The 230,686-nt window shown below is 33.5% G+C and carries 210 protein-coding genes, 3 tRNA genes, 1 other RNA gene, 1 pseudogene and 1 riboswitch (1 of these 216 only partly in view); of the genes and pseudogenes, 89 read left to right on the forward strand and 126 right to left on the reverse strand.

Translation table 11 applies throughout. The annotated features are described in order from the left end of the window. Positions 1-476: 476 nt before the first annotated feature. The 3 genes from HYN56_RS23170 to HYN56_RS23180 all read right to left on the reverse strand — a co-directional run bounded on the left by HYN56_RS23170 (position 477) and on the right by HYN56_RS23180 (position 1,784). The gene (locus tag HYN56_RS23170) at positions 477-1,262 is read right to left on the reverse strand and encodes an ATP-grasp domain-containing protein (protein ID WP_109194372.1); all 786 of its coding nucleotides are present in this window, start codon (positions 1,260-1,262) and stop codon (positions 477-479) included. Positions 1,263-1,471: 209 nt separating this feature from the next. Next, positions 1,472-1,543: transfer RNA gene (locus HYN56_RS23175), tRNA-Pro, on the reverse strand. A gap of 167 nt (positions 1,544-1,710) precedes the next feature. Continuing rightward, positions 1,711-1,784: transfer RNA gene (locus HYN56_RS23180), tRNA-Arg, on the reverse strand. A gap of 1,266 nt (positions 1,785-3,050) precedes the next feature. Between HYN56_RS23180 and HYN56_RS23185 the strand changes: the two genes are divergently transcribed. Further along, positions 3,051-3,881 carry an ATP cone domain-containing protein gene (locus tag HYN56_RS23185; RefSeq protein WP_109194373.1) on the forward strand — a complete coding sequence of 277 codons (831 nt, stop codon included), beginning with the start codon at positions 3,051-3,053 and terminating at the stop codon, positions 3,879-3,881. A 1-nt stretch (position 3,882) separates the two neighbouring features. Further along, positions 3,883-5,238, forward strand: a complete 1,356-nt coding sequence (locus tag HYN56_RS23190) for an MBL fold metallo-hydrolase RNA specificity domain-containing protein (protein WP_109194374.1) — start codon at positions 3,883-3,885, stop codon at positions 5,236-5,238. On the opposite strand, the gene HYN56_RS23195 is transcribed toward HYN56_RS23190, so the two are convergent. From HYN56_RS23195 to HYN56_RS25135, 23 genes are all read right to left on the reverse strand, one after another. Next, positions 5,235-7,733, reverse strand: a complete 2,499-nt coding sequence (locus HYN56_RS23195; RefSeq protein WP_109194375.1) for a cation-translocating P-type ATPase — start codon at positions 7,731-7,733, stop codon at positions 5,235-5,237. The genes HYN56_RS23190 and HYN56_RS23195 overlap by 4 nt on opposite strands. A 271-nt stretch (positions 7,734-8,004) precedes the next feature. Beyond that, the gene (locus tag HYN56_RS23200) at positions 8,005-8,748 is read right to left on the reverse strand and encodes a hypothetical protein (RefSeq protein ID WP_109194376.1); all 744 of its coding nucleotides are present in this window, start codon (positions 8,746-8,748) and stop codon (positions 8,005-8,007) included. A gap of 191 nt (positions 8,749-8,939) precedes the next feature. After that, positions 8,940-9,569 (reverse strand): hypothetical protein, encoded by a 630-nt coding sequence (locus tag HYN56_RS23205; protein WP_109194377.1) that lies wholly within the window; start codon positions 9,567-9,569, stop codon positions 8,940-8,942. 132 nt (positions 9,570-9,701) lie between these two features. After that, on the reverse strand, positions 9,702-10,184 hold the full coding sequence (locus tag HYN56_RS23210) for a hypothetical protein (protein WP_109194378.1): 483 nt from the start codon (positions 10,182-10,184) through the stop codon (positions 9,702-9,704). A 58-nt stretch (positions 10,185-10,242) separates the two neighbouring features. Then, positions 10,243-10,752 carry an SMI1/KNR4 family protein gene (locus tag HYN56_RS23215; RefSeq protein WP_109194379.1) on the reverse strand — a complete coding sequence of 170 codons (510 nt, stop codon included), beginning with the start codon at positions 10,750-10,752 and terminating at the stop codon, positions 10,243-10,245. Positions 10,753-10,874: 122 nt separating this feature from the next. Further along, entirely contained in the window at positions 10,875-11,369 is a 495-nt protein-coding gene (locus HYN56_RS23220; RefSeq protein WP_109194380.1) for a hypothetical protein, read from the reverse strand. A 175-nt stretch (positions 11,370-11,544) separates the two neighbouring features. After that, positions 11,545-11,919 carry a hypothetical protein gene (locus tag HYN56_RS23225; RefSeq protein WP_109194381.1) on the reverse strand — a complete coding sequence of 125 codons (375 nt, stop codon included), beginning with the start codon at positions 11,917-11,919 and terminating at the stop codon, positions 11,545-11,547. A gap of 370 nt (positions 11,920-12,289) precedes the next feature. Then, positions 12,290-17,362 carry a DUF4132 domain-containing protein gene (locus HYN56_RS23230; RefSeq protein WP_109194382.1) on the reverse strand — a complete coding sequence of 1,691 codons (5,073 nt, stop codon included), beginning with the start codon at positions 17,360-17,362 and terminating at the stop codon, positions 12,290-12,292. A gap of 147 nt (positions 17,363-17,509) precedes the next feature. Beyond that, positions 17,510-17,944, reverse strand: a complete 435-nt coding sequence (locus HYN56_RS23235) for a hypothetical protein (protein ID WP_109194383.1) — start codon at positions 17,942-17,944, stop codon at positions 17,510-17,512. A 343-nt stretch (positions 17,945-18,287) separates the two neighbouring features. Beyond that, entirely contained in the window at positions 18,288-18,437 is a 150-nt protein-coding gene (locus HYN56_RS25130; RefSeq protein WP_167398344.1) for a hypothetical protein, read from the reverse strand. Positions 18,438-18,523: 86 nt separating this feature from the next. Then, positions 18,524-18,805, reverse strand: coding sequence for a hypothetical protein (locus tag HYN56_RS23240; RefSeq protein ID WP_109194384.1), 282 nt, complete (start codon positions 18,803-18,805; stop codon positions 18,524-18,526). Between the two features lie 302 nt (positions 18,806-19,107). Then, entirely contained in the window at positions 19,108-19,983 is an 876-nt protein-coding gene (locus HYN56_RS23245; RefSeq protein WP_146194632.1) for a hypothetical protein, read from the reverse strand. Between the two features lie 26 nt (positions 19,984-20,009). Next, positions 20,010-21,788 carry an ORC-CDC6 family AAA ATPase gene (locus HYN56_RS23250; RefSeq protein ID WP_109194386.1) on the reverse strand — a complete coding sequence of 593 codons (1,779 nt, stop codon included), beginning with the start codon at positions 21,786-21,788 and terminating at the stop codon, positions 20,010-20,012. Positions 21,789-21,791: 3 nt separating this feature from the next. Next, positions 21,792-22,976 (reverse strand): metallophosphoesterase family protein, encoded by a 1,185-nt coding sequence (locus HYN56_RS23255; protein ID WP_109194387.1) that lies wholly within the window; start codon positions 22,974-22,976, stop codon positions 21,792-21,794. 3 nt (positions 22,977-22,979) lie between these two features. Next, positions 22,980-23,888, reverse strand: coding sequence for a DNA adenine methylase (locus tag HYN56_RS23260; protein ID WP_109194388.1), 909 nt, complete (start codon positions 23,886-23,888; stop codon positions 22,980-22,982). A gap of 237 nt (positions 23,889-24,125) precedes the next feature. Then, positions 24,126-24,923 carry a TatD family hydrolase gene (locus tag HYN56_RS23265; RefSeq protein WP_109194910.1) on the reverse strand — a complete coding sequence of 266 codons (798 nt, stop codon included), beginning with the start codon at positions 24,921-24,923 and terminating at the stop codon, positions 24,126-24,128. A gap of 150 nt (positions 24,924-25,073) precedes the next feature. Further along, positions 25,074-25,409, reverse strand: coding sequence for a hypothetical protein (locus HYN56_RS23270; protein WP_109194389.1), 336 nt, complete (start codon positions 25,407-25,409; stop codon positions 25,074-25,076). A gap of 339 nt (positions 25,410-25,748) precedes the next feature. Beyond that, positions 25,749-26,621: a phosphatase domain-containing protein gene (locus HYN56_RS23275; RefSeq protein WP_109194390.1), complete on the reverse strand. Its 873-nt coding sequence runs from the start codon at positions 26,619-26,621 to the stop codon at positions 25,749-25,751. 1 nt (position 26,622) lies between these two features. After that, positions 26,623-27,639, reverse strand: a complete 1,017-nt coding sequence (locus tag HYN56_RS23280; RefSeq protein ID WP_109194391.1) for an RNA ligase — start codon at positions 27,637-27,639, stop codon at positions 26,623-26,625. A gap of 42 nt (positions 27,640-27,681) precedes the next feature. After that, positions 27,682-28,422, reverse strand: a complete 741-nt coding sequence (locus tag HYN56_RS23285) for a hypothetical protein (protein ID WP_146194633.1) — start codon at positions 28,420-28,422, stop codon at positions 27,682-27,684. Between the two features lie 2 nt (positions 28,423-28,424). Further along, positions 28,425-29,195, reverse strand: coding sequence for a hypothetical protein (locus HYN56_RS23290; RefSeq protein ID WP_109194393.1), 771 nt, complete (start codon positions 29,193-29,195; stop codon positions 28,425-28,427). A 303-nt stretch (positions 29,196-29,498) separates the two neighbouring features. After that, positions 29,499-31,739 (reverse strand): hypothetical protein, encoded by a 2,241-nt coding sequence (locus HYN56_RS23295; RefSeq protein WP_109194394.1) that lies wholly within the window; start codon positions 31,737-31,739, stop codon positions 29,499-29,501. A 250-nt stretch (positions 31,740-31,989) separates the two neighbouring features. Next, positions 31,990-32,106 (reverse strand) — tRNA-OTHER (locus HYN56_RS25135). A 547-nt stretch (positions 32,107-32,653) separates the two neighbouring features. Here HYN56_RS25135 and HYN56_RS23300 point away from each other — a divergent pair. The 8 genes from HYN56_RS23300 (at position 32,654) to HYN56_RS23335 (ending at position 42,724) form a co-directional block, all read left to right on the forward strand. Then, complete coding sequence (locus HYN56_RS23300) at positions 32,654-33,268, forward strand: HD domain-containing protein (protein ID WP_109194395.1); 615 nt, start codon at positions 32,654-32,656, stop codon at positions 33,266-33,268. Between the two features lie 259 nt (positions 33,269-33,527). Further along, the gene (locus tag HYN56_RS23305; RefSeq protein WP_109194396.1) at positions 33,528-34,565 is read left to right on the forward strand and encodes a helix-turn-helix transcriptional regulator; all 1,038 of its coding nucleotides are present in this window, start codon (positions 33,528-33,530) and stop codon (positions 34,563-34,565) included. Positions 34,566-34,786: 221 nt separating this feature from the next. After that, positions 34,787-35,245 (forward strand): MarR family winged helix-turn-helix transcriptional regulator, encoded by a 459-nt coding sequence (locus HYN56_RS23310; protein ID WP_073416662.1) that lies wholly within the window; start codon positions 34,787-34,789, stop codon positions 35,243-35,245. Between the two features lie 46 nt (positions 35,246-35,291). Further along, complete coding sequence (locus tag HYN56_RS23315) at positions 35,292-37,682, forward strand: 3-hydroxyacyl-CoA dehydrogenase/enoyl-CoA hydratase family protein (protein ID WP_109194397.1); 2,391 nt, start codon at positions 35,292-35,294, stop codon at positions 37,680-37,682. Positions 37,683-37,787: 105 nt separating this feature from the next. Continuing rightward, on the forward strand, positions 37,788-38,144 hold the full coding sequence (locus HYN56_RS23320) for a four helix bundle protein (protein WP_109194398.1): 357 nt from the start codon (positions 37,788-37,790) through the stop codon (positions 38,142-38,144). A 60-nt stretch (positions 38,145-38,204) separates the two neighbouring features. After that, on the forward strand, positions 38,205-39,386 hold the full coding sequence (locus tag HYN56_RS23325; RefSeq protein WP_109194399.1) for a thiolase family protein: 1,182 nt from the start codon (positions 38,205-38,207) through the stop codon (positions 39,384-39,386). A gap of 212 nt (positions 39,387-39,598) precedes the next feature. Then, positions 39,599-41,404: an acyl-CoA dehydrogenase family protein gene (locus HYN56_RS23330; RefSeq protein ID WP_109194400.1), complete on the forward strand. Its 1,806-nt coding sequence runs from the start codon at positions 39,599-39,601 to the stop codon at positions 41,402-41,404. A gap of 225 nt (positions 41,405-41,629) precedes the next feature. Continuing rightward, positions 41,630-42,724: a glycoside hydrolase family 18 protein gene (locus HYN56_RS23335; RefSeq protein ID WP_240622622.1), complete on the forward strand. Its 1,095-nt coding sequence runs from the start codon at positions 41,630-41,632 to the stop codon at positions 42,722-42,724. A gap of 74 nt (positions 42,725-42,798) precedes the next feature. On the opposite strand, the gene HYN56_RS23340 is transcribed toward HYN56_RS23335, so the two are convergent. The 4 genes from HYN56_RS23340 to HYN56_RS23355 all read right to left on the reverse strand — a co-directional run bounded on the left by HYN56_RS23340 (position 42,799) and on the right by HYN56_RS23355 (position 45,282). Then, a complete protein-coding gene (locus HYN56_RS23340) occupies positions 42,799-43,284 on the reverse strand; it encodes a hypothetical protein (protein WP_109194912.1) in 486 nt (161 codons plus the stop codon). A gap of 81 nt (positions 43,285-43,365) precedes the next feature. Further along, positions 43,366-44,286: a transporter gene (locus tag HYN56_RS23345; protein WP_109194401.1), complete on the reverse strand. Its 921-nt coding sequence runs from the start codon at positions 44,284-44,286 to the stop codon at positions 43,366-43,368. A gap of 38 nt (positions 44,287-44,324) precedes the next feature. Continuing rightward, positions 44,325-44,840 carry a DUF4251 domain-containing protein gene (locus HYN56_RS23350; protein ID WP_109194402.1) on the reverse strand — a complete coding sequence of 172 codons (516 nt, stop codon included), beginning with the start codon at positions 44,838-44,840 and terminating at the stop codon, positions 44,325-44,327. Positions 44,841-44,844: 4 nt separating this feature from the next. Next, positions 44,845-45,282, reverse strand: a complete 438-nt coding sequence (locus HYN56_RS23355) for an META domain-containing protein (RefSeq protein WP_109194913.1) — start codon at positions 45,280-45,282, stop codon at positions 44,845-44,847. 214 nt (positions 45,283-45,496) lie between these two features. On the opposite strand from HYN56_RS23355, the gene HYN56_RS23360 reads away from it, so the two are divergent. Together HYN56_RS23360 and HYN56_RS23365 are read left to right on the forward strand one after the other, a co-directional pair. Then, positions 45,497-46,024, forward strand: coding sequence for a superoxide dismutase family protein (locus HYN56_RS23360; RefSeq protein WP_091491826.1), 528 nt, complete (start codon positions 45,497-45,499; stop codon positions 46,022-46,024). Between the two features lie 109 nt (positions 46,025-46,133). After that, a complete protein-coding gene (locus tag HYN56_RS23365; protein ID WP_109194403.1) occupies positions 46,134-47,336 on the forward strand; it encodes an LETM1-related biofilm-associated protein in 1,203 nt (400 codons plus the stop codon). Between the two features lie 40 nt (positions 47,337-47,376). On the opposite strand, the gene can is transcribed toward HYN56_RS23365, so the two are convergent. The 4 genes from can to HYN56_RS23385 all read right to left on the reverse strand — a co-directional run bounded on the left by can (position 47,377) and on the right by HYN56_RS23385 (position 50,741). Beyond that, positions 47,377-48,012, reverse strand: coding sequence for a carbonate dehydratase (can, locus tag HYN56_RS23370; protein WP_109194404.1), 636 nt, complete (start codon positions 48,010-48,012; stop codon positions 47,377-47,379). Between the two features lie 113 nt (positions 48,013-48,125). Next, positions 48,126-49,772 (reverse strand): SulP family inorganic anion transporter, encoded by a 1,647-nt coding sequence (locus tag HYN56_RS23375; protein ID WP_109194405.1) that lies wholly within the window; start codon positions 49,770-49,772, stop codon positions 48,126-48,128. 85 nt (positions 49,773-49,857) lie between these two features. Then, positions 49,858-50,139, reverse strand: a complete 282-nt coding sequence (locus HYN56_RS23380) for a hypothetical protein (protein WP_240622623.1) — start codon at positions 50,137-50,139, stop codon at positions 49,858-49,860. A 122-nt stretch (positions 50,140-50,261) separates the two neighbouring features. Beyond that, complete coding sequence (locus tag HYN56_RS23385; RefSeq protein ID WP_109194407.1) at positions 50,262-50,741, reverse strand: Dps family protein; 480 nt, start codon at positions 50,739-50,741, stop codon at positions 50,262-50,264. A 107-nt stretch (positions 50,742-50,848) separates the two neighbouring features. Here HYN56_RS23385 and HYN56_RS23390 point away from each other — a divergent pair, with 107 nt between their 5' ends. Next, on the forward strand, positions 50,849-51,796 hold the full coding sequence (locus HYN56_RS23390; RefSeq protein WP_091491836.1) for a LysR substrate-binding domain-containing protein: 948 nt from the start codon (positions 50,849-50,851) through the stop codon (positions 51,794-51,796). 29 nt (positions 51,797-51,825) lie between these two features. On the opposite strand, the gene HYN56_RS23395 is transcribed toward HYN56_RS23390, so the two are convergent. Together HYN56_RS23395 and mnmD are read right to left on the reverse strand one after the other, a co-directional pair. Continuing rightward, positions 51,826-52,023, reverse strand: coding sequence for a hypothetical protein (locus tag HYN56_RS23395; protein WP_073416676.1), 198 nt, complete (start codon positions 52,021-52,023; stop codon positions 51,826-51,828). Positions 52,024-52,189: 166 nt separating this feature from the next. After that, entirely contained in the window at positions 52,190-52,852 is a 663-nt protein-coding gene (gene mnmD / locus HYN56_RS23400; RefSeq protein ID WP_109194408.1) for a tRNA (5-methylaminomethyl-2-thiouridine)(34)-methyltransferase MnmD, read from the reverse strand. Between the two features lie 307 nt (positions 52,853-53,159). Between mnmD and HYN56_RS23410 the strand changes: the two genes are divergently transcribed. Further along, positions 53,160-54,230 (forward strand): branched-chain amino acid aminotransferase, encoded by a 1,071-nt coding sequence (locus tag HYN56_RS23410; protein ID WP_109194410.1) that lies wholly within the window; start codon positions 53,160-53,162, stop codon positions 54,228-54,230. A gap of 57 nt (positions 54,231-54,287) precedes the next feature. Here the strand turns inward: HYN56_RS23410 and HYN56_RS23415 are convergent, their stop codons facing one another. Continuing rightward, positions 54,288-54,668 carry a pyrophosphohydrolase domain-containing protein gene (locus tag HYN56_RS23415; protein ID WP_091491839.1) on the reverse strand — a complete coding sequence of 127 codons (381 nt, stop codon included), beginning with the start codon at positions 54,666-54,668 and terminating at the stop codon, positions 54,288-54,290. Positions 54,669-55,122: 454 nt separating this feature from the next. On the opposite strand from HYN56_RS23415, the gene HYN56_RS23425 reads away from it, so the two are divergent. The 4 genes from HYN56_RS23425 to HYN56_RS23440 all read left to right on the forward strand — a co-directional run bounded on the left by HYN56_RS23425 (position 55,123) and on the right by HYN56_RS23440 (position 57,869). Further along, the gene (locus HYN56_RS23425; RefSeq protein ID WP_109194412.1) at positions 55,123-56,304 is read left to right on the forward strand and encodes an SRPBCC family protein; all 1,182 of its coding nucleotides are present in this window, start codon (positions 55,123-55,125) and stop codon (positions 56,302-56,304) included. Positions 56,305-56,379: 75 nt separating this feature from the next. Beyond that, positions 56,380-56,922: an RNA polymerase sigma factor gene (locus HYN56_RS23430; RefSeq protein ID WP_109194413.1), complete on the forward strand. Its 543-nt coding sequence runs from the start codon at positions 56,380-56,382 to the stop codon at positions 56,920-56,922. Positions 56,923-56,955: 33 nt separating this feature from the next. Then, on the forward strand, positions 56,956-57,381 hold the full coding sequence (locus tag HYN56_RS23435; RefSeq protein WP_109194414.1) for a hypothetical protein: 426 nt from the start codon (positions 56,956-56,958) through the stop codon (positions 57,379-57,381). Positions 57,382-57,410: 29 nt separating this feature from the next. After that, positions 57,411-57,869: a sensor of ECF-type sigma factor gene (locus tag HYN56_RS23440; RefSeq protein WP_109194415.1), complete on the forward strand. Its 459-nt coding sequence runs from the start codon at positions 57,411-57,413 to the stop codon at positions 57,867-57,869. Positions 57,870-57,943: 74 nt separating this feature from the next. Here HYN56_RS23440 and HYN56_RS23445 read toward each other — a convergent pair whose 3' ends face one another. Beyond that, positions 57,944-59,005, reverse strand: coding sequence for a WD40/YVTN/BNR-like repeat-containing protein (locus HYN56_RS23445; RefSeq protein WP_109194416.1), 1,062 nt, complete (start codon positions 59,003-59,005; stop codon positions 57,944-57,946). Positions 59,006-59,244: 239 nt separating this feature from the next. Here HYN56_RS23445 and HYN56_RS23450 point away from each other — a divergent pair, with 239 nt between their 5' ends. From HYN56_RS23450 to HYN56_RS23460, 3 genes are all read left to right on the forward strand, one after another. Then, positions 59,245-60,579: a hypothetical protein gene (locus HYN56_RS23450; protein ID WP_109194417.1), complete on the forward strand. Its 1,335-nt coding sequence runs from the start codon at positions 59,245-59,247 to the stop codon at positions 60,577-60,579. A gap of 131 nt (positions 60,580-60,710) precedes the next feature. Continuing rightward, entirely contained in the window at positions 60,711-62,690 is a 1,980-nt protein-coding gene (locus HYN56_RS23455; protein WP_109194418.1) for a KUP/HAK/KT family potassium transporter, read from the forward strand. A gap of 133 nt (positions 62,691-62,823) precedes the next feature. After that, the gene (locus tag HYN56_RS23460) at positions 62,824-64,038 is read left to right on the forward strand and encodes an RsmB/NOP family class I SAM-dependent RNA methyltransferase (protein WP_109194419.1); all 1,215 of its coding nucleotides are present in this window, start codon (positions 62,824-62,826) and stop codon (positions 64,036-64,038) included. 111 nt (positions 64,039-64,149) lie between these two features. On the opposite strand, the gene HYN56_RS23465 is transcribed toward HYN56_RS23460, so the two are convergent. Next, entirely contained in the window at positions 64,150-65,193 is a 1,044-nt protein-coding gene (locus HYN56_RS23465; RefSeq protein ID WP_109194420.1) for an AMP-binding protein, read from the reverse strand. Between the two features lie 6 nt (positions 65,194-65,199). Next, positions 65,200-66,129 carry a CPBP family intramembrane glutamic endopeptidase gene (locus HYN56_RS23470; protein ID WP_109194421.1) on the reverse strand — a complete coding sequence of 310 codons (930 nt, stop codon included), beginning with the start codon at positions 66,127-66,129 and terminating at the stop codon, positions 65,200-65,202. Between the two features lie 117 nt (positions 66,130-66,246). Here HYN56_RS23470 and HYN56_RS23475 point away from each other — a divergent pair, with 117 nt between their 5' ends. Beyond that, a complete protein-coding gene (locus HYN56_RS23475) occupies positions 66,247-66,591 on the forward strand; it encodes an arsenate reductase family protein (protein ID WP_109194422.1) in 345 nt (114 codons plus the stop codon). Between the two features lie 92 nt (positions 66,592-66,683). Then, a complete protein-coding gene (locus HYN56_RS23480; RefSeq protein WP_109194423.1) occupies positions 66,684-69,191 on the forward strand; it encodes an outer membrane beta-barrel family protein in 2,508 nt (835 codons plus the stop codon). Positions 69,192-69,445: 254 nt separating this feature from the next. On the opposite strand, the gene HYN56_RS23485 is transcribed toward HYN56_RS23480, so the two are convergent. Next, positions 69,446-69,619, reverse strand: a complete 174-nt coding sequence (locus tag HYN56_RS23485; protein WP_026984685.1) for a hypothetical protein — start codon at positions 69,617-69,619, stop codon at positions 69,446-69,448. Between the two features lie 330 nt (positions 69,620-69,949). On the opposite strand from HYN56_RS23485, the gene fumC reads away from it, so the two are divergent. Next, complete coding sequence (gene fumC, locus HYN56_RS23490; RefSeq protein WP_109194424.1) at positions 69,950-71,335, forward strand: class II fumarate hydratase; 1,386 nt, start codon at positions 69,950-69,952, stop codon at positions 71,333-71,335. Positions 71,336-71,494: 159 nt separating this feature from the next. On the opposite strand, the gene HYN56_RS23495 is transcribed toward fumC, so the two are convergent. Further along, positions 71,495-72,700, reverse strand: a complete 1,206-nt coding sequence (locus HYN56_RS23495; protein WP_109194425.1) for an NAD(P)-dependent oxidoreductase — start codon at positions 72,698-72,700, stop codon at positions 71,495-71,497. A gap of 241 nt (positions 72,701-72,941) precedes the next feature. Between HYN56_RS23495 and HYN56_RS23500 the strand changes: the two genes are divergently transcribed. The 6 genes from HYN56_RS23500 (at position 72,942) to HYN56_RS23525 (ending at position 78,270) form a co-directional block, all read left to right on the forward strand. Further along, a complete protein-coding gene (locus HYN56_RS23500) occupies positions 72,942-74,144 on the forward strand; it encodes a serine hydrolase domain-containing protein (RefSeq protein ID WP_109194426.1) in 1,203 nt (400 codons plus the stop codon). A gap of 67 nt (positions 74,145-74,211) precedes the next feature. Next, positions 74,212-74,609: a transfer-messenger RNA gene (gene ssrA, locus HYN56_RS23505) on the forward strand. A gap of 190 nt (positions 74,610-74,799) precedes the next feature. Continuing rightward, the gene (locus tag HYN56_RS23510; RefSeq protein WP_109194427.1) at positions 74,800-75,798 is read left to right on the forward strand and encodes an aldo/keto reductase; all 999 of its coding nucleotides are present in this window, start codon (positions 74,800-74,802) and stop codon (positions 75,796-75,798) included. Positions 75,799-75,816: 18 nt separating this feature from the next. Beyond that, complete coding sequence (locus HYN56_RS23515; protein ID WP_109194428.1) at positions 75,817-76,716, forward strand: helix-turn-helix domain-containing protein; 900 nt, start codon at positions 75,817-75,819, stop codon at positions 76,714-76,716. 130 nt (positions 76,717-76,846) lie between these two features. Next, entirely contained in the window at positions 76,847-77,428 is a 582-nt protein-coding gene (locus tag HYN56_RS23520; RefSeq protein WP_109194429.1) for a TetR/AcrR family transcriptional regulator, read from the forward strand. A gap of 50 nt (positions 77,429-77,478) precedes the next feature. Further along, on the forward strand, positions 77,479-78,270 hold the full coding sequence (locus tag HYN56_RS23525; protein WP_109194430.1) for an SDR family NAD(P)-dependent oxidoreductase: 792 nt from the start codon (positions 77,479-77,481) through the stop codon (positions 78,268-78,270). Positions 78,271-78,334: 64 nt separating this feature from the next. On the opposite strand, the gene HYN56_RS23530 is transcribed toward HYN56_RS23525, so the two are convergent. The 3 genes from HYN56_RS23530 to HYN56_RS23540 all read right to left on the reverse strand — a co-directional run bounded on the left by HYN56_RS23530 (position 78,335) and on the right by HYN56_RS23540 (position 80,973). Next, the gene (locus tag HYN56_RS23530) at positions 78,335-79,339 is read right to left on the reverse strand and encodes a VOC family protein (RefSeq protein WP_109194431.1); all 1,005 of its coding nucleotides are present in this window, start codon (positions 79,337-79,339) and stop codon (positions 78,335-78,337) included. A 37-nt stretch (positions 79,340-79,376) separates the two neighbouring features. Further along, positions 79,377-80,234: an SDR family oxidoreductase gene (locus tag HYN56_RS23535; protein ID WP_109194432.1), complete on the reverse strand. Its 858-nt coding sequence runs from the start codon at positions 80,232-80,234 to the stop codon at positions 79,377-79,379. Positions 80,235-80,394: 160 nt separating this feature from the next. Further along, the gene (locus HYN56_RS23540) at positions 80,395-80,973 is read right to left on the reverse strand and encodes a Crp/Fnr family transcriptional regulator (protein WP_109194433.1); all 579 of its coding nucleotides are present in this window, start codon (positions 80,971-80,973) and stop codon (positions 80,395-80,397) included. Positions 80,974-81,175: 202 nt separating this feature from the next. Here HYN56_RS23540 and HYN56_RS23545 point away from each other — a divergent pair, with 202 nt between their 5' ends. Both HYN56_RS23545 and HYN56_RS23550 read left to right on the forward strand, forming a co-directional pair. Then, complete coding sequence (locus tag HYN56_RS23545; RefSeq protein ID WP_109194434.1) at positions 81,176-81,466, forward strand: hypothetical protein; 291 nt, start codon at positions 81,176-81,178, stop codon at positions 81,464-81,466. 6 nt (positions 81,467-81,472) lie between these two features. Continuing rightward, positions 81,473-81,955 (forward strand): hypothetical protein, encoded by a 483-nt coding sequence (locus tag HYN56_RS23550; protein ID WP_109194435.1) that lies wholly within the window; start codon positions 81,473-81,475, stop codon positions 81,953-81,955. A 13-nt stretch (positions 81,956-81,968) separates the two neighbouring features. On the opposite strand, the gene HYN56_RS23555 is transcribed toward HYN56_RS23550, so the two are convergent. From HYN56_RS23555 to HYN56_RS23565, 3 genes are all read right to left on the reverse strand, one after another. After that, the gene (locus tag HYN56_RS23555; RefSeq protein ID WP_109194436.1) at positions 81,969-82,436 is read right to left on the reverse strand and encodes a response regulator; all 468 of its coding nucleotides are present in this window, start codon (positions 82,434-82,436) and stop codon (positions 81,969-81,971) included. A 2-nt stretch (positions 82,437-82,438) separates the two neighbouring features. Further along, entirely contained in the window at positions 82,439-85,132 is a 2,694-nt protein-coding gene (locus tag HYN56_RS23560) for a PAS domain-containing sensor histidine kinase (RefSeq protein ID WP_109194437.1), read from the reverse strand. 223 nt (positions 85,133-85,355) lie between these two features. Then, entirely contained in the window at positions 85,356-86,135 is a 780-nt protein-coding gene (locus tag HYN56_RS23565; protein WP_109194438.1) for a polysaccharide deacetylase family protein, read from the reverse strand. 188 nt (positions 86,136-86,323) lie between these two features. Between HYN56_RS23565 and HYN56_RS23570 the strand changes: the two genes are divergently transcribed. Beyond that, positions 86,324-87,241 (forward strand): bestrophin family protein, encoded by a 918-nt coding sequence (locus HYN56_RS23570; RefSeq protein WP_109194439.1) that lies wholly within the window; start codon positions 86,324-86,326, stop codon positions 87,239-87,241. On the opposite strand, the gene HYN56_RS23575 is transcribed toward HYN56_RS23570, so the two are convergent. The 5 genes from HYN56_RS23575 to HYN56_RS23595 all read right to left on the reverse strand — a co-directional run bounded on the left by HYN56_RS23575 (position 87,234) and on the right by HYN56_RS23595 (position 93,768). After that, on the reverse strand, positions 87,234-87,707 hold the full coding sequence (locus tag HYN56_RS23575) for a cupin domain-containing protein (RefSeq protein ID WP_109194440.1): 474 nt from the start codon (positions 87,705-87,707) through the stop codon (positions 87,234-87,236). The genes HYN56_RS23570 and HYN56_RS23575 overlap by 8 nt on opposite strands. 218 nt (positions 87,708-87,925) lie before the next feature. Then, on the reverse strand, positions 87,926-89,398 hold the full coding sequence (locus tag HYN56_RS23580; RefSeq protein WP_109194441.1) for an aminotransferase class V-fold PLP-dependent enzyme: 1,473 nt from the start codon (positions 89,396-89,398) through the stop codon (positions 87,926-87,928). A 181-nt stretch (positions 89,399-89,579) separates the two neighbouring features. Beyond that, positions 89,580-90,569, reverse strand: coding sequence for a TlpA disulfide reductase family protein (locus tag HYN56_RS23585; protein WP_109194442.1), 990 nt, complete (start codon positions 90,567-90,569; stop codon positions 89,580-89,582). Positions 90,570-90,823: 254 nt separating this feature from the next. Further along, positions 90,824-90,923: riboswitch (SAM riboswitch) on the reverse strand. A 255-nt stretch (positions 90,924-91,178) separates the two neighbouring features. Beyond that, entirely contained in the window at positions 91,179-91,541 is a 363-nt protein-coding gene (locus HYN56_RS23590; protein ID WP_109194443.1) for a hypothetical protein, read from the reverse strand. A 364-nt stretch (positions 91,542-91,905) separates the two neighbouring features. Further along, positions 91,906-93,768, reverse strand: a complete 1,863-nt coding sequence (locus tag HYN56_RS23595) for a TonB-dependent receptor plug domain-containing protein (RefSeq protein ID WP_109194444.1) — start codon at positions 93,766-93,768, stop codon at positions 91,906-91,908. A 66-nt stretch (positions 93,769-93,834) separates the two neighbouring features. Here HYN56_RS23595 and HYN56_RS23600 point away from each other — a divergent pair, with 66 nt between their 5' ends. Further along, positions 93,835-95,328 (forward strand): aminotransferase-like domain-containing protein, encoded by a 1,494-nt coding sequence (locus HYN56_RS23600; RefSeq protein WP_109194445.1) that lies wholly within the window; start codon positions 93,835-93,837, stop codon positions 95,326-95,328. A 61-nt stretch (positions 95,329-95,389) separates the two neighbouring features. On the opposite strand, the gene HYN56_RS23605 is transcribed toward HYN56_RS23600, so the two are convergent. Then, positions 95,390-97,819 carry an arylsulfatase gene (locus HYN56_RS23605; protein WP_109194446.1) on the reverse strand — a complete coding sequence of 810 codons (2,430 nt, stop codon included), beginning with the start codon at positions 97,817-97,819 and terminating at the stop codon, positions 95,390-95,392. A 202-nt stretch (positions 97,820-98,021) separates the two neighbouring features. Here HYN56_RS23605 and HYN56_RS23610 point away from each other — a divergent pair, with 202 nt between their 5' ends. Further along, positions 98,022-98,504, forward strand: coding sequence for a hypothetical protein (locus HYN56_RS23610; RefSeq protein WP_109194447.1), 483 nt, complete (start codon positions 98,022-98,024; stop codon positions 98,502-98,504). 201 nt (positions 98,505-98,705) lie between these two features. Here the strand turns inward: HYN56_RS23610 and metQ are convergent, their stop codons facing one another. From metQ to HYN56_RS23665, 11 genes are all read right to left on the reverse strand, one after another. Beyond that, the gene (metQ, locus tag HYN56_RS23615; protein WP_109194448.1) at positions 98,706-99,518 is read right to left on the reverse strand and encodes a methionine ABC transporter substrate-binding lipoprotein MetQ; all 813 of its coding nucleotides are present in this window, start codon (positions 99,516-99,518) and stop codon (positions 98,706-98,708) included. A gap of 41 nt (positions 99,519-99,559) precedes the next feature. After that, positions 99,560-100,213: a methionine ABC transporter permease MetI gene (locus tag HYN56_RS23620; protein ID WP_109194449.1), complete on the reverse strand. Its 654-nt coding sequence runs from the start codon at positions 100,211-100,213 to the stop codon at positions 99,560-99,562. Next, complete coding sequence (gene metN, locus HYN56_RS23625) at positions 100,206-101,237, reverse strand: methionine ABC transporter ATP-binding protein MetN (RefSeq protein ID WP_109194450.1); 1,032 nt, start codon at positions 101,235-101,237, stop codon at positions 100,206-100,208. The genes HYN56_RS23620 and metN overlap by 8 nt, the downstream gene beginning before the upstream one ends. A 382-nt stretch (positions 101,238-101,619) precedes the next feature. Next, positions 101,620-102,624 carry an NHL repeat-containing protein gene (locus HYN56_RS23630; RefSeq protein WP_240622624.1) on the reverse strand — a complete coding sequence of 335 codons (1,005 nt, stop codon included), beginning with the start codon at positions 102,622-102,624 and terminating at the stop codon, positions 101,620-101,622. Positions 102,625-102,638: 14 nt separating this feature from the next. Then, complete coding sequence (locus tag HYN56_RS23635) at positions 102,639-103,853, reverse strand: hypothetical protein (protein WP_109194452.1); 1,215 nt, start codon at positions 103,851-103,853, stop codon at positions 102,639-102,641. Between the two features lie 189 nt (positions 103,854-104,042). Next, positions 104,043-105,161 carry an N-acetylglucosamine-6-phosphate deacetylase gene (nagA, locus tag HYN56_RS23640; RefSeq protein ID WP_109194453.1) on the reverse strand — a complete coding sequence of 373 codons (1,119 nt, stop codon included), beginning with the start codon at positions 105,159-105,161 and terminating at the stop codon, positions 104,043-104,045. A 131-nt stretch (positions 105,162-105,292) separates the two neighbouring features. After that, positions 105,293-106,096 (reverse strand): DUF2490 domain-containing protein, encoded by an 804-nt coding sequence (locus HYN56_RS23645; RefSeq protein ID WP_240622625.1) that lies wholly within the window; start codon positions 106,094-106,096, stop codon positions 105,293-105,295. A gap of 218 nt (positions 106,097-106,314) precedes the next feature. Continuing rightward, positions 106,315-107,712, reverse strand: a complete 1,398-nt coding sequence (locus tag HYN56_RS23650; RefSeq protein ID WP_109194914.1) for a TolC family protein — start codon at positions 107,710-107,712, stop codon at positions 106,315-106,317. A 1-nt stretch (position 107,713) separates the two neighbouring features. Then, the gene (locus HYN56_RS23655; RefSeq protein ID WP_109194455.1) at positions 107,714-109,066 is read right to left on the reverse strand and encodes an HlyD family secretion protein; all 1,353 of its coding nucleotides are present in this window, start codon (positions 109,064-109,066) and stop codon (positions 107,714-107,716) included. Between the two features lie 2 nt (positions 109,067-109,068). After that, positions 109,069-110,724: a peptidase domain-containing ABC transporter gene (locus HYN56_RS23660; RefSeq protein WP_109194456.1), complete on the reverse strand. Its 1,656-nt coding sequence runs from the start codon at positions 110,722-110,724 to the stop codon at positions 109,069-109,071. A gap of 101 nt (positions 110,725-110,825) precedes the next feature. Further along, positions 110,826-111,230 carry a hypothetical protein gene (locus HYN56_RS23665; RefSeq protein ID WP_109194457.1) on the reverse strand — a complete coding sequence of 135 codons (405 nt, stop codon included), beginning with the start codon at positions 111,228-111,230 and terminating at the stop codon, positions 110,826-110,828. Positions 111,231-111,590: 360 nt separating this feature from the next. On the opposite strand from HYN56_RS23665, the gene HYN56_RS23670 reads away from it, so the two are divergent. Then, positions 111,591-112,049, forward strand: coding sequence for a DUF1810 domain-containing protein (locus tag HYN56_RS23670; protein WP_109194458.1), 459 nt, complete (start codon positions 111,591-111,593; stop codon positions 112,047-112,049). A gap of 87 nt (positions 112,050-112,136) precedes the next feature. On the opposite strand, the gene HYN56_RS23675 is transcribed toward HYN56_RS23670, so the two are convergent. The 12 genes from HYN56_RS23675 to HYN56_RS23730 all read right to left on the reverse strand — a co-directional run bounded on the left by HYN56_RS23675 (position 112,137) and on the right by HYN56_RS23730 (position 131,162). Continuing rightward, positions 112,137-114,182, reverse strand: a complete 2,046-nt coding sequence (locus HYN56_RS23675; protein ID WP_109194459.1) for a protein-disulfide reductase DsbD family protein — start codon at positions 114,180-114,182, stop codon at positions 112,137-112,139. A 145-nt stretch (positions 114,183-114,327) separates the two neighbouring features. After that, positions 114,328-117,144, reverse strand: coding sequence for a M16 family metallopeptidase (locus tag HYN56_RS23680; protein WP_109194460.1), 2,817 nt, complete (start codon positions 117,142-117,144; stop codon positions 114,328-114,330). 12 nt (positions 117,145-117,156) lie between these two features. Continuing rightward, positions 117,157-118,539, reverse strand: a complete 1,383-nt coding sequence (locus tag HYN56_RS25225; protein WP_109194461.1) for a TlpA family protein disulfide reductase — start codon at positions 118,537-118,539, stop codon at positions 117,157-117,159. Between the two features lie 25 nt (positions 118,540-118,564). Next, entirely contained in the window at positions 118,565-120,037 is a 1,473-nt protein-coding gene (locus tag HYN56_RS23690; protein WP_109194462.1) for a retropepsin-like aspartic protease, read from the reverse strand. 6 nt (positions 120,038-120,043) lie between these two features. Further along, on the reverse strand, positions 120,044-120,910 hold the full coding sequence (locus HYN56_RS23695) for a thioredoxin family protein (RefSeq protein ID WP_109194463.1): 867 nt from the start codon (positions 120,908-120,910) through the stop codon (positions 120,044-120,046). A 75-nt stretch (positions 120,911-120,985) separates the two neighbouring features. Beyond that, positions 120,986-122,482, reverse strand: coding sequence for a PKD-like family lipoprotein (locus HYN56_RS23700; protein WP_109194464.1), 1,497 nt, complete (start codon positions 122,480-122,482; stop codon positions 120,986-120,988). A gap of 32 nt (positions 122,483-122,514) precedes the next feature. Continuing rightward, positions 122,515-123,285, reverse strand: coding sequence for a DUF4843 domain-containing protein (locus HYN56_RS23705; protein WP_109194465.1), 771 nt, complete (start codon positions 123,283-123,285; stop codon positions 122,515-122,517). Between the two features lie 11 nt (positions 123,286-123,296). Next, positions 123,297-124,745 carry a RagB/SusD family nutrient uptake outer membrane protein gene (locus tag HYN56_RS23710; protein WP_109194466.1) on the reverse strand — a complete coding sequence of 483 codons (1,449 nt, stop codon included), beginning with the start codon at positions 124,743-124,745 and terminating at the stop codon, positions 123,297-123,299. Positions 124,746-124,755: 10 nt separating this feature from the next. Further along, positions 124,756-128,082: a SusC/RagA family TonB-linked outer membrane protein gene (locus HYN56_RS23715; RefSeq protein ID WP_167398345.1), complete on the reverse strand. Its 3,327-nt coding sequence runs from the start codon at positions 128,080-128,082 to the stop codon at positions 124,756-124,758. Positions 128,083-128,254: 172 nt separating this feature from the next. Next, a complete protein-coding gene (locus HYN56_RS23720) occupies positions 128,255-129,403 on the reverse strand; it encodes a FecR family protein (RefSeq protein WP_109194468.1) in 1,149 nt (382 codons plus the stop codon). A 157-nt stretch (positions 129,404-129,560) separates the two neighbouring features. Continuing rightward, the gene (locus HYN56_RS23725) at positions 129,561-130,154 is read right to left on the reverse strand and encodes an RNA polymerase sigma factor (RefSeq protein WP_167398346.1); all 594 of its coding nucleotides are present in this window, start codon (positions 130,152-130,154) and stop codon (positions 129,561-129,563) included. A 438-nt stretch (positions 130,155-130,592) separates the two neighbouring features. Continuing rightward, positions 130,593-131,162: a murein L,D-transpeptidase catalytic domain-containing protein gene (locus HYN56_RS23730; protein ID WP_109194915.1), complete on the reverse strand. Its 570-nt coding sequence runs from the start codon at positions 131,160-131,162 to the stop codon at positions 130,593-130,595. A 207-nt stretch (positions 131,163-131,369) separates the two neighbouring features. Here HYN56_RS23730 and pdxR point away from each other — a divergent pair, with 207 nt between their 5' ends. Beyond that, a complete protein-coding gene (gene pdxR, locus HYN56_RS23735; protein ID WP_109194470.1) occupies positions 131,370-132,782 on the forward strand; it encodes a MocR-like pyridoxine biosynthesis transcription factor PdxR in 1,413 nt (470 codons plus the stop codon). Positions 132,783-132,937: 155 nt separating this feature from the next. Here pdxR and HYN56_RS23740 read toward each other — a convergent pair whose 3' ends face one another. Then, positions 132,938-133,201, reverse strand: coding sequence for a DUF2024 family protein (locus HYN56_RS23740; RefSeq protein WP_109194471.1), 264 nt, complete (start codon positions 133,199-133,201; stop codon positions 132,938-132,940). Positions 133,202-133,334: 133 nt separating this feature from the next. On the opposite strand from HYN56_RS23740, the pseudogene HYN56_RS23745 reads away from it, so the two are divergent. Together HYN56_RS23745 and HYN56_RS23750 are read left to right on the forward strand one after the other, a co-directional pair. Then, positions 133,335-134,066: pseudogene (locus HYN56_RS23745) on the forward strand (YggS family pyridoxal phosphate-dependent enzyme). 271 nt (positions 134,067-134,337) lie between these two features. After that, positions 134,338-135,042, forward strand: coding sequence for an AAA family ATPase (locus HYN56_RS23750; RefSeq protein ID WP_109194472.1), 705 nt, complete (start codon positions 134,338-134,340; stop codon positions 135,040-135,042). 495 nt (positions 135,043-135,537) lie between these two features. Here HYN56_RS23750 and HYN56_RS23755 read toward each other — a convergent pair whose 3' ends face one another. Further along, positions 135,538-136,983, reverse strand: coding sequence for a glycosyltransferase (locus HYN56_RS23755; RefSeq protein WP_109194473.1), 1,446 nt, complete (start codon positions 136,981-136,983; stop codon positions 135,538-135,540). Positions 136,984-137,494: 511 nt separating this feature from the next. Between HYN56_RS23755 and HYN56_RS23760 the strand changes: the two genes are divergently transcribed. Both HYN56_RS23760 and HYN56_RS23765 read left to right on the forward strand, forming a co-directional pair. After that, positions 137,495-137,944, forward strand: coding sequence for a response regulator (locus HYN56_RS23760; RefSeq protein WP_109194474.1), 450 nt, complete (start codon positions 137,495-137,497; stop codon positions 137,942-137,944). 12 nt (positions 137,945-137,956) lie between these two features. Then, positions 137,957-141,970, forward strand: coding sequence for a PAS domain S-box protein (locus HYN56_RS23765; RefSeq protein ID WP_109194475.1), 4,014 nt, complete (start codon positions 137,957-137,959; stop codon positions 141,968-141,970). Between the two features lie 96 nt (positions 141,971-142,066). Here the strand turns inward: HYN56_RS23765 and HYN56_RS23770 are convergent, their stop codons facing one another. Both HYN56_RS23770 and HYN56_RS23775 read right to left on the reverse strand, forming a co-directional pair. Then, positions 142,067-142,486 (reverse strand): lipocalin-like domain-containing protein, encoded by a 420-nt coding sequence (locus HYN56_RS23770; protein ID WP_109194476.1) that lies wholly within the window; start codon positions 142,484-142,486, stop codon positions 142,067-142,069. A gap of 112 nt (positions 142,487-142,598) precedes the next feature. Further along, positions 142,599-143,573: a hypothetical protein gene (locus HYN56_RS23775; protein WP_109194477.1), complete on the reverse strand. Its 975-nt coding sequence runs from the start codon at positions 143,571-143,573 to the stop codon at positions 142,599-142,601. A gap of 318 nt (positions 143,574-143,891) precedes the next feature. Between HYN56_RS23775 and HYN56_RS23780 the strand changes: the two genes are divergently transcribed. The 9 genes from HYN56_RS23780 (at position 143,892) to HYN56_RS23820 (ending at position 150,350) form a co-directional block, all read left to right on the forward strand. Further along, positions 143,892-144,086, forward strand: coding sequence for a hypothetical protein (locus HYN56_RS23780; protein WP_109194478.1), 195 nt, complete (start codon positions 143,892-143,894; stop codon positions 144,084-144,086). A 53-nt stretch (positions 144,087-144,139) separates the two neighbouring features. Then, entirely contained in the window at positions 144,140-145,837 is a 1,698-nt protein-coding gene (locus HYN56_RS23785; protein WP_109194479.1) for a tetratricopeptide repeat-containing sensor histidine kinase, read from the forward strand. Positions 145,838-145,843: 6 nt separating this feature from the next. Next, on the forward strand, positions 145,844-146,512 hold the full coding sequence (locus tag HYN56_RS23790; RefSeq protein WP_109194480.1) for a DNA-binding transcriptional response regulator: 669 nt from the start codon (positions 145,844-145,846) through the stop codon (positions 146,510-146,512). A gap of 144 nt (positions 146,513-146,656) precedes the next feature. Then, on the forward strand, positions 146,657-147,214 hold the full coding sequence (locus HYN56_RS23795; RefSeq protein ID WP_109194481.1) for a hypothetical protein: 558 nt from the start codon (positions 146,657-146,659) through the stop codon (positions 147,212-147,214). A 17-nt stretch (positions 147,215-147,231) separates the two neighbouring features. After that, complete coding sequence (locus tag HYN56_RS23800) at positions 147,232-147,570, forward strand: ABC transporter (RefSeq protein ID WP_146194634.1); 339 nt, start codon at positions 147,232-147,234, stop codon at positions 147,568-147,570. A 316-nt stretch (positions 147,571-147,886) separates the two neighbouring features. Continuing rightward, positions 147,887-148,102, forward strand: a complete 216-nt coding sequence (locus HYN56_RS23805) for a hypothetical protein (RefSeq protein ID WP_109194483.1) — start codon at positions 147,887-147,889, stop codon at positions 148,100-148,102. 63 nt (positions 148,103-148,165) lie between these two features. Further along, positions 148,166-148,576, forward strand: a complete 411-nt coding sequence (locus HYN56_RS23810; protein WP_109194484.1) for a hypothetical protein — start codon at positions 148,166-148,168, stop codon at positions 148,574-148,576. A 30-nt stretch (positions 148,577-148,606) separates the two neighbouring features. Beyond that, a complete protein-coding gene (locus HYN56_RS23815) occupies positions 148,607-148,786 on the forward strand; it encodes a hypothetical protein (RefSeq protein ID WP_240622626.1) in 180 nt (59 codons plus the stop codon). A gap of 211 nt (positions 148,787-148,997) precedes the next feature. Then, positions 148,998-150,350: a GH1 family beta-glucosidase gene (locus HYN56_RS23820; protein WP_109194485.1), complete on the forward strand. Its 1,353-nt coding sequence runs from the start codon at positions 148,998-149,000 to the stop codon at positions 150,348-150,350. Positions 150,351-150,431: 81 nt separating this feature from the next. Here the strand turns inward: HYN56_RS23820 and HYN56_RS23825 are convergent, their stop codons facing one another. Together HYN56_RS23825 and HYN56_RS23830 are read right to left on the reverse strand one after the other, a co-directional pair. After that, complete coding sequence (locus HYN56_RS23825; RefSeq protein WP_109194486.1) at positions 150,432-150,797, reverse strand: hypothetical protein; 366 nt, start codon at positions 150,795-150,797, stop codon at positions 150,432-150,434. 358 nt (positions 150,798-151,155) lie between these two features. Then, positions 151,156-151,785, reverse strand: coding sequence for a hypothetical protein (locus HYN56_RS23830; protein WP_109194916.1), 630 nt, complete (start codon positions 151,783-151,785; stop codon positions 151,156-151,158). Positions 151,786-152,321: 536 nt separating this feature from the next. Between HYN56_RS23830 and HYN56_RS23835 the strand changes: the two genes are divergently transcribed. Both HYN56_RS23835 and HYN56_RS23840 read left to right on the forward strand, forming a co-directional pair. Next, positions 152,322-152,501, forward strand: coding sequence for a hypothetical protein (locus HYN56_RS23835; protein ID WP_109194487.1), 180 nt, complete (start codon positions 152,322-152,324; stop codon positions 152,499-152,501). A 58-nt stretch (positions 152,502-152,559) separates the two neighbouring features. Beyond that, positions 152,560-154,299 (forward strand): tetratricopeptide repeat-containing sensor histidine kinase, encoded by a 1,740-nt coding sequence (locus tag HYN56_RS23840; protein WP_109194488.1) that lies wholly within the window; start codon positions 152,560-152,562, stop codon positions 154,297-154,299. Positions 154,300-154,572: 273 nt separating this feature from the next. Here the strand turns inward: HYN56_RS23840 and HYN56_RS23845 are convergent, their stop codons facing one another. Next, on the reverse strand, positions 154,573-155,106 hold the full coding sequence (locus tag HYN56_RS23845; RefSeq protein ID WP_109194489.1) for a 5' nucleotidase, NT5C type: 534 nt from the start codon (positions 155,104-155,106) through the stop codon (positions 154,573-154,575). Between the two features lie 89 nt (positions 155,107-155,195). Here HYN56_RS23845 and HYN56_RS23850 point away from each other — a divergent pair, with 89 nt between their 5' ends. Beyond that, a complete protein-coding gene (locus HYN56_RS23850; RefSeq protein ID WP_109194490.1) occupies positions 155,196-155,945 on the forward strand; it encodes a DeoR/GlpR family DNA-binding transcription regulator in 750 nt (249 codons plus the stop codon). A 788-nt stretch (positions 155,946-156,733) separates the two neighbouring features. On the opposite strand, the gene HYN56_RS23855 is transcribed toward HYN56_RS23850, so the two are convergent. From HYN56_RS23855 to HYN56_RS23945, 19 genes are all read right to left on the reverse strand, one after another. Next, positions 156,734-156,922 (reverse strand): hypothetical protein, encoded by a 189-nt coding sequence (locus HYN56_RS23855; RefSeq protein ID WP_109194491.1) that lies wholly within the window; start codon positions 156,920-156,922, stop codon positions 156,734-156,736. A 197-nt stretch (positions 156,923-157,119) separates the two neighbouring features. Beyond that, positions 157,120-157,566 carry a hypothetical protein gene (locus HYN56_RS23860; RefSeq protein ID WP_109194492.1) on the reverse strand — a complete coding sequence of 149 codons (447 nt, stop codon included), beginning with the start codon at positions 157,564-157,566 and terminating at the stop codon, positions 157,120-157,122. Between the two features lie 12 nt (positions 157,567-157,578). Continuing rightward, a complete protein-coding gene (locus tag HYN56_RS23865; protein ID WP_109194493.1) occupies positions 157,579-157,998 on the reverse strand; it encodes a hypothetical protein in 420 nt (139 codons plus the stop codon). Between the two features lie 127 nt (positions 157,999-158,125). Continuing rightward, complete coding sequence (locus tag HYN56_RS23870) at positions 158,126-158,491, reverse strand: hypothetical protein (protein ID WP_109194494.1); 366 nt, start codon at positions 158,489-158,491, stop codon at positions 158,126-158,128. A 211-nt stretch (positions 158,492-158,702) separates the two neighbouring features. Beyond that, a complete protein-coding gene (locus HYN56_RS23875) occupies positions 158,703-159,110 on the reverse strand; it encodes a hypothetical protein (RefSeq protein WP_146194635.1) in 408 nt (135 codons plus the stop codon). A gap of 29 nt (positions 159,111-159,139) precedes the next feature. Continuing rightward, entirely contained in the window at positions 159,140-159,721 is a 582-nt protein-coding gene (locus tag HYN56_RS23880; protein WP_109194496.1) for a hypothetical protein, read from the reverse strand. An 8-nt stretch (positions 159,722-159,729) separates the two neighbouring features. Next, a complete protein-coding gene (locus HYN56_RS23885; protein WP_109194497.1) occupies positions 159,730-160,380 on the reverse strand; it encodes a hypothetical protein in 651 nt (216 codons plus the stop codon). Between the two features lie 219 nt (positions 160,381-160,599). Beyond that, positions 160,600-161,157 (reverse strand): hypothetical protein, encoded by a 558-nt coding sequence (locus HYN56_RS23890; protein ID WP_109194498.1) that lies wholly within the window; start codon positions 161,155-161,157, stop codon positions 160,600-160,602. 240 nt (positions 161,158-161,397) lie between these two features. Next, entirely contained in the window at positions 161,398-162,165 is a 768-nt protein-coding gene (locus HYN56_RS23895) for a hypothetical protein (RefSeq protein ID WP_109194499.1), read from the reverse strand. A gap of 2 nt (positions 162,166-162,167) precedes the next feature. Further along, positions 162,168-162,761 carry a hypothetical protein gene (locus HYN56_RS23900; protein WP_146194636.1) on the reverse strand — a complete coding sequence of 198 codons (594 nt, stop codon included), beginning with the start codon at positions 162,759-162,761 and terminating at the stop codon, positions 162,168-162,170. Positions 162,762-162,771: 10 nt separating this feature from the next. Further along, complete coding sequence (locus HYN56_RS23905) at positions 162,772-163,293, reverse strand: hypothetical protein (RefSeq protein ID WP_109194501.1); 522 nt, start codon at positions 163,291-163,293, stop codon at positions 162,772-162,774. A gap of 26 nt (positions 163,294-163,319) precedes the next feature. After that, positions 163,320-163,907: a hypothetical protein gene (locus HYN56_RS23910; RefSeq protein ID WP_109194502.1), complete on the reverse strand. Its 588-nt coding sequence runs from the start codon at positions 163,905-163,907 to the stop codon at positions 163,320-163,322. An 11-nt stretch (positions 163,908-163,918) separates the two neighbouring features. Beyond that, positions 163,919-165,445 (reverse strand): hypothetical protein, encoded by a 1,527-nt coding sequence (locus tag HYN56_RS23915; protein WP_109194503.1) that lies wholly within the window; start codon positions 165,443-165,445, stop codon positions 163,919-163,921. Between the two features lie 27 nt (positions 165,446-165,472). Further along, positions 165,473-167,281: a type VI secretion system Vgr family protein gene (locus tag HYN56_RS23920; RefSeq protein ID WP_109194504.1), complete on the reverse strand. Its 1,809-nt coding sequence runs from the start codon at positions 167,279-167,281 to the stop codon at positions 165,473-165,475. 207 nt (positions 167,282-167,488) lie between these two features. After that, entirely contained in the window at positions 167,489-168,940 is a 1,452-nt protein-coding gene (locus HYN56_RS23925) for a TolC family protein (protein ID WP_109194505.1), read from the reverse strand. Beyond that, entirely contained in the window at positions 168,933-172,100 is a 3,168-nt protein-coding gene (locus tag HYN56_RS23930; RefSeq protein WP_109194506.1) for an efflux RND transporter permease subunit, read from the reverse strand. The genes HYN56_RS23925 and HYN56_RS23930 overlap by 8 nt, the downstream gene beginning before the upstream one ends. A 105-nt stretch (positions 172,101-172,205) precedes the next feature. After that, entirely contained in the window at positions 172,206-173,288 is a 1,083-nt protein-coding gene (locus tag HYN56_RS23935; RefSeq protein WP_109194507.1) for an efflux RND transporter periplasmic adaptor subunit, read from the reverse strand. Between the two features lie 180 nt (positions 173,289-173,468). Continuing rightward, positions 173,469-173,852 (reverse strand): hypothetical protein, encoded by a 384-nt coding sequence (locus tag HYN56_RS23940; protein WP_109194917.1) that lies wholly within the window; start codon positions 173,850-173,852, stop codon positions 173,469-173,471. 154 nt (positions 173,853-174,006) lie between these two features. After that, positions 174,007-174,411 carry a GNAT family N-acetyltransferase gene (locus HYN56_RS23945; RefSeq protein ID WP_109194508.1) on the reverse strand — a complete coding sequence of 135 codons (405 nt, stop codon included), beginning with the start codon at positions 174,409-174,411 and terminating at the stop codon, positions 174,007-174,009. Between the two features lie 174 nt (positions 174,412-174,585). Here HYN56_RS23945 and HYN56_RS23950 point away from each other — a divergent pair, with 174 nt between their 5' ends. Beyond that, positions 174,586-175,149, forward strand: a complete 564-nt coding sequence (locus HYN56_RS23950; protein ID WP_109194509.1) for an outer membrane beta-barrel protein — start codon at positions 174,586-174,588, stop codon at positions 175,147-175,149. 45 nt (positions 175,150-175,194) lie between these two features. Here HYN56_RS23950 and HYN56_RS23955 read toward each other — a convergent pair whose 3' ends face one another. The 5 genes from HYN56_RS23955 to HYN56_RS23975 all read right to left on the reverse strand — a co-directional run bounded on the left by HYN56_RS23955 (position 175,195) and on the right by HYN56_RS23975 (position 180,484). Continuing rightward, positions 175,195-175,809 (reverse strand): outer membrane protein assembly factor BamD, encoded by a 615-nt coding sequence (locus HYN56_RS23955; RefSeq protein ID WP_109194510.1) that lies wholly within the window; start codon positions 175,807-175,809, stop codon positions 175,195-175,197. A gap of 155 nt (positions 175,810-175,964) precedes the next feature. Then, positions 175,965-176,357, reverse strand: coding sequence for an ACT domain-containing protein (locus tag HYN56_RS23960; RefSeq protein ID WP_109194511.1), 393 nt, complete (start codon positions 176,355-176,357; stop codon positions 175,965-175,967). Between the two features lie 5 nt (positions 176,358-176,362). Then, positions 176,363-178,240: a M1 family metallopeptidase gene (locus tag HYN56_RS23965; protein ID WP_109194512.1), complete on the reverse strand. Its 1,878-nt coding sequence runs from the start codon at positions 178,238-178,240 to the stop codon at positions 176,363-176,365. 278 nt (positions 178,241-178,518) lie between these two features. Further along, the gene (locus tag HYN56_RS23970; RefSeq protein WP_109194513.1) at positions 178,519-180,099 is read right to left on the reverse strand and encodes an NADP-dependent glyceraldehyde-3-phosphate dehydrogenase; all 1,581 of its coding nucleotides are present in this window, start codon (positions 180,097-180,099) and stop codon (positions 178,519-178,521) included. Positions 180,100-180,172: 73 nt separating this feature from the next. Next, on the reverse strand, positions 180,173-180,484 hold the full coding sequence (locus tag HYN56_RS23975; protein ID WP_091491996.1) for a rhodanese-like domain-containing protein: 312 nt from the start codon (positions 180,482-180,484) through the stop codon (positions 180,173-180,175). 406 nt (positions 180,485-180,890) lie between these two features. Here HYN56_RS23975 and HYN56_RS23980 point away from each other — a divergent pair, with 406 nt between their 5' ends. Continuing rightward, positions 180,891-181,517, forward strand: a complete 627-nt coding sequence (locus HYN56_RS23980; protein ID WP_091491998.1) for a Crp/Fnr family transcriptional regulator — start codon at positions 180,891-180,893, stop codon at positions 181,515-181,517. Positions 181,518-181,827: 310 nt separating this feature from the next. After that, complete coding sequence (locus HYN56_RS23985) at positions 181,828-182,613, forward strand: sulfite exporter TauE/SafE family protein (protein ID WP_109194514.1); 786 nt, start codon at positions 181,828-181,830, stop codon at positions 182,611-182,613. A gap of 129 nt (positions 182,614-182,742) precedes the next feature. On the opposite strand, the gene HYN56_RS23990 is transcribed toward HYN56_RS23985, so the two are convergent. The 5 genes from HYN56_RS23990 to HYN56_RS24010 form a co-directional block, all read right to left on the reverse strand. Then, positions 182,743-183,141 (reverse strand): helix-turn-helix transcriptional regulator, encoded by a 399-nt coding sequence (locus HYN56_RS23990; RefSeq protein ID WP_109194515.1) that lies wholly within the window; start codon positions 183,139-183,141, stop codon positions 182,743-182,745. A gap of 234 nt (positions 183,142-183,375) precedes the next feature. Next, positions 183,376-183,780 carry a hypothetical protein gene (locus HYN56_RS23995; protein ID WP_109194516.1) on the reverse strand — a complete coding sequence of 135 codons (405 nt, stop codon included), beginning with the start codon at positions 183,778-183,780 and terminating at the stop codon, positions 183,376-183,378. 699 nt (positions 183,781-184,479) lie between these two features. Then, a complete protein-coding gene (cydB, locus tag HYN56_RS24000) occupies positions 184,480-185,556 on the reverse strand; it encodes a cytochrome d ubiquinol oxidase subunit II (RefSeq protein WP_109194517.1) in 1,077 nt (358 codons plus the stop codon). 2 nt (positions 185,557-185,558) lie between these two features. After that, positions 185,559-186,905 (reverse strand): cytochrome ubiquinol oxidase subunit I, encoded by a 1,347-nt coding sequence (locus tag HYN56_RS24005; RefSeq protein WP_109194518.1) that lies wholly within the window; start codon positions 186,903-186,905, stop codon positions 185,559-185,561. A gap of 340 nt (positions 186,906-187,245) precedes the next feature. Next, entirely contained in the window at positions 187,246-187,836 is a 591-nt protein-coding gene (locus HYN56_RS24010; RefSeq protein ID WP_109194918.1) for an HD domain-containing protein, read from the reverse strand. A 212-nt stretch (positions 187,837-188,048) separates the two neighbouring features. Here HYN56_RS24010 and HYN56_RS24015 point away from each other — a divergent pair, with 212 nt between their 5' ends. The 7 genes from HYN56_RS24015 to HYN56_RS24045 all read left to right on the forward strand — a co-directional run bounded on the left by HYN56_RS24015 (position 188,049) and on the right by HYN56_RS24045 (position 194,442). Then, a complete protein-coding gene (locus HYN56_RS24015; protein ID WP_109194519.1) occupies positions 188,049-189,467 on the forward strand; it encodes an MBL fold metallo-hydrolase in 1,419 nt (472 codons plus the stop codon). Between the two features lie 86 nt (positions 189,468-189,553). Further along, a complete protein-coding gene (locus tag HYN56_RS24020) occupies positions 189,554-190,123 on the forward strand; it encodes a YeeE/YedE family protein (protein ID WP_394336252.1) in 570 nt (189 codons plus the stop codon). A gap of 10 nt (positions 190,124-190,133) precedes the next feature. Further along, on the forward strand, positions 190,134-190,610 hold the full coding sequence (locus HYN56_RS24025) for a DUF6691 family protein (RefSeq protein WP_109194520.1): 477 nt from the start codon (positions 190,134-190,136) through the stop codon (positions 190,608-190,610). A gap of 218 nt (positions 190,611-190,828) precedes the next feature. After that, entirely contained in the window at positions 190,829-192,436 is a 1,608-nt protein-coding gene (locus tag HYN56_RS24030; RefSeq protein WP_109194521.1) for a glycerol-3-phosphate dehydrogenase/oxidase, read from the forward strand. Between the two features lie 299 nt (positions 192,437-192,735). Further along, entirely contained in the window at positions 192,736-193,194 is a 459-nt protein-coding gene (locus HYN56_RS24035) for a MarR family winged helix-turn-helix transcriptional regulator (protein ID WP_109194920.1), read from the forward strand. A gap of 10 nt (positions 193,195-193,204) precedes the next feature. Then, positions 193,205-193,837 (forward strand): NAD(P)H-dependent oxidoreductase, encoded by a 633-nt coding sequence (locus HYN56_RS24040; RefSeq protein ID WP_109194522.1) that lies wholly within the window; start codon positions 193,205-193,207, stop codon positions 193,835-193,837. A gap of 38 nt (positions 193,838-193,875) precedes the next feature. Then, positions 193,876-194,442 carry a YceI family protein gene (locus HYN56_RS24045; protein WP_109194523.1) on the forward strand — a complete coding sequence of 189 codons (567 nt, stop codon included), beginning with the start codon at positions 193,876-193,878 and terminating at the stop codon, positions 194,440-194,442. Between the two features lie 68 nt (positions 194,443-194,510). Here HYN56_RS24045 and HYN56_RS24050 read toward each other — a convergent pair whose 3' ends face one another. Then, entirely contained in the window at positions 194,511-194,828 is a 318-nt protein-coding gene (locus HYN56_RS24050; RefSeq protein WP_109194524.1) for a type II toxin-antitoxin system RelE/ParE family toxin, read from the reverse strand. Then, complete coding sequence (locus HYN56_RS24055) at positions 194,819-195,055, reverse strand: hypothetical protein (RefSeq protein ID WP_109194525.1); 237 nt, start codon at positions 195,053-195,055, stop codon at positions 194,819-194,821. Before HYN56_RS24055 ends, HYN56_RS24050 begins: the two co-directional genes overlap by 10 nt. A 231-nt stretch (positions 195,056-195,286) precedes the next feature. Here HYN56_RS24055 and HYN56_RS24060 point away from each other — a divergent pair, with 231 nt between their 5' ends. The 14 genes from HYN56_RS24060 (at position 195,287) to HYN56_RS24125 (ending at position 209,496) form a co-directional block, all read left to right on the forward strand. After that, on the forward strand, positions 195,287-196,567 hold the full coding sequence (locus HYN56_RS24060; protein ID WP_109194526.1) for a hypothetical protein: 1,281 nt from the start codon (positions 195,287-195,289) through the stop codon (positions 196,565-196,567). 301 nt (positions 196,568-196,868) lie between these two features. After that, positions 196,869-198,269, forward strand: coding sequence for an anthranilate synthase component I family protein (locus HYN56_RS24065; protein WP_109194921.1), 1,401 nt, complete (start codon positions 196,869-196,871; stop codon positions 198,267-198,269). Between the two features lie 84 nt (positions 198,270-198,353). Next, complete coding sequence (locus HYN56_RS24070) at positions 198,354-198,794, forward strand: hypothetical protein (RefSeq protein WP_109194527.1); 441 nt, start codon at positions 198,354-198,356, stop codon at positions 198,792-198,794. 67 nt (positions 198,795-198,861) lie between these two features. After that, positions 198,862-199,428 carry an anthranilate synthase component II gene (locus HYN56_RS24075; protein ID WP_091492027.1) on the forward strand — a complete coding sequence of 189 codons (567 nt, stop codon included), beginning with the start codon at positions 198,862-198,864 and terminating at the stop codon, positions 199,426-199,428. Positions 199,429-199,535: 107 nt separating this feature from the next. Next, on the forward strand, positions 199,536-200,528 hold the full coding sequence (gene trpD / locus HYN56_RS24080) for an anthranilate phosphoribosyltransferase (protein ID WP_109194528.1): 993 nt from the start codon (positions 199,536-199,538) through the stop codon (positions 200,526-200,528). Positions 200,529-200,600: 72 nt separating this feature from the next. After that, positions 200,601-201,386 (forward strand): indole-3-glycerol phosphate synthase TrpC, encoded by a 786-nt coding sequence (gene trpC / locus HYN56_RS24085; RefSeq protein WP_109194529.1) that lies wholly within the window; start codon positions 200,601-200,603, stop codon positions 201,384-201,386. A 146-nt stretch (positions 201,387-201,532) separates the two neighbouring features. Further along, entirely contained in the window at positions 201,533-202,165 is a 633-nt protein-coding gene (locus tag HYN56_RS24090; protein ID WP_109194530.1) for a phosphoribosylanthranilate isomerase, read from the forward strand. 11 nt (positions 202,166-202,176) lie between these two features. Next, on the forward strand, positions 202,177-203,358 hold the full coding sequence (trpB, locus tag HYN56_RS24095; protein WP_109194531.1) for a tryptophan synthase subunit beta: 1,182 nt from the start codon (positions 202,177-202,179) through the stop codon (positions 203,356-203,358). A 70-nt stretch (positions 203,359-203,428) separates the two neighbouring features. Next, positions 203,429-203,749, forward strand: a complete 321-nt coding sequence (locus HYN56_RS24100; protein WP_109194532.1) for a gamma-glutamylcyclotransferase family protein — start codon at positions 203,429-203,431, stop codon at positions 203,747-203,749. A 69-nt stretch (positions 203,750-203,818) separates the two neighbouring features. After that, positions 203,819-204,580 carry a tryptophan synthase subunit alpha gene (gene trpA / locus HYN56_RS24105; protein ID WP_109194533.1) on the forward strand — a complete coding sequence of 254 codons (762 nt, stop codon included), beginning with the start codon at positions 203,819-203,821 and terminating at the stop codon, positions 204,578-204,580. Between the two features lie 289 nt (positions 204,581-204,869). Beyond that, positions 204,870-205,499 (forward strand): TetR/AcrR family transcriptional regulator, encoded by a 630-nt coding sequence (locus HYN56_RS24110; RefSeq protein WP_109194534.1) that lies wholly within the window; start codon positions 204,870-204,872, stop codon positions 205,497-205,499. Beyond that, complete coding sequence (locus tag HYN56_RS24115) at positions 205,489-206,811, forward strand: TolC family protein (protein WP_109194535.1); 1,323 nt, start codon at positions 205,489-205,491, stop codon at positions 206,809-206,811. Before HYN56_RS24110 ends, HYN56_RS24115 begins: the two co-directional genes overlap by 11 nt. Positions 206,812-206,823: 12 nt before the next feature. Beyond that, the gene (locus HYN56_RS24120) at positions 206,824-207,903 is read left to right on the forward strand and encodes an HlyD family secretion protein (RefSeq protein ID WP_109194536.1); all 1,080 of its coding nucleotides are present in this window, start codon (positions 206,824-206,826) and stop codon (positions 207,901-207,903) included. A 3-nt stretch (positions 207,904-207,906) separates the two neighbouring features. Further along, positions 207,907-209,496, forward strand: coding sequence for an MDR family MFS transporter (locus tag HYN56_RS24125; protein WP_109194537.1), 1,590 nt, complete (start codon positions 207,907-207,909; stop codon positions 209,494-209,496). Between the two features lie 237 nt (positions 209,497-209,733). On the opposite strand, the gene yaaA is transcribed toward HYN56_RS24125, so the two are convergent. Then, entirely contained in the window at positions 209,734-210,492 is a 759-nt protein-coding gene (yaaA, locus tag HYN56_RS24130) for a peroxide stress protein YaaA (protein WP_109194538.1), read from the reverse strand. 599 nt (positions 210,493-211,091) lie between these two features. Between yaaA and HYN56_RS24135 the strand changes: the two genes are divergently transcribed. Beyond that, on the forward strand, positions 211,092-212,525 hold the full coding sequence (locus HYN56_RS24135) for a CCA tRNA nucleotidyltransferase (RefSeq protein WP_167398347.1): 1,434 nt from the start codon (positions 211,092-211,094) through the stop codon (positions 212,523-212,525). A gap of 15 nt (positions 212,526-212,540) precedes the next feature. Then, positions 212,541-213,566, forward strand: a complete 1,026-nt coding sequence (locus HYN56_RS24140; RefSeq protein WP_109194539.1) for a COX15/CtaA family protein — start codon at positions 212,541-212,543, stop codon at positions 213,564-213,566. 322 nt (positions 213,567-213,888) lie between these two features. Here HYN56_RS24140 and HYN56_RS24145 read toward each other — a convergent pair whose 3' ends face one another. The 8 genes from HYN56_RS24145 to HYN56_RS24180 form a co-directional block, all read right to left on the reverse strand. Next, positions 213,889-214,650: a LytR/AlgR family response regulator transcription factor gene (locus HYN56_RS24145; RefSeq protein ID WP_109194540.1), complete on the reverse strand. Its 762-nt coding sequence runs from the start codon at positions 214,648-214,650 to the stop codon at positions 213,889-213,891. A 39-nt stretch (positions 214,651-214,689) separates the two neighbouring features. Further along, positions 214,690-215,070 (reverse strand): 2TM domain-containing protein, encoded by a 381-nt coding sequence (locus tag HYN56_RS24150; protein WP_109194541.1) that lies wholly within the window; start codon positions 215,068-215,070, stop codon positions 214,690-214,692. Positions 215,071-215,092: 22 nt separating this feature from the next. Continuing rightward, complete coding sequence (locus HYN56_RS24155; RefSeq protein ID WP_091492059.1) at positions 215,093-215,410, reverse strand: 2TM domain-containing protein; 318 nt, start codon at positions 215,408-215,410, stop codon at positions 215,093-215,095. Beyond that, complete coding sequence (locus tag HYN56_RS24160) at positions 215,401-215,796, reverse strand: 2TM domain-containing protein (RefSeq protein WP_240622627.1); 396 nt, start codon at positions 215,794-215,796, stop codon at positions 215,401-215,403. Before HYN56_RS24160 ends, HYN56_RS24155 begins: the two co-directional genes overlap by 10 nt. Then, on the reverse strand, positions 215,733-216,035 hold the full coding sequence (locus HYN56_RS24165) for a 2TM domain-containing protein (RefSeq protein ID WP_109194542.1): 303 nt from the start codon (positions 216,033-216,035) through the stop codon (positions 215,733-215,735). Before HYN56_RS24165 ends, HYN56_RS24160 begins: the two co-directional genes overlap by 64 nt. Before the next feature lie 2 nt (positions 216,036-216,037). Next, the gene (locus HYN56_RS24170) at positions 216,038-217,396 is read right to left on the reverse strand and encodes a 2TM domain-containing protein (RefSeq protein ID WP_109194543.1); all 1,359 of its coding nucleotides are present in this window, start codon (positions 217,394-217,396) and stop codon (positions 216,038-216,040) included. 25 nt (positions 217,397-217,421) lie between these two features. Beyond that, on the reverse strand, positions 217,422-218,042 hold the full coding sequence (locus tag HYN56_RS24175) for a hypothetical protein (RefSeq protein ID WP_109194544.1): 621 nt from the start codon (positions 218,040-218,042) through the stop codon (positions 217,422-217,424). Between the two features lie 384 nt (positions 218,043-218,426). After that, positions 218,427-220,586 carry a TonB-dependent receptor gene (locus HYN56_RS24180; RefSeq protein WP_109194545.1) on the reverse strand — a complete coding sequence of 720 codons (2,160 nt, stop codon included), beginning with the start codon at positions 220,584-220,586 and terminating at the stop codon, positions 218,427-218,429. Between the two features lie 232 nt (positions 220,587-220,818). On the opposite strand from HYN56_RS24180, the gene HYN56_RS24185 reads away from it, so the two are divergent. The 9 genes from HYN56_RS24185 (at position 220,819) to HYN56_RS24225 (ending at position 227,279) form a co-directional block, all read left to right on the forward strand. Then, on the forward strand, positions 220,819-221,283 hold the full coding sequence (locus HYN56_RS24185) for a DinB family protein (RefSeq protein WP_109194546.1): 465 nt from the start codon (positions 220,819-220,821) through the stop codon (positions 221,281-221,283). A 4-nt stretch (positions 221,284-221,287) separates the two neighbouring features. After that, positions 221,288-221,746: a YciI family protein gene (locus HYN56_RS24190; RefSeq protein WP_109194547.1), complete on the forward strand. Its 459-nt coding sequence runs from the start codon at positions 221,288-221,290 to the stop codon at positions 221,744-221,746. Positions 221,747-221,749: 3 nt separating this feature from the next. Further along, positions 221,750-222,325 (forward strand): sugar O-acetyltransferase, encoded by a 576-nt coding sequence (locus HYN56_RS24195; RefSeq protein WP_109194548.1) that lies wholly within the window; start codon positions 221,750-221,752, stop codon positions 222,323-222,325. Further along, the gene (gloA2, locus tag HYN56_RS24200; RefSeq protein WP_109194549.1) at positions 222,325-222,714 is read left to right on the forward strand and encodes an SMU1112c/YaeR family gloxylase I-like metalloprotein; all 390 of its coding nucleotides are present in this window, start codon (positions 222,325-222,327) and stop codon (positions 222,712-222,714) included. The genes HYN56_RS24195 and gloA2 overlap by 1 nt, the downstream gene beginning before the upstream one ends. Positions 222,715-222,994: 280 nt before the next feature. Then, positions 222,995-224,272, forward strand: coding sequence for a chloride channel protein (locus tag HYN56_RS24205; RefSeq protein WP_109194550.1), 1,278 nt, complete (start codon positions 222,995-222,997; stop codon positions 224,270-224,272). Between the two features lie 77 nt (positions 224,273-224,349). Then, positions 224,350-224,949: an HPP family protein gene (locus tag HYN56_RS24210; protein WP_109194551.1), complete on the forward strand. Its 600-nt coding sequence runs from the start codon at positions 224,350-224,352 to the stop codon at positions 224,947-224,949. A 213-nt stretch (positions 224,950-225,162) separates the two neighbouring features. Continuing rightward, the gene (locus HYN56_RS24215) at positions 225,163-225,705 is read left to right on the forward strand and encodes an IS1096 element passenger TnpR family protein (protein WP_109194552.1); all 543 of its coding nucleotides are present in this window, start codon (positions 225,163-225,165) and stop codon (positions 225,703-225,705) included. A gap of 117 nt (positions 225,706-225,822) precedes the next feature. Then, positions 225,823-226,176 carry a four helix bundle protein gene (locus tag HYN56_RS24220; RefSeq protein ID WP_109194553.1) on the forward strand — a complete coding sequence of 118 codons (354 nt, stop codon included), beginning with the start codon at positions 225,823-225,825 and terminating at the stop codon, positions 226,174-226,176. A 44-nt stretch (positions 226,177-226,220) separates the two neighbouring features. Continuing rightward, positions 226,221-227,279: a nucleoid-associated protein gene (locus tag HYN56_RS24225; RefSeq protein ID WP_091492083.1), complete on the forward strand. Its 1,059-nt coding sequence runs from the start codon at positions 226,221-226,223 to the stop codon at positions 227,277-227,279. Positions 227,280-227,369: 90 nt separating this feature from the next. Here HYN56_RS24225 and HYN56_RS24230 read toward each other — a convergent pair whose 3' ends face one another. Both HYN56_RS24230 and HYN56_RS24235 read right to left on the reverse strand, forming a co-directional pair. Further along, positions 227,370-227,951 (reverse strand): TetR/AcrR family transcriptional regulator, encoded by a 582-nt coding sequence (locus HYN56_RS24230; RefSeq protein WP_109194554.1) that lies wholly within the window; start codon positions 227,949-227,951, stop codon positions 227,370-227,372. Between the two features lie 72 nt (positions 227,952-228,023). Next, complete coding sequence (locus HYN56_RS24235; RefSeq protein ID WP_109194555.1) at positions 228,024-228,776, reverse strand: SDR family oxidoreductase; 753 nt, start codon at positions 228,774-228,776, stop codon at positions 228,024-228,026. Between the two features lie 228 nt (positions 228,777-229,004). Between HYN56_RS24235 and HYN56_RS24240 the strand changes: the two genes are divergently transcribed. Beyond that, positions 229,005-230,686 carry the 5' portion of a GAF domain-containing protein gene (locus HYN56_RS24240; RefSeq protein WP_109194556.1) on the forward strand. It continues 688 nt past the right edge of the window, so 1,682 of the gene's 2,370 nt are visible here — the first part of the coding sequence; its start codon is at positions 229,005-229,007; its stop codon lies off the right edge, out of view.

The following is a 230,686-nucleotide window of genomic DNA, read 5'->3' on the forward strand; positions in this document are numbered from 1 at the left end:
ATGGAATTCTTAGTTTCACTGACAAAGACAAATCAGTTTTTCTAACTGGTCATCTTTTTAAGAGTGATGGTCTCTACTGTTTACAGATTTTCAGTCTGTTGACTTACCAATTTGTCTAACCGAAGCGTATTCGGTGTAGGACTCGAACCTACATAAACACTCTAATGTTCTATCCGGATTGAACTACCGTATTACTACGAGTGGGATTCGAACCCACAACCCTTAGATTCCTTGTGTGTGATAGTTTTTTGGAAAACCATCAAAACCTCCAAATCAAGTTGCATAGAAAAACATAATCCGCCTCTGCGAAAAGTTCCCTACAATGGTGCTATACAGAAACACTCAACTGGACTTGTTTGATATTTTTAAACAAAGCCTATACTTTGTTGTATTTCAGTTTTTAAAAGAACTTCTTTTATTTCTTATTCAAATATTCAAATTACACTGCGCAATTATTTTGCGCAGTGCAAAAGAAATTAGTTAATCCATTCGATAACAGTTGACAAATAAACTTGTCGCACCTCTTCAAATCGGGTTATATTTGGTATATGGTTTACTTCTAATAAATATTTAGTACCATCTTTGGCGACGATATAATCATTTCCAATCATATCCATTTGCAAAGTGTTCCTGATATAGATAGTATCCTCTAACAAGTCCTGATCTACAGTCATAAAAGTCGCATCGTCCGGATGAATTGATTTTAACCAGTCGTCGCCTTCCAGTTTAATCTGCCAATAGGTATCGCCAATCATCATGATTCGAACTGCTTCGCCTTCGTAAAAAGGTTCGATAGTAGCAGTAAATTCGCTTTCCCACTCTCCTGTAAAACGATGTTTGTTTTCGCCACAATGCCAGTTTCCCCATTTTGCAACAGTATCACCCGTTGCATTGACAGAAGCGCCGGCACTTACAAATCCGCGTGGAGCACTAAATCTGGAAAGAGATAAAGCTTTTACCAGACACGGAATCTTAAATCGGCAATCCAACATCGCAGAAGCTTTTGGATAACAATCGCCACCCCAGATTGCAAGACCTGCAATAAAGTCAAAGTCATTATCATAAATTCCGTAATAGACCACTTTATCAACCGGCAACATGCCAATTCCGTTAGATTTTTCCATATAAAGAATTTCATCTTTCACTACAATTTTTGGTATCGACTGATGCCAGATAATATGTCCTGAATATTGTTTTTTTATGATGTCATATTCTTCCTGTTCAATTCCAACAAGGGCTATTCGGTTGTATTTTTGTTTCATCGTTTTTAATTTAAATGTTACTTTTTTCTGCCACGAAGGCTCTAAGGCACAAAGTTTATTTTTCTTAGCGTCTTGGCAACTTTGCGAGAATATTGCACGCTATTACATCTTTAAAATCTCTCGCAAAGTCGCAGAATCGCAAAGTTTTCTTTTTAAGCCAACTTGAGAAACCTGTATGGTTTTCCGTCTTATGACACACTCAATATTTGTCTGGGAAGCAGGATTCGAACCTGCGACCTCCCGCGTCCAAGGCGGGTAAACAACCACCGTTATCTTCCCAGTTTTTTCAAAGACCCTGAGGTAGCTAAGGCTTAAAAAACTTAGATTCTTAGAACCTTAGCATCTTTAAAAAAAGCGGTTCATACGGGAATCGAACCCGTTTCTCCCGAGAGACAATCGGGAAGGTTAGCCAGTAACCCCAATGAACCTGTTCCTTCTAGAGAACGTGTGATTTTGGAAGGATTCGAACCTTCGACCATCTGCTTAGAAGGCAGACGCTCTATCCAACTGAGCTACAAAATCATTTATTTTTTGTTTTGCCACGAAGGCGCTAAGCCACTAAGTTTTTTTTTACGCTTATTAAATCTTTGCGACTTTTTGCCTTCGTGGCAAAACTATAAGCATAAAAAAAGCACCCGATCAAAGGTGCTTTACAAAATTCAACGTGATATAACTATCCTATTGCCTATATTGATGCACCTGCATTGTGAAACGTCCAAGATCAAATCTTGCGTTTACTGGTAATCCGTATGATATTTTATTTTGTAAAGCCATTTTATATGTTGTATTATATTTTAAAAATTATTGTTATTATTTGAAACGCTGTGTTTCAATTTTGTTCGGCAAAGATAATGTCGAAAAAATCATATTTCCAAATATCTTTTAAGATTATTTATCTGATTTTCAAATAGTTAATCCTAAAATTAAAGCAAAGAAATTCCTGTCCGCAAACTGGTGCAGATTTATCTTTTTATCAAATGACTGTTACTCATTAGATTACTTCTCAAGATTATATTTCGCTATTTTGATTAATCATTAAACATTTGGTCAATTATTTTTTTAGTTTTTTTAGTTAATACTTCTTTTTAATCATTTTTCAATCTCTTTTTTCTACTATTAGACAAATTCGAATTGTCTAAAAACAAAAAAAGCGTCCTACAATGTGGACGCTTTTACTATTTTATGATGAGTTTGACTCTAAATTTTACATTTTAATTTCATAAAAATACATATAGCATCCTGATACTTTAGCCGGAAGTGATCCTGCTAAGTGGTCAAAATATTTTGCTATTGAAAGTCTCATATGTATTTTTCTGTTTTTATTACGGGGACAAATGTAGTATATTTTATATTAATTTAACAAAACATCTCTAAAATATATTTTTTTATAACAAAAAAAATCCCTCGTAAATTATTTTTAATAAGTGATGCTTTTTATTGGTATTTATCAATATTGAAAATAATTCTATTTAAACGTGAATTTTTTACCGATTCGCTACCACTAAAACGCGAATTGGAACGTCTTTTTAATTGGATTGAATTGTTGCTCCACAGAGATTCACAAAGTCATTCTCATTGTTATTGTTATCCAATAGGAGGTATTTTGAAGAAAAACTATTCAATAGGCTTTTAATTGCCAGCATTACTGGATTATGACTTAAAATAGACAATCATTTTTTATATTATATAAATTTCTCTTTTGTGACTTTTATCATACTATCTCTCAATAATGTGATTTATTTTTGTTTAAATAGTTCGGGAAATGTTTTAATTTAAATTCATAATATCATGAAAGTAATCAAACATTCAGGTCACGTTGTGCCTTTTGATATTGAAAAACTAAAAAAATCACTTCAAAAATCAGGCGCTTCAGCCGATCTTATTGAAAAATGCCTAAAACAAATACAAGACCAAATCTACGAAGGAATTACAACCAAAAAGATATATAAATTGGCCTTTGCTATTTTAAAAAAAGCAGCAAACGGATATGCTGCACGTTACAATATCCGATCTGCTTTACAAATGCTGGGGCCAGACGGCTTTTTCTTTGAAAAATATATTTCGCGTTTATATGCAGAGGAAGGCTATAAAACCAAAACCAATTTAATCTTACAAGGAAAATGTGTATCACATGAAGTAGACATCGTACTCAAAAAAGAGAATCTAATCTGGATGATTGAATGTAAATTCCACAATAGCCAAGAAAAGTCATCAGATGTAAAAGTTCCTATGTACATTCTTTCGCGTTTTAATGATCTTAAAACCAAACAGCACACGCTTTTTTTAAACAATGAAACAATTAATTCATGTATTATTGTCACTAATAATCGTTTTACTAAAGATGCAGAAACTTTTGCCAATTGCAGTAAAATAAATCTTTTAAGCTGGGATTATCCTAGGAACAATAGCATTAAAAATAAAATTGATGAAACTGGCCTCTACCCTATTACTTGTCTAACAACGCTATCGATGTTCGAAAAAGAGCAACTACTTATCCTAAATTTAATACTTACAAAGGATCTTATTAATAACTCAGAAAGTCTTTATAAAATAGGTCTTACTGAAAAACGAATTAAAAATATACTTAAGGAAGCCTCTCAAATTTGTAAACTTATTTAAAATGAAAATAAAATTCATAGGCGGTTCTGGAATCGTTACAGGTTCAAAAACACTAATAGAAAGCAATGGTGTAAGATTACTAATTGATTGTGGATTGTTTCAAGGTCTTAAAGCACTGCGAGAACTTAATTGGCAACCTTTACCAGTTTTACCATCCAGTATCAATTATGTTCTTCTAACTCATGGTCATCTGGATCATTGTGGCTGGTTGCCAAGATTAATTGCACAGGGTTTTAAAGGTAAAATATATTGCACCAATCCAACTAAATCTGTAGCAGAGCTTGTTCTTTTGGATAGTGCTAAAATTCAAGAAGAGGAAGCTTATTATGCCAACAAAAAACACTATTCTAAACATGAAAAAGCAGAGCCGTTATACACTGTAGAGCAGGCAAAAGCAGTTTTTCCTTTTTTTAAGATCGTCCAACAAAAGACACCCGTAATTCTGGATAATGATATCGAAGCTGTTTTTTCAACCTCTGGACATATTATAGGCGCCTGTAGCATTACGTTAAACATCGAGGGTAAAACTTTGGTATTTTCAGGAGATATAGGACGTGATAATGATGTACTGATGTTTCCTCCAACAAAACCAGTACTGGGCGATTATCTTTTTTTAGAAAGCACTTATGGAAATCGTCTACATCCTGATCTCGATGTAAAAAAAAAGCTGGAAAACTATATCAATACAACAATACAGCAAAGAGGAACTGTTATTATTCCAGGATTTGCAGTTGAAAGAGCGCAATCGATAATGTATCTTTTATGGCAGCTTAAAACCGAAAGAAGAATTCCAGATGTTCCCTATATTCTTGACACACCAATGGGTGCTAATGTATTGAACGTTTTTTTAGAAAATAGTCAATGGCACAAGCTCTCGATTACTGATTGTCATGAAATATGCAAAATGTTCCGAATAATTTCTGAATTTGAAGACACTATGCGCATTATAGAAGATCCTCAGCCTAAAGTAATTATCGCTGCTAGCGGAATGATTACGGGAGGAAGAGTGTTATCTTATTTTGAACATTATATAGGGCTTAAAAAAACGACCGTTATCATTGTAGGATATCAGGCTGAAGGTACACGTGGAAGAAAGCTTATAGAGGGAGCTCAAGAAATCAAAATATACGGAAACTATTATGATGTAAAAGCAAAAATTGTTCAAATAGAGGGACTTTCTGCCCATGGCGACCAGCAAGATTTGTTAAACTGGCTTTCTATTTTAAAAAATGCTCCAAAATGTATTTATTTAGTTCATGGTGAAAATCAGGCTGCCGACGAATTAAGATTTAAAATTCAGGAACGATATGGCTATAAATGTAGTGTTCCACTACTGGGAACTAAAATAGAGATCTAAGATTTTTTTCTCCTTAAATATTTTACTGCTTCAAACCACAACACTGAAACTGCACCTGTAAAAATGCATAAACTAAAATTAAAAAGCGTGAGGCGTTCAAAACTAAAAATGGATCGCATGAAAGGTATTGTCAATAGCATTGCAAACACAAACACTGTAATACATATTATAATTGGAATCAGATTATTTTTGTATTGAAGTGTTGTCCATAACGAATAATAAAAAGATCGGTTGACGAGTGTCAGCACAACATTAGCCGTTATTAAGGTTAGAAAAACCATCGTACGGGTTAAATCCTGATTCCATTGATTATGTACCGAATACTGATAGACAAACAACAGTCCCAATGTTATGGCAACTCCCTGAAAAATGCTGATTGCAAGTTCTTTTACATTAAAAAATGTCGAAGTTAAGGTTCTTGGCTTTCTTTTCATTATGTCTGCTTCTGTAGGTTCGTTCTCATATATTATCGAGCAAGTTGGCCCCATAATAAGCTCTAGTAAAATAACATGAATAGGACTGAATATATTAGGATAAACCCACCCTAAAACAAGTGGAAGAAAAACAATCAGAATTATTGGGATATGTATTGATATAATATACTGAACAGCCTTTTTTAAATTAGTATAAATTTTCCTGCCCATCGCTACAGCATCTACCATTTTTGAAAGATCATCTTCTGCCAAAATAAGTGATGCGGCATCTTTAGCAATCGCAGTACCTTTTTTTCCCATAGCAATACCTATATGAGCTGCCTTGAGCGAAGGCCCATCATTTACACCATCTCCAGTCATGGCTACAATTTGTCCAGAAGCTTTCAATGCATTCACTATCCTAAGTTTGGCATCAGGAAACATTCGGCTAAAAATATTAATATCCATGACCTTTTCCTGCAATTCTGCATCGCTCATCTGCATTAGCTCATCTCCTGTAATAGCTTTATCAAAACCCTCAAAACCAATTTCTCGTGCTATCGCATTTGTAGTAATGGCATTGTCGCCGGTAATAATTTTAACAGCTATTCCTGCTTTGTAAAAAGACTGCAACACCTGCGTGATATGATCCTTGGGCGGATCATAAAATGCTACTAAACCTTTAAAAACAAACGGAATTTCCTGTTGCATTTTGGGGTAATCAGTACCTTCCCAATTTCCAAGCGCAACACCTAATATTCTATAACCACTGCCTGCAAGCCTATTCATTCCTGCTATTGCTTTTTCTCTTTCTTCTCCTAAAAGGTTACAGACTTCAAAAATAGCTTCGGGCGCACCCTTTGACGCAATAATTCGATTGCCAGCCTTATCTTCAAAAACATGAGTCATCATAGGGGGGGTGCCAGCTAAAGGATATTCGTGAATCATTTTAAAAAAAATCCTAATATCCTGAGCTGAGTTTTGTTTGTAAATATTATGAATAGCAATTTCCATTGGGTCAAAAGCTATTGGTTCACTTGCCCACATTGCCGTGGTAATAAGTTCTTCCGATTCTTTTAATTCATTAAACGTATTTACTCCAACTTCTAATCCAGAAGGTAAGTAAAGACCCGCCAATTCCATCTTATTCTGCGTAATGGTTCCTGTTTTATCTGTACAAATAACTGTAGCGCTTCCTAATGTTTCAACGGTTTTCATTTGTTTCACTATGATACCCATTTTCATAAGTCTCCTGGCTCCTAAAGCCATAAATGTTGTAAAAGCCACGGGAATTTCTTCGGGTAAAATACTCATAGCCAAAGTAAGTGCTATTAAAAGGCTTTCTAAAAAATTACCTATCCTGTAATAATTAAGTATCCAAATTAAAATGAATATCAATCCACCTGCAAAAACCATTTTTTTTATAAAATCCCCTATTTGAATCTCCAATGGTGTTTTTTCTTCTGCAATAGACTCTAAGCTGTGGCCAATTTTGCCTAATTGTGTTTGATTTCCAATTTTAGTTGCCTCAAAAATAGCAACTCCAGTGACAACAGTGGTTCCTGAAAAAACATTATTATCTTCCAGATTCTCATTTTTTAAAACCGCCATAGACTCGCCAGTAAGCAATGATTCATTTATTGAAAAATCATTTGAACGAACAAGGATACCATCAGCCGGAACCAAAGCGCCCTCTTCAATAATAACCAAATCTCCCACAACAATATCCTCCGTTTTAATGCTTTGCTCTATTCCTTCACGAATAACTTTACATAAAGGTTTAGTAAACTCCTGTAGTTCTAACAAAGCATTACGACTTCTCTTTTCTTGATAAAGTGATATTGCAGTAATCAATAAAATCGAAACTGCAAGAAATATGGCATCACTATATTGTCTGTTAATAAAGTAAATTGCAGAAGCTACCAATAATAAAAGAACCATTGGTTCAGTGAAAACATTTTTGATAAAGGCCACGATCCTGTTCTCTGTTTTATGATTATAAGTATTGGTGCCAAATTTTTTCCTTAACAAAATTACCTCACTATAACTTAGTCCTTTTAATTCTTTTTCATCTTTATTCATAGAATCCTTTTTAAAGTTAAATTAATGTCAGGCGAATCATTTTAAAAACCCTCTCTCATCTTAATCTTAATATAGTATTAAACAAAAAACAAGAATTTACTTATGAGAATTTTCAAAAAAACATTATTTTCTCCTTTCCATTTTCTTATCAAATTAAATTTACTGCATATTCGAGCAATCATGTATAATAATTTTATTCCGTTTCAATTATTTGAAAGTTTATTAAGACCTAACAGTCCCGATTCTGAAGCTTCGGAACGGTAAATCTTATTTAATTCTCATAGTTTTTTGCTCTCTCTTTGTCGATATGCTTTGTGGACACGGATTGCAAATCCGCGCGATCGGGTTTATTTTTTCGTACAATAATTTTGTCTAATTTCATAGATGTTATTTCAAAAGTATCTCCGCCATCAGAATGAAAAATCCACAAAGAATTATTGTCTCGATTGTCAATAAATAATATTCGTGTATTTTCATAACCAATTGTAAGACAATTTGAAAGTTCATCCAAAGTAAACTGGTGTGCCTTTTTTCTTTTTGGCGTTTCTTCAATTATTTCTTTCAAAGAATCAACATACCCTTTTAGTTCTCTAATTCTCAAATTTGATTTTCCGTCCACATTTACTTTTTCACAAAGTTCATTAAGATTATATAGATTAAAATCGTCTTCGTCTACAAAAACTGATACTTTAGGATTGAAATTTTCCTTTATTAAATATTCCAAATATGGCGTTGGAATTTCAATTTTTGCTTTATTAAGAATAGCCATTAATTGTTTAGTTGTTTTTTTCTTTTTCTCAACAACAATGTTTGGGTCTGAAAAACCAAATTCATCAGCTTCCCATTTTACAGTGTCAAATTTATACCGTCTTTTACATTTTGGACAATGTAAAAACATAAAAGTTATTTTTTTTTCTGTCGCAGACTTTAAAAATTCAAAGTCATCCTTTTTCATTTCTGAAGGATTAAAGTTTTTTCCACAGTCCCAATAATATGGACAATTAATTTCTCTCATACTCTTTAGTTTGTTTTGGAGGTAATATGCTTTTAAGACTTTTTAGTTTCGTTGAAAAAGCAAAATACAAAGGTTAGATTTATCCTCGCTTCCCGTAATCTTCCTGAACAAGTAAATGTTATTTTTTTAGCATGCACAGTAATCTCTTAATTTTTGAAGGTTTTTTTTAAAAGAATGCTTTGTTGAGCAGATTAAGTGTCTTTATTTTTTTCAAGTTCTCTTACCATGTCCAGATAAAAATTCTTCATGTTAATATCTTCTTCTTTCTCTATTTTTTCTTTCAAATAGATAATTGTGTTTAGTGTTCCTTCGTAGCATACATATTGTCCTATCGAATCCCAAGTACGATGGTCATAATCTATAAATGGTAAAATATCAATCATAAGTTTTAATCCCAATTCTTTATTTCGGGCAAAAACGCATTCCGCCATATTCATTTTTAGATTGTTGTTTGTTGCTGTGTTATAATATTTTTCAAAATAATCATCAAATTTATTTGGATATAAATAAGTTAAATATTGAAACGCCCATGTAGAAATATAAAAATTTATATCCCAATTTTTAAAACTTTCGTACTCTGTATTTAAATTTTCTTCGATTCCCTGAATGCAAAAATTTTTCAGTGTATCCATTTTTGGAGAATTCAACAATAGAACCCAAATTAAATCATAAGTGATGAGCTCTTCTTTCTGTTTAAAGTTTGAGGCGATGAAGTTCAATTCGTCAACAGTAAGTATTTCCTTTTTATCAATAAGTTCTTTTAGTTTCTTATCTCTTACTTCTCGAGTTTTAAGTTTAAATATGGTTAGGATTCTATTCATTGTTTTTTTATTTTGTTTTTCATGCTCCCCAAATTCTTCCCGAAAAATCAAATTTTATTTTTTAGCATGCACAGCAATCTCTTATTTTTTTTGGATGTTTGTTTTTTAAAGAATATTTTGTGGAGTGAGTGGTCATATCTCTTCTAAATCTTCTTTGTGAAAAATATCCATTACTTTGAAAAAATCTTCTCTTGTAACATTCTCGGGTAATATATCCGGTTTGTAAATTCTGTTAAAGAAAATACGATAATCAGAAACTATCTTATCAAATTCTTCATCGGTAAGTTTATCAAAATCTTCTGCATTGTCTGGAAGAGCTATGCTTTCTATTGCGCCATATAAATCTTGATATTGTAGTATTTGCTGTCCTCGCCAGTTATCGCCCAATGTTTCCCAAAGTGAAATGATGCCCAGCAAACGCAAAGGGTCTGAGCCAATAAAAGTGCGCTGTGGGCTTAATGCCCAATAATCTCCATAATATTCTTCTCTGGCATCAGGACATAAAAATATTTTATACCCTTTGGATTTAATAATTGTCAGTGCCCAATTATACGTATTCATGGCGTCGGCTATACGGCATAATTCTTCACTGTTCCAGTTGTTGTTTTCTTCCATTTTTAAATTCTATTATTAATAACTTGCTCAACAATCTTTTAATTTTTGAAGGTTTGTTTTACTCATCATCTTCCTCTTCCTCATATACTCTTAATTTTTTTAAAAATGCTTCGATAGAATCAGCAAGAAAAACCTGTTTGGGTATGCCTGTATCATCTTCATCATAATAATAGGCATATACTTTGGGTTCTTCATAGGTAAAATCAAGATAAAGCTGATTGTTGGAACCATCAAATCCCCAAGGAACAAACAGGATGTTTTCAAGTAGGTTTTTGTCTATTATCGTAAATACATTGGTTTCAAACTTGTCATTTTCTTCATTTGCTACCAAATGATAAAAATCGTTTATCGAAAATGTTTCAAATTTATCATCGTCATTTTTGAAAAAATTGTTTTCTTTTATACTTCCGCCATTATTAGCGGTATAGAATTCTTTATAAGACAAAGGAAGACTTCTATTAATTATAAGCTCTAATGCCTTAAAGTCGTTTTCATTTACCGCCTCTGCTGGGTTAAATGAATAAAAATGAAGTTTGTTTATAATTTTCCATTTAATTAATATTTTAATATCAGTTTTTAGGTGTGCCCGCTCCCTAAACTCTTCCCGAACAAGTAAATGTTATTTTTAGCATGCACAGCTAGCTCTTAATTTTTGAAGGTTTTTTTTAAAAGAATAATTTGTGGAGCGGGTTATTTTTCTTCGTGATCGAATGGGTGTTCTATTATCGAGATTTTAGTTATATCGTTAAGCTGAATAATGACTTCAATTTTTGCATCCGACATACAAATCAGTTTGTCCTCTATAATTTTTGCACTTATTATCGGGTTCGAAAATGTAAAAAATATCCCCCAGATCAAGTCGCCATTTTCGTCTATATGTGCTACAAATCCGTCGCTTCCCATACCTCCATCACCAAATACTATTTTTCCATTTCCGTAATTGATTTCGCCGTTAAAAATGTCAACACATACCCAAGCATTACCTTCATATTTTTCTACGCTTTCTATTGTTGTATCGCACAAGGGAGACCAATATCGTTTGCTTGTATTATTTTCAGTATCTATTAGCCGATAAGTATTTGCGATAATAATATCGCCATTAGCAAATGATATACCGTCTATTAATGGTAGGAGTCCTTCTCTCCATTTGCTTTGTATGTAATCTTTTTTGTTGTTTATTGGCATCTGTAATTTTCTATATTTTTATTTATTGATAAAATATCCGCTCCTCAAACTCTTCCCAAACAAGCAACTGTTATTTTTTAGTATGCACAGCAATCGCTTAATTTTTTGAGGTTTGTTTTTTTTAAGAACACTTTGTAGAATAGTTCCTTTGCTTTCATTTCTTAACTTCTTTCATTTATTGCTCATATACAAAAGGCGGATGCCCAGTATCAACATTCTTTAACTGACTTGGCGTTCTGAACCGCATACTTATTTTGAGTTCAAAAATCAATTTCTCAGCCGTGCTTTCAGTTAAAAATACTTTTATCCAAAGGGGAAATTTATAATTGGGCTGGGATAAAAAATCACTCACTTCGTTTATGGTAAAAAAACGTCCGATTATATTTTTCTCATTTAACATCCATAGCCGAATAAAATCGTCGGTTGAATTGTATGTTACATTTGTTTCTTTAATTGGGTTTACTGTAAACCTGACTGCTTTATCTTCTGCCCCCTTTACAATTCCTTCTATTGTTTGCAATAAATGCTTTTTAAACTGTTCTTTTGTCATTTCGGTTTTGCTCTTTTATTGTTTTGAACATATTATTTCAAAGATTCCTACGAAGCATAAAAATCCCGCTCCCCAAAGCCTTCCCGCACAAGCAACTGTTATTTTTTTAGCATGTACAGCAATCGCGTAATTTTTGAAGGTTTGTTTTTTAAAGAACGCTGAAGAGCAAAATCTAATAAAAGTGTAAAAAGAAAAACACAAAAACAGCTTTTAAAAGCCATAATTGTGTTGAAATAAGTTTTTTGTATAAAATAATTTGTGACCCCAAGAAACAGGGAATTGACAAAGTAATGCTATGTTATCTGTTTATGAAAAGTTTATTAAGACCTGACAGGTTTTAAAAACCTGTCAGATCTAATTAAATATCTAATTAAGCATACGTCTTATCAATCTGACTCAAAACAGTCGGATCCTGAATTTCATTGTCTTTGGCAAACAATAAAACTTTAGACATAACCTCAGCCGATTTTGGATCGTCGTCTGCAAATGGAAGGAACAAACGTCCTCTGTGTTGTGAATGAATTGGCAATATCGATAAATATTTACCCGGAACCTGATGTACAATCGCACTTCCTAAATGCACGCTATATTCTGCCAATTGTCCTTTTATGATGGCGTGGTTTCCGGTAATTTCTACATTCTTGATTTTGAACAAACGCAATGTCTCTCTTAACAATACCGCTCTCATTTCGATAGAAGAATGACTCGCTTCCGGATCAACACCGCCAACGTGGGCAACGCTTACTACTAAATCAATATCGCGCATTACTTCTGAGAAAATCCTCGGATTTATATCTTCAAAAGGAACGTTTTTATAATCTTTTAATGAATGAAATTCGATAGTTTCCAAAGTCGGACTTTCGACATCTGCGGGAGAAAACCAGTCGGCTAAGGCGTACATTTTTACCTGATAGCCTTCTTTATGGAAAACTTTCTGCAATCCTTCTTCGTAATCTACTTTCCAGCCTCTTCCTTTTAATAATGCCAAAGTCTGATTTGGCTGAACCTGATGTCCGGCATAACGTCTCGAAATAGATTTTTCTTTTAATTCATCTGGCGTTGGAACATATAATTCTCTGAAAATCTGTTTAAACGGCTGTTGTAATTTATTGTCAAAACAATATTTCTGAAAATCTGTCCAAACGTTATTCTTATGCAAATCAAAACAGTGTGCGATTCTAAAAGTCAGTTTTTCGTTTAACGAAATCATTTCTCCTAAAGCCGTTACCAGATTTCCATCTACATAAAAACCTATTTGATCTTCGTTCGAAATAAAAACAAGTTTTTCCAAATGTTTTGAAATAATCGGATGTTCGAAAAGATTCTGCATTTCTGCGAATAAAAACTCGTCTCCGCGAATCATACTTTCTTCCAGTCCTTTTCTTGAACGTGTCCATTGCTCACGCATGGTTTTGCGATAATTGGTCAGTTCCAGAATTCCTTTGTCTTTTTTGTATTTCGGCGGAATCGATTTTAATTCTTTATCACCTTTCAAAGTAACCAAATCGGCTTTTCCTTCTTTGTTGATGACCAAACTTATCGTTACATCATCTAACTTAACCTCAGTTTCTTTAGATAAAATATTCTGAATCTGTTTGGTTTCCATTGCCCAAGTCAAGCGAACAGGATCCGGATAACCTGCATTTCTGGCTAAGTTTTCCAAAGCCACACGAATCGCCAAAGCTTCGCTCGCTTGTTTCATCGAACCAAACTCTTTACTTTCTTTTTTAAACTGCTGTAAATACTCGTAACGTGCCAAAATATCTTTCTCCGGACTTGCTTTGCTCAAAGGCACCAAACCGTAAACGCGCAAATAATCCTGATCGCGTTTGTCTTTTACTTTTGCGGTAACTTCCCTGATTTTCAAATCGCCTGTAATCGTGTCTGCATACAAACGCGCACGGCGGTGTCCGTTTCCGTCGGTTACATATTTAGCCGATTCGTACAGCATTTCCCATTTGGCTTTGCTTAATTTTTTATATGCCGAAACGAACCAATCTTTATCAACCGCTCCGTCTTTAAAATCCTGTAAATCGATTGACGAGAATTTTGCCATTTCGCTTTCCAATTCCGAATTTACGGCACTGTAACTTGCTGTTTTAGTATGCGCATGGAACCACCAGATTCCTTCGTCAAGACCTTTCCAGTCTAAATAATTACTGATGAACTTTTGCCATTGCGGAGCATAAATAGCCGTCTGAATCAATCTTTCTTCTGAGATTTTGGCTTTTTTAACCGCTTCATTAAAAATTTGCTGTGTATCAGATTCTAACGGATAACATCTTTTCAGCAAATAACTGAATAGTTTTTGTTTCGTCAATTCGGTATAACTCCACGAATAAATATAGCCTTTGTACAAACTTGCTTTTCCAAGCGCCGTAAGCATTTCGACCAAACGATTAATGCCATAAATTTTCTGAAAACTCTGCACCAAAGGCGTAACCGAAGTATTCGAATCGCCTCTTTTGACTTCGATATCCAAAAATGTTTCGCGGATTTTATCAATCATCGGAACTAAAAATGGAAATGTTTTTAGCAATTCTTCGCTTCCATAATGTCTGTAATGTTTGCTTTCGCTGGTTAAAACCGAAATTCTTTCCGGTTCCAAAATACCTTCGTACAATTCGCCTTCGGTAATTATTTTTTGTTCAAAAGCGGTGCAGTATAAATGAATTGGCGGTTTGCAATACGAAATGTTTCTTTCCAATCCGTTGATTTGTCGCCATCTATAAAGGTTCCAAACTTTATTTTCCTGTTCTGCGGTTAAATCGGCTAAACTGATTTTATTCAGATAAATATCAAAAAAGCCCTGATTCTGCCAGCCATTTCCACTATCCGAATTGTAATAATATTGATCTTTTCCCGGTTTGTATTCAAATTCCAAAACAGATTGCGGAAGATCTGCATACAAAGTCGTACAAGCATCAATCAAGAAATCTGTTTCTTCTTTAAAGGCATATTTTAGCTTTAAAGCATTCAAAATATTCAGAATCGCATTGTCCCAATCGTAACCTCTTTTGTTGGGATGCGGTAATAATTCTTTATAATAAAAAATATGTTTTTCGAGGAAATCACGCCAAACTTTTCGATCGCAATTGCTTACCAGCGTTATTAAAAACAAATCTCTTTCGTCTAATCCTGAATTTTCAAACCAGCCAGACCAAACTTCATACAAAGGATAATTTTTAGCCAAAGCTTCCTTGTCTTTTTCGTCTTTCAGATTTTTTAATGTTCTGAAAGTATTTCCAAGTAAAACCGTTTGTTTACTGTTATCGTAGTTTTCGATTTCGTACTCATAATTTCGGTTTTCTTCGAATAATTGATACAGTTTCGAAATTTCGTTTTTAATATGAGACATCGATTTTGAAAAACCATATTGCTGTGCTTTTATCGATTTTGAATACAAAGAATCCGAAGCTGGTTTTGGCAATTCATAAGCTGAAACATGATTTGGCGTAAAGAAACCGTATCCGTTTTCGGCGCTTAGAATGTTTTTCTTTTGCGACGGTTCTAACTGTTCGATAAATTTGGTTTCTTTTTCGGTAATTTTTGGTCTTGCCGAATACGCTTTTACCCAATCGTTTACTTTATCCGTCAGTTTATTGTTTTTCTGCAATTGCAACATGATATCCAAAGCCGACATACGCTGTTCCATATCGCCTTTTTCCAGAATCGCATCTACAAAAGTGGTAATGTTTTGATCTTCCTGTTTCAGTAAAATCGACGTTAGGTTTTTCTTTAAATTAGAATTTTTACGTTTGTACAATTCCTGAAAAATTCCCAATTCGTCAGCTGTCAGCGTCAGATTGTTCAAGGTAGAAATTGCCGAAGCTACAAGCGATTCTCCCCTGTCTTTCAGGATTCTTAAAGCAAAACTTCTTTGGAAATCAGTCGGTGCTTTTTTCTCTTTTCCTTCATTACTTTTAAAACTGTAAAACGAATAACAATAATAATCTCCCAGAATTTGGCGCGTCAGTTTTTCTCTTAAATTGATAGAAAAACTTTCGAACTGATTTAAAATAAGTTCCAATCTATCGTTGTGATCGCCAATTAAATTAATGGCCGACGAATACAAAGTATCTTTTTCGAACTTCGCATTCAGCCATGAAAATACTTTTCCTTCAAAAGTTTTTTCTTTTACCGTTATCGTTTGTGCAAGATTATAGACTTTATTGAAGAAATCCGGATAATCGGCATTTTCGATATAATATTTCGATTTGGTGTTGGCATCCAAAAGTGCGTTCATTCTTGGAACGGCAAATGCCAAAACCTGAAGGTTTTCGTCGTCTAAAGCTTTAAAATAAAATGGCATTTCGATATACGGATCATGCGTTTCTCCAGCAAATTTCAACGCCAGACATTTCTTTTCTACCGAACCTTTTTCTAATAATTCGTGCAGAAACGGAACCGTTTTTTCAACATCTAAAACACCCTGAACCCAAAGCGCCATATAGGCTTCATTATTATTTTTACTTCGAATGCCTGTCGGAATCGTTTCCGGATTCGAAAAATAACCGTACGCCAAATCCAGAATATTACGAACCGTAGTTTCTTTTTCGGCATCCCAGCCTAAACCTGTCCACGTATCGATGGCTCTTACCACCGATGAAAAACGGCTCAGTTTATTATCGATAATCACTTTGATCATGTATTGCAAAGCGCCGATACTCGTTTCGTCCAACGCTTCTAAAACAACCTGACGCAATCCTTCCTGACGCTGTGCCGAAAGCAATAATTTTTCTACCAGTTCCCAGTTTTCTTTTTTCTCGCTGTTCAAAAGCGCTTTGATGATATTTCGGGAAACTTTTCCCTGTGGCTCTTTATTGAAAATAATATCTTCAAACAGCTGATATAGATTCGCCTTATTCAAATCAAGTGCCGATGACCAAATCATGAATTGGTTGCCCGAATTTGAAATCTCCGTATCATAACGAATCTGATCTTCGATACTCAAATTATAATAAACCGTTTTCGAATCCTGATAATGGTATTTGCTGGCTCCGTTTAACAACGAACGCAGAAAATTAACCTGATTGACCAACAGATATTTTTTATGATTTGGCGCTCTAAAAGAACGTCTGGAATACCCCGTTTGATACATTTTTTGCGGAAGTCTGTTCCAGGCCTCTTTTACATAAACCGCATTTTCTTCCTCAAAAAAGAATACCAAAAGATCGTAATAGTTTTTGTCTTCCCAAATATTCTCTTTTATCAGCGCTGTAAACTTTTCGGCCTGTTTAGAACCCAGCGAAATATAATTGCTGTAATAATTGTCGTCCAGCTTAAGAAACTCCAAACCAAACTCAGCGACTTCTTTTTTGAGTTTTGATCCGGAAAATAATTTCGTAACCAGATTACTGTTTACAATTTCTTCCAATTCTTTCTTGAACCTTTTAATCGGATTCTCGATTGCTTTACTTTTTAATAAATCTTCAATTGTCATGTTTTTTTATTTTAGATTTTAGACTGTAGATTTTAGATTCTGAAAACGAACCTCAACATTGAATTTTTTAATTGATTTTTAGAATTGCAATTGCCATTCACATTGATATTGATATTGATTTTTGACATTGACATTGCCATTGAAATTTTACCAATAGCTTCCCGCCAGAAACGTAAGCCTGATAAAAGTGATGGATTTGTTTTTGGATAAATCGATTTCCTCGGTTAAAGTTTCGAGCTGATCGTCGCCGTAGAAAACAGCGTACAAACCGTCTTCGAAAGCTACAATGGCATTTTCCTGCGCTTTGGCCAAATCTACTTTGTTGTGGTTATAAAGTGCGCCAAAACCCACTTTTCCCGTATCGGTTAAAATGGGAAGGTAATTTTCTTTTGGAAGATGGATTTTGTCTTCGTCTTCAAATTCAAAAGAGGAAGCATGGAATAATTGTACCTGATAATCTACAATCGATTCGATTAGTTTTTGTGTGGAAATGACAGGATTTTCTATAGCCAGCGCTATACTTTTTTCCTGAAGAAGCGGATGTTTTTTTCCTAATTGTTTTACTGAGATGCTGATATTCATCTTTAATCGGCTTTTATTTTGAGGTGGTAATGTAAGAATTTTAAATCAGTTTATTCTTAAAATAATGTCTTTAAAATGTTAAAAAAAATATTAGAAATAAACTCTTGAGCATAATTATTTTTCGTTTAGTTTGTCATTTCGAGGAACGAGAAATCACACTAGAAACTCCACAAAATAAAACCCAATCTGTGTCGAATCCCGCGTGCGATTTCTCCCTTCGGTAGGATGACAAGATTGTGGAAACTTATTGTGTCTAATCTCTTTTATAAAATTACAAACCAATACTAAAAAAATACCCTGCAAATTGGTATTTGCAGGGTTTAAGTTTTTATTGGGATAAAAATTACTTTCTTTTCTTCTTTTCTTTAGAAGTACTTACTTCACTGAGCCATTTTGCTTGCGCTCTTGCTTGTTCTAAAGTAACTCCTTCCTGTTTTGCCAGTTGTTCCTCGCTAAGTTTAGCTCTTTCCTTAAATGATATTTTATAGTTCATTGTCAAAAAAAATTTAAAACAAATGTAAGAATTTTACTTTTACAAAATTAAAACCCTGCAAAAACCAATTTGCAGGGTTTGAGTTTTTATTGGGTTAATTTACGATTGCTTCTACAAGCCTTATAAATCTGTTTCTCTGAAAATGGCGATAAGGTTTCTACCAGATTTCGGCTGGTTCTTAAACAGCTCAGGATTTTGTGCCTTAAATTGATATCGTCGCCAAACTCTGTATGCATTAATAGCTCGAAGATTTCCTGCAAATACAGGGGCTGTTCTTTGTAATCTCCCTCAAACAATTCGTCTGAAAGGAAATTAATTACGGATGGCACTACATCACGATGTGTTGGTTTTTGATTTTCTTTTGTCATTTTTCTGAAAATATTAAACGCACGAAACCCTCATCTTCGGTTGTGACAAAACATTCTTATCGAATGAGATTAGGGCTATCACTAGCTCCAGCAACGTGTATGAGGGCTTCGCTTATGTTAACTTATAAAGTTTCAAAGTTCTCGATTGCCGATAAAATGTTTTGTCGAGAACAAAGATAAAATTTTATTTTAAAAGAAAGAAAAAACTTACTTGTTTTTAGTTTTAAATTAGTTTGTTTTAACCAAGAAACTCACTTAATTATTTCTAGTAGAATTTCTATCTCAAACTTTTCATTAAAAATTTAATTTTCAAAAATAATTTCGCTAATAATAAATTTAGAAGGTTCAAAAGGTGCTCTATCATATTTATTTATATCAAATCCAGACCCTACTCTCCAAATATCAATTTCATCATAAATAATTGACATCATCATTGCTACAAACGTAAATGGTTTAGGCCCTAATGGAGCGATAATTATATTATACTCATCCTTAAGCAAATAATATAATGATGTTAATTCTCGTTCCAAATATTGAAGATTATCAAATGGAAACTTGATTATATTTTTATCTTGATCAAGTATGTTTTTATTACTATTCTTAATTGTCTCAACAAACTTCGGATCTAAAGCAGGATCAGTAAAAAATAGATAAGTTATTTTAGGATCCAATTGATCAATTATTCCCTGAGCTTTATTTTCTTCATAACCCAAACAGACAATTAAAGCTTTTGGCTTATTATCTGGAATCCTATATTTACCAGGCAATGGTTGAATATCAGTGTTATGCTTGGGTGGCATTGGTTCCGAATAAACTGAAGGAGTATAACTAAACAAAGCTCTGATTTTTTTGAAATTCAAAGTTCGATTAGATAAGTATAGTAAAATAGTATAATACCATGATTTTGTCATACAAGAATAATCAATAAAAAGAGTAATTTCATCTTTATTATTTTTTGAAAATTCTTCTTCTAATAAATTAATTATTTCATTATGATTATTGATTATAATATTTCTAGTGTTTTCAATATTGTCAACATTAGAACTAGGATAATTTATTGAAATAACTTCTTTTACTTCGTTAAAAGTAGCAACCTGCTTTAAAGCGCAAAGTTTTCTTTTTTCAACATTATTCGCAAACAAAAATAAATCTATACTTTCATTTACAATGTTTTCCATTTTAATTTGTTTGCCGTATTTCACTTTCATAATTCCTGACTAAAAAGATTATGCGATTTGTTATTTTCTTTCAAAATTGTAGAGAGTCCAATTGAAGAACTTTTCCTAATTGGCAATTTATATTCCGGATAATACAAATAAGATAACTTAAATTTTTTATCGTAGATTTCAAAATCAAAACTTTCATTATTACAATCAACTAATATAAAAGCTCCTTGAAATATTCCTTTTTCCAGCAATGTTATAAAATCTTTAGAATCTACATCAAATTTGAATGTCGAATTTGGTTCTGGGATAAATTTTCCTCCAAGTACTTGTCTTTGAAAATAATTGCCAATTACCTCAACTAATGATTTAATTGTCAAATTTGGATCATGCAATTTTACTGGAATATTCTCGATTGAATTCATAAATCGCTTCGAAATATTGATTACTTCATCATATTGAACCCTCGGAAGAGCATTAATTTCTTTCGATTTGGAGAGAATAGCATTTGTTAGACCAATAATCCATCTTGGATTCCCTTCACAAATCTTTGACAAGATATCTATTCCGCTATATAATTCAACTGCTTTGTTTCTTGTTCTAAATTGGGGTTTTGGCTTTTCTTTACTGTTAAAATCTATAAAATAATTTCTAAAATAAACTATAGGTTTTATTTTTCTAAATATTGAACTCTTTTGATTTAGATCTTTAGGAGCTGGATTTACATTATCTACATCTTTAGACTTTAAAAACTCTCTGAACGAATAATCTTTTTCAGAAAGCTCTCTCATTTCTTTCAAATATAAACTAGTAGCACTGTAACTTTCCCTTTCTTCCAAATACATATAATTTTTCCCAAAATATTTTTTAGAATCTTTTGTTCCAAATTTATCATTCAACAATGACTCAATTAATTCTCTCGAAAAATCCTCATTTGTCGACAAATTCCACATTTTTATACAATCAAAATCATTTCCTGAACTAGGAGAATATTCGTCTTTAAATATTTTCTCAACTTCTTTTGGTAGGATTGGGCTGGAACTAATTTTATATAAAATCTTTTGATTATTTCTACTTCTAAGTGATTTATACAGTTTATCTTGTAACCATGATGGAGCAAATTCTAGCTCATCAAAACATAATGCCCATTTTTTGATTTTAGGTATATTATAAATTCTTTCAAATACAGAAATAATATGTGATACTGATGAATCAAAACTTAAATTAAAGAAATCGAAATCTGGAATATTTTGTTCCTCTTCATAATTAAAAATAACGTCTTGTACCAACTGACTTACAAAATCAATTCTTTTTAAAAGTGCCTCTTTTACATATTCTAATTTAGGAATCGTATTATTTAAATACCAACTATCAATTAAATAGTTAGATAATTCAATTTCTTTCTTCAGTTCCGAATCATTTAGTTCTATATTTAAAACATTTAAAAAAGTCTCGCACAATGCTATAAACACATTACTATTAACCGAAAATTTTGATATCTTATCCGCAAAATTACCAAAACGCCTTAACTGCTCATCATAACTTTGTTCTTTAACATCCCAATACACATCCGTTGAAATGTAGATTGCATAAAATGGAAAACTTTTTTTTATTTCATAAGCTTTTTCATGTTTCCAATTATTAAGAGCAGGAATAGTAAGCATTTTCATTAATGTAGTTTTCCCACAGCCACGCGCTCCCAAAATAACTGAGTGCCTATTTTTTATAAGTGTTTCAAAACTTTCCGAATAAATAAACTTCTCAGCAACTTGACTAGGTTCTAGATATCTTGCATTATATGTATTGTAAAAGTTATTCATACTTTACTTTATTTTAAAAATCAATTGTGGAAAATTACAAATTGGTTCATCCGTTTTTAATTTTGCCCCAATGAACATTTTATTTATCTGCTCTAATTCTTGTGGGATTAGATTTTTAAGTTCCCTTACATCACTAATTACATTTTCCCACGTTTCGAATGGTTTGTCACCGACAATTTTTTCAACTTCATTGACTATTTCTTCTAATTTTTTTTCATTGCCAAAACCTGCGTGAGGTGCAAAACCATTTTCATCATAATTTTTCTTCCAACCTTGTTTAGGGAAATAAGTCCATGAAAAAATCTCTCCTATCGCTTTTTCTGTTTTTTCCAGATTTATAATATGAAAATAATTACGTACAGATGTATATTCTAAATTACTAATTGATGAAAAACTTCCAGAAGAAAAAATTGGCAATCTATAACTCGTCTTTGTTGTATTATGATATCTTAAAAGAGGATCGTGCTTATGACCGTGTATTAGCAAATCAAATTTATTTTCGCCTAAAACGTTTAAAAATTCATCCGCATTTACAATTTTATCATATTCACCAAGTTCAAAACGAGAATGATCAATAGGATGGTGGTGTGTTAATGCTATTTTAATTTTATTATCGTCAACTTTTTCAAGGTATTCATTAATATAAATAAAAATTTCTTCATCTACTTTTCCCGATGATGAATTTGCCTTATTATGATGAAAATGACAACTATTTATAACTAAAACTCTATAATTTTCTCGTTCTACAAAAACGCACCCTTTTGACCAAAATGTCTCACACTCTTCATTTTTTTCAAGAGGAAAATTACGCTTAATTTTTTTAGCAATTTCAAAACTATATGAGGAATGATTATTAAAAGAATCAACATCGTGATTTCCAATAGTAGCGATTACTTCATCTGATTTTAATAAATCCTTTAATTCCAATACGTAGTTCCAACCTGATATAAAACCTTGTACATTTGACTTATCGGTTAAATCTCCAGGGCAAATAACCAAATCTACCGTTTCATCTTTTACAACGGGGATTAAACTTTCTATCGGATGATCACTTTTTCGTAAGAGATCAGTATATAAATATGTTGCATTAACTGCTCCATCTTTATTACCATATGGAATTTCTGGATGACAATGTAAATCACTAACAACTGCTATTCTAATTTTCCTTTCAATCATATTTGATTTCATAAATTAATTATGAATTAAAACTATTTCCTCTTCAATTTTATTAACAATTAAAAGTTCGCTCAAATGCTTACTTTTAGAATTATTATTAATAAATCTTTTAACTTTTACTCTATTTATATCATAATCACAGTATAGATCATCAAAAAAAGTATCTTCAGAACCTTCTACTTTAACATCAGAATTACTCAAAATCCAATAAGCTTTTTTATCCAATAATTTACAAAAATCACGTAAGCGTATTTGTTCTTTATCATTAAACTGACTATTTGAATAAGAATTAAAATTAGAAGTCTTATTTAATGGCTTGTAAGGCGGATCTAAATAAAAAAGTGTCTTGTCGTTAATGTAATTTATAGTACGTTGATAATCTCCTGAAAGAATTTTAACCTCTTTCAAAATTTTGCTTACTTGTGAAATATTATGAGAATCACAAATTTGTGGCTTTAGGTAACTCCCAATAGGAACATTAAATTCATTCTTTTTATTTACTCTATATAGTCCATTGAAACAAGTTCTGTTTAAAAAAATAAAAATTCCAGCTTGTTCTAAATCATTAGAATTTCTAGAATTAAACAATGCCCGTTTCTCATAATAGTAATTCTTTCTACCTTCATCATCAAATTCAAAAGAGTGAAACTCATTTTGGAGCACTTTCAAATATTCAATCAACTTTGTTGGTTTTTTTTTAATTACTTTATAAACATTTATTAAATCTGAATTTACATCATTAATAATTACATTTTTTATGTTTGGAAACTTATCTAAAATCCAAAACAAAACAGCTCCTCCTCCAACAAAAGGTTCTATATAAGTATCAAATTGAATATTAAAATCATATGGTAAAGATTTTTCAATATCCGTTAGTAACCGACTTTTTCCACCTGCCCATTTTAAAAATGGTTTTGCTTGCATATTATCTTATTTTTCTGCTAATATAACAATTAATAAATATTTAAATAATTGATCAAAAACCTTTACTAGCAAAACGTTGTTCCAAAACAAATCTATTTTTATTATACTTTATCTAAAGCATAATTTTCTAAAATCCCAGCATTTTTCTTAGTTTTCAAATGTATATAAACAAAAAGCCTTCAAACCAAGTACAAACCCCTGATTTAAAAGCCAACAAATAATCTTTATAATTAAGACTTAAATCCCAAAAAAGCTTTTAGAATTCCTCGTCGTTTCCTCCGCCACTTTAGCCAAAGAAATTCCTTTAAACTGTGCAATTGTTCCGGCAACATACGGCAGAAAAGCAGGTTCGCAACGGCGTTCGTGGTATTTCTTCAAGAGGCTGTTCGGGACATTTTTAGGAAGCATAAACGGCGCATCGGTTTCAATCATCATTCGGTCAAGCGGTACGTACTGAATGACTTCTTTTAAAGGACTGAAACGCCTGGCATCTGAAATCGCTCCCGTAAAACCCAGATAAAATCCGTTATCGAGATAGGTTTTGGCTTCTTGCAAGGTTCCCGTAAAACAATGTACAACGGCTTTTGGCAATTGCGGTAAATAATCTTTGGTACTATTCATAAAAGAATTGAAAGCGCTTCTTTCGTGCAAAAACAAAGGTTTCTGAACTTCAATCGCCAATTCTAATTGGGCTTTATAACATTCTTCCTGTTTGTTTCGGGGCGAAAAATCACGATCAAAATCGAGTCCGCATTCGCCAACGGAAACTACGTGTTTCAGTTCTAATAATTTCTTCAGTTTCGAAATACTCTGCGCATCGAAACTCTTCGCATCATGCGGATGTATTCCTGCCGTAGCGTACAACACGCCCGGATATTGTTTTGCGATTTCTAATGATGCTTCGCTGTTTCGCACGCTTGTTCCCGTTAGGATCATTTGCGATACATCGGCGTCGAGCGCGTCTTGTACGACATCGTCTATGTCGTTTTGGAATTGTTTGTTGGTTAGGTTGATTCCTATGTCTATGTAATTCATTTTTTTGTTTTTTGCCACGAAGGCACTAAGACACAAAGTTTTTTTATTCTTTGTGTTGGTTGTTATTTTTTTAAGTTGCTAAGGTTCTGAAAGGTTAAGATTCTAAGTCTTTTTCTCTTTGTTACCTTATTTTTTTTGTTACTTGGAATTTTAATTGTGTAAAACTTTGTTATTTATACGTTCGCAAAATTTTTTCAAATCTGTTTTTAAAATATCTCCTAGATAAATATTTTCAAAAAAACTATCACTAACATTGCATGGCACTGTCGAAAAGCCAATTTCAATTATATTCTTTTTAGGATAATCAAACTTGTCTATCAATAAATCCATAAAAAGTTTTTTGCCCTGAGGACTCCAAACAGAAACAAATTCAATAATTTCGGCAAAATACCACTCTATTACCTGATCACTAAAGCCTGCATTTTTCCAGCCATTTGCTTCAAGAGCATTTATTAATGTTACTATTCTTTTATCATCTATCAACATCATTTCATCATTTTTTATAAATAATCTGTGAACATCTGCTTAAATCTTTTTAAATCTGCGTGACAAAATCTTTAACCACAAAGTTTGTCATCCTGAGGAACGAAGGATCACATCCAATATTCCTCAAAGATAATCGCCAATCTTAGTAGAGTTTCTAGTGTGATCGTTCTTCAAGGTGACATAAAATTGAACGTAAATTTTTCTATAAAAAACCAACTATTTTCCCTTGCTAAACTACCGCGACTTATTGGTTGCGTAGGAAGGATTTGAACCTTCGTCTTTTGGATTTCTTAAACCTTTGAACCTTTGCCTCTCTCAACCTTTGAGCCTAATTAAAAACTAAAAATCTCCGTAATAAACTTGAAAACAAGGCAATTTCAAATCATTTCTCCAGGTATCAACCACTTGATTTCTATCATCTAAAACAAATTCTACAAAGTATTTATCTTTGATCGATTCGTTATAGATTTCGGTTTTAATGATTGAATCTTTTCGGCTGTCTTTGGTTTTACGCATGATCAGGTCGTCGTATTCGATTTCGTGTTTTTCAAGGAAACGCAAGGTTGGTTCTTTGTATCGGTCTTCTCTTCCCGAAACTAAAAGTATTTGATATCCTAATTTTTTGTAATTTCTCAACACATTTGCCACCGGATTGTTGAGTTCATCTTCATCACATTTGCTGGCATCAAACGGATTTCTTCCGTTCATTAGCGCAAGCGTTCCATCAAGATCACAGATAATTGCTTTTGGCAAATCTGGGTTTTGGGCGCAATATTCAGGAGAATCTTTAAAAAACTGACGGTGCATTTTTCTAATTACTTTTTCTCCAACTGGTTTTTCTCTTAAAGCATCTCTTTCGATACAAACCGCAACATCCGTATTTACTTCCATAACTTCAACCTCAACTTTTTGATTGAATTTTGTGTTGTATTCCTGAACCAATTGCGAAACACGTCTAAGATTAGTTTCAGACAAATTGGTATCATCGATTACAATGTTTTTTCCTTCTTCTAAAGATTTTACGATTAATAAATCGCGAACTTTTTTAACGAATTTTTCATTGCTTTGAGACGTAATACCGTTATCAAACATCGCGCGCAAATCGTCTCTGTTGATTCTTTTATAATTTTCCGGATTTTCTGCAACTATTTTTTTAGCCAAAGTCGATTTTCCACTTCCCGGCAATCCTTTCATTAAAATTACTTTTCTCATTTTATTCTTCTTCCTTATTAAATGGTCTTTCAAATTTTGGGCGAATCATTTTCCAGATAATCGCTGGGTAATCTTTGCCATTCAGCATTGCAAACAAGACTCCTTTATAATTACAAGTCTGAAAATACAAAGCGGTTTCTTTTCTGGATTCTAAAACTCTGAAATCCAATTTGCATTGCTCTTCAATTTCTTTAAATTCTTTTTCCAAATCGGCTTTTGTCTGCTTAACCCAGCTGAAAAATTCATCAGGAACACGCTCCAGAATTTCTTCCATTGATTGGTTTGTTTTTAAATATTCCCAGATATTCAAATTCGAAACCTGAGTAATGATTCGGTGCAAACGAAGGTATTCGTCGAACTTGATTTTTACACGGAAGTTGTTTGCATATTTGATAATGAAACCTTCTTTGTTGGCCAATTCCATTTCTTTTAAAGCCTCAATATCTTTAATTCCGTGGTATTTTTCAACAACAGGAAAACCAATATCTTCCAACGGAAATTCTTCTCCTGAATTGGTATCAATAATGGCTAGCAAAACCAACTCTTCTGATGCTCCGTAATCTAAAACAATACGGTTTTCAGGATAAATAATCTCGAACAAATAGGTTTTATTTTTATCCAAAAGTGACCATGAATCTTTATATTTTCCGTGCAACATTTCATTAGCCTTATCTGACTGTTCACTGGTAAAAGAGCCTCTGCTGGCTATAAAAGGAACATTTTCTATCCAATATAAAATACCTAACGAGCCGTCCATTTTATCATAAACTTCAAAAGCTGATTCAGGAAGAACCTGATTTTCCATTTCGCCTAAGTTGAAAAACTTTGGAAAAGGTCTTGCGATTACATTTCCTTTTTCATCCAAAATCAAACCTCTGCAAGCCAATGTTACTTCATTCCAGATTCTCTCAAATTGGGCATTTTGGGTATAATTGTAAATGTACAAATCGTGTTCAGGGTGTTTGTTTACCCTTACATAATTTGCAGAAATCATTTCTTTTAAAAGCGTTGTATTCATTAGTTCTTTTCTTTGAACAAAGATTCAAAAGTCACTGCGCAGTTATTTTGCGTAGCTAAAATCATTTTTGTCTTCATATTTATATTCGGACATGTTTTTCATATTTAAACTTCTTGTTTTCAGCAATTCAATGAAATATAAAAGTTCTTTTTGTAAATCGTTTAAATTGACGTTTTCTTCCCTGAAAAGATATTTTCGCAAATCAGGAAAATGTTCTGCAATTTGATTTTTGGTGTACAATTCTTTTCCTTTATGAAGTGCTATACATTGCCCTAACTGAAAAGCGATTGACTTTATAATATCATTATTATTTTTTCCTTTTCCGAAAGAAACAATTTTAGTTAAATCCAGATTTTCCAGAGCCTGAATTCTTTCCTGCAGATTTCCGTTTAACGCTTTTTTTACCAAAACACGGTACTCGGTTTTGCTTACAAAAGACAAAATTATTCGGGTGCTTCTTAAAAATTTCAAATTGACATCACGCACCAAAAGTTTTGTAATTTGATTTTCCTTGTTTTGTTTATGAAAATCATAGGTATAAAACAAAGCATTATTTAATTCATCTGTTGTTCCTTTGTACACCTCAGTTAAATGTCCGTTTTTACAAACGGCTAGATTGGTATTCAGTTCTTTTTCCGGAAAAAATGAAGTGATTGATTGACTTAATTCTTTTGATAAAGCCAGTTTTTCTACTACCGTGTTTGGCATTTCTTCAATAAAGAAAACCAAATCGGCATCGAGCGAATTTTCAGATCCGAATATTTGATAAATTGGTGGTTTCATTTTTAAAACTTTTCGTTTAGCATATCGATGCATTCATCATTACAACTCAGAAAACCATTTACCGATTGAAACTCTCCAAAATTGCTAATCAGTTTTAGCCAATAATGAACATATTGTTGTAAAATTTCTTTTTCTTTTACAGTGATTGTTTTTATATAAATAAAAGCTTCCAAATCACTAAAATGGCTAACAAATTTCTTTTTAGTATATATTTCTATATCCCTTTCAATTAGTGCAATATTTTGTCCTATGTAAAAAGCAATGATTTTCCAAATATCAATATCATCAGTATTCTTTTGATTAAATTCTGAAATAGAAACAAAATCTATATTCCCGAGAGCTTTCAGTTTTAAATTAAAATCATGAATTCCTTTTAAGATTGGTCGAATCTGAGTTCTGTACTCAGTTCTTGTCAGCATAGTCAAAACGGTACGTACAGCTTTATAAATAGCTAATGTTTTATTTCTGATATGTTTTTCTTTTACCAGCAATTCATGATTTTGTTCATGTAGAGAATACGTTTCCAACAATGCATTATTAAGCGAATCAATCCATGATTTTGTATAAATAGTATCTGAAATTTTTCCATTTTCAATCACAGCTAATGTTGCATTCCAATTCAGATCATACTCTTTCAAAAGTGCCAATACTTTATTTTTTCTGTCCTCCTGTTTTCCAGGCATGTCTTCTTTTGAAATAATAATAATTACATCCTGATCTGTAGAATCATCAGAACCATAGAAATAATAAGGATATGGCAAATTAGGTTTCATTATAAATTATTTTTAATTGATAATGTAAAGGTTATGATCTGGTACGCAGTTATTTTGCGTAGATTTTTTTTCTCCTTTTTTGTCATCCTGAGGAACGAAGGATCACATCCAGTATTCCGCAAAGAGAATTGTCAATCTTTGTCGAGTTTCTTGTGTGATCCTTCGTTCCTCAGGATGACAAACAGTGCGTTTAATAAAAAACTTTGCGCCTTTGCGAGATTAAATTCACCAATCTTTGCGGAGACGCACAGCAGTGCGCCTCTACAAAACCTTTGTCACTTTGTTACTATGAACCTTTGCAACTTAATCCACCAATAATTGCGTCACCACTGCTGGATTCATCGCCCATTGCGCTGTATAAACCTCATCGGCAATTTCATTTTCGGTGATTGTCAAACCTTGAGCTTCCGCTTTAAGCTGTAACAAATTACCAATATTCAATTTGCTGTTTAGTTTTGACAACAACGCCTGAATTCCTTTGAAATCCAAACCACCAACAACCTGACCTCCGAAAGTCATCTCCAACCAAACGATTTCTCTTTTGGCTACATCCAACACTCCAAAAACCAAACCTTTAGCAACATTCTGCGTCACACGAACCTGATGATCTACACACGACGGATCGTAGGCAACACCTGTTTTCTCTGAAATTTTCATCGGGTGTTTGCTGTTCATCCAACCTACTATTAAATTTGGCGTAATACTTCCGTTGCTGTACGCGTTGCAGGTAAAAGTTACAAATTTAGCTTTGGCTTTCGCCAATTCGTCGATGTTGATGTTGATATATTCGGCTGTTCCAATTTGATTCGGAATGCTTCGGATATCTCCACTATGCTGACAACCTGTTGTGGTTAATCGGCTGAAAGAACAAATATCGGCTTTATCCTCATAAGCGATATGACAGCTTAAATCCATATCTAAATGTTGCGCTGGCAAATCTTTACCCCATTGCATAAACAATCGCACTTCGTTACCTTCAATTGGGAAACGTGTTCCCATTAAAGCAACTGGCAAATCTTGAACTGTTTCACTTCGATCTCCTATAGAAACCGGAATATTAAACAATTGCGGATCGATATAGATAGTTTTGTTGGTGTTCGCAATTTTTGCAAATCGTTTTTTCATGGCCAAAAGACACAATTCTTCGATTTGATTTTTCATTGCTTCCAACTGCACATCAGCATACAACTTCAATAAAGCGTTGGCTTCAATTCGTTTGTTTGTTCCACCCAAAGGTTTCACACTTCTCTGCATGTTTTTATCAAAATAATTTTGAGCATACATATTCAAAGTAAACACCAATCGAGCCGGAACTTTATCGATGATTTCTTCAAAATGAGCAATAGTTTCCTCTGCTCCAAACCATAACATATTGGAGAATAACGAACGAGCAAATAATCCTGGACGTTGTTTCAATAATCCAAATGTTTTATCGGCATCAAATTTCAATCTTGACGAATCTACTTTGCTTTGCCAAACATCGTACACTTGGTTGTAGAATACATCCATTAAAAAGTTCAATTTTTCGAACCCTTTTCTTTTACTGTATTCTGCCAAACGCAACGCTCGGATAAAACGAACCCACATTCCTCTTTTTGGATGCATGGTTTCGCACATGGCTTCAACGTCCATATCCATATTGTTCAGCCAGTTTGCTACCATTAAACATTCTTTTCGGGAATATTTAAGCTTTAAATCTTTTTGAGATGAAATTCTCGCCTGAACGCTTGTATCTAAAACATTATGGAAATGCTGTGCATTTTTTGTTGTTCTTTTGATAATCGTTTTTGGTTCGATAATTTGAAGCATTCCTGTGTTTTTATACCACAAGTATCGTAAAATATCGGTTGGTGTTTTTAAAAACTGAGACGCTTGGTCTTCTTTACCGTTTTCGATCAAAAGATCAATTACCAGCATTAAAGTTTCCTTCATTGCTACTTCGGTTTTTGGTAAAGGCAAATAGTGCATCGCCATTTTTAAACTATCTATCTGAGTAGCGTCTAAAGCGGTTTTAGATTGCAATAATGATATATAAAAATCATTTAAATCTTTTTCTGTCCACAATTCAAGCACTTTCAGTTTGCTTCCTTGTCCGATATTTTCCAGTTTTCCAAATTCAAACGGAGTTCCGCAGAATGGGCAACCGTTGTATCTTTCTAATGGAAAAGTATTATCTGGGATAATATGTCCGCATTGTAATTTAGTTCCGTTTTTAGTCTGAAAAATGTTTCCGAAAAACGTTATGATATGATCTACAACAGATTCATTGGTTGGAATATTCCATTCTTTTACCAATGGTGTCCAGTTTTTATCTGTTCCTAAAACTTCTCTTAGAACTTCTAAAACCTCGATTTTATATTTTGGGTTTACGTTGTTTAAAGCATGAAGCAAAGATTCAGAAAATGTAAATCCAAGTTTTGAAACATTGGCTAACAAAACGGATGTTGTTCCGGATAAATTTTTAACATCATTCGTAATCATTTCTGATGGAATGAAAATAGCATTTTGACGTAAACTGATTTTTAATAATTCTTTTGTTTTCATTTTTTTAATTTTTAAAATTTAGATAATGGTGCTTCTGAGTTCTACCTAAAAGATTTTTGAAGTAAGAAACACTTGACCTGAAATTTGAGTGTAATGAATTAGCTGATTCAAATTGGAAGTTTGCGGGTTTCCCCAAGAAGTAAGCTAATTTTGACCCTCGTTTTTTTATTAATGATGATTTTAAAACTATGTTCGGATTCGAACCGAAAGTAGCCGTTGTCTGAAGTAAGTTTTAATTGACCATTAATTGTGGAGCAGGTGGGATTCGAACCCACGACACGGACATTAAAAGTGTAAGAAGTAAATTTTGATTGACCTTTGATTGATAATTTCAAAACTACCTGCTCTACCACTGAGCTACTGCCCCAATTATGATTATAAAATAAAAAGGTAATCGTATAAGTGTGTACATTGGAAAGTGTTTTCGAAGTAACTCAAACTTGACCTGTTTTATTTTTTTCTATTTCTATGAACGTTTGTTTTTATTTCTAAACAAAGATTTCTAAACTAGTGCGCAGTTATTTTGCGTAGTAAAATTTTTGTTTCATTTTTTAGAAATACTATTTGTTTTATTTCCTGAACAAAGATTTCAAAACCACTACGCAATTATTTTGCGCAGTAAAAAAAGAATTTTAAATTTGAGTAAAATATTAATTTGAAAAAAACGCGTAAGTCCCAGAGGGACGGTATATTTATAGCTATTTTTTATGAACGTTTGAAGAGCCCCCAGCGGGGTGACATATTTATATTGTTGAACATAAAAGCCGAATGTGTCGCTCCACTGGAGCTTTTTTAACTGTCATATATAAATTGCTATAAATATTTCGCTCTTCCAGAGCTTTCTACTGTGCCCAATTCAATTTCTATAAATATTGGCTCCGCTAAAGCTTTTCAAATATTAAATAAAAAACAAGATGAATTTAAAGCAAATTTATTCTCATTTACTTTCGAATATTGGCTTTTCAGCAAATGAAATTCAGCAAAACTGGTTGGATTTAGAAAAGGCATATTCCAAAAAATCAAGGCATTATCACAATCTCACACATTTAAAAGAAATGATTGAAAGTTTTGAACTCTATCGAGACAAACTTCAAAATCCAAACGAAATATTATTTTCTATTTTTTATCATGATTTTGTTTATTCGGCTTCAAAAAAAGATAATGAATCCAAAAGTGCTAAGTATGCTTTGTCAATTTTACCTGAAAATAGCAATCTAAATAAACAATTAGTTTTTGATGCAATCTGCGCAACGCAACAGCATCAGCAAAATGCAATTGAAGATATTAATTGGTTAATTGATTTTGATTTGAAAATCCTCACTAAAGATTGGGATGATTACAAAATCTATTTCGAACAAATTCGGAAAGAATATCGCATTTATCCTGATTTTCTATACAAACCTGGACGCGCAAAAGCGTTGAAGCATTTTTTGGAAAATGAGTTTATTTTTAAGACTGATGCGTTTAGAGGTTTGTATGAAGAGAAAGCGAGAGCGAATATTGAAAAAGAAATAGAGTTATTAAGCTAAAAATTGAATCTCGCAAAGTCGCAGAGTCGCAAAGTTTTTATTTAAAGTATTAATTAAACGCCCAGTTTGTCATCCTGAGGAACGAAGGATCACACAAGAAACTCTACAAAGATTGGCGATTCTCTTTGAGGAATATTGGATGTGATCCTTCGTTCCTCAGGATGACAAAAAAATAGCAAATCATTTTAATCGTTTTAATCTGTGGCATAAAAAATAAAGTCTTAGCGTCCTCGTGCCTTTGTGGCAAAACAACAGAAAAATGTCACAAAACAAAAACGCCTTAATACGCTACAAAACGATTGACAAATGCCTTCAGAATAAATACCGGCAATGGACACTCGAAGATTTAATCGAAGAATGTTCTGAAGCTCTATTTGAATATGAAGGACGACAGAACCCAATCAGCAAACGAACGATTCAGATGGATATTCAGCTGATGCGAAGTGAAAAACTCGGTTATAATGCGCCAATCGTAGTTTACGACAAAAAGTATTATAAATATGAAGACGAAGATTTTTCGATAACCGATATTCCACTGACGGAAACCGATATGAATGTTTTGACCGAAACGGTTTCGATGTTGAAACAATTTAAGGATTTCTCTTTATTTAATGATGTTTCGGATATTCTACAACGATTAGAGGACAAAATCTATTCAGAAAAGTCCAATACCAATCCTGTAATCTATCTCGATAAAAATGAAAAACTAAAAGGTTTACATTATCTGGACGAAATATATCAGGCGATTATCAAAAAAATAGTTCTGGTTATTACCTATAAATCTTTTAAATCAAAAGACGAAAGTAAATTCCATTTTCATCCGTTTATATTGAAGGAATTCAACAACCGCTGGTTTTTGATCGGGAAGAAAAAAGCCTCACAGCCTATAACCAATTTGGCTTTGGACAGAATCATTTCTATTGATTACGATTTTAATCATCCTTATTTAGAAGAAGATTTTGATGCCGATGATTATTATAAGGATGTAATTGGCGTAACAGTGAATTCAGGATTAAACGCAAGACGTATTGAAATATGGGTTGATGCTTCGAATGCTCCTTATGTACTCACAAAACCTTTGCATACTTCTCAGCGATTAATAAAGGAAAATGAAGACGGGAGCGTTATTATACATATATATGTAATCCCAAATTATGAAATGGAAAGGCTTTTATTAGGTTTTGGAAGCTGTTTGGAGATTTTAAGACCAGAAAGTCTGAGAAATCGTATGAAAAAGACCCTTCAGAATGCTATTTCGCGCTACGATTCTGACGAACGAATTGAAAAAAACGCATAATTTTTTATATAATAAGGAATTTAATGCTTTTTAAAAACCAAAAAGAGATTTTTACTGCATTAAAAATGTTAAAATTTAAAAAAAGAATAGTATATTACACTTAAAATAAACAACCAAAACCCTCTAAATCAGGGATATTTTATAACTAACCAAAAAATTATTAAAAAATTATATGCATGCATAGTATTTTTTAATTATATTTGAAATCGATATAGTTACCTATGAAAGACAAAACGATAGATTATATTTTAAGAGCGACATGGCAGGCTGTTTCAAGAATGTATAATGAAGAGGCCGCTAAATATGATGCAACAATGGCAACGGGATTTGCTCTTTTAAGTATGGACAAAGAAGAAGGAACACCATCGACCGCTTTAGGCCCTAGAATGGGCATGGAAGCAACCAGCTTAACAAGAACACTTAAATCTATGGAAGAAAAAGGTTTAATAGTTCGCAAAAAAAACCCAAGTGACGGCCGAGGTGTTTTGATCTACCTTACTGAGTTTGGAAAAGAAAAAAGAGATTTATCTAAAAATACAGTTTTGAAGTTTAACGAAACCGTTAGAAAACATGTTTCAGAAGAAAAGCTGAATCATTTTATCGAAGTTTCTGAAATCATCAACGAACTGATTCACGATAAAAACATATTTAATCAAACAGAAAACACAGAAAAAGAATAGTCTTAAAAAAACATTCTTTTTCTCCTACAAACAAATAATAACAAGTATGAAACGCACAATTAAAAAAGTTGCTGTAATTGGATCCGGAATTATGGGTTCAGGTATAGCTTGTCATTTTGCTAACATTGGTGTGGAAGTTTTACTTCTGGACATTGTACCGCGTGAACTGACCGAAGCTGAAGCTAAAAAAGGATTAACACTTGAAAGTAAAGCCGTTCGCAACCGTGTGGTAAACGAACATTTGGCGAATTCATTAAAATCGAATCCATCTCCTATTTACAGCCAAAAATTCGCAAACCGAATCACGACTGGAAATACGACTGATGATATGGCAAAAATTGCCAATGTTGACTGGATTATTGAGGTTGTAGTGGAACGTTTGGATATCAAAAAATTGGTTTTTGAACAAATCGAGAAATTCCGTAAACCGGGAACTTTGGTTACTTCTAATACTTCTGGTATTCCAATTCATTTTATGAGTGAAGGAAGAAGCGAAGATTTCCAACAGCACTTCTGCGGAACTCACTTTTTTAACCCTGCGCGTTACTTAAAATTATTTGAAATTATTCCTGGTCCAAAAACTTCTACTGAAGTATTGGATTTCTTAAACGAATATGGATCTAAATTCTTAGGAAAAACTTCGGTTGTTGCTAAAGATACTCCAGCGTTTATTGGAAACAGAATTGGTATTTACGGAATCCAAAGTTTATTCCATTTAGTGAAAGAAATGGGATTAACAATTGAAGAAGTTGATAAATTGACTGGTCCAGTAATTGGTCGTCCAAAATCGGCTACTTTCCGTACGGTTGACGTTGTTGGATTGGATACTTTGGTACACGTTGCTAACGGTATTTACGAAAACTGCCCTAACGACGAACAACACGAATTGTTCAAACTTCCTGATTTCATCAATAAAATGATGGAAAATAATTGGTTAGGAAGCAAAACTGGACAAGGTTTTTACAAAAAAGTAGATAAAGATATTCTTTCTTTAGACTTAGATACATTAGAATACCGCACTGCGAAAAAAGCAAATTTTGCTACTCTTGAACTAACAAAAACTATTGATAAACCAATCAATCGTTTTAAAGTTTTAGTAAAAGGAACAGACAAAGCGGGAGAATTCTACCGTAAGAGTTTCGCTGGAATGTTTGCTTATGTGTCAAACAGAATTCCTGAAATCTCAGACGAATTATACAAAATTGACGATGCCATGAAAGCTGGTTTTGGATGGGAAAATGGTCCATTCGAAATCTGGGATGCTATTGGTGTTGCCAAAGGAATTGAAATCATGAAAGCGGAAGGTTTAGCGCCTGCTGCATGGGTTACTGAAATGCTGGCTTCTGGAAGCGAAAGTTTCTACTCTGTAAAAGAAGGAGCAACTTATTTCTATAACATTCCAACAAAATCACAAGTTAAAGTTCCTGGACAAGATTCATTCATTATTCTAAACAACATCCGCGAAAGCAAAAAAGTTTGGAGTAATAGTGGTGCAATCATTCAGGATTTAGGAGACGGAATCTTAAACTTAGAATTCCAATCTAAAATGAATACAATTGGTGGTGACGTTCTTACTGCAATCAATAAGGCAATCGACTTATCTGAAAAAGAATATCAAGGTTTAGTTATTGGTAACCAAGCAGCGAATTTCTCTGTTGGTGCTAATATCGGAATGATTTTCATGATGGCAGTTGAGCAGGAATACGACGAATTGAACATGGCGATTAAATTGTTCCAAGACACCATGATGCGTGTTCGTTACTCTTCTATTCCAGTTGTAGTAGCGCCTCACGGAATGACTTTTGGTGGTGGATGCGAAATGAGCTTACACGCTGATAAAGTAGTTGCTGCTGCAGAAACGTACATGGGATTAGTTGAATTTGGTGTTGGAGTTATCCCTGGCGGAGGTGGATCTAAAGAAATGGCTTTAAGAGCATCCGATTTATTCCGCAAAAATGATGTGGAATTGAACGTTCTTCAAGAATATTTCTTGACAATCGCTATGGCTAAAGTTTCGACTTCTGGTTATGAAGCTTTTGATACTGGACTTCTTCAACACGGAAAAGATGTTATCGTAGTAAACAAAGATCGTCAGATTGCTGAAGCTAAAAAACATGCATTGTTAATGGCTGAAGCTGGTTATACACAGCCAATCAGAAGAACTGATGTTAAAGTATTAGGAAAACAAGCTTTAGGTATGTTCTTAGTTGGAACAGATCAAATGGAAGCTGGAAAATACATTTCTGAGCACGATAAGAAAATCGCTAACAAACTGGCTTACGTAATGGCTGGTGGTGATTTATCTGAAGCTACTTTAGTATCTGAACAATATTTATTAGATATCGAACGTGAAGCTTTCTTATCTCTTTGTACGGAACGTAAGACTTTAGAGAGAATTCAATATATGTTAACTAAAGGAAAACCGCTTCGTAACTAGATTGTATATTGTAAAATGTATACTGTATTTACAGTCTTCATCTGTCAATACTTGATATATTTTACATTATTACAAGATATAAGTAATACACTATAAAAGTAAAAGATGAATTATTTTAAAGAATTGAAAGTTTGGCAAAAGGCAATTGAACTTGTGACTAATACCTACTTAAAATCTCAAACATTTCCAAAGGAAGAGATTTATGGTTTGACCTCACAAATAAGGAGATGCGCAGTTTCTATTCCATCAAATATTGCTGAAGGTTGCGGACGAAAATCTCCTAAGGATTTTAATAACTTTTTGGGAATTTCATTAGGATCTGCTTTTGAGTTTGAAACACAGCTGATTATTTGTAAAAATATTGGTTACATGGAACAAGAAGTTTTTAATTTTTTAGAATCTGAAATCCAACACATACAGAACATGCTCATTAAGCTTCAAGCTTCTTTAGATACAAAATAAACATTTTACAAATTACAGTATACAAAAATACGATATACAATATACAAAATACACTCATTTATGAAAACAGCATATATAGTAAAAGCATATAGAACAGCAGTTGGAAAAGCTCCAAAAGGTGTTTTTAGATTTAAAAGACCTGATGAATTAGCTGCAGAAACGATCCAATTTATGATGGACGAACTGCCTAATTTTGATAAAAAACGTATCGATGACGTTATGGTAGGAAATGCCATGCCGGAAGCAGAACAAGGTCTTAACGTTGGACGTTTGATCTCTTTAATGGGATTGAAAGTTGAAGATGTTCCTGGTGTTACAGTAAATCGTTACTGTGCATCTGGATTAGAAACTATCGGAATGGCGACTGCTAAAATCCAATCAGGAATGGCAGATTGTATCATTGCAGGTGGTGCAGAAAGTATGAGTTACATTCCGATGGGAGGTTACAAACCAACTCCGGATTATAAAGTTGCTGCTGCAGGTCACGAAGATTACTACTGGGGAATGGGTTTAACTGCTGAAGCGGTGGCTAATCAATACAAAATCTCTAGAGAAGATCAGGATGAGTTTGCTTACAACTCTCACATGAAAGCATTAAAAGCACAAGCAGAAGGAAAATTCGATAAACAAATCGTTCCAATTACTGTTGAGCAGACTTTCATCAATGAAAACGGCAAAAAAGAAACAAAATCATACGTTGTAAATAAAGACGAAGGACCAAGAGCAGGAACTTCTAAAGAAGCTTTAGCAGGTTTAAGACCAGTTTTCGCTGCGGACGGAAGTGTAACAGCAGGTAACTCTTCTCAAATGAGCGACGGTGCAGCATTCGTTTTAATTATGAGCGAAGAAATGGTAAAAGAATTAAACCTTGAACCAATTGCACGTTTGGTAAATTTTGCTTCATCTGGTGTTGAGCCAAGAATTATGGGTATCGGACCGGTAAAAGCAATTCCGAAAGCCTTGAAACAAGCAGGATTAACATTAAACGATATTGAGCTAATTGAATTAAACGAGGCTTTTGCTTCACAAGCTTTAGCAGTAACTCGCGAATTAAACATTAACCCAGAAATCGTAAACGTAAATGGTGGAGCAATTTCTTTAGGTCATCCTCTGGGATGTACAGGAGCTAAACTTTCTGTTCAGTTATTCGATGAGATGAAACGCAGAGGTAATAAGTACGGAATCGTTTCAATGTGTGTGGGAACTGGGCAAGGAAGCGCTGGTATTTACGAGGTGTTATAAGGAAGTATAAACAATGTTTGTCATTCTGAGGAACGAAGAATCACACTAGCATTTCCACAAAGTAACCATCTAGTTTGTCATTCCGAGGAACGAGGAATCTCCACGACAATTATCCTCAAAGTTTGTCAATCGTTGTGGAGCTACTTGTGGAGATTTCTCCTTCGTCGAAATGACAAGATTGAGCACAAATAAAAAATAAAAAAAACATAATCATGGCAGATACAATCGAAAAAAACGTGACACGTGGTGGTCAGTTTTTAGTTAAAGAAACAAAATGCGAGGACATCTTCACACCAGAAGATTTCTCTGAAGAGCAGTTAATGATGCGTGACTCTGTAAAAGAGTTCGTTGACAAAGAATTATGGGCGCATAAAGATCGTTTTGAGAAAAAAGATTACGCTTACACAGAATCATCTATGCGTAAAGCTGGTGAACTTGGACTTTTAGGAGTTGCAGTTCCTGAAGAATACGGTGGATTAGGAATGGGATTTGTTTCTACAATGTTGGTTTGCGACTACATTTCTGGAGCAACAGGTTCATTCTCTACTGCTTTTGGTGCTCACACAGGAATTGGAACTATGCCAATTACACTTTACGGATCTGAAGAACAAAAGAAAAAATACGTTCCGTTATTAGCTTCTGGAGAATGGTTTGGTGCTTATTGCTTAACGGAACCAGGCGCAGGATCTGATGCTAATTCAGGAAAAACTAAAGCGGTTTTATCTGAAGATGGAAAACACTACTCTATTACAGGTCAAAAAATGTGGATTTCGAATGCAGGTTTCTGCAGTGTTTTCATCGTTTTTGCTCGTATTGGAGATGATAAAAACATTACAGGTTTCATCGTAGAAAACGATCCAGCAAACGGAATTTCTATGAATGAAGAAGAGCATAAATTAGGAATCCGTGCTTCTTCTACTCGTCAGGTTTTCTTCAACGAAACAAAAGTTCCGGTTGAAAACATGTTATCTGAAAGAGGAAACGGTTTCAAAATCGCAATGAATGCCTTAAACGTTGGTCGTATTAAATTGGCTGCCGCTTGTTTAGATGCTCAAAGAAGAGTTACTTCTGGAGCTGTAAAATATGCTAACGAAAGAATTCAGTTCAATACTTCAATTTCATCTTTTGGCGCTATCCGTTCTAAATTAGCTGAAATGGCTACTAATGCTTACGCTGGAGAAAGTGCTTCTTACCGTGCTGCAAAAGATATCGAAGACAGAATCGCTGCTCGTGAAGCAGAAGGAACAAGTCACCAGGAAGCAGAATTGAAAGGTGTTGAAGAATATGCTATCGAGTGTTCTATCCTGAAAGTAGCGGTTTCTGAAGACGTTCAAAACTGTTCTGATGAAGGAATTCAGGTTTTTGGTGGAATGGGATTCTCTGAAGATACTCCAATGGAAAGTGCCTGGAGAGATGCTCGTATCGCTCGTATTTACGAAGGAACAAACGAAATTAACAGAATGCTTTCTGTAGGTATGTTGATCAAAAAAGCAATGAAAGGTCACGTTGATTTACTTGGACCAGCAATGAAAGTTCAGGAAGAATTAATGGGAATTCCATCTTTTGATACACCGGATTTCTCTGAATTATTCTCAGAAGAAAAAGTAATCGTGGCTAACCTGAAAAAAGTGTTCTTAATGGTTGCCGGAAGTGCTGTTCAAAAATATGGTCCTGAATTAGATTCTCACCAGCAATTATTAATGGCTGCTGCCGATATCCTAATCGAAATCTACATGGCTGAAAGTACTATTTTGAGAACTGAAAAATTAGCAAAAGCCCAAGGCGAAGATAAAGTTCAGGAGCAAATTGCTATGGCAAAATTATATTTATACAAAGCAGTTGATATTGTAAACTTAAGAGGAAAAGAAGGAATTGCTTCTTTCTCTGAAGGTGACGAACAACGTATGATGTTAATGGGACTAAAACGTTTCACTAAATATACTAATCTGCCAAATGTTGTGGCATTGAGAGAAAAAATTGCAGAAAAATTAGTTGCAGAAAATTCATACTGCTTCTAAATTCAAAATAGTTTTTAGCTTTTTAATTTGTTTAAACCCGCGCAAGTCCGAAACTGCGCGGGTTTATTTTTTATTTTTTCTAAAAGTAAAAGGATAAATCGACGCAATATTTTTGCAACTATTTGCAAAATTTTCGTTAAAATTGATTTTTTGATTCTTCTAAAGGATTAAATATTGAGTCTATTGCTGTATATTTAGCATTCCAAAAACGCTAAAAACAAAAAAATGAAACGAATTACCTTTATTACATTAGCATTAATGTGCATTAGCATCTCCAATAGTTTTGCACAGAAAAATAAAAAAATGGATATTATTGCCTATTACACAGGCGATTCTCAACTTATTGACCAATATGAAGTTGGAAAACTAAATCAAATTATCTTTAGTTTCTGTCATTTAAAAGATGGAAAACTAACTGTCGATTCTCCAAAAGATTCTATTACAATTAAACATTTAGTTTCGCTAAAAGCTAAAAATCCACAATTAAAAATCATAGTATCACTAGGTGGTTGGGGCGGATGCGAACCTTGTTCAGCTGCTTTTTCTACTGCTGAAGGACGCCTAAAATTTGCAAAATCGGTGAAAACTTTAAGTGATTCTTATAAAGTAGACGGTTTGGATTTGGATTGGGAATATCCTGCTATTGAAGGACTTCCTGGTCATTTATATCAGGCAGTTGACAAACCTAACTTTACTGAGTTAGTTAAAATTTTACGTACCACATTAGGTAAAAAATACGAATTGAGTTTTGCTGCTGGTGGTTTCCAAAAATATTTGGACGAATCTATTGATTGGAAAGCGGTTACTCCATTAGTAAATCGTATCAATATTATGAGCTACGATTTGGTAAACGGATATTCTCAGGTTACTGGACATCATACTCCATTGTACAGTACAAATCCAAACGAAGAATCTACAGACCGTACTGTAGAGTTTTTATTAAAACAAGGCGTTCCTGCAGAAAAATTAGTAATTGGCGGTGCTTTTTATACCAGACAATGGATCAATGTTGAAAACATCAACAACGGATTATATCAGGCTGGAAAACACGTTGAAGGTATTAATTTTAAAGATTATGCTAAAACTTACACAGAAGCAAATGGCTGGAAATATTTCTGGGATGACAAAGCTAAAGCACCTTATTGGTACAATGCTTCAACAAAAACTTTTGCTACTTCAGATGATTTAAAATCTATTAAAGCAAAAGCAGAATATGTAAAAGCTAAAAAATTAGGTGGAATCATGTTTTGGGAACTTACTTTAGACAGTTTCCGCGACGGAATGGTAAATGAAATTTACAAAGTGAAAACAGCAAAATAATCCACTTAAGAACATAAAAAAGGCAGTTGCATTACAAACAACTGCCTTTTCTGTTTTTTATAAATAGTAAAGTTCTATTGCACTTTTGATTTGTCTAATTCTCCAATAAACGGAATAGCCTCCAATATTTCACTACGAATAATAGTTTGCAGATAAACTTCCAACTGAATAAATTTTGCAGCATTAATTGATCCAATTGCTTTTTTAGCTTTTGAATAGGTTTTACAGTAAAGCTTTTCGTAAGCAATATGATTTTTTAAAGTTCCTTTGGCCAATTCATCTGCTTTAGCATCAGTAAGTGTTTCATAATTGGCAGCATAATCATTGATTAATTGAAATTTCGTCTGCCCCAGTGCTTTTCGCTGTGTTTCATAGTCATCATAAACTTTAGCAAAAGCTGCTGATTGCACATCCGATAGATTCATGTACTGCTTTACCAATTCACTTTTAGATTTTCCGTAAACACTTTGTAAAACATCTACATCTTCTTTAAAAGAAGATTGTGCATAAGATGAAAATGAGGCAACGGCCATAATAAGAATAAGACTTAATTTTTTCATAGTTCTAATTTTTAATTTGTTTTTAAAAACAATATGCATTACTCAAATATACTGATTTTTAACACATTAAAACTTATCAAACTAAAAAAATGAATATTGATAAGCCAGAGATAAGGCGTAATAATTCAGTCCGTTATTGGTGTAAGCTCCAACATGATATTGCAATCTAAGTGACTGACCTTTTGCAATAGGTGTAGAAAATGTTCCTCCTACTCTCCAGTTATCAATCTGACTATCATCAGCAACACCATCAGTTATCGTTTTTCCTCCAAAAAACCAATTTGTATTAAACCCAACCCACATCTGATTTTTAAAATAATAGCTTGCATGTGCCTGAAGACTGTAAGTGGATTTCTGTTCCAGCTTTTTCCCCATAAAATCATTATTATCCGTATAAAACCAAATCCCTGCATACGCTTCTGCATACAAATGTGTAAATCGTTTTGAAACGCCAATTTCCGGTTTAAATCCCCAACGATTAGTACCTATATTTACTTGTTTATCTGCGTAATATTTTCCAGTTGGTACAGATGTTACCAAACTGACTCCCAAGATTGTTTTCTGCTCAAAATTTCTAAATTCCGATTTATCTAGTGCCGGTGACCCCAAAAGGTTAATTCCGAATCTGATTTTCATATCTGCAAAACCCGTTCGCGAGCCAGTCAAAACATCTCCGTTTGTTCTGGTTTGAGAACCATCCATAAACGTATACGGTAGTGTAAGCTGAACGCGGGCCAGTTTATTGGACAGACCAAAAGTCCTGATATAATTTAAAGCTAAATTATGACTATGAAGTGTAAAATCGGTAATGGGTAAAGAAGGATCAGTTAGTACATTTCCATTCATAAAAAGATATCCTAATGAAGCAACATTAAGATGCTTAGGGACATTTGCGTAAACTCTGGGTTCTAAATCCTGGGCATAAAATGAAAAAACTCCAAAAAAGAAAAACAAAAGAGTCTGTCTTTTTTTTTCCGGCAACCAATAGATTCTTTTGATCATAAAATAAAAGAATTTGAGGCGGTTTTGTACTATTTGAGTTATTTTTTATCTGATGTTTTAGGCGCACTTACCAGTCCGTCATAAGAAATTGGCGCTCTGTTATTACTATTTACATTGAGCGTAGCTGATCCGTTAGAGAAAATAGTAAAAAACAAGTCATAAACATCATTTTTTCCCCGAACTGTAGCCTTTAGAATAGTGCTTTTCTTTTTATTTTCAATCTTAATATTTTCTGGTTTTCCTTCAAATTTAATTCCGCCATCGCTATTATATCCCACATTATATCCACGCCCAAAAAAAGGAAGATCACAAGTTGTATTTTCGGTATCAAATTTTAAAAAATAGGTATTGTAGTCTAGCTGAATTAATCTTCCTCCTTGTGGTGTCACTTTTTGTGCTTCAAAAACGAATTTTTTAGTTTCTAAAAGCGTTTGTATTTCTTTCTGCTTTTGAAGTTCTTTTTCTTGTTTAACCTCTTTTTTTGTTTTTTCCTGAGCGTTCATTGATACACTTAAAACAAAAAACAAGAACAAAATAGATAGTTTCGTTTTCATCTTACTATTTTTTAGTGAAACGCATCATTGCAATATCTCCCGAAATAAAATTTAAAGTCTTACCGTCATCTGTAATATCGTAGGACGTTATTTTCTGAAGGGTTTTCATATAGGTTGTTTCGCCCTGACCGCTATCCAGACACATCATTTTGGTAACTGCCATTGGTTGCGTAAAATCGATTTTGTTTCCGTTTACAACCAGTTTTCCTGTATAAGAATTACAGCTGTTATTTCCGGAAACCTGATTTTCCTTTGTATCAAAATTTATTGTTGGCTTTTTATTTGGATACAAACCATCAAAAGTAATTCGGGGACCTGTAATATAGTTCAGTTCCCAAGTTCCGTCAAGTTGAGAAACGGAGTCCGTTTTTTTGCTTTTAGAAGCAGTACAGGAAAGCAATATTGAACTAAAAAAAACGAGAGTAAGAATCTTTTTCATCATAACTTTAAATATTAAATATGAACGAATTAGAGAATTTTGATTTCTAAAAAAAAACATTGAAACCATAACGAATTTAAGCAATATTTTTCGGTTTTGTGCTCAATCGATATTAAATTATAACGTATAGTTTGACTTTTTTTTAACTTTTAGAGTTAAAGTATTCCGTTATTTTATGTTAAATTTACTTAATCTTTAATTAAAAATGCCCGTAAATATGAAAAAACTAATCGTTTCTTTCGCTATAATTACAGCTTTAATCATTGGCTGTAAGACAAATAACAAATCAAATGACGCTAAAACTTTGACAGTTGCTTTAGAACCAAAAAGCAATAGTAAAGTGGGTGGAACCGCTGTTTTTACAGAAAAAAATGGCAAAGTTACTTTTACTGCAAAAATTTCAGGACTTGAGCCGGGAGTTCATGCCATTCACATTCATGAAAAAGCAGATTGTAGTTCAGCCGATGGAAGTTCAGCCGGAGGACACTGGAATCCTACTTTCAAAAAACATGGAAAATGGGGAGTTGGTGAATACCACAAAGGTGATATAGGAAACTTTACTGCAGATGCAAAAGGTAATGGTTCTATCACATTAACAACTGATGAATGGTGTATTGGATGCGGAGATGCCAACAAAGACGTTCTTGGAAAAGGCTTAATTGTACACGCAGGAACAGATGACTTTACAACCCAACCAACCGGAAATGCCGGCGGAAGAGTTGCCTGTGCAGGAATCATCAAATAAGAAAAATCATAAATAACCACTATTTTTAACAAAATCTAGTGGTTATTTCATTTTAAATGAATTCTAAAACAAGAAAAAGACATAGCTTTGCATCAGCAAAATTAAGTCAATGATTAACCCATCAGCACACGGCTGGATAGATAAGTTTTTTAGCGAACAGAAGTTTTCAGAAACCATTCCTTTTGAAACTGTAGAATCGTTTTACTACAAAGTAAGAGAAACGGGATTTATTTATGGTCATATTATTGCCATTGATTCGCAAGTTCCGATTCCGATAAAAGGCTGGTTTAAAACCGAAATTTCTAAAGTTGCCTTACTTAATACTCTTTATCACGTTTTTTGTTTAGAGAAAAGAAATTCGGAACCAACACATTTTATTTCAGAAGTTTTAAAGTTTTACAAACAGATGAATCCGGAAGGATTTAACCTGTTCAAAATTTTATTGCCAAAAGACACTCCTTCTCTATCTTTAGAAACCATTATTGACCAGAGAGTTCAGACCAATGATAGCATTATCAGTAAAAACTTTTCTCATCTGGTAACTAATGCTTTACTGTTTATCGATGTTTTGGCATTTAGACAATATTTAGAACATGGTGAAATTCCGGAAAAATATCTAAAACGTATTGAAGAAACGGTTTTAGGAATTGTTGGTTTGGCTTTAAAAACCAAAACGGTAAAATCACAACATGATGATTTATTGATTAAACTTTTTGAAGCATCCATCCGATATTCAAAATTTTCAAAAGTAACCGTAGAAACTTTAGAAACTTTGAATCTGGATTACTTTAAAAACAGACTGGAACAATATTACCTAATTGATATGGCCGGAATGGCTTTATGGAGTGATGGAGTTGTTGAAAATGAAGAAGCTTACTTCTTGTATTCTTTAGGAACAACAATGGGAATTCCTGATGATTTTGTAACCAAAAGCATGGATACAACCAATACTTTTATTACAACTCACAAAAAGAAGATTCCATACTTCAATTATTCTAATCCTGTTAAACATTTCTACGATCAGATGACACACAGTGTTGTAAAACTGATTACCAGAAATAAAAACAGATTAATTCGGGAAATTATGCAGAGTAAAGAACTTGTAGTCTTACTTGCTTACTCTACCACAAGGGATTTGGATGCTAAAGAAAAGAAGAAAGTCAAAAAACAGCTTTTGGATATTTGTAAAACCATTCCGTCCCTGACTATATTTTTACTTCCGGGAGGAAGTTTATTACTACCGATATTAATCAAGTTTATTCCAACAATGCTTCCTTCAGCATTTAATGAGAATCTTGACGAAAACGAATAAAAAAAATCGCCCTTATGAGGCGATTTCTTTTTTATATCTATTAAAGATCTAATTGATAAACCGAATCCAGTTCTTCGTTTGAACTAATGGTTACATTCAAATCAGTTACAAAACCTGAATTTAAACCGTAAACCCAACCGTGAACCATTAAATCTTGTCCGTTTTTCCAAGCATTTTGAACAATTGATGTTTTGGCTAAGTTATAAACCTGCTCTTTTGCATTGATTTCAACAAAAGCATTAAAACGCTCTTCCTCGTTCTCAATTGAATTTAAGTATTTATCATGTAAACGATATTCATCTTTAATATGACGAAGCCAGTTGTCAATAATTCCAACAGACTGATGTCCCATTGCAGCTTTAACACCACCGCATCCGTAATGTCCGCACACGATAATATGTTTAATTTTTAAAACATTTACAGCATAATCCAAAACACTCAACATGTTCATATCAGAGTGAACAACCATGTTAGCAATGTTACGGTGAACGAAAACTTCTCCTGGTTTTGCACCAACAATTTCGTTTGCAGGAACACGGCTGTCAGAACATCCAATCCATAATAATGGAGGTTGTTGTCCTTTTGCCAAATCAGCAAAATAATTAGGATCTTTTGCCAATGAAGTTTCAACCCACTTTTTATTATTTTCTAATAACTGCTCATAAAATTTTCTCATTTTTTTCTTTTTTGTGTGGTAATTTCTAAGTTATAATAGTCTCAAAAAATGAACTTGATGTAAAGTTACCTAAATTTTGAGACTTCTTTTACCTTAAAAGTGTCTTATTTTAATTATTCTCCTCTAACAACTTCTTTCTGAACTATTTCTCTTTTGGCTACATCATAATAATGTTCAATCGTAACATGATTATTATTTTCCGGCGTATTCTCTAGTTCATAAGCTTCTTTAAAGCCTTTTAATTTGACTTTAATATTCTCGTCAATTGCTCTGGTTTCTTTGAATTCACGAATTAAATCCAAAACATCATGAGCGATATATTCGGTATCATGAGCATTAATAATAACTTTTGAATTTTCAGGAATTTCGTTTAAAGTTTGCTTGATGGCAGCTTTATTTAAAAATGAAACTTCCTGTGCCAAATCAATATGAATGATGTCTCCGTCTTCATATTCTTCTTTTTTGAAGTTATAGGCTCTTTTAAGATTCCCTCTCAAAACAAAAATAATACTGATAATAATACCCAACGCAACACCTTTTAGCAAATCTGTCGCAACGACAAAGACCAAAGTTGCAATAAAAGGGACAAACTGGTATTTCCCCTTTTTCCAGAAATGCATAAAGGTTGCTGGTTTTGCTAGTTTATACCCAACCAAAATTAAAACCGTTGCCAATGTTGCCAATGGAATTTTGTTTAAAATCATCGGAATAGATAAAACACTTATTAATAAAAGCACACCATGAATGATGGTAGACATTTTTGATTTTGCTCCTGCATTATTATTGGCTGACGAACGTACCACAACTGATGTCATTGGAAGACCTCCTAAAAGTGAACTTACAACATTTCCAATACCCTGCGCTCTAAGTTCTACATTGGTATCAGTATATCGTTTTTGAACATCCATTCTATCTGAAGCTTCAATGCATAAAAGGGTTTCAATAGAAGCGACAATGGCAATTGTAAGGGCAACTACCCAAACCTGCGGATTTGTAACCGATGCAAAGTTTGGCATAATTATAATTGATTTAAAATCATCAAAAGATTTTGGAACTGGCAAAGAAACCAAATGTTCTTTTGCAATTGCCAAAGTGCTTCCTGTTGATACAAATATTTCGTTTAAAACAACTCCGGCAATAACAGCCACTAAAGCTCCCGGCACTAATTTTATTCTTTTTAGAAATGAGACTTTTTCCCAGCAAAGCAAAATTGTCAGCGAAACCAAAGTAACTACAACAGCTCCTAACTGAATATGATTTAAAACATCAAATAAAAACGAAAAAGAATTGCTTCCATCATTTTGAATAAAAGCCTGATCTCCTTCATAATCTGCATCATAACCAAAGGCATGCGGTATTTGTTTCAGAATAATGATAATCCCAATACCCGCAAGCATTCCCTCAATTACATTGGTTGGAAAATAGTTTGATATACTTCCGGCTCTTAAAAATCCTAACGCTAATTGAATTAATCCAGCAATAAAAACAGACATTAAAAAAACATCAAAAGCTCCTAAATCAGTAATAGCGGTTAAAATAATAGCTGTTAACCCGGCCGCCGGACCTGATACGCTGATATGTGACTGACTTAGATATCCTACTACGATACCACCCACAATACCAGCGATAATTCCAGAAAATAATGGTGCTCCAGAAGCCATTGCAATACCTAAACACAACGGAAGAGCCACCAAGAAAACCACTAAACCTGAGGCAAAATCAGATTTAAGGTTGGCAAAAAGATTGATTTTTTTTGTCATAACACAATACTAAAAAAAATTATTCATAAAAGATTTACCGCGTCTGCTGTTCAAATGCGGTTAAAGATCAAAATAATCGGAAGTATTATGCTAAATTGGGAGGTGGAGCAAAAATGCTCGGAGAAATATTGTCAAGTTTTACAATATTTTCAGAAACAATCGTTTTTTTCTCGATATAAACCGGAATGATAACTTCATGCTCAAGAATAGAAGGATGCATTACATTTTTAAGTTCTTTATGCACTTCCTCTTCTGCAATACTAAAAGATACAGCCGCACTATTCCCTTTCTTAATCGCCTGAACAATTGTCGGGGTCGATAAGAAAGCAATAAAAATGAATAATAATATGCGAGCTACAAATTTCATTGAAACAAAAATAGCGTTAAACAAATAAAATCAAAGAGATTTTTATAGAAATTTAACAAAAACAAAAAAGCAGAACGCAATTTTCATGCCGTTCTGCTTCTAATTTATTAAAAAACAAGACCTTAAAGAGTTTCTTCAAGCCATGCATTCATCATCCAGATTGTTTTTTCCTGCTCAGAAATAAAGTCACTCATCATCGAATTGGTTCCTTCATCATTAATTTCATCTGATTTGTTTAATATTTCTCTTTCTATTTTTAACAAATCAGACAAAGAGTGAACGATTAACTGAACCGCTTTCTCATCATTAGAAATATTTTTTCCAACAGTCAATTTATTGTTTTGGATATAATCTTCAAAAGTATGTAAAGGAGTTCCTCCAATTGTCAAAACTCTTTCCGCTATCATATCTATTTTTAATTGTGCGTCTGTATATAATTCTTCGAATTTTACATGTAAATCAAAAAAACGTTTTCCTCGAATGTTCCAGTGAATTCCTCTTAAATTTTGATAATACACTTGAAAATTTGACAACAATACATTCAATTCTTTTACTAATAATTCTGACTCTTTTACCGGTAATCCTAAAATATTTGTTTTCATGATCTAATTTTTTACTCTAATTTACTACAAATTTAAAGCAACTTCAAGAAAATTTATATAAATAAAAATTATATTTTCTTATTTTTGTATCAAAATTTATTATCAATATGACTATAACTCAATTACAATATGTGTTAGCTGTAGCCGAGCATAAAAACTTCACACTTGCTGCTGAAAAATGCTTTGTCACACAGCCAACTTTAAGTATGCAAATACAAAAGATCGAAGAAGAACTTAATATCTTAATTTTCGACAGAAGTAAAAAACCTATTCAGCTTACTGATATAGGTCAGAAAATAGTAAATCAGGCTAAAAATATTGTAAACGAAGCCGATCGTATTAAAGATATAGTAGAACAACAAAAAGGTTTTATTGGAGGAGAATTCCGTCTGGGAATCATTCCGACTATTATGCCAACCATTCTTCCAATGTTTTTAAACAACTTCATCAAAAAATATCCAAAAGTTAAACTTTTAATTGAAGAGTTGAATACAGAGGAAATCATTTTAAAATTAAAAAATGGTCATCTGGACGCCGCTATTGCTGCCACTCCTCTTGAAGATGAAAAAATCAAAGAAATCGTATTGTACTTTGAACCATTTGTAGCCTATATTCCTGAAGGGCATGCAAGCTTTCAAAAAGAAGAAATTGAAGTTGCCGATTTAAACCTCAATGAAATCTTATTATTACAAGACGGACACTGTTTTAGAGACGGGATTTTAAATTTATGCAAAAGTGTCTCAGACGCCGACCAATCTAATTTCCAGATTCAAAGCGGTAGTTTTGAAACCCTGATTAAATTGGCAGACGAAGGCCTTGGCACAACGTTACTTCCGTACTTGCACACCTTAGACTTAAAAGAATCCGATAAACTGAAACTTCGAAACTTTAAGGAACCAAAACCAGCCCGCGAGGTAAGTTTGATTTACCCGAAGAGCGAATTAAAAATGCAAATCATTGATGCACTCCGTTCTACAATTGCTGGCGTAATCAAGGGCGCGATTGTTTTTCAGAATGTTCAAATCATAAGTCCGCTACAAAAAAAGCAGGCATAAAAAAAGGAGCCAATTTGGCTCCTTTTCTTTTATACTTTAATTAGCTGTAGACTTGGTTTTAATTCTGGCTTTTCAATAATGAAATTTAATAGCCATTCTTGTAATTGTTCCATTTCGTATGGTAACAGTGTTTTGATAGCTTTTTCTAGCTCTTTGCAGAAAAGCACCGGATCGAAACTTACTCTTTCAAGTATTGATTTCGTGTAATCGAACATCATTTTTGACATAATAAAACAAGATTTTTGGGGGTTATCTCTATTTTTAAACTCGCACCAAATTTAAACATTAATCATATATAAAATTTCTTTTTAACTATTTTTTTTCAAAACTTTAGCAACGAATACGTTTTCTTAAAACAAATAAATCAATATAGAATCGTTCTAAACAACTCATTTAAACCTTTTTAAAGGCTCGAAACATTTCTCTTTTACCCGGAGGGCCTGCTAATTTTTCTACAGTAAATCCAACTTCAATCATGCTTCTTTTAACAACTCCGCGGGCTGCATATGTAACAAGAACTCCGTTTGGTTTTAAACTATTGTACATTTTCTGAAAAATTTCGGTACTCCAAAGTTCTGGTTGCACTCTGTAACCAAAGGCGTCAAAGTAAATCAAATCAAAAGTTTCAAAATCGTTTATTTCGTGAAAAAATTGTTTTCTTTTAGTTAATAAGAACTGGTCGCAAATTTCTGCCTTTTGGTTCCATTCTGTTTTATGCATTTTCTCGAAAATGTTCTCAAATTCCAATGCGTCGAGTTCTTTCGCATAATTCATTTCCAAAATTTCATCAGCATCAACCGGATACGCTTCTACTCCAACGTAATCAATGTTCTGTCCTTTTTTAATGGACTCTAAAAAAGTTATAAAAGCATTTAAACCAGTCCCAAAACCAATTTCCAGTATACTTACCGATCCATCAAATAATGATAAACCATTTTTGATAAATACATGTTTCGCCTCCTGAATTGCACCGTGTTTAGAATGGTAACATTCGTCCCATTCCGGTAAACGAATTGTAGTTGAGCCATCTAGCGTTTTAATTATTTCCCTTTTCACTTTTTTCGAAATTTACAATGGCTTTTTATTGATTTTCAAGTCCTATTTAGATTCAAAATTAGTCAAAACTAATGCGTAAAGCCTTAAAAATCGATACTTTTTTCATAAATTCTTTATAAAAATCAATTAAATATTTGAGTTTATTATAGGATAAATAAATCTCAATCAAAACCAGTAAATAATGAATTTTCACTAAGCATTTTACATATTTTTGCGTAATTTTGCATTCAATAAATTCTATTTCACATGATATCATCGCTTTAGATTTTCTACAGTGAAAAATATCTCGCAAAAAACTTACAGAACTATGAGTACAACTCAAACAAGCAAAATTGAAATCATAAAAGCTACTTCTACAAAAATCAATGAAGTAGATTTTGACAACTTAAGTTTTGGTGCTGTATTTACAGACCATTTATTCGAATGCGATTTTAAAAACGGGCAATGGCAAAATCCTGTCATTAAACCTTATGCTCCTATTTTGATGGATCCATCTTCAAAAGTCTTCCATTACGGACAAGCTATTTTTGAAGGAATGAAAGCTTATAAAGATGACAATAATGATGTTTGGTTGTTTAGACCAGATGAAAACTACAAACGTTTTAATAGTTCTGCGGTAAGAATGGCAATGCCGGAAATCCCGGAAGCTATTTTTATGGATGGTTTGAATGAATTATTGAAATTAGACAAAGACTGGATTCAAAGAGGAAATGGTGCAAGTATGTACATTCGTCCATTTATGATTGCTACAGGACCTGGTGTTATTGCAAATCCATCTGATGAATATAAATTTATGATTTTACTTTCTCCTGCAAAAGCATATTACGGAGGCGAAGTAAAAGTAATTATTGCTGAACATTACAGTAGAGCTGCAAATGGCGGAATTGGTGCTGCAAAAGCTGCCGGAAACTATGCTGCACAATTCTACCCAACCAACTTAGCAAACAAAGACGGTTTCCAACAAGTGATCTGGACTGATGATGCTACACATACAAAACTGGAAGAAGCGGGAACAATGAACGTTTTCTTCAGAATTAACGATACTTTATTAACAGCTCCAACAAGCGAAAGAATTTTAGATGGTGTGACCAGAAAAAGTTTGATCGCAATGGCTGAAAAAGAAGGCTTAAAAGTAGAAGTTCGTCCAGTAATTGTTTCAGAATTAGTTGAAGCAGCTAAAAACGGATCTTTAAAAGAAATCTTTGGAGCAGGAACTGCAGCAGTTATCAGCGTAATCAAAGGATTCTCATACAAAGATGAATATTATGAAATGGCTCCAATCGAGAATTCATACGCTTCATTCTTAAAAGAAAAACTAACAAGTCTTCAAAACAAACTTTCTGAAGACACTTACGGATGGACAGTTAAGGTGCAATAATCCAAAACCATATAAAAGAGAAACCCGATAAATTTATTTTTATCGGTTTTTTTATTTTTAGAATAATTTTGAAAAGTCCGGTTTAAAATAATTCGGCCCTTTCATTACTTTACCATCTTCACGGTAAATCGGCTGACCGTCTTCTCCCAATTTACTCATATTACTGCGCTGAATCTCATCAAAAACAGCTTCGATTTTATCTTGCAAGCCATGCTCAATAATTGTTCCGCATAAAATATACATCATATCTCCAAGGGCATCAGCAATTTCAACTAAATCATTATTTTGAACCGCTTCGTAATATTCTTCATTTTCTTCCTTCATTAAATTATAACGAAGTAATTTTTTCTCAGCTCCTAAATCGGCAGTTGGAGTTGTACTGTGTCCAATTTTAAAAGCAGTGTGAAATTCTGTTACGGCGTCAAGTTGTTTTTTCATATAGTAGTTTTCTTTTTTTGGCTAATTTAAATCACTTCTTCATAAAATTAAAATAAAATTGAATTAAATCAAAAGGCAATGTAACAGCAAATCGTATACAATTCTCTAAATTTGCCGAAAATAATTTTTAAAGCTATGTTTAGTCAGGGACAAATACTATTTGGAGTGTGTTTTTTTATTGCGTTTGTAATCATAATGATATTTGCTTATCGAAAAGATTTGGCACTGCATAAAATCTTTTACAAAGGAAACTATAAAGTATTACTTGTGTTTTTGCTGTTTATAGCTATTTTATTCTTAATCAAAATCTTTTTTAAGAGATAATTATTTTTTGAGCGTAAAAGAGTCATTTCAGAATTAAAAATTCATCTGATTAAAATAAAACCTAATAATTTTTGGTTATTAGTAAGACTCATGATAAATTTATAACTTTACGAAATCAAACAACCTACCAATGAAAATTCTTAAGTATTTATTTCTTTTTGCGTTATTAAGTCTTGTTGCCCTTACCGTTTTTGTTGCTACACAAAAAGGAATTTTTGATGTAGAGAGAAGTAAAGTAATCAATTCGCCTCGTGCAACGGTTTACAGTTATCTTAATGACTTTAGAAATTACGAAGATTTTGAATCATGGTCCGTTGAAGATCCTTCCATAAAAATGACTTTTCCAAATAAAACAAGCGGAAATGGCGCATCTTTTTATTGGGATGGAGTTGACGGAAAAGGAAATGCAACCACTCTTAAAACAAAAGAAGGCGAAAGCATTGAACAAAAAATGCAATATGACGGTACGCAAGCCGATGTTTCCTGGACTTTAAAAGATACTTTGAACGGAAAAACTAAAGTTACGTGGAAAGCAAAAGGAACAATGAGCTTTCTTTTCAAAATATATACTGCCTTACATGGAGGTTCCAATAAAGTCATTGGAACTATCTACGAAAAGAGTTTAGCTAATATTGACAAAAACCTTGATTACGAAACTAAAACTTACGCTATCAAAGTTGATGGATTAGTAAAGAAAACTGAGACACCTTACATTCGCCAAACTTTTACAAGCGAAATTGAAAAAGTAAACAAAAATGCCCGAATTGTAATTCCAAAACTGATTCATTTTAGTGAAACAAACGGATTGTCGGCAAGCGGAAAACCCTTTATCATCTATCACACTTATGATACTAAAACCGGTTTAGCTAAAATCTCAATCTGTCTTCCAATCAATAAAGAAATTTCTATCAGTTCCGGAAGTGATATTTTATCCGGAAAACTAAATGGATTTGATGCTGTAAAAACAACTCTAACCGGAGATTACTCTCATAGAAACGAAGCTATTGCCAAAACAACCGCTTTTATAAACAACGGAAAAATTACTCCACAGTTAAGCTGGTCGCATCTTGAAATATTGACTTTAAGTAAATTAGATGTAAAAGGTTCATCTAAGTTAGTAACCGAAATTTATTTCCCAATAATACCTAAAGAAGAACCAGTAGTTACCCAGCCAGTTTATTCATCTGAAACGCAGACTCAGGAACAGGAACCAACACAAACAGCACCGGTGGTAAAACGCAAACCTGCCGCTACTCCTGCACCTGCTACCACAACACCTCCTGCACAAGAAGAAGAACAATCTGAATTTTAATTTTTCAAGGTCTATTAAACCTTTTGTTTTAAATTCAGTCTAACTTATATTAAGAAGGTTTACAAAACAAAAAGTTTGACAGACGAGAAGGAATTTATAAAACAATTATTAAACCCTGAAACGCAGAATACCGCGTTTCAAAAACTCCTGTCTGATTATCAGAAACCGTTGTATTCTCATATTCGAAATATTGTTTTGAATCATGATGATGCTGATGATGTCTTACAAAACACTTTTGTAAAGGTCTTTCAATATCTTAAAAACTTTAAAGGCGAAAGTAAACTCTTCTCCTGGATGTATCGTATTGCCACAAACGAAGCATTGACTTTCTTATCTCAAAAAGCAAAATTAAGCGGCATTTCATCTGAGGATTTGCAGAATAAAACAATCGACAATCTGAAAGCTGATCTTTATTTTGATGGAGATGAAATTCAAATCAAACTTCAAAAAGCAATTGTAACACTTCCGGAAAAGCAACAATTAGTTTTCAAAATGAAATATTTTGAAGAATTAAAATATGAAGAAATTGCAGAAATCTTAGGAACTTCTGTTGGTGCCCTTAAGGCATCTTATCATCATGCAGTAAAAAAAATTGAATTATATGTTACATCAAATTAAACCTTTTGTAACTAAAACTATCTTATAGATATTATGAAAACATTTAAATTAGAAAACGAACCTAAAATCAAATCAGGATTTAAAACTCCGGAGCATTATTTTGATGATTTTTCGGAGAAAGTTTTACAACAGTTAAATGGAAATGAAAAAGAAGTTAAAGTAATTCCATTTTACAAACGTAAAAAAATACTTTCTCTGGCTGCCGCTGTAATAATTGGTATGGCTTTAATGATCCCCATTGTAAACAATTACAAAGCAACATCAAATGATCTTGACGAGGCTGCATTAGAAACTTATTTATCTTATCAGTCTAATTTGACCCAATATGATTTAATTCAAAAATTAGATGACAGCGATATTGAAAAATTAAACAATGACATTACACTTGAAGATGAAACGATAGAAGACATTTTATCTACAAGTCCAAATATAGAACACTTAATTTCAGAACAATACTAAATTAAACTTAACTCCAACTTAACTTAACAATGAAAATAAAAAACATCTTACCTCTCCTGCTCTTTCTGACCAGTTTTTCCTTTTTTGCACAAAATGGAAAAATCGACGAAAAACGTGAAAAAATCAAAGCTTTTAAAGTTTCATTTTTAACTACAGAGCTAGAATTAACTTCAACAGAAGCCGAAAAATTCTGGCCCGTGTATAATGCTTACGACGACAAACAATTCGATCTAAAGCATTTAAAAATGAAGACTTATCTGAGAAAATTAAACGATGACAACATCAACAATCTTTCAGAAAAAGATGCTGTAACATTATTATCTCAAATAGAAAGCACTGATAAAGAATTGTATGTACTTCGTGAAAAATACATGGCGAGCTTGAAGAAAATATTATCAGCCAAAAAGATACTAAAACTTAAAAAATCGGAAGACGATTTTAATCGAAAATTACTTCAGCAATACAGAGACAAAGCTGGAAAAGATTAAGCACAATTAAGAAACAACAGCGATAAGAACCCTATATAATAATACTTACTTTATTATTTAGGGTTCTTATTTTTTTATTTAAAATTCAGTCGAACTACTTTATTATGTCCGGCAGCAATTGCTGTATTCCTATTTACAAAACGAATTGTAAAAAGCTTATTATCTGTAGATAACTGCATCCAGTTTTCACCACCGTTTTGAGAATATTGAATTCCCTCAGAACCAACACAAATAATTTCTCTTCCGTTTCCTCCCGGAACATATTGCACACAAGAAGCATATCCAAAGCCCATATTCTGACCAATTAATTCCCAGGTTTTTCCACCATCTTTAGTAAAAGCTTTATTGTCATTTTTTTTATTTGGAAGCTCATAATCACCTCCTGCTATAAATCCTTGTTTAGAATCGTAAAAATCAGCTGTAAAAATTCCTGTCATTTCTTTTCCCTGAACGATTGGAGTTTCCACCACTTTCCATGTTTTTGCTTTATCGGGAGAATAAAAAACACGCGCTTTTTTTCCGCCGGAAACCAACCATGTATCATTTCCTTTGATAACAATATTAGTATTACTAGCAGCAAAAGCAGCTTCGCCTGTTGAATTAGTAGGTAATTTATCTGATAATAATTTTGTCCAGGTTTCTCCGCCGTCACGAGTTACAATGACAGAAAAAGTATCTTCAGTAGGATCGCCAATTGCAATCCCTTCCTTATCATTCCAAAATTGCATACTGTCGTAAAAAACTTTCGGATTTACTTCTTTGTATACTAATTTAACTTTATTGTCTTTTTTTGAAACCGAATAAAGTAATGCAGGATTTGCTACACTGAGCAAAAAAACATCTTTAGAAGTCTGTGCGATACTTCTAAATTCTAAATTTAACGTATCACGATAAATGTGCTCTTCAAATTTTTCTTTTTTAGTCAAATCATAATAACCAAAACGGGAATTATCAGCACCGTACCAAATTTTATTTTTGTCTATTAAAATTGCCCTTATACTAATTCTATCTTTAAATAAAGTATCTACAGTCATTGATGTAAAACCGCTGTTATAAGCAACTTGAGTTTTATAATTAAATGTTCCAAAAGACATCAATAAAATAAAAATACCACAAAATAAAACGAGTTTTTTCATAAGAAATTAAAATTTGGTTAACGCTAAAATACGATTATTTATAACATCTCAAATAGGTTTAGTTTATTTTCAAAAAATATTAATCACAGCACTTTCTTCAATTGATCAAAATAAAAAAACAGGAAATAAAACATAAAAAACTAATAACCTTACAGTTACACCCACAAAGCCTGGTAAATAAATTTGTGGCACAGTAATTGGATATTACCAAGTATAAAACAATTTAATATGATTTAGTCATGAAAACGAAATTACTTATAATAGCGATCTCAGCATTAGTTTTTGGTTCTTGTGCCGCACAAAGCCAAACTACAGTTTACGCAAAAAATTCAGATATAAGCGATAATTTAGATTTAAGAGCCGTTGCATCTATGTTTGGAGAATCTGCAAATCTTCAGGATTTTGAAAGAAGATTAAACGATCCAAAATATCAAATATCAAACCTTGACCTTAATGGCGATGACGAAGTAGATTACCTTCGTGTAATTGAAAGTGTAGAAGATAGAACTCACGTGGTAATCATTCAAGCCGTTTTAGACCGTGATGTTTACCAAGACGTTGCAACTATTGATGTTGAGAGAGATAATTACAACAAAGTAAGTGTTCAGATTGTAGGTAACTCTTATTTATATGGAGCTAACTATATTTACGAGCCCGTTTACAGTGTCGCTCCCGTAATTTATACTTCTTTCTGGGTTACCAATTACAGACCTTATTATTCAACATGGTATTGGGGTTACTATCCAACATATTATGCAGCATGGAGACCTTATCCTGTCTACAGATACAGAAACAATGTAAATATTTGTATCAATGTTCACAATAGTTATAACTATGTAAATGTGAGAAGAAGTTACAGAGCTCCTGTTATTTACGAAACAAGACGTACTTACGGATACGAAAGAATGAGACCAAACTACAGCTTTGCAGAAAGACATTCTAACGTAAGCAACAGATACGATTTGGATCAAAGACGTATAACAACGAGAGAGGCAAACAGAAACAGCTATAACACTAACAGAGGAAACACAGCAAGACCTATTTCTTCTGACAATAGAACTTCTAACAGAAATTATGCAGAGAATAGAAATACAACAGGCAGAACTTCTGTAGACAGAAATAACGGGACATACAACTCTACCAACAGAACTGTTAATAGAAATACGGAAGGAACTGTAAACAGGGATTATTCAAACAGAGGAAACAATTCTGCCAGAGTTGAAAATACTCCGAGAACAGAATCAAGAAATAACAATACAGGAGTTTATTCAAGAGGGAATTCAGAAAACAGAGCAAGTGCTAATCGTGAAATGTCAACTCAAAGATCAGAGAATTCAAGAAACTATTCTCAAAACAGAGTTAACAACACAGCCTCTGCACCAGTTCAAAGAGCTGAAGCACCAAGAAGCAATTCTGAAAACAGATCGAATTCTAACAGAGAATATTCTGCAAGACCTGCACAAAGCCAACAACGTTCAGAAGCTCCAAGAGTAAGCCAGGAATCAAGAGGCGGAGGACAACCTCAAAGAGAAAGTGGCTCAAACTCCAGAGATGGAGGCGGAAGAAGAGGCTAAGAATATTTCAATTTACACTTAAATTTAGAAGCACAATTTTACGATTGTGCTTTTTTTTATCTTTTTAATTATAATAGCTGCTAATTTGTTTTAAAACAGTAAATTTGCAACCGTCTTTTATAAAAATATACATGAGCGCATCGCATAAAAACTTACATAGTAAGTTGTCTATTGGGGGTTTATTGATTACTTTAGGGATTATTTATGGAGATATTGGTACTTCTCCATTGTACGTAATGAAGGCTATTTTGGGCGATCACACGATTAATGCCGATATTGTTTTAGGAGGTATTTCTTGTGTATTTTGGACGCTAACATTACAAACTACAATTAAATATGTACTTATTACTTTAAGTGCAGACAATCATGGTGAAGGAGGAATTTTCGCACTTTATGCATTAGTCAAGAAAACAAAAATTCAATGGCTCATTGTTCCTGCGATAATTGGAGGAAGTGCCCTGCTTGCAGACGGAATTATAACACCACCAATCTCAATATCATCTGCAGTTGAAGGAATTAGAGCATTTTATCCTACAATGCAAACCCAAACAATTGTTTACATTGTAATTACAATTCTATTCATCTTATTTACAATTCAGCAATTTGGAACTAAACTAGTTGGTAAATTCTTTGCCCCAATGATGTTGATCTGGTTTGCTATGCTTGGAACTTTAGGAACAATTCAGGTATTGAATTATCCGGAAGTAATTAAAGCAATTAATCCATACTACGCTTACCATTTATTATCTATCCATCCTGACGGTTTCTTTGTTCTTGGTTTTGTATTCTTATGTACAACCGGAGCAGAAGCTTTATACTCTGATATGGGACACTGCGGTAGAAAAAACATCAGAATCAGCTGGATTTTTGTAAAAACAACATTAGTTTTAAACTACTTTGGACAAGCAGCTTACTTAATTCATCATGAAGGAAGTACGTTACAGCAATTAGGTGGTGAAAATGGAAATCCGTTTTACTTAATTATGCCACATTGGTTTTTACCATTTGGAATTGTAGTGGCAACTTTAGCTGCCGTAATTGCGTCTCAGGCACTTATCAGTGGTTCATTTACTTTGATTAATGAGGCAATGCGTCTGAATTTCTGGCCAAAAGTAAAAATTAAATATCCGACAGAAGTAAAAGGTCAATTATACATTCCATCAATTAACTGGTTATTGTTTTTTGGTTGTGTTGGAATTGTTTTACACTTCGAAAAATCAGGAAATATGGAACATGCTTATGGTCTTGCGATTATTCTCTGCATGATTATGACTACCATTTTATTGAATTATTACTTAATCATGAAACGTGTTAAATTGTATTTCATGGTTCCGTTAATTACAATTTATCTGTTAATTGAATTCAGTTTCCTTTTTGCTAATATCACCAAGTTTGCAGAAGGTGGTTACGTTACATTGATTATTGCAAGTATGCTGATTTCTGTAATGACAATTTGGTATTTAGCTAAGAAAATCAACAAGAACTACACTAAAGTGGTTAAAATTGATGATTACAAACGCGTTTTAGTAGAATTAAGTCAGGATTTATCTATTCCAAAATATGCTACGCACCTAGTATATATGACTAATGCAAATCGTGTGGATGAATTGGAGGAAAAAGTAATTTATTCGATTCTTCAAAAGCGCCCAAAAAGAGCTGATATTTACTGGTTTGTTCACGTAAACATCTTAACAGAACCTTATAAAACACAATATAAAGTAACGGAAATTGCCAAAGACGATATTTACAGAATTGATTTTAATCTCGGATTTAGAGAACCAACCAAAATCAATTTAATGTTTAGAGAAGTTATCAAAGACATGGTAAAACGAGGCGAAGTAGATATTACCAGCCGTTACGAATCTTTAAACAAAAACAATATTATTGGAGATTTCAAATTTGTATTATCAGAGAAATTCTTATCCAATGACAATGATTTAAGATGGCATGAGAACATCATCATGAACTCTTACTTCTTTATTAAAAAACTGAGTTTGTCTGAAGAAAGAGCTTTTGGTTTAGACAGTAGCTCAGTTAAAATAGAGAAATTCCCAATGGTGCTTCATGCTCCGGAAAATATTGGATTAACGCGTATTATTTCTAAAGATTAAAGCTTAACAATAATTTCAAAAAACACTCTTAAATAGAGTGTTTTTTCTTTTAATAAGAATCAGAAATAAGATTCAGTATTAAAAATTTAACTTTCAATCAATTAATAGTACCTTTGCACTTCAAATAAATAAAATGAGATTACACAGAAATTTAGTTTATACGACAATCGATTCTTTGAACGCTATTTTCAACGAAGGAGAATATGCGGACAAAGTGGTAGCCAGAGCATTAAAAAAAGATAAACGCTGGGGAAGTTCTGACCGAAAATTTGTTGCTGAAACCATATACGAAATTGTTCGATGGAAACGATTATACGCCGAAATCGCTGAAGTAAAAGAACCTTACGACAGAGATAATTTATGGAGAATGTTTGCCGTTTGGGCAGTTCTTCGCGGTTACCCAATTCCGGATTGGAGACAACTGGAAGGAACTCCTGAAAGAAAAATCAAAGGACGTTTTGACGAATTATCTAAAACCAGAGCCGTAAAAGAATCTATTCCAGACTGGATGGATGAATTAGGAGTAAAAGAATTAGGCGAAAAAGTATGGTCAAAAGAAATTGCGGCGCAGAATCAACCTGCAAAAGTGATTCTTAGAACCAATACTTTAAAAGGAACTAAAGAAAGTCTTCGAAATACGCTAATGGATTTAAATATTGAAACAGAATATTTAAAAGACCAGCCGGAAGCTCTTGTCTTAAAAGAAAGAGCTAATGTATTTTTAACTGATGCTTTTAAACAAGGTTTATTTGAAGTTCAGGACGCAAACTCACAATTAGTTGCAGGATTTCTGGATGTTAAACCAGGAATGCGTGTGGTAGATACGTGTGCAGGTGCTGGCGGAAAAACGTTGCACATGGCTTCTTTAATGGAAAATAAAGGACAATTGATCGCAATGGATTTGTACGAAAGTAAATTAAAGCAGTTAAAACTAAGAGCTAAAAGAAACGGTGCTTTCAATATTGAATATCGTATTATTGACAGCACTAAAGTCATAAAAAAATTACATGAAAAAGCAGATCGTGTTTTAATTGACGCACCTTGCAGCGGATTAGGAGTTTTAAAAAGAAATCCGGATTCGAAATGGAAATTACAACCTGAATTTATCGATAACATCCGTAAAGTTCAGAGCGAAGTTTTAGAAAGCTATTCTAAAATTGTAAAACCAGGTGGAAAATTGGTTTACGCAACTTGTTCTGTTTTACCATCAGAAAATCAGGAACAGGTTGAAAAATTCTTAAAAACAGAAATCGGACAACAATTTACTTTTATTGAAGACCGTAAAATGCTGGCTTCTGAATCTGGCTTTGACGGATTCTATATGGCTTTACTGGAACGTAAAAAATAAATTCCAATTTTTTGAAATTCCAAATTCCAATTTGTTTTAGAATAACTCAATATCAAAAAATCCAAATTCCAATTTTAAACTTGGAATTTGGATTTTTTTATTTTTGGAATTTTACTCTTGCAGAGTGGGTTTACGAAGCAATTTTCCGTTTTCATTTTCTTTAAATTTAGAAACAAAAACTATTTCTTTTGGTTTCTCATATTTTCCTAAAACATCAAAAAAATCGGGAGCAAATTCTTGTTTTTCTCCTTCAATAACCAAAACTAGTTTTTCTCCTAAGGTAGTATCCGGAAGTCCTGTAACAAAAAATCTATTGTTTATTTTCCCGATCAATTTAGCTTCAATTTGTTCCGGAATCAGCTTCACTCCTCCACTATTAATTACATTATCGATTCTGCCTAAAAAGATAAACTGCTGATCATTTAGTAATTCAACCAAATCATTCGTCACAATTGGTTCATCAGAAATGGTTGAAACATGAATAACCAGACAGTGACGATCATCCTGAGAAATTTTTACATTTGGTAAAATTGAAAAAACAGAATCTCCTAAACGTTTAGCTGCTACATGCGTTATCGTTTCGGTCATTCCGTAAGTTTCGTAGATTTCTGTTTTGAGCGGTAAAAGCTTTTCTTCCAGAGAAGAATCCAATTTTGCTCCGCCAATAATAAGTTTACGAACATTTGAAAGTTCATCAATTGAATTTTGAACCTGAAGCGGCACCATCGCAACAAAATCATAAACAGTAGAATTTAATGCCAATGGATGCAAACTTGGTGAAACCACGTCTAATTCTAATCCTAAAATCAAACTTCTCACCAGCATCATTTTTCCGGCAATAAATTGTGTTGGAAGACATAATAAAGCTTTATCACCAGGTTTTAAATCAAAAAAATCACCTGTTGCCAAAGCAGACTGAATCATAGCCTGTTTTTCTAAACGAACCAGTTTAGGAAGCCCTGTGGTTCCCGAAGTGGTCATTTCGATATAATCCTTTTTATCAAACCAGTCCAGAAAGAACTCTCCTATTGACTGTTCATAGGAATCACCTTCTTTTATATAACTGTATGCTATCTGACATAAATCTTTTGCATTTAAATGATAGCCGTTTAGTTTGAAATAATTATGAACTTTATGTTGTGTTAAATTTTGCATATTTTACTATTTTACTTCGACATCTTGAATATCTCCCGTTAATCTTTCTTTCCAGTTGGTCCAACCGTATTTTTTACTAAAGATAAAAAGTAAAATAGGATAAATCACCACAACCGGCAAAATAACATCAATTCCTGCTGAAGGTTCTGAAAGATCTTTAAATATGGAATGTGTTTGAAAAACCGACCAATCAGAGGTTACTAATAAAGCTCCAACCAGATTATTGGCTGCATGAAATCCGAGTGCCAGCTCCATTCCTTCATCCATTAAGGTAATTACTCCTAAGAATAAACCTGTCCCTATATAATAAATCATGATAATGTTCCCCATCTTAACCACTTCCGGATTAGCCCAGTGCATCGAGCCAAAAATAACCGAAGTCATCAAAAGCGGGAACCACCTGTTTCTTGCTAAATTCGCAAATCCCTGCATTAAATATCCTCTAAAAACATACTCTTCGGTACTGGTCTGAATTGGAATTAAAATAGATCCTAAGACAACTAAAATCAAGAAAGGGACTAATTTAAAATTCAGAACAAAATTTTCCGGAGATTTCAGATACACAAATAAAAAACTCAAAAGAGAAAAGAAAGCCCACAATAAGAAAGAGAAACTAACTCTTTTCCAGTCTATTTTTGATTTTGATGTAGTAACAGACAATAAAGTCTGATGATGAATATATTTAACGACAAAATAAATACCGGCAAAAGCAAAAATAAAGGAAATCATCACCAGAAAAAGTGTAGTGTTAGATTCGAACATTTTCATGATACCTTCATTAGTAGTTGGAAATGTTTTGTTTTCAGTCATTGTCTTATAAAACACCGCTGCTGTAATAGGAATTTGCCCAACAAAAGAAGCTGCAATAATAAAAACAGAACCTAAAAGATATTTCCAAAACTTATTCTCAGGTTTAATTCCTTGCTCTAAAAACATAAATCTTAAATTTTAAAAAATGAGAATTCAAATTCGATAAGTTAATCTTACATTTGATATTGCTAAAATACCTCTTTTTTATTTATACGAATATTTGAACCCATTAAATATAACAAAATGATACAAATTTACCATAATCCGAGATGCGGAAAATCAAGAACCTGCCTTGCATTTATTGAAAAATCCAATCAGGAATTTGAAATCATTCCTTACTTAACCGAAACACCATCTTTTGACGAATTGAAAGTTTTATTGAAACAACTTAATCTTGAACCTCTTCAATTGGTTAGAACCAAAGAAAAAATCTGGATCGAAAATTTTAAAGGCAAAACTTTAAGTGATGATCAAATTATAACTGCAATGGTCGAGAATCCAATTTTAATAGAGCGCCCTATTGTGGTAAAAGACGGAAAAGCTATTATTGGCAGGGATCCGGATCTTGTTGCTTCCTTTTTAGACTGATTCTAAAATACTCTCTTAACATTTTTTTGTGAGTTCTCTCTTTAAACCAAAAACTACATTTGTCGTCTAAAGAGAAAAAGAAACCAGAAAAAATGAAGAAAATCAAATTTGCTGTATTGCTTGTATTCTTGTTTACAAGTTTTTACAATTACTCACAACAAGGTCCGGGAGGCAAACCCAAAGTAAAAGTCACCGGAAAAGTTTTCGAAAAAGTAAGCAAACAACCATTAGAGTATGCTACTATTTCGATCATGGCACCCAACGACACAAAAGTTATTGCAGGTGGAATCACAAATCCAAAAGGAGAATTTGAGGTCGCAGTTGCCCCTGGAACTTATGATATTAAGATTGAATTTATTTCATTTAAATCAACAGAAATAAAACAAAAAAGCATTACAGGCGATACCAATCTTGGTGCGGTTAACCTATCTGAAGATGCCGCACAATTAAACGAAGTTGTGGTTCGCGCAGAGAAATCGACCGTAGAGATCAAATTGGATAAAAAAGTTTACAATGTTGGTCAGGATATGATTGTAAAAGGCGGAAGCGTAAGCGATGTATTAGACAATGTACCATCTGTTTCTGTTGATACTGAAGGTAATGTAAGTTTAAGAGGAAGCGACAACATTCGTATTTTAATTGACGGAAGACCTTCACAAGCTATAAATATGGCCGAAGCCTTAAGACAACTTCCTGCAGATGCTATTGACAAAGTAGAAGTCATCACCAATCCATCTGCACGTTATGATGCTGAAGGTGGATCAGGAATCATCAATATTATTCTTAAAAAAGGTAAAAACCAAGGTTTTAACGGAACTTTGATTGCTTCAACAGGTCTTCCTGAAACGTATGGTTTAAGTGCCAATGTGAATTATAAAACAGAAAAATTAAATTACTTTACAACAGCCGGATACAATTACAGAACAAATGAAGGAGCTGGTAAAACAAATTCTGAATATTTTGACACAAACAAAACAACAACAAGTTTCTTAGATGAAACCCGTGATACAAAACGTGTTAGAAATGGTTTTAACGGAAGAGCCGGAGTTGAATGGACACTTACTCCAACTACATTCTGGACCAATGCCATTAATTATCAAAATAATACTGGAGATGATCGTGATTTGATTAATTACTATAATTATGATGCTAATCGAGTTTTTACAGGAACATCTTACCGTTTAAACAATGCCGATACCGGAAGCGAAAATGTTGAGTTTACTTCTAACTTAATTAAAAACTTTAACGACAAAGGACACAAACTTACTGCAGATCTTTCTATTTCAAGAAATACAGATGATAGCAATAGCACCATTACTGCTTCTCCAAATTTTAATACTACTCTAAACGATCAAGTGCAAAAGCAAGTTTTAGCACAAGTTGATTATGTGCTACCTCTTGGAAAAGGCGGACAGTTTGAGGCAGGTTATAAAGGAAGCTTTGGAGATTTGAACAACATCTATAATGTTAGCAATCTTGATTCAAACGGTCAAAGTGTAACCGATCCTAATTTATCAAATACATTGGAATACAAAGAAAACATCAACGCACTTTATACGCAATATGGTTTCAAAGTAAACAAATTTTCTTATTTATTTGGTTTAAGATGGGAAGATACTAACATCCAGGTCAACTTATTAGATAACAGCGATTACAATACTAAAAAATACAATAACTTATTTCCAAGTGCTTTTGTTAGTTACGAAATTTCAGATCAAAGCAATTTTTCTGCAAGTTACAGCAAGCGTTTATCGAGACCTAGAGGGCGTTTCATGAATCCTGCTGTAAACTACGCAAGTAACATCAATATCTTTCAGGGAAATCCGGATTTAGACCCTTCTTTAACAGACAAATATGATATTGGTTACATCAAAAGATGGGACAAAGTAACATTTAATACTTCAGCTTATTTTGAAAACACAAAAGATGTTTTCAGCTTTGTAAGATCTCCTACCGGGAATGTTGTTACTCCAGACGGTGAAGTGGTAACTCCTCAGCCAGGTGAAACAGTTGAAGGTACTCCGGTAATCAAAAGTTCTCCTATTAACTTAGGAAGAGAACAAAAATTTGGTTTCGAATTCACATTCAACTATACACCATACAAATGGTGGAAACTGAACAGTAACTTTAACTTCTTTAATGTAAAAACAACTGGTGAAAACAGTTATACAGATACGCAAGGAAAAGTGATTGTTCAGGATTTAGACAATCAGGCTAATTCATGGTTTGCCAGAATAAACTCTAAAGTAACACTTCCATACAAAATTGACTGGCAATTAACAGCAATGTACAACGGAGAACAAAAAACAGCTCAGGGTAAAAACCTAGGGCAATTTGGAATGAACACAGCACTTAGCAAAGATGTTATGAAAGACAAAGCAACTATTGCTTTCAATATTAGCGATGTATTCAATTCCAGAAAAATGAGATCGGATACTTATTTAGACAATGTATCTTCATACAGTGAGTTCCAGTTCCGCAAGCGTCAGTTTAATTTATCATTCACTTACCGTTTCAACAAACCAAAAGGTGAAAGAGATAAAAATATGCCTAAAAACAATGACGGCGGCGGCGACGGCGGTGGAGAATTTCCTGGATAACATTTGTTAAATTCCAATATTCGAAATTCCAAATTCCAATCTTAATAGGAAATAACAATTATAAAATTCCAAATTCCAACTTTACAATTGGAGTTTGGAATTTTTCTTTTAAACGCTCTTAATCAGCTTTCCAACTTTGACAAAGTTCTAAACGCAAAGTATTGGAATTTGGAATTTTGAGTATTGGAATTTCTTTTTTTTGAACAAAAAAAAAGAACCCAAAAGGGTTCTTTTTTTATGACATCAATCTAAAATTAAATAGATTGTTCTTCTTGTCTTTTTTTAGCTCTTTTTTCTTTGAACATTTCCCAGCTAGCACCCGTAACCCAGTAAGATACGAAACCAACTAAGAAAAACATTAACCAAAACCCTATAGTAAGTATGGTTAAGAAAAGTAAAAAGCCTAAGTACTGTGAAAATTCAAACATGTTTTCCGGAATTTTTGAATGTTACGACAAATGTAGCGTATATATTCTTTCTCAGCAATAAAATCTAAATCAATTTTCGTTAAATAACATTTATCCGTATATTTATACTCATTTTAAATAAGGTTTTTTTTGAGTTGTGAAACCTTTAAAATTAAGAGTTCTTTTAAATCACAAAAATTTTCAGGAGCTGATTCCTGCTGTCCGCTGTATCTTTTGTGGTGAACCCCACCACAAAAGGATGCCGCTCCCATCAGGGCTAGACCACTCATTTTCAAAAGAAGTTTTACATTAATATAGAATACATTTTACAAACAACATATTTACATCAAAATGAAATACCGTATAGAAAAAGACACCATGGGCGAAGTTCAGGTCCCAGCCGATAAATATTGGGGTGCACAGACAGAACGTTCCAGAAACAATTTCAAAATCGGCCCATCAGCTTCAATGCCAAAAGAAATTATAGAAGGTTTTGCTTATCTCAAAAAAGCTGCTGCTTATGCCAATTATGATTTAGGTGTTTTACCAATCGAAAAAAGAGATGCCATTGGAGCTGTCTGCGACGAAATTCTGGAAGGAAAACTAGACGATCAGTTTCCATTAGTAATCTGGCAGACCGGTTCCGGTACACAAAGCAATATGAATGTAAATGAAGTAATTGCTAACCGTGCTCAGGTTCTAAAAGGTTTTGAAATTGGCGAAGGCGAACAATTCATCAAAGCCAATGATGACGTAAACAAATCACAATCATCCAACGATACTTTCCCTACCGGAATGCACATTGCTGCTTATAAAATGGTGGTTGAAACTACCATTCCCGGTGTAGAAAAACTTCACGCTACTTTAGCTAAAAAAGCTACAGAATACAAAGATGTTGTAAAAATTGGTCGTACGCATTTAATGGACGCAACTCCCCTAACCCTTGGACAGGAAATTTCAGGCTATGCTGCACAATTGGCTTTCGGATTAAAAGCATTAAAAAACACTTTATCTCACTTATCTGAAATTGCTTTAGGCGGAACTGCAGTTGGAACAGGACTTAACACTCCAAAAGGTTATGATGTAAAAGTTGCTCAATATATTGCCGAGTTTACCAAACATCCTTTTATAACTGCCGAAAATAAATTTGAAGCTTTGGCTGCTCACGATGCTATTGTCGAAACTCATGGAGCTTTAAAACAACTGGCAGTTTCTTTAAACAAAATTGCAAATGATGTGAGAATGCTGGCTTCAGGACCTCGTTCCGGAATTGGAGAAATCCATATTCCTGAAAACGAACCGGGTTCTTCTATCATGCCAGGAAAAGTAAACCCGACTCAGTGTGAAGCTTTAACAATGGTTTGTGCTCAGGTTATTGGAAATGACATGGCAATTGCTGTTGGTGGTATGCAGGGACATTATGACTTGAATGTTTTCAAACCTGTAATGGCAGCTAACTTTTTACAATCAGCGCAATTATTAGGTGATGCTTGTGTTTCTTTTGACGAACACTGCGCACAAGGAATCGAACCAAATCATAAAAGAATTAAAGAATTAGTTGACAATTCATTAATGTTGGTTACAGCTTTAAATACTAAAATTGGGTATTACAAAGCCGCTGAAATTGCTCAAACCGCGCACAAAAACGGAACTACTCTAAAAGAAGAAGCGGTTCGCTTAGGTTATGTAACTCCGGAAGATTTTGATGCCTGGGTGAAACCGGAGGATATGGTTTGATTTGATTTCAAGTTAAGAGTTATAGGTTAAGAGTTAGAAGTTTTGCTCTTAACAATAAAAGAGTGGCCAAAGGTAAAATGTTTGACCACTCTTACTATTAATGATGAAGCGTCACCCCATAACTTTTAACCTATAACTTTTAACCTATTATCCCTTAACTTACTTTCCCCCATCAACATAATCCTGCAAATAGCTGAATCGTTTTGTTAGTTTTCCGTTTTCTGTTATTTTGGCGCGTTTTAGGATTCCGTCTTTATCTCCGTTGAAGAAAGCCGGAATTACATACTCCATAAATTGTTCTCCAAAACCTTCACTTGCATCTTTGGGAATTTCACAAGGCAGATTATCTACTGCCATTACAGCAACTGCTGCAGGATGAAAGAAGTCTACTTCCCTGTCTTCTAACGGAAAATAACCATACAAAGGTTCCGCAATTGTTGAAGAACGAACCGTAGAAGCAATTGGGCCATTTACGTCGCAGGAAATATCGGCAACAACTTTTAATTTGCAATCGCTGGCATTCAGCATTTCTTTGGTTAAAATCATTGGTGCATTGCTGGCATAAAAATGTCCGGCAAAATAAATATCAGAAACTTTTGTAAATCGCTCAAAATCGGACTCGTATTCTTCCGGATGTTGTACAAAATCATTAAAATCCAAAACCTGACCGTCTTTCCTTTTATTATATTCCAGAACATCAAGCTGCACGTAAACTGCCTGCGCATAGGTTTTAGTCACATAATTATCTACCGTAATTTCCTTTACTTTTATGGCATCCAGAATTTCTTTTGCACCACTTCCAACCTTTCCAGTTCCCGTGATCACAAATTTCAAAGCCGGCATAGTAATGCGTTTTAAATGCTTTATCAGATCCTCTTTTCCTGAAAGTGTTTCTGCTTTTGGCAGTTTAAACAATTCAAATTTTATTCCGAAAGCACGAATTCCGTTATATACACCAACCATTCCCGCGTATCGACCAAAACCAATTAATCTGCGATCATGCTCATCCACAATAGTTTCATGATCGTACAAATCAATTTTTTTCTCTAAAATCGCCTGAAGCAGTTTTCTATTATGAGGCTGTTTTTTAATAGTATGAGAGAAAAAGAAATACGCTTTGTTTGGAATCAGATTCTCCACAGGAACTTCTTTTACACCAAATAAAACATCGCAATCAGAAACATCATCAGTAACCGAAATCCCCATGTTTTTATAATCATCATCAGAAAAAATTCTAATATCAGAACTTTCCACTTTTACAGCTGCTTCATGATAAAGCTGCTTTAATTTTGTTAATTCATTTGGAGAAAATACTACTCTTCTATCCGGCGGATTTTTTCTTTCTTTTATGATTCCAAATTTCATTTAAAACTGATTTTAGATATTTAATAATATAACTTTTTACACTGTATTTGTTTCAAATATAACAAATTTAGTTAAAATTTTGTTTCTAAAATTCTATTTAAAATGTTTCAAAACCGTTAAAAGCTGAAAAACAAACAACTGTATTTTATGATTCTTAAAAAAAAGTTAAAAAACACAAATTAAAGCCTCAGAATTGAGAAAACAACAAAATTGAATTCGATATATTTGTTTTTAAAGAACGATGCAAATGATTTTCCTTAAAAAAACAAAGATACCACAAATACTTTTCTCCGTACTAGTTTTAAGTTCATGCGGTCAAAACAAAAAAACGGATACAGTTACTACCAATACAGTCGAAGATACCTTACCCAAAATGAAGCCGTTAGGAGCAGAACCGAAAGTTTCTCAAGCCTATAAAAACTCGGTTGTCGGCAGAATAAACCACTTTTACAATAAAAACTGGCCAAATAATAACATGAATGGAAGCTTCTTAGTCGCCAAAAATGGTCAGATACTTTTTGAACGCTACAATGGTTTTGCTAATAAAAATGAAGGAACTAAAATAACTCCCGAAACTCCTGTACAAATTGCTTCCGTAAGCAAGGTTTTAACTGCAACGGCGGTTTTAAAATTGGTAAATGCAGGTAAAATCGATTTAGACCAGAAGGTCAATACCATTTTGAAAACATTTCCATACGAAGAATGTACTATAAGAATGCTACTAAGTCACCGCACCGGAATGCGTAATTATGCTTATTTCACAGATAGAGACAAATCTATTTGGGATCGTCACAATCAGTTGACGAATAAAGATATTCTGGATATTCTGGCAACAAAAGACATTGGTTTGGAATCGAGAACCGGAACGCGTTTCAGCTATTGCAATACCAACTATGCTATGCTGGCACTTATTATCGAAAAAATTACAGGATTGAGTTATAAGAATGCTATGTCTGAAATGATTTTCAAACCTTTGGGAATGAAAAATACTTATGTTTTTGACGATGATAAAGACCGAAAAAAAATTGTTCCTTCTTATAAAGGAAACGGTGTAGAAATTGGTTTTGATTATCTAGACAATGTTTATGGTGATAAAAATGTTTTTTCTACAGCAAGAGATCTTTTAAAATTTGACCGTGCAAGACAATCTCCGGACTTTTTAAAACCAGAATTATTGAAACAAGTTTACACGGGTTACAGCAACGAAAGAAAAGGAACTAAAAATTACGGTCTAGGAATTAGAATGATCAATTGGGAAACAGGACAGAATTTCTATTTCCATAACGGCTGGTGGCATGGCAATACCTCATCTTATATCACTTTAATGAACGAAGGCGTTACTATAATTGCGCTTTCGAACAAGATGACTAGAAACACTTATGCAGTTCGTAAACTGGCTCCAATCTTTGGAGACTACCCTTTTAATTTTAAAGACGAAGAATAACAAAATTTTTCTGAAAATTTTAGCAGAAAGTAATTTCAAATACTCTAAATTTGCAGACTTATTTTTTGGGGTCGACTGGTTTTGACAGCAAGTCGAATTGAACAGTAAGCACGTCGAGCATTGAGACCTTGCTCGTAAATATAAGATCTCAAACTTTTACACGGCGAAAATAATTACGCTTTAGCTGCATAATCCGAATCATAGTAAGATTGCGCCACGTCTCTACAAGGTAGAGAAGCTGGATTCTCCTGGAAAGCCTTGGTTTGTGGCGTTCCGTTCAGGGGAACCGTAAAAATAAACCTAGATATTCATGAGCTTCGGGTGGATTTCGAAATTTAAGAAGATAAGTGTTGGGTGGTTGTTTCTGGCCTAGCTCAACATCGAAAATTCAATCAGGAAATAAGCGTGTAGAAAGCTCTTTAGTTGCTTGTTTGGACCCGGGTTCGATTCCCGGCGACTCCACAAAAAAGCCTGTAAACTTAATGTTTACAGGCTTTTTCTTTAAAAGACATTTTCACAATTCATTTTATTATTTTGTTTTACGTAAAACACAATAATTTCAACTATCAGTAATTCAAATACAACTTACCGTAATCTGCAAACCTCCTCTCATTTCCTTTCTTTCGAAATTTGTATGCAACAAAAAATAGAAAAGATGAAACAGATTAAATTAGGCAATCAGGGATTAATTATTCCTCCAATAGGTTTAGGATGTATGGGAATGACGGGTTTTGAAGAAGGAAATATGTATGGTCCGGCAGATGAAAAAGAAGCAATTCACACCATTCATCGTTCACTTGAACTCGGTGGTAATTTTCTGGATACCGCAGATTTATACGGCCCTTTAAAAAATGAACAGCTTATAGCAAAAGCTATCGGCAAAGAGCGTGATAAGTATATTCTGCCTACAAAATTCGGTTGGGAAATCGACGACAGCGGAAAAGTAACCTGGGCTATAAATGGAAGTAAAAAATACATTAAAAAAGCGGTAGAGCGTTCGCTAAAAAATTTGAACACCGATTACATTGATCTTTATTATATGCACCGTCTCGACAAAAATACTCCTATAGAAGAGACGGTTGATGCTATGAGCGAACTTGTGAAGGAAGGCAAAGTGAAATACATCGGACTTTCGGAAGTATCTTCTGAAACTGTTGAAAAAGCGCACCTTGTTCATCCAATCACAGCTGTTCAAAGCGAATATTCTTTATTTGAAAGAACTGCAGAAGAAAGAGGGGTATTAAAAACACTCGAAGAATTGGGAATCGGTTTTGTGGCCTATTCTCCACTAGGACGAGGATTTTTATCCGGACAAATCCGTTCAATCGATGATCTTCCTGAAAATGATTTCCGTAGAGGAATTCCACGCTTTCAGGAAAACTATTTCCATAAAAATATTGATCTGGTAAAAGCAATTGAAATAATGGCTGAAGAAAAAAAGGTAACTTCTTCTCAGCTGGCTCTGGCATGGATTATCAGTAAAGGAATTGTACCGATTCCGGGAACCAAACGCAGAAAATATGTGGAACAAAACATAGCTTCCGCAAATATAGAATTGAGCCAGGATGAGCTTTTAAAACTGGAAAGTATCGTACCTTTAGGCACAGATACCGGAGCTCCGTACGATGAATTCAGTATGGGATTACTAGATTAAACTTAAAAAGACGCTGTTATGAACACGATTACATCTGTATCTGCTTTTCACCGATTACTTTCGCTTCCAGAACCGAAACACCCAATGGTAAGTGTCATTAATTTATCTGAAAGTATTTTTCTGGAAGATGAAATTTGGAAAGGTTTTGTCAATAAATTTTATTGTGTCGCTTTAAAGAGAGAGGCGAAAGGGAAAATTAGGTATGGTCAGGGACATTATGATTATGACAAAGGCGTACTCAGTTTTACTGCACCCAATCAGGTGCAGTATCTGGATTTTCATACTATGGAATGCGGAGCAGGTTATTTGTTAATATTTCATGAAGATTTTCTTTTAAAACATCCGCTGGCAGAGAGAATCTTTGATTTTGGTTTTTTCTCTTATGCCGTAAATGAAGCCTTGCATTTATCTGAACAGGAAGAAAAATATCTCATCGAAATCATGGATAGAATTGACAAAGAATGCCAGCATATTGACCGTCATACTCAGGATATCATCTTATCGCAGATCGATTTACTTCTAAATTATTCAAGCCGATTCTACGAAAGACAATTTCTAACGAGAAAAAACAATAGTCATGCACTACTTACAAAATTTGAAAGATTTATCAATGATTATTACAATAATGATACAGTAGAAAAAAGTCTTCTAAGCGTCAGTTTAATTGCCGATGCCTTAAACCTTTCTCCCAATTATCTTAGCGACTTCCTGAAAATTCATACCGGCCGAAATACTAAAGAACATATTTACGAAAAGCTTACCAATAAGGCCAAAGAGAAATTATCGGCAACTACTTTGTCCGTTAGTGAAATTGCTTATGATCTTGGTTTTGAACATCCGCAATCCTTCTGTACGTTTTTTAAAAAAAGAACGCACATGGCTCCTCTTGAATTTCGTGAAAAAATTAAAAATAATTAGATTTCAAATGACAGAACACTTCGCTATAAATGGGTGTTCTGTTACTTTTATTTATAAATAATTCAGTTGAAAATTGGTATCAAACTAATTTTTACATAATTTTGTATCAATCATTACAAAATAAAACACGATGAGAGGAAGACCAACCATTTATGAAGATTCTAATATCATAAAAAAAGCACAGGAAGTTTTTTGGCAGAAAGGGTATAGTGCAACCTCATTAAGTGATTTACAAAAGGCAACCGGTGCGGGCGCCGGAAGCTTTTATAATACTTTTAAAGGAGGAAAAAAAGAAGTCTTTCAGAAAGCTGTTCAGGAACGTCGGCTGGCTTTCACTTCATTTCAAAATGAATTAAGCAATAGCGAATCTCCATTAGAATTAATAAAAGATTTTTTCAGAAGCATTGCAAAAGCGGATCAAAACGAACATTTAAAAGGATGTATAATTGCCAATACTGTTGTCGAAATGACTTTTATCGATGAAGATCTCGAATCCAGCGCTGTTCAGATTTTAAAAGAGGTTGAACAAATGTTTACCGAAGTGATAAAATCGGAACAGCTAAAAGGAACTATAAAAACAAAAACTGCTCCCGAAATTCTGGGAAAATACCTCATCACATTTTGGTGCGGACTCAATACACTCCGAAGAATGTATCCCGACGAAAATGTCCTAAAATATCAAATCGAAATGCAATTAGCTGTTATCAGCTAATTTTTTTGATTATTTATGTATCAATCATTACAAAAATAAATATAATAAAGATGAATTTAAAATTAGAAGGAAAAAGAGCTTTTATCAGTGGTTCAACACAAGGAATTGGGTACGCGATTGCACAGCAATTATTAGCTGAAAACGCAGAAGTAATTATCAATGGCAGAAATGAAGAAAAAACAAAACTGGCTGTTCAAAAATTACAATCTGAATTTCCTGATGCAAAAATCTCAGGCATTAAAGCTGATTTTGGAAAGAAAGAGGAAGTAGCCAACTTATTAAACCAGTTAAATGATATTGATATCTTAATTAATAACGTTGGAATATTCGATTTAAAAAATTTCGAAGACATTGAAGAGGAAGATTGGTACAAAATATTTGAAATTAACGTATTGAGCGGTATTCGTCTTTCAAAAAAACTTTTACCGCAAATGCTTGAGAAAAAAACAGGAAGAATTATTTTTATCAGCAGTGAATCCGGAGTCAACATTCCGGGAAATATGATTCATTACGGAATGACGAAAGCAGCCATGACAGCCGTGAGTAATGGTTTATCTAAACTCACAATTGGAACTGAGGTTACCGTAAATACAATTCTAGGTGGACCAACTTATTCTGATGGTGTAGCGTCAACCATAGAACAAATCGCATCTATGCAAAACATCGAAACCGAACAAATGAAGAACATCATCATGCAGCAGACCAATCCGCATTCTTTATTACAGCGTTTTATAAATCCAAATGAGATTGCTTCGCTCGCAGTTTATCTTTCAAGTCCTTTAGCTGTAGCAACTAATGGTTCATCATTAAGAGCTGATGGAGGTGTTTTAAAAACGATTTAATACCAATTAAAAAGCCAGAAAAACACTTTCTGGCTTTTTAAATTCTAGTAGAAGAATTTATCATTTATTTTTTCCCATCAACAAAAACATACAATTTCTGCACTTTCCCGTTTTCAATTACAAACAAATCCATTCCGGAAACCACAGCTGGTTTTGCTTTTGAACCAAACTGCCAGTACAAACGCACTATATTATGATTTGTTTCTAATGATTTAGCACTAAACCTGAAATCAGGATTTTTTTGCTGAAGCTCTACAATAAATTTGCTAATTTCCTTCTGCCCTCTTGCTATGAAATGACGGTCTACCATCTCAACATCAGAAGCATAAAATTGATTCAATAAAGAAGTTCTTTTAGTTTCATCTTTTTCATTCCAGATTTTCAAATGATTTTCGATTATTTCTGTATTTCTTTTAACATCAAAATCTTTGTCTGATGTTTTTTTGACAGAACTATTTTTTGGCGACCATAAAACTGTTTTCGGATTCGATTTTTCATATCCTTTTCCATCTGGATACGAAACCAATTCCATTTTAGATCCCCAAGGCGTTTCAAAATAAACCCATGATTCACCTGCAGTGTCTCCTGACGGTGTCAAAAATGGTTCTCCTAATATTTTTACACCTTTACTTTTTAGATATTTTACGGATTCATTTATATCCGATGTATAAAAAGCAATATGCGAAGCTCCTATGTCATCAGAATTCGGATGGGCTTTACTGCCTTTATTATCGGCGTAACTAAAAACTTCAATACTGGCGCCAGTACCGGCATTTATCATCTTTATTGTTACGGCTCCTGTATTCGGATTGATATGATTAGCTTCTTTCCAATTGGCATCCAATGGTATTGGCCCAAGTTGTGTCACAGGCGTAAAACCTAAAACATCGCTAAAAAATGGTATCGCCTGATTGAGATCAGGTACGTTAATACCAACATGATCAATTCCTAAAATTCCAGCATTATTTTGAGCAACAGCTTTATCAGAAGCTGAAAAGAAAAAGAATAGATTTAATAAAGCGATTGCTGAAGTTTGTACTTTTTGATTTGATTTATATTGTGTTTTCATGATTTATTATTTAATGTTGTGTATTACTGAATAAAAATTAATTACTGTAAGCCGCTAACCATTTTGCTTTAATAGCCGCACGAGCTTCGATAAATTCTTTATCTGTTCCCTGTGCAATGGCATCAAGTGGAAAACGAAGTGGTCTCTCTCCTTTTTTCATATTAACCAATTCCAGAATTCCATCTGCAATAGTCTGCGGATTCATATCAAACTGAGCCATTTTTCCAAATAAAGCTGTGCCTAAAGCATTAAATTTATCTGTTGCAGCACTTCCATATTGATCAATTATTTCTTGTTTATCAGCATTGATACCTGCTTTTGAACCGTTATTCATCTCAGTAGGATAAACACCTGGCTGAATGCTCACATTTTCAATTCCGTAATCTGCTAACTCATCTTGTAAGCCTTCAGTAAAACTTTCTACTACTAATTTTGAAGCGATGTACGGAATCATAAACGGAAGTGTATGTCCGCTTGCTCCAGTAGTGATGTTAATAATAAGTCCGTTTTTTTCTTTTCTCATAGAAGGAAGAACTGCCTGATAAGTGCGTAGAACACTATAAACATTTACTTCAAACATCTTGCGTACCTGATCGATCGAATAACCTTCTAACAAACCAAAACCGCTTACTGCTGCATTATTAATTAATACATCGATTTTTCCGTATTTAATAAGTACCTTTTGAAAAGCTTCGTTTACAGAAGCATCATCTGTAATATCGATATCTACTACCTCAATATTTGAAAGCTTTGAAAGTTCGTTTGCTGCTTCTGCATTTTTACTTGTTGTATTACGCATTCCTGCGATTACTGAATGACCCGCATTTGCCAATGTTATAGCTGTAAGTTTTCCAAATCCTGAACTTGTACCTGTAATGAAAATTGTTTTTGACATGATTTCTAATTTTTAAATGTTATAAAATTTGTTTCTTTTGAACATTACAAAGTTGCATTGAATGCAAAACCTGTACATTGATTAGAAATAAGTAAAAACTTGATTTAGATCAAGTGTTTTGGAATAAGGCATAAAAAAAAGGAGCTTAAAAGCTCCCTGATTATTTTTTTGCGGTTTGTTTCCTTATACGACTTAAAGTTTCCGGTGTCATTCCGAGATACGATGCAATCATTGTTTGTGGTATTCGCGAAGCAAATCCCGGGTATTTTGTTATAAAGTTTAAATACTTTTCTTCTGCTGTAAAACTCAGTGATGCCTGAATTCGGTTTTGAGCCGCAATAAAACTTTTTTGAAGAATTGTATTTACCATATTATTAAAAGCTGGAATTTCATGACAAAGCATTTCAAAATTCTCATGCGTAAACAATACTAATTCGCTATCTTCAATAGCATCGATATTAAAACGTGATGGTTGCTGCAATAACAGACTCTCTCTGTCTCCTGTCCACCAATTCTCGATACTGAAACTATTGACATGCTCGCTTCCTTTTTCATCAACAGAATAAGTTCGAAGACAGCCTTTTGTTATAAAAGCATCGTATTTCCAAATATCACCTTCCTGCAGCAGATATTGTCTTTTACGAAGTTTTTTAATAATAGCAAAGGATTGAATATAATCAGATTCTGACTGTGTCAGTGTTACTTTATCGTCCAGATATTTTTGGAATATTTCATACATAGACTGTAAAATTATATAAAAGTTCCAACAATAAAGAATAAACAAGGAAAAGCATTTGAAAACAATTTTCAAAAATTTGAATTCTCAATAAATGAAAATTTCACAACGCGGTTCGAAAATTATATAAAATAATTCGTCTTGTAAAAGTCTAATTTTAGAATAAGCTAAAAAAAAAGATATTATTAATTTTAAATTGATTGACATGAGATCCGAGAACTACTTATCTGATGAATTTGCAAACGAAATGAATTCATACGAAGAACAACTATTATTGAATTATGATGATTATTTGGAAGGTGATTACACAAATAGGCTGTCAGCTTCTAACCACTACAATCTGGAACTTGGAGAATTGGAAGAAAGCCTAGAATATGATTTTGATTCTGAATATGATGAAAATGACTGGGAAGAAGAAGAAGAGTTGGATGAGAATATTGCTGGCGAATACGATGATAATGAAGAAAAGCCTGGTGCTTTTGAAATGATTAGTTAATAAAACATGAAAAAATTATCACTGATTTTAATCTGCATTTTACTTTTTTCCTGCCAAAAAAAGGAGAACAGCACTATTAATAATAAGGAAAACGTTACAAATCGTATTGACTCTATAACTATCACTCGAGAAGAAAAAGAGCAAGAGAACAAACAAATAGGTGATACTATTTTCATGAATTTTGAAAACAAAGAAAACCTGTTTATCGCAGAAAGTGCTTTAGATTCTATAAATTCAAAAGTCTATATCAAATTTAAAGCTGAAGATTCAGGTGAATTAAAAGCAGAAATTGTTGCGGCAACAGGCAAAGGAAATATCCGTTTCAATCAGATTATTCTACCTGATAAAACTTCGGATGGTCCTTTTGGAATGGATTTAAAAATTCCGCTCAAACAAAAAGGAAACTACATTTTAATAATTGGACATTCTTTAATGGCAGAAAATCCGTACTATGGTAAATTTAAAGTGCAATTGAATCTAAAAAAATAGTGATCGATTAAAATTAATCTGCATTACCGGTACACATAAAAATATGTTTAGAACCGCTTTCTTTTAATTTAATCAAAGCGTCTCTTAATCCATCTCCAAGATTAGATGTGATTGCTAAAAGTAATTGTTTTAAATCCTTAAAGCTATTGGGTTTGACCAAATAACAAATGGATCCCAGTTTTGAAGCCATTTCGATATCATTTTTATGAGAAGAAGTCGAAATCATAATTACTGGTATATCTTTATAATGGGAATCTTGTTTTACTAACTTAAGACAATCCCAGCCATTCATAACCGGCATATTAAGATCCAGGAAAATCAGTTGTGGTTTTTCGTTAATCTGATTTAATATCTTCCACGCCTGACTTCCATTTTCTGCACAATGACAGGTAATATTTTCATTTATTTCTTCTAATGCCTCACAAAACATTTCGGTGTCATCTGTGTCGTCGTCAGCCAGTAAAATTATTTTTTTGCTCATACTTAAATGCCCATTTCTTGTTGTTTCAGAGGGAGTTTTATGGTAAAGACAGCTCCTGCATATGGTCTTCCAACTGCTGTAATACTTCCACCGTGCCGTTCTACTATTTTTTTACAAAGTGATAATCCTAAACCTGTTCCTTCGTAAACATCTTTAGAATTAAGCCTTGTAAAAGTTTCAAAAATTTGTGCAGATTGCTCATTTTCAAAACCAATTCCGTTATCCTCAACCGTCATTAGAGCAATCACTTTTTGATTCTCCATTATTATTTTTGAGGATATTGTAATCTTAGGCGGTACTCCGTTTTTAGCAAATTTAATAGAATTATTAATCAAATTATAAAAAAGCTGATATAACAATACTGAAGCTCCTTCCAGTTTTGGTAAGTCATTATAATGAATCTCTCCTTTTGTATTCTGTAAAGAGACTTCTAAATCGGTTTCAATATTTTTTAAAACATCATTAAGATCGACTAATGTTGCTTTCTGTAAATTGGCATTAATCTTAGAATACATCAATACACCGTCAATCATATTAAACATACGATCTGCGGCAACGTGGATTCTCCCAATAAATCTGGCAGCAGATTCATCCAGATTTCCTTCAAGATGTTCCTCCAGTCTGCTTGTGAAAGTTTTAATCTTTCTTACAGGCTCTTTTAAATCGTGAGAAGCAACGTGAGCGAACTGTTGTAAATCTTCATTAGAACGCTGTAATTCTTTGGTTCTGTCTGCTACGAGACTTTCTAATTTTTCGGTTATTGTTTTTTGTTCGTGTATGTCTGTACAAGTACCAAACCACCTTACAATAACTCCCGTTTTATCTCGTATAGGAACAGCTTTACTTAAAAACCAGCGGTACAAACCTGTATTTTTATTTTCTAATCTAAATTCTAATTGGTAACTACTTCCATTCTGAACACTTATATACCAAGCTTCCAAAACAGGTAATACATCGTCGCGATGCAGCATTGGAACCCAGCTTTCATCTCCAAACTTTTCTTCATCCAGTCCTGTATATTCGTACCAACGCTTATTGTAGTAATCTACATAACCATCTGGTTTTGCCGTCCAGATTACCTGCGGTACCAAATCTGCCAGCTGGCGGAATTTTTCTTCACTGTCTTTAATAATTTGCTGTACCTCTTTTTGAGAAGAAATATCACCGGCAGCGCCAAACCACTCAATAATATTATTTTGATCGTCTAATATTGGTATTGCTCTTGAAAATGTCCAGCCCAAAGTTCCATCCGGTTTTAAAGCCCGATGTTCCATTTCAAATATTTTTTTATTTTCAATAGCATCAGTAATAAGTTTTAAAGCTTTTTGCTGATCTTCGATATAGATGAACTTATCAATCCAGTTAAAAACAACATCTCCCTCATCTGATTGTAAATCAATACCTTCCAGATTACGCATTACGGTCCAATCGGCATTCATTCGATACACAAAATCAGATGAAGCATTAACCAAAACACGGAAACGATTTTCACTCTCTTCCATTTTTTTACGCGCCACGACCTGTTCCGTAACATCAACAGCTACTTGAATCATTCCAGTTATCTTTCCATCTTCAATCAATGGACGATAAGCCAGATTATAGTAATAGTCCCGCATTACTCCTGTTCGGTTATGCTGTACGAGAACTTCGCTTTGGTCAAAGGGCATTCCTTCATTATACACATTCTGAACCTGAGTCCAAACATATTGTCCTCTCAATTCAGGCAAAACATCAATCAATGGCATTCCAATGATCTCTTCTCCTCGCCCAATCATGGCAAGCATGTGTTTATTGATCTGCTTGATAACCAAATCATCTCCCATTAATACCAGTGTAGGAGACGGAGTTTGGTCGATCATTGATCTTAAAGTCGCTTCACTTTCTTCAATTTTTCTGCTTGCTAAAAGTTGTTGTTCTTCTGCTTGTTTTATTTCTGTTATATCACGAGTAGTTCCTGCAATTGCTTCTACTTCGCCGTCTTCATTAAAAACCGGAGCAAAAATATAGTCGTAAACTCTGCTTCCTAATTCAGCATGTGGAAAAGAAACTGTACCTCTAATTGTTTTTTTTGAAGCGACTACTTCATCTATTTCTTTTTCATGCATTGCTGCATGCCATTCTTCATATCCGTTATCTCTCAAACCTTTACCAATAGCATCTTCAGCAGATTTTCCCCACATGGCCAGGAGTGCCTTATTGGCGTAAGTAAATTTATAGGAAAGATCAAAAACATATACCAAATCAGGCGTTGTATTGGTAATTGAATGATAAAATCGCGTTTGTTTTTCTGCAGTTTCTAAAGCACTTTTCAGCGCTATCTCTGTCTTTTTCTTTTTAGTCAGGTTTTCTGAAGTAATAACCAGTAATTCATCCTTTTTTACGGCTGCAAACCTAAACCAGAATTTCAAACCATTTGAAGTATATTTACATTCAAAATCGGTTGAAATACCAGTTTCTGCAGTATTAATAAATTTTTCAAGAATACCGTTTTCTTTTATCCCGGGAAAAACTTCACTATACAGTCTGCCTTTATAATATAGATCGTCAAGCTGTTTTAAAACATGAGAATTTAAAAACAAAATCGAAAAATCGTTTATTTCTCGTTCCTCATTATACACAGGTCTTATGACGGTAATACCGTTGGCTGTAGAGTCAAAAATGGCTTGAAATAAATCTTGATTTTCTGTTAACTCCATTGTTTCACTTAATGTATAAAAGCTCCGTTATTTTTTAATCAATATGGTAAAACATCATGATTTTTAGCTCAATTTGTTTTTTAGCCAGTGAAATAGAGACACTCACTTGTTTTTGTAAAAGCTAATATAATTAATTTTATTACACGTAGTGAATTATTTACAAGTGTATTCCAGACCAATATCTAAATCTATTTTCAGTAAGAATTAATGAAATTAAAATCTGTTATTTTTTATAAATCAAATCATCTAAATCTGACAAAGTATAAAATTTAAGATCATTAAGTTTCATGTATTTACAAACAAATTCCAAGGTTTCAATTTTGGTCTGATAATTTTCGGTTACATTTTTAACTGGTTTATGACTGCATAAAATCAGAATTTTATTATTTTTTTTAGCATAATCCAGTAATTCTAAAAGGTATGGAATGCTAAAATGAATGTGACTATTGTCAATATCAAAAGCAAATACAATTTTTGAATTATTAAAATAACTGTCTTGCTTTTCCGGAATTTCACCTCCAAAGGCTCTTCCTCTAATTATTTTAAAATCCGGAGACAAAGCTTTGTCCAGTTCTTCTGATCTCTCACCGTAAGGATAAGCAAAAGAAGTCACTTTAAATCCTTTCTTTTTCATAGAAACAATCATAGGATCTATTTCTTGTTTCATATAAGCATCTATTCCATTTTGCTGTACAAATTTTACGGCATTGTAATGGTGATATCCGTGACCTGCAATTTCGTGACCATATTTTTGCATTTCAAGAAGCTTTTTAATTTCAGGAGCTCCAATAGAATCTATCCTGCAGACATTAAACGTAGCTCTCCATTTGTATTTTTTCAGTACACTATCTGCTTCAGCCCATTCATCGACATAAGCGTCGTCAAAAGATAAAATTACACCTGCTTTATATGGCTTTGGTTCCGGTTTTTCTTTTTTGGTATCACAGGAAAAAATAGTTAAGAACATTAAAAACAACATTGTTCTAATAAAAAATACCTTCATAAAGTGCTTTAATTAAAATGAAACTTCAACTGTGCTTTTATCGAATAGAATATCTCAAATATAAAAATTTTTGAGCTCTTTTACTTAGGCTTTTTCAATTAACAAAAACAAATATTCTTATTGTTTTTATACTCCAAAATACTGTAGTTTTAGTTACTTTTATAGTATCATAATTCCTTACTTATCCAATGATTATCAAGAAAAAAACGAATTGGTTCAAAATGCTCTTTGAGTGGAATGGCTCTGTTTTACCACAATTACTTCCTAGACTTCTGTTATTACTTTTGTTTTCTCTTGCTGTGGTCTGTTTTAAACCCTTTTTATTAGAACATAATCTGCACATCAATCCGGCTGCTTTTACGTTATTCGGAATAACGCTTGCTATATTTCTTGGCTTTAGAAACAATGTAAGTTATGATCGTTTTTGGGAAGGAAGAAAACTTTGGGGCGCACTTCTCAATGATACCCGTTCCCTTGCCAGACAAAGCATTTCTCTTATTAATGATAAAGAATACGAAACGAAACGCGATGAGTTTACAAATCTTCTTATCGCCTTTGTTTACAGTTTAAAGCATCAGCTTAGACATACTGATTCTGAAGAAGATTTAAAACGATTACTTGAAAATGAATTTGCTGAAAGTCTAAAAGAAGTTCGGTACAAACCAATCATCATTTTAAGAGAACTCGGAAACTGGATCAAAAAAGCAAAAGCAGATGGTAAAATTGACAGCGTAACACAATTGGCTTTTGAAGAAAATCTGAACAAACTTTCAGATATCGTAGGCGGATGCGAACGAATTGCCAGCACTCCTATTCCTTATACTTATAGTGTATTATTGCATCGCACCGTTTATATTTATTGTTTTATGCTTCCATTTGGATTCGTTGAAACATTAGGCTGGATTACGCCGTTTATCATTGTATTTATTGCCTACACTTTTGTTGCACTCGAAGCCATCGCCGATGAACTGGAAGATCCGTTTGGTAAACAACCCAATGACCTTGCTTTGGATACGATGGCCGAAATGATCGAAAATACATTGTTGGAATTAAATGATAAAAAAATTAATCCGTTAAAAACAAATAGTGATTATTATATTACTTAATTGATTCAGCATCCAGTAAAACAGCCAACTGAATACAAGGCAAATCTGAACGGTTGCTCCAAGCATGATTGGTTCCGCGCTGAATTACAATATCACCCGCCTGTAGTAAAGTTTCCTCTTCGTCTACAATAAGATAAATTTCTCCAGCTAAAATCACAATATAATCTAAGGTATCGGTTTGATGCATTAACGGATGAGGCTGCCCTTCTGGTGCCACAATTCCTAAATCTTTATCGGGCGGAATTTGTACATAACGAAAATAACTTCCGTTTTTGGGTGTATTCGGAAAAGCAGTATTCTCTATTTCTTTTTCCTCGTATTTTGCGGGAGTAGTATCAGTTGACCAAACATCCGAAATAATTAATCCCGGAAAATGCTCTGAAACATTGGTTACAATATTGTCTTGTTCTATTATTGATTTTCCATTTCGTAAACCTGTTACGACTCTTCTTGGAATTGTTTTCATATTTTAATTTATTTTTTTAAACACATAGAAACATAGTTTTTCTTTGCGTTTAAAAGGCATTTCATTTAGTTAAAAACACATAGTTAACTCCTATGTGTTAGAAACTAGCTTCTTTTTTCATCTTCTTTACTAATTAAAAAACCTATATTTCTATGTGTTTATTAAATTTTAATAAAAACCTAACAGGTTTTGAAAACCTGTTAGGTTAAAAAAACTAACTAATCTAACTTAAACCAATCTTTTACCTCATTTGTTATAGAATCTTTTATTTTAGGATTTTCAAATTCATTCGACGCGGGATTATATTCGTAATCTTTCTGCCATTTTTTATAATTCGAAGCTACTTTCTCAATCGCATCACAGATATAGAAAAGCTCTTCATTCGTCGTAATCGGGTGTAAAGACAAACGAACCCAGCCCGGTTTATTGGTTTGATTTCTCTCCAATAATTCATTGGTAATTTCTGCCGATTTCTTCTCATTAATATTGAACAAATAATGCGCATAAGTACTCGCACACGACCAGCCACCGCGAACCTGAATTCCGAAACGGTCATTCAAAAGTCTTACGATCAAATTGTAATGAATATCTTCAATCACAAGGGAAACACAGCCAATTCTTTCTGTCGTTAGGTCTCCCAGAATAGATAAACCCTGAATTTTTTGAAGCCTTGAAAAACAAAGATTCAGAAGTTCTTTTTCTCTTTTTTGGATGTTCTCTACTCCCATCTGCTCTTTTAATTCTAAAGCCAGAGCAGCTCTAATAACTTGCAAAAATCCTGGAGTTCCTCCATCTTCGCGAACTTCAATCACATCGCTGTAACAATATTTCCCAAGCGGATTGGTCCATTTTACATTTCCCCCGCCCGGATTATCCGGAAAATCAGATTGATATAATTTTTCATTAAAAACCAAAACACCGCTTGTTCCTGGTCCGCCTAGGAATTTGTGAGGCGAAAAGAAAATGGCGTCCAATTGCGCTTCCGGATCTTTTGGATGCATATCGATTTTGACATAAGGTGCAGAAGCAGCAAAATCAACAAAACAAAGTCCGCCGTTTTGATGCATGATTTTCGCTAATTCATGGTAAGGCGTAATAATTCCCGTAACATTGGAACAAGCTGTAAACGAACCAATTTTCAAACTTCTGTCCGCATATTTTTTAATTTCTTCCGACAGTACTTTTGGATCTACCAAATTATTTTCATCTGGCTGTAAAATCACCACTTCGGCATTGGTTTCGTACCACGGAACCTGATTCGAATGATGTTCCATGTGAGTTATAAAAACCACTGGTCTGTCTTCTTTATAATCGCTTCGCAAACCCATAATACGCTGCAATTTAGATAAAGCAGCTGTCATTCCGGTTCCCGTTGTTACCAAAACATCCGATGCATTGGCATTTACCGATTTCTTAATAATTTCTCTTGCGTGCTGATAAGCATAAGTCGAAGCCTTTCCGGTCTGACTGGAAAATGAATGTGTATTGGCAATCATTGGTCCCATTTTGTTGAGCATAATATCCTCGATCGGAACGTATAATCTTCCGCTGGCAACCCAGTCGGCATAAACTAGATTTTGTTCTCCGTAAACCGATTCAAAAGTATGATCGATTCCTACTGTATTTTCTCTAAATTTAGAGAAGTAACACTCTAACTCAATTGGTTCTTTTGTTGTCTCAATAGCATTCATTTCCTTATCATTTTTAATTTAATAATGTAATATTTTTTGCAAACTTTTTATCAATCTTGTCATTCTGACGAAGGAAGAATCTTCGTCCTATATTCTACAAAGATTGGTTCTTTCCTTTGAGGAGCTACTTACGAAGATCCTTCGCATCCGCTCAGGATGACAAGATTGTGTGGATCTATACTTAAATCTTTTTATCCAAAAGCGATTTTAACGTCGTATGTAATTCTTCTCCCTGAAGATTTTTAGCTACAATTACTCCGTTCGAATCCACTAAATAATTACCGGGAATTGCTCTTATTCCGTATAATTTGGCAACTGCACTATTCCAGAAAAGCAAATCAGAAACATGTATCCAGGTCAGATTATCATCCTGAATTCCTTTGATCCAGTTTTCTTTCTTTTTGTCTAAAGAAATCCCGACAATATTGAATCCTTTATCATGAAATTCTTTATACGCTTTTACAATATTTGGGTTCTCTCTTCGGCAAGGACCACACCATGAAGCCCAGAAATCGACTAAAGTGTAACCCTTTAAATTTTCATAAAAACGAATTGGCTTTCCATTTGGATCATTGGCTGTAAAATCAGGCGCTTTTTTTCCAACAGCCAAACCGTCTAAAACAAGAGCCAGATCTTTTAGTTCTTTAACGTAAGTAGTCGTCTGAAGGCTTTTATCCAGCAAAGCAATATTTTCTCTGATTTGTTCCGGCGACAGTCTATATGACCAGTTTCTGTACAACACATAAGCCGAAACTATTGATTTAGGATTCTCTGTAATGAATTTACTAATTTCTATATCTTTCGATTTTTTATAAGTTTCAAACAAATCCTGAGAAACAGAACCTTCTACAACAGAATTACTGTAATATTTCTTTGGATTTAATTTTACCGTAATTGGTCCTTTTTCAAGAAAAACATAAAGCGGACTACTTTCTGTATTGACGCTTAAACCGTATAATTCCGGCGTTTTTACTTTAGTCTTAAAACTAAAATTGCCGTCTTTTACCTTTACCGAATCAATTGTGGTAAACATTTTATTATGGAATTTTTGCAGATAAACATATTGTGCAACAGTATCTACAACTGTTCCTTTTAATTGTAAATTACTTTCCTGTGCCTGAGTTTGTGCAAATCCCAAAAACAAGGCAAAACCTAAGATTATTTTTTTCATTTTTATTTTGATTTTTAGTTTAAGATTGGACAAAAGAATTCCTGAGACCTATTTCAAAATGGTCTTTAGAAAATATTGTTTTAAAAAATTATTGAGAGAATTTTACTTGCGGCGCATTCGAAAAAAGGCAAGACTGTTTTCTTCGAACATTACGTTCAAAAGTTCGTAACCGGCGTATAAAGTTGAATCTGTTTTCATTTTAAAAAATAAAAAGTTTTACAAAGATGATCTTATTCAGATTTTGAGGAAATCTTTTCTTATCTGTCCGCCGCGGCGGAAGGATTTAGCACCTTATTCGGCAACAGGTTGCTAAGACGTCAATGGGCCTATTCCCTCAGTCTTTCTGGATAAGTATCATTCAGAACTTTTCTGTGATACAAATATATATATTAATTCTATCAAATTAGTAGTATTTAATATTATTTTTTCAAATTAATTTTAAAAAATGTTTAAAACCTATTATAAAACACTATATAACAAACAATTAAAATAAAAACAATTTTGAATTATTTTTACCATTTAGCGCTTTAGATTAAATTAATACCTTTTTAAAAAGCATAAAAAAAACTCATTTCGTTTTGAAATGAGCTTAGATTTTATCTTCAACGTTTATTTATTTTTTCTTCTTTTGGCGCTTTCCGTCTCCAGTTTTACACTGTCTTTCAGCACTCCTTTTGAAGGTGTATAGGTTGCACCATCTTCCGGACTTTCTCCTGGTCCGGTTCCTGTACCCGCTGTACTTTCAACTCCTTCTTTTTCCATATTTGTAATTTGAATACTTTTTGCTGCAGGTGAAGTCCCGCCAGAACTAGTCCCTGTAACTTCTGCTGTGTCTTTTGTCTTTTGCACCGTCTCAACAGGAACTGAATTTGTATCTATTTTATCGCTATAGCCGTCATTTTTTTTACATGAAGAAAATAATCCGATCACAACTACTAAAAAAACGGCTTTCAATTTCAATAAAGCTTTCATAATAAATGTTTTAAATATTTACAAATGCTAAGTAACTACTTATAAAACGGCTTATTTTACAGTATTTCTTATAAATTTTATATAACAGCAATTGATTTATTTTTCACTTCGATTCTCATTCCATAGGAATGTTTCATCGGTAAAAAAAATAAAGACCTCCCAAATTAACGTTCCGTAGGAACGTCTGATGCGTTAGATTATTAAAAAATGATGTCTAAATGAAACATTCCTACGGAACGTAATTACGGATAATAATATGATTTTCTCCCGATGAAATGTTCCTACGGAACATTAAAAATTATAACGCAAATAGGGGCTGTCTTTTAGTTTTAAGACAGCCCCTATTCTAACTAATAAAGTAATTTTAAAAAGTAACTAATTTCACTCCCAAAGTAAACCATCTTGAAGGCAATGGCACTGCTCCTACTTCGTAATAAGTCGCATTAAATATATTCTGCGCATCTAAAAAGATCGTGAATTTATGAATAGACTGACTTACTCTAAAATCATTTACCCAATAAGACGGCCCGGTGATTCTCTCGTTGAAACGTGTTGCAAACAAAACAGAGAAATTTTTAAACTGATAATCTATCGTATTGGTAATTTGATGTTTTAAAGAAGAAATAAGATACTTTGAGTATATTTCTGTACGTGAACTTTTAAATTCAGAATCTAAATAGGTGTACGCTAAAAGAATATTCAAACGAGAATCTTTAGAAAAATCAAATCGGTAAATACCACGTAAATTGATTCCGTTTGTATTTAAATCTCCTGTATTCTGACTTTGCCATGGCACTGTTGTCGCATTACGCATCCAGTCGATGTAATTGTCAATTTTTCTGTAGAAATAATTCGCATTCAAACTCAAGGCTTTTTTATTGTATTTGAAACCAATTTCACTTTGAAAAGCATTTTCTGAATCTAAATCAGTATTTCCAATATTTCCAGTTTGTTTCAAATATAAATCTGTAAATGATGGAATTCTTTGACTTGTTCCTACATTACCAATAATTTTAAAGGCATCTGTAATCGCATAACTAGCATCGATTCCCGGATAAATCTGCCATTTGTAATCTGAATTGTAATTTAAATAAGTTCCAATGTTTACATCGAATTTTTCCGTAAAACTCGTTCTGTATTCGGCATATACGCCTACATTTTCGCGATCGTGATCTCCAATATTAGAAGAATGAATGTTTTCATTTCTAAATTCTGCTCCAAAACCAATTTCTCCTTTAGACAATTTAACTGTAGAGTTTAATTCTCCTGCAATCGAATTGGTATAATGCTGGCTTCTTCCAACAGCTAAATTTGAGTTTCCTAAATAACGATAATCGTCATAGTTATAACGATAGGTTACTCTTGGCATAATTTTCCAGTTTTCTGTAATAGCATGTTTTGACTGAATGTTGGCAAAAGTTGTCTGTACAATTTCAGTAGAATTGATATCACCCGGTGCTGCATAGAATCCGTTGGCACCAAAACCATTATTGATGTATCCAGCAGAGCCTAAAATTTCATTAGAATCATTGATCTGCACATTTCCCTGATAGAAAATTTTATTGTTTTCAAATGCCGTATTGTATCGGTAACCATTGCTTTTATCATGAGAAGCAAAAATTAAATGCTGTTGTTTCTCTTTACCTAAAACGGCTCCAGCCTGAATTCCTGTTCCGTAGAACGTATCACCAGTATCCTGAGTATCTTTTTCAAAATTTGAACCAGCGTAAGTACTTACCAAAAATCCTGAATCGGTTGGTTTTTTAGTAATAATGTTAATCGCTCCGGTTAAGCTGTTAATTCCATAAATTCTTGCAGCCGGTCCACGAACTACCTCAATTCTTTCAATAACTTCAACCGGAAGAGGCAAATTCAGCATATTGTGAGCTGTTTGAGAATCGATTACTTTCGCTCCGTTTAATAAAACAACGGTCTGTTCAAAACTTCCGCCATCAACACTAATGTCTGCCTGAGTTCCAAATGGCCCTCTTTGTCTGATATCAACTCCATTGGCATATTGTAATACTTCCTGAAGTGTTCTTCCCGGAAGTTTCTTTATAGTTTCACTGCTAATCACATAAACATTTCTGTTTTGTTTAGAAATAGGCGTATTAAAACGGTTTTCATTAATGATTACCTCGTTCATTTCATTGATGGAATCCTTTTTGGTCTGTGCATAAATGTTAGAACAAATTACTGCCAAAGCAGCAAAGTAGATTTTTTTCATTTGGTTAATTTTTTTTGGCAAAAGTAGTATCTTGCCGTACTAATCAAGTATGCCAGTTTTATAATTATGAGTAGTCCGGTTGAAATTCCTTTTAAAAGCTTTATTCAGCTTAAGCCTGAAGAAAATACAGCCTTGTACCTTCAGATTGTTTTTGAATTTATAAAAGCGATTCAGACCGGTTTTCTGCCTGAAGGAACAAAACTTCCCGGAACGCGTATTCTCTGTAAAGTATTGGCCGTAAACCGAAATACTTTGATTAAAGCTTTTCAGGATTTGGAATCGCAAGGCTGGATCGAAACACTTCCGAATAAAGGAACTTTTATTTTATCACAGCAAAAACAAAAAAATAAAGCTGAGTTTACAACTTTAAAAGAACAAAATTCTTCGCAATTTGATTCTGGATTTTCTTTCCAGCGTTCTACAATTCTGGAAAATCCACTAGAAATTAGCAATCTTCCGTATCAGTTTAATGATGGAATGCCTGATTTAAGATTGGTACAGACCGATGTTTTGGCGAGATTATATGTTTCAAAATTAAAAAGACATAAAACCACTAAAACCTATGAACAGATTCAGCTTCGGTCGCATTCGAATTTTAAAACACAGTTTTCGAATTATCTGAATCTTACCAGAGGAATCCGCATTTCTACTTCCAATCTTTTGACGACAAGCAGTCATGAAATCGGATTGTATTTGGTTACCAAAGTTTTAATAAATCCGGGAGATAAAGTGGTTGTAGCTTCTCCAGGCTACTATATGTCTAATATGACATTGACAAATACCGGAGCGCAGATTATTTCGATTCCTGTAAATGAGGACGGAATTGACACTAAAAGATTGAAGGAAATCTGCGAAACTTCTCCAATTAGAATGCTGTATCTCACTTCCAATTATCATTATCCAACAACAATTCTGCTCAGCGCTAAAAAAAGGATTGAAGTTTTGGAATTAGCGAATCAATACGGTTTTGTCATTTTGGAAGACGATTATGATTTTGATTTTCATTACGATAATAATCCTGTACTGCCTTTAGCTGCTTTCGATTCTCATCAGCGTGTGGTTTACATTGGTTCTTTTGGAAAATCGCTTCCGTCTGGATTTAGTTATGGATTTGTTGCCGCTCCTGCCGAATTTATTAAAGAACTGGAAAAACATCAAAACATTCTCGAACCAAGTATTGATGTCATGAAAGAACAGGTCTTAACCGAATGGATTTCAGAAGGTGAAGCGCATCGTCTTTCCAAAAAAAACAAGAAAATCTACAAAGAACGCCGGGATTATTTTGTTTCCCTGCTAAACGAAAAATTAAACGATAAAATAAAATTTAAAATTCCACCAAGAGGATTAGCAATTTGGGTAGAATGGCTGGACGATTTTAATCTGATTAAATTTCAAAAAGAGTGTGCCACAAATGAATTGTTTCTGCCTAAAACTATTTTATACCAAACAAAAGACCTAACAGCAACTCGTTTAGGTTTCGGGCATTTAGAAAAAGAAGAAATGGAAAAAGCTGTTTCTATTTTAAGCAAAAGTCTTCAAACTATCCTTTCAAAAGAATAAAAAAAGTATCAAAATCTTCCAATTACAGAAGACTCTGATACTTTGGTTAAATAGTTATATTTTACTTAGCTTTCGCAGATTTTCCTGATTTTGCTTCCTTGGTACCTTCAAGATTATAAGTTACTTTTTCAATTTTTCCAGTAAACTCAAAAGGAAGTTTATAATTAAAATCGACAGGAGAACCGGCATCCATGCCCACATCTAAACCTTCGTTAAGCGAAATCTGGATCGGAATTGTTCTATCCAAATGTTCTTCTGCTACTTTTTTTCCGTTTACAGACATTGTTACAGTTGCTCCTTTTCCTCTTTCATCGCTTTTTCCTTCATATTTGAAATCGACCACCAATTTCACTTTTCCTTTTGGCAGTGTCTCTTTTCCTGTAATTGTCGGACGTTCTAAGGCTAAATTGTTATAAACAAAACTTGGTTTTCCATTTTGTACATACAAACCATAACCACCAACTAAACCGCCATGGGTAACAATCATACCTTCAACATTACTGTCAGCAATATCGAGATCTGCTGTAATTGACCAGGATTTGTTTAAAATACGTGGAGAAGCTTCATTTGGAAGTCCAACTTGTCCAGGATAATACGTAAAAGTAGTAGCATCTCCTGCAAGTGTTGGTCTTCCCATTAATTCTCCATTAAGTCTTTCTACTGCACGCCAGTCTAACGGAAGTACATTATATTTCGAGGCTTCAACCCACCATAAATCCTGCATTTCTCTCAATTTCGTTAGATTACTGGATGCTACATCATTGGACTGTGTAAAATCTTCATCTACTTTATACAATTCCCATTTTTGTTTATCAGGATCAAATGCTCCGCGATTTGGGTTCCAAGGTGCAAAAGACAACGCCGACGCCATCCAGCCATTGTGGTAAATCCCTCTGTTAACACCCAATTCAAAATATTGGGTCGTGTGTTTTTCTTTAGCTTTTGCATCACTGAAAGTGTAAGCAAAACTGATACCTTCAATAGGACTTTGAGTGATTCCGTTAAGGGTTTCCGGAGGAGTTATTCCGATAATTTCATACAACGTTGGCACAATGTCAATAGTGTGTGTAAACTGACTTCTTAAGCTTCCTTTATCCTTAATTTTTGCCGGCCAGGAAATAATCATCGGGTTTCGGGTTCCTCCAAAGTGACTTGCAACCTGTTTTGTCCATTGAAAAGGCGCACACATGGCCCATGCCCACTCTGCTGTAAAATGATTAAAATGTTTTGGACCACCTAATTCATCTATAGCTTTAAGATTATCCTCCCATTTTTCTGAAATTCCGTTAAAGAATAAATTTTCGTTTACAGAACCTTCTATACCACCTTCTGCACTTGCTCCGTTATCTCCGGCTATATAAATAATTATAGTATTATCAGCATCAGGGAGTTGTTTTACAGCATCAACCACTCTTCCCATTTCATAATCACAATGAGAAGCATATCCCGCAAATACTTCCATCATTCGGGCATACAACCGTTTTTGATCTGCATTAAGCGAGCTCCAGGCAGGCAGACTTTCCGGTCTTGCCGTTAATTTTGCATTGGCAGGAATGACTCCCAGTTTCTTTTGTCTTTCAAAAGCCTGTTCTCTGTAGGCATCCCAGCCCATATCAAATTTTCCTTTAAATTTATCAATCCATTCCTGAGGTGCATGATGCGGAGAATGCGCAGCTCCGGGAGCTAAATACAAGAAATAAGGTTTATCCGGTGCTATTGATTTTACTTTTCTTACCCAGGAAATAGCATGATCCGCAAGATCGACTGTCATATGATAATTTGGATCTTTTGAAGCAGGAACCAGATTTCTGTTTTCATACAAAACAGGATTCCAGTGATTCATATCTCCGGCATTAAATCCGTAAAAATATTCAAAACCCAAACCGTTTGCCCAACGATCAAAAGGACCTGCATCGCTTGTTTCCCAAGGTGGAGTATTGTGATTCTTGCCAATCCAGGCTGTCATATAACCATTTTGTTTCAAAACTTCACCAATCGTGCCACAACTTCTTGGCAACACACAAGTATAACCATCGTAACCGGTTGCCGTTTCAGAAATAACGCCAAAAGTGGCAGAATGATGATTTCTCCCCGTTATTAAAGCCGCACGAGTTGGACTGCAAAGCGCCGTTGTATGAAATTTATTGTAACGGATTCCTTCTCCCGCCAATTTATCCATTGTTGGAGAAGGCACGCCTCCGCCAAAAGTACTGAACTGACCAAATCCTGAATCGTCCAATAAAATTAGCACAACATTCGGAGCCCCTTTTGGAGCTTTTACTGGCTGTGGAAACTGTGGCGGATCTGAATCTAAATAAGTTCTTCCTATGTAACCCGGAAAATGAAAATCAGGTTGAGGCAAGACTTTTGGAGTTCCTGATTTACTGTTCTCTTGGCTCAATCCTGTCTGGAGGCAAAAAATGACAAACACGAGCCAAACTCTGTTTTGTATAAAACTCAAAACAGCTTTAAAAGTGGTATTTCTTTTCATAGTCTGTTGCTTTTATTTATATGACAGACTAAATTACAACTTACTATAAATCAAAATCTTGTGAAGATGTTTCATTTTACAAAATGAAACCAGTTTTTACTTTAAACAATGAAAATTATATAATTACTAGTTAAAATCTTATAACAAAATAAAATATATTGAAATTAACTTTGGAATAGAGTTTCGATTTAATAAGAATTTTATGGATGTTTATGTAATTATAGAACTACTTTTAATTTCAATTGGCGCGACATCTGCAATGACCTGGTTTAGTTATGCCATGTCAGGAAGTTTTAGAGAATTGTACAGAGAGCCAGTTCTTTTAAGTTTTGCATTAGAAAGAACAAACATCAATCATTCGCAAAGTTATCAGGAAAAATGGGGATGGCTGATGCATTATATTATTGGTTTCCTTTTTGTTATGGGATATCATATTATGTGGGTAGAGAACATTTTGCCTCTTACGCTGTTAAGTACCCTTATATTAGGCGTTACAAGCGGTGCAATAGGTATATTCAGCTGGATATTTATATTTAAAATAACCAGATATCGAGCCCCAATTGATTTTAATGGTTGTTATATTCAGCTGTTCTTTGCCCATATTTTTTTCGCTCTCGTAGTGGCTTCATTTAATTCTATATCAGAGATTCTTTCAATTGTTGTCAATAATCATATCATTTTTTAAGAGACAATAAAAGAAAAACACAAAATATTGATGTCCTTTCCAGACAAAAACAGGGCTGTTTCAAAAAGAAACAGCCCTGTTTTTTTTAAGATATAATTCACCTATGTGTTAGAAACTAGTTTCTTTCTTTTTTCTTTCGCAAAACAAAAAACCTATGTTTCTATGTGTTTAAAAATTTCACCCCAAAGATAATCTTAATTGTTACCAGCCCTTTACAGCGCCACCTTTAAATTCCTGTTCAGCAGCTTTCTCTACTTCTGGAGACTGAAAAGCCTGTAAAAACTGTTTTACTTTTTCATCATTTTTATTGTCTTCACGGCTTACGACCAAATTTACATATGGAGATTCTTTATCTTCCACAAATAAAGCATCACGAGAAGGAACCAATCCTGCAGCAGAAGCAAAAGTATTATTGATAATCGCAATAGAAACATTTTCATCGTCCAAAGCTCTAGGCAATTGCGGTGCTTCTAATTCTAAAATTTTTAAATTCTTTGGATTACTAACAATGTCGGTTACTTTTGGTAATAAACCAACGCCATCTTTCAATTTCAATAAACCATTCTTTTGTAAAAGCAATAAAGAACGTCCACCGTTTGTTGGATCATTCGGAATAATTACAGTACTTTCGTTTTTCAGTTCAGAAAGATTTTTGATTTTTTTAGAATAGGCTGCAATCGGATATACAAATGTTTTTCCGATAATAGCCAGTTTGTAACCACGCTGTTTAGATTGTTCGTCCATGTATGGTTTGTGCTGAAAAGCATTGGCATCAATATCTCCCTGACTTAAAGCTTCATTCGGAATTACATAATCATTGAAAGAAACCAATTCTACTTCTAAACCGAATTTTTCTTTGGCTACTTTTTTTGCTGCCTCCGCCACTTTCAATTCCGGCCCAGAAGCCACACCCACTTTTATAAAATGAGGATCATTGTTTTTACTTTTTCCGCAGTTTGACAACACAAGCGCCAAGGCCAAAACTCCTGCAGTTTTCAAAATATTTAATTTCATAATTGCTATTTTTTAATTTTTAATTCTAAATTTTTAATTGATTATCGGTGGTCAAATCGTTTTGATAATCGGTCTCCCACAAACTGTATCAGGAATACTAAAAGCACCAATAAAGCTAAAACCGAATTCATGGTCACAGCATCATACCCAATATATCCGTATTGATACCCCACTTGTCCAAGTCCGCCAGCTCCAACTGCTCCGCCCATTGCAGAATAACCTACAAGTGTAATTAAAGTAATCGAAGCTGCATTGATTAATGACGGCAGTGCTTCCGGCAATAATACTTTGTAAACGATTTGAAATGGCGTTGCACCCAATGCTCTTGCCGCTTCAATTAATCCTGATGGAAGACTTAACAAACTGTTTTCTACCAATCGGGCAATAAATGGCGCTGCACCAATACTTAACGGAACCAAAGCGGCACTTACTCCAATTGAAGTTCCAACAATGGCACGTGTAAACGGAATCATCCAGACAATTAAAATAATGAATGGAATTGAACGAAAAACGTTTACCAAAACCGATAAAGTCCTATTTAAAACAGGCTGATCTAAAATTTGATTTTTACGAGTCAGAAACAATAAAATTCCTGTTGGAAGTCCAATTAAAAAACCAAAAAAGCCCGATACAAAAGTCATTACAATGGTTTCCCATGTTCCTTTTAACAATAAATCTATAAGAGAATCAGACATAACCTAAAATTTCTGTTTTAATGTGTTTTGAATTAAAATATTGAATTGCCGCATCGTAGTTTTCGCGTTTGCCTGAAAGTTCAATCAGCATTACACCAAAATTAACTTCGCCTGCCTGATCCATTTGTGCGCTTACGATTTTGAAATCGGTATCAAAAAGTCTTGAAACTTCTGAGATAACGGGTTCGTTAACCGATCTTCCGGTCATTTCCAGTTTCAATAACGGATTCAGATTTCCGTTATCTTCTTTTTGTAATTTTTCCTGATAAACAGACGGAATTTCAATATGAAGTGAAGAAGAAATAAACTCTCTTGTCAATTCATGTTTTGGATCTGCAAAGATTTCGCCTACACTTCCCTGCTCTATTAATTTTCCGTGACTGATAACGGCAACTTCATCACAAATCGATTTTACTACTTCCATTTGGTGTGTAATCAGTAAAACGGTAATATTAAGACGTTTGTTAATGTCTTTCAACAGATTCAAAATAGATCGTGTTGTAGCAGGATCCAGTGCACTTGTAGCTTCGTCGCATAAAAGCACTTTTGGATTATTGGCTAAAGTTCTGGCAATTGCCACTCTTTGCTTTTGTCCGCCCGAAAGACTCGCCGGATAATCGTTTGCTTTTTCTGCTAACCCAACTAATTGAAGCAATTCTAAAACTCTTGTTTTTATTTCTGTTTTTGAAGTTCCTGCTAGTTCCAACGGAAAAGCAACATTATCAAAAACCGTTCTGGAAGAAAGCAGGTTAAAATGCTGAAAAATCATTCCGATTTGTCTTCTTTCTTTAGCCAATTCAGAATTCGATAATTGCATTAAAGCTTTCCCGTCTACAATAATTTCTCCTGAAGTAGGTCTTTCCAATAAATTCACACAACGGATTAAAGTACTTTTTCCAGCACCCGAAGTTCCGATTACACCAAAAATCTTTCCCGAAGGAACGCTAAGCGAAACATCAGACAAAGCAGCAACAATTCTGTCTTTCTGATGAAAAGTTTTGGTTACATTTTTTAATTCAATCATTCATTAAGATTTAAAAACAAAAAAGCCTTTCAACTATTCATGAAAGGCTTTTTCAAATAAATTATATCATTTTATATATAAGCCAGATCAGTCAATTCCATAGCAGCATCACAGCACATCATATTGCTGCTATAATAATTCTTCATATTCTGGTTGTTATTTTTCATTGGCGTTGCAAATTTAAATAGTTATTTTCAATTTTAATGCAAAAATCATCAAAACTTTTATTTCCCTATCAATCTAATAGGCTTTTTAAAATTCAAACAAACCTTAAATAAATTCCAAATAAAAAATTCCAAATTCCAATTTGGCCCGAGGCATCAGGATTGGAATTTGGAATTTGGAATTTGGAGTTTGGAGTTTGGAGTTTGAAACTTGGAATTTAATTATTCTGTTCCGAGATTGTAGATTTATTCAGTTTTAGAATTCTGATTTTCTTATTCGTGTTATCCGATAAAAAAATGCGATCGTTAAGCTGTGCTGTTCCAACAATAGTTCCAAATGCATTTTGTCCTAAAACATCCGACGCATTAAGAACAGCTTTGTAATGCTGTTTGATAAACTCGCCTTTTGGATACAATCTTAAAAAAGAAGCGCTTCCAACATTTTCTGATGTAACTGCCCAGTCTTTACCAAAAGAAATTGCAATTGGCTTTATGTCTACAAATTGTACTTTTTCTGGCTCAATTGGTGTTGTTAATGATTTCGCGGCATTGGCTTTAATATTTTCAATATTGTAGAACAAATAGCTTTTTGCATCTCTTCCTGCTACCACCAGATTTCCGTTATAGACATCCAGTGAATATACTTCTGTGTATCCGTTTAAAGTATTTAATTTGGCAATTGGTTCTAAATTCCAATTGCTTGTTTCGGTAATCTGAGAAGTTTCAAATACTTTGATGCTTTTTTCTTTTTCTTTTACGAATATCAATCCGTCTTTTACAGCAACGCCAAAAACATGCACAAAAGTCTGCCACCATTGCCCGTTTCCAACTGTACTGATTCCTGCATTTGTATTTTCATCAAAAATAAATAATCTGGATTCTGTACTTCCGACATAAATACGTCCGTTATCAACCGCAACCGAAGTTAGACTTGTCAACGGAATTGTCGTTGTTCCTTTTGTATATTCTTTAATCGTTTTGATATGCGCAAAAGTAATGGCATTAAAAACTTCCAGCACATTTCCATTCACTACATATAGTTTTTCATTTGAAATCGCGATTCCTTTAGGGTCAAATACTTCTGTGCTTCCCGGAATATTTTGTGCTGTCAGTGTTGCTTCTTCAGTTGGATAATAGTAGGTATAATCTTTAGAGGCCAGATCGTCTTTGCTGCAATTGGTAAAAAGGCAAAGCACAAGGATTAAGGGCAAAATATGTTTCATAGATGTTTTATATTTTAGTTCCATTTTCCTTCGCCTTTATATTTTAGCAAAAATGGATTTTTCGGATTAATGTTAAATACCGGTTTTTTGTAAGTTCCGTTCAAATAATTGGTTTTAGAGTAAGTTTTTAAAATGTCCGGATCTAAAAACGGAAGATCATTCAGATAAATTAAATACTTGTACAAATCCGTAAGCATTCCTTGTTGGCCTCCACCTTCTCCGCTATTGGCCAAATTACTGCTGTGACTGAAACCAATATGATGCGAATACTCATGCGACCAAACAGACATTTCTCCAACCCAATGCCCGGTTACATAACCTGATTCCCATTGTGAGGCCAGATTTCCGCCGCCCCAGGCAGAATCTCCTCCAACCATTGCCATCCAAACGGTTCTCTTATCAAGGTAATTCCAGTAAATTTTTTCGGTTTCTTCTTTAGAATAATAATCGTAAACACCGTCAACATCATCGGCATTTCCGTGCCAGTTTAAAGCACCATTTATCCCTGTTCCTGCTGTTGCAGCTTGTTCTTGCTTGTATTTATCAAAATTGGTGAATGTGCTGTAATACAAAGGATGACTTAAAGCGTATGAATAATTAATGATCATTGTAATGGCTTCTTTTGCCAAAACGGGATTCATTGGCAAAAATTTCCCTAATTCATTAATATGATAGCCATCGTGAAACTGAATTAAATGTGTTGATTTAATCTTTTTGAATTTTTGAAATAACGGATCATCCGATTCTACTGAAAATTGAATTGCTCCGGAAGAAAATCCTTCAATTTTGTCGATTGTAACTGTATTTCCTGTTTCTAATAAATAATCGTTTTTCTTTTCTGTCAAAGGTAATTTATGAAACGAACGATGAAATGCGGGCACTTTTGAAAAACTATAAATCAGGAAGCGTTTATCGTAATTCGGCAGTTTTGCATACACTTTTACATCAGAAAGTCCAACTGGAGAATAAAGTGATACTTGTACAGAATCTTTTCCTTTTTGAATCACCTGAAGTGGTTCGTTTACTCTAAACCAGCGATCGGTTTTATCATACATTCTTGCAGGATCTTCATTATCTTCAAACATTGTCATGGGATGATTTCCTGCTGGTAAAGTAGTAGCATCTATACTAGGCAAATAATTGGGCTTGTAAGAATCAGCATCGTCACTGCAGCCGAAAATTATACCTGAAAGAATAACAAGTACAACATAGTGAGTTTTTTTTCTCATCGCTAAGTAAGTAGGTTTGGGGTTAAATTGTCTGCAAAACTATCAATATGCTTTTTAAAAACAAGTTTATTGAAAGAAAAATACAGAAGTAAAATGTATTAAAAGTAGGTTTTTTAATAATTTAATATATTTAAAAGTATATTTCGGACTTGATTATCAGTTGGCAATCAAGTCCGTTATAATTGAAGTTTATGCAAAATTAAGCGTTTCTATTTCGCTTAAATCTGTATTGAATTTAACAAAGCTTGCCGGAAAGCCCGATTGAATTTTTCCAATTTTATCCTGCATTCCAATTGCGGCTGCAACTCTTGTTGTTGCCATTTTTATTGCTTCATCGGCAGAAACATGAAGATGATTATAAGCATTTTGTACTGCTTCTGTCATTGATATTGTAGCTCCCGCCAGATTGCCATCTTCATTTCTATAAAAGCCATTTTCCAAATGAGCATCAAAATTATCCCATTTAAAATTGGCAACTTTTCGCCCTAAAAAAGTCGCATCGCTAATTAGAAAAAATTTATCTTTTTTTAATTTGTATGCCACTTTTGCTGCAGCATAATCGCAATGGGCGCCATCCAGAATAACCGGAGCATAAACTTCTTCATTTTCAAAAACGGCTCCAACCAAACCTGGTTCACGATGTCCAAACTGTGTCATAGCATTAAACAAATGCGTTACCAGATTAATTCCTTTTGCAAAATAGGGCTGCGCTTCTTTGTGCGTAATTGTAGAGTGACCGATAGAGATTGTAAAACCACTATCGATCAGTTTATTTAATTGTTCTTCTGTAAAACATTCAGGCGCAATTGTAATTACTTTGATGATATCTTTTCCTTTTTCGATAATTTCTTCCAATTCCTCATCGGTCGGTTTTCGAACCTGATCAATGCTGTGCGCACCACGTCTTAACGGATTTAAAAAGGGTCCTTCCAAATGCATTCCGATCACGCCATTATTGTGCTTTTTCATATAATCACGAATGGCTTCAATTCCCGCTAAAATGGTCTCTTTTGAAGAAGAGATCAAACAAGGTAAAACATGTGTTGTGCCGTATTTTAAACTGGCGTCATAAATATCCTGAATCGTTTCTTCGTTTGGAGTCTGACTGAAATAAAGTTTTTCGCCGCCATTAATCTGAATATCTATAAATCCTGCCGAAAGATGATTTCCTCCCAAATCAATTTGTTCCATATCTTTTGGGATTTCTTTCTGCACCGAAATAATTTTTCCGTTTTCTATAATTACAACTCCATTTTCAATTATTTCGTCGCCTGTGTGCACAACAGCATTTACAATTGCCTCTTTCATGTTTTAATCTTTCTTTATTGCGGATTATTTCTTTTCCCAAATGTAATATGGAAGAGTGAATTAATTCTCAGTATTAACCAAATAATTTATGACTTTATTTAGATTTCTTAAAAAAATCAAAACAGTAAAGTTTAATCTGCTCCACCATCGACGCTATCAAATGTTTCGCGTTCTTTTGGTTTAACGCTGTATTTGAGAGAAAACATTGGGCCATAATAAACATCAAACTGTGTTCCGTTGGTACGAAGCTGCATTTGACCAATTATACCTGCCAGAAAATGAATATTTTTCGTAATTCCGGCACTATAATAAACGGACAATCTAAAAATATCAAAATGTTCATCAGCGTAATCTTTAGAAGCAAATTTGAGCATTAATTCTGTGTAGTAACCAATATTAGGCGCCAGAAAAATGGTTTTTTCTTTGTCCTGTCTTAAAAAATGATTGACTCCAAAACGTGCTCTTAATCTGGGAATGGTCTGATGATTTCCGTTTCGGTCATCAAAAAATTTGGTTTCAAAACGCAGCTGTTCAAAAATAGATCCTTTGGGCATATCCTGAGAAAGTGTTCCCATTATAATCAATCTGTTTTCTAAGGTTTTATAATTTCCAGCTTCTTCGACTGCATATTTCTGATTGTGTGCATATCCGAGCCATAATTTTAAATTTTTAAAACCAGAATACATTAGCCAGGGTCTTATTACTTTTCGCTGTGTGTATTCAAACGGATTGTCGTTTGTGTAAGCTCCTTGTGTAACTAACTGCACATCGACCTGACCGCTGAGATGCCATTTTTCGACTAATGGAAAAGCTACATCTACTTCTTCAATAGAAGCCGGAATAAACCCAATTGAATAAGGAGCGTCCTGCGCCCTTAAAAACTGTGTCAGCATAATGAACCCAAACAAAATCAAACTTCTTTTAAATAAATTCATAGCGCTCATTGTTAAAGTTCTGATTAAGAAAAAAAGCACATCAAATTTAAATAAAGAAGCAGATCACTATGAAAAAAAACGGTTTCATCTTATAAAATGAAACCATCTTTAAACTGTATTGCATAAAAAAAGCTTCAGATGAATCTGAAGCTTTAAAAAAAATAAACTCTGAAAATTAATATTATGCAGACAGGTACGGACTGCATATCTTTTTATAATTAATCCGGATTTGCCAGGATTTTATACAACTCTGCATTCGATAGATAAAACTGGTTTTCTAAACCAATCTGAGATAATTTAGCGCTTACCAGATTATTCTCTCTTGAATTGATTAAGAAAATAGAACTTTCTCCAAATGAGAATAGTTTTTCTTCTGAGTTTAGCATCGTCATATAATCCGTCACCAAATTATCAATTACGATTTTTTGTCTTCGTAAAGAAGCAATTTCGGTCTGCTGTGCTTTGATTTTATTTTTAAGTTCTAAACGCTGCTGACCAATATCAAACTGTAAATCCTGAATCTTTAATTTTGCCATTTTTAAGTTTCCTCTTTCTTTTCTTAAGAAAATTGGAAAGCTGAAATCGATATTGAATTTATAATCATCGGCATTGAATGTATTCCAATAATTTGGATCTGAAATATAATTGTAACCAACATTAACTTTTGGCAGAAGCGAATTGGCTTTCAGCTGTCTGTTTACTTCCAAAATATCCATTTTGGTTTCAAGAGACTGAATTTTTGGGTGCGAATCCAAAGACTCCATTTCTACCATCATGGCATCTGTTCTTAAAGTTTCTTCGATTGTCTGAATTAAATTCTGCTCTGGCTTTACTAAATCACCTAGTTCAACCGGAACATTTTCAATCCATAAAAAATTAGCCAGTTTGAGTTTCGCTTTTGCTAATTTCAAATTTCCGTTTTCAACGTTCAATTCTCTGTTTCTAACCGTAATTTTAGCTTCAACACTGTCAATTGCAGCACCATCCCCTGCGTCAATAAGTTTTTTAACCCCTTGAAAACGAGTGCTGGCAAAACCTAAATAATTTCTATACAATTCAGCTTCATTGTAACTTCTTCTCCACTCAAAATACGCTTCGCTTGCCTGATACAAAACTTCAATAGCTCTTAGTTTTCGCTGTGCGTCACTTAGTTTTATGTTCAGTTTTCCTTCTCTCACATCAGCCATACGCTGATTGATAAACATTCCCTGACCTAAGGCAACAGTAATTCCAAGCGAAGCTAAACCAGCTTCCGGCGTACGATTCTGCGGATTGTAATATTGTCCGTCTGTATCGTCAAAACCTGCTTTGATCTCTACTCCGTACCAAGTTGGAATTTTGAAACTGCTGTTTAATAACGAATAATATTCTGTTCCTTTAAATTCTTTCTTATTGTAATCTACTTCAATTTTTGGATCAAATCCACCACGCGCTGCCATCAATTTAGCCTGCGCATTGGTCACTTCAAGATTGGCTTGTTTTACGAGCGGATGATATTTTTTGACATATCCTAAAAACTCACTGAAACTTAGCTCTTCTTCATTAAAGTTCTGACTTTGAAGCGAAGAAAAACTCAACAGAAATAAGAAAGAAAACAATTTTACAAGATTTCTCATTTTACTTTTTCTCCTTTCCTTTTGCTTCTTTTTCTCCTGAATTATAATAATTTGGTGGGAAACCATTTAAGTTTCGCCAAATCTCATACCATACCGAAACGGTTTCCAGCAATGCAATACTTTGCGCACCGGCACCAATACTTAGTTCTTTTGGCCAGTGGCGATCTTCTCCATCCGGCGAAACTAAAATTCGGTATTTCCCATTCGAACTGATAAAGTTTTCAATTGCAACCACTTTACCACCGTAAGTTCCGTAAGATAATCCCGGCCAGCCGGAAAATACAATTCGTGGCCATCCGTCAAACCAAACACGAACCTTTGCACCACGATGTACTAACGGTAAATCGATAGGATCTACATAGGTTTCTACCGCAATATCATAACTAGAAGGCATGATACTTACTACTGGAGTTCCTTCTTTTATCGTTTCTCCAAGACCTGCTAATAAAGCACGGTTTACATAACCGCTTTGTGGTGCTGTAATGTAATACAAACCGTTTCTTAATCTGTAGTTCGTATACTGGTTTTCTAATTTATTTACCTGAGCTTCTGTATCGTATTGCGTACTTAATGCGGTAAACTTATCACTTCTGGATTTTGAAATTTTTTCCGCATATTCAGCCGTAATTCTATTGATCTCCACTTTCGCATTGATCAATTCGTTTCTGCTGCTCAATAATTTATTTTCCTGCGTAATAATATACGCTTCAGATTCCTGCAGTTTTAATCTTTTCTGCTCGACATCTGTCATTGGCTTTAGGCCTTCTTTATTTAAAGCTGTCGAACGATCAAATTGTGTCTGTGCAATTCGGAGCTGCGTTCTTACCGCAACCAAATCCATACTGTCGCTTTTTATTTTCAGTCTTGCTTGTCTTATTTTATTTCCCGCTTGTTCCAATTTCAATTGTCTTTCAGTATTCAGAGACTGCGCCTGAACATCAAGAGAGTTGACTTTATCGCCGTACGATTCAACAGCCATTTTTTTAGCATCAACTTGTTGTTTGGTATTTCCAACCAAATTTGGATCCAGATAATCTTCCTTGATCTCCGAAATAAAAAGGATTGTATCTCCTTTTTTGACATAATCTCCTTCTTTTACAAACCATTTTTCAATTCGTCCGGCAATGGCAGTGTGCACGGTCTGTGGTCTTTGATCTGGTTTTAAAGTCGTAACAGAACCACTTCCCGAAATATTCTGTGTCCATGGCAGAAAAAGACATAAGACGGAGAATATCAGAAATCCGATTATGACTCTGTTTAAAATTTTATAATGTGGTCTTCGGGCAACACTTGTAATTGATTTGTATTGGCCCGGAGTTATAAGTACGTTATTATCTTTAGATATATTGAGCATGATTAAAGCTTTATGTCGTTAATAATTTTTCCGTCATCAATCGTGATCATACGACTGCATTTGCTCTTCCAGATATCATTTTTAGAAGTTACAATTACCGTCCAGTCATTTTCTTCGGAAAGTAAAAAATCAACAATTTTATTCGAAGTCAATTCGTCCATTTTATCCACTGGATCTTCTAAGAATAAGATATTTGGTTTACCCACAATACTTCTGGCCAAAAGAATTTTTTGCACATCAGAAGCAGAAAGTTCACGTCCTCCCGGATGAATTTGATTTTCTAATCCATTCTCGAAAGTTTTGATGTAAGGCGTAAGTCCTACATTATCTAAAGCCCATTTTAAATCGTCGCTGTTTAAAGTTTCATTTCCAAAAACAATGTTTTCACGAATTGTTCCTGCAAATAAGGTATCGCCCTGAAGGAAAGTTCCAGCCTGAGCTCTGTATGTATCTTCGCTTAAACGATTCATGTAATTGTCTGTCACATACATCGCACCGCTTTCCGGCTCTAAAACTCCGGACAGAAGTCTAAGTAAAGTACTTTTTCCGGCTCCGTTGGTACCGGTAAGAATGATTTTTTCTCCCTGAGAAATTTTCAGGTTAATATTCTTAAGCGACTTTTTGTTGTGATCCGGATAATTGTAATTGATGCTTTCGGTTTCAATGTTGATTCCTTTTTCTGTTTTTCCAGAAGTCTCCGGAATACATGAAATTTCCATATCCGTTACCTGACCAATTTTTTCAACTGAAGTCAATACATCGTAAAAAGATTCTAATCCGAAAATGATTTTTTCTACCGAATTGATTAACAATACAATTACGATTTCAGCTGCTACGAACTGCCCTATGTTCATTTGGTGGTGAATTACCAGAAAACCACCGATTGACAATAAGGCAGCAGTAACAATAACTTTAAAAATAGTCAGCTGTATATATTGTTTTTTCATTACCTGAAAGTGCTTTTCACGGTAATTTACATAGCTGCTTACATAGCCGTCATTTCTGTCCAAGGCATAATCAAATGCTGCTTTCTTGCGAAAACTTTCACGATTGCGTGCAATTTCCTGAAGCCATGCCGCCACTTTATATTTAAATTTTGATTCGTTCAAACTGGTTTCTAAACCATCTTTATACGAAAATTTAAAAATGACCCATAGAATAACAATGAAAAGAAGTCCGATTACCATAAAGAAAGAATGGTAAAGCACTAATAAAATAATCCCCAGACCAACCTGTAAAAATGCGGTACAAAAATCAAGCAGTAATTTAGCCGTTCCTTTCTGCACCATTAAAGTATCAAAGAATCGGTTTGCTTTTTCTGGCGCATATTCAGTATACATTTCTTTAAACTTAATTAAAGGCATTCTGTAAGCAAACTCAAAAGAAGAACGCACAAAAATTCGCTGCTGCAGATTTTCTACAATACGCAATTGTAAAATAGTTAAAACCCCGCCAAATCCAACTCCTATTGTAACCAGAATTACCAGAACAATCCAGGAAACGCTAAGTTGTCCGCTTTGAATAAAATTAATAATAGCCTGAATTCCTAAAGGCAGAGAAAGGTTTACTAAACCTGCGAATGCAGCATAGAAGATAATTTGATATACATCACGTTTATCAAGCTGCAATAAGTTGTAAAATCGTTTGAATGGTGTCATGAATTTAGATATAAATACAAGATTATTACATAGAATAAATATACGGCAAAAACCGCATTCGAGATTAAGATTTTTTCTTCTTATCCCTAAAAAACAAGTATTTATGAATTCACCCGAGGAGGCGGTATATCTATTTTACCATGAAAACCAAATGAGAAGTTTGTATTATCAATATATTTTTTTCCTTTCTGTTCGATTAGAAAATACAGGTTAGGCATTAATGATTCCGCAGAAATTAAATATTCCATCGCCGGAATCCCTTTCGCTAATTTGGCTGTTTTGGTATCTTTTGTTTTATAGTCGTCCAGTTCCTCCGGAATACCGTCACATTTGAAGATTTTTTTCAGAAAATTACACGTAATCCCTTTTACGGTATAGGTTTCTGCATTAGCGTTGATGATTCGGCTAACACCATTCGAGATGTTTAAACTGCTGATTAAAAAGTAGCCGACCAGTAACACCTGAAGGCATTTACATAAAAAGCTATTTTTAATTTTATTCAACATACTCTAAAAGGCGAAAATTTAAATTAGATCAGTGAAATTGAATTCCAAACTCCAATGATTTAAGGTAATTATCTTAATTTTTCTGAGCGCGCAAGTTAGAGCCAATTTTTTTTTAGAACATTAAAATAACATTAGAATTTAGAATCGTTCAAAACTTTACAAAGAAATTAACAAGGCATTCTTACACTTTTATTGTTATCGGAATTATATAACAACAGATGATAATTCTATAACTCATCCCGAAGACTAGATTCTATTTTTGGATATCGAAAATTCGACGAAGTATAATCCCGAAATTTAAGATAAGTGTTACCCGAAATAGAAACCCGATTTACAAACCATTTAATAGATGATCTTACTATGATTTATGCAAAAAATGATTTGACCCGATTTTTAGATGCCCAAAACAAGCTGTACTTAACGGCCTATTCTGAAATTAAGAAAGGAAAAAAAGAAACCAATTGGATGTGGTTTATTTTTCCGCAAATACAAGGATTAGGAAAAAGTACGCTTTCTGATTATTATGCTGTAGCGGATTTGAAAGAAGCGACTGAATTTTTAAATCACCCGGTTTTGGCAAAACATTTAATTGAAATTTCAAAATTACTCCTGACTTTCAAAAAGAAATCTGCTGAAGGTATTTTGGGCGAACTTGACGCCAGAAAATTGCATTCCTCGATGAGTTTGTTTGTTCAGGTAGAAAATGCACATCCGGTATTCCAGGAAGTTCTGGATACTTTTTTCTACGGACATCTTGATCAGATGACTTTAAATTTTACTCAAAAAACTGTTGTCCTGCCAGAGACAGTACTTTCTTAATACTCTTAGAATAAAAAAGGGAACAGTTCAAAACGTTCCCTTTTTTCCATCAACAATAATAAATATAAAATAAAGGTAAAAATTCTATTACGAGCTTTTTTCAAAATTAGAAACACCTTTTTCAAGCCACTTTAAATAATCTTTTACATCCGGATTGTAGGCTGAAGTTTCATTCAGCGTTTCTCCTTCGTGATTTACCAAAACATAAAAAGGCTGTGCATTGGTTTTATAAGTAAGGGTTTGGAATTCGCTCCATTTTTGTCCTATATATTTTAGTTTTTTTCCGGTTAGTTTAGAAGTAATTTGTTCTTTTGGATTTAATTCTCTTTTATCATCTACATAAAGGGAAATTAAAACCAAATCGCCTTTCAGGATTTTCTGCACCTTTTCATCAGACCAGACATTGTCTTCCATTTTTCGGCAGTTGACGCAGGCATGTCCCGTAAAATCAATCATTACTGGTTTTCCTATTTTTTTGGCGTATTTCATTCCTAAATCATAATCGGTAAAAGCCATAATATTATGCGACCCAAGCTCTGCTCCTTCCGGCAGATTTGAGGTGATTTCCTTAGAACCTGAATTATTGAATCCATTCGGGATTTCGCTGTAATGCATTGGCGGAGGAAAACCACTAATCATTTTCAGTGGTGCACCCCATATTCCCGGAATCAGATAAATCGTAAAAGCCAAAACCACAACTCCCAATCCAAGTCTTCCAACGCTGATATTTGAAATTGGCGAATCGTGCGGTAATTGTATTTTTCCAAATAAGTAAAAAGAGAGTGTCCCGAAAATGGCAATCCAAATCGCCAGGAATGCTTCTCTTTCCAGTAAGTGTAATTGTAAAACCAAATCGGCATTGGAAAGGAATTTAAAAGCCAAAGCCATTTCTAAAAATCCTAAAAAAACTTTAACCGAATTCAGCCAGCCACCCGATTTAGGAAGCGAATTCAACCAGCCCGGAAAAGCGGCAAACAAAGTAAATGGCAAAGCCAAAGCCAGAGAAAAGCCAAACATCCCAACAAAAGGCGCGATTCCTCCGCGTGAAGCAGCTTCGACTAATAATGTACCAACAATTGGTCCGGTACAAGAAAATGACACAATGGCCAAAGCCAGAGCCATAAATAATATTCCGATAATTCCGCCTTTATCTGCCTGCGTATCGACTTTGTTTACCCAGGCATTGGGAAGCATGATTTCGAACGCTCCTAAAAATGAAAAAGCAAAAATCATTAGTAAAACAAAAAAGATCAGATTAAACCAAACATTTGTAGAAAGTGCATTCAGCGAATCTGCCCCGAAAACCCAGGCTACAACAGCTCCTAAAAAAATATAAATTGCAATAATCGAAATTCCGTAAAAAACAGCCTTTCTAATTCCCTGAGATTTTGTCTTACTTTGTTTTGTAAAAAAACTCACAGTCATTGGAATCATTGGAAAAACGCACGGTGTTAAAAGCGCTGCAAATCCTGATAAAAAAGATAAGATAAATATCGTCCATAAACTTCTGGATTTTGTTTCAGGCTTCACTGTTTTTATAACTTCTTTTGGCGTTTCAACAGTTTGAACCGAAACATTTTCAGACATTTCTTCTTTTGGGGCAACAGCTGAAGTATCAATTGTTTTAACTTCAATTTCTTCCTTAACAGCTGTTTCGATTAAAGTTTTCGCTTTCGCGGATGGACTTAAATTAAACTCCAATTCATCTGAACTGGGCGGCAGACAGTTTTCGTCATTACAAACCATAAACTCCACTTCTGAAATGATTTTGAATGGTTTTGATGAAAGTATCTTAATACGCTGTCTAAAAGTAGTTTCTTTTTCGAAAAACCTGATCTGCATTTTAAAAACAGGATCATTGATTGTTTTTCCTTTTTCTTCTTTTACATTATCAATTAATTGATAATCGGCACTTTTAATAAAATTAAAGTGAGTTGGAATCGGACCTCCGTCTGCAACTTCCTGACTGTATAAATGCCATCCCGATTCTATTATGGCCTTTGCCTGTAATTCATATTCAGTGTCTGAAATTTTCCCGACACTGGTTTTCCATTTTATGGGATTATAGATCTGAGCTTTTACTAATATGGAAAACTGCAGGAAAAAGACCAGTAAAAATATATTCTTTTTCATGGGATAAAATTTTTTAAAAAGAGGGTTGAATTGCCAAAACAACCCTCTGTGAAATCCACTATACAAACTACATTGCTTACTAATTCAAAATACTTTTTTGATAGGGAAATACAAATTAAACTCTGGTAAATAAAAACTCTTCAGATTATTTTAATGGTTTAAAAACGACTTCCATAGAATCAGCTTTATCTAAAAATGAATTAGCAAATTCCTGAATGTCTTTGGCTGTGATGCTTTTTACGATATCAACATAATTTTTAGGATCATTCATATCGTAAGCATTCTCAAAATAGTTATAAATCAAGTTCATGCTATAACTGTTGAAGTTTTTGCTGTCTTCTCTGGATTTCAAATAGTTTGTTCTTGTTTTCTCAATGTCTTCAGCAGCGATTTCTCCTTTCCTGATTTTATCAATTTCCTGATACACAATTGGCAATAAATGCTCCACTTTGTCGGCATCGCAATCAAAATTAATCTGAAGATTTGCTTTTGAAATCGGAAGTTTATCCATAGTTCCTCTTACTTGCGCACCGTAAGTTCCGCCTTCTTTTTCACGGAGACTTTCAGTATAACGCAAAGTCAGCACATCGCTTAAATACGAAACCAAGATTCTGTTTCTTTGAGAAAAAGCAACATTTTTTAGAAAAGCAATTCGAACAGAACTTTTTGGAGTTTCCATTTTGATGAAAACGTCTCTGTCAATTTTATTTGATGTCCATTTCGGAATGTCTGTTTTAAACTTTTCTTTACGTTTAATTCCGTTTATACTCGCAATATATTTTTCTAATAAAGGTTTTAAAACTTCTGGCGTAACATCTCCAACAATATAAAATTCAAAGCTTGAAACATCTGCAAAACGATCCAAATAGAAAGCTTTCATTTTATCAAAAGATAAACCGTCAATATATTTTTGATTCAATGGCTGTATTCTTGGGTTGTTTTTCCCATAAACGACATCCGTTAAACTGTCTCCCATTTTTGCATTGATATCATTTGCTCTGTTTTTAAGCGAATTTTCTAATCTTTCCTTTAATAGCTTATACATTTGATTATCAAATCTTGGCTGCACAAAACGCAAATGAATCAATTGCATCATGGTTTCGATATCTTTTACATTTGCCCATGCCGTAACTGTCTCTTTCAACGAGCTAACATCTACAGAAGAGCCAGCAATTTTTCCCTTTAAAACTTTTGTCAAATCAACATTCGACAGCTCACCAACCCCAGACATTAGCGCTAGTTCAGTTGCGCGGCCAACTGATGGTAAATCTTGAGGCTCATACAAAGAAGATCCTCCAAAACTTTCCGCTTTCAGATCTACTTGTTTCTTGTTTTTATCAGCAAATTTGTAATGCACTTTTACGCCATTGCTCAATACAAAAGTTGTCGCATCGATTGCAGTTTCTTTTTTCTCTGAAACAATTTTTCCTGAATTGATTTTCAGATTTCCTAAAAGTGTTTTTCCTTCAAAAGTATCCACATAAGGCTGTAACGAAGCATCGTTTTCAGCTTTCTGAATAATATCAAAAGCTTTTTCCTGAGTTAAGTTATTCTCTTTTTCTACACCTGTTACCGCTACAACACGATTTTGCACCGTATATAATTTACTGATTTGCTCTTGAAGAATTTTAGTGTCAACATTCTTCAAAATGCTTTTTATCATTTCAAATTCTGCTTTTGGATCGGCAATAACTTCATGATTTAAATAATCGTCTTTTACCATTCCAATAACATCCTTATGCGAAATCTCATTCAGTTTTTCCAGATAATTTTCGTAACCTGAAATATTTTCTGCAACAGTCCTTTCGATTTCTCCTTTAGAAAAACCAAATTTGCAGGCGCGAACCCATTCATTCATGACCATTGCAAAAGCTTCGGCTTGCTTTTCTGGTTTTGGAGAAACATTCAAACTCCAGATATCATTCAAACGGGAAAAATTTTGGTATCCAACTGATGCACTTTTAAACGGGCATTCTTGTTTCTGCGCCATTTCTGTCAAACGACTATTTAAGATAGAAAAAGCAAGACTTCTTTGAGTAGATTTTTCTAATTCGGCATAGGTATTTGTTGATTTTTCTGCCGTATGGCGAATCATATAACTAATATTTGAAGTCGAAATTTCTTTATCTAAAGCCAATTTGAAAGTTGGTTCTGTTCTTTCCGGAATTGCAATTTCAAAACGCTTTTTAGGATTTACCGGCGTCGGAATATCTGCAAAAAGTTTCTTGATTTTTGCTTCAATTTCGTCTGCGTTAATATCTCCTACAATTGCGATTGCCTGCAAATCTGGACGATACCAATCTTTATAGAAATCTTTTAAAACCTGATATTTAAAGTTCTTCACAATTTCCATATCGCCAATCGGCATGCGGTCTGCATACAGTGAATTATTGTAATAATACGGCGCCAGCTGATTGTAAATTCTCGCTCTTGCATTTTGTCTCGTACGCCATTCTTCGGTAATTACACCGCGCTCGGCATCAATTTCTTCATTTGTAAGCGATAAGAAATTAGACCAGTCGTGCAAAACCAATAAACAGGTATCTACAACTCCGCCATCTTTTGACGGAATATTGTCCAGATTGTAAACCGTTTCATCTGTGCTTGTATATGCGTTGATATTTCTTCCGAAAACAGCACCTTGTTTTTGAAGCGTATTCAGGATTCCTTTTCCTTCAAAATTTTTCGTCCCGTTAAACGCCATGTGTTCTAAGAAATGCGCCAGCCCCTTCTGCTGGTCGTTTTCTAAAACAGAACCTACGTTCTGAATGATGTAATAACTTGCTGTATTTTTATTGACTTCGGTCGGATAAATATAATAGGTCATTCCGTTTGGCAGAACTCCTTTCTTTATTTTCTGATTGACTGAGATTGGGTCGTTTGCTTTGTAATTTTGCGCTTGCGCGAAAGTCAAGCTTCCAATAAAAAGCAATAAAACTGATATTTTTCTTCCGTACTTCATAAAGCCTTTTCCTTAACTTTTCAATAATTTATCCAGCTGTACTCTCAACTCAGGATTTGAGGGACGAAGTGCATCGGCATTTATAATATTTCCTTTTGTATCAAATAATAAGAATCTCGGAATTGCATTTACCTCATAATTTTTAGCCACATCAGAACCAAAATCCTTATCAGCCATTAACTGAATTCCTTTTAATTGCTCTTTGGTCACAAAATCTTTCCATTTTTGAGCGTCTTTTGGTTTATCCAATGAAAGGCTTACAAAAACGATGTTTTTTCCATGGTAATCTTCTTCTATTTTTTTCATGTGAGGAATTTCCGCTTTACAAGGCCCACACCAGGTTGCCCATAAATCGATGTACACATATTTCCCTTTGAAATCTGAAAACGAAACCGGTTTATCGTTGATATCTTTATAGGTAAAATCTAAACCTTTCTGACCTACACTTTTATGCAATACTTTTTCGTATTCCAATAAAAAAGCTTTGCTGTTATCCGAAACCATAAACGGTTTAATTTCCGGTGCAATTTTTTCGTATTCTTCAATTTTCATACGAGAATTTGCAACTGCATCTCGCAAATAAACATCTTTAAGAGCAGGATCTGTAATATGTGTAATTGCTTCCGTTAAATCTAAACGTTTTGGAGCATCTCCGGTATTCATCGTAATGTAAAAGAAATAATTTGACATTAACGAAACTCCATTTTGTAATTTCAATAAATCCGGATCTGTAAATTTCTTATCGGTTTCCCAGGTTTTCATAACAGCCGGACGGTCGTTTTTATCCGGAAATGCAGTTCTTGGCATTCTGAAAAAAGTATAAGTCAACTCTTCAACATCAGTAGCTACAGCTAATTTTAATAATTTGTTGAAAGCAGCATCTTTCGTTTTAATTGATTTTGAAAATTCATCTGCTTTAGCAATTCCTTTGTCAATGAAAGGATAAAATTCTACATAAGTTACATTCTCACCCAAACGTGCAAAAGGAGCAAATTCGTTGTAGATTTCGTTTGCTTTTTGTACCAGGGCATTTTGTCCTGTATTTTTTCCGCTTAAAGTATAATTCGTTTTATTAATTACAAGATTAATATCAAGTTTAGGTTCTAAATACAAACGAATTAGTTGATTTCTGCTTTTAAATTGTCCGTAATCCACATAATAAAAGCCAGCAGCTGAAACTGGAGTCAAAAAGCCAAATTCCCCCAAAGAATTAACTTTTGCGGTAGCAGCAACGACTGGCTTTCCTTCTTCAACGTTGTAAAGTGTCACTTCTTTAGCTTTAAAATCCGGAATTGAAATGGTTCCTTTAATTACTGCATAATCTGAAAGATTTACAGCATAACTCATTTGAACCATAATGAAGGTCATAATGAAATAAAAACTTTTGTTTTTCATGTTTTTCTGTTTTTTGTTGATAGTTTTAAATTGAAATTCGCATTGATTGATCGTCTTGTTCTATTATAAAATCCTTACTTTCTTTGGATGCTTTCAGCTTTTTAAGATTTTCCGGCTTCAGTAATTCCTGTGCTTCAAAATCATTAATCTGAGTGACTTTGGCGCCTGTTTTTACTTTCTTTAAATACTCGTTCTGTTGGTCTATAATTCTTTTTACTAATAAGTTTTGATTTTCATCAAAATCCAAATCAAGTCCGCCGAGATAGAAAGAAGCTATTTTTTTAAAATTTTTATTCGGTTCTAAATACACCGTTTTGTGCAGTACATCAATAGTAAAATTGAAACGTCTGATTAAATCGATTCCGAGAGATCCATCGGCGAAAGCCCAGCTTTTATTGGCATCATCATATTCCTGAAGGGCTATGGTAACGTTTGGGAAATTATTTCCGTTAATGCCAACATTCGGAATTGCACCCCCAATAATTTTGGTTTGTTTTCCTAAACTAAAATTGACCGAGTTGTATTCTGTTTTTAAACTTGCTTCCAGATTATTTTTGTGATTGAAAGGTCCGTAAGCAATAATATCATAACCGGCACCAGTATCAAAAGTGAAATTGCCTTCGACTGTTTTTTTATCTTCAAAAGTCAGGTTCATTTTTACTACCGGAAGTCCCGATTTATAATCAAAAATCATTGGTTTCGCTTTTCCTGTATAATTGAAATTTCCGAAATTGTACAAATCGATCGTCATCGTATCAAAATTCACCGAAGTGATGTAATTGCGTAATAAATTTGCTCCGAATAATCCGTCGTAAACACCATGTTTTGGAAAAATAACCAATCCCTGATTTTTCAAAACCTGATCTCCTATATAAATAGTATTATCTGCCGAATACTGTACCTGTTGACTTCCGCCAACAACTGATGCCGATTTGTTATTGGTTACCACAACTCCTGCCTTGTAAGCACTATCCGGATTCAAAGCCATTCCGTCTGCTCCAGTGTCAAAAAGCATTAAAAACTCGCGGTCAGCTTTGTTTAATTTTATTTTGATTGCGATTCCGTTTTCAATGATCTGAAATGGAATACTCGCCATTTTTTTAACTTCTGCATTTCTGTCTACCCGGTATAAACCATCAAAAAAAGTGACATATACGATTTTGTTTTCTGCGTTGAAAACAATTTCAGACGGCTTTTTTTCTTTTCCGTTAAAGAAAAAATTTACTGCCGTTTTGGTTTCTTTTTTCTCCACTTTTGATTTTCCAATCTGAATAGAATCTAAGTTTGGGAATGCTTTAAAAATAGTATTAAAATAAAATTCATTTGAAGAAGAATCTCCAGCGCCCACAGTAAATTCGGGCGCTATGAGATTTTTCATTGCGTTGTAATCTTTATTCTGAAAGGCTTTTTCGAAAGTTTCAATAGATTGCCGGATGCCGTTTTGAGCATAAATGGAGCATCCAAAAATCAGGGTTGAAAACAAGAATATCTTTTTCATCGCGAGTTACTTTTGTCCAGTATTCGGATTAACCACCACTTTTTCTACTCCAAAATCTTTTAGTAAAATGCCTTCAAATTTGGTCCATTCTTCAACAGTATAAAGTGGTTTCATTTCGTCTAAAAGTTTTTTGAAAGAAGTCAAATCGTTCTTTTTTTCAAACTCTTTTTTCTTGCGCTGCAAAATGGTAAAGACGTGATTGGTCACACTTGCTGTTCCATAATCTTTATAAAGTTCTTTGGCATTTTTCAAGAAGAAATCATCGTATTGTCGACCGATTCTTAAACCTGTGATAATGACAAAAGGAACTTCGTCAGTTAAGGAAGGCTGTGCTTTTAAATACGCATCGGCAGTTTCAAAAGAGACATTTCTTTTCCCGTTTAAATAAGCATCTTTGTAGAAATCCGGATAAACTTCGTCTTTCGTACTGTATTTTTTTAAAATCCCTTTTTTAGCATTTTGCTTTGACTTTTCCAAAAGTGCTGTTAACTGTTCTACACTTTGAAAGCCAGTTTCGATATCAATAATTTTTCCTTCAGCATTCATCAGTAAAAATGTTGGAAAACCAGTTACACCGTATTTCATGCATAACTTTTTACCAATTTCTTCTTTTAAAATATCCGATTTAAAAGTGACAAAATCAGCGTTTAAAACAGCTGTAACTTTAGGATCCGGAAATACTTCTTTGTCCATTTGTGCACACGGCATACAGCCCGTAAAGTACAAATCGACAAAGATTAATTTTTTCTCCGTTTGAGCTTGTTTTTTCGCTTTTATCCAGCTTTCTTCGGTTGATTGGGTCTGTGCTTTTAAGGCAATAACAGGACAGGCAAGCAGCAAAACTGCGCTTGCGATTTTCAAAAATCGTTTCATAAAATGTGGTTTTTAAGAACCGAATGAAGAATGAATTTTATTCTTCATTCGGTTTTGTTTTTTAGGGTTAGTTAATTATCTTCTGCGGTATGCAACATCAACAATTTTAGATAAACCGCTATATGTATTAGTTAGGATTAAGTCTCCGTTTACAGGAGGAACAGTGTACAATTCTAATGTCCCGGTAGTTCCGTAACTTCCAACAATTAGTTTTTTGTCTGCATTTTTGGCTAAACTATTAAAAGCGATATAGGTTATTTCTTCTGCTCCTTTGTTAATCATCAACTTGGCAGATTGAGTTCCGTGATCGTATTCATAAACTTTTCCTCCAACAGCATAAAATAAATACCCTGAATCCGGACTTACAGCAAACCTGGTTGCTTTATCAAACTCCGGTGCATTCAGTATTTCTTTATAATAACTTTGAACTAAGGTTTTTGAAAAACGAAGTAAATTGTATTTCCCTGTTGAGCGGTTCTTTAGAACAGCAAAGTTTTCATAACCATTAAAACCTGAAGTTGTCATATAAATTAAATCTGAATTGGTGTTGTTCCAATCTAAAACTGTTTCAGTAGGGCTTAAAGGCGGCATTGCAGAACAATTTCCTTTAGAATAACTAAAACGTACAAAAGCACGAGTATCATTATTAAAGAAAACCGGTGTTGCTGCAGAGCCTGAATTACTGGCAATGAAAGGGGCTGCATAAAAAGTTTTGGTTTCCGTTTCCATGATATTTTGTGGCAAACCGTATTTTATATTAAAGGCACGATAATAGTAATATATATTTCCTTTGCTGTAAACAAAATTCTCTCCTCCTGCTCCTGGTGTTTCCATAAAATCAATTCCAAAATTGGTTGGAAATGCACCTCCTAAAGTTTCATAAGCAAAATTTTGTGATTGAGCCCATCCAAAAGAATCCGGATCCAGTCTGGCAGTACCCGTTTCTGTTGCTGTAACATAAACACCATAGGCAGAAGATGCTGTAGCACTTCCAAAGCAAGATACGTCAACAGCAGTACCTGCCAATTTTAAAGCTGAACCGGAAGCATCCAAAACATCTGTAATAATTCTTGGTTCCGGAATACCCGGTAATATCGAAACCATATCTAAACGCGCTTTTCCATCTACATTCCCGACTACTAACCAGCCTTCATAAATAGAAGAAACCACATTCAAAGTAAATGGTTCCTGCTGCCAGGTAACACCTGTAACTTTATCTTTTACAAAATAATAAATCGTGTACTTTCCTGAAGGTAATTTTAAAATTCCATCTAAATCTTTTGTTGTAGCGATCAGCATTTTTGCCGTTGGATCTGCTAAAAGCTTAGAAAGGTTAAGTGCTGTCCATTCATAAGTATAGCGGTCGGGATTATTGCCATCGTCTATAGTTGGGTTTAAATTTGGAGCTATTTTGAAATATTCTCCTGAATATGCTGTATAAGTTTCTTCAATACCGGTTACTGCAATTTCATTAATTTCATTATAGTCATAATTCCCTTCATCTTCTGTACAGCTATAGTTTAAAACCAGCAATAAGGACAGAAAAAATTGAATTTTTATATTTTTAAACATAGTGTTCTGTTTTTAAAATTTAAAGAATGTTTTTATGGAAAGATCATTTCTTTTCCGTCCTCTTCGTAAATGATATTACCTGAAGCTTTCTGGTCGGCCAGATAACGTTTCATAAAGCCCTGATAATATCCAAAATCTGCAATTGCCAGCCCTGGAGCTCCCAGTTTTTGATTGAACATTTCCGGTTTTAAATCCATCAATTCACACATTAAGTAGAATTTTTTGGCTGTAAAAACTCCTAATGCTGATGCATACCATCCAGTTGGCTGAGTTAATTTATCATCTAATGACAATTTAAAAGTGATAAAGCTCAGCGTTTTTCCGGTTAGTTTATTCAAATAACTCTTCATATCTGTTTTAAAAGAGTCATTTTCTTCTAAGTTTAAAATCAATAAATAGCTGTTTTGTTTCATATCAGCAGTTCTGTGAACTTTTACAGCGAGAGTATCTACTTCTTTTCCGGCAGAAATTTTGATTGTTTGCGGAAGTTCGAAATGAGTTCCTTCAATTGCCGTACTTTTTGGATCTACTGATACTTTTACATTTCTGTCAACATCACTTACTTTTCCTTGTACACGAATCGGAATTTTATAAATCATTTCAGTAACGGTAGCTTTTTCAAGGGCAAAACTATATCCTAAACTATCTGCTACCGTTTTAGCTCCCTGGATTGATATTCCGTAAACAGAATATTCAAAATAAACACTATCCTGACCGTGAAAGGTTTCAATGTCGTCCCGATTGCATGAAGTAATTCCTAAAAGGGATAAAAACACAAGGCTTAAAATCAATATTTTTTTCATGTTTAGTCTTTTTAATTTTGAAAGTTAATTTCTGCATCCGGTAATGGCACTACATACTGAGCTGCTCCCATTGTTAAATTTCCGCTTGCAGCCGAACCATTTGGAATGGTAACACTATTTATTCTTTTGTAATAAAAAAACAATTGTCCTTCACCTATAAATTCTTTCTTATATTCTTTTGTAACTTCTGTTGTAACATTAGCTGTTGTCCCTAAATTGGTTAAACCTCTATTGAAACGAAGTGTATTTAGAAAAGTAATACCATCTGCTGCTACCGGAGCTGTTTCTGCTGCTATCAGATACATTTCTGAAAGTTTGAACATTGGAATCTGTAAACGGAAAAGTTTCGTCTTTTCATCTACATCTTCATATTTGAAAAATGTTTTTTGCGTTTTTCCTCCTACTACCGGAACTTTCCAGCTAGGTAAACTTCTATAATCATTATCATTTGATTCAAAAACAGCAGTTAATCTTGTTAATATCGGAGCATAGATCTGAGTATCTTTTAAATTTGAATCAAACAAATCTCTTTGTTTTGTATATAAGGTATAATCACTTAAAGCAAAGAAATTTTCAGAAGAAAAAGTACGGTCCGGATTTGCAGCATTAGTAGCTTCTAAAAATGGAGTCCACGGAAAAAGTGTATTTGATTTCACAAAATTAATTACTTCATTTGCCACTGTAGAAGCACCTGTTTTATCTCCTGAATATAACAACACACGGGCTTTTAAACATTTAACAGCCAGATAATTCATTCTGTTACCTCTATTTTTAGAATAATACAGATTACCATCAAAGTCTGAAGTAGGAGTATATTTTCCTGTTGTTAAAACCGGGTCTTTATGTAATAATGTTAAAGCAGTATCTAAGTCTGCCAATATTTTTACGATTACCTCTTGCGCAGGAAGTAATGGCTCGTTTACTGTAACCGGTTTATCGTAATATGGTATTGCCAATACAGCAGGGCTCACCTTATAAATTGGTCCGTATAGACGCAGCATATCAAAATGAAGCATCGCACGAATTCCTAAAACTTCTCCTTTTAAAAGATCGGCTTTATCTTGTGACACAATACCTGCGTGCTCATCCATGCTTTCCAAAAATTTGTTAGCATATAAGATTGTTTTATAAGCTTCTTCCCAAATATTAGAAAACACTGCTTTTGGATTACTTTCGGCATAAGCATAAGAAGCCATTTTATTTTTGGTATGCGAACTTGGCATATTATATTGTTGTCCCAAAATTTCTACAGCATCCATCGTAAGCTGTCTTCCGTAAAGGTTATTATTGGCCAGACTCAAATAAAGTCCGTTGTGCACATTCTGCATTCCGGCTTCATTTTCATAAATTTGAGATTCCAAAATTTTATCCTGAGGCACTACATCCAGAAAGTCGCTACAGCTTACAGCTGAAAAAACAATGAGGAATGTTAATGCTATTTTATTTAAATACTGATTCATAATTGTGGTATTAAAATGATACGTTTAGACTTAAAGAATAAATTCTTGAAAAAGGATAGTCGATGCCTCGTTCCGCTTTCATGGTAGACATTCTAAAAAACTCATTGGCATAAGCGTTAAATCCTAAACCTGCCAATCCGTTTTTATTTAGCCAGGCTCTGCTGGTTACACGATACCCTAAACGAAGAGATTCTCCTGAGATATAATCATCTTTCTGAATGAAACGAGAAGAGATTGGGGTTGCATTTGTTAAACCAATTGCTTTAAATTGTGCCATTTGTCCCGGAGTTGTCCAACGATCTGTAAACGCTCTGGCATCCTGATTGTCGAAAATATTATCACTGCTAATATTTTCAACTTTATTATATAAAGCCTCATTGAATCGGTCTGCACCAAAACTGTAACGGATGAAAACTCCTAAACTGAAATTTTTATAATTGAAACTTGTAGAAACTACACCGGTAGCAATTTCTCTCGAATTCCCCATTATTCTTTCATCTTTTTTGTCTAAAACAAAAGTGGTTTCTCCATTTTTCTTTAAAAAAACTTCTCTTCCGGTAGCAGGGTCAATTCCTAATGATGGCACTGCCCAAAGATCATTGGAGCTGGCTCCATCATAGAATCTTGTTAAACTGGTTGTTTTTTGAGCAGCCTCATTTAATGAAGCAAGAGCATTATTAAAACCTCCTAATTCGTTTTCATTTGTAGTAGCAGTTAATCCAACTCCCCAATAAATATTGCTCTCTAAGTTGTTTATGATGTTATAATTTGCTTTTAACTCTAAACCTCTTGTTGTAATATAACCTACGTTCAAAGGATAAGCACTAACTCCTGTCGAAGATGCAAGATCTATAGCAACGATCTGCGGTGTAGTCTGACGTCTGTAGGCATTAAATGTAAAGGTTAATCTGTTTCTCCACATTGCCAAATCGATTCCTAAAGATAAATCTTTGGTTTTTTGTGCTTCCAGATCTGTGTTTGCTAATTGTGCAATATTTAATCCTGCTCCAAAAATATTAGTATTGGGTTCATAGATATAAATGTCATGAGAAGCATATCCAACCAAATTCTGATTTCCAGTTTGTCCGTAGTTGGCACGAAGTTTTAAGATGTTTACAATATCTTCGTTCATCTTCAATTCGTTATTGATGTTCCATCCAAGACCAACACCATAATAAGGAGAATATTTCTTATTGGTCCCAAAATTGGTTGCTCCCGAAATAGTCTGGGTTAAATCGACTAAATATTTTCTATCATAAGCATAATTCAGTTGATTGGTAAGATCTACACTTCGAACCATTTCATTATAAGTTCCCGGTTTAGAATCTTGCTGAAATCCAAAGGCAAACGCCGGATTACCCGGAACCCCTAAAGGAAATCCTCTTAGGACAGAACTATAAAGTTTATTTTGTGTTTCTAAAGCCGAAGCCCTGATAGTATAGTTTACGGAGTGAACATTATTAAATACATTTGAATAGGTTCCTCCAATGTTTGCATTCCATTTATTGGTTAAATAATCCTTTCTTTCATAACTCCCTTTTTCTGTTGGAATATTATCAACATACTGTGTATCATCCGGCGAAATAAATTTGGTTGTTGTTTTATCTAACCTTGAAACTGATAACGCAGCCGTAGTTCTAATGTGAGGGTTTATATCATAATTGATTGCGAAGTTGTTCGTAAAATTAACTTCATTGCCTTTATCATAACTATTCAAAAGCATATTGTACATCGGATTTTCTTCCTGATTTACATAATAATTTACGATAGGGTTTCCTACAGATATATTCGTACCATCCATGTAACGTGTCGGGATACCATTTTCATTGTATTTTTCATAATACGGACTTGCTTTTGCCCACGTAGCAAAAGAACCATAAGGAGAAGCCTGATTATTTCCACCAGATATAAAGAAGTTGTTATTGAAACTTACTTTTTTCTTTCTGTAAGTTAAATTGGCATTATATCCCCAGGTATTATGTTCAGTACCTTTCATTGTTCCGGTTACTGTTTTATAATTTCCTGCAAGATTAAATCGGAACTCATCAGATCCTCCTCCTACACTTAAACTGTGTCCGGAAGTAATTCCCATCTGAATTGGTTCATTAAGCCAATAAGTATCTACACCACGTCTTACCGCAGCCAAACGCTGGTTGTACACATTTTGCCAAGCAATAGGCACTTCATACGAAGAATATCTGCTTGGTATGTAAGCTCCGGAAAGTCTTTCGAATTCTAATTTCTGTTCCGCATTCATCAAATTATAAACACTTAAATCTGCTAATTCGTAAGAGGAATTGTAAACATAAGAGACCTGTAGTTTACCAGGAAGCGGTTTATTGGTTTCAATAACCACAACTCCGTTTGCAGAACGTGAACCATATAATGCTGTAGAAGCAGCATCTTTAAGAAGCGTAATACTAGCAATTCTGTTAATATCTAAATCAACAACCTGTTGTAATGTTGTTGGAAATCCGTCCAAAATAAACAACGGCTGATTTGGATCTTCTTTAAACTGGTCATTTACCTGATTGACAGATAAACTCGTTTGTCCTCTCACCTCGATAACCGGCAGCACATTCGGATTTGAACCGGCAAGGTTATTATTTAAAACTATAAAAGATGGATCTAAAGTTTTTAAAGCCTGAACTACATTTTGAGTAGAGATTTGTCTTATTTCTTCGCCTTTGTAAATAGATACAGCTCCCGTGATTAATTCTTTCTTACGAACTGTAACTCCTGTATTTACTACTACTCCACCAAGTTCTCTGGTTTCCTGTTCCAGTTTTACATTAATCACTTTTCTCTTATTTACAGAAACTACTTGTGCTTTATGACCAATATAGGTAAATAAAATTTGTCCGTCTTCCGGTGCATTAATGGTATATTTTCCGTCAAAATCAGTCTGAGCCGTTGCATTTGTTCCTTTTACTTTTATGTTTACGCCCGGAACAGGTTCGCCCTTTTCGTTAGTAACGGCTCCTTTAATTTCAATTATTTTAGATTGAACTACAACTACCGTTTCTGGACGGTTTTCTTTGACAAGAATTGTGTTTCCGTTTGATAAGCTGAAGTCGAAATTTTTACTGGCAAAAGCCGTTTTCAAAAGTTCGTTTACTTTAATTGTTCCTTTTTTTAAATGTACTTTAGGTAATTTTTTAAATAAATCTTCCTGATAAATAAAAGTATAATTTGTCTGTTGCTTGATAATATCAAAAACTTCATCGACAGATACCGTTTTATCAGCTGCAATTACAACTTTTGTGTTTTGTGAAAATAGATTTACGGGAGAAAAACCAAAAATTGTAGTACAAAACAAGAAGATAAAAGTTCTCATAATGTTAATAATTAGCCTCTTTCTTAAATAGAAATAGGCGCTGGTTAATTTAAATTTCATAAATTTACATGTTAATTGGTTGGTTGGTTAATAAAACTGACTTACTGGTTAATACACAGAAAGGGATAAAGCGCAGTACGGTGAGAGGTCTAAACTTTAATCCCTTTTCTTTTTATTTAATTATAATCTTATCATCTTTTTTCTCATAGGCATTAATAAAATTGATGTTCTTGATTGTGGTTAATATTTCTTCGAGCTTCTGATTTTTATTCAAAACCCCATTAAATTTCACATTTCCGAGAGCAGGATCCGCAAATACAATATCTGTATCATACCATCTTGAAAGCACTCTTGCAATATCTTTTAAAGGCATTCCTTTGAAAACAAACAATCCTTTTCTCCAGGAAATTTCATTGTAAACATCTACTTCAGAAACGGCAATATTTCCGTTGTAATCTGTAATTCTTGACTGCTGATTTGGTGTCAGGATTTGTTTTTTACTGGAATTGCTTACCGCCACAACTCCCTGTACCAATGTGGTGTAAATTGTAGTTTCATCTCTATAGGCTTTGATATTAAATTCTGTTCCTATTACTTCTACATTTTGTCCGTGAGTCTGGACTTTAAATCTTGAACCTTTGTGTTTGGTGCTTGGCGACACTTCAAAATAGGCTTCTCCGTAAACCAGCTCAACTTGTCGTGTTTCGCCATCAACAAAGGCTACAGGATATTTTAATTGCGATTCAGAGTTTAACCAGACTTTGGTGCTGTCTGCTAATTGTACAAAAAACTGTCCGCCTCTTGGAATCGTTAAATAATTATTGGCAATTGCGTTTGGTTTTCCTTTGGAATTGTAAACCAGCTTTTCTCCATTACTGGAAGCATTGCCCTGAGTATATGATTTCCCTTTTTCTAAAGCCACCACAGAACCATCTTCTAAAGTTAAAGTTGCTTTGTCGCTACCAATCAAAATTTCTTTGTGGGCAACAGCCGGTGTTTCTATTTTGAGCGGATTGGTTTTATTGATGAATAATGAAATTGAGATCAACAATAATAACGATGCCGCCATTGCCATTAATTTGAAAGTAGTTCTGGTGTAAAAAGGTTTAAGCGGAATAACTTCATTTTCATCAGACAGAATAGCATTTTGAAGACGGGTTCTCATTTTAAGTTCCATTTCTTCTTTAGACCCCAATGCATCGTCCCATTCTTCATCAGTCTGAAAACTTTGGTAATAATTCAATAGTTTATTATTCTCCTCGAGATTGGTATCACCGGAAAGGTATCTATTTAGCAATACTATAAAATCTTCTTTTTTCATTTTTTCTTATTATTAATTCGGGGAGTATATAAGTAAGTATCCTAAAAAGCACATACCCCCTAGTCCAAATTGTATTTTTTTTGAAATTTTTTGAAAAACAAGTAAAAAAGAAGAAAAACCACACATCACCAATCCAACCACTGCATTTTGTTATTTGCTAAAAGATATTTTTTGTCAACCATAAAACCATTGCCATACTCATGCTTTCGCCCATAGACGATCTTATGGTATGAAGTGCTTTGGTTATGTGGTTTTCGACTGTTTTTGTAGAGATGTTAAGTCGTTCGGCAATTTCTTTATGACTCAGCTGTTCTTCACGGCTTAGTTTATAAACTGCCTGACATTTTTCCGGAAGTGCTTCAATTATTAAATTTAACTGTTGTACTAATTCTTCGTGCATTAACTGCGTTTCAGGAGTTGTTGCCAAGAATCGTTTTTCCAGATCGTCAAAAAGTTCGACATGAACTTTATCCTTGTTTTTTCGAAGATGATTAAAAACCTGATATCTTGCACAGGCATACATATAACCTTTCAGTGAAATATGAATTTCAATCTTTTGACGATTGTGCCAGATGTTCATAAAGATATCCTGAATAATATCTTCGCACAATTCTTTGTCTTTAATTACATTATAGGCAGACATAAAGAGCGCCTGCCAAAATTTATTATACAATTCCGTCAAAGCAGATTCATCTCCATCACGAAGACGGTCAATTAAAATTTGATCTTGATTTAAGATGAGATTCGACAAAAGGTTGCGGATTTAGGAAATTGAATAATTCGCAACAAACATAATAAATTTACCTAATAATCCTAATTTGTTCTCGACAACACAGTTTTATATTCAGAATAACTCTTAATTCCAAAATTCCTTAAATCTTAAAAATTTCTTAATTTATAGCGGGAAATATTTTCATTTTTTCAGATTAAATGAATTCTTTAATTAAAATAAAATGAATTTTTCAAAACCCGGAATTCAATTATCTGTTAAGTTAAAATTGTATTTTTATTAAATTAAAAAAAAATGACGTAGCCAATTTCTTTAAATCTGAAATTGAAACTCTTAATCGTGTTTTCAAATTAAAAACACCTTTCCGATTAAGGAATAAAAAAAACCGCTTCGGAGTAACCTTAAAGCAGTTTATTTTAATTATTTCATCGAAGCATCAACTAAATCGCTATGTCGTTTTTAATAATACACATTTAGAATAATAGATGATTTCGAACTATCAATTATTTTTTCAAGCCTCTTAAAAAACACTTCATTCACCATTGGACAGCCATGACTAAGAGCAATATAATAATCCTGCTCATTTTCAGGCACTGCCGAATACGAATGCAATACAATCATTCTTTTTACTGCATTATTGTTTGTTTGATCTAAGCCTTTTAAAATATACGATTTTCCGATGGCATAACGTCCTAATGATGTACAGTTCGAATTGGGTTCGTTGCTAAATTTTAGTTCTCCCCTAACATCCGTTTCAGAACCGGAACCGTTTGCAACTAGACCTTCATCAATTATTTTATTATTTTCCAGGTCATAAACAAAGAATCTGTTTTTACCTGATTTGATTCTCATATCCATAAAAAAGGCAATTTTTGAGTTATAAGAACCGGATGCAATCATAGACTTTACTGCTTCAATCTGTTGACTAAAACGTTCTGTTTCTAAATCTGTAAAAGTTTTATTCCCGTCATGTTTATTGTTACCCAAAACACAAGTGGTTACAAAGAATATAAATTTTAGAATTTTCATAAAGCTGTTTTTAGAATTTAAAATCTTTAAAATCATCTATTTAACAATGCAAAATTAAATCTGATTTCTTTATGAAATATTTCATAAAAGTCTAAAAAACAATAAAATAAGATTTATTTTTCGTGAGTAGAATATTGGTTTTTCATTTAAAAAAATTAAATTTGGACTACCAAAGAAATATTCAAAAAACACAAACAACCAGTCCAGATGCTTCGCCCGTGGCCATTAGAAATTCAGCTTGACAAAAAATCAGATAAAGCGATTTACCTTCAAATTGCCGATGCTGTAATTGATGCCGTAAAAACAGGTAAATTAATTGGCGGAAACGCGCTTCCGGGAAGCAGACAGCTTGCCGAATTATTAAAAGTAAACCGAAATACTGTAGTGGAAGCTTTGGATGTTTTAATTGCTGAAGGCTGGTTGATTTCAGTTGATCGAAAAGGTACTTTTGTGACACATTCGCTTCCGCAGTTTTCTACAGTTTCAGAAGATAAACAGGAATCGAAAACCATTATCGAAGAACCTAAAAGTTATTTGACTTTTGATGACGGACTTCCCGACAGCCGATTGGCACCAATGAATGATTTGGCAAGAGCCTACAGAGAATTATTCAGCCGAAAATCACGCTGGCAGATTATGGGCTACAGCAGTGAATTAGGAAATCCCGAATTCAGAAAAGCGATTGCCCAAATGCTGAATTTTAAACGAGGCATGAGCATTTCTCACGATCAAATCTGTATTACGCGCGGCAGCCAGATGGCTATGTATCTTGCTTCGCATTGCATTTTAAAATCGGGAGATTTTGTGTTAGTTGAAAATCCTGGCTACAAACCTGCTTGGGAAACTTTTGAAAATGCTGGGGCAAAACTACTTCCAGTAGACTTAGAGGCTGACGGATTAAATATCAATCAGGTTGAAGAATATCTGCGAAAGCATCAAAACATAAAAGCGATTTATGTAACACCTCATCATCAGTTTCCTACTACCGTGACTTTATCTTTAGGAAAGAGGTTAAGGTTGATCGAATTATCCAATCAATATGGTTTTACAATTATTGAAGACGATTATGATAATGAGTTTCATTTTGGCCAGCGTCCTATTTTACCTCTTTCCAGTTATTCAGCTCTGCAAAACTATATTTACATTGGAACTTTCAGTAAAATTGTGGCGCCGGCGCTTCGTATTGGTTATCTGGCAAGCTCTTCTGAAAATATTCAAAAAATAGCCAGACACAGAAAAATTATTGATGTTCAGGGTGATAATATAATGGAAGAAGCGGTTTTAAACCTCATCAATGAAGGAAAAATAAAACGTCATCTTAAAAAAGCTAATCTGGTTTACAAAAGCAAAAGAGATTATTTTGAAAATCTTTTAATCCAATATCTTAGTGATAAAGTTACTTTCTCCAAACCCGAAGGCGGACTCGCTTTTTGGATTGTTCTCAACTCTAAAATCGATGTTTTACAGGTTCATGAAAAACTAAAATCGCAGGGAATTCAGATTATGAATCCGGAAAGATTTAGCTTTAACGAAACTATAAAAGGATTTCGGCTAGGATATGCTTCTCTTTCAGAAAAACAAATGGAAGAAGGTATTAAGGCGCTTGCTAAGCTTTTATAAAAAACATTTTTAAACACATAGAAACATAGTTTTTGATGCTGTTGAAAGGCGTTTCACTTGCAATAAAACACACAGTCTATGTGCTTTATTAGTTACCTTTTTTCAACCTTTTTAGATAAAGTATTGATCTATGATTCTATGTGTTTAAATCAAATTTAATTACAGTTTTCCATTTCAATAATAGAAAACCCATTTTCTCGAATTTGGTTTTCAACCTCAATCGGTGCTTTATCAATGTGGCAGAAACGGCATTCTTTAGACGATAAAGTCTGTCCTTCCTGTGCTACACTTTTTAGGTATTTTTTTCCGTATTCGTACACTTGATTGGCATCATTCAGATTTTCATCTACCAAAATATCAAAGTGCATTATTTTTCCGTCTTTACGGGTTACATAAGTATCCCAAACCGCTATTTTCATCTTTTTTTAAGGTTCTAAGTTTTTTACTCTGCAAATTTAGATTGGTTTTGAAAGTGCTAAATCATCCAGTTTTTTCATTTTTTGAAAGATACTGGTCCAGTACAATTCTGAAGGTTAGAACTAATTTTACAGCATGAGAAACGAAATCATTTTTAATCTTCTAAAGGTGCATCAGCGCATCGAAAATGCTTGTAAAGCTTCGGGACGAAATCCTGCTGATGTTCAGCTTTTACTGGCTACTAAAACCGTTCCCGCAGATCGAATCAGAATTGCCATTGAAGCGGGAGAAACTTTAATGGGCGAAAACAAAATGCAGGAATTACGGGATAAAGATGCTGAGTTGAAAAATCTTCCAGTTGAACGCCATTTTATTGGACATCTTCAGACGAATAAAGTAAAAGATATTTTGAAATATGCGAGCTGTATTCAGTCACTTGATCGTTTGAATCTGGCCGATGAACTGCACAAACAGCTTCTAAATCAAAACAGAAAACTGGATGTTTTTGTTCAGGTTAATACTTCTTATGAAGAAAGCAAATTTGGTTTAGCACCCGAAAGTGTTCTGGATTTCATTAAACAAATACAATCGTATGAAACTTTAAATATTAAAGGTTGAATGACCATTGGTTTATTGGATGTTGAAAAAGAAAAAATGATTCCGTCCTTAAGACTTTTAAGAACGATTCGGGATGAAATTTATGCTGAAGGGATTGAAGGTTTACAAGATTTAAAACTTTCTATGGGAATGTCTCAGGATTTAGAACTGGCCATTGCCGAAGGTTCAAATATGGTTAGAATTGGCACTTCAATATTCGGTAACCGCTTTCTGGGAAAAGAAATCTGGAATGAAAACATTGCCGAATAAAACTTAATTTTGCCGAAAATTAAACAGCAGATTAAAGAAAGCGCGTTTGCGACTTTGACAAAGAATGGCTAACCTGAAAATGCTTAGAGAGAATCGTAAGAATAATTAAAAAAGATTTGCTTTAAAATCTTTGCGTCTTAGCCACTTTGCGTGCAAATTTCTTGTTGCTTGAACAAAAACTTTATGTTTTAATCTCGCAAAGTCGTTAAAACGCTAAGATTTTGTACTTAATTTTTAAGATAAAAAAAGAAATTAAAAAGAGTTAGATAGAATGAACCTGAATGATCTTACCGTAAACGATACTGAAAAAATTGCTTTAGATGATTTATTCTTTAGCAATGAAAATAAAGCTGCTTTGTTACAGATTATCAAAGAACACCAATATATCGAAGAACTTAAAAAGTATAATCTTAAAGTTGACAATAAAATTCTATTGCACGGAAGTTCCGGCTGTGGGAAAACGACAACCGCAAAAGCAATTGCTCATACATTAAATAAAAAAATCATTATTGTCAACCTCAGCACCATAATCGATTCCAGAATTGGTGAAACTTCTAAAAACTTAAAAGCGATTTTTGATAAAGCCATTCGCGAAAGAGCGGTTTTATTTTTAGATGAGTTTGATCAAATTGGAAAAAGCCGTGACAGCGACGATAAAGATGTTGGAGAAATGCGCCGTTTGGTCAATACCATCATTCAGCTTTTTGATTATTTCCCTGTTGACAGTTTATTGATTTGTGCTACCAATCATTACGAAATTATTGACAGCGCTTTGCTTCGAAGATTCCAGCTTCGCTTAAAATACGAAATGCCTGCAGACGATCAGCTGAATGTTTATTATGATAAAATTTTGAGCGGATTTCCATCAGAATATCAAAACATCCAAAGAAATTATGGCGTTTCTTATGCAGAAGCTTTGGATTACATTCATACTACAATGAAAAAGCAGATTATTGCATCATTAGAATCCAGATAAAAGCCGGCGCTTTTTTATTTGCCACGAATTGCACAAATCTCCACTAATTAATTTGTGAAAATTTATGCAATTTGTGGCTAAAAAATAATTACACCGTTTTTTGTTATGCAGAAGCTTTGGATTATATACATACCACAATGAAAAAGCAGATTATTGCATCATTAGAATCCAGATAAAAGCTGGCAGGTTTACTCCGCTTTTTTATTTACCACGAATTACAAATCTCCACTAATTAATTTGTGAAAATTTGTGCAATTCGTGGCTAAAAAATAATTACACCGTTTTTTGTTTACATATACCTATTAGGCTTTAACCAAATTTATGATTTTGGCTAAAGCCTAATTCTGTGGATAGATTTGTGAAAATTTGTGTAATTTGTGGCTAAAAAATAATTCACATCGAAAGAACACATTTAAAATAAAAAACCCGCTGTAAAGATTTACAACGGGTCATTTTCTTGGGTGGAGTTTTATATAGAAATATAGTGTACGAATTTTATAAGCCTCTTGTCAACCAGCCTTTTTTGTTTGCTGTTGCAATGGCATAAGGCGCAATCCAGAATAAACTGAAAGTATAGAAAACACTGTAGGAATACGCCCAGAAAGATTCAGCCAAATTGTATCTTTTTGCATAGAACAACATTGAAAAGCTTGAGAAAATCAAAATGGCTAAGAATGTCGAACTGATAAATAATATTGGGTGAACTGCAATAAAATAGAACATAAACAAGATAAAAGGATAGGTCATTGCGATTTTAAAGAACTGATTTGCAAAAAGCATCCTTGCTCCAAATTTTGATCCTTTTCTAAAATCTTTGAAAACATATTTTGCCATCATCAGGTTTTCACGAACATTACTTCTCGCCCATCTGATGAACATTTTATACAATCCTTTGTATTCTTCAGGAACGTTTGTTAAAACGACTGCATTTCTTTGAAATTTAACTTCAAAACCTTGTTTCAAAATCATATTAGTCAAAGCACGATCTTCTCCAATATCTGATGGTTCGCCCATAAAAGTCTGGTTGATCCATTCTGGAAGACAGTTGAATACGGCATCTCTTCTGTATCCTGCCAAAGCTCCCGGAGTACATAACACAGATCCTAATTCGCTTTCTGCAGAACGTTGGAATTCAAAACTCATTACAAAACTTACATTCAGCATTTTTGGTAAAATAGCCGATTTGTTGTTTAAAACCTGAACGTTTCCTGCAACAGCACCGCAGTTTTTGTTTACCACAAACGGACTAACTAGGTTTCTTAAAGTATCTTTTTTCACAATAGAATCACTGTCAACTGTTACGAAGATTTCTCCTGTTCCCAGTTTAAAACCTCTATACAAAGCCTGACGTTTTCCTTGATTTTTTGGTTGTTGGAAAATCGTTACACGATCACCTAATTTTGCTTTTGCTTCCTGCATCCAATACCAGGTATCATCTTTACTTCCATCGTCAATCGCTAAAAGCTGTAATTTTTCTGCCGGATAATCGCTGTCTGCAAGACTTAATAAAGTATCCCAAACCAGTTTTCCTTCGTTGTAAGCCGGAACGATAATCGTACAAGTCGGCAATAAATCGTCTGATACAGACTCGATTGGTTTGTATCTTAAATACAAATAAGAGCTGTAAAGGAAAACTCCTGTTTGATAAAAGAATAAAATAGTCGTGATAATTAAAAATGGTAATCCCCAAGTAGATGCGATTCTTTCAAAATGAAATTGTTCGAAATCATCTTGTAATAGATATACCGCATATACTCCTGCCAGCATTAGGACAAAAGTCCCAATAAGAACGGCTAATCCAAACGGACTTGTTGGTCTTTCTACGTGTATTTTTGTTGATTTTTCTTTAGTTCCAAAAATAGAACTGTTTACTGATTTTCCGCTGATAGCTGTACTACCGTTCGAATAAAATTGTTCTGAGATAAATGTTTCGCTTTCCATGCTTATACTCCTTTTTTGATTGCTTAATTATGGGCTTTTAGTAAAATCTTTTCTTTCTGATTTATTGAAACTCGTAAAGTGAGAAACAATAAGTAAACAAACACATCAAAGATTTAGACATAAACACAATTTGCAACTGGCGTGCCAATACGGTTTAAAGCTGGTATAGAGCATTTTATAAAAAACGGACACAAAAATAGTGTGTAATTATTTTACACTTTGTGGATACAGTAAACAATAAAATGGTGTTTCTTTAGCTAAAAAAGAGCAGTGTTTAAAAGGGATTTCAAGAGATTGGGTTCTCTTTTACTGACTTATTCCATCAGCATACTGCAAGAATGTAACAAACGTATTTTTTAAAATAAAATTGTATTCAATGTAAGAAAATCTATTTTAAACGTTTAAATATTTTAATTTCAGAAAAACATTCTTCCTAAAAAAACAGGAAATCTGACCGAAAAAAGTTAAATTTATCGAAACAAATATAACCCTAAATTGAGAAAATAAGAAAATGAATACAGAGCGCTATAATCTTTTACTCGCTGATGACGATGATGATGACTGCCTTTTCTTTAAAGAAGCTCTTGACGAAACGTCAATTAATGCATCTCTTTCTATAGTTCATGACGGAGTACAATTGATGGATTACTTAAAAACCAACACCTCAAATAATTTTCCTGATGTACTTTTCCTTGATTTAAACATGCCCAGAAAAAATGGATTAGAATGTTTGGCAGAAATAAAAGCAGATGAAAAACTAAAAAAACTGCCTGTCATTATTTTTTCTACTTCATTGGACAGCGAAATTGTAAACAACTTATATAAAAATGGGGCTTCGTATTATATTCGAAAACCAGGTGAATTTTCTAAATTGAAAAAGGTAATCGAAATTGCCCTGACGACGGCATCTGAAAATAATTTCAAACAGCCTGAAAGAGCTCATTTCATTCTGCAACCCTAAATCTTCTTTGGAATGAACCGCAATAAAAAGGAACATTATTTTCTTTCCGATGGTGGAGAAATGGGAAGCTTAATACGTTCCACTGACTGGAGCAAAACCCCTTTGGGCAATCCGGAGAAATGGCCACAAAGTCTAAAAACTATGACTGCCATGATGCTTGGCAATCCTTTTGGGATGTACATTGCGTGGGGCAAAAATTATACGCAGTTATACAATGATGCTTTCCGTCCAATTTTAGGTGTTTCAAAACATCCTGAAGCACTAGGCGGAAGTTCTCAAAATACATTTGCAGAAATCTGGGATACTATTGGCCCAATGTTCTCCGATGTCATGAAAGGTAAGGCAGTAAGTTTTCCTGATTTTAAAGTTTCACTCAACAGAAACGGTTATACAGAAGATTGTTTTTTTGATTTTTCATATAGTCCTATCAAAATAGAAGACGGTTCAGTAGGTGGTATTTTAGTTACTGTAATAGAAACCACCGAAAAGAAAATTGTTGCAGATGCATTACAGGAAAGCAACGCGCGATTCGTTAACAATATCATGCAGGCTCCTGTTGCGATGTGTATTTTTAGAGGAGAAAATCATGTAGTAGAAATTGCCAATGAACAAATGATTCAGCTTTGGGGAACAACTGCGATAAATATTATCAATAAACCAATTTTTGAAACGATTCCTGAATTAAGGAAACAAGGCCTTGAAGAAATTCTTCAGAACGTTTTTACGACAGGCAGAAAAACTACAACTGATGAACTTTTTGTCCAACTCAATCGAAACGGACAAACCGAAAACACTTATGTCAATTTTGTTTATGAAGCCCTTAGAGAAGCTGATGGAACAATTTCTGGCGTTGCCGCAATTGCAACCGAAGTAACCGCACAAGTTCTAGCTCGCTCCAAAGTGGAAGAAAGCGAACAAAAAATTCGTCAGTTGGTAGAAAATGCACCATTTCCTATTGCCGTTTATGCTGGGAAAGAAATGCGTATCGAATTGGCCAATGATTCTATTATAAAAGTTTGGGGAAAAGGTCCTGACGTGATTGGAAAAACATATACAGAACTTCTTCCTGAACTAAAGGATGAGCCTATCTTCAAGCAAGTACAAACTGTATACGAAACTGGCGAATCTTTTCATTCTAAAAACAGTGAAATTAATCTGATAGTAGACAATGTCTTAAAAACTTCTTATTTTGATTACAGCTTTACTCCTCTTTATGACATTTCTGGAAAAGTATATGCTGTAATGAATACCGGAGTGGAAATAACCGATATGTTTTTGGCCAAACAAAAAATTGAAGAAAGCGACAAACGTTTCCGCAATACCGTAAAACAAGCTCCTGTAGGAATTACCATTCTTCGTGGGCCTGAATATATAGTCGAAATGGCAAATGAAGCTTATCTAAAATTAGTCGATCGGGAAGAAAGCACTTTTGTAGGCAGACCTTTATACGATTCTCTTCCGGAAGTAAAAGATACTGTAAGTGCCTTGCTTGATGGTGTTTTAAATACTGGAATTCCTTTTCGTGGAAATGAGGTTCCGGTTCCAATAAACCGATACGGGAAAATTGAAACCTGTTATTTTGACTTTCTTTATCATCCTTTAAAGGAAGAAAATGAAACTATTTCGGGTATTTTAGTAACCGTTACAGAAGTCAGCGAAAAAGTAGAAGCCCGCAAAAAAATAGAGCTAAACGAAGACCGTCTTAAAATTGTAGTCGAAGCCAGTGAATTAGGAACCTGGGAACTGAATGTTAAAACCCGAAATCCAATTTATTCTAAAAGATATCTCGAAATTATAGGCGGTTATACCGAAGATGTTTCGTTAACTCATGAGGAATTGCTGGCTCATCTTCATCCTGATGATGTACAGATCAGAAATAGAAGTTTTAAAGAAGCTTTAACTTCCGGATTTCTACATTATGAAGCACGTGTAATCTGGAAAGACAAATCAATACATTGGGTCGAAGGAAAAGGCAAAGTTTTTTATGATGAAAATAATGAACCTTCAAAATTGATTGGAACTGTTAGAGATATTACAGCAGAAAAAAAATACCAGCAGAAAATTGAAGAAAGCGAAAAGAAACTACGCAATCTTATCATGCAGTCGCCTGTGCCAAAAGCAATTTTGCGTGGCGATGACTTTGTAATCGAAATGGCCAATTTTGTTCTGTTAGATAATATCTGGAAAAAAGAAGAAATAGATGTTCAAGGAAAAAAACTATTAGAATTATTTCCAGAATTAGAAAAACAGAAATATGCCACATTACTGAAACAAGTTTATGAAACAGGAAAAGCCTATTCAGAATCAGAATCACTTCTTTTTATCAGAAATGAAGACAATCAATTTTATGTAGATTTTGAATTTGCTCCGCTCCGGGAAAGTGATGATTCTATTTCGGGAGTAAGAATGACTCTGATTGATGTTACTGAAAAAGTAGAAGCCAGAAAAAAAATCGAAGAAAGCGAAATGCGTTTTCGTTCTCTTACGGAAAGTATTCCGCAGTTAATCTGGGAAACCGATGCTGAAGGAAATGCTTTGTTTACTTCTGGAAAATGGCTGGAATATACCGGAATTCAACCTGGCACCGAAGGTTCTTGGGAAGCCATGATCCATCCGGATGATTTTCAAGAAAATATCAGAATCTGGCAAAATGCGCTTAAAACTGGCGAAATGTATCGCTGTGATGTGAGAATGCGCAGAAGAGATGGGAATTACCGTTGGCACACTGTAATTGGAGAACCTGTTTACAATATTGAAAATAAAATTATAAAATGGGTTGGTGCCTTTACGGATATTCATACCGAAAAAGCTTTTACACACGAACTGGAACAACAGGTTACAGCCCGAACAAGAGAATTAATTCGGATTAACGAATCGCTTCGAAAAAGTGAAGAACGTTATCATTTAATGGTTGAAGAGATTCAGGAATATGCTATTTTATACCTTAACCGGGATGGCATAATTGAAAACTGGAATGTGGGAGCCGAAAAAATAAAAGGATATAAAGCAGACGAAATTATCGGAAAATATTTTTCTGTTTTTTATACCCAAGAAGATCAAAAAAACAATCTCCCACAAACGCTTTTACAACGTGCAAGAGATAAAGGAAAAGCAATTCATGAAGGCTGGCGCACTCGTAAAAATGGAAATTTATTCTGGGCCAGCGTAGTAATTACTGCTGTTCACAATAAACAAGGCGAAGTAATTGGTTTTTCAAAAGTGACCCACGATTTGACCGATAAAAAAAGAGCAGACGATACTTTGAAACTGAATGCAATGGAGCTCGAACAGAAAAATAACGAGCTGGAAGAAATGAACAAAGAGCTTCAGTCCTTTGCCTATATTTCGAGTCATGATTTGCAGGAACCGCTTCGAAAAATACAGACTTTTGCTTCGCAGATTATAGAAAAAGAAGCTGCTAATTTATCTGAAAATGGTTTAGATAAATTTAGAAGAATGCAGAACGCCGCACAGCGAATGCAGACTTTAATTAACGATTTACTTTCCTATTCAAGAACCAATGTTCAGGAACGTAATTTTATAAAAACCAATCTTTGTCAAATTATTGAAGAAGTTAAAGACGATTTAAAAGAAGAATTAGAACAAAAAAGCGCTGTTATTGAAGTCGGAAAAACATCAGAAGTTGATATAATTCCGTTTCAGTTCAAACAGCTTCTATACAATTTAATCAGCAATTCATTGAAATTCTCTGATCCGGATGTTCCAATTAAAATTAAAATCAAAAGTGAAATTAAACCAGGAAAAGATTTCAATATTGAAAAACTAATCTCGTATAAAAATTACTGTCATATTCAGGTTTCGGATAACGGAATTGGTTTCGAATCGCAATACAACAAAAAGATCTTCGAAGTTTTCCAGCGCTTACACGGAAGAGACCGCTACAACGGAACCGGAATTGGTCTTGCAATCGTAAAAAAAATTGTAGAAAATCATAACGGAGTCATTACCGCGTCCGGAGTGCAAAACAAAGGAGCTTCTTTTGATATTTATATTCCCGTTAATTAAGAATATTCAAATTCCAAATTCCAAATTCCAAATTCCAATAAAAAAACGGAAATAACTTTTAAGTTATTTCCGTTTTTAGTTTTTAAAGAAATGTAATTATCTAGAGAAAACGGTAATTACACCAGTTGTTTTGTCTTTAATTTTAAGTTCTTTGTTAGTAAGATTCATAATATCACTAGTTGTAGTAACACCTCCGATAGTAAGTGTTAAATCATTGTGAGATCTTACATAAGTTCCAGTAGTTTCTACCAACGAACAATTACTTCCACTATAATCTCCGTAAACTGCTGCATTACTTAATCTTAGATCTAAATAATCCAATGAACATCCGGCTTGATTTGCCAGAGCATCGATTAAAACTTCTTGCCCGTCAGCATTAATTGTTCCTGTTTGTCTCAGGTTATATTTTCCCTGAATTGGAACAATTGTCTCTCCTTCGTTATCGTCACTGCTACATGATGCGGCAAATAATCCCAAACTTAAGGCTGATACTAATAATAATCTTGTAGTTTTCATGTTGATTTGTTTTTTATTGATATAATTTAATACTGCTAAATTAAATGTATACCCTTACAAAAAATTCCATGATTTCAGGATTATATTACATAAATCGCATTTTAACGCAATTTTATCTTCTTACATATTTATTAATAATATACGAAGTAATTGGTCTTAATGCTTTTCCCGTTTCGGGATGTGTCCCATGCGTATTAAAAAAATCAATACTATCTCCCACTTTAGCATACCAGATAATAGCTTTTTCATTTTTAAAAAAAGTTGTGGTATCACTAACTTTAATTCTTCGAAGATTAATGATTCTTTCATCATAAGGTTCTGGCGAATTAAATGTACCTATTCCTTGTATTTTCAAATCACAGCCGACTTCTTCATAATGATCACCTGACCATTGTATGCATTCTTTCCTGGATAAATTAAAATAAGTGATTAATCCTAATCCTAAAATAACAGCTGCGATTCCTAAATATTTCATTTTTTTAGATTTTGGTTTATCATCTATATTAACAAAAGTGGTTATTGGAATTGATGTTGATTGAGGTTCTTCCTCCTGAATTGGTTCCGATTCCTGATTCTGAGTTTCTTCAGGCTCTTGAATATCAAAAGTTTCTTTTGGTTCAATCGAATTTTCAATTTTCGCATCATCAACCAAACTATCAGGAGGCGTTTCCGGTCGAACAAATTTGGTATCTCTTAGATCATTTATTAATACTACCTCATCTTCGTCATGATGTTTTTTAAAGTTACCAAAAGGCCTATGCTTAAAATCAACCAGGATTGCTGCCATTTCAATTCTTGCTCTGTTTTCAGTATTTCCTCCTTCTAAAAAATTAATTATAGGTTTCAATTTACCAATATTACAGTTTTCGATTGCTTTTTTTAAAGAGGAGTTTTCTTTTGCTTCTAAAAACAATTTTAGAATTTCTTCATCAATTTCACTTATTCCCTTTTCAAATAATCTAAGATAAAAATCCCTCAGTTGAGCTGGAGTCGGATCTGATAAAATACCAGATACATCTCGCTCAATTGCTGTTTTATATTGAGTTCGAATAGCAGTTTTATAATCGACAATAGTAAAGTTACTCATAGGCTTCTACGGATTTATTAGAATTTTCGGAATCATCGGAAATATCGGAATTCTTTATCAATGCAGGCTCAGAACCGTCGTTACTTTGCCTCAACAAAATTAGTTAAGGTTTTGATCTGCAGGTCAAAAACAAATGTACAAAACTAGTTAAGTCAACAAGTGCGGAAAACCGTAAAACGGAGTTTATCCCGGGAAGTATAAATAAAATTTTATAGTTCTACGCACTTCACTTCCCAAACAAGTCGGCAATGCCATAACAAGTTCGGAACCTTTCTGAGCGGCAAAGCCCTTTTACTAAATCTTAAATCATTAAAAAAAATGAAAACACTATTTACATTGGGAGCGTGCGCGCTATTGAGTCTGACAATTTTTTCTTGTACAGCTGATGAATTTGAAACATCAAATAAGGATAAATCCACAAATGAGGTAAAAAAGGATTCAACAAATACTAAATACGCAACTGGGCCGGAAGACGATCCGATTCCTGTAAATCCTCCATCAAAAAAGCCATAAATAAAAATCTGTACTAATTCAATAAATTAGTATTTTCGGGGAAAGTATCTTTTATGTTACGATCCCCGATTTTTTACTTATTAATTTTTCTGTCTTTTCTTTCCTGCCAGGAAAAGAAAGCGGCTTCTGTTAAATCTGATAAATCCAGAGCGTATGGCGATACTTTACAGCAAAAAGCAGTAGATTATTTTAAAAAAAGCAATTATAATAGTGCTTTTTACTACTTCAATAAATCTAAAATAGCCTTTGAAACCAATAAAGACAGTGCCAACATTGTCTTTAATTTAATTCAAATGGCCAATATTCAGCAAATAAATGGTGACTACTATGGCAGCAAGGAGACCTTGACCGAGGCACTACCTTACAGCAAAAATGACTATAATTATACTGCAGCAATTAATAACTTATTCGGAATTGCATACAAAGAACTTTCGCTTTATAGTGATGCTGTTTTTTATTACAATGAAGCGATAAAAAACTCAGCTGACGAATCTGCAAAATTATCTCCGCTCAACAATATTGCAGTTATTTACACACAGCAAAAGAAATATGATCAGGCGATTCATATTTTAGAATCTCTTTTAAGAAAAAAACAAATTACGGATAAAAGTAAAAACAGGTTTTTAGATAATCTTGGTTTTGCTTATTTCAAAAAAGGAGAAAAGGAGAAAGGTCTAATGTTAATGAGTAAAAGCCTTAATCTGAGAGAGCAATCGTCAGATTCTTATGGAAGTATTGCCAGCTATTTGCATATAGCCGAATATTATGCCAAAACCGATTCACAAAAATTCAATCAATATGCTTTACATGCGTATCAAACGGCAACAGACCTTAATAGTATCGATGAAAGATTAGATGCTTTATCCTTATTGATTATAAAAGGACAAAATTTTAAAACTTCTGAGTATGCTCGAAAATTTGTTTTTCTAAATGACAGCATTCTTAAAATCCGAAATAATTACAAAAACAAATTTGCCAAAATAAAATACGACTCTAAAAAAGAAAAAGACGAAAATCAAAAACTTCGTTTAGAAAAAGCAGAGAATTTAGTAGCATTAAAAGATGCTGAAAACGAGAGAAATATTTTTATTGCCTCTTTTGTTGCCTTTATCCTTTTACTGGTTTATCTGAAAAAACAATATGACAACCGAAATCGAATAAAAAATATCAAAATAGCTTATGATACCGAAACCCGCATTGCAAAAGACATTCATGACGGTATCGCAAACGATGTTTTTCATGCTATTACTTATACACAAACCCAGCCTTTGACCAACGAGAATAACAAAGAAAATTTGTTACAAAAACTAGATAGCATTTATTCTCGCGTTCGCGGAATTTCCCGTGAAAACAATGATATTGACACTGGGTCAAATTTCCCAAAAAATTTAAAAGAAATGCTTTCTACTTATAATAACAGTCAAACCAATGTTATTATTAACGGTGTGGAAAAAATAAATTGGGATTCTGTTGAAGATTTAAAAAAGATTGCTATTCAGCGAGTTTTACATGAATTAATGGTCAATATGAAAAAACACAGTCAAGCTCCTGTAGTCTCAATAAAATTTAATACAAACTCAAATTCCCTGCTTATTGATTACAGCGATAACGGAAAAGGCTGCGAAAAATCAAAAATTATAAAAAATGGTTTACAAAATATGGAAAACCGTATTCTGGCCATAAAAGGAACTATTACTTTTGAAACTGAACCTGATAAAGGTTTTAAAGTAAAAATAACAATGCCTAAATAAAAGCCTATGTTTAAAAAAGTAATAATAGCCGAGGATTTTGAAGAATTCAATTTAGCCATAAAACAAACTTTGAATGATTTCAACATTGTCAATTTTCAGCACGCAAAATATTGCGACGATGCTTTTCTAAAAATAAGAAAAGCTATTCAGGATAATGAACCATACGATTTATTAATTAGTGATCTTTCATTTAAAAAAGACCATCGTGAAGTAAAAATTGGCAGTGGTGATGAGTTAATTCAAAAAGTTCGTGAATTGCAGCCTGACATTAAAGTCATTGCTTATTCTATTGAAGATAAAAATGCTCGTATAAAATCACTTTTTGACGATTCTGAAATTAATGCCTTTGTACTAAAAGGCAGAAACAGTATTGAGGAATTAAAAAAAGCGATTACCATAATTTCGACCTCAGATCAAAAGTTTATTTCGCCGGAAGTGGCTTCTGCCCTTCTTGAAAAAAATAATTTCGAGATTGACGATGTCGACATCAAAATTCTCAAATATTTGTCTGCCGGAACTTCGCAAGATGAAATTATCGAGATTTTTAAAAGCTCGGATGTTAAACCAAATAGTAAAAGTGCTATGGAAAAAAGATTATCTAAACTCAAAGATTTTTTCAAAGCCAACAATACCGTTCATTTGGTTTCAATTGTAAAAGATATGGGGATTATTTAATCTTCTCTTCCATCATACTTTTTCAAAGCTCCTTCGGGAGCTTTTTTTATTTCCAAGAATTAAAATGTTGAATTATGGATTTCCGTAAAATACAGGTTTTGATTGGTTTTACTTTTGGGTTATTAATCAATTAAATCTAAAAACATGAAGAAAACCATTTCACAAATTATCGCATTTACAATAACTGCACTACTGCTTTCCTGTCAAAGAACTATCGAATCAGATGCAGAACTAGCAGCAGCTGTAGACTCAGCCGCAATAGTTGTTGATTCAATTGTAGCAACTACAACTAATAAATGGGAATATCATCAATCAACAGATAAAATGACATCAAAAGCAATCAATTTTGCACAGATAATGTCTAATCAGAGCCTAGATTTAGAATTTCCATATGAAGGAACTAATTATGGTAGATTAACATTAAGAAAAAAGGATGGCTTGGATATATACTTAAGCATTGATAAAGGTCAAATTACTGGAGGATATGATAACAATTATATTTCAGTACGTTTTGATGAGGAGAAGCCTATGAAATTTAGCTATACTGAACCACAAGATGGAAGCAGTGATTTAATTTTTATTGATAACGGAGTAAAATTCTTATCAAAGTTAAAGAAATCAAAAAAAATACTTATTTCATTACCTCTATATCAGGCTGGAAATCAAATACTCGAATTCAATACGGTAGATCTAAAATGGTAATTTTTAAAAATAGTAAAATGAAAAAAATTATAGTCTTTTTTATTGTAATTGCAATCTTTGGCTGTTCTACCAAAAGTGAATTATACAAAGAAACAGATTCGTTTGTACAATCTCTACAAACAGAGTATGAGAGCTATGGATTTTCTCCTGAGAAATATTCTAAAACTACTGGTGACGGATTATATACTATTTCTCCAATTGGTCGGTTAATCAATGTAAAAATACAAAAGGTTGTAAGTTCTGAAGAATACGAAAATCTAAAAAAAGAAATTGAAGAACACTACAAAGGCGACACAAGAGTTAAAAGCGTCTATATTTGCCAAGCTGGTACCATTATGATTGATTGTAGAAACTAAGTTCTGCATATTTTTCAAAGATTAATTCTGAAACCAAGCTTATGTTTTTTAAAGAGGAACTTCATTGTCCTCTTTTTCTCTTTAGATAACTTCCTTCAAAATTTTCATTCCATTACGGATTTCCATAATACACTGGTTTTAATTGGTTCTACATTTGAAAAATTTATTGCGCAAATCAAAATCAAATGAATACTTCACCGGTAAAAAACATAAGTTTAGTTCTCTGTAAAAAGAAGAAATGACAAAATAGAAAAATCAGGTGTAAATACGTATTTCAAAAAAAATAAATATAACCAAATTTAAAAAAAATTGAACAATGGAAAGATATGCAAATCGAAATGGGCAATCAGGAGTTTCTGCTTACGAAATTGGAACAAATTATATTCGTATAAGATTTTCTTCTGGAAGTGTTTATCAATATAGCTATAGAAAAGCAGGACAATATCATGTCGATAACATGAAACGATTAGCTACACAAGGATATGGGCTTAATAGTTACATAAATGCTTATGTGAAATTTAAGTATGATTAGTAATATAAATTAATCATTATTATTAACTCAAATCCCAACTCAAACCAAATACCCCAACCGCCTATGCAAAAAAACTACCTCATCTTACTTTTTGTTTTTATATTTTTTTCCTGTAAAAATGCTGATGCTCCTCCACCGTCATCTCAGATAAATTCATTTTATAAACCAGTAATTACATCAGATGATCGTAAAACAATTACACCGGAAGAAGCAAAAACGTACCATGTAAATACAAGTTACAAATACAAATACAGAACTGGAAATCCAGGTCGTTATAAATACAATTATGACGTAAGAGGAATAAATACTTTTGGAGATTCAGTTTTCGGGAATATAAATGTTCAAGGGAAATATGGTGCCGGGGTCTTAATTGATAGTCTTGGCGAAACAGAAATCAATACAGAATGGATTTCGCATGGAAAATTAAAAGCTCTTGACCAACAAAGAAACGAATATCATTTAATTGTCAAATAAAAATATGAAATGAAATATAATTTATAAGTCTTGTTTTTCATCTTTTCGACTTCATTTACACCTCCCGAAACCACAGTATATGTTTGCGGATCTTCTGGTGCTAAAAAAGAAAATTGCCGTGGACTTCGTTCTTGTCGCAGCGAAACAGTAAAAACAACACTCAAACAAGCTAAAGGACTTGGTTTATCACTTTGCGGATGGGAAGATTAATTATCTTCTCATCCGCATATTTAATTATTTGATAATAATCACTTTACAATAAATTCACATTAGTTTTATTAATTTGATATAAAACTAATCGTTATGAAATTCTTTAATCTAAATTTTCTGGTATCATTCAAAGAATGGCTTTTTTTAAGAGCTATGCAATCTTCTTTCCTACACTAATCAAAGTATTAAAAACAAAGGAAAGTCTTATTGAATGAATAAAATTGAAAACTCATTTTTGAACAAAAACCAATTTGGTGAAGATTTCTTGTGGGGTGTTTCTACCGCTGCTTTCCAAATTGAGGGAGCACATGATTCTGACGGAAAAGGTTCTTCTATCTGGGATGTTTTTACTTCCCAAAAGGGAAAAATAAAAAACGGCGATCATGCCCTGACTGCCTGCGATTTCTACAACTCTTATCAGGATGACATCAATTTGATTCGGGAACTCAATATTCCGAATTTTAGATTTTCTATCAGCTGGCCGCGAATTATGCCAACGGGAATTCATCCTGTAAATCAGGCCGGAATTGATTATTACAACAAAATCATAGATTCACTTCTTGCTTCCGGAATAGAACCCTGGATTACACTTTATCACTGGGATTTACCACACGAACTCGAATTAAAAGGAGGATGGACCAACCGCGAATCGGTTTCCTGGTTTTCAGAATATGTAGCAATTTGTGTGCAACATTTTGGCGACCGTGTAAAAAACTGGATGGTAATCAATGAACCTTCGGTATTTACAGGCGCAGGTTACTTTTTAGGCATTCATGCTCCCGGAAAAAAAGGAATTACCAATTACTTAAAAGCAATGCACCATGTTACTCTGGCAACAGCTGCAGGCGCAATAATTATACGTAACAGAATTCCGCACGCTAATATCGGAACGACATTTTCCTGTACCCATATAGAACCTGCTACAGAAAGCGCAAAAGATGTTGAAGCCGCAAAACGTGTCGATACTTTATTGAACAGAACTTTTATTGAACCTATTCTTGGTTTAGGTTATCCGCAAAAAGATCTTCCCGTTCTTAAAAAGCTCAATAATTATATTTTAGAAGACGACTTAAATAATCTTGCATTTGATTTTGACTTTATCGGTCTTCAGTGTTACACACGCGAAGTGGTAAAATCGGCCATGCTGATTCCGTATATTGGTGCCGAATTGGTAAGTGCCGAAAAACGAAATGTCATTTCGACTGAAATGGGCTGGGAAGTGTATCCACCGGCACTGTATCATGTTCTTAAAAAATTCAATGAATACGAAGGAATTCGAAAAATAATTATTACCGAAAATGGTGCTGCTTTTCCTGATGTGGTAACCAATGGAAAGGTTTTCGATATCAAAAGAACGCATTATATTCAGGATCACCTCGAACAGATTTTAAAGGCCAAAAACGACGGTTTAAATGTCGAAGGATACTTTGTATGGAGTCTGACCGATAACTTTGAATGGGCAGAAGGTTACAACGCCCGTTTTGGATTAATTCACGTAGATTTCGAAACGCAAAAACGAACTATTAAAAACTCTGGATTATGGTTTAAGGATTTTTTATCCTAAAGCTTAATTCTTAAAAATACAAAAGCCTTTCGCATTTAAAATGGGAAAGGCTTTTTTTATAGTCAAAATAGTATCAAATCTTTAGCGTAGTCTGTATTTATAATTTTGCTTTAAAATCCCGACATGAACTTTTCCATTATTTTTTAAGTGAGTCGTTACAAGAATATATCTTTCTTCAGGATACTTTACAGTATAGCTAAAGACCGTATCTTTTACTTTAACCTGCAGCAAATGTTTCCCGTCATCAGAGACTGATAATGCCGCTGTTTCATAAGTAGGCATAGCTTCTGTGGCTTTTAAAGTAATGTCTTTTACTTTTTCTTTATCCAGAAGTACTTCCACTTTTAGATTATCCAGTTTCATATCTGTTGGCTGCTCAAACGAGACAACATATTTTTTACAACCAAAAGTGCACAAAACGATTAATAATAGCAATAATTTTTTCATGAAAATATTTTTAAACAGATGGTTATTCGGAATCCAAATTCCTTTTAATATTTTATAAATATAACCAATTTTATTACAATTCGATTCTCCAAAAAAGCAAGTTTGATAGTCTCTAAAATTCGGTTTTCAAACGAAAAAAAAGATTCAAAAAAAAGGCAAAAAAAATCGATTATTTCCCTGATTTTATTAGGTTTAACGGTTATTTTTTCTTATCTTTATAGTGTAAATAACAACAAATATATGCCGAAAAATAAACTTTTTAAACGCCAGAATTACATCTTAAAAAATTATTCTTTTTTCTTCTTTAAACATTTTATTTTTCAAAATGTTTTCAAATTTCAATTCGAAATTTTCTTTTTTAATCTTTTTTCTGCACAAAGTATAAACAAGCAGATGACACCAGAGCAACCGCTCCAATTGCAATCGTAATTATTTTGCGGGGATATATTTTCTGAACCACTTTTTTAGAAAATAAGTCTTTGAAATTAAACAAAAGATTTCCTTTTTGAGGAACCTCTTTCGACTCTTCATGTTCATTATTCACCAAAACTCTTTCTGCTATGCTATTATTTCCGATTTCAAAATTCAAATTTTCATTAACACTTTCAATTTGTTTCGCTAAATCAATTCTACACTTTTCATTAAATTTTTTAAAAGGCCGAGGCTGAAAATCGACTATAACTGCCGCAAGATTTATAGCGTCAATATTTGAAGGATCGGTTTCGCCTTTAAAGAAAGTTTCAATTGGTCTGAACTTATCTTTTTGTTCCTTAAACTTATTCTTTTTGGTATGGTCAAAATCCAGACACAACAGGTTTTTAAAAACATTCAAATCATCCTGACTTGGGTTGTTTTCATAAATAAGCCAGCATAAATCACGGAGTTTTCCGCGGGAAGGACTGTGTAAATAATCAAAGTGTTCTCCCTCTTTTTCGAGTTCGTATTTAATTTTAATCGCCTTTTTATATTCTTCTAATGTGCTATTCATCTTCGCTTTTTTAGGAATCACTTTGAACTGTCTTTTTTCATTTTTAACAAAACCCTTTTATATGCCTTCAAACACTTTCAAGTTTTATTCCAATTTCAATATTATTTCTACATTTTTTTTTAAATGTTTAACCAACTTTTCGCAGACTTTTTACATCTATAAAGTATAACGATTTGTCTAAAATTAAATAGCATTTAATAAAAAAACAGGCATTGCCTTTTTATTGTATTGGGAATTCTCGGGAATCTTGGGAAAACGCGGGAATTTCGGGAATACCTTATCTACAGTGCTCTAAAAGTGCCTTTCCTTTGCATCAGAAATTAGTTCAAGTTTTGTCTGCAGACTAAAACAAATATATAAAACTAGTTCTAATTCACATTGTGGAAAACCGTAAGACCGGGTTTATTCGGGAAGTATAAATTACGTCTTACAGTTCTACACAAGTACTTCCCCAAAAAACAATTTGGTGTCGCCAAAAAAGACTTCGGATCATTCCGGACAGCCACACCTATGTCTAATTTCTAAATCAAATCAAAATGAAAAAATTAATACTATTTATCGCTTTTGCGCTATTGTTCACTATATTTTCTTGTACTCCGGATGAGTATGAGACACAACCAACAAAAAAAATCGAGAAAAACATCGATAAATTAAAAGCTGGTGATGATAAACCTGATGGTCCTGGTGATAATAAAACTCCACCTACAAAACCATAAGCTAAAAATATATTTTTAGTATGCAATTAATTACTATTTTCGGGGAAAGTAAATTTACATGTTACGCTCCCCGTTTTTTTATTTCATAATACCACTTTTTCTTTTTTCCTGTCAGGAAAAAAAGATAATTAATAATGATAACGAATCTATACGAAAAGAGGCACTTGCTTTACGAGATAAAGCTGATGAAAATTATGAAAAACAAAACTTCAACACGGCTTTCTATGAGTTCAATAGATCAAAAGCACTATACGAAACATTAAAAGATAGTGCCAATATTGCTTATATACTCATTCAAATGGCATCTATTCAACAAGTGAATGGCGATTATTATGGTAGTAAAGAAACAGTTACCGAAGCATTACCTTATACTAAGAAAAACAAAAATCACACTGCTTGTATAAATAATATTCTAGGAATTGCTGACAAAGAACTTTCTCTTTATGATGACGCTATATTTTATTACAAAAAATCAGTAGATGACTTCATCAATCTTAGTGAAAAACAAGGACCTTTAAGCAACATTGCAGCTGTCAATATTCAACAAAAAAAATATGATAATGCAATCACTATTTTAGAATTTCTCTTAGAATCTCCTTTAAGTAAAAAAATATTAATGGAGAAAGTTAAAGAAAATCAAAAATCAAGTTTTAATGACAATTTAGGTTACGCTTACTTTAAAAAAGGATTTGATAAAAAGGGATTTGATTTAATGAATGAAGGTCTTCAAATTAGAATTAAGACTAAAGACACTTACGGAAGCATTGAAAGTTATCTACACCTTGCCGACTACTATTCTAAAAAAGATCTTCAAAAATCAGACGAAAATGCTCTTTTGGCTTATAATACAGCCACAAAACTCAATAGTGTTGACGAAAGACTGGAAGCACTTCAAATTTTAATTTCCAATAATCACAGTGCACAGGACACCAAATATGTGCAAAAGTATTTTGCCTTAAATGACAGTATTATTAAAGTGAGAAACAACTTTAAAAATAAGTTTGCCAAGATTAAATACGATTCTAAAAAAGAAAAAGACGAAAATGAAAAACTTCGTTTAGAAAAAGCCGAAAATGAACTATCGCTGCAAAAAGCCAGTTACATGCGAATTGTATTTGTAATTGTATTTGTTTTCTTAGTGATTTTAATTGCCATTTTAATCCGTTATTATAAAAATAAAAACAAAGCAATAGAATTTAAAACTTCTTACGATACCGAAACCCGAATCGCAAAAAAAATACACGATGAGCTGGCTAATGACGTATTTAATGTAATTGCTTTTACCGAATCTCAGTCTTTATCTGCAGAAAGTACCAGAGAGAATCTGCTTCAAAAATTAGACGACATTTACGGACGTGTCAGAGGAATTTCAAGAGAAAATAATAGTATCGATACCGGAATCAATTTTACCCGAAGCATCAAAGAAATGCTTTCGGCTTATAATACCCGCGAAAGAAACATCATCGTGACCAATTTAGAAGAAATAAACTGGGAATCGATCGATGATATGAAAAAGATTACCATTAGCCGAATTTTACAGGAATTAATGGTCAATATGAAAAAACACAGTAAGGCAAACCTTGTGGTAATAAAATTTGAAAGTGACCTAAAAACGATCTTTATCAATTATATGGACAATGGTGTGGGTTGCGAAAAAAGTACTATTGTAAAAAATGGTCTTCAAAACATGGTAAACCGCATTATAGCCGTTAACGGAACTATTGATCTTGAAACAGAACCAGACAAAGGCTTTAGAGTAAAAATAACAATGCCGGAACAAACGCTAATAAAAGCTTAGTTTATTGGTACAATTATTTTAAACACATAGAAACATAGTTATTTGATGATTTAAAAAAGGCGTTTCACTAATTTAAATGCACATAGTTCAGCTATGTGTAGAAACTTGTTTCTTTTGATCTCTTTTTCATTACAAAATCTATGTTTCTATGTGTTAAAATATTTTTTAAAAAAAATTTCACCTAAAGAATTAAAGTATAAACTAAAAAGCCTTTCAGAATCTTCCGAAAGGCTTTTCTCTTCAAAAACAATAAAATTATAACCTTTTATAAGCTTATAATGTTTCGTTTAAAACGGCAACTGCCTCTTTCCAGTTATTTACCCTCAAATGATGTGTTTGGTTCACATTATGAAATGCTGTAAACATAATTGGTTTTCCGATACAATAATCCAGATTTTTACAGTGATCATCTATCATATAATCGGTATTGATGATTCTTTTACTTCCGCATAGAACAATATTTTCCCATTTAATAAAAGGAAAATATTCTCCAAGCCAGGCCACTTTTTCTGCAAGAGAAACCGGAAATTCTGTCGCGGCAGAAACAATAAAAATTTCAAAATTCTTTTGTAACTCTCGCACACTTTCAACCGCATCCTGCATTACAGGCAAGGTTCTGAAAAAATTATCCTTATTTAAAACTTTAAATAACAAATCTCTTTCCTTAAAAGCCTCTTCTTCACTTAAACCCTGAATACTTTCTTTGGTTAAACTAGTTCCGTAAGCTGTATTATAGTGATCTATTAGCTGAGATTCAAAATCAGCCAGTACGCCGTCCATATCGATTGCAATTGTTTTCTTTTTCATTGTAAAATTATTTTGCGGTAAAATTATGCAAAAATTGCAATATATTGCAATTTTTAACGTATTTTTGCAATATAAAACCGCAAAAAGAAATGAAAAAGGAAGAACGTCAAAAAGCCATTTTAGAGTACTTAGCTAAAGAACATCGCGTAACCTCCATAGAATTAAGCGAATACCTGAGCGTTTCAGAAGACACCATAAGACGTGATTTAAAGGAGCTTTCAGATCAGGGACTTTTAAAAGCAGTTCGCGGCGGCGCGGTTGCCCCTTCTCCTATTCCGTTACATTACAGAAAAAGAGAAAAACACGATATCGAAAACAAAAAGATTATTGCCCAAAAAGCGATTTCTTATTTAAAAGACGGACAAGTCGTTTTTATTGATGGAGGGACAACTTCTTTAGCTTTAGTAGCAAGCTTTCCTTACGATCTAAAATTAACGGTTATTACCAATAGTTTTCCGGTCGCCTCGTTAGTGGAAGATTTACCTAACATTGATTTAATTTTTGCGGGCGGTAAAATGTGTAAAACTTCTTTTACCACTTCAAGTATTGAAACAATGGATTTTTTTAGAAATTTCAGAGCCGATGTCTGCATTTTAGGAATCTGCAGTATTCATCACGAACGCGGTATTACAGGGATTTTATATGATGATTCGATGCTTAAAAAGAATATGGTTCAAAATTCCAATTTTGTAATCGCATTGAGTTCGATAGAAAAAGTAGAAACTGCCGAATCTTATTTTGTTTGCCCAATAAAAGACATAAATGTTTTGGTAACGAATGTTTCGCCGGAAGAAGAAATTTTAAAAGCCTACAAAAACACCGGATTAACAATTCTGTAATCTTTTGAAATAATAAGGAGCTATTTCCAGCCATCCGCTATATCTTTCCTTGCCTAAAGAAGGCAAGCAAAGGATGCCGCTTCTGTCTGGGCTAGGGTAATCAGTTTCATAAGATGCAATAGGTTAATATATTTTTAAACCGCAAAAAAGCCTTTCAGAATTTTACTCCTGAAAGGCTTTCTTTCTCTACAAATTAATTGGCGAAATTATTTCCATCTGTCACCAATACCTCGTAAATCTTCGTATGATAAGTTTTTCCTTAATTTTCTCTCATTTTTTTATAACGTGAAATTTAATAAAATAAATTAGACTGGTCAAGCATATCGCCACACGAAAGGATTCGTGCGTGAGCGGGGCTTTTGTTGTAATTCGCAATAGGCACGAGCGGGGCGCTCGCGCCAGCGGGGATACACTATCTTTTATTAAAGTTTTTTTGTATTAGAAGTAATTGTAACTTCTTCATTTGAAACAATTTCTTTTATAGTAATAGGTTCTTTCTCTCTACAAGAAATTATTAAGAGGGCAAACGCATAAAAATATATTCTTTTCATAAATTATATTGGTAAGAGTTATTGATTAATGAAAATACTATCAATGACTGTTATTATTTTATCTTCATTCTCTAATTTTTGGAAGTAGTGAAAAAGAGTGTAAGAAAGTGGAGATTGGAAATTAATTTGATTTCTTTTTAAATCAATTATTTCATCTATAGTTTTAAATTCGCCTCTCAATAATTTATCCAGTATTTCTTGATTTATTTGAGTTGTTTTATATTTATATCTATCTTCTTAAGATCCACTAGTTAATAAAAAATCATTGATACCACCAATACCTTTATCTTTTGCTTTTTCTGCTAATTCATAAATTACATTATCCCATGTTTCTATAATGGATTCACTAATACTTGGCATAACTAATGTTACAATAAAATCTATAGGAGCAAAACCAGTCATAATAGTTTTTGGATCTTCATCCATTGCAAAACTTATTACATCTGATGCAAAATCGAATATTCCTAATAACTCTTTAGAAGACTACCAATTAATTTTTCTTTTCACATAAACTTTTTTTTCACCTTTCAACCAAACCCCCAATACAATTGAATCATTAATTTTATTAAAATCATTGACCATATGGTGATTCTCGATATTAAATTTATCATATGATATTAGTTTTATAGTATCTCCAATTTTAAATTTTCTATAGATCGGTTTATATTGTATTTTTTAAGCAATTCTTTTGCATCATTTTTTGAAATTAAATGATTTCTTTCTTTTATAAGAATATGAATTGATTCGTTAGATGATAAGTATGGCATTAATGAATGAATAGGTTTTGTTTTATCATTTTTATTAAAAACTTGGTAATCGATAAAATCATCTAATAAACGTTTTCCATCCAGAAGGTAGAAAATATCAATATCAATAATTTCAGAAGATTTTTTAATTACTTCAAATTCACTTGGAATACTGATACAAATACTATCTTTTATCAGAGGATTTTTCAAACTTGGTAGAATCGTTACTATTTCTTTTGAATCTATCTGCTTAATTTCTATGGGGTCATTTTGTTTACAAGAAGCTAATAAATAAAATATAGTATATAAGTATGCTTTTCTCATTTTTTTTTAATTTTAATTTATAAAAATAGTATCTACGCATGTTACTGTATTTTCTTCTGAATTTTTAGATTGTTTTTTATAGTGAAAAATACTATAAATAAACATAGATTGATTGTAATTATTTTTAATCATTTCATCATCTTTTAAAATTTTTAATTCTTCAATCGTTTTTATTTCACCTTTTAATAATTTATCTAACAATATTTGGTTAATTTCAGTAATATTAAATTCATATCTTTTCTCTTTCCCGCCAGGACTTTGTAAAAACTCATTAATACCTCTAATACCTTTATCTTTAGCTTTTTCTGCTAATTCGAATACAACATTATCCCATGTTTCTATAATGGATTCACTAATACTAGGCATAACCAATGTTACAAGAAAATCTAACGGTGCAAAACCAGTGATAATAGTTTTTGGATCTTCATCCATGGCAAAACTTATTACATCTGATGCAAAATCGAATATTCCTAATAATTCTTTAGAAGCTTTTGCTATGGTGTTAAATGTGCCAACTTCTTTAAAATAATCTATTTGGCTTATTCATTACTTGATTTTTTTACCAATTTATTTTTTTTCTATTTGTGAAAATTAAATCTCCTTTGTTATAATTTGACAAAATTATTGAATCATTCTGGTGGTTAATAAATTGTTTCATTGTGATTGGATTCTCTTTTTTGAATCTATTAAAACTTATAATTTTAACAGACTTTTGAATTTCAATTATATTTTTATCAATCTTATATTTTGAAAAAATTTTTCGAGCCTCATTTTTGGTTATATATATATAATTTTCTCTAATAATTAAATGTAATTCTTCTTGCTGTTTTATTTTCCTTTCTGTTTTCAAAATTTCATCGTGTTGATTTTTATCGTAAACTATAAAATCATCTAAATCTTTTAAGAGTTTACCATTATGAGTCATATAAATAATAGATTTATCAATTTCTGTATCTAAATTATTAATAATTTTATATTCTATTGGGATCTCTAAAATTAGAGAGTCTTTATTTTTGTAATCACTTTATATATATATATATATTCATTACTTTCCAATTGTTGTAATGTTACAAAAGCTTTATTTTGACAAGCTGATATAAGAAATAATATAATTATTGAGTGAAATTTCATACAATTTAGTTATTAATAAATATTGAATCAATTGTTGTAATATATTTGTCTTCATCTTGATTATATACGGAGCTATAGAAAAGAGTATACATCATAGAAAATTCATTTTGTTTATTTTTATTTTTTAAGTCCCTCAATTGGTCAATTGTTTTTATTTCTCCTCTGAGTAATTTATTCAATACGATTTGATTTATTTCTAAAATATTGAACCCATACCTACTTTGTTGTCCACTACTGGTTAATAAAAAATCATTAATACCACGAATACCTTTATCTTTTGCTTTTTCGGCCAATTCGTACACAGGACGATCCCAAGATTCAATTATAGACTCACTAATACTTGGCATAACTAATGTTACAAGAAAATCTAAAGGAGTAAAACCAGTCATAATAGTTTTTGGATCTTCATCCATGGCAAAACTTATTACATCTGATTTAGATTTTACCAATTGATTTTAATTTTTGTTGGTTTGTAAATTTCCTCTCCCTTTTTTCTAGTCGTAATAATTATAGTACCTCCCACTTTTCTTAGGTCGTTTAAAATGAAAGAGTTTTCTTTTCGAAATTGATTGTAAGAAATTAATTTTATTGTGTCACCTAATTTAAAATCTTCTAATGAATGATTTATATTATAACGTTTTAATAATTCTCTAGCATAATTTTTAGATATTAAATGATTCTTTTCTCTAAGAATAATTCTAAGTGGTTTTTCTACTGATAAATAAAACTTTAAATTGTTTATTGGCTTATTATTAATAAACATTTCAAATTCTGAAATTTGCATTAAATTTTTTTGATTTATTACGTAATATAAATCAATGGATTCTAAAGAGGAATCATATGTTTCTATTTCAAACTCTGCTGGAATATTTATTGAGACACTATCTTTTGCATCTATTTTTTTTAGATTTGGAGTAATAGTAACAATTTGATCTGAAATAATTTGCTTTATGGTAATAGGTTCTTTTTTTTTACAGGAATTTATAGCGCATATTGTAAAGGCTAACAAAATTATTTTTTTCATTGTATTATTTATAAGTTAATAAATATGCAATCAATTATAGTTGCTTCTTCATCTTTATCTTTCTCTTTTTGTTTGTAATAAAAAAGTATGTAAGAGGGAGAAGATGAAAAATTATTGTTCTCTCTTTGTAAGTTTTGTAAATCGTCTATTTTTTTTATTTCTTCTTTAAGTAATTTATCAAGTATAATTTGATTTATTTCTAAAAAATTATATCCATACCTACTGTCTTTTCCAGCATTAGTTAATATAAAATCATTAATTCCTCGTACTCCTTTATCTTTTGCTTTTTCAGCTAAATCAAAAACAACATTGTCCCATGTTTCGATTATAGATTCTGTGATACTTGGGGAAATTATTGCGACAAGAAAATCTAACGGTGCAAAACCAGTCATAATACTTTTTGGATCTTCATCCATTGCAAAACTTATTACATCAGAGGCAAAATCGAATATTCCTAGTAATTCTTTAGAAGCTTTTGCTATGGTGTTAAATGTGCCAACTTCCTTAAAATAATCAAGCTGGCTTATTCCTTTTGTCGTCACTATTTTTCCATCTTTTCTATAACCAAAATTTCCTGCCTTCGTAACTTCATAAAGTTCACCGCTATTGTCGTAAACTGGTTTAGTATATATTTTACGGCTAAATTCTATTTTACCCATATTGTTTGCCAAATATCCTCTCTTCAATTGTCTTACCCCCCGCTCCCGCACGAATCCTTTCGTGTGGTAAGTTTCCGCTTAATCTAAATTTTTACTGTTTTATAAATTAAAGTTTAATAAAGAAAATTAGACTTGACCTGCATACCTCCACACGAAAGGATTCGTGCGGGAGCGGGGTATTTATTAATCATGAATACTATATATGTAAATACTCTTCATTTATTTACCAGGACCACCTATTCCAGCTTTATTCCATATTTCTTCATCTAAAAAAGCGCCATTTTTATCATATTTTCTAATTTCTGTGGTGTGGAGAGTTTCAATTGTTATTATTTTCTCACCACTTGCCGTAATCCTCACTATTTCAATAATGTCTCCGCAATAATAGACATCGCTGTCATGAATTAGACTATTCTTAAAATCATATAAAGTAGCTTTATCTACAAAGCCATCTGTCACTATGTATTTAATCGTATATGTTTCACCACGCTTTATAAACTTTTCATCAAGTTTTCCGTCAATTTTGCCAGCTTTATTTATTGAAAATTTTGTAAAAAAATCATCGTATTTAATTATGTAATTTCCTTCTTTTAATATTGTGTCTCTAGCGAGATCATAACGGTTTTTATATTTACTAGCCAGAACAGAAAACTTATAAGTTACTGAGTTAAGTCTAACTTGAAAAGTCTCTTTATTTAAGGGTGAGAAATCAATATCTTTTTGTTGAGAGAAAACGAACTGTTGTGTTAAAAACACGAATACAATTATAAATTTCATATTTTTTAGTCTTTAATTTACTCTGCAAAATGTGTTACGATATTTTGCAGAATTATTGTTAATTCTGCTTAGTAGCATGATAAATTTTACGTAGCCTTTTACCAATTGATTTTTTTTGAAGTATAAAAATTCTCATCCTTACCTCTCATTGCTTTAAAATCAATTGAATCAGGATTTTTATTTTTACTTTTATTGTATGTTTCGAAATGCTGGTTGGCAAAGAAGAAGTTTAAGTTTCTATTATTTTTTATTTTTGAGATCAATTCTTTTAGTAAAATTTGTTCTATAATACTTTTCCATTTGTTCTCGATTCATATTTTTAATAGTGTCAAATACATCAATATAGATTTGCTCATTACTATTAAATCTTGTCTCAATAAACATTGGCATACCTAAATTTCTATTATCATAGAAGTAGATGTTAAATCTTTTATTTTCGTCTGCTTTATACAAACTATCAATTACTTTTTTATTTATGGGAACATTAAGAGTTTCTGATAAAAATTTAAATTGTTCGCTATAATCATTATAATCAAGTTCATTAAAATTAAATTTACAATGCAATTTCTCTTCGATAAATTGATGTCTTTTGTAATAGTAAAAAGTCCTGCTAAAAAAGGGGAAAATACTAGCCCTATATTTAAGCTGTAGATTATTAAACGATTCTTTATATTCATCATAATAAAGATCACTATATTCATTATAATAAAGATTACTCAATTCGAAGGCTGCAGTATTGTAAGTTAAGTCAGTAACATTCCCACTATTTCCATCATCAAATGAATTTAGTCGAATCATTTTTAATCTATTGTTTTTAATTTCAATTTTATAAGGGATGTATACGTTGATGACCTTTTCCCAGTCTTCATTTAGATCTACACTAAACTTTATTGGAACATTAGTTGCTCTTTCTTCTTTTATTGTAATTGGTTTTTTAAAATAATTCCACATTATTACAATTAAAAAGCAAGTTATAATAGTGATAAAAGTCTTTTTGTATTTTTTCATATCTACCAATTGATTTTTTTATCTAGAAAGAAAAAATATTTCTCACCTCTAGTTACCTTAAAACTAATAGAGTCATTAATCTTAGTGATATTTTTAATTATTTCTTTATTCTCTTTTTTGAATTTATCATAAGTTGTCAGTTTTATAGTATCACCAAACTTTAAATTGTCTAAAGACCTATTGATATGGTATTTTTTTAATAATTCTTTAGCCTCTTTTTTTGAAATCAGATGGTTTCTTTCTTTCAGAATTATATTAATTATTTTCCTGCTGTGTGATAAATCATTAGCATTTAAATTAGATATGGGATGTGTCTTATTTCGCTTGTTATAAACCTGATAATCAAAAGTATCATCATATTGACTTTTGCCATTAACTATATAATTCCAAGTTATATAAGAGACTTTCGAGGAGTTTATGTGAATTTCCAGTTCTATTGGAATACTCAAAGAAAGACTATCTTTTATTAAAGGGTTTTTAAGACTTGGTAAAATAGTTACTGCCTCTTGAGAATCAATTTGCTTAACATCGATTGGTGCTCTTGAGTTACAGGAAAAAAGTATAATAATTAACAATGTAAATATAAGTTGTTTCATATTTTTAAAATTATTCATTTATAAAAATGGAATCTATGTAAGTAGTTTGCTCTTTAGTCTTTTCGTCTTCTTTTGTAAAATGCAAGATTGTATATATTAATATTGATTTGTCATAGTTACTTTTTATTAATCGAATTTCTTGCATATTTTTTAACTCCTGTAAAGTTTTAATTTCTCCTTTTAATAGCTTATTTAATATTTCCTGATCGATAACGCTATATTCATAGTTCCCATATTTTTCTTCATTAAATAATTTTCCCTTTGCCAATTCATAAATTCCTCTAAGTCCATTGTCTTTTGCTTTTTCAACATCATATGCGACAATATCATCCCATACTTTTTCAATAGGTTTACTTATGCTTGGATAAACCACCGCATTCAAAAAGTCTAAAGGAACAAACATCGTTGTAAGAGTCTCCATTTTTCCATCCATTCCAAATTTGATTGTATCTATACTGTTTATGATGAAGTTCAATTTTTCCGCATTTTTTAATATTGCATTACGTACCCCAACCTGTTTAAAATAATCCAATTGGCTTATTTATTATTTTGTTTTTCTTACCAATTGATTTTTTTCACCACATAAAAATTCTCTTTCTTACCTCTCATTGCTTTAAAATGAATAGAATCAGGAATTTTATTAAAGTCATTAATGAGTGTTTTATTTTCATTTCTAAACTTATCATAAGTGGTCAGTCTTATTATATCATGTGATTTTAAATTTTCTAAAGATTTGTTGATATTATATTTTTTGAGAAGTTTTTGTGCATCCCTTTTAGAAATTAAATAGTTATTTTGTTTAATAATAATATTTATCAGTTTATTGTTAGCTAAATCTGAATCTATTTGAAATATTTGCTTTGTTTTGTCTTGTTTATTGTAAACCTCATAATCAAAAGCATCATCCATTAATGTTTTTTTATCAACTCGATAGAACCAAACGACATATCTAGTAGAAGAATCCATATTTACTTCAAATTCTAATGGAATGCTTATTCGTATGCTGTCTTTTGTTGCGCTACGATCTTTATAATTATCTTCTAGGATTACCATCTCTTTAGATATAATTTGTGTGATTTCAATAGGTTCTTTAAATTCGCAAGAAATCAAACTCAAACCCAATAATAATACATATAGATATTTCATGATTTTAATTATTAGTTAATAAAAATTGCATCAACGTATGTAATTTCTTTGTCCGTATCTTTATCTGTTTTTGTGTAATGAAAAATAGTATATAACAAAGTATCTTCGTATTCATATTTATCCATTGTTTCTTTAAGGGTTGTTTCAGAATGTCGCATTTCTTTTAAAGTTTTAATTCTTCCTTGAATTAAATTATCTAGAGTTTTTTGACCTATTCTTGTATATTTATAATCTCCATAGTTATCTTTCTTGAACCATGTAGCATTTGCTAAATTATAAATACCTCTGAGTCCTTTATCTTTTGCTTCTTCAACAGCATCTAAAACCATTCCATCCCATACTTTTTCAATAGGTTTACTAATACTTGGATATACGACAGCATTCAAAAAGTCTAAAGGAACAAACATTGTGGTAAGAGTCTCCATTTTTCCATCCATTCCAAATTTTATTGTATCGATGCTATTTATAATGAAGTTTAATTTTTCAGCATTTTTTAATATTGCATTACGTATCCCAACCTGTTTAAAATAATCCAATTGACTTATTCCTTTAGTAGTTACAACTTTACCTTCTTTTTTATAACCAAAATTGGCTGCTTGGGTAATTTCGTACAATTCACCGCCATTATCAAATACAGGTTTAGTATAAATTCTACTACTGTATTCTAACTTACCCATATTATTTACAAGATGTCCTTTTTTAAGTTGTTTTATTGCAATAGAAAATCTAAGTTTATCACTATGTTTAACCATTTCCTCTCGCAATTCGAACATCGCATTGTTTTTTATATTCTCACAAATCTTGTCCATTACATTCTCAAGTTCTTTTGATGGCTCTTCAGTAGCTACTATACCTGCTGAGAAGACTATTATCTCTCCATCTGCAGACCTGATTTCTGGAAAACCATAGCCTTCAAAGGCAGGCTTTATAAACAAAGTTGTTTTAGAACGATATACATCAAGTATATTGTTGTTAGATTTCCAGTAAGTATTATGATATTTCCAAGTCCAGTAAAATTCAAGACAGCTGTTAATACTTCCTTTTTCATCTTTTTTAATTTCAATGTGCCATTTTGGGTTCAAATACAATTCTATTGTTATTCTGTGCTGTCCGTTTACTTCTCTAACCATAACGGTTTTGAAAACCATTTGTCCATCAAATTTTGGATTATCAAAGATGGTCAGATCTTTAAAAGGAGTGTTTTTATCCCAAAGCTGAAAGGTTATGCTTGTTCCAACAGGGATGCTTTCACTTACATTTAATTGAAAATAAACCGTTTCTTCCAAATAGGCTTTTGGCCAATTGGAGTCTTGTTCTGGTATGTTTCTCATTCCTTCATAATCCGGACTCCACCAGCCTGAGAAAGCTTTTTCTGGTTCTTCTCTAACTGGTCTGGGTTCTGGCTCTCCATAAGTATATTCTTGAGCATAATAATCGATACGCCCGTTGGAGTTTATTTCTATTTCGTTGGCAAATTCTCTTGTTGTTCCTCTTACAATATAAGTGGCATTGCCACCGACATATCTAGTCTTAGTCATAACTTTTAGTTATTAGCGTCCTGTTAATTAGTTTTGTGTTGTATCCTCAGAACTATTATTTTTTATAGTTGTATCAGAATGAAATTCATGTCCATTTTCACTTTGATGCCTGTTTTTTCCTGCAACTGTATAGTTTTTATCTTTCTTTATATCTGAATTTAAATCTCCATCGATAAATTCATCATGATTACCACGCACATAAAACATGCTGTTCCCTATAACATTTGTATTTAACATCCCTCCAACATTTGTAGATTTATTAATTGTTGCTGTTTCAGAAATATTCATTCCAGCATTAGTAGTAATACTCTCAGAAGCATTTATTATTAAATTTTTACAATTAAGGGTCAATGTTTCCGGAACAGTTATAGTAGTACTTTTTGTTTCTTCATTCATATGTAGTTCATTACCGCTCGGATCAGAAAGCCAGATTCCCACTTTTTCTATAAACTTAAACAGCATTCCAAATCGAAGTTTCCAGCCTTTTATCATATTCTTCGGGTCAAAAAACTCCGGTTTTTCTTTTCCGTTGTAATACGTACCTGAAACATACGGGCATTCGGCATTGCCTCCCTGAAAACTAACCTGAACCTCTTCGCCAATTTCAGGTCTGAAATAACCGCCCTTTCCTGATCCGGCATATAGCTGTGTTACGCGCATCCATTCGCTCTCATTGCCCCAGCCATTCCAATAATATTGCACTTTAACACGTCCCAGACCTTCGGGATCGTTATTGTCAGTTATTTTTGCAGGCTGTGCTTCGGCAAAAGCGAATACATTTACATTGGTATAATGTGGTACCACAACATCAGATGGAATGGCTTTGAACTCACATTTGTAATCACCATTTACTTGAGAATGATGAATAACTTCTACGGCTATCAGGCTATGTTCGACTGTTTTATTTTGAATGCTAAAAACCTGTCCGACACCAATTGGAAAATAGGATATACCACTGTAAAAAACACAATTGGCATTATGCGCCGAAGTTTGCAGTTTGACCATTTCATCAATTTCCTCTTTGTTCTGCGCATTATTGGTATAAGTACCTACATTTAATTCTTTTGTTGTTACGGCTAACTGATTCCAAACCATTGAGGAAGTAAATCTATCTCGGCTTCCATTATCATTAACCAATGCCGAATTCCGAATGTTTGATGCCGTGAGGTAATCATAACTTCCAAAAGAACTTTTATGCGAAAACAGATTGGTTTCTATTGTAAACTCATGCAGTGACGAACCGTTAATTAGTTTAATATTGGTGGCTTTAGTTTCTCCAAACTGCATTCGCATTCCGTCAAAATAAAACCATTGTCCATAGCGTTCAGAGAGACGTTTTATGAAATTAAAGCTGGTTTCGTTATACTGTGGTTTAAAAGAAAAACTTTTGGTATAAGTTGGTCTAATGGCTTGTGTCTGATAAAATTCATCGGATTGGGTTTCTGCAAATATTTCAAGTGCAATCTGCTGAAGATTTTTATCTAGAAAAATTCTTGATTTAGGACCGTCCTCAAGAAAAACAGTATGACTTATTCCGTAAACATGAAGGCCTGCCGGACTGCCATGACGATCTATTGATTTTAAGCCTCGAACTATACCTTTAGACATTAACTTAATTCCGTTGACTTTAAAAGTAAAAATAACTTCACTTCCAATATATTTTGAAACTGCATTGGCTTGTTTTTCAGGATCAATTACAGCTTCTGCAGTGTATTGCCAGACAAAAGAAAAGTAATGGTGGTTTGCCATTGACTGTGTCAGCTTTAAATCATAGTAAACAATGTTTTTTTTAAAAGTGCTGATCGAAATATGAACTTGTTCTGAAAATTTACTCATAGCTTATAAGTTTTAGTTAATTACAATTGTTTTAAACTTATATTTAGTAAAACAATCACAAAGCCTCTAAAAGCTATAATTATGACAGAATATGTTTTATTTTAAAAGTTAAGGATTTGAATCTATCAGAATTTTTCAAAACACAAAAAAGCCTTTCAGAATTTTACTCCTGAAAGGCTTTCTTTCTCTACAAATTAATTGGCAAAATTATTTCCATCCGCCGCCCAGGTCTCTGTAAACATGAACTGCAGCATTAAGTTGTTCTTTTTTAGTATCAATTAATTCCAGTTTAGCTTCTAATGCATCTCTCTGCGTCATTAAAACCTCAAAATAATCTACTCTGGCCGATTTAAACAAATCGTTTGAAACATCAATAGAAGTATTTAAAGCGTCCACTTGTTTTGATTTAAGATCGTAGCCTTTTTGAAGATTTTCAATCTTAGACAATTGATTGGATACTTCTAAATAAGCATTTAAAACCGTACGATCGTAATTGTACAATGCCTGAAGCTGTCTTGCGTTTGCACTTGCAAATTCTGCTTTGATTGCATTTCTGTTAATCAAAGGCGCTACAAGATCTCCTGCCAAAGAATATAAAAGCGATTCCGGCATTGTAAACAAATAAGAAGGTTTAAAAGCATTTACTCCTATCGCTGCAGTAATATCCAGAGAAGGATAAAACTCAGCACGAGCTACTTTCACATCTAATTTTGAAGCCACCAATTCCAATTCTGCCTGCTTAACATCCGGGCGATTCTGTAACAACTGAGAAGGAATTCCAGAAGTTACAACAGCTGGTAATAAACTTAAGAAATTAGTATTGTTTGTTCTTTTTATTTCCTGAGGATATCTACCCAACAAAAAGTTGATTTTGTTTTCGGTCTCTTTTATCTGCTGTAAGATATCAAACTCCATGCTTTGTGAAGTTAAAACCTCAGCTTCAAATTTCTTAACTCCTAATTCAGTTGCTCTTGCTGCCTGTTTTTGAACTTTTACAATTTCCAAAGCATTAGTCTGCAATTTGATGGTTTGTTTTACAATATCCAACTGATTGTCCAAAGCCATTAATTCGTAATAAGAATCAGCTACTTCAGCGATAAGATTTGTAATTACGAAGTTTTTACCTTCAACTGTAGCCAAGTATCTGTTTAAAGCTGCTTTTTTAGAATTACGCAGTTTTTTCCAGATATCTACTTCCCAGTTTGCATAAGCTGAAATCGTAAAATCTCCCAACGGATCTGGTGTTTCAACTCCTGGTTTAATTTCCGTTGTAGCATCACCCGCACCCTGGCTTGTATATCTTCCCACTTTTTCTACTCCGGCGCCGGCACGTAAACCTGCTGTTGGTAATAAAAGTCCTTTTTTTACACGGATATCATTTTTTGCTATTTCGATTTCCTGCAAAGTAATATTTAGTTCCTGATTATTTTTAAGAGCAACATCTATTAAATCTACCAGATTCTGATCCTTAAAATAATCTTTCCAGTTTAATGCTGCCGTATTATTGTTAGCATCCTGAGCCTGGGTTGTCGAACCAAACGATTCAGGTACTGGTGCACTTGTAGTTACTGCTGCCTCAGGTGCAGGGGTTTTACACCCTGCAACTGTTAGACATACAGCTAATGCAATGCTATATTGATATGTTTTGATTTTATACATGATTGTTATCAATTTCTTCTGTTAATGGATTCTCTTCTTCATGTTTTACCAGTTTATGTTTCTCGGCAATCTTAGCGAAGATGAAATACAATCCCGGAATTACGAATACTCCGCAAATAGTTCCGATAAGCATACCTCCGGCAGCAGCAGTACCAATAGTTCTATTTCCAATTTTACCAGGACCTGTTGCAAAAGCAAGTGGTAATAAACCGGCGATAAATGCAAACGAAGTCATCAAAATTGGACGGAACCTTGCTTTTGCTCCTTCCATTGCAGATTGTAAAACAGATAATCCTGCTGCATGTCTCTGAATCGCAAACTCTACAATCAATACGGCATTTTTACCTAATAAACCAATCAACATAACCATCGCAACCTGAGCATAAATGTTGTTTTCTAATCCTGTCAATTTCAATAAAAGGAAAGCTCCGAAAATACCTGCCGGCAAAGAAAGAATTACGGATAATGGCAGAATAAAACTTTCGTACTGCGCCGCTAATACTAAATAAACGAATCCTAAACAGATTAAGAATACCCAAATAGCCTGATTACCCTGAGCCACCTCATCGGCAGAAATACCTGCCCAATCAATATCATACCCTCTTGGTAATTTTTCAGCAGCTATTTTCTGAATCACTTTAATCGCTGTTCCTGAACTATAACCCGCAGCCGGAGAACCACTGATCTGAGTTGAGGTATACATATTATGACGAGTGATTTCTGAAAGTCCGTACACTTTTTCCAGTTTCATAAAAGCAGAAAAAGGTACCATTTCATCACGATCATTTTTCACATACAGTTTTAAGATATCATCCGGCTGTGCACGATATTCCGGTGAAGCCTGAACAATTACTTTATAGTTGATACCGAATTTAATAAAACTGATTTCGTAGTTACTTCCCACAAGAGTTGACAAAGTATTCATGGCATTTTCGATAGAAACACCTTTTTGTTGTGCCAAATCGTTATCAACTTTCATCATGTACTGAGGGAAACTAGAACTATAGAAACTAAATACGTTTGTTAATTCCGGTTGTTTGTTCAATTCCGCAACGAAGTCGTTGTTAACCTGCTCCATTCTCTTATAATCAACAGAACCGGTTTTATCTAACAAACGAAGCTCAAATCCTCCCGCAGCTCCATATCCAGGTACAGCAGGCGGTTGGAAAAACTCGATATTAGCTCCTGTAATATCTTTACATTTTTCCTCCATTTCGTGCATAATCTCCAAAACAGATTCTTTACGATCGCTCCAGTCTTTAAGGTTCACCAAACACGTTCCTGAGTTGGCTCCTGTACCTTCAGACAGAATTTCGTAACCTGCTAATGAAGAAACTGATTTTACTCCGTCTATATCTTCTGCTATTTTCTGAACTCTCTCCGCAATATTATTAGTTCTTTCCAAAGAAGAACCCGGAGGTGTCTGAATTACAGCATAAAACATTCCCTGATCCTCATTTGGAATAAATCCTGAAGGAACCGAACTGCTTATTAACCATGTTCCAATACAGAAACCTACAAGTGCCACGATCGTAACCACTCTTCTGTCCACAATTTTACCTAACAGATTTTGATATTTACCTTGCGCTAAATTGAATTTTTCGTTAAAGGCATCAATAAATCTATTGGCAGGAGTTTTCTTTTTAGGCTGACCATGATTGTTTTTTAACATCATCGCACAAAGCGCCGGTGTCAATGTCAAAGCCACAATACCGGAAAGGATGATTGCTGTTGCCATCGTTACAGAAAACTGTCTGTAGAATACTCCAACAGGACCAGACATAAACGCAACCGGGATAAATACTGCTGCCATTAAGAATGTAATGGCAACAATTGCTCCTGCAATCTCATGCATTGCTTTTTTCGTTGCTTTAAATGGCGAGAGATGTTCTTCTTCCATCTTGGCGTGAACAGCCTCAATAACCACAATCGCATCATCGACGACGACTCCAATTGCCAATACCAAAGCAAACAATGTAATTAAGTTCAATGATATATCAAAGAATGTCATGAACACAAAAGTTCCTATCAGCGATACAGGTACCGCAATGGCAGGAATAACAGTAGAACGCCAGTCTCCTAAGAAAAGGAATACTACCAAACCTACCAGAATAAACGCTTCTACCAAAGTATGAATTACTTTTTCAATAGAAGCATCAAGGAATTTAGAAACGTCATACGAAATTTCATAATCCATTCCTTTTGGAAATCTTTGTTTGATTTTTTCCAATTTTGCTTTTACTTCTTCAATAACCTGATTCGCGTTACTACCAAAAGATTGTTTCAATACAATAGCCGCTGATGGTCTTCCATTCAAATTAGAATAGATATCATACATCGAGCTTCCAAATTCAACTTTAGCAACATCTTTCAATCTTAAAAGCTCTCCATTTGGATTTGCTTTAACTACGATATTCTCATATTGTTCTTTTGTTGTAAAACGTCCGGAATATTTCAATACATACTCAAATGCCTGAGAACGTTTACCGGAACTTTCTCCTGTTTTACCCGGAGAAGCTTCCAAACTCTGACTGGATAATGCTTCCATTACCTCATCAGCAGAAATTTTATAAGCTAACATACGATCTGGTTTTAACCAAATACGCATGGCATATTCACGTGTTCCTAAGATATCTCCTGAACCAATACCATTTACCCTTTTCAATTCAGAAAGTACGTTGATATCAGCATAGTTGTATAAGAACTTCATGTCGGTATTTTTGTCTGTACTGTAAAGATTCACGTACATCAACATACTTGGTACTTCTCTTGTAATTTTGATACCTTCACGAATTACCAAAGGAGGGAGTTTATTGGTAACCGAAGCGACACGGTTCTGAACGTTAATAGCTGCCTGATTCGGATCTGTTCCTAAGTTGAACACCACTTTAATCGTAGCTTCACCATCGTTTCCGGCATCAGAAGCCATGTATTTCATTCCCGGAACCCCGTTTAAGGCTCTTTCCAGAGGAATAACTACCGCCTTGATCATCAACTCACCGTTAGATCCCGGATAATCTGCGGTAACATTCACCATTGGAGGCGAAATGGTAGGGAATTGTGTAATTGGTAAATTCAATACGGACAAAACCCCTAAAAAGACAATTATCAGCGATATCACTATCGACAATACTGGTCTTTGAATAAATTTATTAAACATTTTTATATTTTTTTAATGATTAAATCAAAAGGAAATCAATAAGTCAGTACAGTCCTACGTTTCAAAATAAAACTGAATACTTAAAACTGCGACTGAACATTAATTTTACTCTGCTTTTAAGCGAAGGTTATTAATTACCTTTTTAGGAGATTCAAACTCGTATTTAATTTTGTCGTTTTCTTTTACTTTCTGAACGCCTTCAAGTAAGATTTTGTCATTTTCATTAAGTCCGCTTTTAATCACGTATAAATCAGGAATCTCGCCTGTAATCGTGATTTCTCTAGAACTTACTTTGTCATCTTTCCCTACAATGAAAACATATTTTTTATCCTGAATTTCATAAGTCGCTTTCTGTGGAATTACAATAGCGTTTTTCAACGGAACATTCATCTGAACTTGTCCTGTCTCCCCATTTCTAAGCAGTTTTCCTGAATTTGGGAATCGTGCTCTAAAAGCAATATTTCCGGTTTCATTGTTAAATTCACTTTCTATAACTTCAACATTTCCTTTGTCTTTAAAAATATCTCCGTTAGCTAAAACTAAATTCACTTTGTTATCTGCACGATCTTTAATATTCGTTTCATAGCTAATATATTCCGGCTCAGAAACATTGAAATAGGCAAACATCTGACTGTTGTCTGAAAGGCTTGTCAATAACTCTCCTTCATCAATCAAACTTCCAAGCTTTAATGGAATTCTGTCGATTGTTCCGTCAAAAGGAGCTCTGATTTCTGTGAAAGATAAATGCAATTTTGCCAATGCCACTTCAGCTTTTGCAGACTGCAATTTTGCCTGAGCTACACTTAATTCGTTTTTAGAAACGATATTTTTATCAGCCAATAGTTTTGAATTTTGTAATTCAATTTCCACTGATTTTTGTTCTGCCTGTGCTTTAAGTAATTCAGACTGATACATGTTTGGCATAATTTTGAACAACAATTGTCCTTTTTTTACAAACTGCCCTTCATCTACATAGATGTTTTGTAAAAACCCTTTTTCCTGAGCACGGATCTCGATGTTTCGGACAGATCTGATCTGCGAAACGTATTCCTTCGTAAACGAAGTATCAATTTTTACCGGATTAGTTACAGTGAACTTTTCTTCTTCTTCTTTTTCTTCTTTTTTTTGTGTACAACTGGTTAAGCACACCAAGGCCATAAAGCCTGTGATCAAGATGATTCTTTTCATGATTTTTAAATGGAAATTAAGCGATTGAATGCCTGGAATACAAAGATTCCTTAAAGATGGAATGTAACATCAGTAAGCCCTGGTCTGACCTTAATTGTCATATAAGCGGAAGTAAGAAAAAAATATACAGCAGCAAGATATGCAGGATCGCAACTTAGGCAACCAATGTATATTTTAAAATCAAATTCTTAATACTCGTTGCGTAATGTATAAAGGATTTGAATGCCCAAAGAAAGGCGTAGAAATTTTAAAACGATTGGAATCATTTGCAACAGACTGATCTGAAAGAGCCAGATATAAATCGTCTATTAAACTGTAAGACGTCGCAAAGAATTTGTTCGTAAGTCCATCAACATCATCATTCCCTAGAAGATCTTCTTCAATATCAATATCAGTAGCATCTTCAATAGTTGAAGATCCACGATCCTGATTAGTAAATTTAACCCTATGTTTCTTTTCAAGATTATGGTGCTGAGGTAAGCCAAAAGTATTTGCATTAAGATATTGGCCTCCGCCGAACAGAAGCATATTCATGAATACTAAAAATACTATTAACTTTCTCATTTGGGTGCGAAAGTAATAAAAGATTGGAATAAAAAAAATAAAATAAGAAATCCTTAACATGTAATTGCAAGCGAAAACGTTTTCAATCCAAAATAAAATTATTCCTGTTTGCTGAAGGAGAAAAAAACAACCTAAAACACTTAAAAACAAACACTTAAAACAACACTTCCAGAATAGCAAATTCCTGTCCGGCTTTATTAAAAACTTCACCTGTATCGGTCATACCAAATTTTTCGTAAAATTGTTTTTTTTCTATTCTGGCATTACACCAGACTTTTTTCACTCCTTTTTCTTCTGCAACTTTAAAAATATGGCGTAATAATGCAGAAGCTATTCCTTTGCCCTGATAAGCGTTTAAGGTCGCTAATTTTCTAAACTGCATTACTTCACCATCAATAAAACAAGAAACTATTGAAACTAATTTATTGTCTTCATAAACACCATAATGCAATCCAAAATCATCCTCTTTTAACTGAACAAATTCAAAAGGCTGATCTGGCCACATTACTTCATGTCTTATTATCCAGGTATCAGCTGCTTCTATTTTTTTTATTTCCATATTACGCTATTTTTCAAGTTAGCCAAAAATAATTATTTACGGTAAAACCTAAAAATCCGAAAAGACTTTACGTTGTTGTATTCTAAAAAATTACAAAAAAATAAATCAGACAAATCATTCAATTTAAATCAATTATGATTATTTTTATGAAACCAAAATCAAATCCAGTCTGTTATGAAAAAATTATTTTTAGCAGTATTTTTATGTATTTACGCAAATGGATTCGCGCAGTTAATACAAGTCGGACCTCAGATTTCTACTAATATCACTTCTGTAAATACCAACAACTTTAGTTCAGACCATACCAACACCGGAATTGGTTTTGCAGCATTTGCACGAGTAAATCTTTTACTTTTTTATGGACAGGCCGAATTTGGTTATGCCAAATCTAATTTCAGCGTGTATCAAAATAGTGTTGGCGAAACCGAATTTAAATTGGGAGGAACAGACGCTTCCTTAATTGCCGGATACAAATTATTACCACTTGGAAAATTAGGAAACGTAAGGCTTTTTGTTGGCTACAACTGGAAAAACTACTCAGACATTAGTAAAAATAATGGTTTAAATTCTATTGCAATAGAAAAAAATAACCATAGTATAATTGGCGGAGCTGGCGTAGATATCTGGAAATTGACTTTTGACGTAAGATATCTTGCAGGTCTAAGTGATATTGATTCTTCTAACGGCGAAATCAAAACTGGTGTTACCAATTTTTCGCTCGGATTTAAATTCTTGTAAAATATAGTTTTATAAAAAAAGGGAATCGATTGATTCCCTTTTTTATTAGTTTTTAATATAATAACTTTCTTCGTTATCACTTTTTATTTTTTCTATTCCATCTTCGGTTTTAACCGCTACGTTAACAACATGAAGAACATCTGCTTTTTCACTAATACTGCAGTTCCAAATAGTACCATCAGAAAGGATAATCTCTGAAAATGGTGATACTGTATTGTTTGCATCATTGTAAATTAAGTTTTCTGTTTTTAAAAGTTTTTTTGTTTTCGTTTTTTTATCTACTTCATAAAACAAAATCTGATCTTCTTTAATTTCAATCAGTTCTTCAACCGTAGACTGATTTTCATTATTTACAGCGGTACTTGACCAAACCGGCTGATTTCCTGATTTTTTCCAGGTACCAACTGCCTGATCCAGGATTTCTTTTCGTAAAACTTCACGTAAAGTATCTACTTTTTTAATTGCTTCCTGACCTATTTCGCTTTCAGGTTTAATATTGGCAGCCAAAGAAAATAAATCAATAGCTTTAGTAAAATCAGCTTTTTTGTAGTAGGAAACAGCTAATTCATACTTGCTTTTTTGAAATGCAGTTTTTGGATCATTTTGTCCAAAAAATTGAAGGCTAATCAAAAAAACAATTAGGGGGAATGTTTTTTTCATTATAAATGGGGATTGATTTGTTGCTTTGCAAACCTAATTTTTTTGAATAATGTTTCCTACTTTTTTGATGCATTTTTAAACTATTTAAAATGAATCAAAATAAAAAGAGAACCTAAAAACATTAGATTCTCTTTTTATTTTGTTAAATTCTATTGTCAATTCGAAAATGAATTCAGGATTTCAATCGCTTTTTTTGCATCTTTTTTATTTACAAAAATATGATCGTGATAATAAGCTGCTACTACATTACAACTGATATTATTTTCTGAAAGAGCTTTAGAAAATGCCGCTGTTAATCCGACTGCTTCTAATGACGAATGTACGGTAAGTGTTATCCATGACATTGCAGGAGAATATTCCAACTTTAAAACGTCAGCTATTTCTTTTTTAAGGATTAAAGTAATGGCTTCTTTTTCCCTAAAAAACATCTCTACAACATTCAAATCAATGTTTTCTAATTTGTCTACTTTACAAAAAACATAATCTCCTGTATTCAATTCAGGTTTCATACTTTTTAATAATTGCTGTAAATCTTTCTCTCCGGACATTTTAATTACTTAACTATTAAGCTGTTATTTTTAGGAGTTGCATCCATAAAAATACCACCGTCAAGTTCTACTTGTTTAATTTTCTTTGTGCTTTTCAAAACAATTTTAGCTGTTTTTAGATTCTTTTCCCAAATTGCAGGTGTTTGATGTAAAGTTACTTTTGAATTATCTGCATAAGTAATTAGAACATCAAAAGGAATCGCAAAACCACCAATATTCTCTACTGTAATAACTTTATTATCAGCAGAAACACTTTTAACAGCAATATCTAAATAATGGTTTGTAAAGAACCAATTATTGAAAAACCAATTTAGGTTCTTTCCTGTTGCCGTATTGAAAGAATTAAAATAATCCCATGGAATTGGATGTTTTCCATTCCAGGTATCCATGTAATCATGTAATGCTTTTTTGAACAAATCATCACCTAACATATCTTTTAAAGCTAAATAAGACAAAGAAGCTTTTCCGTATGAATTATTTCCATAACCGGCTCCCGAAACTTGTGTAGACATTGAGATAATTGGCTGATCTTCTTCGGTAGAACGATCATTAATATACCCTTTTACTCTAAAATTTTTATAGAATTGATCTGCTGCTTCCTGACCATGTTCTGCAATTCCAATTAAATATTCAAAAGTAGTTGCCCAGCCTTCATCCATAAAAGCATAACGTGTTTCATTAATTCCCATATAAAAAGGAAAATAGGTATGTGCCACTTCGTGATCTTGTACCAATTGAGCAAATTTTGCATCTCCCATTTGTGAATCATTACACATCATAGGATATTCCATGTCTGCAAAACCCTGAAACGCTGTCATTTTCGAAAATGGATATGGAACTCCAGGCCAATTATTAGAAAACCAGTCTAAAGCATATTGATTGTTTTTAACGGAATTTACGAAATCTGTTCCCTTAATATCATAAGCTGCCTGAACACTAGCGCGACGATTTGTTTTTTTATCAACTATTACGCTGCTTGCATCCCATAAGTAATGATCGCTTAAACCAAAGGTAACATCGGTAATATTTTTAGCCTCGAATTTCCAAACGTTCCAATCGTATTGTTTCGTTACGATTCCGCTTTGCATTTCCTGTTCGTTTGCAATATGAAGAATCTCATCTGTTGTATAAGATTTTTTCAAACGAGTAGCAAACTCAGGCTGTAAAACCTCATCCGGATTTAATAAATCTCCTGTCGCGTAAACTACATAATTTTTGGGTGCTTTTACAGAGAAAACATAATCATTAAAATCATTATAAAACTCCTGACGATCGGTATGCGGCAACATATCCCAGCCATTATAATCATCATAAACCGAAACACGCGGATAACTGTAAGCTACAAAAAAAGTAGTTTCGTCTATTTGTCCTTCCCTGCCGCTTTCTTTAGACAAAGGATAATTCCATTGAATATTTATAATAGTTTTAGAATGCGGTAAAATCGCTTTTTTCAATTTTACAGCTCCAACAGTCCCCCATTTTCTGGCATTCTCGTTATAAACTTCATTTTCTATTTTTAATGAAGTAATGGTTAGTCCGTCACTTAAAAAATCGTCGCTTACAATGCTGCCACGCGGAGATGAAGGTTTATGAAGATTGTTTACAAAACGAATAGCCAGACTTCTTAAAGTATCTTTGCTGTTATTTTCATAAATAATAGTTTCAGTTCCGCTTACCACTTTTAGCCTGGGATCAACTGCAATTTCCATATTGTACTTTCCGTGATTCTGCCAGTAGTTTTTTCCTGGTTTCCCATCTTTAGAACGTGTTCCGTCTGCGTAAGCTTGTTTTATATTTCTTGGCATATAAAGCTCCTGAGCAAAGTTATTCTGAGCAAAAAAAACAAATGCTATTACTGCAAAATGCAATATTTTCTTTTCCATAAGTAATTCTTAGGTCTTATAATTAATTATTGATAACAAATTAGTGAACATCTTTCGACTAATGTTACAAAGCGATGCAAATTTAATTATTAATTGTGAATTGTTAATGGTGATGATTTATAGTTTATTGTTTGTAGTTGGACTTTGAACCTAAAATAAAAAACTTAGAATCTTAGCAGCTCAGAACCTTAGCATCTTTAAAAAGCATCTCAAAAAAAAACCGTCTGCCACCAAAAGGCAACAGACGGGTATCTACAATTAATATATAACCTTGATGACTACAAAATATAATCGGTATTAATAAAATTCGATTCTTTGCTGTTAAGCAATTCCTGCAGAATTTCATTATTATAACCGATATCTTTTGAAGCGACAAATGTACGAATGGAGAAAGAACGCAAAGCATCCGGAATACTCAAAGTTCCTACAGCAGAATCTTTACGACCTGTAAAAGGGAATGCATCCGGTCCTCTTTGGCAAGAACTATTTAAGTTCACTCTGCAAACTAAGTTTACCAATGCGTCAATAAGTGGTGCAAGTGTTTTAATGTCTTTACCAAACAAACTTACCTGTTGTCCGTAGTTTGATTCAGCCATATCTTTCAATGGTTCTTTAATATCTTTGAACGAAAGAACAGGAACAACAGGTCCAAATTGCTCTTCGTGATACACTCTCATTTCTTTATTTACTGGAAACAAAACCGCTGGGAAAATATAATTATCCGTATGTTTTCCTCCTTTTTCATTGATGATTTTTGCTCCTTTTCCAGTTGCATCATCAATTAATCCCTGAATATAACCAGGTTTTTCAGATTCCGGAAGTGGTGTCAACGAAACTCCATTATCCCACGGATTTCCAAAAACTAAACTATCTACTTTTTCAGCAAAACGTTTGTTGAATTCTTCTCTGATAGATTCGTGAACATATAATACTTTTAAAGCTGTACAACGCTGTCCGTTAAAAGACAAACTTCCTGTAATACATTCCTGAATAGCCAAATCCAAATCGGCATCCGGTAGAATGATCGCTGGATTTTTAGCTTCTAAACCTAAAATCAAACGCAATCTGTTTTTGTTTGGATGCTGATCCTGCAAAGCAATAGCTGATTTACTGTTTCCAATTAATGCCAAAACATCAATTTTCCCTGATTTCATAATCGGAGAAGCAACTTCACGTCCTCTGCCATAAACAATATTAATAACCCCTTTTGGAAAACTGCTTCTAAAAGCTTCTAATAATGGCGAAATACATAAAACACCATGCTTAGCAGGTTTGAAGATTACAGTATTACCCATAATCAAAGCCGGGATCAATAATGAAAAAGTCTCATTTAAAGGATAATTGTAAGGTCCAAGACATAAAACCACTCCAAGAGGTCCACGACGAATCATCGCGTTTACTCCTTGTACTTTTTCGAAATGCGAACTTCTACCGTTTAATTCTTTATAACTTGCAATAGTATCGTAAATATACTCAACTGTTCTGTCGAATTCTTTCTGTGAATCTCCCAATGATTTTCCAATTTCCCACATTAAGTATTTCACTACCTCTTCGCGGGTTTCTTTCATTTGTTTCACAAAATTCTCCATGCTTTTAATACGATCGGCGACTTTCATGGTTGGCCATAAGCCCTGCCCCATATCGTATGCATTGGTCGCAGCTTCAACAACTTCTGCTGCTTCTTTTTCTCCCATAAAAGGAATCGATCCTAATAAAGTCGGCGAATATTTTTCTGTTGAAGAAATAGTTGAAAACACAGGTGTGGTTTGCCCTGTCCATTGTTTCAATTCTCCGTTTACAAGATAAGTATCTTGGTTTATCAGCGTATTAATCTGATATTCTTCTGGTATAAAACTCATAGTTTGGTTATTTAATGGTCTGGTAATTCTATTTTCAAAAGAAAAAAGAGGCTTTTGTATGCCTCTTCTTCTTTTATGGTTGTACTGTTTCGCCTTCCCAATCCAGGATTCCGCCAAGCAGATTATAGGCATTTTGTATACCCAGTTCGTTCATGATCTGACAAGCTTTTGCGCTTCTAGCACCTGAACGGCAGTATACATAATAATTTTTATTTTTGTCTAATTCTTCGATTTCATAGATGAACCCCTGCCCTTTATTGATATCAATGTTTAAAGCATTCTCAATGTAGCCGTCATTAAATTCGTCTTCAGTTCTTACGTCAAGTATAACTGCATTTTCGTCAGCCTCTAACTGAGCAACCCAATCTTCTTGTGATAAATTCATAATAAAATGTGTTTTTGTAAAATTACGACGTTTCTATTTATAAAAAACGTACCAAATGCGATTTCGATTATTATTCTCAGAAAACGTTTTAGAGAAAGTATTATAATCAGTGATTTACAAATTTACTTACTATTTTTAAAAATTCACTCTACAAAATCGGTAGAAAATAGGATTTTTTCATTTACATAAAATTGATCTTAAATCTAGGATTCTGACAATTAATCCCAAATCAATCTATTATCTTTGTAAACAATTATAATTTTCAGTCTCTTTTTGATAAAATAAAAAAGAGAAGAACATTAAAGTTTTTTAATTCCAACCATTAAATAATGAAGAAAATTAAGTTTCATTAAACTTAATCTCTGACTGGTAAAATATTGTTTTCTATTTTTTATAAACATCTCTAATGCAAAATTCATTAAAAACTATCTTTCCTAATTTCTCTAACGAACTTATTGCTACTATCGAAGAAAATGGAAGTCTTCAGGATTTTGAGGCCGGAACTATTTTAATGCGTACTGGACAATATATTAAGAACACCGCTTTAATTACCAAAGGCAAAATCAAGATTTATCGTCAGGGCGAAGATGGAGGCGAATTTTTATTGTATTATTTACAACCGGGTCAGGCTTGTGCAATTTCAATGATTTGTACAGCGAAAAGTGAGAAAAGCCAAATTATGGCCAAAGTAGTTGAAGATGTTTCGGTAATGATGATTCCGTTACAATCTATGGACAAATGGATGATGGAACACAGAAGCTGGTACGAATTTGTCATTGAAACTTACAGAAGCCGTTTCGAAGAAGTTCTGGAAGTAGTAGATAATATTGCTTTCCGTTCAATGGACGAACGATTAGAATTTTATTTGAAAAGACATTCTGATGCCTGCGGTTGTTCTGAAGTTAATCTTTCACATCAGGAAATCGCAACCGAATTGAATACTTCGCGTGAAGTGGTTTCCAGATTATTAAAAAAAATGGAACAGCGTGGTTTGGTTAAACTCAACCGAAACCAAATTGAGTTACTAAAGTAAAAGTTTTTGTTTGCCACAGATTAAAAGGATTAAAAGGATTTTTATGCTGTGCGTTTAATTTGTTGTCCGCAAATTTACATTCATTTTTTTGTCATATTAAGCGAAATCGAAATGCTTTTTGAGTTCTCGATTTCGCTCGAGCTGCCAAAGGCAACATCCAAACAAAAAGAAATCTTTATAATCCTTTTAATCTGTGGCAAAAAGAAAATTCGCGAAAATTTGTGTAATTCGTGGCGAAAAAAAATCTTCTGTGATAAATGTTACTGTAGGTTTCTAATTTCCGAAGCAACTTTGCATTAAAATAAATGCAATGGAATATTTAGGCTTTTTTGCTTCAATCATAATCGGAATTACTCTTGGCTTAATTGGCGGAGGCGGCTCTATTTTGACTATTCCAATTTTAGTTTATCTGTTTAAAGTAAATCCGGATCAGGCAACTTCTTATTCGTTGTTCATTGTAGGTTTAACCGCTTTATTTGGAAGCTATAGCCACTACAAGATGGGTAATTTAAAACTAAAATCTGCTTTGTATTTTGCAGTTCCTTCGGTCGTCTCTATTCTGATTATCCGCGAAGTGATTTTTCCTCAAATAGCCAAGACACTATTTTGTGTAGCATCCTATACAGTTTCAAAAGATTTTTTGATTATGGTAATCTTTTCAGTCTTAATGATTACTGCAGCAATTTCGATGATTAAAAAAAATCAACCCGAAATAAAATCGGCAGAAACCAACTACTTACAATTAAGCTTCATCGGATTTCTGGTTGGAATCGTAACCGGATTTCTTGGTGCCGGCGGCGGATTTTTAATAATTCCCGCTTTGCTTTTTTTCGCCAGGTTACCAATGAAACAAGCCGTTGGAACCTCACTTTTGATCATTACTATTAATTCATCAATAGGTTTTGCAGGCGATTTATACATTGGCACTCCAATAAATTATACTTTTCTTTTAAGTGTATCTGCAATGGCATTAATCGGAATGTTAATTGGAAGTAAGCTTTCTAAAAAAATAGATGGCACAAAATTAAAACCCCTTTTCGGTTGGTTTGTCCTTGTAATGGGATTTTATATTATTACAAAAGAAGTATTGTTTTAAAGTAATACGAAGATCCAAAGGATCAGCGTAGTTTTTTTTATATTTTGAATTTAGTTTTACTTGTAGAGTAATCTTTGTCAAAGCCTAAGCTTTGACAAAGATGAAACTAAAAATTTTGAGTAAACTAATTTAGATTTCTCCAAATCTATCTTTATAACGTTCCAGTTCAATTTCAGTTTTATTCAAAAGTCTCTCTAACAACTGTATTTTATCTTCGTAAAGCTCTCTTAAAACCGAAGAATTATCAGCATTAATTGATATGTTTCCGTTATTATTTCCATTGTTGTTTCCTGTAATTTTATTAAAATTACTAAAGTACTTATCGTACTCAAAACTAATTATATCTTCGACACTGACATCTAAAATCCTTCCTATTTCTACTAACTTTTCGTAACTCAAAGAAGTCTTTCCTTTTTCAATTTTGCTGTAACCCGCTTGCGTTACACCTAATTTGTCTGCCATGTATTCCTGAGTATAATTCTTTAACTCTCTAATGTTTCTGATTTTGTTTTTAATTGTTGCGGCCATAATTTTCCTGATTTGGGGTCATGTATAGTTAAAACAGCCAGCCGTTAAAAATAGTAACGACATAACTATACTTATTTTTGGGTATTCTAAAGCTACTATATTCTAAGTAATTTATATAGTAGAAATTGGTTAAATTTTTCTTTTGGTAATAAAATAACCGTACATGAAAGCTGCTATTATGAAAACAAAATCATAAAGTGCAATCTCAAATACAAACATTTTTTAATTATTTTATTACGCAGTTCTTCCTATGTTTCTTTCAAACTGAAGACCTAAATACTGATCGATTTGTTTACCGATTAAAACACGATCTTTTGTAGCTATTTTTGTTCTTATTTCTTTTTTATAAATATCTTTTACAAAAATAAAATACTCGAACTCATTATTATTTTTAAACCGGGATGCTATGATGAGTGCATAACATAAAAGTGCAGGAATAATATAATATAAATCCATTAAGTTGGAAAAAATCATGCAATAATAAGTTGCTCCAGTTACAGCAATAAAAGCACCATTCTCCAGAAAATACTTTTTCTTTTTTTTGAGAAGTCTCAGTTCTCTAATTTCATTAAATTGATACTGCCATTCTTTAGAATCGTAATCGAATTTAATCTTGTCGGGTAAAATTTTTAAGGGCATAACTCTAGGTAGTAAAAAATAAATTTAAGTTTTTTTGGAAATCACTTTTTTAAGAATCCTAGGGGAAAAAAATTCTTAGATACGCAATATTAAGCAATAACTTCTTTTTTTTCTTACACCGTAACTTATAGAATATAACTATTAGTTGTAATTAAATCTTTAATTGACGATTATGTTTATAAAATGGGCTTATTAAGGACATTTTATTTTGTAATTCTGTCAAAAATCAAAATAAAATTCTGTTCATTCCCAAAAAACAAACAGATTTCGCATTTGATGTTGTTTTATTATTCTTTTAGCAGTTTTGGCAAATTTTCCGCCTTCTCTAATAAGGATCAATATGATTTACTTTTTTTGGGCGTTTCCTTCGGCCGGGCTATCCGCTAAATTCCCGATTAACAAAAACTACGGCTAAAAAGCCTTGTTTTTCTAAATCGGGAGATACCGCTCCTATCCCTAACGCAAAATAAGTCAGAAAGTCGTTTTCGGTTTTAATATTCTTCTCAATTGACTCCATCTTTAACAGAAGACAAACAAATCTTTGTAAATAAAAGACTGTAGCCAAACTTCTCGATTTTGGCTAAAGCCAAATCATTTACCTAAACAAAAACCTCCAGTTAAAACTGGAGGCAATTCATGTTATTTTTAACTCAAATAATAATTTGTGAAAATTTGTGCAATTTGTGGCTAACAAAAAAATCAATGTTCTCCATATCCAATATCGTCCATTTTCCCACTGAAAACGCGATATTGAATTATAAAATAAATAATCACCAGAAACAGAGCTATAAAAAACCAGCTCAATCCGGCATTCAATCCATATTCATGCGCTGCAGTATTATAAATTGTTAAGGACGGATTCACTTTATTGGTTGAAGGCAATACATTCGGAAAAATCGAAACAGCTGTCGAAGCAAATCCTCCAACTAAAAAGAACGTCGAGAATAAAAATCCATGACCGTCTTTTTTAAAGGAACGTACTTTAAACAAACCTAAAATCCCAACAAAAGTCAACAACGGAAAAAACCAAAGAATCGGGTTTTCAACGAAATTATGAAACGGTTTAGGTTCAATAAAATGCCAGATCTGAAGCGAGATACAAACCAGAACCAGCAAAACAATATTCAAAGCAAAAACCACTTTTTTCAATTTCGGATTTAAAGCTGAATTCGTTTTATAAATAATCCAGTTTGCCCCGTGAATCGTTAAAGCCACAACACTTACAACGCCAAGAAAAAGCGTAAACCAATCGATAATTCCCAATTCATTTGCCTGCGGACTAAACGTTGGATTCCATAAAGGCAGAAAGAAAAAATGCGGTTCTTGCGTAGAGACTCCGTTTTGCACCATTCCAAGATTGACACCACGAACAATATTTCCTAAAGCAATTCCGAAAAATAGTGCTAAAAGCAAACTTGCAATTCCAAATGCTTTATCCCAAATACTTTCCCACATATGATTGTGCACCTGTCCACGCATCTCCAATCCGATGGCACGAAAAATCAAAAGCCATAAAATCATAATCAACGGAAGATAAAATCCGCTAAAAGAAGAAGCATATAATGTTGGAAAAGCAAAAAACAAAACCCCTCCGGCCGCAATTAACCAAACTTCATTGGCATCCCAAAAAGGTCCAATCGCATTGGTAATTGCTTTTTTATCTTTTTCTGTATCGGCAAAAAATAAATGAATAATTCCTGCACCAAAATCATAACCGTCTAAAACCAGATAAACAGCCAAAATTCCCATTAAAACTACGTACCAAAAAAATTCCATATTTATATTTTTTCTGTTGAAAGTTCCACGTGATGCGGTCCTTTATTGATAATTTTCCCAACTAAAAGTAAAAACAGCATTCCCAGCAAAAGATATAAACCAATAAAGCCAAGTAAGGTAAACAAGGTATTTCCGGAAGAAACTGTTGGCGATGCTCCGGCTGCTGTTCTCAGTAAATTATAAACCAGCCAAGGCTGTCTTCCTAATTCGGCCGTGTACCAACCTGTAGTATTGGCAATGTACGGAAACGGCATCATGAACATTAAGGACCATAAAAGCCATTTAGTCTCAAACAATTTTCCTCTGATTAATTGAAGAAGTGAAATCACCATTAATCCAATAAAAACAGTTCCAAGTCCAACCATAATATGATAAGCATAATACAATCCCGAAATATTAGTTGGATGAAGATCTTCTTGAAACTGGTCTAAACCTTGTATTTCCTGATCCCAGTTTCCGTAAGTCAGGAAACTTAAAATGTTTGGAACTGCGATTTTATTATCCAGCTTTTTATCTTTAACATCGGGCTGACCGATTAAGACAATTTCGGAACCTTTCTTTTCGGTATGAAAAATTCCTTCCATTGCAGCAAAAGTCACAGGCTGGTATTTTACAACGTTTTTAGCTGCTAAATCGCCCGTTGGAACTGTGACAATAATGCTCGAAATCAATCCGAAGATTACTCCTGTTTTTAGAAATAATTTCCCAAAAGAAACATTCTTCTTACTTAAAATATAAAAGGCACCAATTCCGGCAACAACAAAAGAACTTGTTACCAAAGAAGCTGCCTGATTATGCAAATAAGAAGGCCAAAGCCACGGATTTAAAAATAAAGCCTGAAAGTTATTCAGAACAAATTTTCCGTTTTCCAAAATTTCATATCCAACGGGATTCTGCATCCACGAATGTGTGGCGATGATTAAGAATCCGCTGGCCCAGGAACCAATCATGATTAATAATCCGGTAACAAAATGCCATTTATGTCCCAACAGTTTTTCTCCAAATAAAAACAATCCTAAAAACGACGATTCGAGAAAGAAAGAAAACATTCCCTCCATTGCAAGTGTCTGACCAATGATTCCGCCTGTCAATTCGGAGAATTTTGCCCAGTTGGTTCCAAACTGAAATTCCATCGGAATTCCGGTTACAACGCCCATTGCAAAATTGAGGGCGAAGATTTTCATCCAGAAATGGGTGGCATGATTGTATTGTTCGTCTTTAGTTTTAAGAAATTTCCATTTGAAGTAAACAATGATGAGCGAAAGACCCATTGTAAGCTGTGGAAAAAGATAATGAAAAGTAATGGTGAACGCGAACTGCATTCGATCATAAAAGAGCATTTCTTCCATAAGTGGTAATTTGTTTATGAAGTTCCACAAATTTAACCATTACAACCCGAATTAACGCCCTTTAAAAAAAGTTTATCGGCTGATATTTGTTAAACTTTTCAACAATTTTGTCAAAGTTTGTCATTTCGACCGAAGGGAGAAATCACACTAGAAATTCCGCAAACAAAATCTCCATCTTTGTCGATCATCATGTGTGATTTCTCCCTTCGGTCGAAATGACAAGATTATCTATAGATTTACGTGATAAAACATAGCCCGCGGTTTCAACCGCGGGAAACGTATCGTGATTATGCATGAGTTCCTGCGGTTGAAACCGCAGGCTATATTTAATTATGTTTGATTATTTCTTCAAAATCCCCTTTTCTACGCTTTCATTAATCAAACCTTCAGCATAATTCCATAAAGTTGTTGATCCATTTTTTATGACGCTCTTTTTCTCGTAAACCTTATCATAAGTCACTCCAAATTCTTTCCAGGTGCCACCGTTGTTAGAAGTATTTTGCAATAAAGGTTCTAATCTGTCCATTGATCTGGCAAATTTGGCTTCGTTGGTTTCACCTGCTTCAAATTCCTCCCAAATCGCAATAAAATTTTCAGCTTGTTTTTTCGGCAATAAACCAAAAATTCTGTTTGCAGCCAAACGTTCTTCATCTGTATTATCATGACTCTTTACAGTATCATAAATAAAAACATCTCCTGCATCAATCTCTACAATATCGTGTATCAAAACCATTTTTACGACTTTCAAAACATCAATTGGTGTATTGGAATGTTCTGCCAGAACAATTGCCATTAACGCTAAATGCCAGCTGTGTTCAGCATCATTTTCACATCGGTCACTGTTAAACAATTTCGTTTTACGCTGAATGTATTTTACTTTATCAATCTCTTTTATAAAAGCAATTTGATCTAATAAATCCTGAGTATTCATATAACTGATTATTTTTTTTCTTAAAAATGACATTGGTCATATGCAAAATTAAAGCTTAAAGCGTAATTGCTCAACTTTAAATCACTTTATATAACTCCTATGGCAAAATCCACATTATTTTTTAACAGAAATCAAATTTCTGTAACATTAGTCACCTATTTTAACGGAAAACAAAGTTATCTTTGTACCCCACATATTTTAGATTTCATATCATGAAAATAGAACAAATTTACACCGGATGTTTAGCACAAGGTGCTTATTATATTACCTCAGATGGTGAAGCCGCTATAATTGATCCTCTTAGAGAAACGCAGCCTTATTTAGATCGTTTGGAGAGAGACAACGTAAAGTTGAAATACATTTTTGAAACCCATTTCCACGCCGATTTCGTTTCCGGACACGTTGACTTAAGTAAAGAAACTGGTGCTCCAATTGTTTACGGACCAAACGCTGCCTGCGAATTTGATTGCATTTCTGCAAAAGACGGACAAGAGTTTAAAATCGGAAAAGTAACTATTAAAGTTTTGCATACTCCTGGTCACACTATGGAGAGTACAACATTTTTACTTGTTGATGAAAACGGAAAAGATCACGCCATTTTCTCAGGCGATACTTTATTTATCGGAGATGTCGGCCGTCCGGATTTAGCACAGAAAGCAGCCGGAATGACACAAGACCAACTGGCAGGAATTTTATTTCATTCTTTAAGAGATAAAATTATGACACTTGCCGATGATGTGATTGTTTATCCAGCGCACGGTGCCGGAAGTGCCTGCGGAAAAAACATGAGTAAAGAAACCGTTTCGACTATCGGGAATCAAAAAGCTACTAATTATGCTTTGCGCGCCAACATGACCGAAGCTGAGTTTATTCAGGAAGTTACAGATGGTTTATTGCCTCCTCCTGCCTATTTCAGTATGAACGTTGCTATGAACAAAGGCGGATACGAAAGTTTTGAAACCGTTTTACATAACGGAATGAAAGCTATTAACGTAAAAGAATTTGAAGCAGTTGCAGAAGAAACCGGCGCTCTAATTTTGGATACAAGAAGTGCAGCCGATTTTCACAAAGGTTTTATTCCACAATCCATTAATATTGGAATCAATGGTGATTTTGCACCGTGGGTTGGAACTCTGATTGCCGATGTAAAACAGCCCATTATTTTGGTTACAACAGTTGGTATGGAAGAAGAAACCGTTACGCGTTTAAGCCGTGTTGGTTTTGATACTATTATTGGACATCTGGAAGGCGGTTTTGAAGCATGGCAAAAAGCAGGTTTTGAAGTGGATACTGTAAACCGAATCACAGCAGAACAATTTGCAAACGAAGTGAATATCGAAACTGATAAAATTATCGACATTCGTAAAGAAACAGAATACGCAGCAGAACATATTGAAGACGCGTACAGCAAGCCTCTTGCTTATATTAATGACTGGGTAAAAGATATTAACCCAAATGAGCATTTTTATCTGCATTGTGCCGGCGGTTACAGAAGTATGATTGCTGCTTCTATTTTGCAAGCACGCGGTTTCAGAAATTTCTCTGAAGTGGAAGGCGGTTTTGGAGCGATTTCAAAAACCAATCTCCCAAAATCTGATTTTGTTTGCCAAAGCAAAACATTAAACGCATAATTTTAAGGTACAGAGATACAAAGGTGCAAAGCGACAAAGTTTTTACCTTTGAACCTCTGTCCCTTTGAACCTTTGAACCTAAAAAAATGAGCATACTAGACATTATTAAAGAACCTTGGCCTTGGTACGTAGCAGGCCCGCTTATTGGATTAACTGTACCGATTTTATTAATTATCGGAAATAAATCTTTCGGGATTAGTTCTTCCCTTCGTCATATTTGTGCGGCTTGTATTCCTGCAAATATTTCCTTTTTTAAATACGACTGGAAAAAAGAAAGCTGGAATTTATTCTTTGTTTTCGGAATATTCCTTGGCGGAGTTATTGCTGCCTATTTGCTTTCTAATCCAAATCCGGTCGAAATTGCTCCGGAACTTTCTGAGCAATTAGCGGGTTACGGCATCACGGATCATACTGGCTTAGTTCCTGCTCAACTGTTTTCCTGGGAAAGTTTATTAACGCTTCGCGGATTCATTATGATGGTTGTAGGCGGATTTCTGGTTGGTTTCGGAACGCGTTATGCGGGAGGATGTACCAGCGGACATGCGATTATGGGGCTTTCAAATTTACAATGGCCTTCTTTAGTCGCTACAATCTGTTTTATGATTGGCGGTTTTGTAATGTCACTTTTGATTTTACCTTATATTCTTTCACTTTAAAATTTCAAAAATGAATTTAGAAAATAAAAATACAGACGGCGAAGGAATTAATGCAAGCCAGAAAAAAGAAACGGCGTTTGCTAATCTGAAATACTTAATTGTCGGGATCTTTTTTGGAATTGTATTCGTAAAAGCCGAAATCATCAGCTGGTTCCGTATTCAGGAAATGTTTCACTTCCAGTCGTTTCATATGTATGGTGTAATAGGATGCGCTGTCGTAGTTGGATTAATTTCTGTACAATTAATTAAAAAATTCAACATCAAAACTCTTGATGGCGAAAAAATCGAAATTCAGCCAAAAACTTTCAATAAAGGACAAATCTATGGCGGGTTAATGTTTGGTTTCGGATGGGCAATTACCGGAGCCTGCCCTGGCCCGCTTTTCGCTCAAATTGGCACAGGAGCAACTGTAATTGTGGTTACTTTGGTAAGTGCGATTTTCGGAACCTGGGTTTATGGATTGATTAAGGATAAACTGCCTCATTAATTTGTTTCAGGTTTGAGTTTGAAGTTGATTTAACCGCAAAGTTCGCAAAGATATACGCAAAGTTCGCAAAGATTATTTACATAGCTTTGCGAACTTTGCGCTTTATACAACCTAATTAAAAAAGAATCTTGTGTGCTTTGCGGTTAAATATCTTTCTTCATCAATTTTTAATTTCATTTCGTTAAGTTTGCTTTAAACAAATAAGTCCCATAAAAAATATGAATCGTTCAGAGCAGTTATCCAAACTACAAAATACCGAAAATTGGGACGTAATAATTATAGGCGGAGGAGCAAGCGGACTAGGAACAGCCATTGACGCTGCAAGCCGAGGCTACAAAACCATATTATTAGAAGCTGTAGATTTTGCAAAAGGAACTTCCAGCCGAAGCACCAAATTGGTTCACGGCGGTGTGCGTTATCTGGAACAAGGAGACATTCACTTAGTCAGAGAAGCTTTAAAAGAAAGAGGATTAATGGCTCAGAATGCAGGACATTTAGTCAAAAATCAATCTTTTGTGATTCCGAATTACAATTGGTGGAGCGGTTACTTCTATACTATCGGATTAAAAATCTACGACTTGTTATCAGGTTGTTTGAGTTTAGGAAGTTCAAAGTACATTTCAAAAAAGAAAACTATTGAAATGCTTCCAAACGTCGAAGAAAACGGATTGGTAAATGGCGTTATTTATCATGACGGTCAATTTGATGATTCACGTTTGGCCATCAATCTTGCTCAAACTGCCGTAGAAAATGGAGCTTGTATTCTAAATTACACAAAAGTTGTCAATCTTTTAAAAGACAAAAACAATCAAATTATTGGCGTTGAAACAATAGACCAAGAAACCGGAATTACTTATAACTTAAAAGGTTCTGTTGTAATAAATGCGACTGGCGTTTTTACGAATGCCATAATGAAATTAAACGATACCGTTTACAAAAAATACATTGTTCCAAGTCAGGGAATTCATTTGGTGTTTGATAAATCTTTCCTCCCAGGTGAACACGCCTTGATGATTCCGAAAACCAAAGACGGAAGAGTTTTATTTGCTGTTCCGTGGCATAATCGCATTGTAGTTGGGACAACAGATACTTTGATCAAAAAACAAAGTCTGGAACCTATTGCATTAGAAAGCGAAATTCAATTTGTACTGGACACTGCACAACGTTTTCTGGCAAAAAAACCAACAAGAGCCGATGTACTTTCTGTTTTTGCAGGTTTACGTCCGTTGGCAGCTCCAAAAGAAGAAGGAAAAAGTACCAAAGAAGTTTCGAGAAGTCATAAAATAATTGTTTCTGAAACCGGCTTAATAACCATTACCGGCGGAAAATGGACAACGTACAGAAAAATGGCCGAAGAAATAATAGACAAAGCTATATTAAAAGGTAAGCTTCCTAAAAAGCTATGTATTACAGAACATTTAAGCATTCACGGAAATAAAACTACGACTTCTGCTGATAGAGAAAATCATCTTTATATTTATGGTAGCGATATTCCTCAACTATTAAAATTACAGGAAGAAAATCCTGAACTAAAAGAAAAGCTGCATCCAAATCACGAATTCACGATTGCCGAAGTCGTTTGGGCCGTTCGTTACGAAATGGCAAGAACAGTTGATGATGTTTTGGCCAGACGCGTTCGTTTATTATTTTTAGATGCAAGAGCAGCAATTCAATCTGCTGAAAAGACAGCCCGAATTATGGCTAAAGAATTGAATCGTGATGAAAATTGGATTAGTAAAGAAATCGAAGATTTTAATGAAATTTCGAAAGGATTTCTGCTTTCTGAGTTCAGAAACAGCTCAAAAATAGATTTTCAGAAGCTATAATTCTCCCTATTACATAAAAAAACAAGAACATTTTTGCTTTCAACAGTATCTTTTATTAAAAAAATGCTGCATAGTCAAATTTAACCATCAAAATTTTAGCTCAAAATTATTTCAAGGTTAAATACTTAAAAATCAATAAATTAATTCAAAATTTAAATTAATTTTATTCTGATTTTTAAATAGCATAATCTCTTCAGATTCTTACACGCTTTTATAATTAACAAATTTTTAACATGAAACTTGTATATACAACTATTAAAAGTTTTACATTTGTATATACAAATTATACACTTACGACTATGACAATTGAAGAGGTTATTAAGAGTACGGTTAAGATGGATAATGCGAAAAAAGTTATTCTGAATATCATGTACACGCAAAATGTGGTTCAGGATCATTTCAACGAGTTAATTAAACCGTATGATTTATCCGGAGAACAATACAATGTGTTACGTATATTAAGAGGGCAAAAAGGGAAACCTGCCAATATGTGCGTAATACAAGAACGAATGCTAGCCAAAACAAGCAACACAACAAGATTGGTAGACAAATTGTTATTAAAAGAATTTGTAACCCGAAATGTCTGTCCGGATAATCGAAGAAAAATTGAAGTCCTGATTACACAAAAAGGTCTTGATGTTTTAAAGGAATTAGATCCGAAAGTAGACGAACACGAAAAAACGTTTGCTGACAATTTAAAACCAGAAGAATTAGTTTTTTTAAATCAGTTATTAGAAAAATTTAGAACCAACAAATAAAATAAATATTATGAGCAATTTCGTAGAAAATCAAAATTGGAGATATGCAACAAAACAGTTTGATGCAACAAAAAAAATCTCTGATGCAGATTTAAATACTTTAAAAGAAGCCGTTAGATTAAGTGCTTCTTCATACGGATTACAACCATATAAAGTTATTATCGTTGAAAATCCAGCGTTAAGAGAAGAATTAAAAGCGGCAGCATGGGGACAAACTCAAATTACAGATGCTTCTCACCTATTCATTTTTGCAAATGATTTAAACCTTGATACTGTTTCTGTTGATAAATATATCAATAATATTAGTGAAACAAGAGGTGTTCCTGTTGATGCTTTAGGCGGATTCAGCGATATGATGAAAGGTGTTATTGCTAACTTATCTGCAGAAGCAAAACATATCTGGACTGCAAAACAAACTTATTTAGCTTTAGGAAACTTACTAAACGCCGCAGCCGAACTAAAAATCGATGCAACTCCAATGGAAGGTTTCAATGCTGCAAAATTCAACGAAATTTTAGGTTTCGATAAATTAGGTTTAAATGCCTCAGTGATTGCAACTGTAGGTTACAGACATGATGAAGACAAATCGCAGCATCAGAAAAAAGTTAGAAAATCTCACGAAGAATTATTTATCACACTATAATTATTTATTAATCAAATTCAAATTTTAATTTTAAAAACATGAAAAATTTAAAAACAATTGCAATAGCATTATTCGTAGCAGCAGCTGGAATTTCAGTAAACGCTCAAACTAAAAAAATCGATGTAAAAGCATCTACTATCAAATGGGTAGGTAAAAAAGTAACTGGAGAGCACTCTGGAACTGTAAACTTCAAAGACGGAGCTGTAGTTTTCAAAGGAAAAAAATTAGCTGGTGGTAACTTTACAGTTGACATGACTTCATTAACTTCTACAGATTTAACTGGAGAATACCAAGGAAAATTAAACGGACACTTAAAAGCTGACGATTTCTTCGGAACTGACAAATTCCCAACTTCTAAATTAGTTTTCAAAACTATCGGTGCAAAATCTACTGATGTTTACACTGTAACTGCTGATTTAACTATCAAAGGAATCACTAAACCAGTAACTTTTGACATCACTGTAAAAGGAAACACTGCTACAACTGCTTTCAAAGTTGACAGAACTAAATACGATATTAAATACGGTTCAGGTAGTTTCTTCGACGGTTTAGGAGACAAAACTATCAATGACGAATTTGAATTAGCAGTAGCTTTAAAATTCTAATTTTTAAGACTTACTGGTTCAAAAAATTATAAAACCCTGACAGTTTAAAATTGTCGGGGTTTTCTATTTTACTTTGTTCTCTTAATATTTACAGGATTTTGACGAGTATCAAAGACATCCAAAACCTCTACTGCATTTTTCTCAAAATTAATCCAATAAATTATCTTATAATTTTTAAAAATCAAATAACGTATTTCTCTTGAATAATTAAGTAAAAGTTCTTCTTTTTGACCAATTTCAGACTGTGTTTCTAACTTAAGTGTTTCTTTTGTAATTCCAACTACAAGATTCTTTGCAACATTTAAACTGGCCGTCTTTTTATAGTAATCAAAAATACTCTTCAACTCTGCCTTGGCAAAATCAGTCCAAAAAATTTTTAGCGCCATTTTTCAATTTCAGAAATTAAATCAGTAGCTTCTGTCACACGTCCATTTACAGAATCTTCAATAGAAACATCAATTCTCTCTTGAAAATCAGCCGTTGACATTGGTTCGAATGAGGAACTAATTTCAGTTTCTTTTTTTAATAATTTTTCGAACTGAGAAATTGCTTTCTCACTTTCCAATTTAAGAAAGTCTCTAATAAAATTTACTTTTCTAGTATCTAAGTCCATCACTTTCACTTTCTATTTTTATCAAAGTTACAAATTATCTCTAAATGAAAATTTACTAGTTTCAATTTTAATATCATTTGGTATAAGTCGATTTGAATTTCTTTTCAAAAACATAACGTTCTTAATATTAAAATAACGCTTTCGTAATAAGTGTCGGGACTTTGATTAACATATGGCTTCTATTTTTGGGAAAATTTAAAAAATCAAAAACTAGAAATTAAAATCATAGTTATGAAAACAAAATTACGCATTGCTTCTATCACATTCATTATCAGCTTTTTCGTACATGCCCAACAACAGCCAAAAGGAATTACCGGAAATACAAACTGGATGAACAACTGGACTAGTTTCAGACCTGCTGCAAATGACTACAGTGAAGCTACCAATATAATTGCAGGAACCATTGATAAAGATACCAGATTAGTAAAACGCAATGTTTATCATTTAGTTGGCGTTGTGTATGTCACCAATAACGCTACTTTAACAATAGAACCCGGAACTGTAATTCGTGGAGATGATAAAACCTGCGGTACTCTTGTAATTACAAACGGAGCAAAAATTATTGCTGAAGGTTTGGAAACTGACCCTATTATCTTCACTTCAGAAAATGAAATAAACAACAGAAAACCAGGTGACTGGGGCGGAATTATTGTTTTAGGAAAAGCGCCTATTAATACTTTAGGAGGTGTTCATACGTTACCTTTTGATCTGGAGCCGACTTTAAATCATTACGGAGGTCAGGATCCGGAAGATAACTCAGGGATTTTAAAATATGTGCGAATTGAATATGCAGGTAGAAAATTAAGCGCTTCTAAAGAACTTAATGGACTTTCTCTTGCCGGAGTTGGAAGAAAAACAATTGTAAGCAATATTCAAATCAGTTTTTCAAATGATGATTCTTTTGAATGTTATGGAGGAGATTTGAATCTTAGTAATCTTATCTCATTTAGAACAACAGATGATGATTTTGATTTTACACAAGGTTCTCAAATTAATATCAGCAATAGTATTGCCATTCGCCATCCGTTTTCTTCAGATATTTCAGGTTCAAGATGCTTTGAGGTGGACTCTTACGAGAAAATTGCCAATACGGATATGACTAAAAAAATGACTAAAATAAATGCAAGTAATATCACTTTGGTCAATCTGGAAGAAAACAATCAGGGATTAGTTAGAGAATCAGCTTACATTAGAGAAAATACATTTTTCAACTTAACGAATAGTGCTATTTCAGGTTTTGCTCCTTTTATTTTACTTGAAGGCGCAATTGGAAATGGAGAAGCAAATCTGTCAAAAATTAGCTTTAAAAATGTTATTGCCAACAACTGCAAAGGAGAAATTGAAAGTGAATCTGCAAGCAATAATACAGGAATAAAAAACTATTACAGTAATCCTCAAAACGATATTCAGTTCACAAAAGTGAAGCTGAGTGAACTATTTTATCTTCCAAATATCAAAGCAAATCCAGATTTTAGATTAAATGTAAACAATACGCTGGCTATTGGAAATTAAGGAATTGTAATCTATCAGATGAACAAAATTTAACAAATTTCGAAATTTCGAAAAGATTTTTTTGAAATTTTATGTCCTCTATTTAAAATTACATTTATATATTTGTGACATCAAAATAAAGAAATGAGAACAATTTTAAACAATACTTGGTGGTGGAGCAATTTACGTCAGACGTCGTGAACAAAGCTTCCTATGGTATTGTAAGAAAACTATAAATATAAAAGGCTTGTCATCACGACAAGCCTTTTTTTTTGGCCCAAAATTGAAATATAAAACTAACACAATTAAAAAACTATATACATTGAAACCTTTTATCCTTAATACCAATTACAAGCAAATTCTGGCAGACACTGTTACGCCGGTTAGTATTTACTTTAAAATCAGAGATAAATTCTCAAACAGTTTATTATTGGAAAGTAGTGATTATCATGGAAATGATAACAGTTTCTCTTATATCTGCTGTAACCCGATTGCTACTATCAAAATAGAAAATGAGATCATCTCAAAAACTTTCCCTGATGGAACTTCTGAGAAAATTAATATCGATTCTTCAACAAATATTCCGCAGGTAATTCAGGAATTTTCGGCTCAGTTTAAATCAGAGAAAAATGATTTCAAGTTCATCAACAACGGATTATTTGGATACATTTCTTATGATGCTGTTCGCTATTTTGAAAAAGTTTCTATTGCAAAAAAAGACAATGCAACTTCAATTCCGGATGTATTTTATGCAGTTTACCAAAACATTATTGCCATTAACCACTTCAAAAACGAAGCTTATATTTTCTGCCACAGTTTAGACGGAAAAAATAATATCGCCGAAATTGAGCAGTTACTGCAATCCAGAAATATTGCTTCTTATAAATTCTCTAAAGAAGGCGAAGGTTTTTCTAATCTTACTGATGAAGAATTTAAAGAAAATGTGGCTTTAGCTAAAAAACACTGTTACAGAGGTGATGTTTTTCAATTGGTTTTATCACGCCGTTTTACACAAGGATTTAAAGGTGACGAATTCAATGTTTACAGAGCTTTAAGAAGCATCAACCCTTCTCCGTATTTGTTCTTTTTTGATTATGGAGATTTCAAAATATTCGGTTCTTCTCCGGAAGCGCAAATTATTGTAAAAGACAGAAAAGCTGAAATTCATCCAATTGCAGGAACTTTTAAGAGAACCGGCGATGATGAACGTGACGCACTTTTAGCCAAAGAACTTTCTGAAGATAAAAAAGAAAACAGCGAACACGTAATGCTGGTTGATTTGGCCAGAAATGATTTAAGTAGAAATGGTCACGATGTAAATGTGGAAAAATACAGAGAAGTTCAGTTTTTCTCTCACGTAATTCACCTGGTTTCAAAAGTAACAGGACATTTACACGATAAAGCAACAACGATGCAGGTTGTTGCGGATACTTTTCCTGCAGGAACATTAAGCGGCGCTCCAAAACACAGAGCGATGCAGTTAATTGAAGACTGCGAAAAAACAAACCGTAATTTCTACGGAGGCGCAATTGGTGTTATGGATTTTGATGGAAACTTTAACCACGCGATTATGATTCGAACTTTCCTTTCTAAAAATCATCAATTACACTGTCAGGCGGGCGCCGGAATTGTAGCAAGCTCAGATGAAGAAAGCGAAATGCAGGAAGTTTACAATAAATTAAGAGCCTTGAATACAGCGCTGGAAATGGCAGAGAAAATTTAGTAATCAGTGTTCCGTTTTTTAGTGTTCAGTGATAGAACCTGAAACTTTAAACTTGAAACAATTAACAAACAAACTATAAAAACCATGAAAAAAGCAATTTCGATTTTAATTTTAATTATTACTCTGACGTCTTGCAATTCTGAAAAGAGAAATCCAATTGAAGGAACCTGGCGTCTCATATCGGCTGAAACTACTGAGAAAGATTCAACTTTTTCTACTTTCAACAAAAATACTAAAATGATTAAAATAATAAATGAAACTCACTTTGCTTTTCTAAATCATGATTTAAAAAACGGAAAAGATTCAACAACAGCATTATACTTTGCCGGAGGCGGAAAATATACTTTGAAAGACAGCATTTACACAGAAAATCTGGAGTTTTTCAATAATCGCGACTGGGAAAACAACAAATTTGAATTTGTAGTGAAAGTTCAAAACGACACTTTAATTCAAAAGGGAATAGAAAGAGTAGAAAAATTAGGAGTAGATCGTATTATAGTTGAAAAATACGTTCGAGAAAAATAAAATTTAGTTGCCAGTCTCAGTTTTCAGTAAAAAACTTAGTATCTCAGAAACTTAGAACCTTAAAAAAATGAAAAAGATTTTAGTTATAGACAATTACGATAGTTTCACTTACAATTTAGTGCACTATTTAGAAGATTTAAACTGTGAAGTTACTGTTTACAGAAACGATGAATTTGATATTGATGAAATTGCGTCATTCGAAAAAATATTACTTTCTCCAGGGCCAGGAATTCCGGATGAAGCAGGTTTATTAAAAGCAGTAATCGAAAAATACAGTCCAACAAAAAGTATTCTTGGCGTTTGCTTAGGACAACAAGCAATTGGCGAAGTTTTCGGCGGAACACTTTCAAATCTTGATAAAGTATATCATGGCGTTTCGACAAATGTAAAAACAGTTGTTGACGATGAAATTCTGTTTGAAGGATTAGGAAAAGAATTTGAAGTTGGAAGATACCATTCCTGGGTTGTAGATACAAATCTTCCCGATGAACTTGAAGCGACTTCTTTTGATGAAAACGGTCAGGTAATGTCTTTAAGACACAAAAATTATGATGTTCGAGGCGTTCAATTCCACCCGGAAAGTGTACTAACACCAAACGGAAAAAAAATGTTAGAGAATTGGGTGAAGAGTTAGTGATCAGTGTTCAGTCCCGAAACTTCGGGATAGTATTCAGTCACAGTTTACAGTCACAGTAAAAACTTAGAACCTTAGTCTCTTAGCAACTTAGAATCTTTAAAAAAATGAAAACTATATTAAACAAATTAATCAATCACGAAGTGCTTTCTAAAGAAGAAGCAAAACAAGTATTGATTAATATTTCAAGCGGTCAATATAATCCAAGCCAGATTTCGGCATTTTTGACCGTATTTATGATGCGAAGCATTACAATCGATGAACTTTCGGGCTTTCGTGAAGCTTTATTGGAATTATGCATTCGTGTCGATTTATCAGCCTATAATACTATCGATTTATGTGGAACCGGTGGTGACGGAAAAGATACTTTTAATATCTCGACTTTAGCTTCATTTGTTTCAGCAGGAGCCGGAATTAAAATCGCTAAACACGGAAATTACGGAGTTTCATCTATTTCAGGATCCAGCAACGTAATGGAAAAAATGGGAATTAAATTCAGCAACGATCCTGACTTTTTAGAAAAATGTATCGATCAGGCCGGAGTTTGCGTTTTACACGCTCCCCTATTTCACCCAGCGATGAAAAATGTAGGACCAATCAGAAAAGAACTGGCTGTAAAAACCTTCTTTAATATGTTGGGACCAATGGTAAATCCTTCATTTCCACAAAATCAACTGGTTGGTGTTTTCAACTTAGAGCTGGCAAGAATGTATGCCTATTTATACCAAAATACAGATGTTAATTTCACCATCTTACATTCGCTTGACGGATATGATGAAATTTCATTAACAGGTCCAACAAAAACCATTTCCAACCACATGGAGGGAATGTTAAATCCGGAAGATTTTGGTGTTCATCTTTTATCACAAACTGAAATTGAAGGCGGAAAAACAATCGAAGAATCGGCTGAAATTTTTACGAATATTATTTCAGGAAAAGGAACAGAAGCACAAAACAATGTAGTTTGCGCCAATGCGGCAATGGCAATCGCAACCGTTACAAAATGTTCTCCAAAAGAAGGTTTTGAATTAGCGAAAGAAAGTTTATTATCTGGGAAAGGTCATCAAGCATTAAAAAAATTACAAGATTTAAGTAAATAAAAACAAACACAAATTTCACGAATTAGCACCAATAAATTTGTGCCTTTTTGACTTCGTGGCAAAACAACAACAATGAACATTTTAGATAAAATAATAATAGATAAAAAACGAGAAGTCATTCTGAAGAAATCAATTATTCCGGTTTCTCAGTTGGAAGCTTCTGTATTTTTTGGAAAACAAACTATTTCTTTAAGTCAGAAATTAAAAGAAAGTAACTCTGGAATTATTGCTGAACACAAACGCCGTTCTCCTTCAAAATCAATCATCAACAATAATTTTACCGTTGAAGAAGTAGTAAAAGGTTATGAAGCTGCTGGTGCCTGTGGAATCTCAGTTTTAACCGATGGAAAATATTTCGGTGGATCTTTAGATGATTTACTTTTGGCAAGAGCTTCTGTAAATATTCCGCTTTTGCGAAAAGAGTTTATTGTAGACGAATACCAAATCCTTGAAGCCAAAGCACACGGCGCAGATTTAATTTTATTAATCGCAGCAGTTTTAACCCGAGAAGAAATAAAATCTTTATCTGAATTTGCTAAAAAATTAGGTTTAGAAGTTTTACTGGAAGTTCATAATCAGGAAGAATTAGAAAAATCAATTATGCCAACATTGGACATGATTGGCGTGAATAACAGAAACCTGAAAACATTTGAAGTAAGTTTAGATTTCAGTAAAGATTTAGCATCTCAAATTCCTGACGATTTTGTAAAAGTTTCAGAAAGCGGTATTTCATCAGTAGAAGCCATTCAGGAACTAAAACCTTACGGTTACAAAGGTTTTTTGATTGGGGAAAACTTCATGAAAACCGATAACGCGGGACAAGCCGCAACGGAATTCATCAATCAAATAAACCAATAAGATTTGCCACAAAGTCACAAAGGCGCAAATCTAATTTTTACTGGTTTGCAAAATAAAAAACTTTGTGTCTTGGTGTCTTTGCGGCAAAAAACAAATAAAAAAACTTAGTGTCTTAGCGCCTTCGTGGCAAAAAACAAATAAAAAAAATGAAACTTAAAATATGCGGTATGAAATATCCTGAAAACATTCTCGAAGTAGGCGCGCTGTTGCCTGACTATATGGGATTTATTTTCTGGGAAAAATCCGCGCGATATTTTAACGGAACGATTCCTGAGCTTATAAAAACAGTCAAAAAAGTAGGTGTTTTTGTAGATCAGAGTCAGGAAGATATTCTGGAGAAAGTCGGAAAATACAATTTACAAGCGGTTCAGTTACACGGACATGAATCCGTTGAATTTTTATCAGAACTAAAAAATCAATTACCTAAAAAAGTCGAAATTATAAAAGTATTTTCAGCCGATGAAAATTTCGATTTTGAAGTCATAAAACCTTTTGAGCCGGTCTGCGATTATTTTTTGTTTGACACCAAAGGAAAACTTCCAGGCGGCAACGGAACAACTTTTGACTGGACCATATTAAAAAAATACAATTCCAAGAAACCTTTCTTTTTAAGCGGTGGCATTGGAATGAAGGAATTAAAAGCCATTGAAGAAATCTCAAAAACCAATTTACCAATCTACGCTGTTGATGTAAATAGTAAATTTGAAATTGAACCAGGGCTGAAAAACAGAAATTTATTTAGCAATTTCAAACGAAAATTTGACGTTGCCAACTTTTAAAATTTAAAAAAATGAGTTTTAACGTTAACGAAAAAGGATATTACGGAGAATTTGGAGGAGCTTACATTCCGGAAATGTTATATCCGAATGTAGAAGAATTACGCCAAAAATACTTAAGCATTATGGACGAACCTGATTTTAAAGCAGAGTTCAACCAACTGCTTAAAGATTATGTGGGACGCCCTAGCCCATTGTATTTTGCAAAACGCTTATCTGAAAAATACAACACAAAAGTCTATCTAAAAAGAGAAGATTTAAATCATACCGGAGCACACAAAGTAAACAATACTATCGGACAGATTTTATTAGCTAAACGTCTGGGTAAAAAAAGAATCATTGCGGAAACCGGCGCTGGTCAGCATGGTGTGGCGACTGCAACAGTTTGTGCTTTAATGGGAATCGAATGTATTGTTTATATGGGAGAAATTGACATTGCACGTCAGGCTCCAAACGTAGCTCGTATGAAAATGTTAGGTGCTGAAGTTCGTCCGGCACTTTCAGGCTCTCGTACTTTAAAAGATGCTACAAACGAAGCGATTCGTGATTGGATTAACAATCCTGTCGATACACATTATATCATTGGTTCGGCAATTGGACCGCATCCATATCCGGATATGGTGACTCGTTTTCAGAGTATTATTTCAGAAGAAATAAAATGGCAGTTAAAAGAAAAAGAAGGTCGCGAGAATCCTGATTATGTAGTGGCTTGTATTGGCGGCGGAAGTAATGCTGCCGGAACTTATTATCATTTTTTACACGAACCGGAAGTTGGAATTATTGCAGTTGAGGCAGCCGGAAAAGGTGTTGACAGCGGTCATAGTGCAGCTACAAGTAAATTAGGAAAAGTTGGAATTATCCACGGCTGTAAAACGCTGTTGATGCAGACAACAGATGGACAAATTACAGAACCGTATTCTATTTCTGCCGGTTTAGATTATCCTGGAGTTGGCCCATTGCACGCGCATTTAGCACAAACTGGACGTGGGGAATTTTTCTCTGTAACCGATGATGATGCCATGAATGCCGGTCTTCAATTAACTAAACTAGAAGGTATAATTCCGGCAATAGAAAGTGCTCATGCTTTTGCAGTTTTGGATCAAAAGAAATTCAAACCAGAAGATATTGTAGTGATCAGTCTTTCGGGTCGTGGCGATAAAGATTTAGATAATTATATTGATTACTTTAAATTGTAATAAAAATTGTAATTTGGACGTTGGTTTTTAAAATCACCAACGCTAACAAATAACGAGAAAAATCATAATTATGGAACTATTATTCTCATACGGAACACTAAGATCGAAACAAATTCAGATGCAGATTTTTAATAAAGTTTTAGTTGGAACTCAAGATCAAATATTGGGTTACAAACTAAAAAGTTTACAAATAGAGGAGGAATTTGGAATGGCTGATTATGTTGTTGCAGTACCTAGCGAAAATCTGGAAGACATTATACATGGTGCTGTTTTCGAAGTGACTAATAATGAATTATTAAAAGTCGATCAGTTTGAATCTAATTCCTATAAAAGAGTTCAGGTCAAACTAAAATCGGGAAGAACGGCGTGGATTTATACGGAAAATAAATAATCGCTAAATATATTACGATAAAAAACTTAACCGATTTTGGAAATCGGTTAAGATAAAAAATACATATTAATGAACAGAATAACTCAAAAATTACAAGAAGATAAAAAGATCCTTTCGATTTATTTTTCTGCAGGTTATCCCAACTTAAATGATACGGTGCAGATTATTCAGGATTTAGAAAAAAACGGAGTTGATTTAATCGAAATCGGACTTCCATTTAGCGATCCTTTGGCAGATGGACCAACGATTCAGGCGAGTTCGACTCAGGCACTTCATAACGGAATGACGACTCAGATTCTTTTTGATCAGCTAAAGAACATTCGCGAAAGCGTAAAAATTCCGTTGATTATTATGGGATATTTTAATCCGATGTTACAATATGGTGTCGAAGCTTTCTGTAAAAAATGCGCAGAAATTGGAATCGACGGTTTAATTATTCCGGATCTTCCGGTTGACGTTTACGCCGACGAATACAAAGCTATTTTTGAAAAATATGGTTTAATCAATGTGTTTTTGATTACACCTCAAACTTCAGACGAAAGAATTCGTTTTATCGACAGCGTTTCAAACGGATTTATCTATATGGTAAGTTCTGCAAGTGTTACAGGTTCTCAATCTGGTTTTGGAAATACTCAGGAAACTTATTTCGAAAGAATTGGAGCAATGAATTTGAAAAATCCTCAAATTGTTGGTTTTGGAATTTCGAATAAAGAAACGTTCAATCAGGCAACAAAATATGCTAAAGGTGCTATTATTGGGAGTGCTTTTATCAAACATTTAAGCGAAAGCGGAAGCGGAAAAATTGCAGAATTTGTTGGAGGGATTCGATAGTTAAATTCAAATTGAGAAATTTTATTCGCGTAGTTTGTCATTTCGACGAAGGAGAAATCTCCATAAGTAGCTCTACAAAGATTGATACACTTTACGGATAATCGTCTTGGAGATTTCTCCTTCGTCGAAATGACAAAACTATGTGGGAAGAAAGCTGAAATACAATTTCAGCTTTTTTTTTGCTCAAAATTATCGAAACCGTTTTATGTTAATATTATGTTAAAATAAAATTAAACAAGCGTTTAAATTAAACAACTGTTTAATTTTGCATCTGATTAGAAACAATACCATGTCACACATCGAATTGAACGACAAAAAAATTCAGATTCTAAACGTCGCTGAAAAGCTGTTTTCTGAGAAAGGATTTGAGGGTACATCTATACGGGACATTTCCAAAGAGGCAAAAATCAACATTGCCATGGTTTCGTATTATTTTGGTTCAAAAGAAAGGCTACTGGAAGCTCTGATTTTTTACAAAACTGTTGATCTAAAACTACAACTCGAAAATTTATTGCAAGAAAACATCGAACCTCTTGAAAAAGTCAATAAATTAATCGAAATTTACATTAACAGAATTTGCCTTAACAAGGGGATTTACAGGGTTTTACATTTTGAACTTTACAATAAAAAGAGAGAAAAAAGCCTTGAAGCTTTTACCGAACTTAAAAAAGGAAATTTAAAATCGGTTGAAAGCATTATCAAGCAGGGTCAGTCTCAGGGAGTTTTTAGAAAAGATGTTAATATCCAGCTTATTACTCCAACAATTATTGGAACCTTTTTTCACTTTCACATGAATCGCTCTTTCTTCGAAGAATTATTTGATTTAAAAACAGAAGAAATGTTTAACAATTACATTAAAAACGATCTTACAAAGCACATTCAACAAACTATAAAAGCGCTACTTGTTTATGAAAATTAGTCAATTAATGCTCTTTGGAATATTCTTTATCGGAATATCTTCAGTAGAAGCACAAGAAAAAACAAGTTTAACTTTAGATGAAGCCGTAAAAATGGCCTGGGAAAAGAGTAACGAAGTTACGCTTGCCAACACTAAGGTAAACACCAAAAAACACGAGTTAACAGCCGTAAAAAATAATCAGTATCCGGATTTAAAAATTTCCGGTCAATATCAGCGCCTTACAAAAGCTTCTATTGATATGCACAATGAAGGAGAAAGTGCTGCCACTCTGGCTTCTCCAGACCGTGCAATGCTTGGAATGGCAAATTTAAGTTTACCTATTTTTGCAGGTTTTAAAATTCAAAGCAGTATTGATGCTTACGACAGCATGTACGAAGCTGAAACTGCTAATGCTGCAAAAACAAAAGAAGATGTTGCTTTAAAAGTGATTACTTATTATACTGCATTATATAAAGCACAGAAAACTTTAGATGTTTTAAACGAAAATCAAAAAAGTGCTAAACAGCGTGTTACTGATTTCACTGAATTAGAGAAAAACGGAATTATTCCGAGAAACGATTTGTTGAAAGCACAACTGTTAGTTTCAAAAACACAATTATCTATTGATGAAGCTAAAAATAACTTAAACAATATTAATTTTTATCTGACAACTTTATTGAAAATGGCTCCTGAAACACAACTTCAGGTAAATGAGGCTGATTTCTTTAATTTAAAAACCAATAATGCTCCAACAACTGATGCATTAGCGTTGGAAAGCAGAAAAGATTTAGAAGCAATTCGCTTACAGTCTAAAGCTTCAGAGGCAAATATTAAAATTGCAAAAGCAGGTTATTACCCAACGCTTTCTTTGCTTGGAGGATATACTGCTTTAGATCTGAAAGATATCATTACAGTAAAATATGCTATGAATTTTGGTTTAGGTTTATCATATGATTTATCCGGAATTCTAAAAAACAGTGCACACGTAAAAGAAGCGGAAAGCAGAGCTTTGGAAGTTAAAAATACCGAAGCAATCATGACGGACCGTATTAAAGTTGAAGTTCAGAAATCTCTTGAGGATTATGACTTAGCCATCAACCAAAGCGTGGTTTACGAAGAGGCTCTACAACAAGCTGCTGAAAATTATAGACTTGTAAAAGATAAATTCGACAATGGTCTTGCAGATACTAATGATTTAGTTGAAGCAGATGTTGAACAACTAAGCGCAAAAATCAATACAGCTGTTGCCAAAGCAACAATTATTCAAAAATATTACGAATTACTTTCAGTATCAGGACAATTATCACAATCATTCAATCTTTCAAAAATATAATCGATAGCTCTCATGGAAAAGAAAAAGACAAATAAAAAATTCATCATCATACTAGCCGTTTTGGTTTTAGTGGGAGGAACTTACGGAATATCAAAATACTTACACGCACAATCACACGAAGAAACGGATGATGCTCAGGTTGAGAAAAGAATGAACCCAATTATCCCAAGAGTTTCAGGATATATCAGTAAAGTTTATGTGAAAGATAATGATTATGTAAAAAAAGGAGATACTTTATTTACTATTGATAAAAGAGACTATCAGCTAAAGATTGATGAAGCAAATGCTGCTTTATTAGGCGCTGAAGGACAATTTGAAGCTGCAAAAGCTGACATTGGAAGTGCTTACGCAAGTATTTCTGTTTCTGATGCACAAATGAGATCTGCGAGTGGTTCTATAGAAAGTGCAAAGATTAGATTGAGACAGCTAACAAACGATTATAACCGTTACAATAACTTGTACAAAACGCATACGATTACAAAACAACAATATGAGCAGGCTTTAACTGCAAAAGAAGAAGCAGAAAACCAGGTACGTGTTTTAGAGCAACAACAAAAAGCTACATCTTACCAAAAATCGGTTATTCAGTCAAAATCTAAAGTTTCTGACAAACAAACAGAAGTTGCTGCAGCAAACATCAAAAAAGCAAAAACAATGTTAGATGTTGCACACTTAAATCTTTCTTATACTGTAGTTACTGCTGCAATTGACGGTCAGGTTTCTAAAGTAGATATTCAGCCAGGACAATTGGTTCAGCCAGGACAATCTTTATTCTATATCATCAATAATAATGAGGCTTGGGTTGTAGCTAACTTTAAAGAAACTCAATTAAATAAAATGGTGGTTGGACAAAAAGTAGGTTTAAAAGTAGACGCTTATCCAAACTATGAGTTTAAAGGAACTGTATCTTCTTTCTCTCCTGCTACAGGATCTCGTTTTTCATTACTTCCTCCTGATAACGCAACAGGAAACTTCGTAAAAACTATTCAGAGATTACCAGTAAAAATCACGATCGACGAATCTAACGATCCTGAAAAAGTAAAACTTTTAAGACCAGGAATGAACGTTGACGTTGATGTACATTTAAAATAAAACATGGCAGGAGCAGTACAAGCAGACGACGATTTAGTAGAATACGGTTTCAGACGAGTTATCATTACGATTACAGCAGTACTTTGTGCACTGCTGGAAATCGTAGATACTACGATTGTAAACGTAGCGCTGACAGACATGCGCGGAAGTCTTGGTGCTACCTTGACCGATGTGGCATGGGTTATTACAGCATACGCAATTGCGAATGTTATTGTAATTCCGATGACAAGCTGGCTATCACAGCAATTTGGAAGACGTAATTATTTTGTGGCTTCCATAATAATATTTACTGTCTGTTCTTTTTTGTGTGGTAACGCCACCAATATTTGGGAACTTGTAGCCTTCCGATTCGTACAAGGTATGGGTGGTGGAGCGTTATTGGTAACAGCCCAAACGATTATTACAGAGAGTTATCCCGTAGCAAAACGTGGAATGGCGCAGGCTATCTACGGAATGGGTGTAATTGTAGGACCAACTTTAGGTCCGCCATTAGGAGGTTATTTAGTGGATAATTATTCCTGGCCTTATATTTTCTATATCAACATTCCATTAGGAATTATCGCTACTATTTTGGCCTTAACTTTTGTTAGAAGTCCAAAATATGGAGAGAAACTAAAAGCCAATCAGGTTGACTGGTGGGGAATTATTTTGCTGAGCACTTTTATTGGATCTTTACAATTCGTTTTGGAACACGGACAACAAGACGACTGGTTTAATGATTCTTTAATTGTGACTTTAAGTGTTGTAACTGTTCTGGGATTAATTCTGTTTATCTGGAGAGAGCTTACATACAAGCATCCAATTGTGAATTTAAGTGTTCTAAAAGACGGAAATTTAAGAATTGGAACCGTAATGTGTTTCATCTTAGGTTTCGGTTTATATGGTTCAACATTAATTATCCCAATTTATACGCAGTCAATTCTGGGATGGACAGCAACTGATGCCGGATTATTATTGATTCCGGGATCTATTACAACGGCTATTATGATGCCATTTGTTGGGAGTATGATTCAGAAAGGTGTACCACAGGGTTATATGGTTGGAGTAGGATTTTTAATTTTCTTCTTCTTTACCTTTATGATGTACAGCCGAATGACACCGGACACTGGTGTTGAACATATGTATTGGCCTTTAATTTTAAGAGGAATAGGTTTAGGATTACTTTTCGTTCCTATCACGACACTTTCGCTTTCGACTTTGAAAGGAAAACAAATTGGTGAAGGAGCTGCATTTACCGGAATGATGCGTCAATTGGGTGGATCTTTTGGTATTGCGATTATTACCACTTTCATTACCCGTTTCAGCCAGTCGCACCGAGTAGATTTGATTAATAATCTTGATCCGGCCAAATTTGAAGTACAACAGCGAATTGCAGGAATGCAGCACGCGTTTATGGCAAAAGGATATAGCGCTGATGTTGCTCTGAAAAAAGCGTATCAGGCTATCGAAATGTCAGTCATGAAACAAAGTACTGTAATGGCTTATATGGATATTTTCCTTTATTTAGGAATTATGTTTTTATGTTGCATACCGATTATTCTCTTTATCAAAAAAGGGAAGAACAAAATTAGTGCAGCCGACGCAATGCATTAATAATAATAATTTTATAATACGCAGAAACGCCGAATTCATCATTCAGAATTCGGCGTTTATTTTTTCTGTTTAACCGCAAAGGACGCAAAGAATTTTTAATTCCGAGAATATCATTAAAACGCAAAGTTCGCAAAGCTTTGTGATAAAAACTTTGCGAACTTTGCGTAAATCTTTGCGTCTTTGCGTTTAAAAAAACTTAGCATCTTAGCATCTTAGAACCTCAGCATCTTCAAAAAGTTATCTTGTAAAAACCAAATGATTTCCTTTTGAAAGATTAGCATCAAATCGGTATCCTTCGTAATTAAAACCTTTTAAGTCATCAATAGTTTCAGCATTAGTATCGATGATATAACGCACCATCATACCTCTCGCCTTTTTGGCAAAGAAACTGATCATTTTTAGTTTTCCGTCTTTGTAATCTTTAAAGTCAGGCGTAATTACAGGAACTTTTAAAGCTTTTACATCCACGGCAGAAAAATATTCATTACTCGCTAGATTCACGAATAATTCATCTTTCTTTAATTCTTTGTTTAAAGCTTTTGTTACAACAGGTTTCCAGAATTCGTGAAGATTTTTATATTCGCCGACTGGCATTTTAGTTCCCATTTCCAAACGATAAGCTTGCATTAAATCAAGTGGTTTTAAAAGACCATAAAGTCCGGATAAAATTCTCAATTTATCCTGAAGACCATCTAATTTTTCTAACGGAATTGTATAAGCATCCAAACCTGTGTAAACATCACCATCAAAAGTATAAACCGCTGGTCGTGCATTTTCTGCAGTAAAAGGTGTTTTCCATTCTTGATTACGTTTCCAGTTTAAGTCGGCTAGTTTGTCTGAGATGGACATTAGTTCCGATAATTCAGCTGGCTTTTTAGTTTTTACTACTTTATGAACCACTCTTGCTTCTTTTAAGAACGAAGGTTCGGTATATTGAGGAGTTGGTAATTCTTTTTCGAAATTCAATGATTTCGCTGGAGATATAACAATTTTCATGTGTGCTTTTTTCTATGATTCAAAAATACAAATTGAATTTCTAAAAATTATTATTTGCAATTGATTTGTTCTATTGTTCTATTTTTTTAGCCACGAATTTGCTTCGCCTATTCGCTATCGCTCGAGTCACCAATTTCCACGAATTTTTCTTTCACTTTGATTGTGAAGATTTTTTGCCACAGATTTAAAGGATTAAAAGGATTTTTTTAATCTATTTCCATTTTTTTCTGCCACGAATTGCACTAATTTTCACTAATTTTTCTTTCACATTGATTGTGAAGATTTTTTGCCGCAGATTAAAAAGATTTCCACAGATTTTTTTTAATCTATTTCTATTTTTTTCTGCCACGAATTGCACAAATTTTCACTAATTAAAAATTCTTTTAATCCTTTAAATCTGTGGCTAAAAAATAAATTCTTGAGAATTCGTGCACTTCGTGACAACCTTTCCCATTTTAATAAAATTCTGCACCACAAAATGTGAAATTGTTCAAAAAAGTGAGCTCTAGATTATAATAGGCATTTTCTATGTTGTAAATTTGCATGCATTTTATTTCAATTGAAATCCGAAATGTATTTTTTATTCAAAAATTAAATTCGTGGCGATACAAACAAACTATAAAACTGCTTTACAAAACAAAATCTTCGATATCATTTCGAAAGCTTCTCAGGAATTAAATGTTGACTCTTATGTGATCGGCGGATTTGTTCGTGATTTGCTTTTAAATCGTGGTTCCAAAAAAGACATTGATGTAGTAGCTGTTGGAAGCGGCATCGAATTGGCACTTAAAGTTTCCGATTTACTTCCGAACAAACCAAAAGTTCAGGTTTTTAAAACTTACGGAACAGCGATGCTTCGTTTTGAAGATACGGATATCGAATTTGTTGGCGCACGTAAAGAATCTTATACTCGTGACAGCCGAAATCCTATTGTAGAAAACGGAACTTTACAAGATGATCAAAACCGTCGTGATTTTACGATCAATGCATTGGCTTTATCATTAAACTCAACTAATTTTGGAGATCTCTTAGACCCTTTTAACGGTTTAACCGATTTAGAAAATAAAACAATCAAAACGCCCTTGGATCCGGATATTACCTATTCTGATGATCCTTTGCGTATGCTTCGTGCCATTCGTTTTGCAACACAATTGAATTTCGAAATTGAAGAAAATTCGTTAAATGCTATCACGAAAAATGCTGATCGTATCAAAATTATTTCCGGCGAAAGAATTGTAGATGAATTGAACAAAATTCTTTCTACGCCAAAACCTTCTACCGGTTTTTTACTTTTGTATAAAACAGGACTTTTAGATTTGATTTTACCTGAATTAACAGCATTGAATCAGGTAGAAGAAATTGAAGGCCATACACATAAAAATAATTTCTATCATACACTTGAAGTTGTGGATAACATCTGCCCAAATACTGATGATGTTTGGTTACGATGGTCAGCTTTATTGCACGATATTGGAAAAGCACCAACAAAACGTTTCACTAAAAAACAAGGCTGGACATTTCACGGACATGAATTTCTGGGTGGAAAAATGGCAAAGAAAATATTCGAACGTTTACATATGCCATTGAATCACAAAATGAAATTTGTGCAAAAAATGGTTATTATGAGTTCGCGACCAATTGTTTTGGCACAGGATATTGTAACTGACAGTGCAGTTCGCCGTTTGGTTTTTGATGCTGGCGAAGATGTTGAAGATTTAATGACTTTGTGCGAAGCAGATATCACCACCAAAAATCCATCGAAATTCAAGAAATATCATAAAAACTTTGAAATCGTCCGCAAGAAAATTATAGAAGTAGAAGAACGCGATCACGTTCGTAATTTCCAGCCGCCAATTACAGGTGAAGAAATTATGGAAATATTCGATTTAAAACCTTCACGAGAAATTGGGGTTTTGAAAGAAGCTGTTAAAGAAGCCATTTTAGAAGGTATTATTCCAAATGAATATCAGGCTGCTTATGATTTTGTGATTAAAAGAGCGGAAAAATTAGGCTTAAAAAAAGTTGAGAAATAAGTATTATTTAATAAAATGAAAAAAGAGAATAAATCAGTAATCATTTGGTTACTATCGGGTTGTGTTTTATTATTTTTAATGGTAGTTGTGGGCGGAATTACCCGCCTAACCAATTCAGGTTTATCAATGACCGACTGGCACTTGGTAACCGACACATTTCCTCCTTTAACTGAAGCTAAATGGCAAGCTGCTTTTGATGAATATAAAAAGTTTCCTGAATACCAAAAAATCAATATTCACAACGATTTTCAATTAGCAGATTATAAATTCATTTATTTCTGGGAATGGTTTCACCGTTTCATCGGACGTATTATTGGTTTGGTTTTCTTTGTTCCTTTTGTTTACTTTTTATCAAAAAAGAAATTAGATACGCCAACGATTAAAAAATGTATTGTGCTTTTGGCAATGGGAGGTTTCCAGGGATTTTTAGGATGGTTTATGGTTCGTAGCGGACTGATTGATAATCCAGACGTAAGCCACTTTAGACTTTCACTACATTTAACTTTTGCTTTTATCACTTTTGCTTATACGCTTTGGGTCGCTCTGGATTTGATTTATCCTGAAAGAAATATCAATAAAATTTTACCGCTTCGTAAAATTGCACGTTATGCGTTAGTGGCTTTATTAATCCAAATTATTTACGGTGGATTTGTGGCAGGATTAAATGCTGGATTAATTCACAATCACTGGCCTTTAATGAGTGATGGAGAATTTATTCACGAATCGGTTTTTATTGAACAGTCCAGTTTAATTAAGAATTTGATTGAAGGAAAAAGCGGTGTTCAGTTTGTACACAGGACTTTTGCTTATGTTGTTGTAGCAGCTATTTTATTTCTTTTCTTTAAAAGTAAAAAATACACGCTTACAAGAACGCAGTCAAACGGAATCAATACTTTAGTTGTTTTTGTTTTCATTCAGTTTTTACTTGGAGTATTTACTTTATTGTACAGCGTTCCTTTGGCATTGGGGTTAATTCACCAGATTATGGCGTTTTTCCTTTTAAGTGCCATGACATTTACGTTGCATAGATTGAGTAAATAATATTTTGAACGATACCCAAAAAGAGCTGAAAATTTTTCTTCAGCTCTTTTTTTGTGTTTACGAATATTAAACTAATTATATGATTTGAACCTACGGTTCTCAATATTGGAGAGGTATTATTTTAACCGGATTAAAATCCGGCCCTACAAAATGTATCGAGCCTATGGCTCTTTTAAAATAAAATAGGTTTAACTTAAAAAAAAAAAGAAAATTCCGTAGGAATGAAAATGTATTGTAGCAACGGATTTCAATCCGTTGAAATAATATATGCGCCCTACATAAAGTTCTGTAGGAACGACACATCTTGCAATCCAATAAAAAACTACCCCAGCCAGGATTTAAAATCCTGTACTTTTTCACGACTTACAACTACCTCATCCTCTTTATAACTTGGTAAAATCACTTTTAAACGTGAATTGGTATAAACCTGAATTTCTTTGATTGCTTTTAATGGCACAATAAATTTTCTGCTTACGCGAAAGAAATCCTTTTTATCTAATTCTTGCTCTAAAATTTCCAAAGTGGAATCGATTAAATAATCACGGTTTTCGTAAGTATGAATATAAGTTCCTTTATTTTCACTAAAAAAACATTCTATTTCTTCTGTCGTAATAACTTTTAAATGCTGTCCGATTTTAACCGTAAATCTCTTTTTATAAGCTTTCTCAAAAGGATTGGAAAGCATTTGACGAATCTGTTCGAAGTCTAACTGCAGATTCGAAGTTTCTGCTTTGGGAATACGGGTTTTAAATTTTGAAACAGCTGTTTCCAGATCATCTTCATCGATTGGTTTTAAAAGATAATCGATACTGTTTAATTTAAAAGCTTTTAATGCATATTCATCGTATGCGGTTGTAAAAATGATAGCACTTTTAATATCGATCTTTTCAAAAATTTCAAACGACAAACCATCTGATAATTGGATATCAAGAAAAATCAAATCCGGATGCGGATTGTTTTCAAACCATTCGATAGATTCTTCAACGGAATGAAGCATCGTTTCTACTTTTACCTCTAACTTTTCAAGTTTTCTTTGCAGCAATCTTGCAGCTGGTTTTTCGTCTTCTATAATTAATGTGATCATTTACTATATGCTAAAATTTGAAAAAATAATCGTTCAAAGTTACTCCCATTTATTTTTATTTGAAGATTCTTTATCCATATATTTTTGAATTTTTCTTTGCTCCCAGTCAGAACCAAAAAACCATTCTGAACTAAAAACAGACAGTCCGTGCGCTACTAAACCAATTCCCCAAAAGAATGCTGTCGAATACGTATGCCATTCTGTTAAACCACTGAAATCGATTCCTCCTACTTCATGATTTCTACTCAAACTTGATGCAATAATAATTATATTCACAATTATGTAAACTTTTAAATGCGAATAGAAACCTTTTATCTTTTTTACTTTTTTGTAGGCTGCATTGTAACTTTCGTCTGTACTTAATTCTCCTGAGTGTTGTTTTGCATATTCTTCGTACATCTCTCTTCTAAAACGTCCCATAATATTTTGATTTAAAAACTAATTATTTCCACTTATTTTTATTCTGTTTCTCTTTTTCCATGAATTCTTTGATTTTTCTTTCTTCCCATTCTTTTCCCATTCCCGGAAAAACTTCAAAGACCTTTAATCCATGAAAAACTACGCCTACTCCCCACCATAATAATGGCCAGAAAAACCATAAATACTGTGGTGATGTATATAAGTTTATAAAAATCAATATTGCATTCACTAATACAAAAGCTACCAGATTTCCATAAAAACCTTTTATGTTTTCTACTTTTTTTCTTGCCTGGAGGTATCTATCCTCTTCGTTTAAATTCATTTCCATGATTACTCCCATTTTTGTTTTTTTTCTCTTTTATCTAAAATACTTTTTACTTTACGCGCTTCCCAATCTTCGTCAAAAATCTTGAAAGAAGCAAAAACATCAATTGCAGAACCAATATAGACTGCCGACCAGATAATCATTACAACACCGTTTAAGAACTGGATTGGAAAAACATGCAAAGGCAGTTCTGTATATTCTTTCAAAAGAAAAAGCGTGATTCCAATGATATAAAGAAAAGTATGCTTGTAAAAGGATTTCAGCTTCAAAACTTTCTTGCTGGCCAACTGTTTCAGTTCTTGTTTTTCCTGATCGGTATTAAAATTAGTTTCCATACTTATTCCCAGGTTTTTCGATTCTGTTCTTTTTCCATGATTTCTCTGATCTTTTTCTCTTCCCATTTTTTATTAAAAAAAGGAGGAAAACTAAAAACTTTCAGTCCGTGTAAAATGATTGCCATTCCCCAGCCCATCAAGCACCATAAAAACCATAAATATCCTGGCGAGGTCATTAAATTAACTACAATCACAATTGGATTTACCAGTACAAAAACTGTAAGATGGTCATAAAATTCTCTAATTTCTTTTACTTTTTTCTGAGCATTGTAATAACGATCTGCTTCTGTAAAATCTTTTTCCATGATTATTTCCAGGTTTTTTGTTTGTTGTCTCTTTCCATAATCTCTCGGATCTTTCTTTCTTCCCAATCTGAGCTGTAACCAAACACTTTAAAAGCGTGCATGGCAACTCCAAATCCCCATCCTAAAGCAGAAAACCAAAACCATTGGAATCCTGGTGAAAACCTTAAATTGATAAAAATTAAAAGCGGAATCACACAACAATAAGAAATCACATTGGCATAAAATCCTTTCAGTTCCTCTACTCTTTTTTTAGCTCTGTAATAGGCTTTTGCTTCGTCGTTAAAATCTGCATTTGCTTCCATAGCTGCAATTTGTTTTGTTAAAATTGGAATTCTAACCGTAAAATTATTTTCGTCCTGCTCTACAATCACTTTTCTGTCGGTAATAATTCCGTATCGATTTACAATATTCTGCAGTCCAACACCTCGTCTGTCCTGCAGTACTTCTTTTTTCTGAAGATCATTTTGAATTACCAAATAATCTTTTTCAATAAATATTCTAATATGAAGCGGTTTCTGTTCGCTTACCACATTATGTTTAACCGTATTCTCAAGTAAAAGTTGTAACGAAAGCGGTACTACTTTTGCCTCCGGATTCATACTTTCTGTTGGCAGTTCATAAAACAAGCTGTTTTCAAATCGCATTTTTAACAGGTTCATATAGGTTTTGGCAAATGATAATTCATCTTCAACCGAAACCAGTTCTTTATCTTTCTGTTCTAAAACGTAGCGATAGATTTTAGATAAAGAAGTGGTAAAACGCTGCGCGTTATCCGGATTTTCTTCAATTAAAGAACTTAAAACATTTAAACTATTAAAGAGAAAATGCGGGTCGATCTGGTTTTTTAAACTTTCAAATTGCGCATTAGCTGTTCCTGCAATTATTTTTTGCTGTGTAAGTTCAAATTTAGAGGCTTGTTTCCATTTTATCATAAAACTTCTAGCCTGCATGAAAGTCGAAACTCCTAAAGAAAGAATGATATAAAACAGATGTACCCATATCATTCTTGGTCCAAAGAAAACGTCTAAAGTCTGGTCCTGCAAGACTACGAAAATAAAATAGTTGATTGCCAAAACTACCGGAACAGTATATAAAACCGTAACTAAAATTCCGTAATACACTCTCGTATTAGTATGTTCTTTCCAATCCCATCTTTTATCAAGAAGTACATTCAGGAATCCGTTACCCATACCAATTCCGAAAGAATACAAACAGCTTACAAAAAAAGTAACAAGAACGTTTCTGACATTTAAATCTTCTCCTAAAAAAGCTGTAAAAATTACAGCAAAGACCATGGAAATCTTGAAACATGTTATCGTTCCACTTTTCAAATCACTAAATAAGATTTCACGGTCTTTCATTCTAAATTGGCTTAAATTAATTTTATTATTTACAAGTTTTTTGCACTTCTAAAGCTCTTTCTAATCCCCATTTTGGAGAAAAAGGCGTTTCTGGTTTAAATGTACCAAAAAGTTCGATAGCTTTATTAACTTGTGCACACAAAGGCTTTGTATCAACTCCTGTCCATTTTGCTCCTCCTAACTGATAATCAGCTTCACCAAAAACAGCTCTTGGATTATTTGGATCTAACGCTTTAGCTTTCGCGTAAGCTTCCATTACTTTTCCGGAATATTTCATTCCGTTTGTCATTGGATCGGCTACCACATATCCTGTATAAATTAAAGCTTGTAAAACATATAATTCTGAATTGCTTTGGTCTTTTAGCATTTCTGCATCAACAGCATCCTGAGCTTTTACTAGTAATAACTCTATTTTTGTTTTATCTTTTTCTGAAAAAACAGCTAATGTATTCACTAAACCTACATAATAATTAGGAAGCCAGCTTGTTTTTTCTGCTGCCGCAATTCTTTCAAACATTGCAGAAGCTTCTGCATTTTTACCCTCTTTCCAAAGCCCGAAAGCTTTATTCATTCCTTGTTCAAATTGTGTTTGTGCAGATAATAAACTGCAGATAAATAATGTAATAACTGTGATAATTTTGGTCATGATTTCTTTTTTTAAAGTTTCTAAGTTACTAAGGTTCTGAGATTCTGAGTTTTTTTGTTGATGATTAAAACTCTTTTTTTAAGGTTCAAAGGAACAAAGGTTCAAAGGGACAGAGTTTTTGAGCTCTCAAAAAAACCTTTGTTACTTTGTTACTCTGCAACTTTGAGCCTTTATTTAATTTATACTTCAAAAGTATGTCGGTTTTTATTCTTTTAAAATTAAATGATACTGAGTTGTTGATTTTTGATGATGAATTGTTTCTTTTTGAGCAACAAAGTGACAAAGGTTCAAAGTGACAAAGGTTTTTTAATATTTAAAAATCAAAATCATACTCAAAGAAAAACCTTTGTCACTTTGAACCTTTGCTCCTCTGCAACTAAAAAACTACAAGTTCTTCAACTGATTCTCATTTTTATTCTGGCTGATCGTCCAGAAGAAACCTACGAAGAAAAATCTGTCTGCTGTTGGAACAACTGCTTGTCTTTGATAAACTCCGCTTGCATCCGGTGTTTTGGCATAATCGTATCCAAAAACATTCTGAGTTCCTAAAATGTTTGATACTGAGAAATAAAGGATTTTTTGTGTTGTCAGTAAATAGGCCCAGTTAAAACTTAAACTATTGTATGATTTTGTTTTTCCACTCATAAATTGAGTCTGGTTCGGATCGTTGTACGGACGTCCTGAACTGAAACTATTTGTAAATCCAACCTGCGATTTCCAGTCGGTAATGAAATACTTCGTTACAACTGACAAACTATGATTTGCAATAAAATTTGGAGTCGCCATAGTTGGGAAATTTTTATACTGTCTTTCTGAATCGATATAAGAATAAGAAATCCAATATTCTAGGTTTTTATACAAATTGCTGTCTCGCCAAAGCAAATCGAATCCTTTTGCGTAACCTGAACCGTTATTATTGAAAACCGAATTGTATTGAATATCTTGTGTATCATATTGAACTAAGTTGCTATAATCTTTATAATACAACTCTGTTCTAAGCAATTGTCCAGGTCTTGTAAATGTATAGTTAAAAATATAATGTCTTGCTTTTTCGCTTTCAAACTGATGGTATTTTGAAAATTTAATATAATCTACAACCGGTGTTTGAGTAAAATCCCCGTAAGCAAATGAAAACTGACTGTATTTTGAAGCTTTAAATCCTAATGAAGCCCTTGGTGCAATATTATTTTCGTTTAGCAAACTATTGTTTGAATATCTTAAACCAACTTTTAACGCTAGGTTTTTAGAGAACGAAATATCTCCTTCAGCATAACTTGCAAAAATGTTAGAGTCATATCCATTAGCACCGTTTATAGAAACATTGTCATCAAAATTTTGGTTGTATTTTGTGATGAAATAATCGCTACCGAAAGATAATCTGAAGTAATTAGAAACTTTTTTAGATAATTTTAGTTTTAACTGAGCCGCATTTTCATTGCTGTCAACATCAGTAATATTGTATTTCAATTTATTTTTACTGTAACCATAACTGATTCCAGAAGTTAACTGCCAGCCTGTTCCAATTGTTCCTTTATATGAAGAATTCAAATAAAAGTTATTATTGTTCATATCAGTTCGAATCGGATTTTCGAAATTGATATTTTTCTGATTTAAATCGAATTTCTCTGAATCAAAAGAAGCGTATAATTTAAAGATTCCGTTTGTGAATTTATATCTGTAAACCGTTTCACCTCCAAGTGATTGATAGGGATTATTCCAATCTACATTTTGTGGAATAACAGCTTGATAAGGAGCTAAATTGATGTAAGCCAAATTTACGCTCAAAGAACTTTTCTGCCATTTTTGAGTATTTCCTAAACTCAATCCAACCGTCATTAATCCGATATCTGTTTTTTCGTGGTCTTCTTCATCGTTAGTATTCAAAAGCAAAACACTTGATAATGCCTCGCCATATTCTGCTGAATATCCTCCAGTAGAAAAAGCGATTCCGCTAAATAAGAAAGGAGAAAAACGGCTTCTTGTTGGTAAATTATTCGTTGTTGCTCCATACGGCTGTGCTACACGAATTCCATCAATAAAAGTCTGTGTTTCGCTGGCTTCACCTCCACGTACAAACAAACGCCCATCTTCACCCACCGTCTGCGTGCCTGGAAGAGTTTGTAACGCAGCTACAATATTTCCTGCCGAACCCGCCGTAGTTACAATATCTAAAGGTTTTAGAACAGAAACTCTCGCCTTTTCACCAGATTCTAATGTCCCAGCAGTAATAACAACTGCATCAAGAGCATTCATATTTTCTCTTAATTTTACTGTTTGATCTTTAAAATTGGTAACATCGATTTCTTTCTTGTAAGTTTCGAAAAGTAAAAAGCTCACCACTATAAATTGATTTCCCTGAGCAGTTGTTTCAAAAGAAAACTCACCGGTTTCAGAACTTGTTGCTCCGTCATAAGTTCCGTCAATATAAATATTAGCTCCTGCAACTGGTTTTCCTTTTTGATCTGTTACTTTTCCTGAAATAATATTCTGTGCAAAAGTAAAAGTGCTTAACAATAATAAAATAAAAGTAATTCTGGTTTTCATACCTGTTGATTTTTATTGGTTTTGGTCATATATGTTATCGTCTTTTATTTAAAGGTGTTTACAAGCAAACTTTTTTAAGTGGCGATTTCATGATTATTGGTTTTTGATGAAGCAAATGTATTTTAACAATTCCTGTTAAAAAATATATAATAACCCAATTGTAGATTTTCGAGGATGAGTTGTAAATACCAAAATTTGTATCTTAGCTAGGAATTCCAAAAAATTACCATTTATGTCAGAAAGCAAAAGAATCTCAAATTTATATCAGTCCATTTATAATGGAAATCCTTGGCTGGAAGTTAATCTGGCTAATACTTTAAAAAACGTAACGGCAGAACAAGCTTATAAAAAAGCAAATCCGAACCTGAACACGATTTGGGAAATTGTGAATCATCTTATTCAATGGAGAAGAAACATTCTGGAACGCATGCAAGGCGAAGTAATCGTAACTCCGGATCATAATTATTTTGTTCCTGTTTTAGATCCTTCAGAAGTGGCTTGGGAACAATCGCTTCAAACGCTGGCAAAATCACAGGAATCATGGAATACTTTTTTTGAAAGTTTTAATGATGAAGATTTAGCGAAAATCTATGTCAATAACGGTCATACGTATTACGAACATATTCATGGAATTATTCAGCATGACGTGTATCATTTGGGGCAGATTGTTATTTTAAAGAAGTTACTAAACAACTAACATTATGAAAAACACTATTTTCTTTTTAGCTTTTTTATTTTTCAGTATAATCGGCTTTTCACAGGAAACTGAAACGAAATACGATGAAAAATTGGCAAAGTCATTAAATGCTGATGAATACGGGATGAAGAAATATGTTTTCTGTCTTTTAAAATCAGGCAGCAATACAACAGCGTCAAAAGAAGAAAGTAAAAAAATGTTTGAAGGCCATATGGCAAACATCAACAAATTAGCCAAAGAAGGAAAGCTATCCGTAGCAGGGCCTTTTATGAAAAATGACAGAAATTATCGCGGTATCTATATTTTTAATGTTGAAACTGTTGAAGAAGCAAAAAAGCTTGTAGAAACAGATCCCGCTATAAAAGCCAATTTACTTGAAGCCGAATTAACGCCTTGGTATTGCTCAGCTGCATTACAGGAAATTCCGAAAATGCATGAGAAAATTGCCAAGACGAAAATGTAAAATATGAAAACAGAAAAAGAAAAAATGATCTCTGGCGAATATTATAATGCCTTTGATCCTGAATTACTAAAAGGTCGTCGTACAGCAAAAAACCTTTTACACAGTTTGAATGTAAAAGAATACAGAGTTACCAAAAAAGCAAAAGAAATTTTAAAGGAACTAATACCAAACGCTGGAGCAGGTTTATATATTGAACCTCCTTTTCATTGCGATTATGGTTATAACATTTTCTGTGGAGAAAACGTTTATTTTAATGTAAACTGTGTCGTTTTGGACTGTGCGCCTGTAAATATTGGATCTAATGTATTTATTGCGCCAAATGTTCAAATTTATACCGCTTCGCATCCGCTTGATGCTGAATTAAGAAAAACGCTAGAAAATGCTTATCCTGTTACCATTGGAGACGATTGCTGGATTGGAGGCAATTCGGTTATTTGCCCTGGAGTGACAATTGGAAAAGGTTGTGTTATTGGCGCTGGATCTGTTGTGACAAAAGATATTCCGGACAACTCACTTGCCGTTGGAAATCCAGCAAAAATAATTAGAAAATTAAATCAAGAACCTGAATCAAAATCATAATGCTTACTCTCAACAAAATTCATCATATTGCCATTTTATGCTCCGATTACGAAAAATCTAAATATTTCTATACCCAGATTTTAGGTCTGACTATTATTAGAGAAATTTATCGTGAAGAACGCCAGTCTTATAAATTAGATTTGGCTTTAAATGGTTCGTATGTGGTTGAATTATTTTCTTTTCCAGATCCGCCGCAACGACCTTCAAGACCAGAAGCTGTCGGTTTGCGTCATTTAGCTTTTGAAGTGATCAATCTGGAAGAAACCATTGCTTTTTTGACTTCAAAAAATATTGAATCAGAACCAATCCGAATTGATGAAACAACCGAAAAACGTTTCACTTTTGTTGCTGATCCAGATTTACTGCCAATAGAGTTTTATGAAAGATAAGCTAGGGAAAATTTAATCTCGCAAAGTCGCGGAGACGCAAAGTTTTCATTTCTAATGATGCTTCAAGTTATAGCTTGTGATTTCGATCGCGAGCGAAAAAACTTTGCGTCTCCGCGACTTTGCGAGATTCCTTCACTTTTCTATACCTTTAAAACATACCGTAAGAAAAAACCTGTTTTTACGATTTTAACACATTATATTGCTTATTTTTTGTAAAAAACCAAATCTGATGCTTAATTTTGTAATCCGCATAAAAATGCGATTTACAAAATCACTCCTGATGAACAAAACGGCGCAAATCAAAAAAAATCATCAATTCATTAAATTCCGAAAATTAGTTATTGTTTCTATTCTAATTGGCTTTCTTTCAGCCTTCCTCGGAATTTCACTCAAAAAAATAACCGAGTATTACGAAGAGATTTTCTTCCATGAAGTTTCGGTTCATCCATTATTTTACATTATTTTCCCTGTTTTCGGATTATCTGTAATTTATTTTCTAAGGCAATATCTTTTCAAGAAAAAAGAAAACAAAGGCATTAAAGAAGTTTTTGAAAGTACACAGACTAAAAAAAATCTGCCATCTTATAAAATTCCGTCTCACTTTATAAACGGATTATTGACTGTTATTTTTGGAGGATCAACCGGAATCGAAGTTTCGACAGTTGTTGCAACTGCCACAATTGGTTCAGTCGCTCATGAAAAAGAAAATGTTTTCCGTCAATACAAAACCGAATTAATCTGTGCGGGAGTTGCTGCCGGAATTACAGCACTTTTTAGCAGTCCGATTGCGGGAGTTTTATTTGCTTTCGAAGTAATTTCCAGAAAAGTGACACGCGCTTTTATTATATCTAATTTAGTTGCCGTTTCGATTGCTTTTGGTTTATTAACTATTTTAAAAGAAGAGCCTTTATTTGCAGTTTCCATTACAACCTGGCATTTAAAAGCCATTCCTTATTTTATCCTTTTAGGAATTCTAGCCGGAATGAATTCTGTTTATTTAACCAAATGTGTTTTATTCATTAAATCTCAATTCGGAAAAATCAATAAACATTATTACAAAATCATTATCGGATCTGCCGTTTTAAGTATTTCACTATTCTTTTTCCCTCAATTATATGGAGAAGGTTATCATGCTATAAAAGGAATTTTTGGAACTTCAAATCAGCTTCCTTTAACTATTACTTTGGCAATGACATTTATTGCAATCTTAATTTTAAAACCAATCGTAACCTCAATAACGCTTGCTTCCGGAGGCGATGGTGGTGTTTTTGCTCCTAGTCTATTTATCGGTGCATTTTTAGGATTGTTATTGGCTTCGGTTTTAAATACCTTTTTCCATGTCAATGTAATTCCGGTAAATTTTATGATTATCGGAATGGCGGCTGTTTTAAGTGCCAGCATTCATGCCCCATTTACTGCAATATTTTTAGTATGCGGATTGACAAATGATTATACTTTGTTTTTGCCAATTCTTGTAGTTTGTTTGATTTCAAAATATACCGCGAAAGCAATTTATCCGTATACTGTTTACAGTTATTCTCCAAGCCTGATTAAATAATTAGAGATTTTAAAAAAACTAAAAAAACAGCAATAGCAAAGTATATTTAAAAACATAACGAGCAAAATAATACCACAATGCCAACTGAAAAAATAAAAAGAAGCTACCGAAAAACACGTTACATTCTTTACAAAGAAACTTTAATTGATTATAAAGAACATTTTTGGTCATTTTTAGGATCTTTTGTTGGAATTGGAATTTTGGCTTATGTACAGTCGATCCATTTTTCTGGCCCAGACGCTGTTTATTTAATTGGTTCTTTTGGTGCGTCAAGCGTTTTGGTTTACGGAATTATTCAGAGTCCATTTTCACAACCAAGAAATTTAGTTGGTGGACATGTAATTTCTGCTCTCGTTGGAGTTACTGTCAATAAATTGGTTCCGGATATTATGTACATTGCTGCGCCATTAGCCGTTTCGATTGCGATTATTTTAATGCAGATCACAAAAACGCTTCATCCGCCAGGAGGTGCAACAGCTTTAATTGCTGTTATCGGTACCGAAAAAGTAAAAGCTTTGGGTTATATGTATGTACTTTCGCCAGTTTTTACAGGAGTTCTAATTCTGCTTTTAACGGCTTTGATTTTTAACAATATGACTTCCAGCAGAAGTTATCCAAGTCATAGTACTTATCACAAGTATTATCATAAAATTCGAAAGAGATTGGCTCGGAAATAATTTTATGTCTTTCCTGCAAGGTTTTTCAAACCTTTTAGGTATTACATTTTTAAAAAATTTATCTAGACCTACAAGGTTTTGAAGACCTTGCAGGAGCGCCAACTGAAAACCTTAGCAAATCAAAAGATTAAAATCTTTTCAACAAATCGTAATTCAGAATTCGTATTTCGTTTTTTATATTTTACCTTTGACCTCTCAATAAAAACAAAGATTATGGTTTATAAATTTAGAGTAATTCTAGACGCCGAAGAAGATATTTTTAGAGACATTGCTATTCTTGAGGAAGATACGCTTGAGGATTTACACAATGCAATCTTCAACGCTTTTGGCTTTGACGGTTCAGAAGTGGCTTCATTTTATACTTGCGATGATACCTGGAATCAGGAAGATGAAATTCCGCTTTTTGATACAGGAGATGTTCCTGGCGAAATAAGAACCATGAACGATTATCCGTTATCTAGTATCTTAGATAAAGAAAACACAAAAATTATCTACGTTTACGATTTTATCAGTATGTGGACTTTCTTAGTAGAATTAGCCGCTGTTGAAGATGAAACTGTAGGTGCAACTTATCCGGAAACTTTATTTTCTCACGGAGAAATGCCTTCAGACGCTATCGAAAAAAACTTCGAAGCCGATGATATGCACAACGACATCTACGGAGAATTTGAAGACGATTTAGACGAAGATGATCTTGACATGTTCGAAGGCGATGACAGCTTCGAAGATTACGGATTTGAGGAGAATTGGAATTAGTTTTCTAGGTTCAAAGATACAGAGTGACAAAGATACAAAGGTTTTTCTCTTAAGAACGAGTATTTTATTTGTAAGTTTTTTCGTATTTTTAATGTTTATTTCTTAAATATATAAACTATGAAAACTTTTAGAGACCCTTTAATTTGGCAAAAATCTATGAATCTGGTAACTGAAATTTACCAATTAACAAATTCATTCCCTAAAGAAGAAATTTATGGTCTGTCTTCGCAAATTCGGCGATCTTCAATATCAATACCAATTGCGGAAGGATATGGCAGAAATGGAAATACTGAACTGCTAAGATTCTTAAGCATTTCTATTTCATCCTTATTCGAAATGCAAACACAGCTTGAAATTTCATTCAATCTAAAATATATCACCGAGTACCAATTCAGTAAAACAAACGAAGAGAGCAGAGAATTAGAGCGAATGTTATGCGCTTTTATAAAAAAATTAAAAGATCGCAAGTAAAGCTTTGTCTCTTTGTTACTCTGTCACTTCAAACCTAAAAATAAATGATCAACTTATTCAACACCCACATCGATACGCTTTCGATACACCGCGTAGGAAACAAGAGCCGTAACGAAGCTATTTTTTTATCAGAGCAGCCATTTAATCTTAATGATGAAATTGTTCCTTTGATAAAAGAATTCTTTTTTAAGCCTTTTAGAGAAAAAGAGGAAAACTATTATCAGTTTGCACACGAAGTGGACCTGGACTATAACGACATGTTTAAATATGCGACTGAGATTTTTACTAATCCTGCCAATGTGCATGAAGTTTCTAAAAATATCACGAAGCATTTATACGAGCAGTCCAATCACCCGCATATTAAAAACGGAGAGGTTTATGTGACTTATTTGACCAATTTAAGCATTGATAACAATGTAGTGGACGCTATTGGTATTTTTAAAAGTGAATTACAAGCTGACTTTTTACAATTTGAAGAAAAAGAAAGCAACCTTGAAATGATTCTGCAACAAGGAATCAACCTGAACAAATTAGACAAAGGATGTTTAATTTTCAACTTTAAAAAAGAAGAAGGATACAAAATCCTGACTGTAGACAGCAACCGTTATGATGCTCGTTACTGGTTAGAGCACTTTTTATCTGTGGACGCTTTTGAAGATGAAAATTTCATCACTAAAAAATATTTAAAATTCTGTCAAAACTTCGCAAAAGATGTGGTTTTGCCAGCAGAAGACAAGAAAGAGGAAGTAATGTTTATGAACCGATCTGTGAACTATTTCGCTAAAAATGATCAGTTTGAAGAACAAAATTTCTTGAATGAAGTACTAGATAATCCTGAATTAATTCCTGAATTCAAAAACTATAAAGTGGATAAAGGAGAAAAATACAGCATCGAAGATGTAACCTCATTCCCAATTGCCAACGCAGCAGTTTCTGACGCCAGAAAATCGATTAAAAACGTAATTAATCTGGATACTCACATTCAGATTAAAATGGATTTTATTAATCCTGAAAGTGCAGAAAAATTTGTTGAAAAAGGCTGGGATGAAGAAAAACAAATGTATTACTACTTAGTTTACTTCAACAAAGAAGAGAAAAACTAAGAAGTTTTCATTTTCTATTACTTACTTATTAATACAGAAAACGGCAGCTACATTTGTAACTGCCGTTTTTTTATTTTAACTCTTTTATATTTACAAAACAGAAAAAACTGCTTTTACAATATCATCGTAAACTTGTTTGTTTCTTTCGCCGGTTCGGGCCAAAACCCGAATCCCAGAATAATTATTAAAGATGAATCGTGCTAAAACTTTCGCATCAAGAGTTTTAGAAATATGTCCTGCCTCCTGCCCTTTTTTTACGGCATTTGTAAAAACCTCTTCCATTGTCTCGCTGTTATTTTTAACAATTTTAGCAATTTCTTCGTCATGCATCGCTAGTTCTACGGACGAATTGACCATAAAACAGCCTTTTGTAATTCGGTCTTCTAAACTTTCAATGACAGCTTGTTTAAAAATACTATGCAGAGTTTCTTTGACATTTTCAGATTTCTCTAAAAGTTCTTTCACAATATCCTGAGCGTTTTTCTGATAACGTTGCAACGATTTGGAAAACAATTTTTGTTTATCCCCAAAAGTATCGTACAAACTCGAACGGCTTAAACCCAAATGAGTAACCAAATCCTGAGCCGATGTTCCGTTATATCCTTTGTGCCAAAAAATTTCTATTGCTTTATCTAAAGCCTGATCTTCGTTGAATTCTTTCGTTCTAGCCATGATATCCAAATTAAATTTCTAGACAAATATAAGAATAAAACGGAACAATCGTTCCTGAATTAGTCAAAAAAATTATAATACTGTATTTACAGTAAGTCCGCCATCAATAACAATTTCTGTTCCTGTAATGAACGATGAATCATCTGAAGCAAGGAAAGCGATTGTTTTGGCAACCTCAGCAGCTTGTCCAAAACGTTTTAATAGAATCTTTTCTCCTAAAGCAGCCCCTAAACCTTCTACTTCTTCTTTTTCCAAACCTACTTTACCATACAAAGGTGTTTCAATTGGGCCAGGAGAAACGGCATTCACTCTAATTTTTCTTCCTGCCAATTCTGCTGCAAAGATTCTGTTTAATGATAAAACTGCTGCTTTACTTGCTCCGTATACACTTGAACCTGGCATTCCTAATTGAGCATTTACTGAAGTATTAAAAATAATAGAACCACCTTCATTTAAAATTGGCAATACTTTTTGAACTGTAAAATAAACACCTTTTACATTCACATTCATAATACTGTCGTAATGATCTTCAGATGCTAAATCTACGGGTGCAAAAGCTGCAATTCCGGCATTCAAAAATAAAATATCCACTTTACCGAATTTTGTTTTCACTTCTTCAACCAAATTATCAATAGATTTTAAATCCGATTGATCGGCAACAATTCCCGTAACATTTAATTCTGTTTCAGCTTTTGCCAAAGCTTCTCTGTTTCTTCCTGTTACAATTACTTTTGCACCTTTTGATGCTAATTCTGCTGCAGCTGCATATCCTATTCCACTGTTTCCACCTGTTACGATTGCAACTTTGTTTTCTAAATTTTTCATTTTAATTATTATTTAAGTTATTGATTATTCAATTATTATGGCACAAAGATATAATAACGGAACGATCGTTCCGTTATTATTAAAGTTAATTTTTTGTTAAAACAATCAAATGCCATTTAAAGCCTCTGTAAAACAAGGGATTTTGTTTATTGAACCATAAAGGAAACAAATCATAAAATGTCGGGCATTCTTAATTTATCCTTAATTTTGCATTAAAAAATAAACAAGATGGATATTCATTTTTACAAAGAAAGTCCTTTCACTACGATAATATCATTCCACAAGCTAATTGAATCATTTGAACAAATTGCTTTATCTGACGTAGATTACAGATCAGATTATGCCAAAGCGATTCTAAAACAAATTGAATCGATCCCGGAATTACGAACTGGAATTCAGGATTATTCAGTTATTAAGGAGAATGAAGCTTTAATCAAAAACATATTAGCCGATTTATTTCCGACTGCTTTAACGCATAACGAAATAAAAGCGGTTACTATACCATTTCAAAATATATCTTTTAATTATACAGAGCGTTTCAAGAAAATATTAAAAAATGCCGGAGACGAATTTTATATGGAAATTCGTGATTTTGATGAACATCAATTCTACATTAATAACTGTTGTTTGATTTTAAGTAATTACTACAAACAGCATATTGATTTCAATAAACCTTTTTTCTATGATATTCCGGATGAATCCGGTGTAGAGAAACATTATCGTATTTTGTACAACGCAGATTTCATGGAAATAATTCCAACCGAAAATGCAGTTCCTTTAACGCCGGAAGATATTGACCAATTGATTGATAATTATCAGGATATCAATTTATGGAAGTCAAAATTCCCGAAAGGAAGCTGGATTTTAAGAGGTTTCGGAATTGTTTCTCTTTTTGATGCTACTACAGAAAGTGCTATTTCTACTTTAAAAAGTAATTTATTAAAACCGGGAGTAAAAACCGTTACAACAGATAAGGAAATATCAAATATTTTCCAGTCGATTTTTAATCTTCCAAATTTAAAAGTTGGATTTATTATTTATAATCCTGAGGAAGAAAAATTTCTTAGACCTGCAAAATATGATACGCAACTCAGAAGTTTTTTACTTTCAGAAAATCAAGAAGTGGATTGTAAAAACGCCTTTTTTGGCTGTTCGTTCGAGAATTTATTAGATAATAAAGAGCCTTTTGTAATTTCTAATGTGAAAAAATTCACTGAAGAATCATCAAACAAAAGACTTGGAGAACATTTATTAGTACAAAATATTCACAGCTGCATTTTTGCTCCGGTTATTAAAGATGGACATTTATTAGGTGTTGTGGAATTGGTTTCTGAAAATCCTAGAGATTTAAACAGCGTCAATGCAACAAAACTGGAATTGGTACTTCCTTATTTAACAGATACTATTGACCGTTACAATACTGACATGCAGCATCAGGTTGAAGCGATTATTCAGCGTGAATACACTACAATTCATCCAAGTGTTTACTGGAAATTTAAAAGAGAATCTCAAAATTATTTCCAAAATTTAAATCATACAAAAGATTATATTTTTAAAGAAATTGTATTTAAGAATGTATTCCCGCTTTATGGTCAGATTGATATAAAAGGTTCTTCTGAACACAGAAATGAAACAGTGAAAATTGATTTAAAAAGTCAACTTTCCGCACTTTTGGAAATTTTCGATAATCAGCAAGCAAACTCTAATCTGGTTCTTTTGGAACAAAGAAAATTTGAACTGGAATCATTGAGAAGTGAATTGGATTTCCCTTTAAAAGCAGATACTGAACAACATATTCAGCGCTATATTGAAGAAGAAATTCACCCGATACTTAAAAACACAAAAAGTAACCCTAAAAGCGAAAAATTAGAAAAACTTTACTTTGAAACTCTGGACGATAAAACAGGAAT

Origin of the sequence: Flavobacterium crocinum, from assembly GCF_003122385.1 — a bacterium.
GTDB lineage: Bacteria > Bacteroidota > Bacteroidia > Flavobacteriales > Flavobacteriaceae > Flavobacterium > Flavobacterium crocinum.

Coding starts and splice junctions, on each gene's coding strand:
- HYN56_RS23290 (WP_109194393.1), bottom strand. CDS start 29,195: ATGAAACCTAATTTGCCATATCCTTATTATTTCTATGGTTCTGATGAT.
- HYN56_RS23415 (WP_091491839.1), bottom strand. CDS start 54,668: ATGAAAAAACAACTTGACGCCGTAACAGAATTTCACACTGCTTTTAAA.
- HYN56_RS23560 (WP_109194437.1), bottom strand. CDS start 85,132: ATGGAGTTAACAGAAAATCAAGATTTATTTCAAGCCATTTTTGACTCT.
- HYN56_RS24160 (WP_240622627.1), bottom strand. CDS start 215,796: ATGGGAAGAGAAAAAGATCAGAGAAATCATGGAAAAAGAACAGAATCG.
- HYN56_RS23250 (WP_109194386.1), bottom strand. CDS start 21,788: ATGAATAACTTTTACAATACATATAATGCAAGATATCTAGAACCTAGT.
- HYN56_RS23590 (WP_109194443.1), bottom strand. CDS start 91,541: ATGAAAGCTTTATTGAAATTGAAAGCCGTTTTTTTAGTAGTTGTGATC.
- HYN56_RS23330 (WP_109194400.1), top strand. CDS start 39,599: ATGGCAGATACAATCGAAAAAAACGTGACACGTGGTGGTCAGTTTTTA.
- HYN56_RS23920 (WP_109194504.1), bottom strand. CDS start 167,281: ATGAGTAAATTTTCAGAACAAGTTCATATTTCGATCAGCACTTTTAAA.
- HYN56_RS23645 (WP_240622625.1), bottom strand. CDS start 106,096: ATGAATTTATTTAAAAGAAGTTTGATTTTGTTTGGGTTCATTATGCTG.
- HYN56_RS23190 (WP_109194374.1), top strand. CDS start 3,883: ATGAAAATAAAATTCATAGGCGGTTCTGGAATCGTTACAGGTTCAAAA.
- HYN56_RS23750 (WP_109194472.1), top strand. CDS start 134,338: ATGAACCTGAATGATCTTACCGTAAACGATACTGAAAAAATTGCTTTA.
- HYN56_RS23900 (WP_146194636.1), bottom strand. CDS start 162,761: ATGAAACAACTTATATTTACATTGTTAATTATTATACTTTTTTCCTGT.
- HYN56_RS23585 (WP_109194442.1), bottom strand. CDS start 90,569: ATGAAAAAAATAATCTTAGGTTTTGCCTTGTTTTTGGGATTTGCACAA.
- HYN56_RS23280 (WP_109194391.1), bottom strand. CDS start 27,639: ATGAATACAACGCTTTTAAAAGAAATGATTTCTGCAAATTATGTAAGG.
- HYN56_RS23930 (WP_109194506.1), bottom strand. CDS start 172,100: ATGTTTAATAAATTTATTCAAAGACCAGTATTGTCGATAGTGATATCG.
- HYN56_RS25130 (WP_167398344.1), bottom strand. CDS start 18,437: ATGAACTATAAAATATCATTTAAGGAAAGAGCTAAACTTAGCGAGGAA.
- HYN56_RS24185 (WP_109194546.1), top strand. CDS start 220,819: ATGTCAGAAAGCAAAAGAATCTCAAATTTATATCAGTCCATTTATAAT.
- HYN56_RS24075 (WP_091492027.1), top strand. CDS start 198,862: ATGAAAAAGATTTTAGTTATAGACAATTACGATAGTTTCACTTACAAT.
- HYN56_RS23760 (WP_109194474.1), top strand. CDS start 137,495: ATGAATACAGAGCGCTATAATCTTTTACTCGCTGATGACGATGATGAT.
- HYN56_RS24195 (WP_109194548.1), top strand. CDS start 221,750: ATGAAAACAGAAAAAGAAAAAATGATCTCTGGCGAATATTATAATGCC.
- HYN56_RS23800 (WP_146194634.1), top strand. CDS start 147,232: ATGAAAAAAATTATAGTCTTTTTTATTGTAATTGCAATCTTTGGCTGT.
- HYN56_RS23670 (WP_109194458.1), top strand. CDS start 111,591: ATGATTTATGCAAAAAATGATTTGACCCGATTTTTAGATGCCCAAAAC.
- HYN56_RS24180 (WP_109194545.1), bottom strand. CDS start 220,586: ATGAAAACCAGAATTACTTTTATTTTATTATTGTTAAGCACTTTTACT.
- HYN56_RS23805 (WP_109194483.1), top strand. CDS start 147,887: ATGGAAAGATATGCAAATCGAAATGGGCAATCAGGAGTTTCTGCTTAC.
- HYN56_RS23530 (WP_109194431.1), bottom strand. CDS start 79,339: ATGAAAACACAATATAAATCAAATCAAAAAGTACAAACTTCAGCAATC.
- HYN56_RS23455 (WP_109194418.1), top strand. CDS start 60,711: ATGAGCGCATCGCATAAAAACTTACATAGTAAGTTGTCTATTGGGGGT.
- HYN56_RS23965 (WP_109194512.1), bottom strand. CDS start 178,240: ATGGAAAAGAAAATATTGCATTTTGCAGTAATAGCATTTGTTTTTTTT.
- fumC (WP_109194424.1), top strand. CDS start 69,950: ATGAAATACCGTATAGAAAAAGACACCATGGGCGAAGTTCAGGTCCCA.
- HYN56_RS24220 (WP_109194553.1), top strand. CDS start 225,823: ATGAAAACTTTTAGAGACCCTTTAATTTGGCAAAAATCTATGAATCTG.
- HYN56_RS23545 (WP_109194434.1), top strand. CDS start 81,176: ATGAGATCCGAGAACTACTTATCTGATGAATTTGCAAACGAAATGAAT.
- HYN56_RS23795 (WP_109194481.1), top strand. CDS start 146,657: ATGAAGAAAACCATTTCACAAATTATCGCATTTACAATAACTGCACTA.
- HYN56_RS23790 (WP_109194480.1), top strand. CDS start 145,844: ATGTTTAAAAAAGTAATAATAGCCGAGGATTTTGAAGAATTCAATTTA.
- HYN56_RS23985 (WP_109194514.1), top strand. CDS start 181,828: ATGGAATATTTAGGCTTTTTTGCTTCAATCATAATCGGAATTACTCTT.
- HYN56_RS23700 (WP_109194464.1), bottom strand. CDS start 122,482: ATGTTTAAAAATATAAAAATTCAATTTTTTCTGTCCTTATTGCTGGTT.
- nagA (WP_109194453.1), bottom strand. CDS start 105,161: ATGAAAGAGGCAATTGTAAATGCTGTTGTGCACACAGGCGACGAAATA.
- HYN56_RS23775 (WP_109194477.1), bottom strand. CDS start 143,573: ATGAGTAACTTTACTATTGTCGATTATAAAACTGCTATTCGAACTCAA.
- HYN56_RS23925 (WP_109194505.1), bottom strand. CDS start 168,940: ATGTATAAAATCAAAACATATCAATATAGCATTGCATTAGCTGTATGT.
- HYN56_RS23550 (WP_109194435.1), top strand. CDS start 81,473: ATGAAAAAATTATCACTGATTTTAATCTGCATTTTACTTTTTTCCTGC.
- HYN56_RS23945 (WP_109194508.1), bottom strand. CDS start 174,411: ATGGAAATAAAAAAAATAGAAGCAGCTGATACCTGGATAATAAGACAT.
- HYN56_RS23480 (WP_109194423.1), top strand. CDS start 66,684: ATGAAGAAAATCAAATTTGCTGTATTGCTTGTATTCTTGTTTACAAGT.
- HYN56_RS24100 (WP_109194532.1), top strand. CDS start 203,429: ATGGAACTATTATTCTCATACGGAACACTAAGATCGAAACAAATTCAG.
- HYN56_RS24150 (WP_109194541.1), bottom strand. CDS start 215,070: ATGGGACGTTTTAGAAGAGAGATGTACGAAGAATATGCAAAACAACAC.
- HYN56_RS23495 (WP_109194425.1), bottom strand. CDS start 72,700: ATGAAATTTGGAATCATAAAAGAAAGAAAAAATCCGCCGGATAGAAGA.
- HYN56_RS23895 (WP_109194499.1), bottom strand. CDS start 162,165: ATGAAAAAATACAAAAAGACTTTTATCACTATTATAACTTGCTTTTTA.
- HYN56_RS23715 (WP_167398345.1), bottom strand. CDS start 128,082: ATGAGAACTTTTATCTTCTTGTTTTGTACTACAATTTTTGGTTTTTCT.
- HYN56_RS23810 (WP_109194484.1), top strand. CDS start 148,166: ATGCAAAAAAACTACCTCATCTTACTTTTTGTTTTTATATTTTTTTCC.
- HYN56_RS23200 (WP_109194376.1), bottom strand. CDS start 8,748: ATGAGAGAAATTAATTGTCCATATTATTGGGACTGTGGAAAAAACTTT.
- HYN56_RS23780 (WP_109194478.1), top strand. CDS start 143,892: ATGAAAACACTATTTACATTGGGAGCGTGCGCGCTATTGAGTCTGACA.
- HYN56_RS23630 (WP_240622624.1), bottom strand. CDS start 102,624: ATGAAACATATTTTGCCCTTAATCCTTGTGCTTTGCCTTTTTACCAAT.
- HYN56_RS23170 (WP_109194372.1), bottom strand. CDS start 1,262: ATGAAACAAAAATACAACCGAATAGCCCTTGTTGGAATTGAACAGGAA.
- HYN56_RS23340 (WP_109194912.1), bottom strand. CDS start 43,284: ATGAAAAAATTAAGTCTTATTCTTATTATGGCCGTTGCCTCATTTTCA.
- trpB (WP_109194531.1), top strand. CDS start 202,177: ATGAGTTTTAACGTTAACGAAAAAGGATATTACGGAGAATTTGGAGGA.
- HYN56_RS23515 (WP_109194428.1), top strand. CDS start 75,817: ATGAACACGATTACATCTGTATCTGCTTTTCACCGATTACTTTCGCTT.
- metN (WP_109194450.1), bottom strand. CDS start 101,237: ATGATTGAATTAAAAAATGTAACCAAAACTTTTCATCAGAAAGACAGA.
- HYN56_RS23575 (WP_109194440.1), bottom strand. CDS start 87,707: ATGAAAACAATTCCAAGAAGAGTCGTAACAGGTTTACGAAATGGAAAA.
- HYN56_RS23690 (WP_109194462.1), bottom strand. CDS start 120,037: ATGAAAAAGATATTCTTGTTTTCAACCCTGATTTTTGGATGCTCCATT.
- HYN56_RS23580 (WP_109194441.1), bottom strand. CDS start 89,398: ATGAATGCTATTGAGACAACAAAAGAACCAATTGAGTTAGAGTGTTAC.
- HYN56_RS23845 (WP_109194489.1), bottom strand. CDS start 155,106: ATGAAAAAGAAAACAATTGCAATCGATATGGACGGCGTACTGGCTGAT.
- HYN56_RS23345 (WP_109194401.1), bottom strand. CDS start 44,286: ATGATCAAAAGAATCTATTGGTTGCCGGAAAAAAAAAGACAGACTCTT.
- HYN56_RS24140 (WP_109194539.1), top strand. CDS start 212,541: ATGAAAAAAGAGAATAAATCAGTAATCATTTGGTTACTATCGGGTTGT.
- HYN56_RS23740 (WP_109194471.1), bottom strand. CDS start 133,201: ATGAAAATAGCGGTTTGGGATACTTATGTAACCCGTAAAGACGGAAAA.
- HYN56_RS23885 (WP_109194497.1), bottom strand. CDS start 160,380: ATGGGTAAAATAGAATTTAGCCGTAAAATATATACTAAACCAGTTTAC.
- HYN56_RS23445 (WP_109194416.1), bottom strand. CDS start 59,005: ATGAAAAAACTCGTTTTATTTTGTGGTATTTTTATTTTATTGATGTCT.
- HYN56_RS23315 (WP_109194397.1), top strand. CDS start 35,292: ATGAAACGCACAATTAAAAAAGTTGCTGTAATTGGATCCGGAATTATG.
- HYN56_RS23470 (WP_109194421.1), bottom strand. CDS start 66,129: ATGTTTTTAGAGCAAGGAATTAAACCTGAGAATAAGTTTTGGAAATAT.
- HYN56_RS23245 (WP_146194632.1), bottom strand. CDS start 19,983: ATGGAAAACATTGTAAATGAAAGTATAGATTTATTTTTGTTTGCGAAT.
- HYN56_RS23785 (WP_109194479.1), top strand. CDS start 144,140: ATGTTACGATCCCCGATTTTTTACTTATTAATTTTTCTGTCTTTTCTT.
- HYN56_RS23205 (WP_109194377.1), bottom strand. CDS start 9,569: ATGAATAGAATCCTAACCATATTTAAACTTAAAACTCGAGAAGTAAGA.
- HYN56_RS23870 (WP_109194494.1), bottom strand. CDS start 158,491: ATGACTCATAATGGTAAACTCTTAAAAGATTTAGATGATTTTATAGTT.
- HYN56_RS24215 (WP_109194552.1), top strand. CDS start 225,163: ATGGTTTATAAATTTAGAGTAATTCTAGACGCCGAAGAAGATATTTTT.
- HYN56_RS23755 (WP_109194473.1), bottom strand. CDS start 136,983: ATGGAAAGCGAAACATTTATCTCAGAACAATTTTATTCGAACGGTAGT.
- HYN56_RS23510 (WP_109194427.1), top strand. CDS start 74,800: ATGAAACAGATTAAATTAGGCAATCAGGGATTAATTATTCCTCCAATA.
- trpD (WP_109194528.1), top strand. CDS start 199,536: ATGAAAACTATATTAAACAAATTAATCAATCACGAAGTGCTTTCTAAA.
- HYN56_RS23360 (WP_091491826.1), top strand. CDS start 45,497: ATGAAAAAACTAATCGTTTCTTTCGCTATAATTACAGCTTTAATCATT.
- HYN56_RS23395 (WP_073416676.1), bottom strand. CDS start 52,023: ATGTCAAAAATGATGTTCGATTACACGAAATCAATACTTGAAAGAGTA.
- HYN56_RS23835 (WP_109194487.1), top strand. CDS start 152,322: ATGAAAAAATTAATACTATTTATCGCTTTTGCGCTATTGTTCACTATA.
- HYN56_RS23705 (WP_109194465.1), bottom strand. CDS start 123,285: ATGAAAAAAATATTGATTTTAAGCCTTGTGTTTTTATCCCTTTTAGGA.
- HYN56_RS23935 (WP_109194507.1), bottom strand. CDS start 173,288: ATGAAAAGAATCATCTTGATCACAGGCTTTATGGCCTTGGTGTGCTTA.
- HYN56_RS24070 (WP_109194527.1), top strand. CDS start 198,354: ATGAAAAAAGCAATTTCGATTTTAATTTTAATTATTACTCTGACGTCT.
- HYN56_RS23195 (WP_109194375.1), bottom strand. CDS start 7,733: ATGAATAAAGATGAAAAAGAATTAAAAGGACTAAGTTATAGTGAGGTA.
- HYN56_RS23665 (WP_109194457.1), bottom strand. CDS start 111,230: ATGTTGAATAAAATTAAAAATAGCTTTTTATGTAAATGCCTTCAGGTG.
- HYN56_RS23880 (WP_109194496.1), bottom strand. CDS start 159,721: ATGAAAAAAATAATTTTGTTAGCCTTTACAATATGCGCTATAAATTCC.
- HYN56_RS24035 (WP_109194920.1), top strand. CDS start 192,736: ATGACAATTGAAGAGGTTATTAAGAGTACGGTTAAGATGGATAATGCG.
- HYN56_RS23655 (WP_109194455.1), bottom strand. CDS start 109,066: ATGCTCAATATATCTAAAGATAATAACGTACTTATAACTCCGGGCCAA.
- HYN56_RS23295 (WP_109194394.1), bottom strand. CDS start 31,739: ATGAAAACAAAAGAATTATTAAAAATCAGTTTACGTCAAAATGCTATT.
- HYN56_RS23620 (WP_109194449.1), bottom strand. CDS start 100,213: ATGTCTGATTCTCTTATAGATTTATTGTTAAAAGGAACATGGGAAACC.
- HYN56_RS23635 (WP_109194452.1), bottom strand. CDS start 103,853: ATGAGAAAAAAAACTCACTATGTTGTACTTGTTATTCTTTCAGGTATA.
- can (WP_109194404.1), bottom strand. CDS start 48,012: ATGAGAAAATTTTATGAGCAGTTATTAGAAAATAATAAAAAGTGGGTT.
- HYN56_RS23970 (WP_109194513.1), bottom strand. CDS start 180,099: ATGAGTTTTATACCAGAAGAATATCAGATTAATACGCTGATAAACCAA.
- HYN56_RS23380 (WP_240622623.1), bottom strand. CDS start 50,139: ATGAAATTTGTAGCTCGCATATTATTATTCATTTTTATTGCTTTCTTA.
- HYN56_RS23425 (WP_109194412.1), top strand. CDS start 55,123: ATGAAAATTCTTAAGTATTTATTTCTTTTTGCGTTATTAAGTCTTGTT.
- HYN56_RS24055 (WP_109194525.1), bottom strand. CDS start 195,055: ATGGACTTAGATACTAGAAAAGTAAATTTTATTAGAGACTTTCTTAAA.
- pdxR (WP_109194470.1), top strand. CDS start 131,370: ATGCTTCGCCCGTGGCCATTAGAAATTCAGCTTGACAAAAAATCAGAT.
- HYN56_RS24030 (WP_109194521.1), top strand. CDS start 190,829: ATGAATCGTTCAGAGCAGTTATCCAAACTACAAAATACCGAAAATTGG.
- HYN56_RS23390 (WP_091491836.1), top strand. CDS start 50,849: ATGACTATAACTCAATTACAATATGTGTTAGCTGTAGCCGAGCATAAA.
- HYN56_RS23450 (WP_109194417.1), top strand. CDS start 59,245: ATGAAAACGAAATTACTTATAATAGCGATCTCAGCATTAGTTTTTGGT.
- HYN56_RS23695 (WP_109194463.1), bottom strand. CDS start 120,910: ATGAAACGATTTTTGAAAATCGCAAGCGCAGTTTTGCTGCTTGCCTGT.
- HYN56_RS23605 (WP_109194446.1), bottom strand. CDS start 97,819: ATGAAAAGAAATACCACTTTTAAAGCTGTTTTGAGTTTTATACAAAAC.
- HYN56_RS23210 (WP_109194378.1), bottom strand. CDS start 10,184: ATGGAAGAAAACAACAACTGGAACAGTGAAGAATTATGCCGTATAGCC.
- HYN56_RS23305 (WP_109194396.1), top strand. CDS start 33,528: ATGTCACAAAACAAAAACGCCTTAATACGCTACAAAACGATTGACAAA.
- HYN56_RS24155 (WP_091492059.1), bottom strand. CDS start 215,410: ATGGGAGTAATCATGGAAATGAATTTAAACGAAGAGGATAGATACCTC.
- HYN56_RS24060 (WP_109194526.1), top strand. CDS start 195,287: ATGAAAACAAAATTACGCATTGCTTCTATCACATTCATTATCAGCTTT.
- HYN56_RS23275 (WP_109194390.1), bottom strand. CDS start 26,621: ATGAGAAAAGTAATTTTAATGAAAGGATTGCCGGGAAGTGGAAAATCG.
- HYN56_RS23220 (WP_109194380.1), bottom strand. CDS start 11,369: ATGCCAATAAACAACAAAAAAGATTACATACAAAGCAAATGGAGAGAA.
- HYN56_RS23325 (WP_109194399.1), top strand. CDS start 38,205: ATGAAAACAGCATATATAGTAAAAGCATATAGAACAGCAGTTGGAAAA.
- HYN56_RS23860 (WP_109194492.1), bottom strand. CDS start 157,566: ATGAGAAAAGCATACTTATATACTATATTTTATTTATTAGCTTCTTGT.
- HYN56_RS24015 (WP_109194519.1), top strand. CDS start 188,049: ATGAAAATAGAACAAATTTACACCGGATGTTTAGCACAAGGTGCTTAT.
- HYN56_RS24115 (WP_109194535.1), top strand. CDS start 205,489: ATGAAAATTAGTCAATTAATGCTCTTTGGAATATTCTTTATCGGAATA.
- HYN56_RS23825 (WP_109194486.1), bottom strand. CDS start 150,797: ATGAAAAAATTATTGCTATTATTAATCGTTTTGTGCACTTTTGGTTGT.
- HYN56_RS23475 (WP_109194422.1), top strand. CDS start 66,247: ATGATACAAATTTACCATAATCCGAGATGCGGAAAATCAAGAACCTGC.
- HYN56_RS23680 (WP_109194460.1), bottom strand. CDS start 117,144: ATGAAGTACGGAAGAAAAATATCAGTTTTATTGCTTTTTATTGGAAGC.
- HYN56_RS23335 (WP_240622622.1), top strand. CDS start 41,630: ATGAAACGAATTACCTTTATTACATTAGCATTAATGTGCATTAGCATC.
- HYN56_RS23865 (WP_109194493.1), bottom strand. CDS start 157,998: ATGGATGAAGATCCAAAAACTATTATCACTGGTTTTGCACCGTTAGAT.
- HYN56_RS23540 (WP_109194433.1), bottom strand. CDS start 80,973: ATGTATGAAATATTCCAAAAATATCTGGACGATAAAGTAACACTGACA.
- HYN56_RS23355 (WP_109194913.1), bottom strand. CDS start 45,282: ATGATGAAAAAGATTCTTACTCTCGTTTTTTTTAGTTCAATATTGCTT.
- HYN56_RS23440 (WP_109194415.1), top strand. CDS start 57,411: ATGAAAATAAAAAACATCTTACCTCTCCTGCTCTTTCTGACCAGTTTT.
- HYN56_RS24005 (WP_109194518.1), bottom strand. CDS start 186,905: ATGGAAGAAATGCTCTTTTATGATCGAATGCAGTTCGCGTTCACCATT.
- HYN56_RS23975 (WP_091491996.1), bottom strand. CDS start 180,484: ATGAATTTATCACAAGAAGATTGGGTTGCTCAGTTAGAGGCTGACGAA.
- HYN56_RS24040 (WP_109194522.1), top strand. CDS start 193,205: ATGAGCAATTTCGTAGAAAATCAAAATTGGAGATATGCAACAAAACAG.
- HYN56_RS23500 (WP_109194426.1), top strand. CDS start 72,942: ATGCAAATGATTTTCCTTAAAAAAACAAAGATACCACAAATACTTTTC.
- HYN56_RS23555 (WP_109194436.1), bottom strand. CDS start 82,436: ATGAGCAAAAAAATAATTTTACTGGCTGACGACGACACAGATGACACC.
- HYN56_RS24010 (WP_109194918.1), bottom strand. CDS start 187,836: ATGAATACTCAGGATTTATTAGATCAAATTGCTTTTATAAAAGAGATT.
- HYN56_RS23465 (WP_109194420.1), bottom strand. CDS start 65,193: ATGCAAAATTTAACACAACATAAAGTTCATAATTATTTCAAACTAAAC.
- HYN56_RS23855 (WP_109194491.1), bottom strand. CDS start 156,922: ATGGATGAAGATCCAAAAACTATTATGACTGGTTTTGCTCCTATAGAT.
- HYN56_RS23915 (WP_109194503.1), bottom strand. CDS start 165,445: ATGACTAAGACTAGATATGTCGGTGGCAATGCCACTTATATTGTAAGA.
- HYN56_RS23350 (WP_109194402.1), bottom strand. CDS start 44,840: ATGAAAACGAAACTATCTATTTTGTTCTTGTTTTTTGTTTTAAGTGTA.
- HYN56_RS23270 (WP_109194389.1), bottom strand. CDS start 25,409: ATGTTGATAGATGATAAAAGAATAGTAACATTAATAAATGCTCTTGAA.
- HYN56_RS23535 (WP_109194432.1), bottom strand. CDS start 80,234: ATGTCAAAAACAATTTTCATTACAGGTACAAGTTCAGGATTTGGAAAA.
- HYN56_RS23995 (WP_109194516.1), bottom strand. CDS start 183,780: ATGCCCTTAAAAATTTTACCCGACAAGATTAAATTCGATTACGATTCT.
- HYN56_RS23650 (WP_109194914.1), bottom strand. CDS start 107,712: ATGAGAAATCTTGTAAAATTGTTTTCTTTCTTATTTCTGTTGAGTTTT.
- HYN56_RS24230 (WP_109194554.1), bottom strand. CDS start 227,951: ATGGCTAGAACGAAAGAATTCAACGAAGATCAGGCTTTAGATAAAGCA.
- HYN56_RS23875 (WP_146194635.1), bottom strand. CDS start 159,110: ATGGATGAAGATCCAAAAACTATTATGACTGGTTTTACTCCTTTAGAT.
- trpC (WP_109194529.1), top strand. CDS start 200,601: ATGAACATTTTAGATAAAATAATAATAGATAAAAAACGAGAAGTCATT.
- HYN56_RS23525 (WP_109194430.1), top strand. CDS start 77,479: ATGAATTTAAAATTAGAAGGAAAAAGAGCTTTTATCAGTGGTTCAACA.
- HYN56_RS23265 (WP_109194910.1), bottom strand. CDS start 24,923: ATGAATTACATAGACATAGGAATCAACCTAACCAACAAACAATTCCAA.
- HYN56_RS23765 (WP_109194475.1), top strand. CDS start 137,957: ATGAACCGCAATAAAAAGGAACATTATTTTCTTTCCGATGGTGGAGAA.
- HYN56_RS24190 (WP_109194547.1), top strand. CDS start 221,288: ATGAAAAACACTATTTTCTTTTTAGCTTTTTTATTTTTCAGTATAATC.
- HYN56_RS23890 (WP_109194498.1), bottom strand. CDS start 161,157: ATGAAATTTATAATTGTATTCGTGTTTTTAACACAACAGTTCGTTTTC.
- HYN56_RS24125 (WP_109194537.1), top strand. CDS start 207,907: ATGGCAGGAGCAGTACAAGCAGACGACGATTTAGTAGAATACGGTTTC.
- HYN56_RS24170 (WP_109194543.1), bottom strand. CDS start 217,396: ATGAAAGACCGTGAAATCTTATTTAGTGATTTGAAAAGTGGAACGATA.
- metQ (WP_109194448.1), bottom strand. CDS start 99,518: ATGAAATTAAATATTTTGAAAACTGCAGGAGTTTTGGCCTTGGCGCTT.
- HYN56_RS25225 (WP_109194461.1), bottom strand. CDS start 118,539: ATGAAAAACAAAAGTTTTTATTTCATTATGACCTTCATTATGGTTCAA.
- HYN56_RS23225 (WP_109194381.1), bottom strand. CDS start 11,919: ATGACAAAAGAACAGTTTAAAAAGCATTTATTGCAAACAATAGAAGGA.
- HYN56_RS23285 (WP_146194633.1), bottom strand. CDS start 28,422: ATGAAACCACCAATTTATCAAATATTCGGATCTGAAAATTCGCTCGAT.
- HYN56_RS24020 (WP_394336252.1), top strand. CDS start 189,554: ATGAGCATACTAGACATTATTAAAGAACCTTGGCCTTGGTACGTAGCA.
- HYN56_RS23485 (WP_026984685.1), bottom strand. CDS start 69,619: ATGTTTGAATTTTCACAGTACTTAGGCTTTTTACTTTTCTTAACCATA.
- HYN56_RS23950 (WP_109194509.1), top strand. CDS start 174,586: ATGAAAAAATTATTTTTAGCAGTATTTTTATGTATTTACGCAAATGGA.
- HYN56_RS24225 (WP_091492083.1), top strand. CDS start 226,221: ATGATCAACTTATTCAACACCCACATCGATACGCTTTCGATACACCGC.
- HYN56_RS23940 (WP_109194917.1), bottom strand. CDS start 173,852: ATGAGAAAGTTAATAGTATTTTTAGTATTCATGAATATGCTTCTGTTC.
- HYN56_RS23980 (WP_091491998.1), top strand. CDS start 180,891: ATGCAAAATTCATTAAAAACTATCTTTCCTAATTTCTCTAACGAACTT.
- HYN56_RS23520 (WP_109194429.1), top strand. CDS start 76,847: ATGAGAGGAAGACCAACCATTTATGAAGATTCTAATATCATAAAAAAA.
- HYN56_RS23300 (WP_109194395.1), top strand. CDS start 32,654: ATGAATTTAAAGCAAATTTATTCTCATTTACTTTCGAATATTGGCTTT.
- HYN56_RS23595 (WP_109194444.1), bottom strand. CDS start 93,768: ATGAAAAAAATCTACTTTGCTGCTTTGGCAGTAATTTGTTCTAACATT.
- HYN56_RS23675 (WP_109194459.1), bottom strand. CDS start 114,182: ATGAAAAAGAATATATTTTTACTGGTCTTTTTCCTGCAGTTTTCCATA.
- HYN56_RS24235 (WP_109194555.1), bottom strand. CDS start 228,776: ATGAAAAATTTAGAAAACAAAGTTGCAATCGTAACAGGTGGAAACAGT.
- HYN56_RS24175 (WP_109194544.1), bottom strand. CDS start 218,042: ATGACCAAAATTATCACAGTTATTACATTATTTATCTGCAGTTTATTA.
- HYN56_RS23710 (WP_109194466.1), bottom strand. CDS start 124,745: ATGAATCAGTATTTAAATAAAATAGCATTAACATTCCTCATTGTTTTT.
- HYN56_RS23320 (WP_109194398.1), top strand. CDS start 37,788: ATGAATTATTTTAAAGAATTGAAAGTTTGGCAAAAGGCAATTGAACTT.
- cydB (WP_109194517.1), bottom strand. CDS start 185,556: ATGGAATTTTTTTGGTACGTAGTTTTAATGGGAATTTTGGCTGTTTAT.
- HYN56_RS24145 (WP_109194540.1), bottom strand. CDS start 214,650: ATGATCACATTAATTATAGAAGACGAAAAACCAGCTGCAAGATTGCTG.
- HYN56_RS23910 (WP_109194502.1), bottom strand. CDS start 163,907: ATGAAATATCTATATGTATTATTATTGGGTTTGAGTTTGATTTCTTGC.
- HYN56_RS23230 (WP_109194382.1), bottom strand. CDS start 17,362: ATGACAATTGAAGATTTATTAAAAAGTAAAGCAATCGAGAATCCGATT.
- HYN56_RS23435 (WP_109194414.1), top strand. CDS start 56,956: ATGAAAACATTTAAATTAGAAAACGAACCTAAAATCAAATCAGGATTT.
- HYN56_RS23410 (WP_109194410.1), top strand. CDS start 53,160: ATGAGTACAACTCAAACAAGCAAAATTGAAATCATAAAAGCTACTTCT.
- HYN56_RS24205 (WP_109194550.1), top strand. CDS start 222,995: ATGAACAAAACGGCGCAAATCAAAAAAAATCATCAATTCATTAAATTC.
- HYN56_RS23990 (WP_109194515.1), bottom strand. CDS start 183,141: ATGGCCGCAACAATTAAAAACAAAATCAGAAACATTAGAGAGTTAAAG.
- HYN56_RS23565 (WP_109194438.1), bottom strand. CDS start 86,135: ATGAAGGTATTTTTTATTAGAACAATGTTGTTTTTAATGTTCTTAACT.
- HYN56_RS23720 (WP_109194468.1), bottom strand. CDS start 129,403: ATGAAAAAAGAAGATTTTATAGTATTGCTAAATAGATACCTTTCCGGT.
- HYN56_RS23385 (WP_109194407.1), bottom strand. CDS start 50,741: ATGAAAACAAATATTTTAGGATTACCGGTAAAAGAGTCAGAATTATTA.
- HYN56_RS23365 (WP_109194403.1), top strand. CDS start 46,134: ATGATTAACCCATCAGCACACGGCTGGATAGATAAGTTTTTTAGCGAA.
- HYN56_RS24110 (WP_109194534.1), top strand. CDS start 204,870: ATGTCACACATCGAATTGAACGACAAAAAAATTCAGATTCTAAACGTC.
- HYN56_RS23610 (WP_109194447.1), top strand. CDS start 98,022: ATGGATGTTTATGTAATTATAGAACTACTTTTAATTTCAATTGGCGCG.
- HYN56_RS23770 (WP_109194476.1), bottom strand. CDS start 142,486: ATGAAAACTACAAGATTATTATTAGTATCAGCCTTAAGTTTGGGATTA.
- HYN56_RS23850 (WP_109194490.1), top strand. CDS start 155,196: ATGAAAAAGGAAGAACGTCAAAAAGCCATTTTAGAGTACTTAGCTAAA.
- HYN56_RS23260 (WP_109194388.1), bottom strand. CDS start 23,888: ATGCAAGCAAAACCATTTTTAAAATGGGCAGGTGGAAAAAGTCGGTTA.
- HYN56_RS24090 (WP_109194530.1), top strand. CDS start 201,533: ATGAAACTTAAAATATGCGGTATGAAATATCCTGAAAACATTCTCGAA.
- HYN56_RS23460 (WP_109194419.1), top strand. CDS start 62,824: ATGAGATTACACAGAAATTTAGTTTATACGACAATCGATTCTTTGAAC.
- HYN56_RS24120 (WP_109194536.1), top strand. CDS start 206,824: ATGGAAAAGAAAAAGACAAATAAAAAATTCATCATCATACTAGCCGTT.
- HYN56_RS23235 (WP_109194383.1), bottom strand. CDS start 17,944: ATGAATATCAGCATCTCAGTAAAACAATTAGGAAAAAAACATCCGCTT.
- HYN56_RS23730 (WP_109194915.1), bottom strand. CDS start 131,162: ATGAAAATTCTAAAATTTATATTCTTTGTAACCACTTGTGTTTTGGGT.
- HYN56_RS24165 (WP_109194542.1), bottom strand. CDS start 216,035: ATGGAAAAAGATTTTACAGAAGCAGATCGTTATTACAATGCTCAGAAA.
- yaaA (WP_109194538.1), bottom strand. CDS start 210,492: ATGAAAATTGTTATATCTCCAGCGAAATCATTGAATTTCGAAAAAGAA.
- HYN56_RS23820 (WP_109194485.1), top strand. CDS start 148,998: ATGAATAAAATTGAAAACTCATTTTTGAACAAAAACCAATTTGGTGAA.
- HYN56_RS23185 (WP_109194373.1), top strand. CDS start 3,051: ATGAAAGTAATCAAACATTCAGGTCACGTTGTGCCTTTTGATATTGAA.
- trpA (WP_109194533.1), top strand. CDS start 203,819: ATGAACAGAATAACTCAAAAATTACAAGAAGATAAAAAGATCCTTTCG.
- HYN56_RS24025 (WP_109194520.1), top strand. CDS start 190,134: ATGAATTTAGAAAATAAAAATACAGACGGCGAAGGAATTAATGCAAGC.
- HYN56_RS23375 (WP_109194405.1), bottom strand. CDS start 49,772: ATGACAAAAAAAATCAATCTTTTTGCCAACCTTAAATCTGATTTTGCC.
- HYN56_RS23840 (WP_109194488.1), top strand. CDS start 152,560: ATGTTACGCTCCCCGTTTTTTTATTTCATAATACCACTTTTTCTTTTT.
- HYN56_RS23955 (WP_109194510.1), bottom strand. CDS start 175,809: ATGAAAAAAACATTCCCCCTAATTGTTTTTTTGATTAGCCTTCAATTT.
- HYN56_RS24210 (WP_109194551.1), top strand. CDS start 224,350: ATGCCAACTGAAAAAATAAAAAGAAGCTACCGAAAAACACGTTACATT.
- HYN56_RS23660 (WP_109194456.1), bottom strand. CDS start 110,724: ATGACACCATTCAAACGATTTTACAACTTATTGCAGCTTGATAAACGT.
- HYN56_RS24045 (WP_109194523.1), top strand. CDS start 193,876: ATGAAAAATTTAAAAACAATTGCAATAGCATTATTCGTAGCAGCAGCT.
- gloA2 (WP_109194549.1), top strand. CDS start 222,325: ATGCTTACTCTCAACAAAATTCATCATATTGCCATTTTATGCTCCGAT.
- HYN56_RS23310 (WP_073416662.1), top strand. CDS start 34,787: ATGAAAGACAAAACGATAGATTATATTTTAAGAGCGACATGGCAGGCT.
- HYN56_RS23255 (WP_109194387.1), bottom strand. CDS start 22,976: ATGAAATCAAATATGATTGAAAGGAAAATTAGAATAGCAGTTGTTAGT.
- HYN56_RS24050 (WP_109194524.1), bottom strand. CDS start 194,828: ATGGCGCTAAAAATTTTTTGGACTGATTTTGCCAAGGCAGAGTTGAAG.
- HYN56_RS23960 (WP_109194511.1), bottom strand. CDS start 176,357: ATGTCCGGAGAGAAAGATTTACAGCAATTATTAAAAAGTATGAAACCT.
- HYN56_RS23570 (WP_109194439.1), top strand. CDS start 86,324: ATGATTATCAAGAAAAAAACGAATTGGTTCAAAATGCTCTTTGAGTGG.
- HYN56_RS23240 (WP_109194384.1), bottom strand. CDS start 18,805: ATGACAAAAGAAAATCAAAAACCAACACATCGTGATGTAGTGCCATCC.
- HYN56_RS23600 (WP_109194445.1), top strand. CDS start 93,835: ATGAGTAGTCCGGTTGAAATTCCTTTTAAAAGCTTTATTCAGCTTAAG.
- HYN56_RS23830 (WP_109194916.1), bottom strand. CDS start 151,785: ATGAATAGCACATTAGAAGAATATAAAAAGGCGATTAAAATTAAATAC.